This is a genomic window from Brevibacterium luteolum (genome assembly GCF_013004595.1).
Taxonomy (GTDB): Bacteria; Actinomycetota; Actinomycetes; order Actinomycetales; family Brevibacteriaceae; genus Brevibacterium; species Brevibacterium luteolum.
The window spans coordinates 115,343-282,657 of record NZ_JABEMC010000004.1 but is presented as its reverse complement, the minus strand read 5'-3'; the positions used below and the strand labels follow the sequence as shown (position 1 = coordinate 282,657).

Below are 167,315 nucleotides of genomic sequence, written 5' to 3'. Positions count from 1 at the left end.
AAACCAGCAACACACATGGTTTTGCGGCGGCTATAGCGGCAGGGAAACGCCCGGCCCCATTCCGAACCCGGAAGCTAAGCCTGCCAGCGCTGATGGTACTGCACTCGACAGGGTGTGGGAGAGTAAGACACCGCCGCAATTATCTTTACCCGAAGAGCCCTGACCACGGCGGTCAGGGCTCTTCGTCATTCACAGCATGGTCTGCTGACCATGCAACACATCGACTCGTCGACCGGAGCCCGGTTCTATCGATCACCGGGTGCGCATACTCTTAGGGCATGGATCGAATTACGTTTCTCACCGGCGCCGGGATCTCGACTGGCGCCGGCATCCCGGACTTCCGCGGACCGGAGGGGATCTGGACGAAGGATCCGGAAGCCGGGCTCACCTCGACCCTGTCGCACTACCTCGGCAGCGCCTCCATCCGGCAGAAGGCATGGCAGTACCGTTCGCAGTCGCGCTTCTGGGAAGCCGCACCGACGAAGGCCCACACCGCGATCGCCGACTTCGAAAAGCGCACCGGCCGAGTGCGCGGCATCATCACCCAGAACGTCGACGGATTGCACCAGATGGCCGGCAGCTCTCCTGAGCTCGTCCACGAAGTCCACGGCAATGTACGCACCTGGCGGTGTGAGGACTGCCAGGCAACCGGGCCGATGCAGGAGATGATCGACCGGGTGCGTGCCGGAGAGATCGAACCGCGCTGCCCCGACTGCAGTGGGATCATCCGAGCCACGACGATCCTGTTCGGCGAAATGCTCGATGGGGACGTCCTCGATGCAGCCATCGACGCCGCCGAGGACTGCGAGGTCATCATCGCCGTCGGCACCAGCCTCAACGTCACCCCAGTGGCATCACTGTTCCCACTGGCCATCGAGAACGGCGCTGTCGGCTACATCGTCAATGCCGAGCCGACACCCTTCGACGCCTGGGCCGATGACGTCCTCGACGGAGACATCGAAGACGTCCTGCCGCCCCTGTTGTCCAAGCTCAGCTGAACCGACAGCTCAGTGCTCAGAAACTCCTGGAGCGGTGGGCAGCTGCAGGAATTCAGCGACCACCTCTGCGCCGGTCACTGTGACCTCCTCGTCGGGGCGGACGAGTCGATCCGGGGTCAGCAGCATGTTGTACTCACGCCCGACATGGGAGCCGCTGGCCGAGACGTCGATGACTGAGCCGTTATCGACATAGCCGACCTTTTCCGAGACCCGCCGGCTCGAGTTGTTCCCTTCGAAGTAGGACGTCGCAAGTTCGCAGGCGCCGAAATGATCGAAGCAGGTGACAGCAAGCGCCTGACGCATCCGGGTGCCGATGCCACGACCCTGATGCGTTTTACTCAGCCAGGATCCTGTGCCCACGGTGCGGCGCTTGGCGAAGGCACGAGCGCCAGCGCTTTGCACGCCGACAGCTTCGCCGTCGACGCGCACTGTGAGCTCAAGAGTCCATTCGTCGGGGTTCGTCGCAGCGCGGGTGCGCCAGTGGTAGGTCGCCAGGTTCCGGGCGACCTCGGCTGCAGCTCCCTGATCCCAATCAACAATGAATGCGCCGGGATGTGTCTGCACGCCTCCGGTGGCAAGGGCTGCCAATTCGGGCAGATCGGAATCGCGTACGGGGGAGAGGGTCATGTTCCCGCACGCGATCGTCAGTGCGTACGGCGGCCAGATCTCTTCAAGGGACATCACATCGGTGTGCTGCATGAGGTGAAGCCTAGCAACGGGACAGACGAATCGGGTCCGCATCGACGTGATGCGGACCCGATATCGGTGTCAGAGATCAGCTGCTGCGGCGGCGCGCCATCCACACAGCGGCACCACCGGCTGCTGCCAGCAGGGCTCCGAGGCCAGCCAGCGCGCCGATCTGGGCACCGGTGCGCGGCAGTCTGCCCTTGTCGTCATCACCGGGCTCATCGCTGGGCTTCGGCGAGGGTTCGGCCGACGGGCTGTCGGTCGGCTGCTGGGTCGGCTCACCGGTCGGTTCCGTGGTGGGCTCGCCGGTCGGGTCGGTGGTCGGCGTGTCCGTCGGTTCACCCGTTGGATCATCCGTGGGCTCACCAGTCGGGTCGTCTGTCGGATCGGCCGTCGGCTCCTCGGTCGGGTCGTCTCCGACGAGGCTGGAGTCGACGGCGTAGAACGTCGTTGACCCGGTCACCTCATTGCCGACGATGAGCATGCCGGCATTGCCGGCCTCACCGGCGGTTGCAGCGCCATCGGACTTGAGAGCTGCCGAGGGGACGAAGACGATGCTCTCCGGACCGGAGTCCCCTGCCTCGGCGACATTGTCCTCAGGCTGGACGGCGAAGTTGCGGTTGTTGAGGTAGGTGACGTACTCGGACTTCGCCGGATCGGTGATGTCGTAGACGAAGATCCCGCCGATGCGCTCCATGCCAATGAACGCATAGGTCTTCTCACCGATCTGACCGACCTCGATCGCCTCGGGCTCAGGGCCCTTGTCATCGGAGCGGTTGTCGAAGTTCGACTCGGAGTTGTTCGAGTTGAAGTTCTTCGGCAGCACCTCTGCGGTGATGCGCTCGAAATCATCAGCAGAGTCGAAGACCTGCTTGCCGTCGGTGTCGAAGATCGAGAACGAGCGACCGCCGACTCCGTAGATCGTCTCGTAGCAGCTGCCGTCTTCATTCAGCCCATCGGCCTTGGTGATCGTCAGGCGGCCGAGGTTCTCCTCCTTCTGCAGGTCCTCGATCGTCATCGGAGAGCCATCCGGGTTCGTCACGCCCTCGACGACCGATTCGCAGATCGGAGCCAGGCCCTTCTTCTCACTGCCGAGATCCTTGACCCGGATCTCCTCGGAGTAACCGTCCCAGTCGCGGGTGTCGCCCTCATTGGCCGTCAGCAGGTAGTCGCGTCCGCCGATCTCGATCGAACGGATCGTATCCGGCTGCAAGAACGACTGCACCGGCCAGTTCGCCCGGTTGATCTTGTCATCCTTGTTCGACACATCGAAGGGCACCTCGGACACATCCTGGGTGCCCAGCGGCATGAGTTTCTCCGTCGTCGCCGAGGCGAGGTCGACCACTGCGATCGCATTGGCCTCCTGCAGGGTGACATACGCCTTGCCACCGATGACGGTGCTGTACTCGGGTTCGAGGTTCTCCGACACCGGGTGCTTCGGGGTGCCGGTGCCGGCATCCTCACGGCCGCCGAAGACGCGCACGCCCTCAGGCAGGGCGTCACCTTCGAAGGCCCGGAAGTCTGCAGTCTTGACATCCTCCTGGCCTGGAGCCTGGACCGCTTCGGGCAGGGCCACGACGCTGACGGTGCCCTCCGGATCGACCGAATAGTCCTCAGCCGGCTCACCCTCATTGGCGATGACCGCGTGCGTGCCCTCGTCATCGAAGACAACCGAATCCGGCAGTGCACCAGCGCGCACCGCACCCAGCGGCTTCGGCTCATCACCGGACAGATCGAAGAACCCGACCCAGCCGTCGTCGGTCTTCGTCGGCGCCTCGAGCGCAACGGCAGCCAGGCCGTCAGCACGCACCGCCACCGAGTTCGCCACCGCACCGGCTGGCACCGAGGCCCCGTCAGCAGAGCTCATGCCCGCTGTCTTCAGCTCGGTGACTGCGGTCGGCTTCTCCGGGTCGGAGGAGTCGAGGACCTGCACGGTGCCGGCTTCGGCGTTGACGACGAGCGTCTGCTGCTTGGCCGCGTAGTGGGCGACGATCTCCGCGGCCCCGGCGTCGAAGATGTCAGCGCGGTGCGATCCGAGCACCGAGAGCTCCACCTCGGCTCCGGGAGCCGAATGCGAGGTGAAGTAGTCGGGGTTGGCGGCCGTGGCAGGCATGAGGCCGACGGGAGCCAGGGCGGTGAGGCTGACGACGCTGAGCGCGGTCAGCCCCGAGATGAAGCGAGGCATGCAGGTTCTCCAGTTGAGAGCAGATGGGCAGATACCGACACTAGAAGCCCAGGTGGGCGCTGAATTGAGAGGAAGATGACGCGGGCGTGAATTCTTTCCCGGCCGCACCGGGGCGATAGACTGGGCGGGCATCTCACCGACAGCCACATAGGGAGCACAGTGTCGAAGTCTGACGACGAATCACAGGACCGCCCGCGCCGCGACGACGGCGGGCATCAGCGTCCCCGCGGCGGCGGCAAGCACCATCAGAAGCCCCGCTCGCAGCGTGATGATCGTGGCTTCGGCGACCGCGGCCGAGGTGGCAAGGACTTCCGGCGCGACGAGCGGCGTGATGACCGTCCTCGCGATGACCGCAGGCGCGATGGCCGCCGTGGTGGTGACGGCTTCCGCCGCGATGACCGGGGCCGAGGTGGCGAAGGGTTCCGCCGGGACGATCGGCGTCGCGACGACCGTCGTGGTGGCGAAGGATTCCGACGTGACGATCGCCGACGTGACGATCGCCGCGGAGGCAACGACTTCCGGCGCGATGATCGCCGTGGTGGCAAAGACTTCCGCAGGGACGACCGGCGTGGCGGCAAGGACTTCCGCAGGGATGACAAGCGCCGCGACGACCGCAAGCGCGATGATCGGGAGCGGGGCGGCACCCGCCGCGAACGCCGGCACGAGCCGGCCATCCCCGAGGGCATCACCGGCAAGGAGCTGCACTCCGAGGCCCGCCGGCAGCTGCGCCCGCTGGAGAAGACCAACGCCGAGGTCGTCGCCAAGCACCTCGTTGCCGCAGGCCAGCTCGTCGACGTCGCACCCGAGCTCGCCTACGAACACGCACAGGCTGCCCTCGGCCGTGCAGCCCGCATCGGCGCCGTCCGCGAAGCCGTCGGGATCGTGGCCTACCAGCTGGAGAACTACGGTGAGGCGCTGCGCGAACTGCGCACCCACCGCCGCATCACCGGCTCGAACGACAACGCCGCACTCATGGCCGACTGCGAACGCGGCCGCGGCAACCCGGCGAAGGCCATCGAAGTCGCAGAGGAGTTCGAGGCAGCCGATCTCGACCCGTCGGTGCGCATCGAGCTGCTCATCGTCAAGGCCGGGGCCCACAGCGACCTCGGCGACAATGAGAAAGCCAAGACCGTGCTCAGCAGCGCCGGCTTCACCGGCCACCCGGCTGGAGCGACCGTGAGGCTGCTGTCGGCATACGCGGATCTGCTGCGCATCGACGGTGAGATCGAACTGGCTGACAAGTACGAGCAGCTGGCCCGCCGGACAGCGAAGATGAAGAACGTTATGTACGGCGACGAGGAGCCCGACCCCAACGCCGACGTCGAGATCATGACGATCGACGAGCTGCCCGACGAGGAAACCGACAGCGAAGACACCGGCGAAAGCGCAGACGAAACCGCTGCCGAGCCCGCAGCAGACGCTGAGACGGCAGACGACTCCGCTGGTGAAGAACCGGCCGCGGCGCCTGCCGCTGACGAAGCAGCCGACACGCCACCGGGAGAGCCCGCTGACACCGAGCAGCCGGACGGGCCGGCGGCTGACGATGCACGTGAGACATCTGCAGAGCCAGCCGACGCCTCGGGCGCGGACTCCGCTGCCGAGAAGGCCGACGAACCGGCCCCCGAGCCGGCTGCGCCGATGTCGTTCGAAGACGAGATCGAAGCCGAACTCGAGGAGATCCTCGTCGAGGCCGGCATCGAACCCGACGCCGGCACCCAGGCATCCGATGAAGAGGAGCCGCCGCAGGAGGAGACCCTCTTCTGAGGCCGTGAGCACCAGCCGTCTGCAACACCAGGAGGCACCCGAATGAACCCAGGCGCACCCACGACCACCGGTGAGCCGCTGCTGGCAGCCGCCGCCCACCTCGGCGACGTCGATGGCGTCCTGTTCGATCTCGACGGGGTCATCTACGCCGGTCCCGAGGTGGTGCCCGGGGCGCATGAGACGCTCACCCGGCTGGCCGAAGCGGGGATCGCATACGGGTTCGTGACGAACAACGGCTCGCGCAGCGCAGCCGACATCGCCGCCCAGATCCGCTCCTACGGCCTGCCGGCCGAAGCCGACCAGGTGACGACCTCCGCGCAGGTCGCTGCACGGGCGCTGGCCGCCGAGTTCCCGGCTGCGGCCCCGATCCTGGCGATCGGCTCACCGGCACTGGCCGACTGCCTGCGCGACAACGGCCTGAACCCGATCGCCGCTGACTCGGCTGAGACCCCGGTGGCCGTTGTGCAGGGCTTCCACCGCGAACTCAACTGGTACGACCTCGCCGCCGCTTGCGAGGCGATCCGCGCCGGTGCCGCCTACTGGGCGACCAACCGCGACATCAGCATGCCCACCGACCGCGGCCCGATGCCGGGCAACGGCTCCTTCGTGCGCATCGTCGAGACCATCACCGAGGTCACCCCGACCGTGACCGGCAAGCCCTCAGCCCTCATGATCTCCTCGGCCGCTGCCGCGATCGGGGTTCGCCGGCCGCTCATGATCGGCGACCGGCTCGACACCGACATCGCCGGCGGCAAGGCAGCCGGCTACCCGACCGCACTCGTGCTCACCGGCATCCACCAGGTCGACGACGTCGAGGCAGCCGAGCCCGGCTCCCGGCCCGACCTCATCCTGACCCGCCTGCCCGAGCTCTTCCGCCCGGCCACCGACTCCCAGGAGAACCCATGAGTCAGCCCACCGCCTTGGGCCCGGCCGCCAGCCCCGCCGCAGCCGCCGGTGCCTTAGAGACCGCCAGCTGGCAGGAAGCCGTCGACGCCATCGACCAGGCGGATGACGCCACCGCCCTCGACCAGGCCGGGCGCCTGCTCGAGGAGATGGAACGCGGCCTGTCCTCCCTATGAGCCAGCCGCTGCAGCGCATCGACGCGGCCCTTGTCACCCGCGGGCTGGCTGCCAGCCGCAACCGGGCGGCCCGGCAGATCGCGGCCGGCCATGTGCTCGTCAACGGCCAGCCTGCGCAGAAGCCCTCCCAGAAGGTCAGTGCTGCCGACGTCATCGAGATCTCCGGTGAGGACCCGTGGGTCGCCCGCAGCGCCCACAAACTGCTCGGTGCACTGCGCGACTTCGGCCTCGAAGACTTGCCTGATGGTGCCGTGTGCCTCGATGCCGGTGCCTCGACCGGCGGATTCACTCAGGTGCTGCTCGCCGCCGGCGCCGCACACGTCTACGCCGTCGACGTCGGACACGACCAGCTGGCTGACCAGCTGCGGGACGATGACCGCGTGACGAACATGGAGGGCACCAACCTCAGGCACCTGACCCGCGACCAGCTGTCCGGTCTGCCGGCAGACTCACAGGGTGTCGACCTCATCGTCGCCGATGTGTCGTTCATCTCCCTGACCCTGCTCATCGAACCGCTGTTGGCCGTCACCCGGCCCGGCGGAACCTTGCTGCTCATGGTCAAACCCCAGTTCGAACGCGGCCGCTACGCCGTGAACAAACATGGAGTCGTCACCGACCCAGCCGAACGCCAGGCCGCCATCGACACCGTCGCTGAGGCCGCCACAGCCGCCGGAGCCTGCGTCCACGAGTGGGTCGAGACCCAGCTGCCCGGCCCCAGCGGCAACCGCGAGTTCTTCATCCACATCACCCAAGCAGATTCCCAGGCTTGTACAGTTGACTGAGATCAGCGCGCCAGCCGGCAGCCGTCCAGGTCCCGGCGCACGTGCGGAGAAAGTCGAGACGACGAGGAAGGGGAGATACGTGGATCGCAGCATCGTCGTCGTACTTCACCCGCAGCGAGCCGACTCGCGCGAAGCAGCCCTGAGTGTGTGCCAGACGCTGCACTCCGATGGGATCCTGCCGGTCATGCTCGCCTCCGACTACGAGATGCTCCTCAGCCACATCGGCAGCCTCGTCACCCCCGTGAGGGTCTGCGACGACGACGCCATCGACACCCTCGAACGCGACTGCGAACTCGTCATGGTCTTAGGCGGCGACGGCACGATCCTGCGTGCGGCCGAGAAGTTCCGCCACCTCACCGTCCCGCTGCTCGGCGTCAATCTCGGACACGTCGGATTCCTGGCCGAAAGCGAACGCGAGAACCTCGACGTCGCCGTCCACCGGGCCGTCAGCCGCGATTACGACGTCGACGAGCGCATGGCCCTCGACGTGCGCGTCATCGCCGACGGCCGGGTCATCCACCGCACCTGGGCCTTGAACGAAGTGACGATCGAGAAGAGCGAAGACACCCGCATGATCGACGTGATCTTAGGCGTCGACTCCCGACCGGTGTCCTCCTTCGGCTGCGACGGCGTCATCCTCGCCACCCCGACCGGCTCGACCGCCTACGCCTTCTCCGCCGGCGGTCCGATCGTATGGCCGGATGTCGAAGCGCTGCTCATGCTGCCGATCTCCGCCCACGCCCTGTTCACCAAACCGCTCGTCGTCAGCCCCGACTCCCACCTCGGCGTCGAATTCCGGCCCTCCCAGCCGGGCATGCACGCCGGCCTGTGGTGCGACGGCCGCCACGAGATCGAACTGCCCGCAGGCGCCCGTATCGAAGCCCGCCGCTCGAAGACCCCGGTCGCGCTCGCCCGCCTGTCGGCCCGCCGGTTCGCCGACCGGCTGGTCGCGAAGTTCCAGCTGCCGGTCACCGGATGGCGCGGCCCCAGCCACACCGCTGACACGAACGCCGTGCCGGTCGTCAGCACCGAGGAGCAGCAGCGAGGAGATCGATGATCTCGAGTCTGCGCATCGAGAACCTCGGCGTCATCTCAGCAGCCGACATCGACCTCGGCGCCGGTCTGACTGTCGTGACCGGTGAGACCGGTGCCGGCAAGACGATGTTCGTTACCGCCCTCGACATGCTCACCGGCGCGCGTGCCGAACCCCGCGTCGTGCGGGCCGGGGCCGAGAAGGCGATCGTCGAAGGGATCTTCGACCTAAGCGACCAGCCGGCCGAGGCGCGCGAGCAGCTCACCGACCGCATCGACGAAGCCGGGGGAGAAGCCGACGAAGAGGCCATCCTCACCCGCAGCATCCCCGCCGACGGACGCGCCCGCGCCACAGCCGGCGGACGCACCGTACCGCTGGCCGTGCTCAAGGACGTCGGCGACGCGCTCGTCTCCATGCACGGCCAGTCCGAGCAGATCACCCTGCGCTCAGCTGCCAAACAGCGCGCACTGCTCGACCGATACGGCGGCACCGCGATCGCCGATGCGCTCACCAGCTACCAGCAGGCCTTCAAACGCTGGCAGGAGCTTGAAGCCGAAGCCGCCCGCCTGCGTGAGACCGCCTCCGAACGCGCCGCCCGCATCGCCTATCTGACCGAGAGCCTCGAGACCATCGACGCGGTCCGCCCGGTCGAAGGTGAGGACGAGGAGCTCAAAGCCCTCGCCGCCCGGCTCGGCGCCGCCGAAGACCTCAAGCAGGCCGTCGGCACCGCCCATGACGCACTCGCCGGCAGCGACTGGCAGGAGACCCACAACGCCCTCGACGCCGTCGAACAGGCGATCGCCGAAGTCACCCGCGCCGCGCGCACCGACGCCAGCCTTGAGACCCACGTCGAGGCGCTGACCGATGTGCGCATCCGGCTGACCGACACCGCCACCGAGCTCTCGGCCTACGTCGCCTCCTTCACCGACCTCGAAGGCCAGTCCCTGGAGGACACCGAGGCCCGCCGGGCGGCGCTCGGGTCGCTGTCGGCTTTCGGCGCCGACGTCACCGAGGTGCTCGCCTTCGAGACCCAGGCCGGGGCTGAGCTGCTGGAGCTGCAGAACGCTGAGAGCTCCTCGGCCGGGATGGATGATGCGGTGGCAGCCGCCGCCGAGGCAGTCGCTGAGACCGGAGCCCGGCTGCGTGAGCTGCGCGAGCAGGCGGCAGAGGAGTTCGCGACCGCTGTCTCCGCTGAGCTGTCGGCCCTGTCGATGCCGCGGGCCAAGATCGTCTTCGACATCGACGAGGCTGCCCCGCACAGCCTCGGAACCGATTCCGTGGCGATGCTCTTCAGCGCCCACGACGCAGCCGCCCCCGGGGAGATCGGCAAGCTCGCCTCCGGCGGTGAGCTCTCGCGTGTCATGCTCGCCATCGAAGTCGTCAAAGCCGCCAAGGACACCTTCCCGACCTTCGTCTTCGACGAGGTCGACGCCGGCGTCGGCGGCAAAGCCGCCATCGAGATCGGCCGCCGGCTCGCCCGCCTGGCCGCCCACTCCCAGGTCATCGTCGTCACCCACCTCGCGCAGGTCGCCGCGTGGGCCGATACGCACATCACCGTCGTCAAAGACGACCAGTCCGGCGGGGCCGTCTCCGGTGTCACCGCCCTCGACCGCGCCGGACGCGAAGAGGAGCTGGCCCGGATGCTCGGCGGGATGGCCGACTCCGGCTCGGCACGCGCCCATGCCGTCGAACTCATGGACACCGCAGCTGAGGCGAAGGCGCAGTTCTGACATGCCGCATGCGACAATGGCGGCACCATGAAGATCCGCAAGAGCCGCGAGACCATCGAGACCGATCTGACGATCGGTCCTGCCGTGACGCGCGTCGACCGCCGCACGAAGGATCTCACCAAACGACTCCAGCCCGGTGAGATCGCCGTCATCTGCCACTCCGACATCGACCGCGTCTCCGCTGAGGCCCTCGTCGAATGCCGCCCGGCAGCCGTCGTCAACACCGTCAAGTCGATCTCGGGACGCTACCCCAACCTCGGGCCCGGGATCATCGTCGACGCCGGCATCCCGCTCATCGACGAAGCCGGCGAAGAGCTCATGGACTCCATCACCGAAGGTGAGGAACTGCAGCTGCGCGACGGTGTCCTCGAACGCGACGGCACACCCCTGGGCGACGGGCGGGTGCACACCCGGCTGAGCATCGAAAAGCAGATGAAGGACGCCGAGTCCGGGATGAACAAGGTGCTCGTCGACTTCGTCGAGAACACCATCGAGTACATCCGCAAGGACTCCGACCTGCTCTCGGAGGACTTCGTCGTCCCGCACGTGCGCACGAGCTTCGCCGGCCGGCACGCGCTCATCGTCGTGCGCGGCTACCACTACAAAGAAGACCTCGCGATGCTGGGGACCTACATCCGCGAATACCGCCCGATCCTCATCGGCGTCGACGGGGGAGCCGATGCGATCCTCGAAGCCGGCTACTCCCCGGACATGATCGTCGGCGACATGGACTCCGTCTCCGACGCCGCCCTGAGCTCCGGAGCCGAACTCGTCGTCCACGCCTACCGCGACGGCCGAGCGCCCGGTGTCGAGCGGCTGCACGACCTCGGCCTCGAATGCGTCATCTTCCCCGCCTCAGGCACCAGCGAGGACATCGCGATGCTGCTCGCCGATGACAAGGGCTCCCCGCTCATCGTCGCCGTCGGCACCCACGACACGCTCATCGAGTTCCTCGACAAGGGCCGCCGCGGCATGGCCTCGACATTCCTTACCCGCCTGCGTGTTGGCTCGAAGCTGCTCGACGCCAAGGGCGTGTCACTGCTGTACCGGCAGCGGATCTCCTCCTGGCAGCTGACGATCCTCGCCCTGGCTGGACTGTTCGCGCTGTTCGTCGCGATGTCGGCCACCCCGGCCGGACAGACGCTGCTCGGGCTCATCGGCGCCCAGTTCGACGGGCTCATCCAATGGATCGAGAACCTGTTCTCACCGGCCCCGACCCCTGAGGCACTGGCCGTGCTGCCGCTAGAATCCCATCTGCCCGCCACTCATCTGCTCGACGAAGGGCCTCCTCTGACGTGATCGACTTCCGCTACCACCTCGTGTCCCTCATCTCGGTGTTCGTCGCGCTGGCGATCGGCATCGTGCTCGGCGCAGGACCGCTGAAGGAACCGATCGGCGAATCCCTGCAGAGCCAGGTCGACTCACTGCGCTCAGACCGCGACCAACTGCGCACCGACCTCGACCAGTCGAAGACCGACGTCAGCGACCTCAACGAGTTCATCGCCGCCACCGCCCCGGACCTCCTCAAGGACCGGCTGCCCGAGGTGCCGGTGACCCTCGTGCGCGCCGCCGACACGAACGCCGACGCCGTCAACGCTGTGCGCGACCGCCTGTCCGAGGCCGGTGCTTCAGTCAACGACGGCGGTGAGCTCTCCGCCGACGCCTTCGACCCGAAGGGCGCTGAGGATCTGCTCGACACGCTGCGCTCGATCGACCCGAACCTGCCTGACGACGACGCGACCGCGCTCACCACCGCGCTGGCCGCAGCCGTGTCTGCCGGCGGCGTTGCCGAAGAGGAAGCCGCCAGCGAGGCTCCGACCGGCGACGCGACCGAGGCCCCTGCCGCCCCCGAGGGCGGTGAGGGCACCCGGTATGACCAGAAGCAGTCCGAGGACGTGCTCCAGGCATTCGGTGCCGCCGGACGTCTCAACGGCGGCAGCTACGCCGCCGCTGAGGTCATCGTGCTCATCGCCCCGCCGGTGCCCGAGGCACAGGCAGGCCGAAGCGATGCCGGCGCCACCGAGGCGCCGCGTCCAGAGGCCAACGCCTACTCGGCCTTCGCCACCGACCTCGACAAAGCCACCCCGACCGTCGTCGCCGGCACCACCGCCGGTGCTGAGAGCGGCCTGGTCGGCTACGTGCGCGAGAACGACATCGGCGTCTCGAGCGTCGACAGCATCGAACTCGGTGCCGGACCGGTCATCAACGCACTCACCGTCGCTGCCCTGCACGACGACACGTCCGAAGGCCACTACGGCTTCGCCGCCAACGCCGACGCCATCATGCCAGGAGCAGAGAAATGATCCGCACGCTCGTCACCGCCTCCGTCGCCGCCGTTGCAGGCTACGCCGCCACCCGCGGAGTCATCGCCGCCCGTGACCGCCTCGGCTTCAGCGACCGCCTCGACCGCACCAACCACGCCGGAGAGACCGTCTCCCTCATCGAAGGCCCCGCCGCTGCCGTCGGCGCCACGACTGTGGCCATTTTCGCGGACCCGCTGCCGCACCGTCTGGCCGCCACCCTGGCGACCACCGCCGCCGGGGTGCTCGGCGCTGTTGACGACTTCGCCGAATCCGGCAGCGAGAAGGGACTGCGCGGACACCTGAGCGCCCTCGCCCGGGGCGAGGTCACCACCGGCGGTCTCAAAATCCTCGGCATCTCCGCCTCGTCGGTCGTCGCCGCACTCATCGGCCGGGACGCCGACGAGCTGTTCGGCTCCCAGATCGCCGGCAGCCTCGCCGATGCCGTGCTGGCCGGCGGCGTCATCGCCGGCACCGCCAACCTCATCAACCTCCTCGACCTGCGCCCGGCCCGCGCACTCAAAGCCAGCGCCACACTGGCCGGCATCGGCCTGCTCGCCGGCTGCGGCGCCGCCCTCGTGCTCACCGGCGGCAGCCTCGGCGTCGTCGCCGCGGCCTTCGCCGATGACGCCGCCGGGCTCACGATGCTCGGCGACACCGGCGCCAACGCACTCGGCAGCCTGCTCGGCACCGCCGCCGCCCTCGACGCCTCCCGCACCGAACTCGCCCTCAGCCTCGCCCTGCTGGCCGGCCTGACCCTGGCCAGCGAGAAGGTCTCCTTCACCGAGATCATCGAAAGCACCCCGGGACTGCGCGAGCTCGACGCCTGGGCACGAGTGCACTGATGCCCCGCTGGCTGCGGGCCACAGCCGGGGCGGCACTGGCCGTCGCCGTCATCACCCTGCTGACACGGGTCATCGGGTTCGTCCGCTGGCTCGTCTTCTCTCCGACCGTCGGCGCCGGCGTCGTCGGCACCGCCTACCAGGCGGCCAACCAGGTGCCGAACATCCTCTACGAGGTCGTCGCCGGAGGTGCCCTGGCCGGAGCGGTCGTGCCGCTGCTGGCCGCCCCGATCGCACGCACCGACCGCGAGCAGGTCAACCGGATCGCCTCGGCGCTGCTGACCTGGTCACTGGCCCTGACCGTGCCGCTGGCCGTGCTCGTGGCCGCGTTCCACCAGCCGCTGGCCGCAGCCCTCATCGCCGGCGGCGCCGGGGCTGACCCGGCCGCTGCCCACTACGCCGGGCAGTTCCTCCTCATCTTCGCCGCCCAGCTGCCGCTCTACGCCGTCGGAGCGGTGCTCACCGGAGTGCTGCAGGCACACCGGAAGTTCCTGTGGCCGGCATTCATGCCGCTGCTCTCCAGCCTCGTCGTCATCGGCACTTACCTGGCCTACGGCGCAGTTCCCACCGACGCGGACTCCGCAGCCGCCGGGCCTCTGGCCCTGCTCGCCTGGGGCACCACCGCCGGAGTCGTCGCTCTGGCCCTGCCGCTGTGGCTGCCGACCACAGCCACCGGGGTGCGGCTGCGGCCGACCTTCACCTTCCCCGACGGTGTCGCCCGCCGTGCCGTGCGCCTGGGCACCGCCGGCATGACCGCGCTCATCGCCCAGCAGATCGCGATCCTCTCGGTGCTCACCGTCTCCAACCGCACCGGCGGCACCGGCGTGTTTGTGCTGTTCAACTACATCCAGGCCGTGTACATGCTGCCGTATGCGGTGCTCGCCGTGCCGATCGCCACCGTCGTGTTCCCGCGCCTGTCCCGGCAGGCCGCAGAAGCCGCCGCTGAGGTGCCGCGCACCGTGGCGACGACAACCGCAGCCATCCTCATCGCCGGCGGTCTGGGGGCTGCGATCCTAGTGGCCGCAGCCGTGCCGCTGCAGCAGTTCTTCACCGCCCTCGACGCCGCCTCCGGATCCGAAGCCGTGCCCTTCGCTGCGATGTCGACCGCAATCCTCGTGATGGCACTTGCGGTGCCGGGCTGGTGCATGATCGCCTGGGCGATGCGCATGTACGCCGCCCTCGAATCCGCCCGCTACGCTGCGATCGGCACGACCACCGGATGGATCTCCGTCATCGCCACCGTGCTCATCGGAGCCGCTGTCATCACCACCACCGAGCCCAGCCGCCGCGCTGCGACCACCCTCATCCTCGTCTGCCTCGGACACGCCGTCGGCATGAGTGTCGCCGCCGTGCTCCACCTGACCTTCATGCGCCGAGCCGTCGGCGCCGAGGCCCTCCACGGCATGACGCGCAACCTGCTCATCACCGTGCTCACCTCCCTTGCCGCAGCCGCCGCCGGCTACGGCGGCGCCCAGCTCATGCTCACCGTGACAGGAAGCTGGCCGCCAGCAGGCGGCGCCGTCGTCTCCGGCCTCGTCTCCGGCCTCATCGCCGTCGCCGTCATGGCCGGACTCACCCTCGTGCTCAACCGCCGGCTCGTGACCTCGCTGCGCCAGCTGGCCGGCCGCTGATCCGACCGGCCAGCAGAGCCCTCCGGATTCGTTAGACTGGCTGAAGCGGCGCCGAAGGCGCCGGTGAGCGATCGACTGAGAGGACATCGTCCATGCGCAGCCTGCGGATTCTGTTGGTCTTAGCCACCTCTACCGGAGGAGTGGGAACCCACGTCGCCTCCCTGGCCCGGGAGTTCGCGCAGGCAGGCCACACCGTCGGCGTCATCGGCCCATCGGCGACCAACGAGCAGTTCGGCTTCGACGCTCTCGGCCAGGTGGTCTTCGCACCCCTCGAGCTCGGCACCCGTCTCAGCGTCAGGGACACCGTCTCAATCAACCGGCTGCGCAAGCTCATCGCCACCTTCGACGCCGACATCGTCCACGCCCACGGCTTCCGCGCCGGCTTCACCACACTCACGGCCGCCAACCGGATCTCCAAGCGCAAACGCCCCCACACCGTCGTCTCCTGGCACAACCAGGCGATGGGCAGCGGCATCCGCGAACTTGCCGAGAAGGCCGTGCAGATGTACGTCGCCCGCGGCGCCGACCTGACGATCGGGGCCAGTTCCGACCTCGTCGTCCGCGCTCGCGACCACGGTGCCCGCAACGCCGTCTTCGCCCCAGCCGCAGCGCCTGACCCGCAGTTCGCCGAAGACGTCAACAACCGGCTGCTGCGCTCCAGACTGCTGCGCGAACTCGCACTGCCGCGCGAGACCGTCCTCATGCTCGCCGTCGGCCGGATCGCCCCGCAGAAGAACTACGGTCTGCTCTTCGACGCCCTGGCCCGCCTCGATGACGACCGGGTGCATCTGCTCATCGCCGGAGCCGCTGATGAGGAGGAGACGCGCGTGTTGCGCAAGCGCGTCATCGCCGAACAGCTGCCGGTGCATTTCCTCGGCCAGCGCGATGACGTCACCACCCTCAACCAAGCCGCTGACATCTTCGTCCTCTCCAGCCTGTGGGAGGCCCGCGCACTCGTGCTGCAGGAAGCGATGATGGCCGGCAAAGCGATCATCGCCACCGCGACCGGCGGCACCCCCGAACTGCTCGGTGACGCCGGCCTGCTCATCACCCCCGGGGACGCCGAGGCGATGGCCGAGGGCATCCGGATGCTCGCCGCCGAAGAGCAGATGCGCGCCGAACTCGGTCGCCGCGCGGCCCACAAGGCACTCGACCTGCCGCGCGAACCCGAAGTCGCCCGCACGATCCTCCGCCACTACACGTCCCTGCTCGATGCCGGCAGCCGCTGAAACATCGCTAGTCTAGAGACAGACGCAACCCATCCGCGACCAGCAGAAAGAGCGACAGCCATGAGCGAACTCGCCAGCCAGACGCCCCTCGGACCGGATCCCAGCACCCGGATCATGCACGTTCTCGACACCGCCGATTCCGTTGTCGTCGAGATGGCCCGCGAGACCATCGCGCGCCACCTGCAGGCCGGCTACCCGACCGCCATCGCTGCCCGCCGGTCCGTGTTCGACACGCTCGGTCTCGACACCGCTGACCCGCTGCTCGTCCACATCGAGATCGGCGCGGTGCGCGGCATCCGCGCCTCCGACGCCGCGCACGCCTTCACACTGCACAAGTACTACCGGCACGTCGACCTCGTCCACGCCCACGGACTGCACGCCGGAGCGCTCGCCGGTCTCGCCCTGACCGGTCTGCCGCAGCGGATGCAGCCGGCGATCATCACCACTGTCGAGCGCTTCGACGAATCCAGCACCGTCGAATCGCTGCTGGCCCGCACCGTCGCCCGCACCTCGACTGCCGTGCTCGGCACCACCGACCCGGTCTGCGAGTACTTCGCCGACCTCGAAGTCCCGGTCACCGAACGCGCCCCGCTGCTGCGCCCCGACCTCGACCCGCGCGCCGATGTCGCCACGGCGCTGACCCGCGACCGCAAGCGGGTGCGCCGCGACCTCGACGTGCCTGCCGGCCACTGGCTCATCGCCAGCCCCATCGAGATGCGCGACGGCACCGACCTGACCACCGTGCTCGATGCCGCGATCAGGCTGCCGAGCCACCGTCCCGACCGCCGCTGGGTGGTCGCCTTCACCGGCGGGGGAGCAGCCCGCGACCAGGTCAGCCGCGAGATCGCCAACCGCTTCGACCACATCCGCGTGGCCAGCGAATACTCCGCCGCCGAGGTGGCCGCTGCCGCCGATCTTGTCATCGCCGCCGACCGGATGACCGGGCTGAGCACCGAAGGGCTCATGCAGATGCGCAGGCCGGTCGTCCACATCGGCCGGGAGCGCGGTGCCCGCATCTGGGGTGAGCGCGTCACCCACGTCGCCGCCGACGACACGCCCGGACTGCTGGCCGCCATCGCCGACTACGTCGACAACCCCGCCGCCCGTGCCACCGCAGCAGTCGCAGCCAAGGACCGGGTAGCCGCTTCCACCAGCGTCGACACCGCCGGGCTGATCCTGCTCGACATCTACGACACGGTCCTCGGCATGCATGCCGGCACCCGCCCGAACGAGCGCCGCTGATTCCCACCGCGTCCCTGGCGGGACGCGGTGCCCTCCGCCCTGATAGAATTCAATTCCGTGGTGAATCGATTGCGAACAAGCGGACAGAACACAACCCGGCACATCTTCGTCACCGGGGGTGTGGCATCTTCCCTCGGTAAGGGACTGACAGCATCATCGCTGGGACATCTGCTCGCACAGCGCGGGCTCACAGTCGCGATGCAGAAGCTCGACCCCTACCTCAACGTCGACCCGGGCACGATGAACCCCTTCCAGCACGGTGAGGTGTTCGTCACCAACGACGGCGCAGAGACCGACCTCGACATCGGCCACTACGAGCGCTTCCTCGGCACCGACCTCGACGCCAGCGCCAATGTCACTACCGGGCAGATCTACTCCTCGGTCATCGCCAAGGAGCGCCGCGGCGCCTACCTCGGTGACACCGTTCAGGTGATCCCGCACATCACCGATGAGATCAAGCTGCGGATGCGGTCCCAGGCCGAGCGCACCGACGGTGAGGCTCCGGACGTCATCATCACCGAGGTCGGCGGCACCGTCGGCGACATCGAATCGCTGCCGTTCCTCGAAGCCGCCCGCCAGGTCCGCCACGACGTCGGCCGCGAGAACTGCTTCTTCATCCACGTCTCCCTCGTGCCCTACCTCGGGCCCTCGGGTGAGCTCAAGACCAAGCCGACCCAGCACTCGGTGGCAGCCCTGCGCTCGATCGGCATCCAGCCTGATGCGATCGTGCTGCGCTCCGATCGGGAGCTGCCGGATTCGATCCGCGCGAAGATCGGCTCGGCCTGCGACGTCGACTTCGAAGCCGTCGTCTCCTGCGTCGACGCCCGGTCCATCTACGACATCCCGAAGGTCCTGCACGATGGCGGCCTCGACGTCTACGTCATCCGCCGCCTCAACATGCCCTTCCGCGACGTCGACTGGGACCAGTGGGACTGGGTGCTCGAACGCGTGCACAACCCGCGTCACGAAGTCGAGATCGGCCTGGTCGGCAAGTACATCGACCTGCCTGATGCCTACCTGTCGGTGACGGAGGCGCTGCGCCACGGCGGATTCGCCGAAGACGCCAAGGTCAACATCCACTGGATTGCCTCCGACTCGTGTGAAACCCCTGAAGGCGCCGCCGAGCACCTCGCCGGCCTCGACGCGATCTGCGTGCCCGGCGGCTTCGGCATCCGCGGCATCGAAGGCAAGCTCGGGGCGCTGCGCTACGCCCGCGAGAACGGCATCCCGACGCTTGGCCTGTGCCTGGGCATGCAGTGCATGGTCGTCGAATACGCACGCAACGTCGCCGGCATCGACGAGGCGTCATCAACGGAATTCGAGCCCGACACCTCGGCGCCGGTCATCGCCACGATGGCCGAACAGCTCGACATCGTCGACGGTGAAGGCGACCTCGGCGGCACCATGCGCCTGGGCCTGTACAGTGCCGACCTGCTGCCGGGCAGCATCGTCGCCGGTGTCTACGGCACTGACGAGATCTCCGAGCGCCACCGCCACCGCTATGAGGTCAACAACGCCTACCGCGAGCAGCTCACTGACGCCGGGCTCGTGATCTCGGGCACCTCGCCGAACCAGCAGCTCGTCGAGTTCGTCGAACTGCCCGCCGACGTCCACCCGTACTACGTCGCCACGCAGGCCCACCCGGAGCTGCGGTCCCGGCCGACAGAGGCCCACCCGCTGTTCTCCGGTCTCGTGCGCGCAGCACTCGACCGGCAAAGCGTCTGATGCACGCCCGACACGCCACCTCGGCTGCCGAAGCCCTGACAGCACAGCAGGGCCCGTCAGCCGAGCTGCGCGACGAGTTCACTCCCGCTGAGGTGACCTCGAGTGAAACCGCCTTCCGCGGCTACGTGTGGGACGTGCGGCGCGAGACCTTCTCGCTGCCCGAATCCGACGAGCCGCTGACCCGCGACTTCGTCCAGCACACCGGGGCCGTCGCGATCGCTGCGATCGACGCTGAGGACCGGATCCTGCTCATCCAGCAGTACCGGCACCCGGTGCTGTGCCGGGACTGGGAGATCCCAGCCGGCCTGCTCGATGTGCCCGGTGAGGAACCGCTGCACGCAGCCCAGCGCGAACTCGGTGAGGAAGCCGACCTGCATGCAGAAGAATGGCACCTGCTCGCCGACCAGCTCTCAACGCCCGGTGGGGTCAGCGAGACGCTGCGGATCTTCGCCGCCCGCGACCTCAGCGCCGTCCCGGAGGCCGAACGCCACCTGCGCGACGGGGAGGAGAACGGCATCGTGCCGGCCTGGATCCCGCTGACCGAGGCCGTCGAAGCGGTGCTGGCCGGACGCGTGACCAACGGCACCGCCGCGCTGGCGATCCTGCACGCCGACCACGCCCGCGCCCGCGGCTGGGAGAACATGCGCGCAGCCGACGAACCGTGGCCGGCCAGAGACGTGCAGCTGCGCGCCCGCGGCACCCGCACCCGAACCGGGCCTGCCGCCGACGGATCCTGATGGCCCGCCACGCAGCCGAACTGCTGCCCGAGGCGCCGGCTGGGCTGGCCGATCCGGTTCGCGACTACCTCGCCCACCTGCAGCTCGAACGCGGCCTGTCGCACAACACGCTCGACGCCTATGCTCGCGATCTGGCCCGCCTGCTCACGTGGCTTGAAGACCAGCAGATCCGCGACCTCACCGCCGTCACCGGATCTGACCTGGAGACCTTCCTCGCCCTCATCGCCGACACCGGCCTGGCGGTGCGCTCCCGGGCACGGCTGACCGTGGCGATCAGGCGGCTGTTCGGATTCCTCCACGCCGAAGGACGGGTGTCGGATGACCCGGCCGCTGAGATCTCCCCACCCCGCGACGTCGACTCCCTGCCGCATGCGCTCACCATCGCTGAGGTCGAACGGCTGCTCGCTGCCTGCGCTGGAGACGAACCGGTTCAGCTGCGGGCCCGGGCACTGCTGGAGTTCCTCTACGCCACCGGCGCGCGGATCAGCGAGGCGATCGGCGTCGACATCGACGACATCGACCTCGAATCGAGGATCGTGCGCCTCTACGGCAAGGGCAGCAAGGAACGCCTCGTGCCGCTGGGCTCACACGCCTCCGAAGCGCTCGAAGCATGGCTTGTGCGCGCCCGGCCGGAGATGACCGCCCGCGCCGGTGCCGGCCAGCAGACCGGCCGGCAGCGCGCCGGCGCGGTGTTCGTCAACCAGCGTGGCGGCCGGCTCAGCCGCCAATCCGCCTGGCAGACCATCAAGACCGCCGCCCAGCACGCCGGCCTCGATGACGACATCAGCCCGCACTCGCTGCGCCACTCATTCGCCACCCACCTGCTCGAAGGCGGCGCCGACATCCGGGTCGTCCAAGAGCTGCTCGGGCATGCCGCCGTGACGACTACCCAGATCTACACGCGGGTGACGAGCCAGACCCTGCGCGAGGTGTACGCCACCACCCACCCGCGGGCCCGCTGAACCGGCACACAGCCCAGCCTGCGGCAGCAGGCGCGGTGGAACGACGAAAGTGCCGGTGCGCACGATAAGCTGAACACATCCGAGACGAAAGGTGAGACTGGCGTGGCTGATTCGCAGCAGAAGCTGGACATCCCAGATGCCGAGGTGATGGGCCCGACCGGGCGACCGCAGGTCGAGTACCCTGAACCGCCGCCGCTCGACGGGCACGGCCCGGCACGGATCATCGCAATGGTGAACCAGAAGGGCGGCGTCGGCAAGACGACTTCGTCGATTAACCTCGGAGCCGCGCTGGCCGACTACGGCCGCCGGGTGCTGCTCGTCGACTTCGACCCGCAGGGTGCGCTCTCCGTCGGGCTCGGCCTCAACCCGCACGACCTCGAGCGCAGCGTGTACAACGTGCTGATGAACTCCCGGCTCGACCCGCACGAGGTCATCGAACCCTCCAACGTCGAGGGCATCGACATCCTGCCGGCCAACATCGACCTCTCCGCTGCCGAGGTGCAGCTCGTCGGCGAGGTCGCCCGCGAACAGGTCCTCGCCCGCGCCCTGGCGAAGGTCTCCGATGAGTACGACGTCATCCTCATCGACTGCCAGCCCTCGCTCGGCCTGCTGACCGTCAACGCGCTCACCGCCGCCCACGGCGTCATCATCCCGCTGGAGACCGAGTTCTTCGCGCTGCGCGGTGTCGCCCTGCTCGTCGAGACGATCGAGAAGGTCCAGGACCGCCTCAATCCCGGCCTGGAGATCGACGGCATCCTCGCCACGATGTTCGACGGCCGCACCCTGCACGCCAAGGAGGTCATCGCCCGGGTCGTCGAGGCCTTCGGCGACCGGGTCTTCGACACCGTCATCAGCCGCACCGTGAAGTTCCCCGACGCCTCGGTGGCAGCTGAGCCGATCATCTCCTTCGCCCCCACCCATACCGGAGCACAGGCCTACCGTCAGTTGGCGTGCGAGCTCGTGGCCCGCGGGGGAGCACCCTGAGCCCAGCGATGAGCACGGCACAGCAGGACGCCTCGGCCCCGGCCGCCGGTGATGCCGAGACCAGCGAAGCCGCCGGGCATAACGAGTCCGGCGGCTTCGTCGTCACGCTGGAGAACTTCTCCGGCCCCTTCGACCTGCTGCTCGGGCTCATCTCCAAGCGCAAACTCGACATCACCGATGTCGCCTTAGCCGAGGTGACTGACGAGTTCATCGCCTACGTCACCGCGCTGCGGGCAGAGCAGAGCCTCGATGAGCTGTCGAACTTCCTGCTCGTGGCAGCCACCCTGCTCGACCTCAAGACCGCCCGGCTGCTGCCGCGCGGCGACGTCGATGACGAACTCGACTTAGAACTGCTCGAAGCCCGCGACCTGCTCTTCGCCCGGCTGCTGCAGTACCGCGCCTACAAGGCCGTCTCCGCCGTCTTCGCCGAGCAGATGGCACACGCCGCCACCCGCACCGCCCGGTCTGTGCCGCTGGAGGAGGGACTGCGCGACATCCTCCCGCCGCTCGAGATCACCGCCACCCCGCAGGTGCTCGCCGCGATCTACGCCACCGTGCTGCAGCGCGACCACACCCCGCCGACGGTGAGCACCGACCACCTGCACCTGCCCCAGATCAGCGTCGCCGAACAGCGCACCGTCGTCCTCACCCGCCTCGGCCAGCACGGCCAGCTGACCTTCTCAGACCTCATCGCCGATGCCGAGAGCACCATGGTCGTCGTCGCCCGGTTCCTCGCACTCCTCGAGCTCTTCAAAGCCGGCATGTGCGACTTCGACCAGCCCGCCCCGCTCGGCGAGCTCACCGTCGTCGCCGCAGAAGCTGCAGACCTGGCGACCATCGCACTGCCCGACACCGACGAATGGGACGCCCCGACCCCAGCTGATGACGAGGAGCCGACATGACCGAGCAGCACACAGCGCAGGCTGACAAACAGGTCGAGGAGCAGGTCGGGGCGCAGGTTGAGGACACGCTGCTGGCCGGGATCGAAGCCGTGCTCATGATCGCAGACGCCCCCGTCACCGCCGAAGCGCTGGCGGAGAGCCTGGGCATCGAGGCCGGTACCGTCACCGCCGCCTGCCGGCAGCTGCAGGCCGACTACGACGGACGGCAGCCGGGCAGCCGGCAGCGCGGCTTCGAGCTCCGGGAGGCTTCTGGCGGCTGGCGGATCTACTCGCGCAGCGACTACCACGACCTCGTCTCCGACTTCCTCACCGCCGGCCAGACCGCCACCCTGTCCCAGGCGGCCTTGGAGACCCTGGCCGTCATCGCCTACCGGCAGCCGGTCACCCGCGCACGGATCTCCGCGATCCGCGGCGTCAACGTCGACGGTGTGGTGCGCACCCTGCTCATGCGAGGCCTCATCGTCGAAGCCGGCACCGAAGAGCTCACCGGAGCACGCCAGTTCACCACCACCGGCCAGTTCCTTGAAAGCCTCGGCATCGACAGCCTCGACGAACTGCCCGACATCGCACCCTTCCTGCCGGCAGACGACGACGTGGCCACCGGCGACGACATCGACCTCGGCGCAGACGCCGACGAACCGGCAGCACCAGCCGAGGTGGGCCTGGAAGCCGGCGGGGAGCCTGCCGAGACCTGAGCGGCAGCACAAGCTGCAGCCACACCTCGCGCCCGGTTCGGCAACCACGTGCGGGTTTGAGACAATGACCCCTATGACTCGCAGCAATCCACGCGGACCCGGCCACCGGTCCAAACGCCCGACCCGCCGACAGCGCAGCCAGGCGCAGCGTACCGCCCAGCAGAACACCTCGGCGGCCAACGCCGTCCACCAGCCTGACGGCGTGCGCCTGCAGAAGGTGCTCGCCGATGCCGGCCTTGGCTCCCGGCGCGCCTGCGAGCAGCTCATCGCCGACGCCCGCGTCGAAGTCGACGGGCAGATCGTGACCGAACTCGGCACCCGCATCGACCCGGAGACCCAGACCGTCCACGTCGACTCGATGCGCATCGTCACCGCCCCCGACCGCGTCTACCTCGCCTTCAACAAGCCCGCCGGCGTCGTCTCGACGATGGACGACCCCGAGGGCCGGCCGAGCCTGGCCGAGTACCTGCGCGACCGGCCCGAACGGCTCTTCCACGTCGGCCGCCTCGACGCCGAGACCGAGGGCCTGCTGCTCATCACCAACGACGGGGAGCTGTCCAACCGGCTGACCCACCCGTCCTATGAGATCCCCAAGACCTACCTCGCCCAGGTGCGCGGCCCGGTCGCCAAGGACGTCGGCGCCCGTCTGCGCGAGGGCATCGAACTCGACGACGGCATCGCCCGGGTCGACTCCTTCAAGCTCATCGACTCAACCCCCGGACGCGCGCTCGTCGAACTCGTCCTGCACGAAGGCCGCAACCGGGTCGTGCGCCGCCTGCTCGATGCCGTCGGCAACCCCGTCGACCGGCTCGTGCGCACCCACTTCGGCCCGATCGCCCTGGCCGAACAGCGCCAGGGCAAGGTCCGCGACCTGCGCCCCGATGAGATCGGAGAGCTCATGCAGGCGGTCGGTCTGTGAGCCAGACGATGAGTGTGCACGTCATCGGCACCGGCCTGCTCGGCACCTCACTCGGACTCGCGCTCACCGGCGCCGGACACGAGGTGACTCTCGCCGACCTGTCACCGACCGCGCAGCGGCTGGCCGCCGACCTCGGCGCAGGCACCGTCGGCGAACCTGAGGCGACCGATGTCGTCATCGTCGCCACACCGCCCGACGTGGCCGGACAGACGATCCTCACCGCCCTCGACCGGTTCCCCGAGGCGACCGTGACCGATGTCGCCAGCGTTAAGACCGTGCTGCTGCACGAGGTGCGCGCGGCCTGCGCGCCGGGTGACCTCGACCGCTACATCGGCTCCCATCCGATGGCCGGCCGCGAGAAGTCCGGGGCGATCGCCGCCCGCGACGACCTGTTCGTCGGCCGGCCCTGGGTGGTCTGCTCCGATGACGACACCCCGGCTGCCCGCCTCGCCCAGATCGTCGCACTGGCCACCGACGTCGGTGCGGCCGTCGTCCACCTCGACCCGGAGTTCCACGACTCCTCGGTCGCCCGTGTCTCGCATGCCCCGCAGGTGATGGCCAGCCTCATGGCTGCCCAGCTTGTCGACATGCCCGCCGACGGCGTTGCCCTGGCCGGGCAGGGGCTGCGCGACGTCACCCGCATCGCCGCCTCCGATGCCAGCCTGTGGACCCAGATCCTGGCCGGCAACGCCGCCGAGGTCCGCGAGGTGCTCGAAAGCATCCGCGCAGACCTCGACACCCTCATCAGCGCCCTCGAGCTGGCACCCGGGGCGATCGCGACGATCGCGCAGACGATCACCGCCGGCAACGACGGCTACGACCGGATCCCCGGCAAGCACGGCCAGGCCCCGCAGAAGTACGCCGAGATCACCGTCCTCATCGACGACACCCCCGGCATGCTCGGCAAGCTCTTCGCCGATGTCGGCGAGCTCGGCATCAACATCGAGGACATCCGGATCGAGCACGCCACCGGCGTTAAGCTGGGCAGTGTCGAAGTCGCTGTCGTGCCGGCACGGCAGCGCGAACTCGAAGAGGGCCTCACCTCCCGCGGCTGGTGGGTTCCCGAAGCCGTCATCGAACACGAAGGACAGCAATGACCGTTATCGCCATCGACGGCCCCAGCGGCGTCGGAAAATCCAGCGTCTCGAAGGCCGTGGCCACCCAGCTCGGCTACGCCTACCTCGACACCGGCGCGATGTACCGGGCGATGGGCTGGCTGTGCATGACCCGCGGCGTCACCGATCCCGGCGACGTCGTCGAACTCGTCCGCGGCGCTGACCTGGAGATCTCCACCGACCCGGCCGCCCCTGCCGTCGCCGTCGACGGCATCGACGTGACCGAGGAGATCCGCTCGACGGAGGTCTCGGCCAGCGTGCAGGTCGTCTCCGCCGTGCCCGAGGCGCGCAGCGAGCTCATCGAGATGCAGCGCCAGATCATCGCCGCAGCCTCACCTGGCATCGTCGTCGAAGGCCGCGACATCACCACCGTCGTCGCCCCCGACGCCCCGGTGCGCATCCTCATGACCGCCGATGACGAGGTCCGTGTCGCCCGCCGCGCCAAGGAGACCCACGGCAGGGCCGACGCCGAGGCGGTGGCCGCCACCCGCGACGTCACCCTCGGCCGCGATGCCAAGGACTCGAAGACGACGAGCTTCCTCACCGCCGCAGACGGCGTGCGCACGCTCGACACCACCCATATCGATTTCAACCAGTCGGTCGGCGCAGTCCTCGAACTCGTCGCCGCCGCACAGAAGGCCTGATGACCATGTCACCCTCCGCACAGGAGCCCGGATCCCAGCCCAGCGACGGATTCGTCGAGAACCCCGACGAGTCGCTGCCCGAGCGCGTGCAGGCGATCGACCACGACGACGCCGAACAGCGTGCCGCCTCCCTGCGCGCTGGCCTCGACCAGTACGAACTGGAAGAGGAGGACCGTGAGCTGCTGGAGGCCTACGGCGTCATCGAGGCCGAAGACGGCGGACGCGGCCCGGCCCCAGTGCTTGCGATCGTCGGCCGGCCCAACGTGGGCAAGTCGACGCTGGTCAACCGGATCCTCGGCCGCCGTGAGGCCGTCGTCGAGGACGTCCCCGGCGTCACCCGCGACCGGGTGAGCTATCACGCCGAATGGAACGGCCGCCCGCTCACCCTCGTCGACACCGGCGGCTGGGACATCGACTCGCGCGGCATGGCCTCCCGCATCGCCGAACAGGCCGAGATCGCCGTGCGCATGGCCGACGGCGTCGTCTTCGTCGTCGACGCCACCACCGGCCCGACTGCCACCGACGAGCACGTCGTGCGGATGCTGCGCCGCTCCGGCAAGCCGGTGCTGCTGGCAGCGAACAAGGTCGATGACGAACGCGGCGAGCTCATGGCCGCCGAACTCTGGTCACTCGGGCTGGGTGAGCCGCACCCGATCTCAGCCATGCACGGCAGGGGAGTGGCCGACTTCCTCGACGCGATCATGGAGATGCTGCCGGAGGTCTCGGCGACCGGGCAGACCGAAGAGGTCGGCGGCCCGCGCCGCATCGCGCTCGTCGGCCGGCCGAATGTCGGCAAGTCCTCGCTGCTCAACCAGCTCGTCGGCACCGAACGCGTCATCGTCGACAACACCGCCGGCACCACCCGCGACCCGGTCGACGAACTCGTCGAACTCGGCGGCAAGCAGTGGCGCTTCATCGACACCGCCGGCATCCGCAAGCGCGCCCGCCAGTCCTCAGGTGCTGACTTCTACGCAGCGCTGCGCACCCAGACCGCGCTCGAGCGTGCCGAAGTCGCCGTCGTGCTGCTGGAGGCCAATGAGCCGCTGAGCGATCAGGATATGAAGATCATCCGCCTCGTCCTCGACGCTGGCCGTGCGCTCGTGCTCGCCTTCAACAAATGGGACCTGCTCGATGAGGAGCGCCGCCACTTCCTCGAACGCGAGATCGAGCGCGATCTCGGCCATGTCGCCTGGGCCCCGCGCGTCAACATCTCCGCAAAGACCGGCCGGCACGCTGAGAAGCTCGTGCCCGCCATGGAGGCTGCTCTCGAAGGCTGGGATACCCGCATCCCGACCGGCCGGTTCAACGCTTTCCTCGGTGAGCTCTCCGCTGCCAATCCGCACCCGCTGCGCGGCGGGAAGCAGCCGCGCATCCTCTTCGGCACACAGGCGTCCTCCCGGCCGCCGAAGTTCGTGCTCTTCACCACGGGGTTCCTCGATCCCAGCTACCGCCGGTTCATCATCCGGCGGCTGCGGGAGACCTTCGGCTTCACCGGCACCCCGATCGATGTGAGCATGCGGATCCGGGAGAAGAGGAAAGGCCGTTGACCAGCGCAGGCCGGCCGGCAACCGCTGAGGCGGTCCGGCCCCGGGAGTGGGCGCTGCCGCGGTTCACGATCATCGTCCTCGGCTTGGCCGGGCTGTTCTTCGCCGTCGGATTCATCAAGGACCTCCAGCTCATCATCGCCCCGGTGTTCCTGGCCTTCAACCTCGTGATCGTCGGCTATCCGGTGCAGGCCTGGCTGATCCGCCGACGCGTCCCGGCCGCCGCTGCCGCTGTTGTGACCGTGCTGCTGGTGCTCAGCGTCGTGGCGGCCTTCTTCGCACTCACCGGCTGGTCGATCGCCGAGCTCGTCCTCGTCATCCCCGAATACTCCGATGAGCTCGACAACCTCTACCGCGACCTGCTCGCCGGCAGCTCATCGCTGGGTCTGACTCCCGAGTTCGTCAAGGAGCAGATGGCCAACTTCGACGTCAACCAGCTCGCCGCCGCGCTGCGCGAGGTGCTGTCGAACGCGACACTGGTCGTCACACTCGTGACAACGGCGATCATGGCGACTTTCTTCATCGTCATGGACTCTCTGGCCTTCCCACGGCGCATGACCCTGGCCTCGGGCGTGCAGCCGCGCTTCGTGCAGGCGATGAGCACCTTCGCTGTCGGCGTGCGCCGCTACTGGGTCGTGGCCACCGTCTTCGGCCTCATCGTCGCCGCCCTCGACGTCGTCGCCCTTCTCATCATCGGCGTGCCGCTGGCGCTCGTGTGGGGTGTGCTGGCGTTCCTGACCAACTACATCCCCAACATCGGCTTCGTCATCGGCCTGGTGCCGCCGGCCATCATGGCGCTGATCGAAGGCGGATGGTGGGACGCCCTGTGGGTCGTCATCACCTACAGCCTGCTCAACTTCGTCATCCAGGCGATCATCCAGCCGAAGTTCACCGGCCAGTCCGTCGGCGTCACCCCCTTCATCTCGTTCCTGTCCCTGCTGTTCTGGGTGTGGGTGCTCGGCTGGTTCGGTGCGCTGCTGGCCCTGCCGGCGACCCTGCTGGTCAAGGCGCTGCTCGTCGACGCCGATCCGCGCGCCCGCTGGATCAACCTGCTTGTCGCCTCTGATGTGCGCGCGGCAGAGTCGCCACTCCTTGCCAGCCCGAGCGAGTCGATGGACAATTCAGGTGAGGAGTCTCACATCGAGGCGGTGGAGGACTCCCAGCCGGGGCTGACGATGAGTGAAACGGCAGTCCCCGGTCGCTCACCGAAGCGCGCGGTCATCGACCTCGACTGACCGCCCCTGCAGGAAGGCGCAGTCGTGAAGACCCTCCTCAGCATCATTGTGAGTGCTCTGCTCTGGGTCGTCAGCGCCGTTGCCGTGTGCGCGCTCGCCGCCCTCGTGCTCCTGGCACTGGCCGGGCAGGCCGGTGAGGAGCTGCGCCCCGAGGGCACCCATCTGACCCTCACAGCACTGGCCGCTGTCGCCACCGCCACGGCCGTCACCCTCATGGCCAGACGACGGGTTGCCGGACTGGACTGAGAACGGTGTGCACAGCCTGCGTGGCTCGATAGACTTGGGCAATGGCACAGATACTCGACATCCATCCTGAGAATCCGCAGCCGCGGCTCATCCGCCAGGCGGCCAAGGCCATCGCCGATGGCGGGCTAGTCGCCTACCCGACAGACTCCTGCTATGCGCTCGGCTGCGCGCTGGAGAACAAGGACGGCATTGAACGGATCATCCGCATCCGCCAGCTCGACTCCAAGCACCACTTCACGCTCATGTGCCACGACTTCGCACAGCTGGGCCAGTTCGTCATCGTCGACAACTACGCCTTCCGCACCATCAAGTCCCTGACGCCGGGGCCCTACACCTTCATCATGAAGGCGACGAAGGAGGTGCCGCGGAAGATGATGCACCCGAAGAAGCACTCGGTCGGTGCCCGGATTCCGCAGAACGCCACCCCGCTCGCCCTCGTCGAAGAGGTCGGTGAGCCGATCCTGTCCTCAACGCTGCTGCTGCCCGATCACGAGGAGCCGCTGACGCACGCTGTGGACGTCGCCGAGGCGCTCGGCAAGCACGTCGACGTCATCATCGACTCCGGCGTGCCCGGCACCACTCCGACTTCGGTCATCGACTTCACACCCGGCTCGCCGGTCGTGCGCCGGATCGGCGCCGGCGACATCTCCCGCTTCGACGACATCGACGAAGCGTAACCGGCAGACCCCGCGGTCCCGAGGTGCCGAGGCGCCGAGCCATGGGAGCTCATTGTTCAGTGTTCAGTCCTCAGTGCTGTCCGGGGCGAGTTCGAGGGCGGAGACCCACAGCTGTGAGAGCTTGTCGGCCAGCTCCTCGACGCCGGCATCGCTGAAATAGCGTTCCTGGGGCTCATCGACGTAGATCGACTTGCACGTGCGGCTCACCATCGCCGAAAGCGCCTTGGCCGTCAGATCCGGATCGAGATCGGCGCGGATGTGCCCGGCGGCCTGCATCTGCTCGATGCTGCGCATATTGCGCCGGTAGAACACCCGGTTGCGCGCCAGCCGGATGTCCCGGATCTCCGGATCGACCGCAGCGACCTGGTCCATGAGCGCCACCTCCCGGGCGTTGTCCCGGTACCGGCGCACGTACACTCCTGTCGCCTTCCGGATCTTGGCGATGAGCGCCTCGGGGCCGGGAACGCCCGTGCCTGCATCATGATCCGGGTCGCCCCACGCATGATCGGCAGCGACCACCGGAGTATAGGACTCCTCGATGATCGCGGCGAGGATCTCCTGCCGGTTGGCGAAGTACGTGTACAGCGTGCCGGTCGAGCACCCGACCCGTTCGGTGATCGCCGAGAGCCGGGTGGAGAAGTAGCCCTGCTCGTAGAACACGTCGATGGCCGCGTCGATGAGGGCCTGCCGGGTGCGGAGGCCGCGCTCGGTCAGCGGTGCACCGGGCTGACGCTGGATGGTCATCGCTCACTCCTTCACAGTTCGATCGAGCGTTTGCGGATCTTGCCCGTCGGGCCCTTCGGCAGGCCGTCGACGATGCGGATGATGCGCGGGATCTTGTACGCCGACAGCGACTGCCGGCACCACGCCTCAATCTCATCACCTGTCAGCTCGGTACCGGGCATCGGGGTGACGACAGCGGCGACCTGCTGGCCGTAGTGCTCATCGGCCGCCCCGATGACAGCGGCCTCGAAGACCTGCGGATGGGCGTAGAGAACCTCCTCGACCTCACGCGGGTAGACGTTGTAGCCGCCGTGGATGATGAGGTCCTTGAGCCGGTCGACGATGTAGAGATAACCGTCCTCATCGACATGCCCGAGATCACCGGTGCAGAAGAACCCGTCGGCGTCGAAGACCTCAGTGGTGGCCTCAGGCCGGTTCCAGTAGCCGAGCATGACGAGCGGGCCGCACAGCCGCACCTCCCCGGTCTGCCCGGGACCACACGCCTCACCGGTGGCAGGATCGACGGTCCGCACGTCCATCGTCGGGGCCGGCAGACCGACTGAGCCGATCTTGTCCTCGCCCTCGGCGGCGTTGAAGGTGCCGAAAGCGCACGTCTCGGTCAGCCCGTAGCCCTCAGTGATCGAGGCGCCGAACCGAGCGTGGAAGGCGCGCATGAGCTCCAGCGAGATCGCCGCCCCGCCTGAGAGCGCCAGGCGCAGCTGCGGCGTCGTGACGCCCTCACCGGCGGTCGCGTGGGTGAGCGCATTCCACATCGTCGGCACGCCTGCCACGATCGTGAGCTCATCGGCGATGATCGTCTCAAGCAGCTCATCAGCATCGAAGCGCGGCAGCAGAGTGATGGTGGCACCGTTGGCCAGCACCGGGTAGGCCACCGAGCCGAGCCCGAAGACATGGAACAGCGGCAGCGCAGTGCCGGCCCGGTCAGCAGGGGACAGGCCGGCCACCGCCTCGGCTGCGGTGACGCCGGTGAGTAGGGTGCGTGCTGAGAGCATCGCGCCCTTCGGCCGGCCGGTGGTGCCCGAGGTGTAGAGCAGCAGCACGCAGTCCTCCGGGTCCCGGGTGACCGGGGCGAAGTCCGGGCTCGCCTGCGGCAGCGCGTGCATGTCGACGGGTGTGAGCAGTTCGGCGGTGATGCCGAGCGCCTCTGCGGCCGCAGAGCCTGCCTTGGGGCAGAGCGGGTGCATGATGAGGCGGCTGGCACCGGAATCGGAGAGCACGAAGTCCAGTTCGGGCACCGTCGAGAGGGGATTGAAGCACACGGTGATCGCCCCGCAGGCCTCGACGGCGAGGAACTCGATGAGGAACTCCGGGCAGGTCGGGGCGATGAGCCCGACACGCTCACCTGGTCGGAGTCCGGAGGCCTGGAGCTCGCGTGTGCGAGCGGCGATCGCACCGACGAACTGCCGGTAGGTCAGGGATGTGCGCTGGTCAGCCCGCGGGCCGCGCACCGCGATGTGCTCCGGACGGGTGCGCGCATGCTCCAGCAGCGGGGCGAGAAGCGACACCTGCGACATGGAGATCTCCTTCCAGGAGGTAAACGTTCGTTCGTTAGTTCTTGAAATTGACGCTCACGTCAACTATAAGTTGAGATGTCACCTGCATCACATAGGCCGCAGGAGAATTCTCCAGAAGGGACACCCATGGACGTCTCAGGCGCAGTCGCCGTCGTCACCGGTGGAGCCGGTGGCATCGGTCGAGCCATCGCCGCACAGCTCATCGACCGCGGGGCCTTCGTCATGCTCGCCGATGTCGCCGACACGGTCTCCGTGGTCGCCTCCGAACTCGGCTGCCGGGCCTGGCAGGGCGACTGCGCATCCGAAGACGGCATCACCGAACTGCTGGACCGCACCCGCGCCGAACTCGGTGAGATCGACCTCTACGTCGCCAACGCCGGCATCGCCGGCGCACGCGGACTCGGCGAGTCCGATGTCGACTGGGATGCGATCCTCGACATCAACCTGCGCGCCCACATCCGCGCCGCCCAGGCCCTCATCCCGACCTGGCAGGCCAGGGGAGCAGGCTGCTTCGTCTCCACCGCCTCGGCGGCGGGCCTGCTGACCCAGATCGGGCAGGCCGGCTACGCGGTGTCCAAGCACGCCGCGCTCGCCTTCGCCGAATGGCTGTCCATCACCTACGGCGATGACGGCATCCAGGTCGCCTGCCTGTGCCCGATGGGCGTGCGCACCGAACTGCTCATGGCCGGGCTCGACAGCGAGGACCCCGCCGAACGCGTTGCCAGCCGCTCGGTCGCCGAATCCGGCGAGGTGCTCAGTCCCGAATACGTCGCCACCTGCGTCATGGACGCGATCCACGACGGCACGTTCCTCATCCTGCCCCACCCGGAAGTCGCCGAGATGTTCCAGATGAAGGGCTCCGACTACGACCGATGGCTGCGCGGCATGCGCCGCTACCAGGTCCGGCTCAAAGCCGAGGCCCGCACACACGAGAACACCTGAGAGAAAGGCCAGCGATGTTCGACGAGACCGACCGCGCCAAGGAGCTGCGCGAGAAGCTGGAGTCCTTCATGGACTCCCACATCTATCCAGCCGAACCCGTCTACCGCGAGCAGATGGCAGCCCAGGATGACCCGCATGCCGTCCCGCCGATCCTCCAGGAGCTCAAGGGCGAAGCCCGATCCCGAGGACTGTGGAACCTCTTCCACCCGCACGAGGAATGGGGCCCGGGCCTGACGAACCTCGAATACGCCCCACTGGCCGAGATCATGGGCCGTTCACCGAACCTGGCGCCTGAGGCGACGAACTGCAACGCCCCCGACACTGGCAACATGGAGGTTCTCACGCTCTTCGGCACCGATGAGCACAAGGAGAAGTACCTGCGCCCGCTGCTCGACGGTGAGATCGCCTCCGGGTTCGCGATGACCGAACCGGCTGTGGCCAGCTCGGATGCCACCAACATCGAGATGCGCATGGAGAAGGACGGCGACGGCTACCTCCTCAACGGCCGCAAATGGTTCACCTCCAATGGCGCCCGCCCGGACTGCACGGTCCTCATCGTCATGGGCAAGACCGACCCGAACGCCGAGAAGCACCGCCAGCAGTCGATGATGGTCGTGCCCACCGACGCCCCCGGTGTCGAGATCGTCCGCTCCCTGCCGGTGTTCGGCTATCTTGACCGCGAAAGCCACGCCGAAGTGACCTTCACCGATGTGCGCGTCGAGGCCAAGGACGTGCTCAAGGGCGAAGGCGAGGGATTCGCGATCTCCCAGGCCCGCCTCGGTCCTGGCCGCATCCACCATTGCATGCGCGCCATCGGCATGGCCGAACGCGCTCTGGAATCCATGTGCCGCCGCGCCCATGAACGGGTGGTCTTCGGCGAGCCGCTGGCAGCCAAAGACAACATTCAGGACTGGATCGCCGAATCCCGCGTCGACATCGACCAGGCCCGCCTGCTGACCCTGCATGCCGCTGACATGATGGACAAGGTCGGCAACAAGGAGGCCCGCAACCTCATCTCCGAGATCAAGGTCGCAGCGCCGAAGGTCGCCCTGAGCGTCATCGACCGAGCGATCCAGGTCCACGGTGGAGCCGGCGTCACCGACGACTTCCCACTGGCCGAGATGTACGCCCACGCCCGCACCCTGCGGATCGTCGACGGCGCCGATGAGGTCCACAAGATGACCATCGCCCGCCGTGAGCTGCGCAAGTACGCATCCTGACCCGGACAACCACCTGACCACACACCCCGAACCTGAAGGAGAACTTATGACCCAGCGCACCGCCATCGTCACCGGAGGCGCCCGCGGCATCGGCGCCGCGATCGCCGAGCGGCTGGCCGCCGACGGCATGAAGGTCGCCGTCGTCGACCTGAGCGAAGACGCCTGCAGCGATGTCGTCGCCCGCATCGGCGCAACCGGCGGACAGGCCATCGGCATCGGTGCCGACATCACCGATGAGGACCAGGCCAACGCCGCCGTTCAGCGCACCGCTGAGGAGCTCGGCGCCCCGACTGTGCTCGTCAACAACGCCGGCATCATCAAGGACAACCTGCTGTTCAAGATGACCCCGGCCGACTTCACCAAGGTCCTCGACGTCCACCTGACCGGCAACTTCCTCATGACCAAGGCCTGCCAGTCCCATATGGTCGAGCAGAAGTTCGGCCGCATCATCTCGATGTCCTCGACCTCGGCGCTGGGCAACCGCGGACAGACGAACTACTCGGCCGCCAAGGCCGGCATCCAGGGGATGACGAAGACGTATGCGATTGAGCTCGGCAAGTTCGGCGTCACCGCCAACGCGATCGCCCCGGGCTTCATCGAAACCGATATGACGAAGGCGACCGCCGAGCGCGTCGGCGTCGAGTTCGACGACTTCGTCGCCATGGCCGTCAGCCAGATCCCGGTCGCCCGCTCCGGCAAGCCCGAGGACATCGCCCACACCGCATCGTTCCTCGCCAGCGAAGGAGCCGGCTTCGTCTCCGGCCAGGTCATCTACGTCGCCGGCGGACCCAAGGACTGACCTGGTGAGCGAACACGCACGCATTGACGAGGCGGTCGCGGCAGCCACAGCCGCGGCCGCCGGGCTCACCGGCGCCGACGCCGAGTCGAAGGCCGCGCACGCCGGACTGCTCTACGACCACGGCCTGGCCTGGGTGAACTTCCCGCCAGGCGCCGGCGGCCTCGGCGTCTCGGCGAGCCTGCAGGACTACGCCGATGCCGCCGTCGACGCCGCCGGACTGCACCGCCCAGACCGGCACGACAACGCGATCGGCTTCGGCATGGCCGCCCCGACGATCGCCGGCTACGGCACTGATGAGCAGAAGACGTGGCTCAAACGCATCTACACGCTCGAGACGATCGTCTGCCAGCTCTTCAGCGAACCCGGCGCCGGCTCCGACCTCGCCGCCGTCGCCACGAAGGCCGTCCTCGACGGGGACACCTACCGCGTGACCGGGCAGAAGGTGTGGACCTCCGGAGCGCACAACGCCGATCTCGCGATCCTCATCGCCCGCACCGACCCGACCGTGCCCAAGCACCGTGGGCTGAGCTACTTCCTGCTCGACATGTACGCCCCCGGTGTCGAGACCCGTGGGCTGCGCCAGATCACCGGTGAGGCCGAGTTCAACGAAGTCTTCCTCACCGATGTGCCCGTGCCTGCCTCGATGCGGCTCGGTGAGCCCGGTGAGGGCTGGAAGATCGCGAACACGACGCTGAATAACGAACGGGTCGCCATCGGCGGGGGAGCACCCCGGGAAGGCGGCATGCTCGGGGTTGTGACGAAGGCCTGGCGCGAACAGCCCGAGGTCCGCGACCCGCTGCTGCACGATGAGCTCATGCGCCTGTGGGTCGAGTCCGAGACCGCCCGGATGCTCGCAGAGCGCACCGCCCAGCAGGTCGCCGCCGGCCAGCCCGGACCCGAAGGCTCGGGTGCGAAGCTGTCATTCGCCCGCAACGCTCAGCAGCTCTCGGCTCTCGATGTGCGCATGCGCGGTGTCGACGGGCTGCGCCACGACAGCTACGGGATGCGCCGGCCCGAGCACTACTCGATGACCGGCCGCACGCCGGTCTACCGGTACCTGCGCGCCAAAGGCAACTCGATCGAAGGCGGGACCAGCGAGATCATCCGCAACATCATCGCCGAACGCGTCCTCGGCCTGCCCGGCGAACACCGCACCGACAAAGACCTGCCGTTTAAGGACCTGCCCAAATGACCATCGAGATGCTCGAAACCGAGCTGGCCGCCGACCTCAGGCGCACCGTGCGCGCGTTCCTCACCGAACGCTGCGATCCCGGCACCGTCGCCGAGGTCTACGACGACCCAGCTGTCGCCTCCCGTGAGCTCAACGACGGGTGGGCACGCGAACTCGGCCTTGCCGGGCTGCTCGTGCCCGAAGCAGACGGCGGAGCCGGCGCCAGCCTCGCCGAGGCCGCTGTCGTCGCCCACGCGATCGGCCGGCATGCCGCACCGCTGCGCTTCCTCACCTCCGGCGTCATCGCCACCACGCTCGTCACCCACGCCGGGGACTTCGAACTGGCAGCCGCCCTGGCTGCCGGTGAGCGCTACGCCGCCGTCGCCTTCCCCGCCACCAGCTCCACCCTGACGAGCGGGCTTGAGGCGAGTGACGCCTCGGGCGCGGAGCATGCAGGGACGGTCCACGTCAGCGGCACCGTGGCAGGCGTCATGGAAGCCGACGGCGCTGATGACCTCATCGCCGTCATCGGCAGCGGGGAGGACACGACGATCGTCGTCATCGACCCGGCAGATGCTCGTATCGCGCCTTTCCTCAGCCTCGATGAGACCCGCAGGCTCGCCGACGTCACCGTCGAGGGTGCTGCCGCACGGGTCATCGCCACCGGGCCCGAGGCGGAGGCAGCGGCCACCGCCGCGACGCTGGCCGGGCAGGTGGCGCTCGCGGCCGAACTCGCCGGCACCGCAGCCCAGGCGTTCTCCACGACCCTGGACTATGTGCGCACCCGCGTGCAGTTCGGCCGCGCGATCGGCTCCTACCAGGCGATCAAGCACCGGCTGGCCGATCTCTGGCTGGCCGTCAGCCAGGCCGATGCCGCCGCCACCTACGCCGCCCAGACGGCAGCGAACTGGCAGCACGGCGGAGAGGACCTGCACGAAGCCCAGATCTGCGCACTCACCGCGCTCGCCTACACCGCCCCAGTCGCCGTGCAGGCTGCCGAGGAAGCCGTGCAGCTGCACGGCGGCAACGGCATGACCTGGGAATATCCGGTCCACCTGCTGCTCAAGCGGGCCAAGGCCGGCGAACTCATCCTCGGGCACCCGGCTAACAACCGCGCAGCCCTGGCCGAACTCCTCGAACTTCCGACGTGCTGAGGATCACACAGACGAAATAGACTGGCGAGGCGCCCCTCGTCATCCAGAAAGGACACCCATGACAGACGCAGTCATCGTCTCCACCGCCCGCACCCCGATCGGCAAGGCCTATCGCGGAGCCTTCAACAACACCCAGCCGCAGGAACTCGCCGGCCACGCCATCCGCCATGCCGTCGAGCGCGCTGGCATTGAGGGCGCCGACGTCGACGACGTCATCCTCGGTGCGGCCCTCCAGCAGGGCTCCCAGAGCGGCAACATCGCCCGCCAGGCCGCCCTGCGCGCCGGCCTGCCCGTCACCGTGTCGGGCATGACGCTCGACCGGCAGTGCTCCTCGGGCCTCATGGCGATCGCGACGGCTGCCAAGCAGATCATCCACGACGGGATGAAGATCGCCGTCGGCGGCGGCGTCGAATCGGTCTCGCTCGTCCAGAACGACAAGATGAACACCTTCCGCGCCAAGGACCCGTGGCTGGTCGAGAACATCCCGGGCCTGTACCTGCCGATGCTCCACACCGCCGAGGTCGTCGCCGAACGCTACGAAGTCTCCCGCGAAGACCAGGACGCCTACGCCTACGAATCCCAGATGCGCACCGCCGCTGCCCAGGAGGCCGGGCGCCTCGATGAGGAGATCGTGCCGCTGGAGTCCGTGCAGCTGGTCCAGGACAAGGAGACCAAGGAGATCTCCGAGAAGACCGTCACCCTGACCAAGGACGAGGGCAACCGCCCGCAGACCACCCTGGAGGGCCTCGCCAGCCTCAACCCGGTGCTCGAACCCGGTGTCGCCTCCACCCACCCGTCGATCACCGCCGGCAACGCCTCGCAGCTCTCCGACGGCGCCTCGGCTGCTGTCCTCATGTCCGATGACGAGGCCTCCCGCCGCGGACTCGAACCGCTGGGCATCTACCGCGGCATGGCTGTCGCCGGCTGCGAGCCGGACGAGATGGGCATCGGCCCGGTCTTCGCCGTGCCGAAGCTGCTCGACCAGCACGGCCTGAGTGTCGACGACATCGACCTGTGGGAGCTCAACGAAGCCTTCGCCGTGCAGGCGCTGTACTGCCGCGACCGCCTCGGCATCGACCCCGAGCGCTACAACGTCGACGGCGGCGGCATCTCCGTCGGCCACCCCTACGGCATGACCGGTGCCCGGCTCACCGGCCACGCCCTCATCGAAGGCAAGCGACGCGGCGCCAAGTTCGTCGTCGTCACGATGTGCATCGGCGGCGGCATGGGCGCCGCCGGGCTCTTCGAGGTCTGCTGATCATCAGCCGGCCTGCGCCCGGCGGTCACCGCTGACCGCCGGGCACACCCCGAATTCCGAACATGACGATCCGAGGAGAGACGATGAGCATTTCGGAGACCCGCCCCTGGCTCAAGACCTACAGCCACCTGTCCCAGCTCAATGAGCCCGTCCCGCACACCACCGGTGACGCGCTGCTGCGCGAGACGGTCGAGAAGTTCCCCAACCGCCGCGCCATCACCTACTTCGGCTACGAACCGACATGGGCCGAGGTCGATCGGCAGACCGACGCCTACGCCACCTGGCTGACCGACAAGGGCATCGGCAAGGGCGACCGGATCGGCGTGTACCTGCAGAACACCCCGCACTACCACATCGCCGTGTTCGGGGCGTGGAAGGTCGGTGCGATCCCGGTGCCGCTCAACCCGATGTACCGCGACGAGCTCAGCCACATCTTCGCCGACTCCGGCATCCGCGGCCTCGTCGTCTCCGCTGCGGCCTACCTCGACCGGGTCAAGAACTACAGCCAGGACCTCGAATGGGTGCTCACGTGTCAGGACACCGACTTCCAGACGACGAACGATGAGCGCATCTTCGGGATCTTCGCCGACCACTACGACACCGGCTGCGAAGAGCTCCTCGACGTCGTCAAGGCCAACGAGGGCCGCTCGGTGCCCGCCCCTGAGCTCAGCCCCGATGACACCGCGATCATCGGCTACACCTCCGGCACCTCCGGCCGGTCGAAGGGCGCGGCGGTGACCCACCGCGGTGTCAGCGTCAACTCCCTGTCCCTGGGCATCCACCAGGGTCTGGACGAAAACGACGTCATCTTCACCCTCGCACCGGTCTTCCACATCACCGGCTTCGTCTGCCAGTTCATCGCCTCTGTCGCCATAGGCGCGGCCCTGGCGATGAACTACCGGTTCGAACCGGCCAGCACCCTGGAGATCTTCCGCCGCGAGAAGCCGCAGTACATGGCCGGCCCGGCCACCGCGTACATGGCGCTGCTGGCACACCCGACCTTCGACACCGACGCCTTCGACTCCTTCAAGTCGCTCATGTCCGGCGGCGCGCCGTTGCCCGATGCGATCGTGCGGAAGTTCGAGGAGCGCACCGGCCACTACATCGGCCAGGGCTACGGACTGACCGAGACGACCGCCCAGTGCGTCGTCGTCCCGCCGGGCATGCGCGCCCCAGTCGACCCCGACAGCGGCAACCTGTCCTGCGGACTGCCGGTGCCCGACACCGTCGTGCGCGTCCTCGACGACGAGGGCAACGAACTCGGCCCCCGCGAGGTCGGCGAGATCTGCGTGCGCGGCCCGATGGTCGTCAGCCAGTACATCAACAACCCCGGCGCCTCGGCCTCGGAGATCCCCGACGGGGAGCTCAAGACCGGCGACGTCGGATTCATGGACGAAGACGGCTGGGTGTTCATCGTCGACCGCAAAAAGGACATGATCAACGCCGCCGGCTTCAAGGTCTGGCCGCGCGAGGTCGAAGACGTCCTCTACACCCACCCGGCCGTCCTCGAAGCCGCCGTCGTCGGCGTGCCCGATGAGTACCGCGGCGAATCCGTCACCGCCTTCGTCAGCCTCCAGCCCGGCGCTGAGGCCACCGAGGACGAACTCGTCGCCTACTGCCGTGAGCACCTGGCCTCCTACAAGGCCCCGCGCCACGTCAACTTCATCGAAGCGCTGCCCAAGACCGCCTCGGGCAAGATCCTGCGCCGCGAGATGCGCCGCATCGGAGCCGAGCAGGCCTCCAGCGAGGCGAGCTGAGTCACAGTCTCGAACCGCTCCCGCACACACCTGCGGGACTATGATCAAGAGGCGGATGCCACCCGGCATCCGCCTCTTGGCATGTCCGAGCCCCACCGCCCGTCGAAAGGCCCCACCGATCACCACCCGCAACCGCTTCCTCGACAAGGAGATCCTCGCCCTCGCGCTGCCGGCACTCGGAGCGCTGGCCGCCGAGCCGGTCTTCCTGCTCGCCGACACCGCGATGGTCGGCCACCTGGGACCGGCATCGCTGGGTGCGCTGGCGATCGCCTCGACGATCATCCAGACGGTGCTCGGCCTCATGATCTTCCTCGCCTACGCCACCACTCCGCGGGTCGCCCGCAGACTCGGCGAAGGCAACACCCCGGCAGCGATCGGCGCCGGCTTCGACGGCATCTGGCTGGCGCTGCTGACTTCGCTCATCCTGCTGGCAGCAGGACTGCCGCTGCTTCAGCTGCCGATCAGCTGGTTCAACCCCGCTCCCGAGGTGGCAGCCGGCGCCCATGCGTATCTTGCGATCTCCTGGTGGGGACTGCCGTTCATGCTCACCGTCATTGCCGCCACCGGGCTGCTGCGCGGACTGCAGGACACCAAGACCCCGCTCTACGTCGCCGTCGGCGGGTTCCTCGCCAACATCGGTCTCAATGCGCTGTTCATCTACGGCCTCGGCATGGGCGTGGCCGGCTCCGCACTCGGCTCAGTCATGGCGCATGTCGGGATGTGCTCGATCTACCTCGTCATCGCCGTGCGTGCCGCCCGCCGCCATCACGCACCGATTCGCCCGGACTGGTCCGGAGTGCTCGCCTCAGCCCGCACGTCGGGCTGGCTGCTCATGCGCAATATGTCCCTGCGCGGAGCGATGATCGTCCTCATCGTGCTCGCCACCAGTCTGGGCACCGTCCAGCTGGCCGCGATCCAGATCATCCAGACGCTGTTCAACTCCCTGGCCCTCGTCCTCGACGCGCTCGCCATCGCCGGGCAGGCGATGATCGGCCTGCAGCTGGGCTACCGCAACCGCGAACGGGTGGCTGCGATCAACCGGCGGCTCATCCAGTGGGGGATCGGCTTCGGCGTCCTCGTCGGCATCATCCTCGCCGCTGTCTCACCGCTCATCGGGTTCGTGTTCACCTCCGATCCGGAGGTGCGCGGCCTGCTGACCCCGCTTGTCATCGTGCTGGCCATCAGCATGCCGATCGCCGGGTACGTCTTCACCCTCGACGGCGTGCTCATGGGTGCTGAAGACGCCCGCTATCTCGCTTTCGCGCAGCTGGCCGCCTTCCTCGGCTACTGTGGCATCCTCGCGCTCATCTACACCCAGTGGCCGACGGTGACGGTGCTGTGGGCCTGCTTCGGCATCGGCTTTGTCGCCCTGCGCGCAATCGGCCTGGGCTTCCGGGTCCGCAACGACGCCTGGATCCGCCGCGCCGAGGCGGTTGCCGGACGCTCCTGATCAGCAGGCGGAATCTGCACAGACTTCGTGCTGACTGCGATTACGCTGGTGGAGGCCGAAGACGGAGAGGACACCCATGCACATCACACCGCTGCCAGCAGACCGCATGCCGGCAGAAGCACGCGAGCTGCTGCTGCCCTTCCTGCTGCAGTGCATCAATTGGTCGCCCGGCGCCCCTGAGCTCGATGCCTCAGTCATCGAAGCCGACGACCAGCTCTCCGCCTACATCGACGGCTGGGGCCGCGACGGCGACATCGCCGTCATCGCCTGGGACGAGGAGAACCAGCCGGTCGGTGCGGCCTGGTGCCGGCTGCTGAGCGATCCGCCTGGCTACGGCTGGGTGGCCGATGACATTCCCGAGGTGTCCATCGCCGTGAAACCGGATTTCCAGGCCAAGGGCGCTGGCCGCCAGCTGCTGCACACGCTGTGCCGGCTCGCGGCTGTGTCCGGATATTCGGCGGTCAGCCTGTCGGTGTCCGACGGGAACATGTCCAAGCACCTCTACACTCAGCTCGGATTCTCCAACATCGGCCGCTCCGGCGACGGCGATGTCATGCTCAAACAGCTCTGAGCCCACAACCTGCCAGCGCGTGCGGCGGGGGGCCGGTCAGTTCGGCAGCAGCGGCAGCTTCTCCTCGTACAGCCACGGGTCGACGATCGGCGCGACCGAGGAGCCGGTGACCTCTGCTGCGAGGGCGAGGAAGTCGGCGGTCGTGACGTAGCCGTGCCGGTAGCGCTGCGTCCAGCCGCGCAGCAGCCGCCGGAACCACTCATCGCCGATGTGCAGCCTCAGGGCGTGCAGTGTCAGCGCCCCGCGCTTATAGATCCGATCATCGAACATCTCGGCTGGGCCTGGGTCGGCCAGCACCAGATCCTGGCGCTGGCGCTCGAGCAGATCCCAGTGGATGCGGGCGAGCTCATCGGTGCGACCGCGCCCGGCGGCCTGGGCCCACAGCCATTCGGAGTAGCAGGCGAAGCCCTCATTGAGCCAGATGTCCGACCAGTGGGTGAGGGTGAGCGAATTGCCGAACCACTGGTGGGCCATCTCGTGGGCGACGAGCCGTTCGGCTTCCCAGGTCGCGGCCAGGTGGTTCGGTCCCAGGATCGACAGTGGCTGGGACTCCAGCGGGATCTCGAGCACGTCATCGGTGATGACGACGCCGTAGTGCTCGAAGGGATACGGGCCGAACCAGTCGCTGAAGATGCGCATCATGTCGTGCTGCTTGCTCAGGGCACGCTGGGCGCGCTCCCGGAGTCCGCGTGAGCAGGCGATGCTCATCGGCACCGGGCCCGGCCGCTGGGCCGGTGCCAGCTCGGTCGTCTCGTACTGCCCGATCTGCACGGTCGCCAGGTACGGGGCCAGCGGCGCCTGGGACTCCCACACCCAGCGGGTGCGCCCGGCCTTGCGGGAGGTGCTCACGAGCCGGCCGTTGGAGATGACCGTGTAGGGCGATTCGACGAGGACAGAGATGCGGAAGTCGGCCTTGTTCGAAGGGTGGTCGTTGCACGGGAACCAGGTGGCCGCCCCGTTGGGCTGACCGGCGACGAGCACCCCGTCGGTCAGCTCCTCCCAGCCGACATCACCCCACATGCCCATCGCCGGCTGCGGATTGCCGGCATAGGAGATCTCGACGGTGGCCAGGCTGCCGCGCTGATAGGCCCGGCGGGGCTGGACGATGAGCTTGCGGCCGCGCTGCCGCCACCGGGCGCGGGTGCCGTCGACGATCGCCTTGGACACCTGCAGGCCGGCCAGGTCGAGTTCGAAGGCGCTGCTGTCCTCCAGCAGGCGGACCCGCAGCCGCGCATGGCCGGCGAGCCGGTTGGGGGCGATGCGGTAGTCGAGCGTGAGGTCGTAGTGCTCGACCCGCAGCATGGTGGTGCCGGAGTCAGGTGTGTAGGAGTCGACAGCGGTCAACGGGTGTCCTCGGAATCGGTCGGGGTCTCAGGTGGGCAGGTGGTGCGTTCTGTGCCGGCCGGTTCGGGCCGGTGCGGGGTCTCCGGCAGGGGCGGGGCGTCGATCCACGGGACGACGGGGTTGCCGGAGAAGTAGGCGTGCGGGGGCACGAACTCCCCGCGCATGACCAGCGAGGTCGGCCCGACGGTGGCGGCCTGGCCGATCCTGGCCGCTGGCAGGATGACGCTGTTGGGCCCGAGTGTGGCACCCGCATCGAGGGTGACGGTGTCCAGGGACATCACCCGGTCGTGGAACAGGTGGGTCTGGACGACACAGCCGCGGTTGACTGTGGAGTTGTCGGACAGTGTCACGAGGTCGGCCTCAGGCAGCCAGTAGGTCTCACACCACACGCCGTGGCCGATCTTGGCGCCGAGGGCGCGCAGGAACCACACGAGTGCCGGGGTGCCGACGGCGGTTCGGGCGAACCACGGGGCGGCGATGAGCTCGACGAAGCAGTCGGCGACCTCGTTGCGCCAGATGAAGCTCGACCACAGCGGATGCTCGCTCGGCCCGGTGCGGCCGACGAAGATCCACTTGACGATGACCGCGACCCCGGCGGCCACAGCTCCGGTGGCCATCATGACGACACCGGAGCCGATGACGAGCGTCAGGGGTGCCAGCACCGCTGCCGAGGCGCCGGTCGCCTCGGCGAGTGCGGCACCGGCTGCGAGCAGTCCGTAGAGCGTGATGAGCAGCCCGGTGATGAGCAGGCCTGCGGTGATGACGGACAGGCCGCGCAGCACTTCCCAGCAGCCGCGGGCGACCTTGAGGCGGACAGGCGGGTTGTAGGTCAGGGCCTCATCGGCATCAACTTCGCTGCGGCGCAGCTCGACCGGCGGGGAGCCGATCCACGAGCTGCCCTTCTTAGCCTTGATCGGTGCGGCTGAGAGCACGGCGACAAGCGCGTTCTTCGGCACGCGGCGTCCGGCTGCGGCGATGCCGGAGTTGCCGAGGAAGGCGCGTTTGCCGACCTTGGCCCGGCCGATGCGCATCCAGCCGTGGCCGAGCTCATAGGAGGCGACCATCGTGTCATCGGCCAGGAACGCCCCGGAGGCGATCTGCGTCATCGAGGGCACAAGCAGGACGGTGGAGACTTCGACGTTGCGGCCGACCTTCGCTCCCAGGATGCGCAGCCAGATCGGGGTGAACAGGCTGGCATACAGCGGGAAGAGCAGGTCGCGGGCCATATCGAGGATCCGCTCGGTGGCCCACAGCCTGAAGCCCATCATCGACCGGACCGGGAACAGGCCCTCGCGCATCCCGATCGCTAAGGTGCGCACCGAGACGACGACGAGCAGTGCGGTGGTGAGGAACCAGATGAGCGCCTGTACTGGTGCCCAGGCGAGCAGCGTCAGCGGCTGGGCGAACACCTCGGGCCCGGTGAGTGCCAGCATGAGCGCGATCCCGGGGATGAGTGCGATGTAGGGGATGAGGGCGTGCAGCTGGGAGCCGAGGGCGTAGAACAGGAATGGCGTGCGCGCACGCCGGTCGGGCGGGTCGGGCCAGGTGCGCTTCTTCTTGCCGATGCGCACGGCCGGTGAGCCGGAGAACACCTGGTTCTTGCGCACCTTCCCGGTCACCGCGGAGCCGGGTTCGACGTGGGCGTCTTGGCCGATGCGGGTGCCGGGCATGAGTGTTGAGCGTGCCCCGACGGTGGCGTCGCGGCCGATGTCGATGGTGCCGATGCGCAGCAGGTCGCCGTCGACCCACCAGCCCTTGAGGTCGACTTCGGGTTCGACGGCCGCACCGCGGGCGATCGTCAGCAGGCCGGTGACCGGCGGGATGGTGTGCATGTCGACGTCGCGGCCGATCTTGTTGCCCAGCAGCCGGGCATACCACGTCACCCAGGGGGCGTTGGCGACCGAGACGGCGGCGGCGAGGTCCTGGATGCTCTCGGCCAGCCAGAGCCTCAGGTGCACGCTGCCCGAACGCGGATACACCCCGGGTTTCACACCTGCCATGAGGGCGCGGGCGGCGAGAGCCGAGACGAGCATCCGGCCCCAGCCGGAGACGAACACGAGCCACAGGGCGATGATGAGCCACCACGGGGTGGTGATGAGCGGAGCGCCCTGCCAGGCGGCGAGGTTGGCACCGCCCATGACGAGGACGACCCAGCGCATGCCGGCCAGGATGTGCAGCAGCATGCCGAGCAGGGTCTGCAGCCACTGCATCGACCGGCGGGTGCGGGTGACGTCCCGGTGCCGGCCGGCGACGGGGCTGGCGGCGCCCTCTTCGCCCAGGCAGAGTTCGGCCAGTGCACCGAAGCGCGGCCGGGAGTAGACATCGCCGACGGTGATCGAGGTGTGGCGGGCGCGCAGTCGGGAGACGAGCTGGGCGGCAGCCAGCGAGCCGCCGCCGGCGGTGAAGAAGTCGGTGTCCATGCCGGGCCGGCCGCCGAGGACGGCCTGCCACTGCTCGGCGATCCAGGCGGCCTCCTCGGGCACGGCCTCCCCGGAGTCGTCATCGAGGATCTCCTCCAACGGCCACGGCAGAGCATTGCGGTCGACCTTGCCCGAGGTCTTCGTCGGCAGCCTGTCGACGACCGCCAGGCGGGGGACGAGCGCCGGTGGCAGCACCTCGCGCAGCTGTGCCTCCCAGCCGGTCAGGGGCGCCGGCGCCGAGGTGTCGGCTGGAGCGAGATAGCCGATGAGCAGCTGGGTGCCAGCCGGGGTGTCCTTGACTGCGGCAGCTCCGCCGGCGACACCGGGCAGCGCCTGGAGGGCGGCGTCGATCTCACCGAGTTCGATGCGGCGGCCGCCGAGCTTGATCTGCTCATCGGCGCGGCCGACGAACAGCAGCCCGTCCGGGTCGTTGACGACGAGGTCGCCGGAGCGGTAGGCGCGCTGCCAGCCGAGGGTGGGCATGGGTGCGTACTTCTCGGCATCCTTGGCCGGGTCGAGGTAGCGGGCCAGGCCGACGCCGCCGATGATGAGCTCACCGGTCTCGCCTTCGGCAACCGGGATGCCCTCGGAGTCGACGATGGCGAGGTCCCAGCCGTCGAGCGGCAGGCCGATGCGCACCGGACCGGGCCCGCCGAGCGGGGCGGCGCAGGCGACGACGGTCGCCTCGGTCGGCCCATAGGTGTTCCACACCTCGCGGGTGCCATCGGACAGCCGCTGGGCGAGCTCCGGTGGGCAGGCCTCGCCGCCGAAGATGAGCAGCCGGACGCTTTCAAGCGTCTCGGCCGGCCACAGGGCCGCCAGGGTGGGCACGGTCGAGACGATGCTGATGCGCCGGCCGGCCAGCCAGGGGCCGAGATCCATGCCGGACTTCACAAGTGCGCGCGGGGCGGGCACGAGACAGGCACCGTGCGCCCAGGCCAGCCACATCTCCTCGCAGCTGGCATCGAAGGCCACCGAGAGGCCTGCGAGCACCCGGTCGCCGGGGCCGATCGGCTCGTCTTGGCAGAAGATCCGCGCTTCGGCGTCGACGAAGGCGGCAGCTGAGCGGTGGGTGACGGCCACGCCTTTGGGTTTGCCGGTCGAACCGGAGGTGAAGATCACCCAGCAGTCATCATCAGGCTCCGGGGCACGCAGGGCGGGCACCGCCTCGGTCGCGGGGTCGCGGCGCGACTCGATCTGCAGCCCGGCGGTGACGATCGCAGTGACGGCGGCTTCGGAGAACACGGTGGCGGCCCGCTCATCCGGGTCGTCGACGTCGACGGGGACGTAGGCTGCGCCGATCATGAGGGTCGAGAGGATCGCAATGTAGAGGTCGAGGGTGCCTGAGGGGACGCGCACGCCGACCTTGTCGCCGGGGCCGACACCGGCGGCGTGGAGCTGGTGGCCGAAGTCGCGCATCGCCTCCAGCAGCTGGGTGTAGCTGATGGAGCGCACACCGTCGTCAAGGGCTGGTGCTTCCGGGTGCTGGGCTGCGACGTCGATGAGGATGTCGATGAGCGTGCGTTCAGGGGCAGCGAGGTGCGCTCCCGGGAACTGCGGTGCATGCACGATGATGTGGTTCCTCCGGGCTCAGACGGGCTCTGAGTGAATCCTAGCCCGTGGCCGGGTGGCAGCGCGGGAGCACCGGGCCGGAGCCTGGGGTAGGCAAGCTCACACCGGATGCCGGGTTCTGCAGGTGAGGAGAACCGAAGTGAGGGTCTACGATGGAGCGGTGAATCCCGCTGACTGGCCGCTGCCGCTCTTCGTCGTGTGGCTCATCATGTATGCCGTCATCATCTTCCGTGCCGGCGGCACCTACCTGCTCGGCAGGCTCGCCCGGCGCGGTGTCAGCCGCATCCAGCGGGTCGAGCGGATCATGCAGTCGGGTCGCTATCAGCACGCCGAGCAGCTGCTGCGCCGCTATGGGGCGGCAGCAGTGGCGGTGAGCTTCCTGCTCATCGGCGTGCAGACGGTCGTCAACCTCGCTGCCGGATCGATCGGCATGAGCCTGCGCCGCTATCTGCCGGCCCTGGGAATAGGCGGGGCGGTGTGGGCGCTCATCTACTCGACCGTCGGGCTCGTCGGCCTCAGCGCGGTCGCCACTGCCTACCGGGAGAACCCAGCTGTCACTCTCGGGCTCAGTGCTGTGTTCGTCGCTGCGATCGTCGGGCTGACGATCGGCCTGCGCCGCGCCGAGGCTGAGCCGGAACCGGAACCTGAGGCCTGAACCCGGCGCGAACCGTCGCAGCGTTCCCCGGCAATCCTGCAGATGCGAAAGAGCCCCGGTCGGTGACCGGGGCCCTCATCGCTGGTCGGGCTAGCGGGATTCGAACCCACGACCTCTGCACCCCCAGTGCAGCGCGCTACCAAGCTGCGCCATAGCCCGATGCCGATCATGCAGGCGGACCTGTCAATCGGCTCGTCTAACTGTATATCGGCACTTCGGCTGGAGCAAAAACTCCCGCCCGGCTGCGGCGCACCTCACAGCCGCCGCATCCGTGTCGAGGGGTCATGAGATGATCGGTCTCAGCATGCTGCTGCGCACCGGTCCCCCTGGCGGGCCTCGATGTGCTGCGCGCAGTCATGTGCGCACCCGGATGCGATGAACGAGAGGAGGCCGCCGGATGCCCGAGACGAAGCGCTTCCGGCGCGCCCGCCGGTTCGCCGAACGCCGCGTGACCTCCCGCGGCACCGACGGCCAGCGCGAGTCGTATTCGTCCTCGCTGCTCGAATCGCTGTGGCTGCGCACCCCTGAACCGGACTACGAACTGGCAGCCAAGTCCGGGGCACCGAAACGGCCGAGTACCAAGCTCATCGCCGGCATCGTCGCCGTGTTCCTCGGGCTCACCGGCTCGATCGCCGTCGTCCAGCTGACCCGCGGCAGCGGGGGAGAGCGCACGACATCGGACTACCTCATCGAGCAGATCGAACAGCGCTCGCAGGAGAACGAGGACCTCGCCGCCTCCAACGAGCGGCGCGCCGCCCGGCTCAACGAAGCACAGACAACAGCGCTCGGTGAGGATCGCAGCAGCGAACTCGACGCACTCGCCGAACGGGCCGCGCTCACCCCAGTCACCGGGCCCGGCGTGACGCTGACACTCACCGACCAGGACACGAGCGCCCTGGACAACGATCCGCGGGCGGCCCCACCGGAAGCCAATAAGGTCCACGACGAGGACATCCAGGCAGTCATCAACGCGATGTTCGCCTCGGGCGCCTACGCCGTGGCCGTCAACGACCACCGGATCACCACCACCTCGGCGGTGCGCAGCGCAGGCGGGGCGATCCTCGTCAACTACGACCCGCTGCGCCCACCGTATGAGGTCGTCGCCGTCGGCCCGGAAGACCTCATCGACCGCCTCGACCAGACCCAGGCGGCCAGCTATCTGGCCACCATCAGCAAGGACTACGGGATCGGCTACTCCGCCTCGACCTCCGCCGAGGTCACGGTCCCGGCAGCCGAGCTCTCACAATCCCGGTACGCTCAGCCGAAGGGCCAAGAACCGGCAGACTCTGAGGAGAGACAGTGATCGCGATCATCGGGCTCATCATCGGCATCATCCTCGGGATCGTCCTCGATCCCGAAGTGCCCGCCGTCATCCAGCCGTATCTGCCGATCGCCGTGGTCGCCGCCCTCGACGCGCTCGCCGGCGGTCTGCGCGCGGTGCTCTCGGGCAACTTCGACGACCGCGTCTTCGTCATCTCGTTCTTCTCCAACTCGCTCGTCGCCGCCCTCATCGTCTTCCTCGGCGACAAGCTCGGCGTCGGCTCGCAGCTGTCGACCGGCGTCGTCGTCGTCCTCGGCATCCGCATCTTCACCAACGCTGCCGCGATCCGCCGGCAGCTGTTCAAGGCGTGACCGATGGCTGATCGAGACGAAGACATGAGCGCCCAGCAGCCGAGCCCGGAGGAGCGGCCGCTGACCCGGCGCGAGGCCCTGGCCCGCGAGCAGGGCAAGCCGGTGCCCGAACCCGGTCCCGAGGCGAAGGTCGCGGATGCAGATACCGCTCCTCGTGGGCCCGGTCCCAATCCCGAGCCCGAGGACGCCGGCTCCCGGCGCGACGTCGTCGGCCGGCTCGCCAGTGCGCTGAAATTCCGGGCCAACCGCTCCCAGCTGCTGGCCGGTGTGCTGTGTGCGCTGCTGGGCTTTGCGTTCGTTGCCCAGCTGCAGCAGGCCGAGGACGCCGGGTTCTCGCAGCTGTCCGAACCCGAGCTCATCCGCATCCTCGGCGACGTCGATTCCCGCAATCAGCGCCTCGAGCAGGAATCCGCGTCGCTGCGCCGCGATGAGGACGAGCTGCGGTCATCGACGAACCAGCAGGAGGCCGCGCAGAAGCAGGCTGAGGAGCGGGCCCGGTCGATGCAGATCATCACCGGCACCGTCCCGGTGACAGGGCCTGGCGTCGATGTGACGATCACCGCCCAGCCCGGCCAGCTCAGCGCCTCGAATCTCGTGACTTTGGTTCAGGAGCTGCGCGATGCCGGGGCCGAGGCGATCGAGATCGGCGGGCACCGCGTCGTCGTGTCCACCTACTTCACCGACACCCCGACCGGCGGTCTGGAGATCGACGGCGAACCGGTGGACCTGCCGATCCGGATCCAGGCGATCGGGCAGCCGGACACGATGGACACCGCCCTGCGCATCCCCGGCGGCATCTACGACACGGTTGAGAAGCGCGGCGGTGCGATGACCATCAATCAGGAGACGAGCCTCGATATCGACAGCATCGTCCCGCAGCTGGGCAGCGGATGACCTCGCACGCGTTTTCGCATGCACGGTTTCTGTGATGTTGCTCTAGTGTTATCTTCATTCTGTTGACCAGTTATGCTGGGTACACCACAACGATGAGCAGGAGACAAAATGCCCGACCTGACCTTCCCAGCCTCACTGCGGTATTCGCGTGACCACGAGTGGGTCACCGAGACTCGTGAGGGATCTGTCGTGCGTGTGGGCATCTCCGATTTCGCGCAGGATCAGCTCGGCGACGTCGTGTTCGTCGACCTCCCCGATGTGGGTGACAGTGTCACGGCAAACGAGAACTGCGGCGAGGTCGAGAGCACCAAGAGCGTCTCCGACATCGTCGCGCCGGTCAGCGGTGAGGTCATCGCCGTCAATGAGTCCCTCGAAGACGCCCCGGAAGTCATCAACTCCGATCCCTATGGTGAGGGATGGCTCTTCGACGTCGAGCTCAGCGATGCCTCTGAGCTTGATACGCTCATGGATGCAGATGCGTACGCCGCAGCAGTGGAAAGCGAGGGAGCCTGATGTCCCAGCAGAACTACCCGCAGGATGAGGCGGGACAGACTCCGTGGTACGGCGGCGACGAGTCCGCCCGCGAACCGCGCGCTTTCCCGTACCAGACCGGTGAGAACCAGACTGACCCGAATCAGAACCAGGGCGGCTCCCATGCCGCCGGTGAGCAGCCTGCCGCCGCCTCGCAGCAGCCCGGCTACGGCGCCCAGCAGTATGGCAGCGGACCTGCCGCTCAGCAGCCGTACGGCTCGCAGCCCGGCTACGGCTCGCAGCAGCCCTACGGCGACCAGCCGCAGTACGACTCCGGTGCTCAGCCGCAGCAGTTCGGCTCACAGCCCCAGCAGCAGTACGGCTCACAGCCGCAGCAGCAGGGCAGCCAGCCGGCTTACGGTTCGCAGCCGCAGCAGGGTTACCCCCAGCAGTACGACTCCGGTGCACAGCCGCAGCAGTTCGGCTCACAGCCCCAGCCTCAGTACGGTTCGCAGCCGCAGCAGGGATACCCGCAGGACCAGCAGGGCTTCGGCTCCCAGCCTGGCTACGGGGCCCCGCAGGCGTCGGACCCGCAGCAGCAGGGCTACGGCTCGCAGCCGCAGGGCGGCCAGCCTGAAGCCGGCACGCAGGCCTCGCCGAATGCCTACGGCAACCAGCCGGTCGGCGGTCACGATCAGCCGGTGCCGAGCATCCTCGACCCGCGCACCGGTGAGATCCACCCGGTCTCCGACCTCAACCACCTGCCGGAGACCGATGCGCTCCTCGTCGTCGTCTCCGGGCCCGACGCCGGCGCGCAGATCCTGCTCGACACCGATGTGGTGACCGTCGGTCGCAGCCCGAATGCCGACATCTTCCTCGATGACGTGACCGTCTCGCGCAAGCACGCTGAGTTCGTCCGCACCCCGAGCGGATTCACCCTGCGCGATACCGGTTCGCTCAACGGCACCTACGTGGGCCGCCAGCTCATCGATTCGATCGAGCTGCAGAACGGCGCTGATGTGCAGATCGGGAAGTTCCGGATGATCTTCCAGCAGCGTCCGCGCAGCAGCTGAGCGAAATGGCCTACGTCAGCGTCGAAGTCGTCGGGGTGCGCATCGAGTTGCCCGCCAACCAGCCGATTCTGCTGCTCAAGGCCCTGTATCTGCCGCGCTATCTGCCGATCTGGATCGGCACGGCCGAAGCCAATGCCATCGGCATCGCCCAGCGCGGCCTGACACCGCCGCGGCCGCTGAGCCACCACCTCATGCTCGACATCCTCGAGTCGTACGGGGCCGAACTGACCGAGGTGGTCATCACCGGCAAGGAGAACCACACCTTCCTCGCCGAGCTGCACACCTCAGACGGAAAGACGATCGCCGCCCGCCCGTCTGACGCTGTCGCACTCGCCCTCATCGCCGAATGCCCCGTGCTGGCCGATGAGCAGCTCATCCAGGAGAACGGCATCGAAGCGCCCGAAGCAGACGAAGAGGAGGTCGCACAGTTCCGCGACTTCCTCGACCACGTCTCACCGGAGGACTTCGAAGGCGAAAGCTGAGCTTTCCCACCCCGCCGTTCGCACACCGGACACCACACCTGCGTGCCGATGCCGCCGTGAGACCATGGCCGCATCGGCATCACCATCGATCGAAGGAACACATACTGTGAACATCAGCCGCGTCTACCAGGCCGCCGGACAGGCAGAAGCCAGCGAAGAGACCATCAAAGGACTCGACGCCTGGCGCTCCATGTCGCCTCGCCAGCAGCCGACGTACGAGGATGCAGACGAACTCGCTGCCGTTCTCGAGCGGCTGCGCTCCGTTCCGCCCCTCATCTTCGCCGGTGAGGCCGACAAGCTCACCGAGCGCATCGCAGCCGCCAGCCGCGGCGAGGCCTTCGTGCTCGCCGGCGGTGACTGCGCTGAGTCCTTCGCCGACGCCGATGCCGACCGTATCCGCCGCCGGGTGCAGACCGTGCTGCAGATGGCTGCCGTGCTCACCTACGGCGGATCCCTGCCGGTGGTGAAGATCGGCCGGATGGCCGGCCAGTTCGCCAAGCCGCGCTCTTCGGACACCGAGGTGCGCGAGGGTGTTGAGCTGCCGAGCTACCGTGGTGACATCGTCAACAGCTACGAGTTCACGCCCGAAGCGCGGCGGCACGATCCTAACCGGCTGCTCGAGGCCTACAACATCTCCTCGTCGACCCTCAACCTCATCCGTGCCTTCACCACCGGCGGTTTCGCCGACCTGCGACTGGTCCACGACTGGAACCGCGGCTTCCTCGGCTCGAATCCGAACTACCACCGCTACGAGCAGATGGCCCGCGAGATCGACCGGGCGCTGAAGTTCATGGCCGCATGCGGCGCTGACTTCGACAGCCTCAAATCGGTCGAGTTCTTCTCCGCCCACGAAGCCCTGCTGCTCGAATACGAGCGGGCACTCACCCGCATCGACTCGCGCACCGGCGACCCGTACGACGTGTCCGGTCACTTCCTGTGGATCGGGGAACGGACCCGCCAGCTCGACTCCGCCCACGTCGACTTCCTCTCCCGTGTGCGCAACCCGATCGGCGTCAAGCTCGGCCCGAACGCCACCTACGATGACGCCATGGCCCTGGCAGAGAAGCTCGATCCCGAAGCAGAGCCGGGCCGACTGACGTTCATCACGCGCATGGGTGCGGAGAAGATCCGCGAAGGCCTGCCGCGCCTGCTCAGCCAGGTCGGCGACCAGCTGCCGCACGTCACGTGGGTCTGCGACCCGATGCACGGCAACACCATCACCTCGAACACCGGGTACAAGACCCGCCGGTTCGAAGATGTCATGGCAGAGGTCGCCGGGTTCTTCGACGCGCACTACGACGCCGGCACCATCCCCGGCGGCCTGCACATCGAACTCACCGGTGATGACGTCACCGAGGTGCTCGGCGGAGCCAGCGAGATCGACGACGAGGGTCTGCGCCGCCGCTACGAAACGCTCGTCGACCCGCGCCTGAACCATGACCAGTCGCTCGAAATGGCATTCCAGGTCGCCGAATACCTCACCAAACACCAGCAGGAACACGGATGACCCGCAGGCAGCCTGCCACGCTGCCTGCCACCCCACCACCAGCTCAGGAGACCGCACGATGATCGACCTGCGATCAGACACCGTCACCCGCCCGGATGCTGCGATGCGCCAGGCGATGATGGACGCCGAAGTCGGCGACGACGTCTACGGCGAAGACCCGACGATCAACGCACTCGAAGCCCGCGTTGCCGTGCTGCTCGGACACGAGGCCGGCATCTTCTGCCCCTCGGGTTCGATGACGAACATGCTCGGTGTCGCCGCACTGGTCGCACCCGGCTGGGAGCTCATCGCCGAATCCCAGGCACACGTCCTGCGCGCTGAAGCGGGCGGTCATGCCGCCCTGGCAGGAGTCACCTCCCGGACCTGGGTCTCACCCGATGGCACCTTCACCGCCGCCGACGCACTCGCACTTATGAGCCGCCCGCGCGGCTACCACCAGGTCGGAACCGCGGCGATCTCGGTGGAGAACACCCACAACTTCGGCGGCGGACGCATCGCCGACATCGACGAGCTGCGCACACTCAGGCGAGAGACCGCAGCAGCCGGTGTCGCCGTCCACATGGACGGTGCACGCCTGCTCAACGCGTGTGCGGCCACAGGGATCTCGGCAGACGAATACGGCCGGCAGGCTGACACTGTCTCCCTGTGCCTGTCCAAGGGCCTGGGCGCACCGGTCGGCAGCGTGCTCGTCGGCAGCGCGGAGATCATCGAGAAGACCCGCCTGCTGCGCAAGCGCTACGGAGGCGCCATGCGCCAGGCCGGCATCCTCGCCGCCGCAGGCCTTTACGCCCTCGACAACCACGTCGATGGCCTTGCCGATGACAATGCCCACGCCCGGCAACTCGCCGACGCACTGGCAGCGACCCGCGAGGGCATCGTCGATCCGGAGACCGTGGATACGAACATCGTCTTCCTCGACCTCAGCGATCTGGCAGTGGATGCCGAGCAGTTCGCCGCTCAGGCAGCTGAGCGCAATGTGCGGGTCTCGGTGATGGGGGAGAACAGCGTCCGGCTCGTCACCCACCGAGATGTCTCACCCGAGCAGATCGACACGGCAGCCGAGGTGCTCACCAGCCTCGTCTGAAGCTGACGGTTTCCGCGGCGGCAGCTGGGCTCAGCTGCCGTCGTCGGACTTCTTCTCCTCGGATTTCTTGTCCTCGTCCTTCTTCTCATCATCCTTCGGCTTATCGGGCTCCTTGCCCTTCGAGACCTTCAGGATGACGAGATCACCGGGGTTCTTCTTCGCAGCAGCCTTCGGATAGTGCGCGACGACATCGCCCTTCGGAGTGTGATCGCTGTAGACCTCGTCCTTGGCGATCCGCAGGCCCATCCGGGCGAGACGGCCATAGGCGACCTCATACGAGACTCCCGTGACATCCGGGATGACGAGCGGTTCAGCACCCTTGGAGACGACCAGGTCGATCTCGGTTCCCTTGGCCACCTCTTCGCCGCGCTCCAGTGACTGGGAGATGACCGAGCCCTCAGGCACGGAGCTGGAGTGCTTACGGTCGACCGCACCCACCTGCAGCGAGGCTCCCTCGATCGCCGAGCGGGCTTCGCTTTCGGTCATCTTGGACACATCGGGGGCTGCGAAGAGCTCCTCGCCCTTCGAGACCAGGACCGTGACGACGGCGTCCTTGTCGAGTTCGGTGCCGGCTGCCGGATCGGTGCCGATGACCTTCCCGGCCGGGACTGCCGTACTGAACTCCTCCCGCGTGGCAGTGGTGAAACCGGCGGTCTTGAGTGCGGAGACGACATCGGCCTGCTCCTGGCCGGCAACAGCGGCCGGCACCTCGGCGGTCGTCTCGATTGAGGCGACGGCACCCCATCCCGCCAGTGCGATGACGGCAGCTGCTGCTGTCAGGCCGAGTGCTGTGCGGGTGCGCCGGCGGCTGCGGCCCCCGTGCTCCGGGCTCTTCGCCGGAGCGGCAGACCGAGCAGCTGCGGCAGCAGCCGGAGCCAGTGGGCCAGGAGCGCCAGGCGAACTGGCGGCCTCGTCGTCTTCGTCATCGGCGAGGTAGGGGATCTCGTCAGTGCGGGCCTTCGGCTCCTTCTGCCGCGGCTCGGCCGGATCGCCGTCCTCGATGGTGATCGTGGCGGTGAGCACCGGCGCATCGACAACGGGTGCGCCGCTGCCTTCAGCGAGATCGAGCTCCTCCTCGCTCAGCTGCGTGCGCGCCTCGGCCAGCGCCAGGCGCAGCTCGCTCGCATCAGCGGGTCGGTCCTCCGGCTTGCGGGAAGTCGCCCACAGCACGATCGCATCGAGAGTCGGGCTGACCCCGGCAACCGCCTCAGAGGGCGCGGGAACTGTGTCGTGGACGTGACGGTAGGCGACCTGGATCGGCACATCGTCGGTGTAGGGCTGGCTGCCGGTGAGCATCTCGTAGAGCATGATCCCGACCGTGTAGAGATCAGTGCGCTCATCAGCGCCGGTGCGCGTGACGAGCTCGGGTGCGACATAGCCGACAGTGCCGATGAGCGTCTTCGTCGTCGTCGACGTGCTTACCGCGCGCGCCAGACCGAAATCCGCGAGCTTGATCTGCCCGTCGGTGCCGAGCAGCACATTGTCCGGCTTCAGGTCACGGTGGATGATGCCGGCACCATGGACCGCCTCGAGTGCGGCGAGGATCGCATCGGTCACGACAATCGCCTGACGCGGGGTGAGGCTGCCGCGGTGCTTGAGCTCCTTGCGCAGCGTCACCGACTCCAGGTAGTCCATCACGAGGTACACGGCCTGGCCGTCAGAGCCCTGGTCGTGGACGGCGATGAGGTTCGGGTGGCTGAGCCGGGCAGCGTGGATGGCCTCACGGCGGAACCGCTCGACGAACGTCTCGTCGTCGAGCAGGTGCTGGTGCATGACCTTGATCGCGACCTCGCGATCCAGGCGCAGGTCGGTGCCGCGGTAGACCATCGCCATGCCACCGCGGGCGATGACGGACTCGACTCGGTAGCGCTCGTTGAGAACGACACCGAGCAGCGGATCGTGCAGGGTCTTCATGATGTGCTCTCCTGGCTGCGGAATCGTTCGGCGGTCACCTGGACGTTGTGGACGAAGCGGCGCGTGTCGCGGTGCTGTCCGTGCGCCGCGACCGAGGCGAGGCCCTGGTAGTAGCCGGCCAGCGCCTCGGCTTCGGAGCCTGTGCGTTCGAGCAGCCAGCGCAGGATCGCCAGGCCGGCGCGGATGTTCTCGGCGGTGTCGAGGATGTCGACCGGTTCGCCGAGCAGCTCGGCGGCCCAGGCTCCGGCGCGCGGGGTCACCTGCATGACGCCGATCGCGTTGACCGGGGACACGACCTGCTGGCGCATCCCGGACTCCTGCTGGGCCAGGGCGGAGGCGAGGTGCTCATCGACTCCGAGGTAGTCGGCGATCCCGCGGACCATCGCGGCGATGTCGCGCTTCGGCAGTACGGGACGCTGCTGGAGGATCCACTTGTTGTGCCGGGCTGCAGCGAGCACTTCGGCCGGGTACGGGGTGCCGCGGTGGTCGGTGGGCAGCTGCGGCAGCTCGGCTGCCGGGACATGCTGCCGGGCACGGTTCGAGGTGGCCCCGGAACCGGAGAGTGCGAGCAGCTCGCCTTCGCGGATGACTGTCGAGTCGCCCATTGCGTTGGCGTCCTGCAGGGCCGGCACCGAGATCTGGTAGCGCTCGGCGATCGCTTCGAGGGTCTCGCCTGCGGCGACCCGGTGGCCGGCGGTGCGCTGCTGGTGGATGTTCTTCGCCGGCAGCGACAGGATCTGTCCAGGCCGCACCGCGCTGCGGCCGCGCAGGTCGTTGAGTTCGACGATCGCTGGGGCGGAGACTCCGTGGCGTTTGGCGATCGAGATGAGGGTGTCGCCGGTGCGGACCTTGTAGCTGCGTCCGCCGTGGGTGACCGGGATGGCCTCGCTGACCGTGCCCGAGGTGAATCCCGGCTGGGCATCGGAGGCGGGCGTGGCGCGCGGTGTGAAGGCGGGGCTGAAGCCCGGCTGCAGGTTCGGATCGGTCGTCGTTTCGGGCGCTGCAGGGGCATGCTCGTCAGCAACAGGGAGATGCTGTGCGGCCTGCTGGGATGCGAAATGCGATGCCACGGTCAACGGCGACGGGACGGCAGCCCGAGCCGTTGTCTGTCGCGCCCGTCCGTGCGGCGGGCGGTGCGATGCCCTGTTCATGTACGACCTGCAGTTCTGATGGGGGAAGACAAGCTGCGGTTACAGTTGATCCCAGCTTAACGACTGCGCTGCGCCACACGTGCGAGCATGCGCACTCGGCGTGTCGGTACTATCCTGAGATCTGTGACTGATTCAACCGCCGCTTCCGGCTCATCCCAGCAGGCAGGTTCGCCCGACCATTCTGCGCAGGCGCTGGCACTCGTCGACGAATGGCTGCCGCTGCCGGACATCGCCGAGCAGACAGGGCTGGGGATCTCGAAGGTCCGCCGTCTGGTCGAAGATCGGGCGCTTATCGGCTTCAAGCACGGTTCGCCGAAGGTCTTCAAGGTGCCCGCGCTCTTCATCGACGGCGACGCTCCGGTCAAGAACCTGCAGGGCACCCTCATGTTGCTGGCCGATGCCGGCTTCCCCGATGAAGAGGCCATCGTCTGGCTGTTCACCCCTGATGATTCGCTGCCGGGTCGGCCGATCGACCTGCTGCGCACGGGATCGAAGAAAGAGGTCCGGCGCCGCGCGCAGGCGCTGGCCGTCTGAGGACTCAGGCTGAGCGGCGCGTGAGCAGGAGCGCATACTGCGCCAGCTGCTCGCGGGCGGCATCGCTGATGCCGTGGGCGGCCAGAGCGTCGAGCCCCTGGTGGGCGGCAGTGAGCTGTGCGTCGATCTCGGCTTCGAACTTCTCCAGCGCCCCGCAGGACCCGATGAGATCCTTCATCTGCTGCAGCTCGTCCAGGCTGAGATCCGGCTGCCCGAGCCGGCGCATAAGCCAGTCGGCCTGATCGGCTGACGCATCGTCACCGTTGGACAGTGCCTGCAGAGTCAGTCCGATGAGGACGGTCTTCTTGCCCTGCCGCAGGTCATCACCGGCCGGCTTGCCGGTCACGTCTGGGTCGCCGAAGACGCCGAGTTCGTCATCGCGCAGCTGGAATGCCCGGCCCAGCGGCAGGCCGAAGTCCGAAAGCGCGCTCAGCAGCGCGGTGTCGGCACCGGCCAGGGCGGCGCCGAGCAGCAGCGGCTGCTCGACGGAGTACTTCGCTGACTTGTAGGTCAGCACTTCATCGGCGCGCGGCAACAGCTCATCACCGGCGACCGGTGCGGCCTGCAGGCGGATGTCGAGATACTGGCCGACCATGACATCGCGACGGAAGTCGTTGTGGCGGCGCACCGCCTCGGCGGTGGCCGAGGCCGCCAGCGCTGAGGCGCTGAAGAGCTCTTCGCTCAGGCTCAGGCACAGGTCCCCGGCGATGATCGCAGCGCCATCGCCGAACAGCACCGCGTCACCGGTCCAGTCACGGTCGCGGTGCATCGCCCGAAAGTACGTGTGCACGGCCGGCTGGCCGCGGCGCGTCTCGGAATCGTCGATGATGTCGTCGTGGATGAGGGCTGCGGCATGCAGTAGCTCGACCCCGGCAGCGGTGTGGGCGATGCCGGATTTCGCGGCGTCGGTGCCGCCAGCCAGCTCGTAGCCCCACCAGGTGATGAGTGCCCGGATCCGCTTGCCCTTGGCGCTGAATGCGCAGATCGGGTCGATGAGCTCATCGGTGACCGGTGAGATCTCGGCCATGCGCGCGGCGGTGGTCTGCAGGTGCTCGTCGATGACGGCGTCGACTGCGGCGATGACCTCGTCTGCGGGTGTGAGTGCGGTGACGGTGGTGGCGGCTGCGCTCATCGCAGCACGACCCCGCCGACGGTGACCTGTCGATTGTTGGTGTCATCGTCAGGTCCGGGCCCGACGGTCAGGGACAGGGTCTGGTCGTTCTTGGTGTCGTGGAAGGTCTGCGTGGTGACGTCGCCTTCCTTGGCGGCGTCGCCGACTGTCTCGAAGCCCTTGTCTTTGAGGGAGTCGGTGTAGAACTTGATGATCTCCTCTTCGGACTTCTCGCTCAGCTGGACGAGGGACACGCCGATCCGCTCGCTGTCAGCCTGCGGATTCTCGGCTTCAGCGCCGTCCTCACCTTCGGGTGCCTCAGTAGCCTCAGCCTCTTCGCCCTCAGCAGCCTGCTCGTCGGCAGGGCTGAGGGTGGAGGAGACGATCTCGGCTTCAGGCAGCGGCTCGATCGTGTCCGGGAAGCCGTCGATGAGCTCGCCGTATGCGGTCTGCTCGTCACCGTCTGCGGCTTCGGTCTCCTCATTCTCAGCGGCAGCGGTTTCCGTGGCTGTCTGCTCCTCGGACTCAGGGGTATCGTCTCCGGTGCAGCCGGAGAGGATGAGCGCGGCGGAGACTGCGAGGGCCGAAGTCGTCAGAGCAGTGCGTTGTATCATGCTTCCAGACTAGCGCCCAGGAGAGACATGAGTCGAAAGCAGCTCGCCCGCTCGGGCGGAGATCTCGCGGCGCTCGGCACCGACGACACCGGATGCACCATGTTGCACCTGGACATGGACGCCTTCTTCGTCTCCGTCGAACTGCTCACCCGGCCCGAGCTGCGCGGCACACCGGTCATCGTCGGCGGCCGCGCCGGCCGCGGTGTCTGCGTGTCAGCCAGCTACGAGGCCCGCGAGTACGGGATCCACGCCGCGATGCCGATGTCACGTGCGGTGCAGCTGTGCCCGCAGGCCACCGTCATCCCGCCCTCTCGTGGTGCCTACTCGCACTACTCACGGCAGGTCTTCGACATCATCGCCGAAGTGACCGACGAGTTCACCAAGGTCAGCGTTGACGAGGGATATGTCGACGTCACTTCCGCGCTGCGCCGGCTCGGCCGGCCAGCCGACATCGCCGCCGGCCTGCGCGCAGAGATCACCAAGCGCACCGGGCTGACCGCCTCGATCGGGGTAGCCGCGACGATGGTGGTCGCCAAACTCGCCTCCGCCCGGGCCAAGCCCGACGGGCTGCTCGTCGTCCCGGTCGCGCGCACCCAGCAGTTCCTAGCCCCGATGCCGATCGAAGCGCTGCCTGGGGTGGGAGCGAAGCTGGAGGAGACCCTGCGCAGGTACGGCATCACGACGATCGGCCAGCTGGCCGACGCCGATGCCGGCTGGGCGGCGCAGACTCTCGGATCCTTCGGTGCGACGGTTCACGGTTTTGCCCGCGGTATCGACTCGCGCACCATTCACGACTCCGCCAAGGAGCACACGGTCAGCGCCGAACACACCTTCCCTGCCGACATCGCCGACCTGCCCAGCCTCGAGCGCGAACTGCTGCGGCTGGCCAACGGGGTGGCAGGGCGTCTGCGTCGCGAGGAGATCGTGACAGGGACGGTGGGCCTGAAGTTCCGGCTGCACGACTTCCGCACCTTCAGCCGGCAGGTCACACTCCCGGCGCCGACCGATGTCGCAGCTGAGATCCATGCCGCGCTGCTGCCGCTGCTCAGACGCCTCTATGCCGAGCACCGCGAACCGGTCCGCCTGCTGGGTCTGCGCGCAGCCGATGTCATCGATCGCGATGCTGCCGGACGACAGGCCACCCTCGATGAGCCAGACCGCTCTCCGCGCGATGCTGAAGTCGCCCTCGACGAGGTGCGCAGGAAGTTCGGCAACGCCGTCATCGGGCAGGCGTCCTTGCTGGAACCGCGGCGCGGAGAGACGACCGACGGGCAGTGATCTCCCATCCATCGGCGTCTGGGCTGTGAACCTGGTCAGAGTATGCTCGCCAGGTCAATTCCGAGATGCCGAAACAGGGTCGAAAGGACTATCATTGAGGTACGACTTTTCGAGCGCGCAGGTGAAGGGGGCTACCATGCCACTCTCAGAACATGAACAGCAGCTACTGGACCAGCTTGAGCAGCAGCTGCGCAGTGAGGACCCCCGCTTTGCCCAGAACATCTCGCAGCCGCGTCCGTCCGGCGGGGGATCGGTTTCAGCCAAGCGGTTCGTCATCGGCGTGCTCGGCCTGCTGGCGGGCATCGCCATCACGATTGCCTCCATCTACTTCTTCGGCATGCCGTTCGGCGCTGTCGGCGGTGTCATCGGATTCGCGGTGATGGTCGCCAGTGGTTACTGGGCCGTCAACGGCGGGTCCGGCAGCGCACCCAAGGGCAACGTCCAGAACGCCACGACCGCCAAGGCCTCAGCCGGCAGCACTGCAGGATCCAGCAGCTTCATGGATCGTCTCGAAGACCGCTGGGAGAAGCGCCGCCGCGGAGAATGATCCGCCTGCCCCAGATTTCTCTGACAACAGATCCCGCTCGGCACCACCGGCGGGATCTTCTCTTTGCCTCAACCTCAGGCCGATGCGCGCCGCAGAAGCTTCCGTCAGGAGTTCCTGCCGTGGACATCCGCGGCTAATGAGCGGATTTCGCAGGCGATATCAGAGCATAAGCCGGTGCCGGAATGAGCACCAGCCGGATCCTGCGCTCTGCAGGACCCGGCTGGACGCCGTGCCCATGGTGCAGGCGATGCCTGCGGACAGTGGCTAGCGGCGGTGGAACACGCTGGCTGGCCACAGGCGGGCAAGCAGCGAGGTGCTGCGCGGGGCCACGCGATCGTAGTGCGCGCGAACCGACTCGACGGCCTCATCGATACCGGCCTTGTCGATGTGCGGCGCCGCATGCTTGAGGTCGCTGCGCGAGCGGTCGAGATAGCGCGCCTGGTCGACAGCCTCTCCGAGATCCTCGAACACAGCCGGCAGGTAGTCGGCATCGCCGTCGGCCGACTGCTCGGCAACTGCATTGCGCAGCTCGTTGAGGTGCTCGCGCACCGGCAGCGAAGAGGCCGGCGCCAGCTTGTAGTCGACGCCGAGGGCATGGATCTCCTCCCACACCGACTCGGGGTCAAGCGGCTCACCCAGACGCTTGCGGCGCTGCAGGATGCGCACCAGCGCCGGCAGTGCGGCCAGCAGGAGGACGGCCAGGATCGCCAGCGGGATCCACCACAGGGACATGCCTTCGGAATCGGCGTCGGATCCAGCGGTCTCGTCCTCGGCTGCCGGAGTGGTCTCTGCAGCTGTCGGCTCCTCGGTGTCCTCTTCTGTGGTCTCCTCGGTCGGCTCTTCCGTCGGCTCGTCCTCAGCACCTGCGCTGCCGTCGGTCTGCGACCACGGCGGGGGAGTGCCGGCCGGGCCGCCGGGGGTGGGCTCGAAGCGCACCCAGCCGATGCCGTCGAAGTACAGCTCGGGCCAGGCGTGCGCATCCGACATCGCCACCTCATAGGCGTTCTCCCCGGTCTCCTCACCGGGAGCGAACCCGACGGCGATGCGGGCAGGGATGCCGAGCGAGCGTGCCATCGCCGTCATCGCCCCGGAGAACTGCACACAGTAGCCGGCCTTCTCCGACAGGAAGTCAGCGATCGCATCGCTGGAGGCTTCCTCAGGTGCGTCGAGGGAGTACTCGAACTGATCCGAACGGAAGTACTCCTGCAGCATGACGGCCTGCTCCCACTGATTGCGGGCACCGGCGGTGACTTCGTCAGCGGTGTCGCCGACGACGGCGGGCATATCATCGGGCAGCGCGAGGGTGTCAGCGAACTGGCCTGCCGAGACCGGCTGGGAGGATTCGAGCTCCTCAGCCGTCGGCTCGACCGAGGTGTAGGTGACGCTGTACTCCTGATCGGCGGCGATCTCTCCGTTTCCGACGATCGTGAGCGTGTCCTTGTCGAAGATCCAGCGCCGGGACACCCCGTCGATCTGCGACGGCGCATACGGCGCAGGCAGATAGGACTGGTCGAAGCCGCCGACGTTGACATTCATCGTCTGCTCAGTCGTCGTCGTATCCGTGCTGACGCCCTGCGGGTTCGGCAGCCCGTCCACCGCGATGGCGAAGGGGTCGATGTCGAACTCGGCTGGCTTCCATGTCTGCCCGTCGAACTCCGAGACCGAGGTCAGCCGGATCGGCGGCTGCAGCGGGTCGCTGCTGGAATAGGCGAAGACCGGTTTGTCGCTCTGATCGGCGAGGTTGCTGCGCAGATCGAGAAACGGGTTGACGACGGTGATGTCGGCCTGCTGCGACTGCCGGGGCGGGCGCACCGAGACATCGGGCAGCAGCACCGGGATGCCGACGCCGAGCAGCAGCGCCAGACCGCCGGCAAGCAACGGGGGCAGCGGGCCGAACGACTCCGCCTGCTCGAAGTACGGGGCGAGCATGAGCACGATGAACGCAGCACCGACGGCAGCGAAGTGCCACCACCGCAGCTCATTGGGTGCCAGGAACACCGGGATGCAGTAGACGAGCAGCAGCAGCACACCGGCGACCTTGGGCACATGCAGATCGGAGACGAGCCCGTCGATGAGCATGGTGATGAGCCCGAAGCCGACGATGAGGATCGTCGTGAAGCCAGGAGTCGAATCGGCAGGCGCGATGACCTTGTACATGTCGTCGATGCCGCTGCCGAGCTGAGCGAACAGCTCGAGCATCGACCCCGGCGTCGGCAGGATCCCGAACGCCAGAGTGTGCGGCACACACAGGATGAGCACGGTGATGAGGCCGATGACCAGCTGCAGCAGCACCGTCAGGCCAGAAGCCTGGATGCGGGAGCTCATGCGCAGCAGCGCACCGGAGAGTGCGACGACGAGCACGATGATGAGCACCGGCGGCAACCAGTTGAAGTCGATGAACACACTCCACATCGCCACCGCCAGCAGGGACATCGAGGCGATGACGGCCAGAGTGCCGATCCACTGACGCGAGTTCACCTGCGCCTCCTTCCCAGTCGCTTCCATTCCTGCGGGATCGCATGCCCGGTGGCGCACACACCGTCGACACCGCCGGCGTCGAGGTCGAGGTCGGCGGCGATGAGCCGGCGGCTGCGGGTGCCCCGCGGCAGGGCCGACTCCAGTGCGCTCGCCCGCTGTGGGGTCATCGCGCACACCGCGACATCGGCAGCACCGGAGGCCCCGCGCAGGGTGCCCGGGAGTTCGGTGCCGCCGGTCTCGTAGCTGGCCAGGGCCAGGCGCAGGCGCTCGGCCCCGCGGGTCTCGCGCACCGGATGCAGCGTGCCGTCGATGCAGCACAGCACCTCGTAGCCGGCGGAGAAGTACACCGAGGCCAGCGACTGGACGGCTGAGATGAGCACCTCGGCGGCCGGATCGGGATGCTCCCCGGCACCGGCGGTGTCGAGCAGGATGACCGCGAACGGATGTTCCTCTTCGGCTTCGTGGCGGACCATGAGCTCGTCATGGCGGGCAGTCGACGTCCAGTGGATATGGCGCAGGTCGTCACCGGGGACGTACTCGCGGGTGTCGAAGTCCCGGCTCGTGCCCCCGCGCAGTGCGCGGGAGGTGTCGGCCATCGGCTGGGCGAGCCCGGCCTTGGGCGGCCTGGGCATCTGCTCCAGGCGCGGGGCGACGGCGATGTCGTAGCCGCGCAGCAGCGTGTGCGAGACCGCCGAGAGCCCGAAGGGGCCCTCAAAGGACACGGCAACCCCGTCGACGCCGCTGACCCCGCGCTGGGTGGGGGTGCATTCGGCCTCGACGGTCACTGAGGACGAGGCGCCGATGCCCGGCACCCGGACGCCCTGGTCCTCACCGAGACCCGGCCGGAAGGCCAGGTCGACGCCGAAGGGGCCGATCGGCAGCGGGGTCCGGTTGCGCAGGGCCGCGCGCAGCAGCAGCGGGCGGCCCACCTCGGCGACGGGGGTGCCGTCGACGCTGCGGACAGCCGCTGAGAGTGTGACCTCCATCCGGCGGCTCGTGATGATCGCCAGCAACAGGCTGAGGGCGACGAGCCCGATGAGCAGGATCCCGGCCGGCAGCATGCCCGGCAGTGAGAACCGGTACGCGGAGATGATGAGCGCGATGCCGGCGATGAGGAAGACGAACCCCGAGGTGGTGAGCCTCATGAGCGCACGGGCGTGCGGCTCAGCGTCGCCCGGATGATCTCCGCTGCGTGGTCGTGGTCCTCCCCGTCATGGGTGATGATCCGGTGGGCGAGCACGTCCACGGCCAGCGCCTGGACATCGGCCGGGGTGGCGTAGCCGCGGCCGTGCAGCACTGCATGGGCCTTCGCTGCGCGCAGCAGCTGCACGCCGCCGCGCGGGGAGGAGCCCAGTGCCACGGCCGGGTCGTTGCGGGTGGCTTCGAGCAGGGCGACGATGTAGGCGCGCAGCTCGTGGGTCGCGCCGATGTGGCGGACGATCTCGCGGGCCTGCATGATCTCATCGAGCGAGGTCACCGCCGGCAGCTTGGCCAGCGGGTCGTGGTCGACGTGGTGGTCGAGCAGCTCGATCTCCGAGGCCTGATCGGGGTAGCCGATCGACACACGGGCGGTGAAGCGGTCGCGCTGGGCTTCGGGCAGCGAATAGGTGCCCTCCATGTCGATGGGGTTCTGGGTGGCCACGACCATGAACGGCGCCGGCAGGGGATAGGTGGTGCCGTCGATGCTGGCCTGGGATTCGGCCATGCACTCCAGCATCGCCGACTGGGTCTTGGGCGAGGCGCGGTTGATCTCATCGGCGATGACGATGTTGGCGAACACCGGGCCGGGCCGGAACTCGAAGTGGCGGGACTCCTGGTTGAACAGGTTGACGCCGATGACATCGCTGGGCAGCAGGTCCGGGGTGAACTGGATGCGCTTGACCGAACCGTCGACGACCCGGCCGAGCGACTTGGCCAGCAGCGTCTTGCCGACACCGGGCACATCCTCAAGCAGCAGGTGGCCGCCGGCCAGCAGCGTGATGAGCGCGATCTGCACGACCCGGTCCTTGCCGTCGAGCACCGAGTTCATCGCCTGGCGGGCGTTCTCGGCGATCCGCTGGACATGCTGGATGCGCGGATCAACGCCCTGCTGGCCTGCCGGGGCCGCCGGCTGGCTGCTGATGAACGGAGCCTGGGCTCCGCTCGGCTGCGACCCGACCGCCGATGAACCGTGGGCGGGCTGCTGCGACTGTGGGACGGGATAGCCGGACTCGCGGGCCTGGCGGCGCGAAAGCGGCTGCTGCGGATCGCTCGGAATGCTCATAGGCTCCATTGTCCCCGACGAGGCGGTTCGACTCCACCTCACCCGCCTCTCCACCCCTCTCCACCCCTCACCCCACTTCCCACCACCGGCCACCCCACATCCCTCCACACAGCCCCCAGAACCCGCCAAATCAGGCCCGCGACCGCCCCGGCGACGGCCGCAAGCGCCCTGCAGCCCGCCCAGCCACCGCCTCGGGCACGGGTTCTCTGCCCAAAAACCCCACTTTCCACCACCTATCTGACCAGCGAAAACAGAGAGAAATTGGCCAGACATAGGCAGATGTATAGAAAAGGTGGGGGGAAGTGGAGTACAGTGGTTGCTATCGGAACCAGATGGTTTCGAAAGGGGTGAGCGACATGTTCTTGGGGACGCATCTCCTGCGCCTTGATGACAAAGGTCGGCTCATCCTGCCTGCGAAGTTTCGCAACGAGCTTGAGAACGGTCTCGTTCTCACCCGCGGCCAGGAGCGCTGCCTCACCCTGTTCTCCACGCGGGAGTTCGAGACCGTCCACGAGCAGATGCGATCGGCGCCGATGACGAGCAAGGAAGCGCGGGACTACCTGCGCGTCTTCCTCTCCGGAGCCTCCGCAGAACAACCGGATAAGCAGGGGCGCATCACCGTTCCGCAGATCCTGCGCCGCTACGCCGGCCTGGATCGCGACGTCGCAGTCATCGGCATGGGCAACCGTGCAGAGATCTGGGATGCACCGACATGGGAGACCTACCTGGCAGAGACCGAGCAGGGCTTCGCCGATCGGTCCGACGAGGTGATTCCCGGTGTGATCTAGTCGCTGGGCTGAGATCCTCGCCCGCCTGGTGGTTTTGGGATACTTCCCCGGTTCCAAAGCCCTCCGGTCCTGACGCACTTCCCCGGTGGCAGGGCACAGGCGGACGAGGTTCTGGTCCCAGCGGCACGCAGCACCACCGCGACCAGCACCATCACCGCTCGACGATGAAGAGGAGGAGACATGGCACAGGCACCGCACACCCCCGTCCTGCTTGAGCGCTGTGTCGAGCTCCTGGGCCATGGGGTCGCCGCCGCCGAGGCGGAGGGCACCACCCCGGTCATCGTCGACGCAACGCTCGGGGCAGGTGGGCATTCCGAGGGCATCCTCGAAGCCTTCCCACAGGTCCAGCTCATCGGCATCGACCGCGACCCGACAGCTCTCGAGATCGCCGGCAAGCGCCTGGCCGGATACGGAGAGCGCTTCCAGGCTTTCCACGCCACCGACGACGAGATGGCCTCGGTTATCGCCCGTGCCGGGCACACCGGAGTCAGCGGGGTGCTCTTCGACCTCGGGGTCTCCTCGATGCACCTCGACGAAGACGCCCGCGGCTTCAGCTACGCCCGCTCCGCTCCGCTGGACATGCGCATGGATCCCGGTGATGAGCTCACCGCCGCCGAAGTGCTCAACACCTACCCGGAAGCTGAGCTCACCCGCATCCTGCGCGACTACGGCGAAGAACGCTACGCCCGCAAGATCGCCCGCGTCATCGTGACCGATCGCGACGAGACGCCGTGGGAGACCTCCGATCAGCTCGTGGCGATGCTCCAGCGCGTCATCCCGCAGCCGGCCGGGCAGCGCAACCGCTCACATCCGGCCAAGCGCACCTTCCAGGCCCTGCGCATCGAGGTCAACGCCGAACTCGACATCCTCCGCTCAGCACTGAACCAGGCACTCGAAGCCGTGCACGTCGGCGGAGTCGTCGTCGTCGAGTCCTACCAGTCCCTGGAGGACACGATCGTCAAGCGCGCCTTCCGGGCAGGACTCGAAAGCCAGGCACCAGCCGACCTGCCGGTCATCCCACCGGACCTGCAGCCGTGGCTGAGCGCGCTGACCCGCGGGGCCGAGAAGGCCCCGGCAGAGGAGATCGAGATCAACCCGCGGGCCGCCTCCGTGCGCCTGCGGGCCGTACAGAAGACCCGCCACACGGATACCAAGAAGACAGCAGCATCGCAGATGAAAGGTGACCGTTCCTCATGAGTCCCGTCGCCCGCGCCGTCACGACCTCCGCCGCCCCATCCCGCCCGGCACGCTCACTCACCGCGCCGCTGACCCGCAGCGAGGCCTCCCGCCTCAAGCTCATCGTTCCGGGCCTGGCCAAGCGCCGCACACCTGCCAGCCTCGTGTTCGTCGGGCTGCTGCTCTTCGGTCTGGTCGCCGTGCTGCTTTTGAACATCTTCATCTCCCACAGCTCCTTCCAGGTCGAGAAGCTCACCGCCGAACAGCGGGCGCTGCACAGTGAACGCGACCGGCTCACCGAGGACATCTCCTACCGCGAAAGCCCGCAGTCGATCACTAAAGCGGCCGAGGAGATGGGCATGCACCAGCCGACGCATGTGAAGTACCTGCGCCTGTCCGACGGGTCCGTTATCGACCCCGGAGAGGTGCCGGCTCTCAGCGAAGGCTCAGCAGAAAAGGTGCCGGGCCCGCGTGCCGATACCCGTGAAGCCGTCCGCCCGAACCTACGATCAGATGAGAAGCTCCCGGCCGTCGGCGACTCCGGCGCAGAGGAGCTCAGCCCGCCGCAGCTCACCGTCCCGCGCTGACACCGGAACCGGTGCTCGGGGGCCGCAGACCACACAGGCCGAACAGCCAGAGAGCCGGACAGCAAGGGGGAGCAGACGTCATGGGCAAGCCGCAGAAGCGGAAGACCGCCGCACGCACCGGCGCTTCCCCGCGGCGACGACCCGCCAGCCGGTCAGCGAAGCGACCAGCCCGCACCGGCAGCGGTGGCGCGCGGGCAGCTGGCAGCACTCGCGCCTCCGGCAGCACCTCGCGCAGCACGACAGCCACCGCCCAGAAGAAGCCTGTCCGCCGGACCACCGGACCCAAGCGCACACCGGTGACAGCGAAGCCGAAGACCCGTACGCCCAAACCGGCCCGGGTGGCCGACCCGCAGAAGCGGATGAAGTTCCTCGCCATCTGCGCCGTGCTTCTCATCATCGCGATCACCGGCAAGCTGTTCTACATCCAGGGGATGGACACCCGCAGGCTCGCTGAGCGGGCACTCGACTCCCGGCTCGTGACCCTGTCCCTGCCGGCCTCCCGCGGCGTCATCCTCGCCGCCGACGGCACCGTGCTGGCCGACAACGCGGTGCGCTACCGGCTGGTCGCCGACCAGCAGAACGTCGGCAAGTACAAGAACAAGGACGGCGTCATCATCGGTGCCTGGGGTGCCGCCGAACAGCTGGCAGAAGACCTCGACACCGATCCGGGCCTGCTGTATCCGATGCTGCACGGCGACCGGCAGTGGTCGGTCGTCGCCGATGGCATCACCGCCGAGGTGTGGCAGGCGATCAAGGCCCGCGACATCCCCGGCATCACCGCCGACGAGTACGCCATCCGCTCATACCCGGCCGGTGCGGTCGGCGGCAATCTGCTCGGCTTCGTCGGCTCCGACGGGCAGGCGCTGGCCGGCCTCGAACTCCAGCATGACGGCACCCTGCGCGGCCGCGACGGCGAACAGCAGTACGAGCGCGGCCTGTCCGGCGACATCATCCCGCTCGGCGACTCGAACATCACCCCAGCCCAGAACGGCCAGGGCCTGCAGCTGAGCCTCGACTCCGATGTGCAGTACTACGCCCAGCAGGCGATCGCCGACCAGGTCAAGAAGCACGAAGCCGAATGGGGCACCGTGACGATCTTCGAAGTCGGCACCGGACGGATCATCGCCGCCGCCGAAGCCCCGAGCGTCGACCCGAACAACCCCGGCAAGGCTGATGCCGAAGACCGCGGATCACGGATCTTCTCCGGCTCCTTCGAACCCGGCTCGACTGCCAAGATGGTCACCGCCGCAGCGCTGCTCGACACCGGCAAAGCCACCCCGACCGACAAGTTCGTCGTGCCCGAAAAGTGGAAGGCACCCAACGGCGAGGAGTTCCGCGACTCCAGCAGCCACCCGGACCAGAAGCTCACCGTCGCCGGGATCTTAGAAGAGTCTTCGAACACCGGCACGATCCTCTCCGGCGACAAGCTCTCCCTTGAGGAGCGCTACGAGTATCTGACGAAGTTCGGCTTCGGCCAGCCCAGCGGCATCGACTTCCCCGGCACCACCCGCGGCCTGCTCTACCCGCCGGATGAATGGGACGGCCGCACCAAGTACACCGTCATGTTCGGCCAGGGCGTGGCAGCCACCTCACTGCAGACGACCGGGGCGATGGCCACCATCGCCAACGGCGGGAAGAAGGTCGCCCCGCAGCTCGTGACCGGCACCGTCGACGATTCCGGCCGCGTGACCGATATCGCACCAGCCGATCCCGAACAGGTCATCAGCGAAAAAGCGGCAGGCGAACTCATGCGCATGCTCGAAGGCGTCGTCGCCGAGGGCACCGGCCAGTCCGCGCAGATCCCCGGCTACCGGGTGGCAGGCAAGACCGGCACTGCGCAGGCGCCGAATGAGAACGGACCCGGCTATGACGGCTACACTGCTTCCTTTGTCGGTGCGGCACCGGCCGAGGACCCGAAGATCGCTGTGTCAGTGACCCTGCAGCGGCCCCGCAAGGGCTACTACGGCGGCACCGCAGCGGCCCCGGTGTTCTCCGACGTCGCGGGATTCACCCTGCGTCATATGGGTGTGCCACCATCGACCGAGGAACCCGATCTCTACCCAGGGGAATGGAAGTAATGCGGATCACCGAACTGCAGCTGCCGGACGACGTCGCGGTCACCGGCCCGGCCGACACCGAGGTGCACGGCGTCAGCCACGACTCGCGGCAGACCCAGCCCGGCTGGCTGTACGCGGCCCTGCCCGGCGCCAACGTCCACGGCGCCCAGTTCGCCCCATCCCTCATCACCGCAGGCGTCCGGGCAATCCTCACCGACCCGGCCGGCCAGCAGATGATCGAAACCGCCCTCGCTGCCGACTCGGCAGCCCCGGCCCTCGATGAGCTGTGCCTGCTCATCACCGAGAGCCCGCGCGCACGCCTGGGCAGCATAGCCGCCCAGATCTACGGCACCGACCCGGATGTTCCACAGCTGCTGGGCATCACCGGCACCAACGGCAAGACCACGACGAGCTACATCCTCGACGGCCTGCTCACCGCCCTGGGACGGACCACCGGGCTCATCGGCACCGTCGCCACGACAATCGCCGGGCAGACGCAGCCAGCCGTGCGCACCACACCTGAGGCCCCTGAGCTGCACGCCCTGTTCGCCCGCATGCGCTCAGCCGGCGTCGACACGTGTGCGATGGAGGTCTCCTCCCACGCCCTGGCCCAGCACCGCGTCGACGGCGCGCACTTCCCTGTTGCCGGGTTCACCAACCTCAGCCAGGACCACCTCGACTTCCACGCCAGCATGGAGGAGTACTTCCAGGCCAAGGCCACCCTGTTCACCCCGGCGTTCTCCGACCGCGGGGTCATCATGCTCGCCGATGACTACAGCCGCCGCCTGGCGGCCATCGCCGAGGTGCCGGTCGCCACGATCTCCCGCGAGACCGCCGAGAACCCCACCTACCTCATCGCCGACGAGTCCGGCCCGCACTTCACCCTGCACACACCAGCCGGAACACTTCCCGCCCGCGCCCCGCTGCCGGGCAGCTTCAACGTCGCCAACACCGCCCTGGCCCTGGCCCTGCTGCTCGAATCCGGCACCGACCTCGACGCGCTGGCAGCCGTCGCCGGCTCCTTCGAGGTCACCGTGCCCGGACGCATGGAACAGGTCAACGGCGCAGCCCCGCTGGCCGTCGTCGACTACTCTCACACCCCTGACGCCATCACCCAGGTGCTCGGCGGCCTGGCCGAATCCGGCCGCCCGCTCGTCATCGTCTGCGGCGCCGGCGGCGACCGCGACCCCTCCAAGCGCGCCGATATGGGTGCTGCCGCTGCCCGCGGTGCCGACGTCGTCATCGTCACCGACGACAACCCCCGCTCCGAAGACCCCGCCGCCATCCGCGCTGCGGTGCGCTCCGGTGCCGAGGCGGCCCGCGCCTCGGGAACGGCCCGCGCCACCCGCATCGAGGAGATCCCCGCCCGGTCTGAGGCGATCATCGCCGGCGTCGCAGCAGCAGGGGAGACCGGCACCCTTCTCGTGGCCGGGAAGGGGCACGAGACCGGCCAGGAGATCGGCGGGGTCGTCCACCCCTTCGATGACCGAGAACACACTCGCCGGGCCTGCGCTTCACGGCCTTCGGGCGTTGCAGCAGGTAGAGTTCAGGATTGATATGAAGAGTTTTTCTGCAGGAGAAGTCGCCGCTGCCCTCAAGGGCAGCCTGTACGGCGTATCTGAAGACACGATGCTCACCGGCGGGGTCGTCACCGATTCCCGCGATGTCAGCCCCGGCGACATCTACGTCGCCCGGCGCGGTGAGCAGACCGACGGGATCACCTTCGCCCCGGCAGCCGTCGAAGCCGGGGCCGTGCTCGTCATCGCCGAGGCGGTGCCCGCCGTCGACGGTGAGCACCTGCCGACACTGCACGTCGCCGACGCCACCGCAGCGCTCGGCCAGCTCGCCTCCCTCAACGTCGCCGCGCTGCGCGAATCCGGCGAACTCACCGTCATCGCCATCACCGGCTCAGCAGGAAAAACCACCGTCAAGGATCTGACGTCTGACCTGCTGCTGTCGGTGGGGGAGACCGTGTGGCCGCCGAACTCCTACAACAACGAAGTCGGGGTGCCGCTGACCGCACTGCGGGCAGACGAATCGACCCGGTTCCTTGTCCTGGAGATGGGCGCACGCACGATCGGCAACCTCGCCTACCTCACCTCCCTCATCCGCCCCGACATCGCCGTCGAGCTCAACGTCGGCAGCGCCCACTCTGGCGTGTTCGGCTCCGTGGAGAACACCGCACGGGCCAAGTCTGAGCTCGTCGAATCGCTCACCAGCGGCGGCTGGGCCGTCCTCAACGCCGATGACGCCAGGGTGCGCGCGATGCACGATGTGCTCGCTCCCGGCGTCAACACCCTGTGGTTCTCCTCGAACCCCGGCTCCGAGGGCGCACCGGTCGTGCGCGCCGGCGACATCGAATCACACGCCTCGGGCCGGACGTCGTTTCAGCTGCAGCTGCCCGACGAGGAGCCCCAGCCGGTCGAACTCGCCCTGCTCGGTGAGCACCACGTCGACAATGCCCTCGCCGCAGCCGCCGTCGCCCACCTGTGCGGTGTCGAATCGCGGACCATCGCAACGACCCTGGGCACCTCCGGTGCTGCTAGCCGGTGGCGGATGGAGCTCATCGACTCGCCCAGCGGCGTGACCGTGCTCAACGACGCCTACAACGCCAACCCCGACTCCATGGCCGCAGCGCTCAAGACGCTGGCGGCGATGGGCCGCGGCGACGACGAGACTCCGCCCAGGCGGACCGTCGCCGTGCTCGGAGAGATGCTCGAACTCGGCGAGGACTCCGTCACCGCCCACGACACCGTCGGCCGGCAGGCTGTGCGGCTCAACATCAACCGCACGATCGCCGTCGGCGAAGGCGCCCGCCCGATCTATCAGGCAGCCCACCTCGAAGGCTCCTGGGGTAGCGAGGCCGCCTGGGTGGCCACCGTCGCCGAGGCCCGCGACCTGCTCAACGCCGAGCTGCAGCCCGGCGACATCGTGCTGTTCAAGTCCTCACGCGATGCCGGACTGCGCTACCTCGGCGATGAGATCGCCGGAATCTCGGGGGCCCAATGATCGCAGTCGTGCTCGCCGCGTGCCTGAGCCTGTTGTTCACGCTCGTCGGCACCCCGGTCTACATCCGCCAGCTCGTCCGCCGCGGCTACGGCCAGTTCATCCGCGACGACGGACCCGAATCACACGCCACCAAACGCGGCACCCCGACGATGGGCGGCGTCGTCATCGTCTCGGCGACGATCGCCTCCTATCTCATCGCCCATCTCGTTACCGGCTCCTGGCCGACGGTCTCGGGACTGCTCGTGCTGTGGCTGGCCGCCGGGCTCGGCGCGATCGGCTTCCTCGACGACTACATCAAGGTCTCCAAACAGCGGTCCCTGGGCCTGCGCCCGCGCGGCAAGATCATCGGCCAGGGCTTCGTCGGCATCACCTTCGCGATCCTCGCGCTCAACTTCCCCAACCGCTACGGCGTGACCCCGGCGTCCTCGGCGATCTCCTTCATCCGCGACACCAGTGTCGACCTCGCCTTCGCCGGCGTCATCTTCGGCACAGTGCTGTTCATCGTGTGGGCCAACCTCATCATCACCGCCGTGTCCAACGCCGTGAACCTCACAGACGGCCTCGACGGCCTGGCAGCCGGCGCCTCAGCCGTCGTGTTCCTCGGCTACGTCATGATCAACACCTGGCAGTCGACGCAGAACTGCTCGCTCATGTCCCAAGCCCGCGCCGGCTGCTACGAGGTCCGCGACCCCCGCGACCTCACCATTGTCGCGGCGGCCCTGGCTGCAGCCTGCATCGGCTTCCTGTGGTGGAACACCTCACCGGCGAAGATCTTCATGGGCGACACCGGCTCGCTGGCGATCGGCGGTGCGATCGGCGGCCTGGCGATCATGTCGCGCACCGAACTGCTGCTCGTCGTCATGGGCGGCCTGTTCGTCATCATCACCCTCAGCGTTATCATCCAGGTCGCCTCCTACAAGCTCACCGGCAAACGCGTCTTCCGCATGGCACCGCTGCAGCACCACTTCGAGCTCAAGGGCTGGGGCGAGGTGACGATCGTCGTGCGCTTCTGGATCATCGCCGTGCTCTTCGTCGTCGGCGCGATCGCACTCTTCTACGCCGAATGGGTGTCCAACCTTGCCCGCTGACAGCCACGGCAGCCCGGACAACCCGCTGGCCGGGATGACCTTCTCACCCCCGCCGGCCGCCGAGCTGCCCCTGCACCCCGAGGGCTGGGAGCCGGTCGACTACCCGCACGCCGAGAACATCCCGGCAGCCCTGCACGGACCGACCCAAAGCCTGCACGGACTCACCATCGTCGTCACCGGCCTGGGAGTCTCCGGCTTCCCGACGGCCGTCCACCTGGCCGAACGCCACGCCGACGTCATTGTCGTCGACAGCGATGCCGAACGCGACCTCAGCGAATGGGAGACGATCCTCTCCGTCTTCGACGTCGACATCCGGCGCGGACCCGAACACGTCACCGACCTGCCGACCAGCGCAGCCGGTGCGGCCCCCGACCTCGTCGTCACCTCACCGGGCTGGCGGCCGGACCACCCGATCTTCACGGCCGCCCACGCCCGCGGCATCCCCGTCATCGGCGAAGTCGAACTCGCCTGGCGGGTGCGCGGCCACAACACCGCACCCTGGCTCGTCGTCACCGGCACCAACGGCAAGACCACGACGACCTCGATGCTCGCCTCGATGCTCACCGCCGCCGGCCTGCACGCCAAAGCCTGCGGCAACATCGGCCAGCCGCTCATCGAGGCTGTCCTCGACCCCGCCGCCGAGGTGCTGGCCATCGAACTGTCGAGCTTCCAGCTGCACTGGCAGTACTCGATGAGCGCGCACGCCGCCGCCGTGCTCAACCTGGCAGCAGACCACGTCGACTGGCACGGCAGCTACGCCGACTACTGCGCCGACAAGGCCCGCGCCTACACCAATGTCGCCGCCTCCTGCGTCTACAACGTCGACGACCCGGCCACCCGCCGGCTCGTCGAGGACGCCGAGGTCATCGCAGGCGCCCGGGCCATCGGTTTCACCTCCGGCATGCCGGCACCCGGCGAGTTCGGCGTCGTCGACGGGGTGCTCGTCGACCGCGCCTACCTGCACAACCGGCAGTCCACAGCCGCCGAACTCGGCTCCCTCGACGACGTCGCCATCGCCGCCGGCAACCCCGGGACCCCGGCCGCACCCCACCAGATCGCCAATGCACTGGCCGCAGCAGCGCTGGCCCGCAGCATCGACATCCCACCGGCGGCCGTGCGCGAGGGCCTGCGCACCCACCAGCCGGCCGATCACCGGATGGCCGTCGTCGCCGAGGCCGGGGGAGTGCGCTGGATCAACGACTCCAAGGCCACCAACCCGCATGCAGCCGACGCCGCACTGGCCGCTGCCGAATCGATCGTGTGGATCGCCGGCGGCCTGACGAAGGGCGCCGACCTCACTGAGCTCATCAGCACCCACGCCCACCGGCTGCGCGGTGTCGTGCTCATCGGCACCGACCCCGACCCCTACACGCAGGTGCTTGCCGAGCACGCACCTGCGGTGCCGCTCGTGCGCGTCGACCCGGCCACCGGCGCAGGCGAGGCGACCGGCACCTCGGGCCCGGCCGATGAGACCCGGCGGGGCGAGGCGATCATGCGCGCTGCCGTCGCCGCTGCCGCCGACCTGGCCGCAGACGGCGACACCGTGCTGCTCGCCCCGGCAGCAGCGAGCATGGACCAGTTCCTCAACTACGGCACCCGCGGCACGCTGTTCGCCTCAGCCGTGCAGGATCAGGTGAGCTGAGATGGCCTCGCTGCGACACGATGCCGAGACCCGGCGGACGCGCGCGGCTGACTTCTCGCGCGAGACCGGCGTGATGGCCAGCCTGCGCCGGCTGCTGAATCTGCCGGTCACGAGCTACTACCTTGTGTTCATCTCCGTGCTCTCACTCATCGGCTTCGGCCTCATCATGGTGCTCTCGGCCTCCTCGATCACCGCCTACCGGGCCGGTGAGGGCTCCTCGTTCTCCGTGTTCAACCGGCAGGGCATCTACGCCCTCATCGGCGTGACGGTGATGATCGCGTTGTCCTACGCACCGGTGGCCTGGTTCAAGAAGGCCGCACCGATCATCTTCATCAGCGCGCTCGCGCTGCAGACCCTGCCGCTGGTTCCCGGGCTCGGCCACGAGGTGCAGGGCAACGCCGGCTGGATCAAGATCGGCGGCTTCCAGGGCCAGCCCGCCGAATTCACCAAAGTCGCCCTGGCGATCTGGCTGGCGACGTTCTTCGCCCACAAGGCCGCTAAGCTCACCTCCCTCAAAGAGCTCATGCCCGCCATCATCGGACTCGTCGCAGTCCTCGGGCTCGTGCTCGCCGGACGCGACCTCGGCACCGCCCTCATCGTCATGGCCACCGCACTGGGCACCGTGTTCGTCGCCGGACTGCCGTGGCGCTACCTCATCACCGCCTTCCTCGGCATCGCCGCCGTCGTCACCCTCCTCGTGATCACGAGTGCCAACCGCATGGCCCGCATCCGCGCGATGTTCGTCGGCCACGAGAACGAGGCGATGGACCCACTCGGCCAGCACTGGCAGTCCAACCACGGACTATTCGCCCTGGCCTCCGGCGGCTGGTTCGGCGTGGGACTCGGCGCCTCCAGGGAGAAGTGGCTGTGGCTGCCCGAGGCGCACAACGACTTCATCTTCGCGATCATCGGCGAAGAGCTCGGCCTGCTCGGTTCCGTGGCAGTGCTGCTGCTGTTCTCCGTGCTCGGCTACGGCCTCATCCGCATCGTGCTGCGCACCGACGACCGGATGATCCAGGCCGCCACCGCCGGGATCTTCATGTGGCTCATCGGCCAGGCACTCGTCAACATCGGCGTCGTCTCCGGGGTGCTGCCGGTCATCGGCGTGCCGCTGCCCTTCGTCTCCTACGGCGGCTCCGCACTGCTGGCCACCTGCATCGCCGCCGGGGTCGTGCTCGCCTTCGCGCGCGCCGAATCCGGGGCGCAGGAGGCGATGCGCGCCCAGAACGCCCGGGTGCGCGAATCCCTGGCCGTGCTCGCCTCCTCACCGCTGCGCCTACGGAAGAAGAAGAGGACATGACCCGACCCCTGACAGCCCTGTTCGCCGGCGGCGGCACCACCGGCCACGTCGCCCCGATGCTCGCCATCGCCGAGGACCTGAGATTCCAGGACCCGGAAGCTGAGATCATCATGCTCGGCACGCCCGCCGGCCTGGAGACCCGCCTCGTACCCGAAGCCGGCTTCGAACTCGTCACCATCGACAAGGTGCCCGCCCCGCGCAGCATCGACACCGACCTGCTGCGCTTCCCCGGGCGGCTGGCCGGCACCGTGCGCAAGGTCCGCCGGCTCATCCGCGACCGCCACGTCGACATCGTCGTCGGAGTCGGCGGCTACGTCTGCCCGCCGGCCTACCTGGCTGCCAAACTCGCGAAGATCCCGGTCATCATCCACGAAGCCAACGCCCGGCCGGGACTGGCCAACCGCCTCGGCGCCGGCTTCACGCCTGCGGCCAACATCGGCTACACCTTCTCCGGCACCCCGCTCAAGGGCAGCCAGGTCGGCATGCCGATCCGCTCTCAGATCGAACTCGTCGACTACACCGACCCCGCCCAGCGGGCCGCCGCACGCCAGCATCTCGGTCTGCGCGAAGACCTGCCGACCCTCGTGGTGACCGGCGGATCGTCCGGCGCCCAGCGGCTCAACGAAGCCTTCGCCGGAGCGATCGAGAACATCGCGGCAGCAGCCGTGCAGATCCTCCACATCACCGGCGCCGGCAAGGCCGCAGACGTCGCCCAAGCAGCCGCCTCGGTCCCGGACTACCACGTCGTCGAATACGTCGACGGGATGCACAACGCCTATCTGGCCGCCGACCTGCTCATAGCCCGCTCCGGTGCCGGGACCGTCGCCGAGGTGTCGATCACCGGAGTGCCGACGGTGTTCGTGCCGCTGGCGATCGGCAACGGCGAGCAGCGCCTCAACGCCGCGGGCCTTGTCGAATCCGGCGCGGCACTCATGATCGACAACGCCGACTTCGACACGGGCGCGGTCACCGGCACGATCCTGCCGCTGCTGACCGACCCGGCGCGCCTGCAGGCGATGAGCGAAACCGCCCTGGCCGCCGACTTCCCGATGGCAGCCGCCCGCACGATGGTGCATAAGATGTATGCGGCCCTCGGCCGGGAGCATCCGCACCGGCCGTACCCGCCGGAACTGCTCAACCGCAAAGAACGCACAAAGGACGACTGACAGATGGCAGCAGCCCCTGACACGCCGATCATCCCGGCCGCTGAACTCGGCCGCGTCCACTTCATCGGCATCGGCGGCGCCGGCATGTCCGGCATCGCCCGGATCATGCTCATGCGCGGCATGACCGTCACCGGCTCCGATGCGAAGGACTCCTCGGTCGTTGCAGCCCTGCGCGCCCTCGGCGCGGAGATCGCGATCGGCCAGCGGGCAGAGAACATCGCCGACGTCGACACCGTCGTCGTCTCCTCAGCCATCCGCCAGGACAACCCCGAACTGGCCGCCGCCCGCGACAAGGGCCTGCGCATCATCCACCGCTCAGCGGCACTCGCAGGCCTCATGCACGCACGCACGACTGTCGCCATCGCCGGCACTCACGGCAAGACGACGACGACATCGATGACGACGGTCGCCCTGCAGGCCGGCGGCGGGGACCCGTCGTTCGTCATCGGGGGAGTGCTCACCGCCTCGGGCACCAACGCCCACGACGGCAGCGGCGAGGCGTTCATCGCCGAAGCCGACGAATCCGACGGCTCCTTCCTGCTCTACGAACCGGCCGTCGCCGTCATCACAAACGCCGAGGCCGACCACCTCGACCACTACGGCGACTGGGCTGGTGTGCGCCAGGCCTTCGTCGACTTCGCCAGCCACGTGCGCAGCCGCGGCGGTGTGCTCATCGCCTGCGCCGACGACGCCGGATCCCGCGAGATCGCAGCCCAAGCCGCCGCTGAGGGCACCACCGTCGTCACCTACGGATTCGCCGAGACCGCCGATGTGCCGATCACCGACCTGCGCCCCGGCGAGGTCGGCACCGCCTTCACCGTCACCCTCGACGGCCGTGACCTCGACGTCGAACTTCAGCAGCCCGGCGCCTACAACGCCGCCAACGCCACCGCCGCACTCTGCGTCGTCCACCACCTCGGCGGCGACCTCGATGCCGCTGTTGCGGGCCTGGCCGGATTCGGCGGCACTCGCCGGCGCTTCGAGCTGCGCGGCACCGCCCACGGTGTGCGCGTCTACGACGACTACGCCCACCACCCGACCGAGGTCAGCGCGGTGCTCACCGCCGCCCGCTCGGTCGTGGCGCCCGGCGGGCGGGTGCACGCGATCTTCCAGCCGCACCTGTTCAGCCGCACCCAGAACTTCAAGCAGGAGTTCGGTCAGGCGCTTGGCATCGCCGATGAGGCGATCGTCCTCGACGTGTTCCCCGCCCGCGAGGACCCGATCCCGGGGGTGACCGGCGCGATCGTCGCCGAGGAGGTCCCGCACGACAACGCCACCTTCCTGCCGGCCTTCTCCGATGCCGTGCCGACCGTCGTCTCCCGCGTCCAGCCCGGCGACATCGTCATCACCATCGGCGCCGGCGATGTCACGATCCTCGGCCCCGAGATCGTCGCCGCACTCGAAACGGCCTGGTGACCGGCAGGCGATGACGCAGACGCACACCGGCAGCACCGAGGCGACCGCGAGCCTGTCCGACCGGCTCGCCGCCCGCCGCCGCGCCCGGCTCACACGCCTCCTCGTCATCGCCGGCAGCGCCGCGGTCATCATCGGGCTGCTGGCCGCCGCCTGGTTCTCCCCGGTGCTGGCGATCACCAGCGTCAAAGCCAAGGCGACGGAGTTCTACACCGCCGAGCAGATCGAAGAAGCGGTGCTGGCCGATTGGTCCGGCACCCCGCTGCCGCAGGCGATGCCCGGTGCAGTCGAGAAGGCCGCCCTCAAGCGTCTGCCGAAGGCCGCCTCGGCGAAGGCCCGCTGGGCCGGCCCGCGCGCTCTGTCCATCACGGTCACCGACCGCACCCCGCTTATCGCCGTGCGCGCAGGCTCCGGCTGGGACCGCGTCGATGCCACCGGCACGACGATCGACACCGTCACCGGCGAACCCGACGGACTGGCCCGCCTCGAACTCACCGCCGGAGCCGACCGCAAGGAGACGATCAGCGCCGCACTGGCACTGCTCGACGAACTGCCTGACGGGGTGCCCGAGCAGATCAGCGTCGTGCGCGCCAGTGATCCGGAGAAGATCGAAATCGACTACAGCCCCGGCGAAGACGCCTCCCCGGTGACGATCCGATTCGGCAGCGCCGAGGACGCCGCCCGCAAATTCGACATCGCCTCCAAGCTCATCGATACCGATGCGCAGACGATCGACGTCTCCGTGCCCGAGGTGCCGGTCACCTCATAAGCTCCCGCCCGGCGCACCGATCGGGCCTGCCGGGGCAGAAGCTTTCGACACACCGCGTGCGAGAGTTGCGCTGAGGGGGAGCGGGTCATAGCGTCGACATGAAGGCAAAATAGGCCCACACGCCCGCATGGGCCCGATGCGTCGAAAGAGGAAACCGACTTGGCTGAATTCCCACAATCCGGAGCGGACATCAAGGTTGCCGGTACCGGCGGCGGCGGTGTCAACGCTGTCCAACGGATGATCGACGTCGGCCTCAAAGGCGTCGAATTCATCGCAATCAACACCGACGCACAAGCGCTGCTCCTTTCCGAAGCTGACCTGAAGCTCGAGATCGGCCGCGACCTCACTCGCGGGCTCGGCGCCGGAGCCGACCCGGAGATCGGGCGCAAGGCCGCAGAGGACTCCGAAGAGGCCATCACCGAAGCGCTCGAAGGCGCCGACATGGTCTTCGTCACCGCTGGCGAAGGCGGCGGCACCGGCACCGGTGCAGCACCTGTCGTCGCCCGCATCGCTCGCGGCCTCGGCGCCCTGACCATCGGTGTCGTCACCCGCCCGTTCACCTTCGAAGGCCGGCGCCGCTCGGCCCAGGCGGAGAAGGGCATCGCCGACCTCCGCGAGGAAGTCGACACCCTCATCGTCATACCGAACGACCGGCTGCTGTCGATCTCGGACCGCAACGTGTCGGTCATCGAGGCCTTCCAGTCCGCTGACGAGGTGCTGCGCTCGGGCGTGCAGGGCATCACCGACCTCATCTCGACGCCGGGCATGATCAACCTCGACTTCGCCGACGTCAAGTCCGTCATGCAGGACGCCGGCACAGCGCTCATGGGCATCGGCTCCGCCGTCGGCGACGACCGTGCCGTGCAGGCAGCCGAGGCCGCAATCGCCTCGCCGCTGCTCGAAGCCAGCATCGAAGGCGCCCACGGCGTGCTGCTGAGCATCCAGGGCGGATCCGACCTCGGCCTGTTCGAGATCAACGAGGCCGCCCGCCTCGTGCAGGAAGCCGCGCACCCGGAAGCCAACATCATCTTCGGCACCGTCATCGACGACAACCTCGGCGACGAATGCCGCATCACCGTCATCGCCGCCGGCTTCGACACGCCGGTCGGCGCTGTGGAGGGCTCGCCGTCGCTGGCAGCCAGCAAGTCGTCGGAGGACCGCCGTTCGGCAGACGCCGGCCGCAGCGAATCCGGCAACCAGCCCGCCGCCGTCGGTGCGGCAGCCGCCGGCGCCGGTGCGGCCGCAGGTGCTGCCGCCAGCGATTCGGGCACCCAGGCTGGCCCATACAGCCTGCGCTCGGAAGACTCTTCGTCGAGCGGATCGGACGATGCCTCGGCTTCGGCCGGTTCCAGCGAGGAATCTGCACCCCCGGTTCCGCGCGAGCTGCCGGATGAGAAGGTCGACAGCTTCGACGACGACCTCGACATCCCCGACTTCCTCAAATAAGACAGGGACGGCCTCGTGCTGCACAGCCGCTTCGTCGTTCCGGGAACTCACCGCGTGGCCCACGCGGCGTTCTCGGACCGATGGGGCGGCTATTCCGTTCCTCCCTACAACTCGCTCAACCTCGGGCGCGGAGTCGGCGACGACGACTCGGCGGTGACAGCCAACCGCAATATGCTCGCCCAGGTGCTGGGCCTGCAGGCCGACCGGCTGAGCTTCACCTCCCAGGTCCACGGCACCGCCGTGCACACCGTCGATCTCGATGACCTCAATTCGTCCGTCTCGCTCGACACCGTCGAAGCGGATGCCCAGGTGACCTCATCGACCCTCCTCGGTCTCGCCGTCCTCGTCGCCGACTGCACTCCGGTGCTGCTGGCCGACCCGGATGCCGGGGTCATCGCCAGCGTCCACGCCGGGCGCAAGGGCATGGCCGCAGGCGTCGTCGGCGCTGCTGTCGAGTCGATGCGTGAGCGTGGGGCGGACAACATCGCTGCGATCATCGGCCCCTCGATCTCCCCGCGACGCTACGAGGTGCCGGTCGAACTGCGCGAGGAGATCGGCGAGATCGAACCGGTCGCCGCCTCGGTCTCGGCCGAGGGCACCCCAGCCATCGACGTCGCCGCCGGAGTGGCCGAGCAGCTGCGCCGGGAAGGCGTGCGGCTTGAGCGCTGGGTCTCGGCCTGCACCTACGACAGCCCCGACCTGTTCTCCTACCGACGCGACGCCGTCACCGGCCGATTCGCAGGTGTCATCTGGATGGAGCCCACCGCACAGCCGCGGTGAGAACTTCACCCGAACTTTCGACACGCCCGCAGCGCTTTCCCGGCCATCACCTGCCAGTGGGGTACGTTCTCACTAAGACCTTTGCATGTCGAACCGCGAAGGACGCCCGCAATCACGAGGAGTCGCCCATGTCCGCTCTCAAGAAGATCGGCAGCTACCTGGGATTCGTCGAGGACTACGACGAGCAGGACCTGCGTCATCAGCCCACCGAACAGCGCCGTACCTATGAGGACGAGTACGACGACTACGCTGACGACGGCCTCGAGGCCGAACCTGAGCCGTTCGAGCCGCCGGCTGCTGCTGTCACCCCGATCCGCCCGTCCGTTCGTCCCGTGGAAAGTGCACCGGCCACCGCCATGCAGCGCATTCAGACGATCCATCCCCGCAGCTACAACGACGCCAAGGCCATCGGCACCGCCTTCCGCGACGGCGTGCCGGTCATCATGAACCTCTCGGCAATGGACGAGGCGAACTCCAAGCGCCTCGTCGACTTCTCCGCCGGCCTCATCTTCGGCCTGCGCGGATCCATCGAGAAGGTCACCAACAATGTGTTCCTCCTCACCCCCGAGTCGATCGAAGTATCGACCGAAGAAGCCGCAGGAGACCATCAGGCCAGCTTCTTCAACCAGAGCTGAGGCGTCTGGCCGCAGCTGCGGCTCCCGGTTCGGCATTAACAGCAACGGCGGACTACGCTTGAATGTAGTCCGCCGTCTGCGTTCCCTCAGGAGAAGCCTTCGTGTCATTGCTGTTTTGGATCATCGGCCAGGCTTTGAGCCTGTACGTCTTCGTGCTCCTGGCGCGGGTCGTCATCGACCTCATCCAGGTGTTCGCACGTGACTGGCGGCCCACCGGCTTCATCCTCGTACTCGCCGAGATCATCTACACGCTCACCGACCCGCCGGTGAAGCTCGTGCGCCGGATCATCCCGCCGCTGCGCCTCGGCCAGATCTCCCTGGACCTGGGCTTCATCCTCGTGTTCATCGCAGTGCAGATCCTCGCCGGTGTGTTCTTCAGCCTCGCAGCCCAGGGAATGTGACATTCCCTTTCACAGTCGTGAAATCAGCCGCCGGTTTGTGAATGCAGGTATTCGCCTCGGGTGAATATGACAGAACTGCAATATCGAGCAGGTGATGGATTCCGCGCCGCGCCCGGGGTAGAGACCCGACTTAAGCACAAGGCGTATTATGATGCGAATCATGGCAAAGCCTGCACGACAAATAAGCTGGCGTTGCTGTACAGTGGCATCGACATCTGTTGTATAACAGTAGAGTAAAGACGATTTCCGATCGAAGGTGGCCTCATGGCGCTTACGCCTCAAGATGTTGTCAATAAGCGGTTCCAGCACGTGAAGTTCCGCGAAGGATACGACCAGGAGGAAGTCGATGACTTCCTCGACGAAGTCGTCCTCGAACTCCGTCGCCTCTACCAGGAGAACGACGAGCTGCGTCAGAAGCTCTCGGCGTGCGAGCAGCGCAACCAGGAGCTGAGCCAGGGACAGGGTGCTGCAGGCACCGAGCAGACCGGCGCCCAGACGATCGGATCGCAGCCGGCCGCCCAGCAGACCGCTGAGGATCCGCAGGCAACCCAGGCGATGCCCGCCGCTGTTTTGGAGCAGGACGTCAAGGAGACCCCTGCCGAGGAGAAGAAGGAGCAGGCCGCCTCGCCGCTGGTCGCCCCGCAGCAGTCGGCAGACGAATCGCGCGAGCAGGCTGAGGAGAAGCCGCAGCAGACCCAGCAGGGCGCTGCCACCAACGGCTTCGGCTCCAACGCCGCTGCAGCCGGAACCGGTGCCGCTGTCGGTGCTGTCGCCGGTGGAGCAGGCGGAGGCGACCAGGACGCCCACGGCCTCATCTCGCTGGCCCAGCGCCTGCACGACGAGCACGTCGCCGAAGGTGAGCGCATCCGCGACAAGCTCATCTCCGAGGCCCGCGCCGAAGCCGACCAGATCGTCAAGGACGCTGAGAAGAAGCGCGACGACACCCTCAGCACCCTGGAGAGCCAAAAGACCAGCCTCGAGCGCGAGATCGACGGACTGCAGAACTTCGAGCGCCAGTACCGCACCCGCCTCAAGAGCTACCTCACCGATCAGCTGCGCGAACTGGAGAACTCCGGATCGCTGGCACCGGAGACCCTCGGCGGCAACCAGCAGCCGGGTCACTCGATCTGAGGCACCTGAGATGACTCACCCACGCTGAGTCACAAGGTCCAGCCGGAACGGCCGGCCGCCATGAGGCGGCCGGCCGTTGCGCGTGTGTGCGAAGCTGCCGGTCATCGGTATGATGGACAGCTGTATCGCCGAACCGAGGAGGACACCCGTGCCGCAGACGAGCAACCGACGTCTGCGCATCGTGCTGTTCGCCATCGCCATCGCCGTGCTCGCCGTCGACCAGCTGACGAAATTCATCGCCGTTCAGACCCTCGAAGGCCGTGAGCGCATCCCGGTCATCGGCGAACTCGCCGGCTTCACGTTCTACCGCAATCCCGGTGCCGCCCTCGGCATGGGAGAGAACACCACCTGGCTGTTCGCTCTCATCGCCATCGGCGTCTTCATCGCCATCCTCGTCGTCAGCCGCAAGCTCGGCTCCCGCGCATGGACGGCCGGCCTGGGAATGCTGCTCGGCGGCCTGACCGGAAACCTCGTCGACCGGCTGTTTCGGCCACCGGGCTTCTTCCACGGCGCCGTCGTCGACTTCATCGACCTGTACTTCTTCGTCTGCAACGTCGCCGACATCGCAATCTCGGCTGCCGCTGTGACCATCGTGCTCACGACCCTGCGCAACATCGGCGTCGACGGCACCGCCGCCGGAGACGACCAGTCATCCGGCGGCGACTACGACACCCCTACAGAGGAGGCGCGAGCGCAGCCATGACCGAGCGATCATTCCTCGTTCCCGAAGGTCTCGAAGGCGAACGGGTCGATGTGGCCCTCAGCCGGCTGCTCGGCCTGTCCCGGTCGGCAGCAGCTGCCATCGCCGCCGATGACGGCGTGCGCGTCAACGACACCGTCGTCGGCAAGTCCGAGCGCCTCATCGCCGGCTCCCGCATCGACGTGCAGATGCCAGCCGAGCCCGAACCGCTGGGCATCGACGCCGAACCGGTGCCGGGCATGAAGATCATCTACGATGACGACGCGTTCGTCGTCATCGACAAGCCGATCGGTGTCGCCGCCCACTCAGCGGCAGGATGGCACGGCCCGACCGCCATCGGCGGTCTCGTCGCCGCCGGATACGACATCGCCACCTCGGGCGCGGCCGAACGCCAGGGCATCGTCCACCGCCTCGACGTCGGCACCTCCGGTGTCATGGTCGTGGCCAAAGGCGAACACGCCTACTCCGTGCTTAAGCGGGCGTTCAAGCAGCGCACCGTCAAGAAGACCTACCACGCGCTCGTCCAGGGACTTCCCGATCCTGTCATCGGCACGATCGAAGCGCCGATCGGACGCAACCTGCGCCGCGACGGGCTCTACGCCGTGCGCACCGACGGCAAACACGCCGTGACCCACTACGAAGTCATCGAAGCGTACCGCTCGGCAACCCTGCTCGAAGTCCAGTTGGAGACCGGCCGCACCCACCAGATCCGCGTCCACATGGCCGCCACCAAGCACCCATGCTGCGGTGACCTGCCCTACGGCGCCGACCCGGTGCTGGCGAAGAAGCTCGGACTCGAACGCCAGTGGCTGCACGCTGTCGAACTCGGGTTCACCCACCCCGAGACAGGGGAGTGGGTCGAGTTCACCAGCGACTATCCGGAAGATCTGCAGACCGCGCTCGACCTGTTGCGCGTCGCCCAGGGGTGAACGAGCGAAACGGGCCCATCTCACAGCCGCGATGTCCGTGACGATCGATAGACTGGTGTGAGTCGCCGGGAGCGGGACATGCCGACTGTGAGAAAGAGGATCCGTGGCTGAGGATTTCGTACATCTGCACGTGCACACCGAGTACTCGATGCTCGATGGAGCCGCCCGCCTGGGCGACCTGATGCAGGCGACGAGGGCCTCGGGGATGAACGCCATCGCCACCACCGACCACGGCTACCTCTTCGGCGCCTTCGACTTCTGGAAGCAGGCCACCGACGCCGGCATCAAGCCGATCATCGGCGTCGAGGCGTACCTGACTCCCGGCACCGCACGCACCGACAAGACCCGTGTGAAGTGGCGCACCGATGAGAGCCAGCGCGGCGACGACGTTTCCGGCGGCGGCGCCTACACGCACAAGACGCTGCTGGCGGAGAACAACACCGGCATGCGCAACCTCTTCAAGGCCTCCTCGCTGGCCAGCCTCGACTCCGCATTCGCCAAGTACCCGCGCCTGGACCGCGAACTGCTCAACACCTACTCCGAGGGCCTCATCGCCACCACCGGCTGCCCCTCAGGCGAGGTGCAGACGCGACTGCGGCTGGGCCAGTACGACGAAGCCGTCAAGGCCGCATCGGAGTTCCGCGACATCTTCGGCAAGGACAACTACTATTGCGAGATCATGGACCACGGCCTGACGATCGAGCGCCGTGTGGTCAAGGATCTGCTGCGCCTGTCGAAGGATCTCGGCCTGCCGCTGGTGGCCACCAACGACCTGCACTACACCCACGAATCCGACGCCAAGGCCCACGAAGCGCTGCTGGCCCTGCAGTCGGGTTCGAAGCTCATCGAACCGACCTACGACCAGGGCGGCAGCCGCTTCGCCTTCTCCGGCTCCGGCTACTACCTCAAGACGCCAGCGGAGATGCGCGCACTGTTCAAGGAGATGCCCGAGGCGTGCAACAACACCCTCGAGATCGCCGAACGCTGCGAGATCTCCTTCGACACCAGCGCCAACTACATGCCCCAGTTCCCCTGCCCGCCCGGTGAGGACGAGACCTCATGGCTGGTCAAGGAAGTCGAGAAGGGCCTGCACTACCGCTACCCCAACGGCATCTCCGACGATGTGCGCAAACAGGCCGACTACGAGCTCGACGTCATCATCTCGATGGGCTTCCCCGGCTACTTCCTCGTCGTCGCCGACTTCATCAACTGGTCGAAGGAGAACGGCATCCGCGTGGGCCCCGGCCGCGGTTCGGGTGCCGGTTCGATGGTCGCCTACGCCCTGCGCATCACCGACCTCGACCCGCTGGAGCACGGACTGATCTTCGAGCGGTTCCTCAACCCCGACCGTGTGTCGATGCCCGACTTCGACGTCGACTTCGATGATCGCCGCCGCGGCGAAGTCATCGACTACGTCACCGAGAAGTACGGCGACGAGCGCGTAGCAATGATCGTCACCTACGGCACCATCAAGACCAAGCAGGCGCTCAAGGACTCCGCCCGCATCATGGGCAAGCCGTTCTCCCTCGGCGAGAAGCTGACGAAGGCGCTGCCACCGGCAGTCATGGCCAAGGACATCCCGCTGGCCGATATCGAAGAGCCCAAAGCACCGCGCTACGGCGAGGCAGGGGAGTTCCGCGAACTGCTGGAAACCGACCCCGAGGCGCGGGAGACCTTCGAGACCGCCAAGGGCCTTGAAGGCCTCAAGCGCGGGTGGGGCGTGCACGCCGCCGGGGTCATCATGTCCTCTGACCCGATCATCGACGTCATCCCGATCATGCGCCGGTTCCAGGACGGCCAGGTCATTACGCAGTTCGACTACCCCACCTGTGAGGGCCTCGGCCTCATCAAGATGGACTTCCTCGGCCTGCGCAACCTCACGATCATCTCCGATGCGATCGAGAACATCCGGCTGAACAAGGACTTCGATCTCGACCTCGAACATCTGGCCCTTGACGATGCGGAGTCGTACAAGCTGCTCTCCCGTGGTGACACGCTGGGAGTCTTCCAGCTCGACGGCGGTGGACTGCGCGGCCTGCTGCGCATGATGCGCCCGGACAACTTCGAAGACATCTCCGCAACGATCGCGCTGTACCGTCCCGGCCCGATGGGTGCCGACTCGCACACGAACTTCGCGCTGCGCAAGAACGGCCTGCAGGAGATCACTCCGATCCACCCTGAGCTCGCCGAACCGCTGGCCGAGATCCTCGACACCACCTACGGCCTCATCATCTATCAGGAGCAGGTGATGGCGATCGCGCAGAAGGTGGCCGGCTACTCACTCGGTCAGGCAGACATTCTGCGTCGCGCGATGGGCAAGAAGAAGAAAGCCGAGCTGGACAAGCAGCAGGTCGGGTTCTTCGGCGGCATGAAGGAACGCGGCTACTCCGAAGAGGCTGCGCAAGCACTGTGGGACATCCTGCTGCCCTTCTCCGACTACGCCTTCAACAAGGCCCACTCGGCCGCCTACGGGCTCGTGTCCTACTGGACGGCCTACCTCAAGGCCCACTACCCGGCCGAGTACATGGCAGCCCTGCTGACCTCAGTCGGGGACAACAAGGACAAGCTGGCTCTCTACCTCAGCGAGTGCCGGCGCATGCACATCACCGTGCTGCCACCGGACGTCAACGAATCAGCCAACAACTTCACCCCAGTCGGCGACGACATCCGCTTCGGCATGGGAGCAGTCCGCAATGTCGGCACCAACGTTGTCCAAGGCATCGTCGACGCCCGGCAGGAGAAGGGGAAGTTCACCTCCTTCAACGACTTCCTCGACAAGGTGCCCAGCCAGGTGTGCAACAAGCGCACCATCGAATCGCTCATCAAGGCCGGCGCTTTCGACTCCCTCGACCACAACCGGCGCAGCCTTGTTGAGATCCACGAAGAAGCAGTCGATGCTGTCATCGGCGTCAAGCGCCAGGAGGCCGCAGGCCAGTTCGACCTGTTCGCCGGCCTCGGCGAAGAGGACGAGTCGAGCTTTGCCGTCAAGATCCCCGAGCGCACCGAGTGGGAGAAGAAGGAGCTGCTGGCCTTCGAGCGCGAGATGCTCGGTCTCTACGTCTCCGACCATCCGCTCAACGGGCTCGAGGACATCCTGCAGTCAGAATCCGAGGGTTCGATCGCGCAGCTGCTCGACCCGGAGAATAAGCGCCAGGATGGATCCCAGACAAAGATCTGCGGCATGATCACCCAGGTCTCGCGGAAGGTCTCGAAGAACTCCGGTCGCCCGTACGCGATCGTCACGATCGAAGACCTCGAAGCGAGCATGGAGGTGATGTTCTTCGGCGACACCTACGAGCCGGTGGCCACCCTGCTGACCAATGACCTCGTCATCACCGTCACCGGCCGCATCCGCCGCTCCGATGACCGGCCGACCTCGCTCATGGCGATGTCGATGACGATCCCGGACGTCACCGACCGCGCCGACCGGCCGCTGTACGTGTCGATGCCGGTCGAACGCTGCACACCGGACCTCGTCGAGAACCTCAAGATGATCCTGCAGGCCAACCCCGGACAGACCGAGGTGCGGCTGTGCCTGACGAACCGCGACCGCACGACGATCATGCGTCTCGACCGCGGCCTGCGGGTGACAGCAGACCCGAGCCTGTTCGGCGATCTCAAGGGCCTGCTCGGACCCAGCTGCCTCACCACCCCAGCAACCACGTCGATCTTCTGATCGACAGCAGCGGCCGCACCTTCTCGCAGCTTGGGGCACCGGACGGCAGGAAAGCAGAGGACGTAGAATGGAGCGCGTGACTCACGCGCTCATGAATGTCCTCGACCTCACCGACACGCCGCTCGACCGCCGCACGCTGCGCCGGTCCGTGCCGCGTGCCCGCCTCGATTCAGCCTCCGCAGCCGAGGCGGTCATCCCGATCGTCGACGACGTCGAGACCCGCGGCCGCGCTGCCGTGCTGGAGTACACACAGAAGTTCGACTCCGTCAGCCCGGACCTGCTGCGCGTGCCCGCCGAGGAGCTCACCGCTGCCTGCGAGAACCTCGATGCCGGACTGCGCGCAGCACTGGAGGAGACCATCCGCCGCTGCCGGGAAGTCGCTGAGAACGATCGGCGTTCCTCAGCCACGACGACATTCTCCGGCGGCGGCTCCGTGACATCGCGCTGGCTGCCGGTCGAACGCGTCGGCCTCTACGTCCCCGGGGGGCTGGCCGTCTACCCCTCGACCGTCATCATGAACGCTGTTCCCGCCCAGGCCGCCGGCGTCGACTCGATCGCCATTGTCTCGCCCCCGCAGGCCAACGGCCTGCCCCACCCGACAGTGCTCGCCGCTGCCGCCCTGCTCGGCATCGACGAGGTGTGGGCCATGGGAGGCGCCCAGTCTGTCGCCGCACTGGCCCACGGATTCGACGACGGCGAAGAACTCGAACCGGTCGACCTCATCACCGGACCCGGCAACGCCTTCGTCGCAGCCGCCAAGGCACGGGTGCGCTCAGTCGTCGGCATCGACACGATCGCCGGCCCGACTGAGATCATCATCCTCGCCGACGACACCGCAGACCCAGCACTTGTGGCAGCCGATCTCATCAGCCAGGCCGAACACGACCCGATGGCCGCCTCCGTGCTCGTCACCGAGAGCCAGGACCTCATCGACGCCGTGCAGCAGGAGATCGCGCGCCAGGCAGCTGCTGCTGCGCATTCCGAACGCATCCGCACCGCACTTTCCGGGGAGCAGTCCGCGATCCTCAAGGTCGCCTCCCGGCAGGCCGGGCTGGCCGTCGTCAACGCCTACGCTGGTGAGCATGTCGAAGTGCTCGTCAGCGACCCGCAGGCAGCAGCCGAGCAGATCACCAACGCCGGTGCTGTGTTCATCGGCCCGTTCTCACCGGTGGCCCTCGGCGACTACTGCGCCGGGTCGAACCACGTGCTGCCCACCAGCGGAACCGCCGCCTACGCCTCAGCACTCGGCGTGCAGTCCTTCCTCAAGGGAAGCCAGATCATCGACTACCCAGCTGCGGCACTGGCCGAGGTCGCCGACCACATCGAAACGCTGGCAGCCGCAGAAGACCTGCTCGCCCACGGCGAGGCCGTCCGGCTGCGCCGCGGCAAGCCGGGAATGGAGGCCTGATGCACTGCCCGTTCTGCCGCCACCCTGACTCACGCGTCGTCGACTCGCGCACGGCTGAGGACGGCTCGTCGATCCGCCGTCGCCGTCAGTGCCCGCAGTGCTCCCGCCGGTTCACCACCATGGAAACCACCAGCCTGTCGGTCGTCAAGCGCTCAGGCGTGTCCGAGGAGTTCTCCCGGCAGAAAGTCGTTGCCGGTGTGCGCAAAGCATGCCAGGGCCGACCGGTCGGGGAGGACGATCTGGCCAAACTCGCCCAGCAGGTCGAGGAGAAGATCCGCTCCCAGGGCATCGCCGAGATCGAGGCCGACGAGGTCGGCCTGGCGATCCTGGAACCGCTGCGCGAACTCGACCAGGTCGCCTACCTGCGATTCGCCAGCGTCTACCAGAGCTTCGACTCGTTGGAGGACTTCGAAGCCGCGATCGAATCGCTGCGCGCCGAGCGCGACGAAGAAGCATGAGCATCCCGCTCACCCGGCTGAACGAATTGTGAGAAGAAGCTGGATCCGGTTCGTGAAACGACCAGAAGTAAGTGTAAGATAAAACGTGCGCCCAAGGCGCACGCCGCCTGTGGCATCGGAGGGGAAGCCGACGCCACGGGCGGCTTTTAATTTGCCCCAAAGATCGAGCGCCTCAGCAGCCGATGAGGCTGCCGAGGCGCGAACGGATCTTATGTGCGGTCCGCTGCTGCGATGAACGGTGCGAGGACCGAATCGCCGATGCTGAGGATCCTCAGCCGTGCCGTCGAACGGGTCAGCGACACATACAGCTGCCCGACTCCTGCCGCACTGCCGGCAGGGGCGATCGAGGCCGGATCGACGATGATGACGCTGTCGAATTCGAGGCCCCGGACCTCACTGGGATCGAGGACCGCGACGGCGTGATCGATGCCGGCGGGACCTGCAGCGAAGTCGACATCAGGATCAGATGCCAGCGCCGCCACGACACGATCGACGTGCTCAGGCATCGCGATGACAGCCAGCTGGCCGCCGCCGAGTTCGGCGCGTTCGCTGCGTACGATCTCCGGCAGCTGACGGCACAGCGACTCGATGTCGGCGAAGCCCTCAGCCAGCGGATCATAGGTGCCCTCACGCACCGGTGAAGGCACGGAGAGCTGCGGGAAGTACTCCTGCAGCAGCTCGTTGGCCACCGTCATGATGCGTCCGGGCGTCCGGTAGGAGACCGTCAGCTCCTCCATCTCGAAGCGATCGCCGACATGCGGGGCTAGCACCGAGGACCAGGTGCGGGTCGCATCCATCGTCGACGCCTGGGCAAGATCGCCGACGACTGTCGCCGATTTGCTCGGCACCCGCCGGAACAGCACCCGCCACTGCATGGGGCTGAGCTCCTGCGCCTCGTCGACCACGAGGTGACCGTAGGTCCACTCCCGGTCCTGCGCGGCCCGTTCGGCCAGCGTGCGCTCATCGGTGTCCTGCTGGTAGCGCTGGGAGATCGTCTCGGCTGAGACCATGTCACCCGTGCCGGTCATCTCAAGGACCGCCTGGGCGTACTCCAGCTCCGCATTCGGGGTGCCGGCCTGCTCCTGGGCTTCGAGCACCTCGCTGCTGGGCCCGATGAGCTCAGCGATCTCGTCGAGCAGCGGCACATCCTCAACGGTGATCTTCCCGCCGCGGGCACGGCGGATGAGGGCCATCTCCTCGATACGGAGGATCCCATCGGCGGCAGGCACCAGCCGGTGCGGCTTGCTCAGCAGGGCATCGAGCACTCCGCGCGGGCTCAGCGGCAGCCAGCACAGGTTGATCGCCACCCGCACGTCGCGGGCCCGGCGCAGCTCGTCGGTCAGCTCAGCGAGCACCTCGGGCGTGGGCTCGTAGTGCTTGGCAGCTGCCAGCGCTCCGGCGAGGAGGCTGAGCAGATGCTTGACGAAGGTCAGGCGCGCCCCGTTGTGCGGCTTGCCGCTGCGGCGTGCCCGGTCTTGGGCCTCCTTGACCATCGCCGGGGTCATGGTGATCGTGTGGCTGATCGTCTTGAGCTGCTGCGGCTCGTCGGGCACCCGCTGGTAGGCGCGCACCGCCCGCTTGATGACCTCAACCATCCGCAGGTCGCCCTTGACCGCAGCCGTTGGCGCGGTGTCGTGGGCGGTGGCGTTGACCTCGGGCATGAGCTGACCGGGGGTCAGCAGCACGGCACCGGTCTCACCGAGGCTGGGCAGCACCTGCTCGATGTACTTGAGGAATACCGGCGAGGGCCCGATGAGCAGCACACCGGATTTTGCGATGCGCTCCCGGTGCTGGTACAGCAGGTAGGCCGCGCGGTGCAGCGCGACTGCGGTCTTGCCGGTCCCCGGTCCGCCCTGTACGACCACGAGCCGATCGAGGGGACGGCGGATGATGCGGTCCTGTTCGGACTGGATAGTTGCGACGATGTCGCCCATCCGGCCGGTGCGATGGGCGTCGAGGGAGGCGATGAGAGCGCCTTCGCCGTGCAGCCCGGCGCGCTGCTGGGCACTGAGCGCCGACAGGTCGAGGACATCGTCCTCGACGCTGATGACTCGGCGGCGTCGCGTAGCGATGTGCCGGCGGCGGGTGAGGTCACCTGGGTTCTCGGCAGTCGCGCGGTAGAACGGCTCGCTGGCCGGGGCCCGCCAGTCCATCAGCAGCTGGGTGCGGTCCTGAGCGGAGATCCCGATGCGCCCGATGTAGGTTGTGGCGCCGGTGACGGTGTCGATGCGGCCGAAGCACAGCCCCTCTTCGGCATTGCGCAGGCGGATGAGCTGATCCTCATACATGCTTGCGAAGGCATCGCGTTCGGAACGGTTCTGGTGGTTGCCCCCGACATGCGTCCGGCGCACGTGGTTAAGGCTGGCAGCGGTCTCCTCACGCAACGCGTCGAGACGCGCGTAGACGGTGTTGAGGTGCTGCTGTTCGTGGCTGATCTCGGTCTCTTCGCTCACCTTCCGCCTTTCTGGTCGGCAATCAATTATGCCGTGTTCTTACGCCCCCGTCACCACAGGCATGTCGGCTGCACAGAATTGAGGAGGAGTTCACCTGCCTGTTGCCGGCCATCCGCAGAAGTCAGCGAGCTTCCGGCCCGCCAGCACCGAGGCGACGGCAGGGCCGGCGCGCAGCGTCTTGGCCAGTGCGATGTCGTCGATGTCCGTTCCCGAGGCGAGGGCGATGAGATTGCCGAATCGCCGGCCGCGCAGCTGGCTGGGATCGGCGATGAGCACGATGTGCGCAAAGTGCTGCCGCATCCGTGTCAGCTCTCCGCGGGCGCTGGCGTGCGGGGGACAGTCGGCGATGTTGGCGAGGTAGATGCCCTTGGGTCCAAGCGTGCGCGCGGCATGGGAGAAGAACGTGTCGTCGGCAAGCTGGCCCGGCGTCTCATCGGCGCTGAACGCGTCACGGACGACGAGGCTGAGGGCGTCGTCGCGAAACGTGGCGATCTCGACCGCACCGTCGCCTGCGCGCAGCTTGAGCGCAGGGGAGCGGGGCAGGTCGAACCACTCGCGGACGTATTCGAGGAGCTTCTGGTCGATGTCGATGGCGGTCTGCCGGGACCCGGGCCGGGTCGCGTCGATGTAGCGGGCCAGCGAGCAGCCGGCCGCCCCGATGTGCACAGCACGCAGGGTCTGACCTGTGCCGAAGAGCGCATCGATCGCGCGGGCCATCCAGTCGAGGTACTCGAAGTCCAGGCGGGTCGGGTCGCTGAGCGTGATGCACGAGCTCGGCACGCCGTTGACGTAGAGGACCCACGAATCGGGTTCGGCTGGCACCGGTTCGATGCGTGCGGTGCCGGTGGAGATGACGTACTCGCGCTGCTGTGCCTCGTCCCTGGCCCGTCTGCGTCCCATGCGCCTTACTGTAGACTGCCGGCGACTGCTGCACGCCAGCCGGGCACGACTGGTCGGCGTCGGTGTGCACAGCCTGCCGCTGTCCACAGCCGGGGCACGGCCCGCTGCCCGCAGCGGCGGCACGGCACACAGTGAGGACATGAATGCTGCTCCTGAACACCTCGCCCCTGAACTCATCAGCGCGGTCCCGCACCTGCTGACCTATCAGCCGACCGAGTCCCTGGTGCTGGTCAGCTACGACCATGACTGCGGACGCATCAGCTTCGGTCCGGCCCTGCGCATCGACTTCGGTTTCGAGGCCGTCGCCGCTGCTACCGAGACGGACCTGCTCGAACCGGTCTGTGCCTTAGCCCGGGTCTCGGCATCGCAGTACGTCATCCCGGTGCTCTTCTCCGCTGACATGGACGGAGCGGCGCGAGCGCGCTGGGCAGATGATCTGCTCGACAATGTCTTCGATCACTATGCGGTGCCCCTGAAGCTCATCGGCGAAGCACTGGAGTGCACCGGCTTCACCGCCCACAGCGCATGGTGGGTCTCACAGCTCGGGTACGGCTCCTTCACAGCGGGCATGCGCTCGGGGACGGTCTGCGAGCTTGAGCGCACCCAGTCCTTCCGCCAGCTCAGCCGCGCCAACGGTGACCCCTTCGCAAGCTTCTCAGCCGCCACCGCCCTGCCGGAATGCGACCTGGCCCTCGAGAGCGTCATCACCGGCACCCGGGGAGTGACCCACGATCGGGATGAGCTGTTCGAGGCGTGGCTGGCTGAGGTGCTGCGCTATGCCGAGCTCATCGAATCCGGTCAGCAGCACAGCCTCAACACGCTTCCGGCTCCGGATCCGAAGGCGGTGCTCGGACTGGAGGCTCTGTGTCAGGAGAAGTGGGGTCGCGATGCGGTGCTGATGCTCGTGAGCTTCGAACACAGCGCGTTTCTGCCCGAGGACATGCGGCGCCTGGAACTTGGCGAGTTCGCCGCCTACGCCGAGGCGGTCGCCCCGCTGGCGGAAGCTACCGCCGAGCTGCCGGGCTTGAGCTCACGGCGACCGAACGCCCGCGCGTCCGCCTACGGGATCCTGCTGCTCAAGATGATGGCCACCTACGTGCGGATGGAGCACCTGCCTGCGGTGCTGTCGATGATCGCCTGGATGGAATGGTCGATCGGGCGTGCATCTTTCGCCTTGTGCTTCGCCCGCAATGCGCTGACCATCGACAGCACGTGCACGCTCGCCAGGCTCGTCTCCCGAGCGGTCATGACGCCCACGCTGCCGCTGTGGGCGCATGAACCGGTGCCCGAACAGATCCTGGGTGATGAGCCTGCGACGTTGAGATCCGGATCCGCCCCTGTTGCGGCACTGCCGCCCCGCAAGGAGCCTGAGCCGCAGGAGCTTTCGTTCGACAGAGATGATCCTCCCGTGCTGGAGGGCTGAACTGTCGGATCAGCCGCGCCTGCCAGGTGGTGTGGCAGACATCACCTGGAAGAGGTCTTGTCAATCGGTCCGCTGCGTGCGTGTGATTAGCGCAGTGGGGAATATCGTGCCAGAATGGCGTGTTGACCCGGTCAGGCGGACGAGCTGTCCACAGGCTCGCCCTGCTTGACAAGGGTCTTACTGATGCTCGAAGAGTGTCAGCTGGGCCAGACACGACTCCTCCGAAAGGTGATCCAGTGCCGACAGACGCCAAGGGTTCGAGCACCACTGCCGCATCGACGGACACTTCGTCGAAGTCAACCGCATCGAAGAAGTCGGCAACGACCACGGCGAAGGCATCGGCCGCTTCGAAGAAACCCGCAGCGAAGAGCACCGCTGCGAAGAAGACGAGCACCGCGAAGTCGACCACGGCTGCGAAGACGACCGCTGCGAAGAAGCCAGCGGCCAAGAAGACCACCACCGCCAAGAAGGAAACGGCCGCGTCCTCCTCCGCCGGTGCCAAGAAGACCACGACTGCCAAGTCGACTGCTGAGAAGAATACGACGTCGACGGCGAAGAAGACCACCGCGACCAAGAAGACGACTGCCGCCAAGAAGTCTGAGGACGCAGAGAAGAAGACCACAGCAGCCGAGAAGAAGCCTGCGGCCAAGAAGTCGACCACCTCGACGACGGCAGCCAAGAAGACCACCGCGAAGTCGACAGCTGCGAAGAAGACCACCGCCAAGAAGACGGCGGCGAAGAAGACCACGGCCAAGGACGCCGAACTCGACGCTGAGGTCAAGGACGCCGCAGCTGCCGCCAAGGGCGCCGACGGTGCAGCACCTGAGGCACCTGTCGAGCAGCTCGAGGCAGAAGCCCTGGCTAGCGAGACTGAGACGAAGAACGCTCAGGAAGAGAAGAAGGACGAGGCCGTAAAGGAGGCCGGAGGCTTCGTCGTCTCCGACACCGACGACGATGACCAGCCGGCCCAGCAGGTCGTGTCCGCAGGTGCGACCGCCGACCCGGTCAAGGACTACCTCAAGCTCATCGGCAAGGTCGCGCTGCTCAACGCCGCAGAGGAGGTCGACCTCGCCAAGCGGATCGAAGCCGGCATGTACGCCGAGCACCTGCTCAACGCCGGAGAGGTCGCCGAAGCCAAGGACGTCCGCGATTACAAGTGGATCATCCACGACGGACGGCTGGCCAAGAACCACCTGCTCGAAGCCAACCTGCGCCTCGTCGTCTCCCTCGCCAAGCGCTACACCGGCCGCGGCATGCTCTTCCTCGACCTCATCCAGGAAGGCAACCTCGGCCTCATCCGCGCAGTCGAGAAGTTCGACTACACCAAGGGCTTCAAGTTCTCGACCTACGCCACCTGGTGGATCCGCCAGGCGATCACCCGTGCGATGGCCGACCAGGCACGCACCATCCGCATCCCGGTGCACATGGTCGAGGTCATCAACAAGCTCGCCCGCGTGCAGCGCCAGATGCTGCAGGACCTCGGTCGCGAACCGACCCCGGAAGAGCTCGCCAAGGAACTCGACATGACCCCGGAGCGGGTCATCGAGGTGCAGAAGTACGGCCGCGAGCCGATCTCCCTGCACACCCCGCTCGGCGAGGACGGCGACTCCGAGTTCGGCGACCTCATCGAGGACTCCGAAGCCGTCGTCCCGGCTGACTCGGTGAGCTTCACCCTGCTGCAGGAGCAGCTGCACTCGGTGCTCGACACGCTCTCCGAGCGCGAAGCCGGCGTTGTGTCGATGCGGTTCGGCCTCAACGACGGCCAGCCGAAGACCCTCGATGAGATCGGCAAGGTCTACGGGGTCACCCGTGAGCGCATCCGCCAGATCGAATCGAAGACGATGGCCAAGCTGCGCCACCCCTCGCGCTCGCAGGTCCTGCGCGACTACCTCGACTGACACATCGGACAGAGATGCACGGAGCCGGGTTCCCTCTGGGACCCGGCTCCTGTCATCAGCGACCCGACGTCCGCCCGGCTCTCGGTGTCACTGCTGGGCGAAGTAGTCTTCGAGCCCGGTGACAATCGCCTCGGCGTAGCGCTGCCGGCCATCTTCGGACTCCATGAGCTTGGCTTCGTCCCGGTTGCGCATCTCACCGCATTCGATCATCACCGCCGGCACCTCGGCGTGGTTGAGCCCGGCGATGTCGGTGCGGGCGACGATCCCGTCCTTGCCGTAGGCGGGATTCGGAGCGAACTCGGCATCTTCGAATGAGGTCACCATCTGCTCGGCGATGGCCCGGCTGGGCTCCTCGACACCGTCGTGGACGGCATCGTCGGCGACAATGACATGGAATCCCTTGGCCGAGGTGTCTTCGGTGCCGTTGGCATGGATGCTCACGAGCGCATCGGCATCAGCCTCACCGGCGAACTGGCCGCGCTCATCGACGCACGGGCCGACGCCGTCATCATCGGAACGCGACATCACCACCTCGGCGCCGGCGTCTTCGAGCAGCTGCTTGGCACGTTCTGCGACGTCGAAGGTGAAGGCGTGCTCCGGATAGTCACCGGCCGTGGCGGTACCGGTGGTGTTGCAGGCTTTCGTGCCGCCCCTGCCGTCGGGCACCTTGCGGTTGATCTCCGAGGGGTTCCTGCTGTTCTTGCCGTTGTGGCCGGGATCCAGCGCAATCGTGAGACCGTCGAGCACCTCCGGAGTCGCAGACGGGCTCGGCGAGCCGGAGCCGACCGTCTCGCCTGCCACCGGCGTCGTCACCGGCGCCGAGGTGGCTGGCGTCTCGGGCGCCGAGGCTGGGTCGCTGCCGCAGCCGGTGAGCAGAATGCCAGCGCTGAGCAGCACGGCTGACACTGCGCCGGTCGCTCGCGCCAGGGGAGGGGAGGTCATCACTCGTCCAGCGTAGCGGAGCGCCGATCCTGCGGTGCACGGCATGGCAGCAGGCGATCGGCCGCTTGAGCGCATAGACTCTGATGGCGGCACGCCGTGACCGCAGAGCACCAGCGACGACGAAAGGGTGGAAGCGTGGCAGTCAAGAAGGCCTCGGACAAGGAATACGGAGCGCGTCAGCTCTCCGTCCTCGAAGGGCTTGATGCCGTGCGCAAACGCCCGGGAATGTACATCGGCTCGACCGATTCGCGCGGGCTCATGCACTGCCTGTGGGAGATCATCGACAACTCCGTCGACGAGGCCCTCGGCGGCCACGGCGAGGACATCGACATCACCTTGCACCCGGATGGTTCCGTCACCGTCGCCGACAACGGCCGCGGCATCCCCGTCGACATCGAACCCAAGACCGGGCTGACCGGCGTTGAGGTCGTCATGACGAAGCTGCACGCCGGCGGGAAGTTCGGCGGCGGATCCTACGCTGCCGTCGGCGGACTGCACGGTGTCGGCGCCTCCGTCGTCAACGCACTTTCGGCGCGTCTCGACGTCGAGGTCACCCGTGCCTCGAAGATCTACCGGATGTCGTTTCAGCGCGGCAAGCCCGGCCGCTTCGATGACAGCAGCGGCGAGCCGTCCCCGGACAACCCCTTCACCCCCTTCAAGAAGGCCTCCGAACTCGACATCGTCGGCAAGGCCAAGCGCGGCGCGACCGGCACCCGCGTGCGCTACTGGGCTGACCCGCAAATCTTCCTCAAGGACGCCGACTTCACCTACGGCGCGCTCATCGACCGCGCCCGCCAGACGGCGTTCCTCGTTCCGGGCCTGGCGATCCGCGTGACCGACAACCGGGGGATCGCCCGCGACGAGACCGGCGAGATCATCGAATCCCGGGCCGAGGAGTTCCGCTTCGACGGCGGCATCTCCGAGTTCGTCGACCACCTCGCCCATGACGAAGCGCTGACCGACACCTGGCGGCTGACAGGTTCGGAGACCTTCAAGGAGACCGTGCCCGTCCTCGACGATCAGGGCCATATGGTCTCGACCGAAGTCGAACGCGAGATCGGCGTCGACATCGCGCTGCGCTGGGGCCGGGACTACGAGACCCGGGTCAAGAGCTTCGTCAACATTATCGCGACACCCAAGGGCGGCACCCACGTCGCCGGCTTCGAAACCGCGTTGCTGCGCACCGTGCGCAAGGCCGTGGAGGCCAACGCCCGCAAGCTCAAGGTCGGCAAAGACAAGCTGGAGAAGGACGATGTGCTCGCCGGCCTGACAGCTGTCGTCACGGTGCGGATGGCCGAACCGCAGTTCGAGGGCCAGACGAAGGAGGTGCTCGGCACCTCGGCCGTGCGTCAGATCGTGGCCCGGGCCGTCGACCGGCAGCTCGGGGAGATCCTGACCTCGACGAAGCGCCCGCAGAAGCAGCAGGCGATGCTGCTGATGGAGAAGGTCGTCTCCGAGATGAAGTCCCGGATCTCGGCGCGCACGCACAAGGAGAATCAGCGGCGCAAGACTGCGCTGGAATCCTCGTCCCTGCCCGCCAAGCTCTACGACTGCCGCAAGAACGACCTCGACCGATCCGAGCTGTTCATCGTCGAGGGTGACTCGGCGATGGGCACCGCCAAGCAGGCCCGGGACTCTGAGTTCCAGGCGCTGTTCCCCATCCGCGGCAAGATCCTCAACGTGCAGAAGGCTTCGGTCGGTGACATGCTTGCCAACGTCGAATGCTCGGCCCTCATCCAGGTGATCGGCGCCGGCACCGGCCGCACCTTCGACGTCGATGCCGCCCGCTACGGCAAGATCATCATCATGACCGACGCCGACGTCGACGGCGCGCACATCCGCACGTTGCTGCTGACGCTGTTCTTCCGCTACATGCGCCCGCTCGTCGAGGCCGGCCGCGTCTACGCCGCCGTGCCGCCGCTGCACCGCATCGAGGTGATCAACCGCGGCAAGGCCAACGACTACATCTACACGTATTCGGAGAAGGAGCTCACCCGCGAGCTGCGCAAGCTCGACCGGTTGAAGAAGGCGTACAAGACCCCTCAGCGATACAAGGGCTTGGGCGAGATGGACGCCGACCAGCTGGCCGAGACGACGATGGATCCGCAGCTGCGTTCGCTCAGGCGTGTGACGATGGCCGATGCAGAAGCCGCGGAGACGACGTTTGGACTGCTGATGGGCTCTGAGGTCGCACCCCGCAAGCAGTTCATCGTCTCCGGTGCCGCAGTCCTCGACGCCGAGAAGATCGACGCCTGATCACGGCTGCTCAGACGCTGAGCAGTTCGACCAGCGCGACCACCGGCGGACTGACGACCAGCGCTGCCGAGACGATGACGACTGCCGAGCGCAGCGCCCCAGACGGCTGCGGCAGCGGATGCTCCAACCGGGCGAGCCGCTCAGCGCTCAGAGTCCGGCTGTAATGTCCGGCCTGCATGCGGCTCATCTCCCGGACAGCGGCCGCAAGGTCATCAGCCGGCACCTCGCGGCGGGCCACATCATCGGCCATCACCTCGATGAGCCGGGTCACCTGGTCGAGCGCCTGGCGCGCGGCCGGCAGAAAGGGAAGTGCATGCTGCCAAGCGGCGAAGGGCAGCACGACGAGTTCGTGTCGGCTGCGCAGGTGGGCGCGCTCATGCGCGACGACAGCATCGCGTTCAGCAGGGCTGAGGGCGGCGATCAATCCCGTTGAGAGCACCGTGGTGCCGTGTTGGCCCTGCGGCAGGCAGTAGGCGACGAGCTCATCGACCTTGAGGATCCTCGTATTCGGCAGCTCCTGCGACGGCTCGGTGAGCACCGCGACAAGTTCCGCATGCCGACGACGCTGACGCCGCACCCTGATCCAGTGGATCACCAAGCTGCTGAGCAGACGCAGCAGCAGTGCAACCCCCAGGCCGACGAGCAGCCAGTTCCACCAGCTGAGAGCGCTGAGGCTGCGCTCATCTGCCGGTCCCGGGGTTCGGGTGAAGGGCATGAATGCGAGGATGAGGACCGCCGACGTCAGCGACAGCCCGCCGGCCAGGCCGATGGCCTGCCACAGCAGCAGACGCGCCGCCGGGTCACGGCTTCCGGGGTAACGGGCGAAGAGCCGGGGGATCGGCCAGGCAAGGACTACCGCGAGCGCTGTGAGCAGCACTGCGCTGAAGAGCATCAGGGAAGTGGGACTGTCAGCTGTCGGCGCCGCGGCGCTGGAGGAGCCGGCTGAGGAATGCCGTGTCGGAATCGGAGACAGTGCCGAGGAAGCGCGCGAGCACAGCCTGGCGGTCCGACGCCTGGTCGAGGACCTCATTCATGAGCTCGGCGACGTGCTCCTCGCGAGTGGAGAGCGCAAGATAGCGGTGCGGGCGCTCGGAGCGGTCTCGACGAGCGAAGCCCTTCTTCTCCAGGCGCGTGAGAACCGTATGCACGGTCGTCAGCGCGAGGTCGCGGTCAGCCAGCGCGATCCGGAGCTCGGCAGCGGTCATCCCGTCGACTGAGTTCCACAGCGCATTCATGACACTGCGCTCGAGTTCACCCAGAGTTGCCACCTACGTACTCTCCCTGTCGTGGTTTCGCCTGCTTTTAGCAACAGTTTAGTGCTGATATTGATGAGCACCTGACATAGTCCAATACGGCGTGTCCGTTTCAGGCCACCTCCCAGTAAAGCTCAGGGGCACAGCAGGGTCAAGGAAAATCTCGCCAGCGAGCGCTTCGGGCCCGTCTCGCGCACAGTTCAGCTAATGAGACGGCAGGGCGTGCGATGTGGGCTTTCGAACGCTAGCGCGGCCAAGCCGATACTCTACTTGCAGGTAGATTTCCCAGCCCGCAGGCAGGAATTCCCCAGCCTGCGCGGAGACAGGAGGAAAAGGTGGATCCGGTACTGATCGGCCGATGGCAGTTCGGCATCACTACGGTGTACCACTTCTGGATGGTGCCGCTGACCCTCGGATTGGGTCTGCTGGTTGCGATCCTGCAGACCATGTATCACCGCACCGGCAACGAGATGTGGCTGCGTGCCACGAAGTTCTGGGGCAAGCTGTACCTCATCAACTTCATCATGGGTGTTGCCACCGGCATCGTCCAGGAGTTCCAGTTCGGCATGGCGTGGTCGGAGTACTCGCGCTTCGTCGGCGACGTCTTCGGGGCTCCGCTGGCGATGGAGGCGCTCATCGCCTTCTTCCTCGAATCGACATTTCTCGGTCTGTGGATCTTCGGCTGGGGCCGCCTCAACCGCAAGGTCCACCTCGGCGTGCTGTGGGCTGCTGTCATCGGCTCGTGGATTTCGGCCTACTTCATCATCGTGGCCAACTCCTGGATGCAGCACCCAGTCGGCGTTGAGATCATCGACGGACGACCGCAGATGGTCGATGTCGGCGCAGTGCTGATGAACAACACCGCCTGGGCTGCATATACCCACACCCTCGCCGGATCAGTTGCAGTCGGTGGCGCCTTCCTGCTCGGCATCGCCTGGTACCACCTGTGGCGCCGGCGGGTCGACGGCATCGACACCGTTGACGAGAAGACCGGCCGCGTCATCGTCGGCTCTGCTCCCGAGGTGCCTGGCCGCGACGAGAAGGACCACACCGTGTGGTACAAGTCCCTGCGCATCGGCGCCTGGGCTGCAGTCATTGCCTTCGTCTTCGTCGCCATCACCGGCGACATCCAGGCCAAGCTCATGTACGAACAGCAGCCGATGAAGATGGCGTCGGCAGAGGGCGCCTGCCACGACGGGAGCGAGTTCTCCGTGCTCACGATCGGCAACCTGGCGTCGAATCAGTGTGACGACGTCACCCCGGTCATCGAGGTCCCCGGACTGCTGTCCTTCCTGGCCAACGGCGACTTCAACACCGAGGTGCCCGGCGTCAACACCCTCATCCCTGAGTACCAGGAGAAATACGGCACGACGCTGCCGGAAGGTGAGATGTACGGCCCCTACTCCGGGCAGGAAGTCGATTACCAGCCGCTCATGATCGTCACCTACTGGGGCTTCCGCCTCATGATCGGCTTCGGCGTTCTCGGCGCAGCTGCGGCAGCCTACGCGCTGATCGTCACCCGCAAGGGCACCGTGCCGCGCTCGACGTTCCTCTCACGCCTGGCGCTGTGGGGAATCGCGGCACCGTTCATCGCGAACTCTGCCGGCTGGGTGTTCACCGAGATGGGCCGTCAGCCGTTCGTCGTCGCGCCGAACCCCGACCCGTCGGGAGTCGACGGGGTGTTCCTCTACACGGCGGCTGCGATCTCACCATCGGTCAGCGCAGCGGAGATGCTCTTCTCACTCATCGCGCTCACGCTCATCTACGGAGTGCTCATGGTCTTTGAGCTCAGGCTCATCATGGTTTACTCCCGCGGTGGCGTCGTCTCAGCCATGCCGGAGATCGACAAGGCCAACTACAAACCCACAGTCGACAAGAGTGACGACGACGTACTGTCGTTCGCGTACTAAGGGGAGAACATGGATCTTCTGCCGACAATCTGGTTCATTCTCATCGCCGTTCTCTGGCTCGGCTACCTGTTCCTCGAAGGATTCGACCTCGGCGTCGGGATGCTCCTCAAGGGCTTCTCCCGCGACGAGAAGGAGCGCCGCGTGCTGCTCAACACCATCGGGCCCGTCTGGGACGGCAACGAGGTGTGGCTGCTCACCGCTGGCGGAGCGACCTTCGCAGCTTTCCCCATGTGGTACGCATCGCTGTTCTCAGCGCTGTATCTGCCGCTGACGCTCGCGCTGCTGGCACTCATCCTGCGCGCTGTCGCCATCGAGTACCGCGGCAAGGTCCACACAGAGGCCTGGCGCAACGGCTGGACCTGGTGTCTGTCTGGCGGTTCCGCCCTCGCAGCTTTCTGCGTCGGTGCGATGCTGGCGCTGACCACCACCGGTCTGCCGCTCAACGAGAACGGTGACAACATCGGCGGTGCCTTCGCCTGGGTCAACATCTACGCCATCATCGGCGGACTCGGCGTCGTCGGGTTCTGCCTGCTGCACGGCCTGCTGTTCATCTCGCTCAAGACCGATGGAGAAGTCCGCTTCCGGGCACGCGCACTGGCCGCCAAGCTGGCCCCGGTGTTCCTGCTGCCGCTGGTCGCCTGGGTCATCATCGTCCAGGTCATGCACGGAGGACTCCTCGGCTGGGTCCTCATCGTCGTCGCCGCGGCAATGGCCGCCCTCATGTGGGTGCAGATCCGCCGCGGTTCCGAGAAGTCGGCCTTCTTCGCCCAGAGCCTCTTCCTCGCCGTCGGTGTCACCACCGTTTTCCTGGCGATCTACCCCAAGGTTCTGCCGTCGACGGTCGATGACAGCTTCTCGCTGACGGTCTCGAACGCCTCCTCCTCGGGATACACGCTCACCGTCATGCTCATCGTCGCGATCGTCTTCGTGCCGATCGTGCTGGCCTACCAGATCTGGAGCTACTCGGTCTTCGCCAAGCGTCTGAAGACCGAGCACATCCCGCCAGCCCACCAGGTGCCGGTCGCAATCCGCAGTCACCATCAGTGACCCGGACACAGCGCCGATCGCCTGTCGCCATAGCGCTCGCGGCCCCACAGGGCCGGCGGGCGCTATGGCTGCTCGGCCTCATCGCGGCAGCCCAAGCACTCGGCCTCATCCTCGTCGCTGACGGCATCGCCCGCGGCATCGTCGCAGCGATGGAAGGTCGGCCAATCACGATGGCCGCAGCGCTCGGCATCATCGGCGCCCTCATCCGCGGGCTGGCCACCTGGGCTTCGAAGACTGCCGGTGCGCGCGCTGCCGTGGGATTCAAGACCACGCTGCGCTCCCGCCTCGTTGACCGCAGCCTCGCCGGCTCGGGTCGAGACCTGCCGGCCTCAGACGGTGCCCTCGCGCTCACCGCGACCCGCACCCTCGATGATCTCGACGACTACTTCACCGGGGTGCTGCCCGCTCTGCTTGCAAGTGCGCTCATCCCCGGCCTCATCATCGTCCGGGTCCTCTTCACCGACTGGGTCAGCTCCCTCATCCTCATCCTGACCCTGCCGCTCGTGCCGATGTTCATGATCCTCATCGGCCGCTACACCGAGAACCGCGTCGCCGACGCCACGCGCGCCCTCGACCAGCTCTCGACCAACATCGTCGAACTCGCCCGCGGCCTGCCCGTCCTCGTCGGTCTCGGCCGGGTCACCGCCCAGACGGCTGCACTGCGGCGCATGAGCACCAGCTACCGCGCCACGACGATGCAGACCCTGCGCGTGGCCTTCATCAGCGCACTGGCATTGGAGCTCATCGCCACGATCTCCGTCGCGGTCGTCGCGGTCTTCATCGGCGTGCGCCTTGTCTACGGGCACATGGGCTTGGAAGCCGGGCTCTTCGCCCTCATCCTTGCCCCGGAGTGCTTCCTGCCGCTGCGCCGCCTGGGTGCTGCATTCCACTCGACTGAAAACGGTGTGGCCGCCTACGACCGTGTCACCGAGATGACCGATCACCCTGTCGCCGAGCGCATCGGACAGGAATCAGCATCTGAAATCTCGCAGACCGCCCCTGCCGGTGCACCGATTACCTTCGATGAGCTCAGCGTCTCCTACGCCTCCCGCCAGCAGCCGGTGCTGCCGCCGCTGACCGCCGAGGTGCCGAGCACCGGCCTCACCGCGGTCACCGGCACCTCAGGCTCGGGCAAGAGCACACTGCTCGGCGTGCTCGCAGGCTTAGTCCGCAGCACTGAGGCAGGGGAGTGCCGCATCACCGGCAGCCTGACCGGTGTCCCCGCCCGCGTGGCCTACGCCGGGCAGGGTCCGCGGATGTTCGAACCGACTGTCATCGAAGAGCTCTCGCTGTACGCCGGCCGGCAGCTCAGCGCCGAGGAGGCCGCCGAGATCTCAGCCGCGGCAGCTCTCGATGTCGACCCTGAGATGCCGTGCGCTGCGCTGAGCCCAGGGGAGCAGCGCCGACTGGCCATTGCCCGTGTGCGCGCCCAAGGCGACGCCGAACTCATCCTCGTCGACGAACCGACTGCCCATCTCGACGCAGCAGCGGCAGCCGCCGTCCGGCAGACCCTTCACCGACTCGCGCGCACTCGGCCGGTCATCGCCGCGACCCACGACTCGACCCTCGTCTCCGAAGCTGATGCACACATCCGCCTCACCCCTGCCTCGCGACCGGCTGTCACCGATCGGTCAGTCCCCGCGCCTTCTGCGGTCGACACCACGGCCGGTGATGCAGCCGCTCCGGCGAGCACCCGGGTGACGGCTCCAGCCGACGAGCAGACGGCTGTGGACGCAGTGCCGACGGGCACGCTGCTGCGTCGCCTGGCAGCGGCAGTCGACATGCGCTCGGTGAAGTTCTGGCTGGCAGTCTTCTACGGAGTCGCCGCAGTTGCCGCCGGCGCCGCACTCACCGGCGTGTCTGCCTGGCTCATCGTCCGCGCCTCGGCCCAGCCGCCGATCATGTACCTGCTCGTCGCGATCGTCGGCGTGCGATTCTTCGGACTGTCGCGCGCGGTGTTCACCTACCTGCAGCGACTGGCGCTGCACGATGCAGTGCTGCGCGCCCTCATCGACCTGCGCGAGCGGATGTGGACCGGTTTCGCCCGCACCGGCACCGCCAACCGCACCCTGCTGCGCGGCGATATCGCACTCACGCGATTCATCGCCGATGTCGACGACATCCGCGACATCGCACCCCGTGTCGTGCTGCCCCCAGTCGTCGCCCTCGGCGTGACGATCGCCGCTGTCGGAACCCTGGCTGTCATCGCCTGGGAAGCCGCACTCATCATGCTCGCCGGCGGCCTGCTGTGCCTGTGCGCCGCACCGTGGGTGACCCTGCGCGCCGACCGCACAGCCAGCAGCGCAACCCTGGCCGCCCGGCAGCGCGCTCTCGGTGTGCTCTCGCGCCTGCTCTATGCCCGCGAGGACCTCATCGCTGCAGGCCGCACCGAACCGGCAGCCGCACAGTTCGCGCACGCCGATACCTCGGCGGCGGCCTACGAATCAGCAGCGATCCGCGCCACGGGCCTCGGAGAGGGCATCATCACCGCAGTCGGCGTGCTCACCGGCATCATCATGATCCCGGTGCTCGCCGGACAGGTCGCAGCCGGTGAGCTCAGCGGCGAACTCCTCGCCGTCACCGTGCTGCTGCCGCTGGCACTCATCGACGCCTTCGCCGACTCGTTGACCGCGGTCCAGCAGTGGCCGGGGCTGGCCCGGATCCTTGCCCGCGTCGACGACCTCGACCCGGCAGGTGAAGAAGGCGGGCTCGCCACAGGTGTGAGGCCCGAGCAGATCACCCAGCTGACCCTGTCGGACGTCTCGGCGCGCTGGCCGGGCACCCAGTCCGACGTCTTCACCGGCCTGAACGCCGTGCTGCCCCGCGGCGGAGTGGCTGCTGTCACCGGGCCGTCAGGATCCGGTAAGACGACCCTGGTCAGCGTGCTGCTGCGCTTCCTCGACCCGCGCACCGGCCGCTACCAGCTCAACGACACCGACGCGCTGGCCTGCCTGCCGATGGACTTGGCCGGGCGGATCTCCTGGTGCCCGCAGGAGGCGCATGTCTTCGACTCGACGCTGCGCGCGAACCTGCTCATCGCCCGGCCGCGCGAGGACAAACCCAGCGATGCCGAGCTGCTCTCCGCGCTCGAACGCGTCGGGCTCGGCGAGCTCGCCGCAGACATCGGACTCGACGAGCGCATCGGTGCCGGCGGCGGGCATCTGTCCGGCGGTCAGCGGCAGCGCCTCGCCGTGGCGCGCACCCTGCTTGCCGACGCCGAGGTGGTGGTTCTCGATGAGCCGACCGCGCACCTCGACGAGGAGATGGCAGCCGCACTCATGGCCGACCTGCGCGGGGGACTGGCCGAGGAACTCGTCGTCCTCGTCACCCATGATCCGTCCCTCATCACCGAGACCGACGTCCCCGTCCAGCTGGCAGGCTGAACCCCTGCCCATCTCTGACACGGGCATGGCCGGCTGAACAGGAGATCTCCTGCTCAACCGGCTCTTCTCAGAAGGTCAGTCGCGCTTGGTTCCGAACATGATCTCGTCCCAGCTGGGAACCGAGGACCTGCCGTTCTTCTTCTTCGGCTCCTCACCGGCTGGCTCTGCGCTCTCACCGGCATCAGCCTCGATACCCGAGGTGGACGCGCCGCTCTGCGGTTCGGCTGCGGCCGTGCTTCCCGTTTGTGGAGCGTCCGGCTGCGAGGTCATGATCGGCTGCGTCGAATTGCGGCCATCGCTGACACCGGGCTCATCGAGAAGCGAGGGCTGATCATCGAAGATGTCGAATGTCGACTGTGCGGCACTAGCCGGTGCAGCATTCGACTGGCCGCTGCTGGGCTGCTCGGCCGGCAGCGGAAGACGGCCGGCATCATCGGCCTCGTCTGGGGCGCTGAGCGCGGTATGTGCACCATCGGGCCGGGCGGCCGGCGCATCGGCAACGGCGTGCAGGCGACCACGGCTCTGCTGCTGGGGAGCCGGCTGCACCGGTGCGTCGGCAGCAGCGTCGACCGGATCGACGCCGGGAGCTGACTCACCGGTGCGCGGACCTTGCGAACCGAGCACGCCGTTCTCAGCACTGCGGCTGCGACGGCGGCGGAGGCTCTCAAGAATGCGGCCGGTCTCGGCCTGGTGGTCGCGTAGCGGCGTCGCATCCGAGCCGGAGGAGTCCTGGTGCTCGGCGTTGTAGGCACGTTCGCTGCCGGAACCGTAGTTCGGAATCGGCCCCGAATCCGTCGGACCGGAATCAGCCAGCCAACGGGCCTCATCGTCGAGCGGGATCATCGATCCACGTGAGTACTCCCAGCCGGCGCGGCGCCGGCGATCGGCGGCGATGAAGGACAGCTCGACGTACCAGCTGCCGGAATTCTGCTTCCAGGCATCCCAGGACATCGTCTCGATATCGACATCACGCAGCTTCAGGCGCTCTTCGCACAGGCGGACGAGCGGGGAGGGCGAATCATCGGGGGAGCTGTCCGGGTAGACGAGGGTTTCACGAGCCTGCCGGGAGATGTGCCCGCGCTCAGCGAGCACCGGATGCTCGTAGCGGCGGATGTGCTCCAGGGACTCCCCGGTGGTATCAGCGACCTCCTCGGCCGTCATGCCCGAGCGGATCATCGCCTGGATGTCTCGCGGACGGACGTGCTGGCCGTGACGCTGCTGCTTCTGCGCAGCCGAATCGAGCCGGTGGGCGCGGATGGCGGCGTAGAGGCTTTCGTCGATCGGGAGGAGATAGTCATTGCCGGCGGCGTCGCTCAGCTGCAGGTGCTCGCCGTCGCTGTGCACACCGCGAAACGTCAGCTCCGTCATTGCCTCACCTTCCACATAATCCGGTTGAACCCGATCGTGTCACACCGTCAACGGCAAACCGCGCAGATATTCGGGCGAGTCGTGAGACAGACGCTCCCACCAGCCTGACCGCCGTGGCGAGGGACAGCCGAGGTCCTAGAATGGAGCCCGTGACCACTTCGAATCTCAAACCCTTTGACGCAGTCGTGCTCATGTCCTTCGGCGGGCCGGAACGCCCCGAAGACGTGCTGCCGTTCCTCCAGAACGTCACACGCGGGCGCGGCATCCCAGACGAACGCCTCACCGAAGTCGGCGAGCACTACTACTCCTTCGGCGGCCGTTCACCGATCAACGAACAGAACCGAGTGCTCAAGTCTGCGCTCGAAGATGCCTTCGCCGCACGCGGAATCGACGCCCCAGTGCTGTGGGGCAACCGCAATTGGGACCCATTCCTGGCCGATGTGCTGCGTGAGCGCGCAGCAGAAGGAGCACGCACGTTCCTCGCCATCGACACCTCGGCGTACTCCTCCTACTCCTCGTGCCGCCAGTACCGCGAAGACTTCGCCGGCGTGACGGCTCAGCTTGCTGACGACGGCATCGATGTCGAGATCGACAAGATCCGCCAGTACTACAACCACCCGGGATTCGCCCAAGCCGAACTCGATGCAGTGCGCGCTGCCCTGACTGACTTCCGCGCACAGGTCGGAGAGATCGACCCCGCCAAGCACCGACTGCTCTACGTCACACACTCGATCCCGAACGCCATGCAGTCGGCATCCGAGGTCCGGACCGCCGGCTACCAGGGCCAGCACCAGCAGCTCATCGACTGGATCGCCGACCAGCTCGGCGGCGAGCTGACGCTCGACGCTGAACTCGTCTACTGCTCCCGCTCCGGCCCGCCGCATGTGCCGTGGCTCGAACCAGACGTCAACGACCGGATGGCAGAGCTGAAGGACGAGGGCGTAGAAGGCGTCATCCTCGTGCCGATCGGATTCGTCTCCGATCATATGGAGGTCAAGTTCGACCTCGACACCGAGGCCAAGCAGACTGCTGGCGAACTCGGGATGGCCTTCACCCGGGCCGCCACCGTCGGCACGCATGAGGCCTTCGTCTCCGGACTCGTCGATCTCGTCGAAGAGCGGGCCGCCCAGCGCCGCGGTGAGAACGTCGAGGCGCCGGCGGTCACTCCGGAGGGCCCGCTGGTGCCCGGCAGCGGCGCGTGCTCGATCGAATGCTGCCGGGGTATGCGGGACAAGCCCGTTCTCCCGCAGTGGGAATCCGCCGCAGGCTGACGTCTCCTCCCTGCTGCACACTCATGCCCTCACCTGCTGACAGGTGAGGGCATGAGCGTTCAGCGGTGCGAGCGCGGCGCCTGACTCGGCAGAGAACGGGTCTCAGCGCTGGAGCCGAGCTCCGATGCTGGTCAGGGATGAACGGCGGCTCGGGGAGGGGGACTCAGCTGTCGTTCGGATCCTCGACGATCGGGATCTGTCCGGTCTCGGTGGCCAGGACGCGCTTCATTGCACCGGTGTCGACATCATTGGCATCGGCCAGGTCGACGATTCCTTCGAGCTGCCCGACGAGAGATTCGACGAGATGCTCATTGTCTTCACGGCGTGCCTGCGCGAGCTGCTCCTGCAGTTCGCTGACGCGCTTATCAAGCTCATTCTCGAATTCGCTCATGCCGTTTCCTTCTCGTTTCGACATCGGTGGATAAGGTCTCAGCTTACCCATCGTCTTCCCTTTTGTGCCGCACACCGGCATCGTCTGAGGATCGATGTGGTGAATCACAAGTGTCTTTGCTGGCTTCCTGTTGCGAAATGACCCGATGGCGGGCACAATTCCATGAGATACAAAACGGTGTCACGACATAGGCATGAGTGGTACTCTATGGCGACCGTCCACTCCAATTCACATATCAGCGGAGAGTGATCAGGCCAGATGGCGACAGACTACGACGCACCTCGTAAGCAGGAAGACGAACTCAGCAGTGACTCCCTTGAAGAGCTGAAGGCTCAGCGAAATCAGCAGCAGGCCAGCCAGGTCGATGAAGACGAGGCGGTTGCAGCAGAAGGGTTCGAACTCCCGGGTGCCGATCTGTCCAACGAGGAGCTGTCGGTGCGCGTTCTGCCGAAGCAGAACGACGAGTTCACCTGCATGGAGTGCTTCCTTGTGCGGCATCACTCGCAGCTGGCCACCGATGAAGGCGGCGTGCCGATCTGCACCGACTGTGCCGGCTGAGCAGCGAGCGAGCTGAGAACAGACGATAGGAGCACCGGAATCCTGCGGGATTGCCGGTGCTCTTTCGCATTCAGTCGCTGCAGTGGCGCTGCATCAGCGCTGGGAGTTCAGTGCAGCAGCAAGCGCCTGCGGATCCTTCGATGAGACCAGCCAGTATGGCGTCGGGTCTTCTGGGTCGTTGATGATGACCTTGACCAGCAGCGGCTCCCACGGCCGGAGCATGAGGAAGGCAAGCGCATCGAGCAGCGGCCCGCGCTCGGCGAACGACTGCGCCTTGTCACAGGGCTGAGCCTCAGCGATGAAGCTGCGCTCGATATGCGCCGGACCGGCGATGAACTCCGTGTCGCTGACGATGATGACAGCCGACGCCGACCGCAGCCACCCGGCCACGAGTGCGAAGACGACGATGGGAACCACCATCGCACCCCAGCTCCAGACGGGGAAGACGATCGCTGCAGTCATCGCGGACAGAAACGCAGCAACGAACCACCAGCCGAAGGTCGGCCAGAGCCGTTCACGGTAGCGCACAGTGTTCGAGGAATCAGTCGTGGCGGGCATGCTTCAAGTATCCCACAGACCAGCGACCGGCAGCAGTCAGGGCAGGTCGGGCAGAACCGGACGCCGCGAGACGGTGGCACTGGCTCGGGTACCGGGCTAAAGTGCGTCAATGTGGCATATGAAGAACTGCGGATAGAGATCAGACAGCTCGACCCGGACATCGCCCTGCCCTCCTACGGACACCGCGGCGACGCCGGGGCTGACCTGTGCGCAACCGAGGACGTCGTGCTCGAACCGGGCCAGCGGCGCGCAGTGGGCACCGGCATCGCGATCGCCCTGCCAGAGGGCTATGCCGGATTCGTGCACCCGCGCTCCGGCCTGTCCACCAAGCACGGGATCACCGTCGTCAACAGCCCCGGCACCATCGACGCCGGGTACCGCGGAGAGATCAAGGTGCCGCTCATCAACGTCGACCCGCACGCCGCCTACACGATCCGCCGCGGCGACCGCATCGCCCAGCTCATCATCCAGCGGGTCATCCACGCCGACTTCTGCCTCGTCGACAGCCTGGAGGACTCCGAGCGCAGCGACCGCGGCTTCGGATCCACCGGAGGCTTCACCGCCGGCGAGCACGATCCGCGGCACTGACCATCCGTCAGAGGACTACACCGACGACCATCCGCTGAGGAAGGAACCATGGGACTGTTCGACATTTTCTCCAAGAAGAAGCGCAGCGACGACACCGACGAGGAACTCGACACCACCGCTGAGACCGTCACCGACGACGACGTCGCAGACGACGAGCCCACCGTCGCCGACAGCTCTGACGACAGCGACGAGCCGGAAGGCCCCTTCGCCGCAGCCGAAGCAGCCGAGGATGACGACGACGAAGACGAGGAGTTCGCCAAGGCCGCTCCGCTCGACCGCGATGAGAAGGGCCCCTTCGACTCGGAAGAGGAGTTCCCCGACGTCCACCGCATCGACCTCGGCGCCCTCCAGGTGCCGGTGCGCGACGGCATGCAGATGCGCCTGGACGCTGAGGAGAAGACCAACAAGATCGTCGCCGTGACGATCCAGCACAGCGGCGGCGCCCTGCAGCTGCAGGTCTTCGCCGCACCCACCTCCGAAGGCGTGTGGAACTCCGTGCGCGGCCAGATCGAGGACAACATCAGCCAGCGCGGCGGGCAGACCGATGAGCTCTACACCGAACTCGGCCGTGAGCTGCTCACCCGCATCCCGGCCACCGCACCCGATGGCCGCAAGGGACTGCGCATCGCCCGGTTCGCCGGCGTCGACGGACCGCGCTGGTTCATCCGCGGCGTGTTCTCCGGCAAGGCGATCGACGATGAGGAGGTGCGTGCACTGTTCGTCGAGCAGTTCCGCAACATCGTCGTCCACCGCGGCACCGAGCCGATGCCGCCGCGCGAGCTGCTGCCGCTGACCGCACCGCAGATGCAGAAGGCCGAAGACTCAGCCGAGGAAGCCGAGAAGAAGGACGACATCAATCCCTTCGAACGCGGCCCCGAGATCACGGAAGTCCGCTGACCTCCCACGCCCATGCTGCTCACGCGCTTCCTCGAACGATTCGGCTCAACGGACTCGACTGACGCCGAGGACGTCCACCGCCGGCTGTCCCAACTGGAGGGCACGACCCCGATCGCTGAGATCACCGCGCGCCGTGAGGTGACCGTCGGCGGGGTCGTCGTCGCACTCACCCGGTCTGTGCCGCAGTCCAGCCCGCGCCTGGACATCAGCGTCTCCGACGGCACCGGGATCGTCCATGCCCGCTTCCTGGGCATGCGCGACATCCCCGGCATCACCGCCGGACGCACCCTGCTGCTGACCGGCTGCTTCACCCTCAGCGACTCGACGGTGCTGACAGCGCTCAATCCGCGCTACGAGCTCATCGACACTCAGTCGGACTGATCCTCAGCCGTCTCGCGCTCATCGGTGTGGCCGTCATCGGTGCGCAGCAGATTCTGCAGACGGTCGTGCTGATCCGGTGAGGTGATGAAGAACAGCTCATCGCCGTCATCGACGACATCGTCAAACGACGGGGCGAAGGCCTTCTCATTGCGCACGATCGCCACCAGTGCGGTGTCCGGCGGCCAGGAGATCGCCCCGATCCGCTTGCCGACCGCCGCCGACTTCTCGTGCACGGTGAACTCCATGAGCGTGGCCTGCCCGCGCTCGAAGCTCATGAGGTGGACGAGGCCGCCGACCTCGACGGCCTCCTCAACGAGTGCGGTCATGAGCCGCGGGGTCGATACGGCGACATCGACGCCCCAGTTCGAGTCGAACAGCCACTCATTGCGCGGGTTGTTCACCCGCCCGATCGTGCGCGGGACCCCGAACTCCATCTTCGCGATCAGGCTGAGCACGAGATTCGTCTTGTCATCACCGGTGGCCGCGACGACGACATCAGTCTCCTCCAGCCCGGCCTCTGCCAGGCCGTTGAGCTCGCAGGCATCGGTGAGCAGCCACGAGGCACCGGGCACCTTGTCGTGGCGCACGGCGTCCTTGTTCTTGTCGACGAGCAGCACGTCATGACCGTTGTCGAGCAGCTCCCGGGCGACCGAACGGCCGACTGAGCCGGCTCCGGCGATGAGGATCTTCACTCTTCTTCCTCCTCGGTGATCGGCTCGTCGAGAATCTGCGTGACACGGTCGAGGACTGCGTGCTCGCACATGATGTGCACAAGGTCCCCGTCCTGGATGAGGGTCTCCGGACGCGCCAGCATCCCCTCACCCAGCCGCGTGATGTAGGCGACTCGACCAGGGATCGCCTCCTCCACCTCGGCGACGGGGCGGGCGATCCAGTCCGGGTGCAGGTGCACCTCGGCGAGCACCATCCGGCCCGAGGGGTCGCGGAACTCCGCGGCCGCGCCCTGCGGAATGAGCTTGCGCATCATCCGGTCGGCCGTCCAGCGCACCGTGGCCACCGTCGGGATCCCGAGGCGCTCGAACACCTGGGCGCGCAGCGGATCGTAGATCCGGGCGGCGACATTGCGCACCCCGAAGGTCTCACGCGCCACCCGCGCGGCGAGGATGTTGGAGTTGTCGCCGCTGGAGACCGCCGCGAAGGCGTAGGCCTCGCCGGTGCGGGCACGCTCGAGCGTGTCGCGGTCGAAGCCGAGGCCGGTGATCGTCGAACCGGAGAAGTCGCGGCCGAGCGCGCGGAAGGAATCGGGGTCGCGGTCGACGACGGCGACGGTGTGGCCGCTGGCGTCGAGGGCGCGCGCGAGCGAGGCGCCGACGCGTCCGCATCCCATGACGACGAAGTGCATCCCTGACCTCTTCCTGCGCCTGCAGCCGTGCCCTCCCAGCCCGGCCGTGCTCTACGATTGAGCACGTGGCACGTAATTTTTCGTCTGCCGTCAAAAGACTACTCGTTGGACGGCCCTTCCGCAGTGACCGGCGCAGGCCGGTGCCGCTGCGCAAGCGCCTGGCGATGCCGGTCTTCGCCTCCGACATGCTGTCATCGGTGGCCTACGCGCCTGACGAGATCCTGCTGGCCCTCTCGCTCTCCGGGCTCGTCGCCCTGACCGTCTCGCCGTGGATCGGCCTGGCCGTCGGTGTCGTCATCCTCGTCATCGTCTGGTGCTACCGGCTGAATCTGCGCGCCTACCCTGGCGGGGGAGGCGACTACGAGGTCGCCGGCAAGAACCTCGGGGTGCGCGCCGGCCGGGCAGTCGCGGCCTCCCTGCTCATCGACTATGTACTGACCCTGGCGGTGTCGATGACGATGTTCGCCTCCTACGTCGGCTCGATCGTCCCGGAGCTCAAACCGCACCGGGTCATCGTCTCCGTCATCGGCATCTTCGTCGTCACCGTGCTGGCCCTGCGCGGAACCCGCACCGCCCCGAAGCTGCTGGCGATCCCAACCTACCTTTTCCTCGCCGCAGTCTTCCTCACCCTCATCGTCGGCGCCTACCGGGTCCTCACCGGCGACACGCCGATCGCTGTCACGAGTGACTACTGGGTGCTGCCGCGGACGGACTTCGACACGCCGCTGTTCGGGCTGGCTGCCGTGTTCATCGTGCTGCGTGCCTTCACCTCCGGTTCGGTCGCCCTGGCAGGTGTGCAGACCGTCGCCACCGCCGTGCCCCGCTTCACCTCCCCGCGCGGGCACAATGCCGGCCGCACCCTGCTGCTGACCGGTGCGCTGTCGGCCACGATGCTCATCGGCATCACCTGGCTGTCCTCGGTCATCGGCATCAAATTCGTCGCCGAACCCCACATCTACCTGCTCAACCGGGCCGGCACCCCCATCAGCGCCGACTACGTCCAGGACCCGGTTCTCGGCCAGCTCGCCCACGCCGTGTTCGACAACGTGCCCGTGCTGCCCTCGATCGTGGCCGCAGTGGCAGCGCTTGTGCTCATGGCGGCAGCCAACACCGCCGTCGAGGGATTCCCCGGGCTGGCCTCGCGGCTGGCCCGAGACAGCTTCCTGCCCCGCCAGCTGGCTACCCGCGGTGACCGGCTGACCTTCTCCAACGGCATCCTGCTGCTCTCCGGGGCTGCGATCGTCCTCGTCGTCGCCTTCCGCGCCCGGGTGCCCGACCTCATCGAGCTCTATCTCGTCGGCGTGTTCTTCGCCTTCAGCCTCGGCCAGCTGGGCATGATCCGGCACTGGACCGACCGGATCCGCACGATGGTCACCTCCCCGACGCGCCGGCGGATGCAGGCCAACCGCATCATCAACACCGTCGGATTCGTCCTCGTCACCGTCGTCCTCGTCGTCGTCATCATCACGAAGTTCGCCGGCGGCGCCTGGATCGCCGTCGCCGCGATCGCCGTGCTCTACGCGCTCATGGGCCTCATCCACCGCCACTACGGCCGTGTCGCCTCCGAACTCGCCCCCGAAGAGGACGCCTCGGACACCACCCTGCCGCCGAACACCCGCGCGGTCGTCATCATCACCCAGATCCACAAGCCGGCACTGCGCGCGCTCAGCTATGCGAGGGCCAGCCGCCCGACCTCGGTGCAGGCGATCACCGTCGCCGTCGACGAGGATGCCGCCGAGGCGCTGCAGCGCGAATGGGACGAGATGGGCCTGCCGGTGCCGCTGACGATCCTCGACTCGCCGTATCGCGAACTCGTCCGCCCGGTCATGAACCACATCGCCGACATGCGCCGGCACCACCCCAACGACCTCATCGACGTCTACATCCCGCAGTACATCGTCGGCCGCCGCTGGGAGAACATCCTGCACAACCAGACGGTGCTGCGGCTGAAGTCGCGGCTGCTCATCGTGCCCAATGTCGTCGTCTCGATCGTGCCCTGGCGGCTGCGCTCCTTCACCCGCAACCAGGACGTCCTCATCCGCCGGGTCGGCGACATCGACCACGACGTCATCGGCCGGGAGCAGTGATGAGGCCCGCGCCCGAGGCGGTGGCCGGCGATGCAGTCGAGCTCACCGTCGACAAGCAGGTGGGGGAGGGCTACGGGCTGGCCCGCCACGACGGCCGGGTCGTCTTCATCTCCGGTGCCATCCCCGGCGAGCGGGTCCGTGCCGAACTCACTCAAGTCAAGAAGCGCATGGCCTACGCCCGCACCACCGAGGTGCTCCAGCCCAGCCCGCACCGGGTTCCCGACCGCCGGCAGGCCTGGGGTGCCGCCGGGGTCGGCGGCGTTGAGTTCGCCCACGTCGACCTGCCCCACTCACGGCAGCTCAAGACCGATGCCGCCGCCGAGCAGCTCGCCCGCCTCGGCGGGCTTGAGGACACCGGGCTGAGCATCGCGGCAGCCCCGAGTGAACAGGCAGCCGAAGCCGCTGATCCACACGCGGCGGCCACTACTGCCGGAACCATATGGCGGACCCGCGTGCAGCTGGCCGTCGACGCCGCAGGAACACCGGGCATGCGGGCGGCCGGCTCCCACACCGTCATCCCCGTCGACACCGTGCCGCTGGCCGCACCGGTGCTCAACGACCTCGGACTTCACACGCTGCGCCTGCCGGGACTCGAGCGCATCGAACTCACCGCAGCGCACACCTCGGGCGCGGTCGTCCTGCACACCCGGCCCGGTGCCGCACTCGACCCCGGCGTCGTCGAGACGGTCACCGCCCGGCTGGGGGAGCAGGACGGACAGTGGTCCCTGCTGCACCGCAGCAGCCAACCGGCCCGTCGCGGCGGCCGGCGCGGCAGCAAGGCGGCCCGCAACCGCGGTGGCAGCAGCCGCCTGGACGTGCTCACCGGCGCCGGCGAGGTCACTGAGCGCCTCCACCTCGACACACCCGGCGGGACGCTGGAACGGGACTTCCGGCTGCGCGCCGATGGGTTCTGGCAGGTCCACGTCGATGCCGCAGCCGTGCTCGCCGGTCAGGTCGTCGAGGCTGCCGCCGGCGCCAGCCGGGTGCTCGACCTGTACTGCGGCGCCGGCCTGCTCGCCTGCGCTGTCGGCGCAGCCCACGACGTCCCGGTCACCGGCCTGGAGGGCGCTCCCGAGGCGATCGCCGCCGCCCGCGCCAACGCCGCTGACCTCGACGCGGATTTCGGTGTCGCCCGCATCGACCGGCTGCGCGAACTGCCCGCCGCCGACGTCATCGTCCTCGACCCGCCCCGGGCCGGGGCCGGACCTGCCGTGACCGAGGCGCTGACCGCCTCGGGCGCGGAACGGATCGTCTACGTCTCCTGTGACGCCGGCACCTTCGCCCGCGACGCCCGGGCGCTGACCGCCGGCGGGTTCACACTGGCCAGCTGCCGCGGATTCGACCTGTTCCCGCTGACCGCGCACGCCGAATTCGTCTCCGTCTTCACCCGGTGAGCAGGTGTCCGGAAAGCCTCCGAGCTGGTGGAAACGCGTGTGCGGATGCGGTAAGATTTATCTTGATATCAAGATAAATTACGGCACAGTTCTGTGACGTAATCACGTGGCGGGCCAGTCCGTGCGGCTCGCCGCGCATCATCAAGTCGTGTGCCACGGAAGAGGAGAGTCACGATGAGTAACGTTGACAGTTTCGGCTCGAAGGGCACCCTGGAGGTCGGCGGCAAGTCCTATGAGATCTACCGCCTGAACTCGGTTGAGGGCTCTCAGAAGCTGCCGTTCAGCCTCAAGGTGCTGCTGGAGAACCTGCTCCGCACCGAGGACGGCGCCAACATCACCAAGGACCACATCAACGCACTGGCCAACTGGGACGCCTCGGCTGAGCCGAGCACCGAGATCCAGTTCACCCCGGCACGCGTCGTCATGCAGGACTTCACCGGTGTGCCCTGCATCGTCGACCTCGCCACCATGCGCGAGGCCGTCAAGGACCTCGGCGGCGATCCGTCGAAGATCAATCCGCTCGCCCCGGCTGAGCTTGTCATCGACCACTCCGTGCAGATCGACGCCTTCGGCTTCGAAGACGCCATCGAGCGCAACATGGACATCGAGTACGAGCGCAACGGTGAGCGCTACCAGTTCCTGCGCTGGGGCCAGACCGCCTTCGACGACTTCAAGGTCGTCCCGCCCGGTATGGGCATCGTCCACCAGGTCAACATCGAGTACCTGGCCCGCGTCGTCATGGCCCGCGAGGTCGACGGCGTCACCCGCGCCTACCCCGACACGCTCGTCGGCACCGACTCGCACACGACGATGGTCAACGGCCTCGGCGTGCTCGGCTGGGGTGTGGGCGGCATCGAAGCGGAGGCCGCGATGCTCGGCCAGCCGGTCTCGATGCTCATTCCGCGCGTCCTCGGTTTCAAGCTCACCGGTAAGATCCCCTCCGGTGTGACCGCCACCGACGTCGTGCTCACGATCACCGACATGCTCCGCCAGCACGGTGTGGTCGGCAAGTTCGTCGAGTTCTACGGTGAGGGAGTCGGCGCTGTGCCGCTGGCCAACCGTGCGACGATCGGCAACATGAGCCCCGAGTTCGGCTCGACTGCTGCGATGTTCCCGATCGACGAGGTCACCGTCGACTACCTGCGCCTCACCGGCCGCGACGAGAGTCAGATCAAGCTCGTCGAGACCTACGCCAAGGAGCAGGGACTCTGGCACGACCCGTCGAACGAGGTGGAGTACTCTGAGTACCTCGAACTCGACCTCTCGACGGTGGTGCCCTCGATCTCCGGCCCGAAGCGTCCGCAGGACCGCATCGAGCTGTCGGATTCGAAGGAGCAGTTCCGCAAGGACATCCACAACTACGCCAAGCCCGGTGAAGAGGACAAGGCTGCCAGCGTCGCTATGGGCGACGGACGGAGCTTCGAGCTGGCCAACGGCGCTGTGGCCATCGCCTCGATCACCTCGTGCACCAACACCTCGAACCCGTCGGTCATGATGGCCGCCGGTCTGCTGGCCCGCAATGCCCGCAAGCGGGGTCTCAACACCAAGCCGTGGGTCAAGACCTCGGTCGCCCCGGGCTCGAAAGTCGTCACTGAGTACTACGAGAAGTCCGGTGTGATCGAAGACCTCGAAGCACTGAACTTCTACACCGTCGGCTATGGCTGCACCACCTGCATCGGCAACTCCGGTCCGCTGGAGTCGGAGATCTCCGAGGCGATCCAGGACAACGACCTCTCAGTCACTGCGGTGCTTTCGGGCAACCGCAACTTCGAGGGCCGCATCAGTCCCGACGTCAAGATGAACTACCTGGCCTCGCCGCCGCTCGTCATCGCCTACGCGCTGGCCGGAACGATGGACTTCGACTTCGATAACCAGCCGCTGGGCAAGGACGAAGACGGCGTCGACGTGTTCCTCAGGGACATCTGGCCGACTCCCGAGGAGATCGAGCGCACGATCGACGAGTCGATCGACACCAGCATGTTCACCAAGGAATACGGCGCCATCTTCGACGGTGACGAGCGCTGGCAGCGGCTCGAAACCCCTTCGGGTGACCTGTTCGAGTGGGACGACGAGTCCACCTACGTGCGCAAGCCGACCTACTTCGACGGCATGACGATGGACCCGGAGCCCATCGAGGACATCTCCGGTGCCCGCGTGCTCGCGCTGCTCGGCGACTCGGTCACGACCGACCACATCTCCCCGGCAGGTTCCTTCAAGGCTGACACCCCGGCCGGCAAGTACCTGCAGGAGCACGGTGTTGAGCGCAAGGACTTCAACTCCTACGGCTCGCGCCGCGGCAACCACGAGGTCATGATCCGCGGAACCTTCGCCAACATCCGTCTGCAGAACCTGCTGCTCGACGGCGTGCAGGGCGGCTTCACTCGCGACTTCACCCAGGAGGGCGGACCGCAGACGACGATCTACGACGCCTCGGTCAACTACCAAGAGCAGGGCATCCCGCTCGTCGTCATCGGCGGTGCCGAATACGGCACCGGCTCCTCGCGCGACTGGGCTGCCAAGGGCACCAAGCTGCTCGGCGTCTCGGCTGTCATCGCCCAGAGCTTCGAGCGCATCCACCGCTCGAACCTCATCGGCATGGGTGTGCTGCCGCTGCAGTTCCCGGCCGGTGAGTCGGCAGAGTCCCTCGGACTCGACGGAACCGAGACCTACGACATCTCCGGAGTGTCGGCCATCAACGACGGCGACGTGCCGAAGACCGTCAAGCTCACAGCGAAGAAGGACAGCGGCGAGACCGTCGAGTTCGACGCTGTCGTGCGCATCGACACCCCGGGTGAAGCCGACTACTACCGCAACGGCGGCATCCTGCAGTACGTGCTGCGCTCGCTCGTGCGCCAGTGACGACAATGGCAGGGTGACAGTGCAGCGGGCCTGACCTGCAGCGCTTGAACCGGCACAGCAACGGCCGGAGCACCACCAGGTGCTCCGGCCGTTCTGTGTGAACGCGTCCCGTGTCCACCTGGATACGAGCGTCCAAAAGAGTAGACTTGACGTTCTGACCGTATGAAATCGGATATGACGCATGTGTGTCAGCTGCCGATGAGGAGCAGCGTAAAGGAGCCGACAACCGTATGACCTTCCTGGAGAACATCACTTCGCCAGCGGACGTCAGACAGCTCAGCGCCGCCGAGTGTCAGGTGCTGACGAAGGAGATCCGTGACTGCCTCATCACCACCGTGGCGCAGACCGGAGGCCACCTCGGCCCCAATCTCGGCGTCGTCGAGCTGACCACCGCGATCCACCGGGTATTCGAGTCCCCGCGTGACACGATCCTCTTCGACGTCGGCCATCAGAGCTACGTCCACAAACTGCTCACCGGCCGCTACCCGGAGTTCTCCACACTGCGCCAGCGCGGCGGCATCTCCGGCTACCCCTCCCGAGCCGAATCCGAACACGACGTCATCGAGAACTCGCACGCCTCCAGCTCCCTGTCCTGGGCAGACGGCATCGCCAAGGCCCGTCAGCTGACAGGGGAGCAGGACCGGCACGTCGTCACCGTCATCGGCGACGGTGCACTGACCGGCGGCATGGCCTGGGAGGCGCTGAATACGATCGCGGCCGATAAGTCCCATCCGCCGCGCAAGCTCATCATCGTCGTCAACGACAACGGCCGCTCCTACGCCCCGACCGTCGGCGGTTTCGCCGAACACCTCGACTCGCTGCGCACCTCATCGCAGTACGAGAAGTTCCTCTCCTGGGGCAAAGAGCGCCTGCAGCAGTCCGGGCCTCCCGGCCGGGCCGCCTATTCGGCGATGCACGGGATAAAGAAGGGCCTCAAAGACATGATGGCCCCAGCAGAGACCGGTATGTTCGACGAACTCGGCATCAAATACGTCGGCCCTGTCGACGGGCACGACCTCGACAGCCTCGAACGCGCCCTGGCCAAGGCCAAGGACTACGATCAGGGTCCGGTCATCGTCCACGCGCTGACCCAGAAGGGCTACGGGTACGCCCCGGCGATGGCCGATATGGACGATCAGTTCCATGCCGTGGGCGTCATCGACGCCGAGACCGGCCGCTCGCAGCCGTCGAAGTCGACGTCGTGGACCTCGGTGTTCGGTGACGAGATCACCCGCATCGCTCGTGAGCGCAAGGACATCGTCGCGATCACTGCCGCCATGCTCATCCCGGTCGGCCTCAAGCGCTTCGCCGAGGAGTTCCCCGAGCGTGTCTTCGACGTCGGCATCGCCGAACAGCACGCTGTCGCCTCGGCCGCCGGACTGTCCTATGGCGGACTGCACCCGGTCGTGTGCCTGTATGCCACCTTCCTCAACCGCGCCTTCGACCAGCTGCTCATGGATGTGGCCCTGCACAAGCAGGGAGTCACCTTCGTCCTCAATCGCGCCGGCATCACCGGCCCTGACGGTGCCAGCCACCACGGCATCTGGGACATCGCGATGCTCCAGGTCGTGCCCGGCCTGCAGCTGGCCGCTCCGCGCGATGCCACCCGGCTCGTCGAGGAGTTCAACGAAGCAGTCGCGATCGAAGACGCCCCGACCGTCGTGCGGTTCTCCCGCGGTTCGGTCGGCAACGACATCGAGGCGCTGTCGCGGACCGAGGACGGTGTCGACATCCTCGCCGAACCCGCTGACGGCCTTGATCGCGATGTGCTTATCGTCTCTGTCGGCGCGCTGGCCGATCGTGCCCTGGCGCTGGCCGAGGAGCTGCGGCAGCGTGCGATCGGCGCGACGGTCATCGACCCGCGCTGGGTGCTGCCGGTACCGGATTCGGTGCTGACGATGGGCAAGGACCATGCGCTCGTCGCCGTCGTCGAGGACGGTGTGAAGATCGGCGGCATCGGTTCGCAGATCCGCCAGGATCTGCGCGATGAGGATTCGCGCACCGGTGTGGTCGAACTCGGTGTGCCCGATGAGTTCCTGCCGCACGGCACGCGTGAGGAGATCCTCGAATACGCCGGCCTGTCGGTGCCGGACATGCTCGACAACACTCTGCACATGCTGCCCTCGCATCTGGCTGAGCGCGCCCATCGGGCCAGCCGCCGCGCCATGTGAGGAACCAGCCGTCATCGCATCAGATGACGGGTTGTGCTGAGTCAGATCTCAGCTGGTGGCGTTGTCGGCTGCGTGTGCCGCCTCGGCGAGCACCTCGGCGGTGCGCTCGATCTGCCACGGCCTAGCTGAGTTGGCCGCCAGATAGGCTTCGACATCGGTGACATCGCCGACCGCCCGCTCAGACGCCAGCGACTTCACTATCCGCGGGGTCAGCAGCACGTCATGGGGCATCTCCAGCTCATCTGCGACAGCTCCCACGGCAGCGCGCATCTTCTCCGATCGCGCCTTGGCGACCTCCCGGTCGGCGCGCGGACCCGTCTTGGGCTGCGGCTGACGGCGCGGCGGCAGCTCAGAATCCGGCAGCGCATCGGCACGCTGCAGGGAATGCAGCACATTCGCCGCCGCCCGTCCGGAGAGCTCCTTGCCACCAGGCAGCCGGTAGATGTCATCGATCGTGCGCACCCTCGGATCCGTCAGGGCCACGAGCAGCCGATCGCGCAGCAGCCGGGTCGGTGCGATGTCGCGGCTGGAGGCTGCCGCATCCCGGTCGAGCCACAGCTGCCGGGCCCGGGCGAGAGCGCGGCGTGACTTCACCGTTCCCAGACCGCTGATCCGCCGCCACGGTTCGGCATGGACGCGCCGCTGGAAACCGAGCAGATGCTCGAACTCCTGCCGGGCGAACTCGTCCTTACCGGTCTCACGCAGCTGGCGCGCCAGAGATTCGCGCAGCTCGATGAGCACCTCGACATCAAGGGCGGCATAGTTGAGCCAATCCAAGGGCAGAGGGCGCTTCGACCAGTCGACATAGGAGTGCTCCTTGGCCAGGCGCACACCGAGCTCATTGCCGACCAGCGCGGCAAGCCCGAAACGCTCGGCACCGAGCAGCCGGGCGGCCAGCTCGGTGTCGAACAGCGCCGAGGGCGTCATCCCGCGATCGGCCAGGCACGGCAGGTCCTGGGTCGCAGCATGCAGGATCCACTCGACACCGCTGAGCGCGGCATCGACCTGCCTGAGGTCCGGCAGCGCCTCGGGGTCGATGAGCACGATCCCACTGTCGGTGCGCTTAAGCTGGATGAGAAACGCCCGATCCCCGTAGCGGATGCCGGAAGCGCGTTCGGCATCGACAGCCACCGGTCCGGTGCCCGAAGCCAGCAGATGGGCGACCTCGTCAAGGGAGGTCGTGGTGTCGATGACCTCAGGAACACCGCCGGCAGGGCGGGCGAGCAGGGGCAGATTCTCGTCGACGTGGCGTGAGCTCACCGGCGTCGCCCCGGCAGCGGAGTCACGCCTTCGGGAACAGGGGGCAGACCGGCGACCATGCCGATGAGGTCGATCCAGGCATCGACGTGGTTGCCCATCTCCTCGGTATCCTCAACGACCGGGGTCCAGGAGGCGCGCAGCTCCAGATCGACCGTCCACGGCCGGCCGGCCAGGGTTCCGAAGCTCTCGGACATCACACGCGTTGTGGTGCCGCCTGCCTTGGCGATCTCGCAGTCGTGGGTCTCCAGCGCCTCGGTCAGCCATGACCAGGCGACCGGGCCGAGCATCGCCTCATTGCCCATCTCAGCCTCAAGCTCCGCGCGGATGTAGCTCACCAGCCGGAACTCCCCATCCCACTCCTCAGGGCGGGCGGGGTCGTAGAGCAGCACGATCCGGCCGGTGGCCAGCTCCTCGATGTCCTCGCCGGTGGCCGCCTGGAAGGCCTCATCGGCACGAACCTCGGCACCGAGGGCGATCGCGTAGGGGGCCAGCTTCGAGGGGGCGGGGATCTCGCTGACTTCGATGCGCGCATCCTCGCGCGGTGAGCGCAGCACATCGGCTGCGCGGGCGAAGGCCTGCGGGATCCGGTTGAGCGGTGATGGGGCTATCACACTTCACACTGTAGGTCGAGGCAATGACAACAGCGAGCATCCACGCCGGGCACGTCGCGGCTGAATGGCATCGACCACCGGAGCCGGGACTAAAGTGGCGGCAAGGAATGTTACGGCAGACAGGACGAAAGGAGACCGCTGCCGATGAGCGCAGACCCTGAGGATTTCAAGCACGCCTTCCGGCACCACCCCGCCGGAGTCGCCGTCATCACCGCACAGTCACCAGACGGGCCGATCGGCCTGACGGTCTCCAGCCTCGCCAGCGTCACCCTGCAGCCGCCGATGCTGCACTTCTCCGTCTCCACCGCCCGCTACTCAGCCTCCCGGCTGCTCGGTGCCGAGACCTTCGTCGTCAACACCCTCGGTGCTGAACACGCCGAGATCGCCCGCGCCTTCGCCCGCTCCGATGGCCCGCGCTTCACCCCTGAACAGGGCTTTGCGACCCTGCCCAACGGCGACCCGTACCTGCCCGGCGCCCACGCTGTGCTGCACTGCCGCTTCGCCTCCCAGACGCCGGCAGGCGACTCAACCGTCTGCGTCGGAGAGATCACCGACATCATCACCGCAGAGCCCGGCCGGGCACTCGTCTACGTCGACCGCGAGTTCTACGCCCTCGACGCCGCCGACCGGATCTGAACTGACCTGCGCACGACCCGTCACTGGAACCGCCACTGCAAGGAGGGGACCATGTCCCGGAAGTTCCTGCCCCAGCTCGCCTTCACCGGTGCACTCACCGCTGCCGCCGCCATCGCCGGCTCGGTCGCTACACGCGCCGGTCTCGATGACTACGACAAGCTCGACAAGCCGGACTTCACTCCGCCCAGTGAGGTCTTCCCGATCGCCTGGACGACGCTGTACGCCGATATCGCCGCCACCACCGCCCACGCGCTGAAGAAGGCCCGCACCGAGAAGGAGCGCCGCCGTCTCGTCGGCGAACTGGTCTTCAACCTCGGGCTCAACGCCGGCTGGTCGATGGCGTTCTTCGGCGGCAAGCGCCGCTGGACGGCCACCGGTGTCGCTGTCGCGCTCACGGCATCCTCGGTCTCCCTCGCCCGCCAGGTCGGCAAGCAGGAACCGGCAGCTGGCTGTGCGCTGGCCCCGTACCCGGCGTGGTGCGCCTCGGTCGCCGCCCGCAACGACTGAACTCTCAGAACCGCAGCACCTGCACCCCGGCATGATCCGTCATGCCACTGGGTGCCGGTTCGTCTGTGCGCAGCAGCGTGAAACCGGGCCCGAGGCGGGAACCACCGAGGGTGAGGAGGAAGGTCCCGTCGACCACGGGGTCAGGTGGCTCGCCAGCGGAGGCGGCCACCGCCTCGGCGGTGGTGATCATGAGGTTGACGGCGTGACACGGTCGGGGCAGCTCGACGAGCTCCGTCACTGCGGCACCGTCGAAGACGCACGCCTGACCGTCGGCTAGGGCGAACCGGGTGCGGTCGATATCGAGGACGACATCGGCGCCGATCGGCCGGAAGATCCGGCGCATGCCTGGCAGCGCTGAGAACGCAGCCGGCCGCTCCAAGGATGCGATCGACAGCCGCCAGGCAGGAAGCCCAGGCGTCAGTGCCGCGGAAGCATCGAGGGAGACGAGCTCGACGGTCGAACCGGCCCCATTGGCCCAGGGGGCGGCCGGCTGGTCGACATAGGTAGCGATCGGTGTCAGCTCACGTGTCATACCGCCAGCCTAGACGCCGGTACCGGTGCCCGTGAGACGGGCTGTTCTGGAGGGCGAACGGTTTTCTCCACGCCAGCCACAGATGAGACGATAGGTCCATGACGACGACTCTTGTGCGTGCAGCGCGCTCTCAGCCGGTAAACCGTACCCCTGTCTGGTTCATGCGTCAGGCCGGCCGCTCCCTTCCCGAGTACCGCGAACTGCGTCAGGGCAACCAGATGCTCGAAGCCTGCCGCACACCCGACCTCGTCACCGAGATCACCCTGCAGCCGGTGCGCCGCCACAACGTCGACGCCGCGATCTTCTTCTCCGACATCGTCGTCCCGCTCCAGGCCGCCGGCATCGACGTCGTCATCGAACCCGGCGTCGGCCCGGTCATCGCCCATCCGGTGCGCACGCAGGCTGATATCGACAACCTGCCGGAGCTCACCGCAGAGACGATGCCCGACATCACCGAGTCGATCTCGCGCATCGCAGCCGAGCTCGCCACCCGCGAGGACACCGCCCTCATCGGCTTCGCCGGCGCCCCGTTCACGCTTGCCAGCTATCTCATCGAAGGCGGCCCGAGCCGCAATCATGAGAAGACCAAGGCGATGATGGCCGGCGCGCCGGAGATGTTCTCCCAACTGCTGGCCAAGCTTGCGGCCATGTCGACGACGTTCATCGACGTGCAGCTGTCGGCTGGTGCTCAGGCCTTCCAGCTCTTCGACTCGTGGGCCGGCTACCTCAGCCCGCGCGACTACCGGACCCATGTGCTGCCGCACTCCCAGCGCGTCTTCTCAGACCTCGCTCACCACGACGTGCCCAGCATCCACTTCGGCGTGCAGACCGGTGAGCTGCTGCCGGCGATGTCCGAGGCCGGTTCGGACGTCGTCGGTGCGGACTTCCGAGTCGAACTCACTGACGCGTCCACCCGCATCAAGCCCGGCCAGGCGCTGCAGGGCAACCTCGACCCAGCCCTGCTCTTCGCCCCCTGGGAGGCCCTCCAGCCGCGCATCGAGCAGATCGTGCGCGACGGCCTGGCCCACAGCGGCGGCCACATCTTCAACCTCGGCCACGGCGTGCTGCCGGCCACCGACCCCGAGGTGCCCGGCCGCATCGTCGACGAGGTCCACCGCATCTCCGCCGCGCTGCTGAGCGGAGACGACCCGAAGTGAGCGCCCCGCGCATCGTCATCGCCGGGGCCGGGATCTCGGGGCTCGCCACCGCCTACCGGCTGACCCGGGCGCTGCCGGATGCCCAGATCACGGTGTGCGAGGCCTCCGAGCGGCTCGGCGGGTGCCTCAAAACCTCGACTCTCGGTGGGCAGGCGCCCTTCGGCGCCGATGTCGGTGCTGAGGCCAGCCTGTTCGTTCGGCCTGAGACGAAGGAGCTGTGCGCTGAGCTCGGCCTCGATCTGGAGTTCCCCTCCCGGGAGCACTCCTCGCAGCTGTTCGTCCGCGATGCGATGCACCCGATGCCCACGGACACACTCATGGGCGTGCCGAGCGATCCGGGCAGCCTGGCCGGGATCCTCACCGCGCCCGAGGTGGACCGCGCCCAGGCAGAGACGCTCACCGATCCTGCCGACGGCGACGTGTCGGTCGGTGAGTTCATCGCCTCCCGGTTAGGCGATGCGGTCGCCGATGTCATCGTCGACCCGCTGCTCGGCGGAGTCTACGCCGGGCGCTGCCGCGACCTGTCGATGGCTGCCACCATTCCCGCGCTGCTGCCAGCCGCCCACGCCGGCACGTCTGTGCTCGAGGCGGTGAGCGAGGTGCGCGCCCAGCGCAGTGCGGCTTCCGGTGCCAACATCCCCGGCACCAAGTCGAAGGACGCCCCGCCGGTGTTCATGACCCTGCCCGGCGGCATCGGACGCCTCATCACCGCCCTTGCCGATGACCTGCGCGCCCATGGCGTGCGCATCAACCTCAACACCCCCGTCACCGCTCTGCAGCCGGGTACGGCTGCCGGCGATGAGGCCTGCGGTGAGGCTGCTTGGACGGTGGCGGCAGGGGAGCAGCTGCTGCCGGCTGAGGCCGTCGTCCTTGCCGTTCCGGCCTATGCAGCCGCACCGATTCTCGCTGACATCGATGCTGAGATCGCAGGCATCCTCAGCGACCTCGACTACGCCGACTCCGCCGTCGTCACTGCCGTGCTTGAGACCGGTGACCAGCCGATGTCCGGTTCCGGGTTCCTCATCCCGCCGACCGAAGGCCGGTTCATCAAGGCCTCGACCTTCGCCTCGAACAAATGGCCGTGGCTCAAAGACGCACTGCCAGCCGGCACCGCTGTCGTGCGGATGAGCGTCGGACGCTATGGCGATGACCCGAACACCTGGGCCGTCCTCGACGACGAGCAGCTCGCCGCCCGGGCGCTCGCCGACTGGCGTGACATCACGGGCAGCAACGCCGAATGCCGGCACATGGAAGTCCAACGCTGGACCCAGTCGCTGCCCCAGTACCGGCCCGGCCACCTGGACCGCAGCGCCGCCATCGACACCGCGCTGACCCGGCACGCCGGTCTCGGACTCACCGGTGCCGCCTATGACGGCGTCGGCATCCCGGTGTGCCTCAAACGCGCAGCAGCAGAGGCGAACCGGATCGCCACCGGCCTCACCGCCGCCACCAGCACCTGAACCGATGACCCGCCGAGCCTGAGACCACCCACCCCGAACAGACATGGCCGCCACGGCCGCAGAGAGGAACGAAGGAATGTCTGACTACGTTCAGCCCACTCCCGAACAGATCGAGAAGTACAACAGCGAGATCCGCTACGCCGGCTACAGCGTCTTCGCCGTCGCCGGTGAGCTCGGCGAAGCCGACCGGGCCGAACTGGCAGCCGAGCTGAACGAGGGCCTGGCAGCACTGGCTGATAAGGACCTCGTCGTCCGCGGCACCTACGACATCTCTGCCATGCGCGCTGATGCCGACCTGATGTTCTGGTGGCACGCCCCCTCAGTCGAGGTGCTGCAGGAGGCCTACTCCGTTGTGCGCCGCTCGCTGCTGGGCGGACTGCTCGAACCGGTCTGGTCATGCATCGGCCAGCACCGACCGGCTGAGTTCAACAAGTCCCACCTGCCGGCCTTCCTCACCGACCCGAACCCCGGCGACTACCTGTGCGTCTACCCGTTCGTCCGCTCCTACGACTGGTACCTGCTCGATCCGAAGGAACGGGCCACCATGCTGCGCGACCACGGCAAGGCCGCCGCCGGTTATAAGGACGTCAAGGCCAACACCATCGCCGCTTTCGCGCTGAACGACTACGAGTGGCTGCTCGGCTTCGAAGCCGACGACCTCGACCGCATCATCAGCCTCATGCGCGACCTGCGCGACACCGAGGCCCGCCTGCACGTGCGTGAGGAGATCCCGTTCTTCACCGGCCCGCGTAAGGACCTGGTTGACATCTTCGCCCTGTGGCGCTGACCGGCTGAGTAGCGCTCACCATCTGAGCGGCGCTGAGCGCCTGAAACGACACTGTGCCGGCCCCCGCATCCGCGTGGGCCGGCACAGTCATCTGATCACAGTCCTGCTTCGCGGCGCAGCGGGGTGTGCTCGATGCCGTCTTCCATGAACCGCGGGCCCGAGGGCACGAATCCGTACCGGCCGTAGAAGCCCTCCAGGTGGCTCTGCGCATTCATCACCAGCGGCTCATGGCCCAGCTGCGCGACCAGGGCCGCCAGCAGGCGCCCGCCTGCACCGGTGCCCCGCACCTCGGGATCGGTCACCACCCGGCCGATAGAATAGGCGTCGTCGGCACCTGCCGGGCCATCCGGGAAGCCCAGCGGCAGCACGCGCGCATAGGCGGCCGGCATGACCGAGACACCGGTGTCGTTGCCGTGGGAGTCGCGGGAGGCGCGAGCCGGCTGCGGGAAGAACGCATGCAGCGTCTCGGGCACAGTGTCGACGCCGTCGAGGTCGAGGAACACGCAGTCCTGCTCGACGACGAAGACCGCTGAGCGCAGCTGCAGGATCCCGTACAGCTCTGTCGTCGTCAGCTCGGCAAAGGGCTTGACGATCAGGTCGCCGCTCATGCGTCGTCGAAGTCCAGGCAGATCGAGTTGATGCAGAAGCGGGCGTCGGTCGGGGTGGAGAAGCCCTCCCCGTAGAACACGTGCCCGAGGTGGGAGTCGCAGGCTGCGCAGCGCACCTCGGTGCGCACCATGCCCAGCGTCCGGTCTTCGATGTAGCGCACCCGGTCCTCAGCCAGCGGTGCGTAGAAGGCAGGCCACCCGCAGTGGGCGTCGAACTTCGTCTCCGAGCGGAACAGCTCAGCCCCGCAGGCCCGGCACGAGTAGACGCCGGTGGCGGTGTGATCGGTGTACTCACCGGTGAACGGCCGTTCGGTGCCGCCCTTGCGCAGCACCTGGTATTCGGCAGGGGAGAGGATCTCCTGCCACTGCCGTTCGCTGCGCTCGGCAGCGCCGGGAGCGTGGGTCGGTTCGGTCATGCGTCTGGCTCCTCCCTGATGCGGATGTGCTCACGCTACCAGGCACGCAGGCTCCGCGAGCCAGGTGAACACCAGCTGAAATCCTCCGTGCTTCCTGGAACCCCACCCCAGGTGAGATGAGTAGGATGAGAGCCAGGAGGGACACAGATGACTCACGCGGACTTCAAGAACCGGGCGCTGCGGGCCACCATGGCCGGACTCGGGGCGGGCCTGGCCGCCGGGGCGGTCGTCTCGGTCGCCTCATCAGGGCTGGCCGCCTACTTCGCCCGCCGCATCGTCGTCCCCGAACACGCCCCTGAGGACCTGGAGATCCTGCACGTCGACGGCTTCGACGACGATATGCGCGTCCACCTGCCGGCCACCGACGACACCCTCGTCAACGGCCGCTACGGCCTGTACTTCGATTCGGCGACCGGCCACGCCCAGCTCGGCGATATCATCGAATACGACCCAGTCTCCCAGACCGTCTCGCGGGAAGTCCTCGCCGTCACCTCCGGCAACCTGCGCACCGCCCGCTGGGGCCGCTGGACCGGCCAGTTCTACTCACATCCCGACCAGCTCAACCTGCCGTCTGAGGACATCGCGCTCGTCTCCGATGTCGGCGAGCTGCCGGCCTGGTATCTGCCGACGACCGCCGAGAAGCCCAGTGACACGTGGGCGATCCTCATCCACGGTCGCGGTGCGACCCGCGCCGAATGCCTGCGCGCAGGCCCCGTGCTCGATTCGCTGAGCATGCCGGCCCTGGCGATGGCCTACCGCAACGACGCCGAGGTGCGGGTCGGCCGGTCGGCCCGCTACGGGCTCGGAGACACCGAGTGGCTCGACGTCGATGTCGCCATCGACTACGCCCTGGCCGGAGGTGCGAAGAACGTCGTGCTCTTCGGCTGGTCGATGGGCGGGGCGATCACCTTCCAGGCCGCCTCCCGCGGCCGCAACCGCGACCACATCCGCGCCCTCGTCCTCGACGGGCCGGTCGTCGACTGGTACAACGTGCTCGACCATCAGGCCAAGCTCAACTTCCTGCCCACCCCGATCGCACGTTTGACCCTCGATATGATCACCCGCCCGTGGGCCCGGCGGATCACCGGGCTGGAGACCCCGCTCGACCTCGACCGGATGGACTGGCTGACCCGAGCCGCCGAACTGGACAAGCCGCTGCTGCTCATCCACTCCGAAAGCGACGAATTCGTCCCCACCGGTCCCTCACATGCCCTGGCGAATGTGCGCCGCGACCTCGTGACGATGCCCAGCTACACCAAGGGCCGGCACACCAAGGAGTGGAACACCGACCCGGAGCGCTGGTCGGATGATGTGGCGAACTTCCTCGAATCGAAGGTGCTGCGCAGCCCGCTGCCCAGCCGCCGGCAGCCAGCAGAACCGGCCCGACTGGCAAGCGCGTCACCGACGAAGCCGACTCACGTAGCATCATCAGGTGACACTGTCGCGCAGGAGAACTCGCGGCTGCTCGATATGAGCAACCGGCAGCTCGGGCGCGGCGACGGCTGCCTGGACCTGCCTGTCGACCGCTGATTCAGCGGCCGGCAGGCCACCGGTTCACAGGACGCCGAGCTCCTGGGCGGTCTCCCGCTCGGCCTGCAGCTCAGCGACCGAGGTATCGATGTGCTTGCGGGAGAACGCATCGACCTCCAGGCCGGTGACGATCTCATAGCCGCCGTCGGCACACACGACAGGGAACGAGGAGACGAGGCCTGCCGGCACGTCGTACTCACCCTGTGAATGCACCGCCATCGACACCCAGCCGCCGTTGCTGCCGTGCTCCCAGTCGCGCAGGTGCTCCAGCGTCGCGTGCGCTGCCGAGGCCGCTGAGGAGGCTCCGCGGGCGGCGATGATCGCCGCCCCGCGCTTGGCGACCGTCGGCACGAACTCATCTGCCACCCACGCCTCATCGCCGATGACCTCGGCCAGCGGCCGGCCGGCCAGCCGGGCGTGGGAGATGTCGGGGTACTGGGTGGCGGAGTGGTTGCCCCAGATGGCGACCCGTTCAAGGTCCTGGACCTGCACCGGCTCACCGGTGACCTCGGTGGCCTTTGCCGCCAGCTGCGACAGCGCCCGGTTGTGATCGAGCCGGGTGAGAGCGGTGAACTGCGTCTTCGGGATATCCGGGGCGTGATGGGAGGCGATGAGCGCATTCGTATTGGCCGGGTTGCCGGTCACGACGACCTTGACATGGTCGGCGGCATTCTCCAGCGCACGGCCCTGGGTGGAGAAGATCTCACCGTTCTTCTGCAGCAGATCAGCACGCTCCATGCCCTTCTTCCGCGGCATCGAACCGATGAGCAGCGCGGCATCGACACCGTCGAAGGCGGTAGCGGGGTCGTCGGTGATCTCGACGGCTTCGAGCTGGGTGAAGGCGCAGTCGTCAAGTTCCATCACGACGCCTTCGAGGGCCTGCATCGCCTGCGGGATCTCGAGCAGGCGCAGGCGGATCGGCTCATCGCCGTAGACGAATCCTGCTGCCAGACGGAAGAGGAGGCTGTAGCCGATCTGTCCGGCGGCCCCGGTGACGGCGATGGTGCGGGTCATGATGTGCTCCTATCGGTGGGGTGGTTCAGGGAGAGTCCAGCTGCAGGCGGTGGATCGTCGTCGAACCGTCGGTCAGCTGGGACAGCGGGCGGGCTCGCAGCGGCGGGTCGAAGGCGGGCCCGGACACCAGGCCTGGGCCCGTGCCAGTGATGAGGGGGCTGACGGTCAGGCACAGCTCGTCGATGACACCGGCCTGGAGCCACGTGCCGAGCAGGGCGGGCCCCCCTTCGCACAGCACCCGGCGCATCCCTCGGGCGCGGAGGTCAGCGAGCACCGCTGCCGGGGTGACATCGTCTGCATGGGTGACGACGTTGCCGTCCCCGAAGTAGCCGCGCAGGCGATCCAGCGTCGCCTCATCCGCACATGAGGTGTGGACGATGACATCGGAGTTGCCGGCGGCATCGAGACGGTCGGTGTCGATGTTTCCGGAGGCGGTGATGAGGACGAGTGCGGGAACGTCGGCCTGGCCGCGGCGGCGGCGCTGGGCGAGGTGGGCGCGCTTGGCGGCAAGCCGGGTGTAGCCTTCGGCGCGGGCGGTGCCGGCTCCGACGACGACGGCATCGGCCAGGGCGCGCAGCACGGAGAAGACCCGCATATCGGCAGGGGAGGAGATCTCCCGGGAGCTGCCGTGGGCGCCGGTGACCGCCCCGTCGAGAGTGGTGACCATGTTCGCCTGCACCCGCATGCCGTGCGGGCCGGTCAGCGGGCCGGAATCATAGAGAGCGGTCAGCGTCGGCTCGCCGAGCTCATAGGGCAGCAGCCGGGCCTGCGGGGTCAGCTCGCGCAGTGTCGTGCGGGTGGGGAAGTCAGCTCGTGCCGCCATGCGCTGCCCGACTCACCGGCCGAGGATGTCCGCAGGACCCATGACGATGTGCGGATCGAGCTCAGGATCGATGGTCTGCAGCAGATACTGCATCTCATCGGTCGGCACGGTCACACAGCCGCGGGTGGGGGAGTCGTGGTCGACGTGGAGCCAGATCTTGCCGCCTGCGTCCCAGCCCATCGGGCGGGTGTTGTCCGTCGGGGCAGTGCCGGGCTTGCGGTTGTAGTTGATGGCGATGACGTAGTCGAACACATCGCGCCAGTCCTCACCGTAGACCTGGGCGGCGCCATCGCGCAGGCCGCTGTCCTGGGTGTAGGGCAGCTTCGAGTTCGGGTCTGCCTTGGCCCCACCGGCGTCGGTGAGAGCGAACACGCCGACCGGCGTGGTGCCGTCGCCCTCGCGGCGCTCCTCTGCCCAGCCGCTGCGGCCGTTGTGGGCGGTGAAGACCTTGACCGCCTCCCATTCGGAGTCGGCATCAGCACGCTGGTAGAGCACCAGTTGGTTCTGCGTGTCCTTCTCGTCCTCACCGATGGCCACCAGCACCTGGCGGGCCGAATCGGGCACATCGCTGCGCGTCTCGGGTCCGACACCGGGCAGGGATGGGAACGTCTGACCGGCGGAGATGTCATCGGCAGGCATGACCTTGTCAGCATCCGGGGTGCTGGCCGCTTCGTCGTCTGCGGTGGAATCGGCGGCGTTGGGCTCGATGGGCGCCTGGACGGCTGGGGCCGGGAAATCACCGGGAGCCTGCAGCTGCGGAGCGCTGAGGCTGGAGCCGACACTCTCGGCAGCGACGGGAGCGCCGTCACCGGCTGCCTGCGCGTTGGCGCTGCCGGCTGCGCCGCATCCGGAGACGAGCAGTGCGGCCGCTGTCAGCACAGCAGCCGGCAGGACTGTCTTCGGCGCGATGGGCATACGGCCATTATTCCATGCTTGAGCAGGCAGTGCAGGATCCGGCGCGCCTGGTCACCTCCTGAGTACGCGGCTGTGAGCAGCAGACTAAACTGGGAGCACTATGACCCTGCCACCACCGCCGTCGCACCGGCCGCAGCCGCGCCGCCGCGCCGACTCCGAACCCGAGGAGTCGCTGACGACCCAGCTCTTCGTCGGCCAGCCCAAGCCGGGCGCCGACCGCTCTGCCGACCCCGCCGGCCCGGGAGCCAGCGGGCCCTCCGGCAGCCAGCCGCAGGCCGATGCCACCGCTGCGATGCCGCCGGTGTCCGGAACACCAACCGCCCCATCTCAGCCGCTGGCAGCGCCTGCCGGCCAGCCTTCGCCGGAGCCTGTCGGCGCCGCCGGAGACAGTGCGGAGTCGACGAAGATGCTCAGCCTCGAAGAGCTGCGTGAACTCGCTGCGGAGACCCGCGACGATCGGCTCGACGGCACCCGTGAGCAGGACATCCCGCGCGATCACCTGCCGAAGGCGACCAAGGCTGATGAGGCATTCGCCGAACAGCAGGCTGCACCCTCGGTGTGGCCGGCACGTCAGCCGTCCGATGCACCGCCACCGCCGGCACAGCCGCCGGTCGTCAGCCCGGCCGCCTCGCAGGCCTACGGCGCCACCCCGCCCGGTTACGGTGCAGTCCAGCCCGGTTACGCCGCCGCCCAGGGTCACAGCCCCGTGCAGAGCTATGGAGCGGCACCTGGCTATGCGCTCGGGCATGGAGCGCCGAGCCCCGGACAGTCTGCCGGTTTCGGGCAGCCGCCGGGCGTGCCGACCGGATCGTTCCCGCAGCCACCGGCACAGCCGCCGCGCAAGAAGGGCGGCCTGCCGGTCCCGGCCATCATCGCCATCATCCTCGCCGCGCTCATCGTCGCCGGCAGCATCGGCTACATCGTCTGGGATGTCAGCACCCGCAGCGACGACGTCCAGGGAGACACGCCCCCGCCGCCACCGGCTGACACCACCGAGCCGACGGGCGAGGCGAGCCAGGAGCCGACCGAGACCTCCGGTGAGCAGGTCGCTGAGTCCTTCACCACGCCTTCGGGCAACATCTCGTGCACGATCAGCAACGAACGCGCCCGCTGCGCGATCGCCAGTTTCGACTACGACCCACCGGCCGACAAGCCCGAGAACTGCAAGGTCGACCCGTGGGGATCCGTTGTCGTTGCCAATGCCGAGGGTGCCGGCTTCTCGTGTGCCGAAGCACCGCCGAGCAGCGGTGAGGCCCAGGAGCTCGCCTACGGCCAGAGCCTCGAGGCTCACGGGATGCGCTGTACCTCGAACGAGGACGGCGTCGAATGCTCGCACATGGAGTCGGGCAAGGGCTTCAAGATCGCCCGGGCTGCAGCAAACTTCACGAACTGACATCTCACACCTCGGACGCGGCTATGGATGCCAGCAGCTGCGTTCTAGGGTGGGAGCATGGCTAGGCACATCCTCCTCCTTCCGTGCCGCGGCGAGGCCTGACACAGGCCGCATCCTCGCCGCGGAGTCCGTGCTGCCGGTCGCTGACACACCCGCCGGGTCACTCGCCCACCTGCGATACTCCCGGGCTCTGAGCACACCACAGAGGATGAAACACCATGGCGAAACTGCAACAGCCGACCCCCATGCCCTTTGCGAAGTACAAGTCCTTCTTCGACCGCATCTCCCTCGACATGCGCGACAGGACCTGGCCAGACCAGCGGATCACCAAGGCCCCGCGCTGGCTCTCAACCGACCTGCGCGACGGCAACCAGGCACTCATCGACCCGATGACACCTGACCGCAAGCGCGCGATGTTCGACCTGCTCGTCCGCCTCGGGTTCAAGGAGATCGAGGTCGGCTTCCCGGCTGCCAGCCAGCCGGACTTCGACTTCGTCCGCCAGATCATCGAAGAGGACGCGATCCCTGATGATGTGCGCATCTCGGTGCTGACCCAGGCACGTGAGGACCTCATCGAGCGCACCGTCGAGAGCCTCGTCGGCGCCAAGAAGCCGACGGTGCACCTGTACAACGCCACCGCCCCGGTCTTCCGCAAGGTCGTCTTCGGCTTCGACGGCGAAGGCTATGACCAGACCCGCGACATCGCCATGCGCGGCACCCAGGCGGTCATGAAGCACGCCGAGTCGCTGCTCGGGGATGCCGACTTCGGCTACCAGTACTCGCCGGAGATCTTCGTCGACACCGAACCGGAGTTCGCCCTCGACATCGTCGGCAACGTCCTCGACATGTGGCAGCCGGCAGACGGCCGCGAGACCGTCGTCAACCTGCCGGCCACCGTCGAACGCGGCACCCCGAACACGTACGCCGACCAGATCGAATGGTTCTGCCGTCACGTGCCCTACCGGGAGGCCATCGCCGTCTCCCTGCACCCGCACAACGACCGCGGCACCGGTGTCGCAGCCGCTGAGCTCGGCATCATGGCTGGTGCCGACCGCATCGAGGGCTGCCTGTTCGGCAACGGCGAGCGCACCGGCAACCTCGACCTCGTCACCACCGCACTGAATCTGTTCTCCCAGGGAGTCGATCCCGAACTCGACTTCTCCGACATCGACGAGGTCATCCGCACCGTCGAGTACTGCAACCAGATCGGTGTGCACGAACGCCACCCTTACGGCGGCGATCTCGTGTTCACCTCGTTCTCCGGTTCGCACCAGGACGCGATCAACAAGGCCTTCGCCGACCGGGAGAAGAAGGCCAAAGAGGCCGGCGTGCCGACCGACGAGATGGAATGGGACATGCCCTACCTCCCGGTCGACCCCAAGGACCTCGGCCGCACCTATGAGGCGATCATCCGGGTGAACTCCCAGTCCGGAAAGGGCGGGGTCACCTACCTGCTCAAGAGCGAGTACGGCCTCGACATGCCCCGGCGCATGCAGGTGGAGTTCTCCAAGGTCGTCCAGCAGCACAGCGAATCCGGCGGCGAGATCCCGGCATCGGAGATCTGGCAGATCTTCTCCGATGAGTACCTGCCGGCAGAAGAGGCCAGCAAGAGCTGGGGCCGCTTCCGAGTCACAGCACTGCGCACCGAATCGGCTCACGTCGATGACGATGCCGCTGGCAAGAACGCCGAGCGCCTCGAAGTGACCCTGGAGACCGATGGCCAAGAGCGCTCCTACGAAGGCCACGGCACCGGCCCGCTGAACGCACTCGTCAACGTCATGAACGAGAACTTCGGCGTCGACGTGCGAGTCCAGGACTACACCGAGCACGCGATCGGCGCCGGAGCAGACACGACCGCAGCGGCCTACGTCGAGATCGCCATCGGCGACCGCGTGCTGTGGGGTGCTGGCATCCACCCGAATATCACGAAGGCCTCACTCAAGGCCGTCATCTCGGCGATCAACCGCTATATGCGGGATGAGACGAGCTTCGACGGACAGCAGTGACACGCTGAGAGCCGACAGGGCGCTGGGACGATCATCCCAGCGCCCTGTTCCGTCTTCAGTCGCGCTTCAGCCAGCCTGCTGATGCAGCAGGCGCGCCCAGCGGCGCAGCGCTGTCGTCAGTGTCGTGCCGATGAGCGTCAGGCACAGCAGGGCTGGGGCGAACAGCGGCCCGCCGCCGGGGACGAAGAATGCCGAGAGGAGCATGAGCGCCACAATGCCGGTCGTCACCGCCGCCGCCAGTGCCGCGATGCGCACGGCTGCAGCCGCTGAACCCGTGCGATCACGGGCACAGGCGCGCAGGGCGATGCCGAGTGCAGCCGCACACGCGACAGCAGAGATGCCACCAAGAGCAAAGGCGATCGCGTAGAGATCCAAGGCGGTGCTCAGACCCGGATACTCCGGGCGGAAGGCCAGCGCCTGGGCGACGACGGCAAGGGTGGCCGCTGCGATGGGGACGGTTGCGATCCATGCGGTGGCCGACAGGGCGGAGAAGACCCCGCGGGCAGGATTCGAGGCAGCCGGCTGATAGGTCTGAGTGGGATGAACAGCGGTCATCATGGCGGGGCTCCAGGTGTTCGCATCAGAGATCGAACTTTCATCGTGGATCTGGCTTCTGAGGCGATCCTGAGACGCAGATGAGAGACATCGGTGGAGTTTGGGCTGGCGGCACGCCCAGACAGCACCTCGCAGCGGCAGCGGGCCGGGAGTGAGATAATCGGCTGGTGAGGTTCTATCGTGATGTCGGCATCGTCCTCGGCGGGCACAAGCTCGGCGAGGCTGATCGCATCGTCATCATCCTCACCCGCAACCACGGCCTCATCCGCGCGGTCGCCAAGGGCATCCGCCGCACCAAATCCCGGTTCGGCTCCCGGCTGGAGCCGTTCATGTTCGTCGACGTGCAGTGCCACATCGGCCGCAGCCTCGACATCATCACCCAAGTCGAGCTGCTCGAGCCCTTCGCCCGCGGGATCATGTCCGACTACGACACCTACGCAGCAGCCACCGGCATGGCCGAAACGGCGATCCGCCTGACCGAGGACGAACCGCAGGCTCGCGCCCAGTTCCTGCTGCTTCTGGCCGCCATCCGCTCCCTGTGCAACGGCGAGCACGCCCCGGGCCTGAGCCGGGATGCCTATCTGCTGCGGGCGATGTCGCTGGCCGGCTGGGCGCCGAGCCTTGATGACTGCGCCCAGTGCGGGACACCTGGCCCGCATCGGGCGTTCTCACCAGCCCTCGGCGGTGCTGTCTGCCACTCCTGCCGCCCGCACGGCACTGCGCTGCCGAGTTCGGAGACGATGGACCACCTCACCGCGCTCATGTCCCGTGACTGGCAGCGGGTCGAGGCCAGCAGCGCCTACCAGCAGGCGGAGGCCTCCCGCCTCATTGTCACCTATGTCCAATGGCATCTGGAGCGCAAGGTCAAGTCCCTGGCCGTGCTCGCCAGCCAGCCGGCACCCGTCCAGCCGGCCTCACACCCGCCCGCCCCGTCAGCTTCTGTGGAGACCACATGACCTATCCCGCACCGCCGCCCCACCCCTCGGGAGCGGTCCCGCCTGCGATCCCGGCGAAGTTTGTGCCCGAGCATGTCGCCATCGTCATGGACGGCAACGGCCGGTGGGCTAATGAGCGCGGCCTGCCGCGCACCGAGGGGCACAAGGCAGGGGAGGCCTCTCTGCTCGACGTCATCCACGGGGCGATCGAAATCGGTGTGAAGCACCTGTCGGCCTATGCTTTCTCGACCGAGAACTGGAAGCGTTCGCCAGAGGAGGTGCGCTTCCTCATGGGCTTCAACCGCGATGTCATCCGCCGCCGCCGCGACGAGCTGCACGCCCTCGGTGTGCGCATCGTGTGGTCGGGTAGGCGCGGACGGCTGTGGAAGTCCGTCATCGACGAACTCGAACGCGCCGAGGAGATGACGAAGCACAACACCGGGCTGATGCTGCAGTTCTGCGTCAACTACGGCGGCCGCTCCGAACTCGTCGACGCCGTCAACGCCATCACCCGCGAGGTCGCTGCCGGGAAGATGAAGCCGGGCAAGATCACCGAGAAGGCCCTGACCAACCGGCTGTACCACCCCGAAGTCCCCGATGTGGACCTGTTCCTCCGGTCCTCGGGTGAGCAGCGGACCTCGAACTTCCTGCTGTGGCAGTCGGCCTATGCCGAGATGGTCTTCCAGGACGTGCTGTGGCCCGACGTCGACCGCCGCACCCTGTGGGCGGCCATCGAGGAGTACGCGCGCCGCGACCGCCGCTTCGGAGCGGCCGTCGACGCCCCGAAATGACTCACACGTCGATCTCGACCGGCCCGAGCGGCACCGCCGAGCACACGAGCACCTCATCAGCGTCCCGCGGCGCTGACGGCTCGATCGGATAGGCGATCTGACCGGCGCGCAGGGTCAGCGCGCACTTCCCGCACGCCCCGGCCCGGCACAGGCTGTCGACGTCGACGTCGCAGCGTTCGAGCGCGTCGAGCAGCATCCCCTGCTCCGGTGTCCAGTCGAACACCGTGCCCGAGGCGGTGGTCACCGTGGCAGGCACGCCGGCCTCGGGTGCGTACCGGCTGAGGTCGATGCAGGTCATGTCGGCAGGTGAGGTGAAGATCTCGGTGTGGATCTGCTCGGCTGCGAGCCCGGCTGCAGCGGCCGCATCGATCGCCGCAGCGGTGAACGCCGGCGGGCCGCAGATGACGAGGCTCGTGCTGGGCCCGACGTGACAGGCCAGTTCGGCTGCGCTCAGCCGGGAGCCGTCGTGGGTTGGGTCGGTGCAGCGGCGTGTGAGCTCAGGTGCCGGTGACATGCCTGCGGCGAGATCGGTGAGCTCCTCCCATAGCCGGCTGGGCGCCGGGCTGCGTTCGGAGTGGAGGATGCGCACCTGCCGGCCGGCCAAACCGGGCAGCAGGGACAGTGCCGGGGTGATGCCGATGCCGGCGGTGAGGAACACGACCTCGTCACCGAGCCGATCGGCGGTCACCTGCCCGAACGGCCCGGAGACCAGCAGCCTGTCACCGGCTTTCATGCCCGCCAGCGGGTGGGAGACGCCGGTGCGGATGCGCACCCGCAGGTCCAGTGCGTTCCCGGTGACGCCGGTGACCGTGTAGCAGCGCCAGGTCGGCGTGCCGGCCGGCGAGGCAGGCAGGTGCACCCGCACATGCATGCCGGGGGAGTAGAAGTCGGAGATGAACCCGAGATCGTCGCGCAGCCGGATCTCAGCAACACCCTCACGGCAGTCAACCGCCTCGACGGACATCTCCCGCGGGGCGGTCTGGCGTTTGAGCGCCTCCGCCGGTGCCTCACCGAGGATCTCGATCCGATCGCCGGGCCGGATCTCACCGTTCGTGGTGACGGAGAGGTAGATCCCGCAGTGCAGATGCCCGCAGCCGGCGGCCAGCAGGCGGGGGATCGGCAGGTCAGCCGCTCCCGAGGTGGGATCGACTTCGGTGGCCGAGCAGCGTTCGATCGGAGAGCGCACAACCGCTTCGACCCCGCCGATGCGCAGCCGCTTGCCGACCAGCCCGAACTCCGCGAAGGCAGGGAGCCCGTCGATGAGGATGTTGCCGCGGAAGCGCAGCGGATCGACCGGCCCGCCAGCGAGTCCTTCGAGTGCCTGCGCGGTCGCCGGATTGATGATCGACAAACCGGACACCTGCGAGTCGAACATCCCCTGGTCAGCAGACACGAGCTCGCGTCGGTGCGGCCCGTGAGGCGTGAGCCGGGCAGCAAGGAAATCCTCTGCCGCGCGCAAGCTCTCAGGTTCATCGATGGAGAAGCTCACCTGCTTGCCATCGGGTGCCTGCAGATCGATCGCGACACCCGCCTCGGGAGCGGACACATCGTGCCGAGTGTGCACCTGCCACTGCTGCAGCGAGGTGTCGTTCTTCAGCACTGTGAACGTGCGCGGGCCAGCCCACTGGCCGGGCACCGCCGGTGCGGCACCGGTGGTGAAGGCGAAGGCTCGGTCGCCGTCGAATCCCGAGCCGGCGCGCGCAAAGCCAGCGTTGATCTGCTCGGCGGGGAAGCCTTTGAGCGGAAAGCGGAAGAGGGCGGAGACGCGCATGGAGGCCATGCTACTCCGCCCTCTTCACGTGCCCGCAGACTGTTTCAGCCTGCGGAGGGACTCACTTCCGGGGTGCGCCGGCCTTCTGGTAGCCGCCCTTGCGGTGACCACCGCCGGAACCACCCGAGCGCGGACCGCCGGGGCCGCGGCCGTGCTTCTTGCGGAAGCCGGGCTTCGAACCCTGATCGGCGCCCGCCCCGCGGTCGAAGCGCTTCTTGAATGGCCGGCCCGGGCGTCCGGTGTCCGGGCGCAGGTCGATGTGCTTGCCCTGGATGCGGGTGCGCGACAGACGTTCGAAGACTTCCTCGGGCAGGTCAGCCGGAAGGTCGACAAGCGAGTGGTTCGAGCGGATGTCGATGTGCCCGATCTGGGCCGAGGTCAGGCCGCCTTCGTTGGCGATCGCGCCGACGATGCCACCGGGCTGGACGCGCTCATTGCGGCCGACGGCGAGGCGGTAGGTGCGCATGCCGTCCTTGCGGTGCTTGCCTCCCTTGCCTGCATCGCGCTCGGAGCGCGGCTTGCGGGCACTGGGCTCCGGCAGCGGCTCAGCGGCCAGAGTCTCACCGTCGAGCAGCAGGGTCGCCAGCGCTGCAGCGACCTCGGTGGCCGGCACATTGTGGGCCTGCTCGTACTGTTCGATGACCGGTCGCATCTCGGTCAGGTCGAGGGTCTCGAGTGCCTCGGTGATGCGGGCCTTGAACTTATCGGTCCGCGTGTTCGTCAGCTCCTCAGGTGTCGGCAGCACGAGCTTCTCAACCGAGCGGCGGGTGGCCTTCTCGATCGACTTGAGCAGGTGGTGCTCACGCGGGGTGACGAACAGAATCGCCTCACCGGAGCGCCCGGCGCGGCCGGTGCGCCCGATCCGGTGGACGTAGGCCTCCGGGTCGTGCGGGATGTCGTAGTTGACGACGAGTTCGATGCGCTCGACGTCGAGGCCGCGGGCGGCGACGTCGGTGGCGACGAGGATGTCGATGTGACCGGCCTTGAGCTGTTCGACGGTGCGCTCACGGGCCTGCTGCGGGATGTCGCCGTTGATGGCGGCGGCCTTGAAGCCGCGGGCACGCAGCTTGTCGGCCAGCTCTTCGGTGGCCTGCTTGGTGCGCACGAACATGATGATGCCGTCGTACTGCTCGACTTCGAGGATGCGGGTGAGGGCATCGAGCTTGTGCGAGTGCATGACGGTCAGGAACCGCTGGCGGATGTTCGTCCCGGTCGTCGAGGACGGGGTCACCCGGATCTCGCGCGGGTTATTCAGGTAGCGTTCGGCGATCCGGTGGATCGACTTCGGCATGGTCGCCGAGAACAGCGCGACCTGCCGCTGGTCACCGGCGGCTTCGAAGATCGCCTCGATGTCCTCCTGGAAGCCCATCTTGAGCATCTCATCGGCCTCATCGAGGACGAGGTGGCGCAGATTGTGCAGCTTAAGCGAACCGCGGTTGAGGTGGTCGATGACGCGGCCGGGCGTGCCGACGACGACCTGCGCCCCGCGCTTGAGGCCAGCCAGCTGCGGGCCGTAGGACTGTCCGCCGTAGATCGGCAGGATCGAGAACCCGGACAGGTGGGCGGCATACGAGGTGAACGCCTCGGCCACCTGCAGCGCCAGTTCACGGGTCGGGGCGAGAACGAGGGCCAGCGGGCCGTCATCGGCGCGGCCGGCATCGGCGAGGCTGTCGAGGACAGGCACAGCGAAGGCAGCGGTCTTGCCGGTGCCGGTCTGGGCAAGGCCCATGACGTCCTCACCGTCGAGCAGCGGCGGGATCGCCTGCTCCTGCACGGCAGACGGGGTCTCATAGCCGAGGTCGGTCAGAGCGGAGAGGATCCGCGGGTCGATGTCGAAGTCGCAGAACTGCACGGCTGGTGGCTGGATCTCAGCAGCGGCATCGGTGGTGGGGGTGGCGGGCGCCTGCGGGTCGGCAGACGGGTGGACGGATGTCATGAATCTCCAAAAGGGGCACACGGATCACGGAATGGACAGACTTCGGCATCGGAACATGCCTCGAAGTGGGAGTGTGATCGAACTCTTGCGGCCGAAGGAGCGTCATCTGTCAGACACGAAGCGGCCGGAACCACAGTCAATCCTACCTGCCGCAGCCGCCGTTGCCTGCATCGGGCTCATGTGTGACCGGACACGTCACCTCAGCTGCGGACGTCGAGGATGAGCTCACACAGCTCATGCGGGGCGATCTCATCCGGCCAGTCCGGCAGCCTGTCCTGCCCGGCCGGTGACCAGGTGATGACGAAGGAAGCGCACTCCTCAGGAGTGTCCCCGCCATGCCCACCGGCATCGACATGCCCATGGTCGGTGACGATGACGACCAGCCAGTCCTCACCGTGCTCAGCAGCCTGCTGCTCGATCGCAGCGGCAATCCGGCCAGCGTGCGCATCGACCCGGCCGATCGCCTGCCGGTACTCCTCACCCATGAGCCCGTAGAGGTGCCCGGTCTCATCAACATCGCAGAAGTACACGAACGACACATCAGCAGCCTGAGAACCTGCCAACATCGCGGTGGCATAGTCGGCGATCTCAGCATCGACGCGCACATAGCCGTGGGTCTCACCATCGCGGGCGATGACGCGGTGCTGGCCGGCCCACTGCTGCTCCAAGCGCTGGTGGATGACCGGGCCGAGCCCGTTGGGGTCGATGAGCGGCGGCCACCCGGCAGCCGCGAACGTCGTCGTCGACTGGTCGGCATAGAAGGCCCGGGAGAGCAGGTCCGGCCGCGAGTACAGCCGGTGGCCGATGAAGTCGTTGCCGGTGACCCCGTGCTGGACGTGTGTCGATCCGGTCAGGATGCTCGCCCAGCCCGGCCCGGACAGCGTCGGCGGCACCATCGTCATCCCATGCAGTCGCCCGGCCGCCCGCATCCGGCTCAGGTGCGGGGCGATGCCTTCTTCGCCGGTGATCGACAGGCGGCAGCCGTCGATGCCGAGCAGCAGGACCTTCCGCCCGCTCATGCGCGGACTCCCGTGTGCGCATCCCTGTCCGAGGCGGCGGCCGCCTGAGCATCGCCGGTGCCCGAGGAGGCGGCTGGGCCGGCAGGTTCGAGGACGGCTTCGCTGCGCAGCAGCTGCAGGCTGACATCAGCGCCGAGGGCGAACGCGCTCGCCTGCGCGGTCGAGAGGTCGACACGCACCGGGTGGGGGAGCTCGGCGACATCGACGTAGACACTGCTGAGCGAACCGCGCAGCACACTCGAGTGCACGACACCGGCCAGACCCGGGCGGGTGTCGACGGCATCTGTGGGGCTGATGGCGATGTCCTCAGGCCGGATGAGCGCGATGGCAGCTGTGGTGCCGTCCGGCAGCTCACCAATCGGGGTGACAGGCCGGCCGGCGACAGCGAAGGTGCCATCAGCAGCCTTCTTCGCCGGCATCCGGTTGACGTTGCCGACGAAGGTCGCCACGAACGGGCTGACCGGCCGGCGGTAGAGCTCGGCAGGTGTGTCGAGCTGTTCGATGCGCCCGGCATTCATGACACCGACCCGGTCTGCCATCGTCAGGGCCTCCTCCTGGTCGTGGGTGACCATAAGGGTGGTGATGTTCTTCTCCATCTGGATGCGGCGGATGTGCTCGCGCAGCTGCACACGCACCGCGGCATCGAGAGCTGAGAGCGGTTCATCGAGCAGCAGCACATTCGGCTCCAGTGCCAACGCCCGGGCCAATGCGACGCGCTGCTGCTGGCCGCCGGAGAGCTGGGCAGGATACTTCCCCGCGTGCTCGGCCAGCCCGACGGTCTCCAGCAGCTCGGCTGCTGTCGCAGCACGGCCGGCCTGCCGGCGGATGCGCAGCCCGTAACCGACGTTCTCGGCAGCGGTCATGTGCGGGAAGAGGCTGTATGACTGGAAGACGATGCCGATGCCGCGGCGACGCACATCGACGCGGGTGACGTCGCGCTCGCCGATGTGCACGGTGCCGGCATCCGGGGTCTCCAGACCAGCAAGAATCCGAAGCGTCGTCGTCTTCCCGCAGCCCGACGGGCCGAGCAGGGCCAGCAGCTCTCCGCGGTGCAGGTCGAGGCTGAGGTCGGACAGGACGGTCTTGGATCCGTAGGTCTTCGTGACTCCGGACAGGGACACGAACTCCTCGCGCAGGGGCGTGGTGATGGTGGTCATGGCTGTTCCTTGGCGGTGGAGGTGACAGAGGGTGCGGCTGCCGGTGTGCGCCTGCGGCGGTTGCCGGCAGCCGAGATGAGCGAGATGAGGGCCAGCAGGCCCCAGGTGGCGAGCATCGTGACGAACGACAGGGCTGCCGCTCCGCGCGGTGCCGCGGCCCCGGTCTCGACGAGGAAAACCGGGAAGGTGTACTGCAGCAGTAGGCTGGCCAGGGCGAACTCGCCGAGCACCATCGCCATGCACAGCAGCCCGGCCGACAGCAGAGCTGCGCGCATATTCGGCAGCACGATGCCGATGAGCGTGCGCCACGGGGAGGCTCCGAGGCTCGCGGCTGCCGCGAAGAGGGTCCGCAGGTGAAGGGCCGTCAGCCCGGCATCGAGGGCGCGGTAGACCAGCGGCATCGTGATGATGACGTAGAAGGGCACGAGCGCATACGGGCTGACGAGGAACCCAGGGGCGACAGCGCGGAAGAACACCCCGGCACCGGCGACGAGCGCGACAGCCGGGACGACGATCGGGATGACTGACAGCGCCTCCGCCAGCTTCGCTGCCCGTGGGGCCTTGAGGTGCAGGTAGACGATCGTGGGCACCAGCAGCGCCAGCGACGCCGCAGTCGTCAGCAGCCCGAGCACCACGGTCATGGTGACCGCCTGCACGGCCATCGGGTTGGCGAACGCCTGGCTGAGGCTCTCAAACGTCAGCCCGATGCCGGGCAGGGTGAATCCGAAGATCGCCGAGGCGATGAGCGGGGTGAAGAACAGCACCATCGCCAGCACGAGAACGACGATGCCGGGCACATGGACCCGGCCGGCAGGCCGGGTGCGCTTCCCGTGCCCGAGGCGGCCGGCGCCTCGGGCACGGGCGTCACCGGTTCCTGCCGGGGTGCCGGAGGGGGTGGTCAGGAGTTCGACGGAAGCTGCCAACGCCGTGACCTCCTTTCGATGAGCAGGCGGATGCCCATGGCGACGATGATGACGAGCATCATGCCGGTGGCCAGGGCGGCGGCCATCGATTCGTCGAGCATGACGTTGCCGCGCAGGAAGAAGCCGATGACGATCGGCACGAGGTTGAGTCCGCCGCCGGCCAGTGCATAGGCGGTGGCGTAGGCGGAGAACGAGTTGGCGAACAGCAGCAGGAGCGCCCCGACGATCGAGGGGGTCAGGATCGGCAGGGCGATGTCGGTGAGATACCGCAACCAGGAGGCGCCCATCGTCTGGGCGGCCTCGGACATCTGCTGGGTCAGGGCGCCGAGGGCCGGCAGGATGAGCACGGTCATGAGCGGTGCCTGGAAGTACAGGTAGACCAGTGCCACGCCCCAGAAGGAGTCGAGGCGGAACCCGTCGAGGCTGCCGGGGAAGACGTCGGTGACGAGCAGGGTGACCAGCCCCTGGGAGCCGAGGGCTGCGATGAACGCGAACGCCAGCGGCACCCCGCCGGACTGGCTGGCCAGGGCCGAATAGCTCATGACGAGCCGGGCCAGCCAGGCCGGGCGGGTCACCACGGTCAGCGCCCACGCGAGGATGAGCCCGAGGATGCCTCCCAGCAGTGCGGTGACGAGCGAGAGGTTCGTCGTCATGAGGAAGGCATCGGCGTACTGCGGCTCGGCCAGCTGGGTGAGGCTGGCGGTCGAGAGCTGCCCTCCAGGGGTGAGGGCAGCCCAGACGTTGGCGATGACCGGGATGATGAGGAAGACGGTGACGAACGCGAAGAACGGCACCGCTCCCCAGGGGATGGTCCGGGTGGGCTTCATGGGCGGACCTTGCCGGCCCACTCGCGGGTGATGAGCTCGGCGCCCCTCTCGCCTTGGGCGACGGTCGGGAAGTTCACTGCTTCGAGGATCTTCGGCTCCGGCAGCTTGGCCAGGGCCTCCTCGGAGAGCTTGCCGGCTTCGGACAGCTCGGTGAAGCGGGCCGGGATCGCCCCGCCGAGGGCGTACTGCTCGCTGCCCTCGTCGCTGGTGAGCCAGTCGACCCACAGGCGGGCGGCATTGGGCTGCGGGGAGTCGATGGTGCACGGCTGGGCGTAGAAGTTGCCGAACACCGCCTCCTCCGGCACGAAGTGCTCAAGGTCCACACCGGAGGTCTTCATCTCCTCTTCGATGCCGAGGAAGTTGTAGTTCCAGTCGAAGACGACCGCGGCCTGCCCGGTCGAGAGCGCATTGGGCACCGAGGAGATGTTGACAAGGTTGCCGGAGGCGGCGAGCTCGGCGAAGAACTCGATGCCCGGTCCGACATCGTCGAGGCTGCCGCCGTTGGCCAGGGCAGCGGTGAAGACGGTCGCGATCGACGAGGCGCCTTCGCGCGGGTCGCCGGGGAGTGCGACCTTGCCCTTGTAGGCGGGATCGAGGAGGTCGGAGAGCTTCTCGGGCTTATCGGCGAGCTTCGTGTTCACGCCCAGGGACAGCACGCCGTAGTAGGCGCCGACCCAACGGCCCTCGGGGTCCTTGAGGTCTTCGGGGATGGCATCGAAGTTCGAGGGCTTGTACGGGGAGATGAGGTCCTCGGAGATCGCGGTCTCGGTGAAGGTGTAGCCGATGTCGAGGACATCGGGCTGGGTCTTCTGGCCCTTGAGCTGCTTGACCGACTGCAGTTCCTCAGCCGAGGAGGCCTCCGGGCTGGCGACCGGGGTGTCGACGCCGTACTTGGCCTTGAACTTCTCGAAGTGGCCCTTGTAGTTCGCCCACGTCTCCGGATACGCGATGAGCTGGACTTTGCCCTCCTTCTGGGCGAGTTCGATGATCTCCTCCAGCGTGGTGCCGATCTCCGTCGACGCGCTGGCGGTGTTGTCGGAGCAGCCGGCGAGGCCGAGGCCCGCGGTGGTGAGGGTCAGGGCGCTGAGGCCGAGAAAGGAACGGCGGGTGGTGGTCATGATTCTCCTTTGGCGAGGTCCGGTGCTGGTGACCAGCGGCCGCGGCCACTCTCGCAAGCGCCGGTGACAGTGGAGAGAACGTCAGGTGATCAACCGGTAAATAATGGTATAGACCATTTGCGCGGCTGGGCTGGACCGGGGCACGATGAGCAGACCACCCGCCTCGCAACCAGGAGAAAAGCCCCGATGACCACCACGCCACCGGCCCCGGCGAGCACCGCCTTGCAGCAACTCGAAAGCGCTGCAGCGGTCCTCTTCGACTTCAACGGCACACTCTCAGCCGACGAGGATCTGCTCGCTGCGATCTACTGCGATATCGCAGCTGAGCTCGGCATCGAGCTCACCCCTGCGGCCTACGACACCGAGTTCCTCGGCCTGTCCGATCCGCAGATCGCCACCGCGCTCGCCGCCCGCGCCGCCGCAGGTGAACGCACGGTGACACCGGAGCAGATCGCCGACCGGATGGCTGAGGCATACCTCGCAGCCGTCGCGCACACCCCGCGGATCGCTGCCGAGACCTGCCGCCTCGTGCGAGCGCTCGCCGGATCAGGAGTGCCGCTGGCAGTGGTGACCGGAACCTACCGGCGGCTTGTCACTGGTGCTTTGCAGGCAGCCGGGTTCGAGGCGTGCTTCACCGCTGTCGTCGCGTGCGAGGACGTCACTGCCGGCAAGCCCGCCCCCGAGGGGTTCCTCACCGCCGCCCGGCAGCTCGGCGTCACCGCAGATGAGCGCGTGATCGTCGTCGAGGACTCAACACCCGGCCGGCAGGCCGCCGAGGGCGCGGGCATGTCCGTGCTCATGGTCGGGGCCGGTGGGCTCGCCGTCGCCGACATCGGTGCAGCACTGCCAGAGTGAGCCTCGCCTGCGCGAGCGCTGCCGATTCACCTGCCGTGGGAGGGTGTGCTAACGGTGATGCGCAGCCGGTCGGTGCGCAGCGTGTCAGCCGAGTACTCGATCGGGATGCCGGAATCTGTGAACGAGGTGCGCGTCAGACGCAGCACCGTCTGCGCGGCACCGATCTGCAGTAGCTTCCCATCGGCTGAGCCGACCACCTCGGTCGTCAGCGCCTCGGTCTTCGACACCGCAGCCTGGCCGAACGCGTCTGCGAGGATCGCATAGAGCGAACCGGTCAGGTCCCGTTCGAGCATCCCGGGCACGAGCGCTGCCGGGAAGCAGGAGTCCTCCACCAGGACCGGGGTGCCATCGACCAATCGCAGCCGGTGGACGCGCACCACCTCGGCGCCGGTGTCCAAGCCCAGGGCGGTCGCCGCCTCAGCCGAGGCCGGCTGCAGGCAGGCGGTGACCACCTCGGAGGTGACATCGTGGCCGGTCTCGCTCAGCTGGCCCATGAACCCGCGCATCGACGACAGCTCCACCTCCGGCAGCTCCTCAGCCACGAAGGTGCCGCCGCTGCGCCCGGTGCGCCGCGAGATGCGGCCCTCCAGCTGCAGGGCCGCCAGCGCCTGCCGGACGGTCATCCGCGAAACACCGAGCTGCGTCGCGAGCATCCGCTCCGCCGGCAGCCGGGCACCCGGTGCCCACGCACCGGAGGCGATGCGTTCACGCAGCTGCTCGGCGATGCGCATATGGGCAGGCGAGGAGGTCATGGTGTTAGTCATATCACTCTCCAGTCGCCGGTGTGATCCGCAGACGCGGCACGTCGGCGGATTCGCTACCCTGGGAGCGGTACGAACAGCAGCCAGCCGTTCGCAGTCGACTCAAGGAGATATTTCACGTGGCTTCGACATTGGATTCCGTCATCACCCTGGCCAAGCGGCGCGGGTTCGTCTTCCAGGCAGGAGACATCTACGGCGGATCCCGTTCCGCCTGGGACTACGGTCCGCTCGGCGTTGAGCTCAAGGAGAACATCAAGGCCCTGTGGTGGCAGGAGTTCGTCCGCGGGCGTGAGGACATGGTCGGCCTCGACTCCTCGATCATCCTGCCCAAGCGCGTCTGGGAGGCTTCCGGCCACGTCGAGACCTTCGTCGACCCGCTCGTCGAATCGCTGCACACCCACAAGCGCTACCGCGCCGACCACCTCATCGAGGCCTACATCGCCAAGCACGGCCGCGAACCGGAGAACGGCCTGGCCGACATCCGCGACCCGGAGACCGGCCAGGAGGGCAACTGGACTGAGCCCAAGCAGTTCTCCGGGCTCATGAAGACCTATCTCGGTGCCGTCGACGACGAAGAGGGGCTGCACTACCTGCGCCCGGAGACCGCGCAGGGCATCTTCGTGAATTTCAACAACGTCGTCACCGCCAACCGCAAGAAGCCGCCGTTCGGCATCGGCCAGATCGGCAAGGCCTTCCGCAATGAGATCACCCCGGGCAACTTCATCTTTCGCACGCGTGAGTTCGAGCAGATGGAGATCGAGTACTTCGTCCACCCCGACGACGCCCCCAAGTTCTTCGACGAATGGGTCGAGGCCTGCTGGAACTGGTTCGTCGACCTCGGTGTCAAGGCAGAGAACATGCGCCGCTTCGACGTCCCTGACGGCGAACGCGCCCACTACTCGGCTGCCACCATCGACATCGAATACAAGTTCGGCTTCCAGGGTGGAGCCTGGGGCGAGCTCATGGGCATCGCCAACCGCACCGACTTCGACCTGTCGAACCACACCGAGCACTCCGGTCACAAGATGCAGTACTTCGACCAGGCTGCCGGCACCCGCTACACCCCGTATGTCATCGAGCCGTCCTTCGGCCTGACCCGGTCGATGATGGCCTTCCTCGTCGACGCCTACACCGAAGACGAGGCACCGAACACCAAGGGCGGAGTCGACAAGCGCATCGTGCTCAAGCTCGACCCGCGCCTGGCCCCGGTCAAGGTCGCCGTGCTGCCGCTGAGCCGCAATGAGAAGCTCTCGCCGAAGGCCCGCGAGCTGGCAGCGAACCTGCGCAAGCGCTGGAACGTCGACTTCGATGATGCCGGTGCGATCGGCCGCCGCTACCGCCGTCAGGACGAGATCGGCACCCCGCTCTGCATCACCGTCGACTTCGACACCCTCGATGACAACGCGGTGACCGTCCGCCGCCGCGACGACATGAGCCAGGATCGCATCGCCATCGACGAGGTCGTCTCCTACGTCGCTGACGAACTGGGCATCTGAGGCCCGGCCTCAGATCCGCGGGGTCAGGACACTGACACCGCACCGCTATGCACTACATCGCAGAAACACTGCCGCGCGCCTCACGACAGGCCTGGTCGGTCATGCTCGGGATGCTCATCCCGCTGGCCGTCCTGTCTGTCGTGGGGCTCGTGTGGCTTTGGCCCTCGTCTGAGGCCACCGACCGGTGGGATCCGGCGGCCCTGGCCGACGGTGCCGAATTCACCTCGGGCACGGTCGAATCGATCGACCTGCGCGCCTGCCCGGACTACGAATCCACCGGCTGCGGGGCGATCACGCTCAATACGGGGGAGCGCACCGGCACGATGTACGCCCCGCCCGAGGCGATCAAGACCGGCATCGCAGCAGGCGACCGGATCAAAGTCATCGTCATGGACGATGCGCAGACCGACTCGGTCGCCGATGCGATCACCGGCGGCGGGCAGCCATCCGGTGAGCAGGCACCCGGCAGCGACCCGACCAACGAGCCGACCTCCGCCGACTTCGTCTTCGTCGACTTCGACCGCAACATCTCCCTCGGCGTCCTCGCCTTTGTCTACGCCGCCCTCGTCATGCTCGTCGCCGGACTCAAAGGGCTGCGCGCGCTCATCGGCCTGGCATTGGCCTACGCCGTCATGGTGTGGTTCATGCTCCCGGCAGTGATGGACGGCAAACCGGCCGTGCTCGTCGGCATCACCGCCGCTGCGGTCATCATGTTCATCGTCCTGTACCTGGCTCACGGGTTCTCAGCCCGCACCACGACTGCGCTGCTCGGGACCCTGTTCGGCATCCTCATCACCGGTGTGCTCGGCGCGCTGTGGACGACCTGGTCGAAGTTGGCCGGCATCTACACCGAAGAGACCTACATTCTCGCCTGGACCGACGGGCTGTCGATGGCCGACCTCGTCGTCTGTGCGATCCTCATCGCCGGCCTCGGCGTGCTCAACGATGTCACCATCACCCAGGCGGCCGCCGTGTGGGAGCTGGCCGCCTCCCGTCCCGAGGCGTCCAAACGGGAAATCTTCACCTCGGCGATGCGCATCGGCCGCGACCACATCGCCTCCACCGTGTACACCATCGCCTTCGCCTACGCCGGAGGTGCGCTGACCGTGCTGCTGCTCGTCGCCGCCTCCTCCCGGCCGTTCCTCGAATCACTCACGCTTGGCGAACAGGCGATCTCCGTCGTCTCCACCCTGGTGACCTCGATCGGCCTGGTCATCGCGATCCCGGCCACCACCCTCATCGCCGTGCTGGTGGTGCGCTCCGGCACACGCGCGTACTCCGCTGCAGAGGCCGAAATCTGAGATAGGCTGTCATCCGACAGACGCATCCCCCTGCTGAGACGTATCCCCGGCTTCGGCCCGGATGCACTGCTCGAACCCCGCGCCAGACAGCGTTGTCGGCGCCGCACCGGACCCCGAGACGGAAGTGAGCACTGATGACTCCCGCATCGCACATGATGACCCAGGCACCGGCAACCCCGGTTGTCACCACCACCGCCGACGCGGCTGTCGACCCGACTGCTGCGGTCAAACAGCTCGGTGACGTGACGCTGCCGCTGGCCCGCCGCACCCGCGGCTGGACCGGATCGGTCATCGATGCATCGGTCTCCCTGCTGGCCTCTCGGACCAATGACATCGTCCGCTTCGGCATGGGCGCACCGGCTGAACAGGTCGTCCCGGCTGCCGACTTCGCCGAGTTCCTCGGGACGATGACGAACCCGAGCTCCTACACCTACGGCCCGACCGAAGGCGAGACCGAGCTCATCAACGCGATCTGCGAATCCGAGGACCTCACCGGCCCGCGCACCGTTGATCCCAACCGCATCATCGTCACCAGCGGCGGCATGCAGGGCCTCGACCTGGCCTACAAGATGTTCGTCAACGACGGAGACCTCGTCGCCGTCGAATCCCCGACCTACACCAACGGCACCTCGACCGCGCTGAGCTACGGCGCCGAGGTGCTGCAGATCCCCGTCGACGACGACGGCATGGACGTCGAGCGCCTCGCCCGCGACGTCGAGACCCTCGGCCGGAAGCCGACGGCGATCTACGTCATCCCGAACTTCCAGAACCCCTCGGGTGTGACCATGAGCCTGGCACGCCGCCAGCGACTGCTAGAACTCGCCCACGAGTGGAACAGCGTCATCATCGACGACGACCCGTACGGTTCGCTGCGCTTCTCCGGCGAGTACATCCCCAGCTTCGCCGAACTCAGCCCGGATGACCCGCTGGTGTTCTCTGCCCGGTCGTTCTCCAAGATCATCGCCCCGGGCCTGCGCGTCGGCTGGGTCGAGGTCGACCCGGCGATCCGCCAGCTGCTCATCAACGTCCGCCAGGCGATGGACGCCTCGGCCGCGGTGCCCAGCCAGCAGCTTGTGGCCCACTACCTCACCCGCGGCGGGTTCACCGAGCATCTCGACAGGCTGCGCACCGCCTACCACCGGCGCAAGGACGCGATGCTCGAAGCCGCCGCCGAACACCTGTCCGGCCGGGTGGAGCTGACCAACCCCGACGGCGGATTCTTCCTATGGGCGACGCTGATCGGCGATGCCGCCGACATCGACGCCCGCGAGCTGTTCGAGACCGCTCTGGACGAGGGTGTTGCGTTCATCCCCGGTGAGGCGTTCTCACCGGCAGGTGAGTTCTCCAACGCGATGCGCCTGTGCTTCGCCTCCTCGACCGTCGAGCGCATCCACGAGGGCATCGCCCGGCTCGGCCGCGCCATCGAGGTGCAGCTCTCCCGCAGCTGAGCTCACAGAACCTGCAGCACCACACCGACGAGCGCTGCCGTGCCGAAGGCGGTCAGCAGTGACCAGATGAGCACGCTGCGCTCCAGCTGAGCCTTCTCCGCACTGTCTGGAGCCGCTGAACCGTCGTCATCGGCGGTCGTGGCGGCCAGGCTGAGGGCCAGCGCCACACGCGGCGGGGTGGCCAGTGCGGCGAAGGATCCGGCGACATTGCTCATCGCCACCGCCGGCAGCAGCCCGGTGCCGGTCGTGGCGGCCATCGCCGCGATCGTCGAGGCGAACATCGCGTTCGAACCTGTATTCGACCCGGTCAGCACCGAGCCGAGCGCCGTGAGCGCTGGGGCGAAGCCGATGCCGATCCTCGCCAGGCCGGCACCGATGACTTCGGTCATGCCGGTGTCGGTCATGAGCCAGCCCAGCAGCATGAACCCGGCGGTGGCCACCCCGACCGGGATCCACGCCCGTGCAGCGGTGCCCACCACCTCGGCGGCGGGTGCCCGGGAGGCGAGCATGCGGGCGGCGACCGCGCATGCGATCGCCAGCCACACCGGCGGTGCCGACAGCACCGCTGTCATCGGGGACGGCCACAGTGCTGCAGCGCCGCTGGCGAGCAGCAGGCCGACGGTGAGCACTGCGTAGGGCAGCAGCGCCGGGGCCAGCCGGCCGGGAACCGGTTCCGGCTGGCCGCGTCGGCTGAGGAGGCAGCCGGTGAGCAGCACGGCGATGACGAGCAGCGAGCCGAGCACGCCGGCCAGGGGAGTGCCGATGAGGATGTTCGCTGTCAAGATGCCGCCCCACAGGCAGACAGCCGCAGCGATGAGTCCCACGAGGCCCGACAGGCTGCGCCAGGCGCGCGTGATGGCGGTGGTGAGGGCGAAGACGATGACGACCGGCAGGGCGTTCGCCCAGGCCGAGCCGACGCCGAGCTCCTGCAGACCGAGCCCGGTCAGCTGTGCGGCGACCGCCGTGCCCGGCCCGAGGGCACCCCAGGGCACGGCGATGAGGCCGAGGAGTCCGAGGAATGCCGAGGTGCGGATCGAGAAGCCGAGCCTGCGCAGCAGCGGGATGCCGGCGGTCAGTCCGATCCCGTAGCCGGTGACCGATTCGACGAAGGGCACCACGCCGAAGACGATGAGCCCGGCGCCGACGATCGGGTCAGGCAACAGGCTGCGGATGCGCGCCGAGATCGTCTGCAACGCCCCGATCGCTTCCAGCAGCTGGGCAAGCACCATGCCGAAGAGCAAGATGGCCAGCACCTCGCCAGCGAGGATGACGAGGTCGAGCGTCTCGGAGGCGGCCAGCTGACCGAAGTGCAGTGAGATGCCCGGCGTCGCGGTGGCGATGAGGGCGCTCAGCAGCGCCGCGCCCGCCCCGCTGAGGGCAGCGATGAGCGTGCCGCGGCCGGCGACGAGCACGGCCACGGCGACGGCGATCGGTAGGATGCTCAGCAGTGTCGTCATGCGTCGGGAACGCTACCAGGAGGACAGATGAGTGCCGCCGAAGCAGAGCTGAGCGCGCAACTCGCTGAGATGGGTTGGTCGTGCACCAGGCACGGCCCTAACCTCGTCTTCGAACGCAAGGACACAGGGCCAGCCGAGGGCATCGGTGCGGACGCGGGTGGCAATCCGGTGATCTTCTGGCACGTGTCACTGTCTGAGGTGGCCACGCGCTGGGCCGGTGGCCGTGTCACCGGCATCGGGCTGCTGACCTCCGTGCACGTGGCGGAAATGCTCGAGGTCTTCGACGGTTCACGCGGCGAGCTGCGCGACGGCCCGGACGGGTGGCGGGTCTATCCAATCTGAGTCCGCGACACTGCCCGTGTCTGGTCTGCGCGTGTCCTGGGGCCGACCGGACTGGAATGCGGACGCGATTTCGCACAGCTGAGCCGGCTTGGTACATATGACGGATGACTTCCGCCCGAACTGCCGCCGATCAGCCTGCCGCTGACCGCTCAGACTCCGCAGCCGCGGGCCAGCCTGCTGCCGGTGCCCCGCTGCGCCCGGCCGCCCGCCGCGCCATCGTCGCCTCCGTCATCGGCACCGTCATCGAATGGTATGACTACGCCCTCTACGGCGCCGCCGCAGGCCTGGTCATCGGACCGCTGTTCTTCCCCGACTCAGTCTCCGGCGCCGGCCAGCTCTCGGCGCTGGCAACCTTCGCCGTCGGTTTCCTCGCCCGCCCGGTCGGCGGCATCGTCATCGGCCACATCGGCGACCGGCACGGCCGCCGCCCGGCGATGATCCTCACCATCGTGCTCATGGCAATCGCCACCGTGGCCATCGGCCTGCTGCCCACCGCAGCCGCCGTCGGCGTGCTCGCCCCGATCCTGCTCGTCATCTTTCGGTTCCTCCAGGGCTTCGGCGCTGGTGCCGAGCTCTCCGGCGCAACGACGATGGTCGCCGAATACGTCCCCGCCCACCGGCGCGGCTTCTTCACCTCACTCGTGCTCTGCGCCCCGCCAGCCGGCATCGTGCTGGCCACTGCGGCGTTCTTCCTCGCCTCCTCCGGCATGGCCGAGGAGACCTTCATGTCGATCGGCTGGCGCCTGCCGTTCCTCGCCTCGGTCGTGCTGTTCTTCGTCGCCATCTACATCCGCGCCAAGCTCGAAGAGACCCCCGAATACACCTCGGCGATGGAGCAGCAGGAAGCCCACGCCACCAAGGTGCCGCTGCTGGCACTGCTCGCCACCGACTGGCGCGGCGTGCTCGCCGGGTTCCTCAGCCTCACCGGCCACAACGCGCTCAACTACGGCATGGCCGTGTTCTCCATCGGCTACCTGGTCGGCACCGGCATGCCGCAGACCCACGCGCTCGGGGCGGTCACCCTCGGCACTCTCGCCGCGATCATCCTCACCCCGCTCGGCGGCAGCCTCGCCGACCGGTTCGGCGCCGGCACCGTCATGGGCTGGGCCTCGGTCATCGGCGCGCTGTACGCTTTCCCATTCCTGTGGCTGCTCTCACAGGGCACCTTCACCAGCGCTCTCATCGCCATCGCGATCGGCTACGGGCTCGTCATCTCCGGTACCTCGGGTTCGCAGGGCGCGTTCCTGGCCAACCTGTTTCCCACCCGCCACCGGTTCTCCGCGATGGCCCTGGCACGGGAGGCCAACGGTGCGCTCATCGCCGGCTTCTCACCAGTCGTCCTCGCTGCCCTTATCGCCTGGGCGAACGGCGCGATCACTGCTGCAGCGGCCTACCTGGTGGCCTGCTGTCTGCTGAGTGCTGCGGCGATCTTCCTCGCCTCCTTCGGCCGTCGCCGAGGCGTGGGCCGGGACCGGGAGACCATCGCCGGCTGACGAGACGACCGGATGCCCGCACGTCCATCCACAGTCTCTCTCTGAGCCGATGCTGGGTGTCCACACCCGCCTCGGTCCCGGTTTGACTGTCTGGAGATAATAGGGTGGTGACGACCATGACCACCACCTCTCTGCAGACCACCGCCGCATCGGCGCTGCGCATCGGCAACATCGAACTCGACTCGCCGGTGGTGCTCGCCCCGATGGCCGGCATCACGAACACCGCCTTCCGCCGCCTGTGCCGCGAGTACGGTGCCGGACTCTACGTCACCGAAATGGTGACGAGCCGCGCGCTCGTCGAACGCTCTCCGAAGAGCATGCGCATCATCCATCACGAGCCCTACGAGGTGCCGCGCTCCGTCCAGCTCTACGGCGTCGACCCCGTCACGATCGGCCAGGCAGTGCGGATGCTCGTCGACGAGGACCGCGCCGACCACATCGACCTCAACTTCGGCTGCCCCGTCCCCAAGGTCACCCGCAAGGGCGGCGGCTCAGCGCTGCCGTGGAAGCTCGACCTGTTCACCGACATCGTCACCACCGCTGTGCGCGAAGCCAGCCGCGGTGACATTCCGCTGACGATCAAGATGCGCAAGGGCATCGACGCCGACCACCTCACCTACCTCGACGCCGGTCGCATCGCCGCCGAGGCAGGAGTGTCCGCGATGACCCTGCACGGGCGCACGACTGCCGACCTGTACTCCGGCACCGCCGACTGGGGGGCCATCGCCCGGCTCAAGGACCTCATCGGCGACGCCGTGCCCGTGCTGGGCAACGGCGACATCTTCGCAGCCGAGGACGCCGTCGACATGATGGCCCAGACCGGCTGCGACGGTGTCGTCATCGGCCGTGGCTGCCAGGGCCGGCCGTGGCTCTTCGGCGATCTCGCCGCTGCACTCAACGGCAGCGATGAGCGCATCCGCCCGAACCTCGGCCAGGTCGCCGATGTCGTCTACACCCACGGCGTCTACCTCACCGAGTACTACGACGACGAGTTCTACGGCGTGCGCGACCTGCGCAAGCACATCGCCTGGTACTTCAAGGGCTACCCGGTCGGCGGGCAGGCCCGCCGCAAGCTCGCGATGGTCTCCTCCCTGGCTGAGCTGCGCGGACTGCTCGACGAGCTCGACCGCGACGCACCCTATCCCGGGGCTGATGCCGAGGGCTCACGCGGACGCACCACCCGCCCGAAGCGGCCCCACCTGCCTGAAGGCTGGCTTGACTCGCGGGAGATGAACCCGGAGCGCTCCGCGGAGCTCGCCGAGGCCGAACTCGACGTCTCAGGAGGATGAGGGTGGTCCAGACGCAACTTCAGGTGGCCGAGTACTCCGAGCACGACCGCCAGCGCTGGGTCGCCGAACCGGCGAAGAACCCCCGACGCACCGACTTCCAGCGCGACCGGGCGCGTGTGCTGCATTCCTCGGGTCTGCGCCGGATGGGCGCCAAAACCCAGGTCGTCTCCCCAGGCACCGATGATTTCGTGCGCACCCGCCTGACCCACTCCCTGGAAGTCGCCCAGGTCGGCCGCGAACTTGCCCGCTACCTCGGCTGTGACCCGGAGATCGTCGACACCGCCTGCCTGGCCCACGACCTCGGGCACCCGCCTTTCGGACACAACGGCGAAGCTGTCCTCGACGAAGTCTGCGCCGACATCGGCGGATTCGAAGGGAACGCCCAGACCCTGCGGGTGCTCACCCGGCTCGAACCCAAGGTCCACGCCGCAGACGGCACCCCGGCAGGGCTCAACCTCACCCGCGCCACGCTGGACGCGTGCACGAAATATCCGTGGCCGCGTGCGGAATCACCGGTGGCGAAGAAGACCGGCTCACCGGTGACGAAGTTCGGCGTCTACGACGACGACCGGGCCGTCTTCGACTTCTTCCGCGCCGACCGCCCACTGGGCCAGCGCTGCATCGAAGCCCAGCTCATGGACCTGGCCGACGACATCTCCTATTCCGTCCACGACGTCGAGGACGCAGTGTTCTCCGGCCACCTCGACCTCTTCGCCTACCAGAACGACCACGCTCTGGCCGGTCTCATCGACATCACCCGCGCCTGGTACCTGCCCGATGCCCGCGATGAGGACATCATGAAGGCGCTGTCCCGCCTGCAGGCGGCCAGCTACTGGCCGTCAGAACCTTATGACGGGTCCAGGCGCGCCCAGGCCAGCCTCAAGCACATGACCAGCCAGCTCATCGGCCGGTTCGCCGGAGCTGCCGAAGCTGCCACCCGCGAGGAGTTCGGCTGGGAGCCGCTCGGCCGCTACGACGGTAACCTCGTCGTGCCCGAATCGACCCGCTACGAGATCGCTGTGCTCAAGGGCCTGGCGACCGTCACCGTCATGGTCGCCGAAGACCGGCTGCGCCTCCAGCGCATCCAGGCGCGTGTGCTCACGCAGCTGTGCGAGTACTTCAGCGAACGGCCCGAGGACATGGAGCGGATGTTCTACCTTGACTACCAGGAGGCTGAAGATGACGGGCAGCGACTGCGCGTCGTCGCCGACCACGTCGCCAGCCTCACCGACCACTCCGCCTGGGCGGCCTACCACCGGATGCAGGCCAGCGAAGCGAGCTTGCTGTAATGGCCGGGCTGATCCTGCGCGAGGACATCGATGAGGTCCGCTCCCGGGCACGCCTCGACGACATCATCGGCGAGTACGTCACGCTGCGCAGCGCAGGAGTCGGCAGCATGAAGGGACTGTGCCCCTTCCACGACGAGCGGACCCCGTCCTTCCACGTCCGTCCGCAGGTCGGCATGTACCACTGCTTCGGCTGCGGCGAGAGCGGCGACGTCTTCACCTTCCTGCAGAAGATCGACGGGCTGACCTTCACCGAGGCCGTTCAGCGGCTGTCCGAACGCGTCGGCGTGCAGCTGCGCTACGAAGAGGGCGGCACCGGGCCGGACAAAGAGGCCATCGGCCAGCGCCAGCGTCTCGTCGACATGCACCAGGTAGCCCAGGCGTTCTTTACTGAATACCTCGGCAGCCCCGAAGCGCAGATCGGCCGACAGTACCTCGCCGACCGCGGCTTCGACAAACAGGTCTGCGAGAAATACGGCATCGGCTTCGCCCCGAGATCCTGGGACGCCTTGCTCAAGCATCTGCGCGGGCGCGGCTACAACACCGAGGACATCATCGCCTCGGGCCTGGTCAGCCAGGGCAACCGCGGCATCTACGACCGGTTCCGCGGCCGGCTCATGTGGCCGATCAACGACGTCACCGGCCGCACCGTCGGCTTCGGGGCCCGCAAGGTCTTCGACGACGACCAGGGCCCGAAATACCTCAACACGCCCGAGACCCCGCTGTACCGGAAGAACCAGGTGCTCTACGGCCTCGACATCGCTAAACGGGCGATCGCCCGCTCGAAGCGGGTCGTCATCGTCGAAGGCTACACCGACGTCATGGCCGCCCACCTCGCCGGCGTCGAGCAGGCTGTCGCCACCTGCGGCACCGCGTTCGGAGCCGAGCACATCAAGCTCATCCGGCGGCTGCTCGGCGACGACTCCGCGCACTCCGGTGAGGTGATCTTCACTTTCGACGGTGACGAGGCCGGCCGGAAAGCGGCACTCAAGGCTTTCGAAGACGACCAGAAGTTCGTCGCCCAGACCTTCGTCGCCATCGCCGAAGACGGCATGGACCCCTGCGACCTGCGCATCCAAAAGGGCGACGCCGCCGTCAAAGCGCTCATCGACTCGCGCCGGCCGCTGTTCGAGTTCGCCATCACCTCGACAATCGAGCGCTTCGACCTCGACACCGCCGAAGGCCGAGTCGGCGCCGTGCGGGCCGCCGCACCGATGGTCGCAGGCATCCGCGACAGCATGCTCAGGCCGGAATACGAGCGCTTCGTCGCCGGTGCCGTCGGAGTCGACACCGCAGACGTGCACGCCGCCGTGCGCGCAGCCGGACGCAGGGCAGCAGCAGGCGGGCCCGGAGGTGGACAGCAGCCCACCCGTGACCTGCGCAGTCAGCACCCGCAGCAGCAACAGCGGCAACACCCTCAGCAGTCCCCACCGGGACCGGGCGGCCCCTACGGGGGTCCTGCCGTGCCGCCGCCGGGCAGTCCTGCCGATCAGACGGGCGCT

At 67.7% G+C, this 167,315-nt stretch carries 144 protein-coding genes, 1 tRNA gene and 1 rRNA gene (1 of these 146 cut by a window edge); 104 read left to right on the top strand and 42 right to left on the bottom strand.

Going from position 1 to position 167,315, the window contains the following annotated elements:
• Positions 1-22: 22 nt before the first annotated feature.
• Positions 23-139, top strand: a 5S ribosomal RNA gene (rrf, locus tag HLA91_RS08715).
• A gap of 139 nt (positions 140-278) precedes the next feature.
• Positions 279-998: an SIR2 family NAD-dependent protein deacylase gene (locus tag HLA91_RS08710; protein WP_170274339.1), complete on the top strand. Its 720-nt coding sequence runs from the start codon at positions 279-281 to the stop codon at positions 996-998.
• A 9-nt stretch (positions 999-1,007) separates the two neighbouring features.
• Here the strand turns inward: HLA91_RS08710 and HLA91_RS08705 are convergent, their stop codons facing one another.
• Both HLA91_RS08705 and HLA91_RS08700 read right to left on the bottom strand, forming a co-directional pair.
• A complete protein-coding gene (locus tag HLA91_RS08705; RefSeq protein ID WP_239557029.1) occupies positions 1,008-1,697 on the bottom strand; it encodes a GNAT family N-acetyltransferase in 690 nt (229 codons plus the stop codon).
• A 76-nt stretch (positions 1,698-1,773) separates the two neighbouring features.
• Entirely contained in the window at positions 1,774-3,870 is a 2,097-nt protein-coding gene (locus tag HLA91_RS08700; protein WP_204514185.1) for a choice-of-anchor I family protein, read from the bottom strand.
• Between the two features lie 159 nt (positions 3,871-4,029).
• Between HLA91_RS08700 and HLA91_RS08695 the strand changes: the two genes are divergently transcribed.
• The 25 genes from HLA91_RS08695 to HLA91_RS08575 all read left to right on the top strand — a co-directional run bounded on the left by HLA91_RS08695 (position 4,030) and on the right by HLA91_RS08575 (position 29,887).
• Positions 4,030-5,634, top strand: coding sequence for a tetratricopeptide repeat protein (locus HLA91_RS08695; RefSeq protein ID WP_170274337.1), 1,605 nt, complete (start codon positions 4,030-4,032; stop codon positions 5,632-5,634).
• 42 nt (positions 5,635-5,676) lie between these two features.
• Positions 5,677-6,540, top strand: coding sequence for an HAD-IIA family hydrolase (locus tag HLA91_RS08690; RefSeq protein ID WP_170274336.1), 864 nt, complete (start codon positions 5,677-5,679; stop codon positions 6,538-6,540).
• The gene (locus tag HLA91_RS08685; RefSeq protein ID WP_170274335.1) at positions 6,537-6,713 is read left to right on the top strand and encodes a hypothetical protein; all 177 of its coding nucleotides are present in this window, start codon (positions 6,537-6,539) and stop codon (positions 6,711-6,713) included. The genes HLA91_RS08690 and HLA91_RS08685 overlap by 4 nt, the downstream gene beginning before the upstream one ends.
• Entirely contained in the window at positions 6,710-7,495 is a 786-nt protein-coding gene (locus HLA91_RS08680) for a TlyA family RNA methyltransferase (RefSeq protein ID WP_170274334.1), read from the top strand. Before HLA91_RS08685 ends, HLA91_RS08680 begins: the two co-directional genes overlap by 4 nt.
• A gap of 79 nt (positions 7,496-7,574) precedes the next feature.
• On the top strand, positions 7,575-8,552 hold the full coding sequence (locus tag HLA91_RS08675) for an NAD kinase (protein ID WP_170274333.1): 978 nt from the start codon (positions 7,575-7,577) through the stop codon (positions 8,550-8,552).
• On the top strand, positions 8,549-10,258 hold the full coding sequence (recN, locus tag HLA91_RS08670) for a DNA repair protein RecN (RefSeq protein ID WP_170274332.1): 1,710 nt from the start codon (positions 8,549-8,551) through the stop codon (positions 10,256-10,258). The genes HLA91_RS08675 and recN overlap by 4 nt, the downstream gene beginning before the upstream one ends.
• Before the next feature lie 27 nt (positions 10,259-10,285).
• Complete coding sequence (gene steA, locus HLA91_RS08665; RefSeq protein WP_102160649.1) at positions 10,286-11,557, top strand: putative cytokinetic ring protein SteA; 1,272 nt, start codon at positions 10,286-10,288, stop codon at positions 11,555-11,557.
• Entirely contained in the window at positions 11,554-12,561 is a 1,008-nt protein-coding gene (locus HLA91_RS08660) for a copper transporter (RefSeq protein ID WP_170274331.1), read from the top strand. Before steA ends, HLA91_RS08660 begins: the two co-directional genes overlap by 4 nt.
• Positions 12,558-13,403, top strand: coding sequence for a hypothetical protein (locus HLA91_RS08655; RefSeq protein WP_170274330.1), 846 nt, complete (start codon positions 12,558-12,560; stop codon positions 13,401-13,403). Before HLA91_RS08660 ends, HLA91_RS08655 begins: the two co-directional genes overlap by 4 nt.
• Entirely contained in the window at positions 13,403-15,031 is a 1,629-nt protein-coding gene (gene murJ / locus HLA91_RS08650) for a murein biosynthesis integral membrane protein MurJ (protein ID WP_170274329.1), read from the top strand. Before HLA91_RS08655 ends, murJ begins: the two co-directional genes overlap by 1 nt.
• A gap of 140 nt (positions 15,032-15,171) precedes the next feature.
• Positions 15,172-16,260, top strand: coding sequence for a glycosyltransferase family 4 protein (locus HLA91_RS08645; RefSeq protein WP_420867885.1), 1,089 nt, complete (start codon positions 15,172-15,174; stop codon positions 16,258-16,260).
• Positions 16,261-16,320: 60 nt separating this feature from the next.
• Positions 16,321-17,502 carry a group 1 glycosyl transferase gene (locus tag HLA91_RS08640; protein ID WP_170274328.1) on the top strand — a complete coding sequence of 394 codons (1,182 nt, stop codon included), beginning with the start codon at positions 16,321-16,323 and terminating at the stop codon, positions 17,500-17,502.
• A gap of 60 nt (positions 17,503-17,562) precedes the next feature.
• On the top strand, positions 17,563-19,227 hold the full coding sequence (gene pyrG / locus HLA91_RS08635) for a CTP synthase (protein WP_420867886.1): 1,665 nt from the start codon (positions 17,563-17,565) through the stop codon (positions 19,225-19,227).
• The gene (locus HLA91_RS08630) at positions 19,227-19,964 is read left to right on the top strand and encodes an NUDIX domain-containing protein (RefSeq protein ID WP_170274326.1); all 738 of its coding nucleotides are present in this window, start codon (positions 19,227-19,229) and stop codon (positions 19,962-19,964) included. The genes pyrG and HLA91_RS08630 overlap by 1 nt, the downstream gene beginning before the upstream one ends.
• Positions 19,964-20,926 carry a site-specific tyrosine recombinase XerD gene (gene xerD, locus HLA91_RS08625; protein WP_102160631.1) on the top strand — a complete coding sequence of 321 codons (963 nt, stop codon included), beginning with the start codon at positions 19,964-19,966 and terminating at the stop codon, positions 20,924-20,926. The genes HLA91_RS08630 and xerD overlap by 1 nt, the downstream gene beginning before the upstream one ends.
• A 147-nt stretch (positions 20,927-21,073) precedes the next feature.
• On the top strand, positions 21,074-21,910 hold the full coding sequence (locus HLA91_RS08620; protein ID WP_102160781.1) for a ParA family protein: 837 nt from the start codon (positions 21,074-21,076) through the stop codon (positions 21,908-21,910).
• An 8-nt stretch (positions 21,911-21,918) separates the two neighbouring features.
• Positions 21,919-22,812, top strand: a complete 894-nt coding sequence (locus HLA91_RS08615) for a segregation and condensation protein A (protein ID WP_170274325.1) — start codon at positions 21,919-21,921, stop codon at positions 22,810-22,812.
• Positions 22,809-23,507, top strand: a complete 699-nt coding sequence (gene scpB / locus HLA91_RS08610; RefSeq protein ID WP_165882665.1) for an SMC-Scp complex subunit ScpB — start codon at positions 22,809-22,811, stop codon at positions 23,505-23,507. Before HLA91_RS08615 ends, scpB begins: the two co-directional genes overlap by 4 nt.
• Before the next feature lie 73 nt (positions 23,508-23,580).
• Positions 23,581-24,426 (top strand): pseudouridine synthase, encoded by an 846-nt coding sequence (locus tag HLA91_RS08605; protein WP_165882666.1) that lies wholly within the window; start codon positions 23,581-23,583, stop codon positions 24,424-24,426.
• A gap of 8 nt (positions 24,427-24,434) precedes the next feature.
• Entirely contained in the window at positions 24,435-25,523 is a 1,089-nt protein-coding gene (locus HLA91_RS08600) for a prephenate dehydrogenase (protein WP_102160779.1), read from the top strand.
• Entirely contained in the window at positions 25,520-26,185 is a 666-nt protein-coding gene (gene cmk / locus HLA91_RS08595) for a (d)CMP kinase (RefSeq protein ID WP_170274324.1), read from the top strand. The genes HLA91_RS08600 and cmk overlap by 4 nt, the downstream gene beginning before the upstream one ends.
• A gap of 5 nt (positions 26,186-26,190) precedes the next feature.
• Positions 26,191-27,732 (top strand): ribosome biogenesis GTPase Der, encoded by a 1,542-nt coding sequence (der, locus tag HLA91_RS08590; RefSeq protein ID WP_165884738.1) that lies wholly within the window; start codon positions 26,191-26,193, stop codon positions 27,730-27,732.
• Positions 27,729-28,964, top strand: a complete 1,236-nt coding sequence (locus HLA91_RS08585; RefSeq protein ID WP_102160622.1) for an AI-2E family transporter — start codon at positions 27,729-27,731, stop codon at positions 28,962-28,964. Before der ends, HLA91_RS08585 begins: the two co-directional genes overlap by 4 nt.
• 24 nt (positions 28,965-28,988) lie before the next feature.
• A complete protein-coding gene (locus tag HLA91_RS08580) occupies positions 28,989-29,210 on the top strand; it encodes a hypothetical protein (RefSeq protein ID WP_102160620.1) in 222 nt (73 codons plus the stop codon).
• Between the two features lie 41 nt (positions 29,211-29,251).
• Positions 29,252-29,887, top strand: a complete 636-nt coding sequence (locus tag HLA91_RS08575; RefSeq protein ID WP_170274323.1) for an L-threonylcarbamoyladenylate synthase — start codon at positions 29,252-29,254, stop codon at positions 29,885-29,887.
• 63 nt (positions 29,888-29,950) lie between these two features.
• Here the strand turns inward: HLA91_RS08575 and HLA91_RS08570 are convergent, their stop codons facing one another.
• Positions 29,951-30,631, bottom strand: a complete 681-nt coding sequence (locus HLA91_RS08570; protein ID WP_170274322.1) for a TetR/AcrR family transcriptional regulator — start codon at positions 30,629-30,631, stop codon at positions 29,951-29,953.
• A gap of 11 nt (positions 30,632-30,642) precedes the next feature.
• Positions 30,643-32,145, bottom strand: coding sequence for a class I adenylate-forming enzyme family protein (locus HLA91_RS08565; protein WP_170274321.1), 1,503 nt, complete (start codon positions 32,143-32,145; stop codon positions 30,643-30,645).
• A 126-nt stretch (positions 32,146-32,271) separates the two neighbouring features.
• Between HLA91_RS08565 and HLA91_RS08560 the strand changes: the two genes are divergently transcribed.
• The 9 genes from HLA91_RS08560 to HLA91_RS08520 all read left to right on the top strand — a co-directional run bounded on the left by HLA91_RS08560 (position 32,272) and on the right by HLA91_RS08520 (position 42,467).
• Positions 32,272-33,087, top strand: coding sequence for an SDR family oxidoreductase (locus HLA91_RS08560; protein ID WP_170274320.1), 816 nt, complete (start codon positions 32,272-32,274; stop codon positions 33,085-33,087).
• A 14-nt stretch (positions 33,088-33,101) separates the two neighbouring features.
• A complete protein-coding gene (locus tag HLA91_RS08555; RefSeq protein WP_170274319.1) occupies positions 33,102-34,307 on the top strand; it encodes an acyl-CoA dehydrogenase family protein in 1,206 nt (401 codons plus the stop codon).
• A 46-nt stretch (positions 34,308-34,353) separates the two neighbouring features.
• The gene (gene fabG, locus HLA91_RS08550) at positions 34,354-35,106 is read left to right on the top strand and encodes a 3-oxoacyl-ACP reductase FabG (RefSeq protein WP_170274318.1); all 753 of its coding nucleotides are present in this window, start codon (positions 34,354-34,356) and stop codon (positions 35,104-35,106) included.
• A gap of 4 nt (positions 35,107-35,110) precedes the next feature.
• A complete protein-coding gene (locus HLA91_RS08545; protein ID WP_338076724.1) occupies positions 35,111-36,298 on the top strand; it encodes an acyl-CoA dehydrogenase family protein in 1,188 nt (395 codons plus the stop codon).
• A complete protein-coding gene (locus HLA91_RS08540) occupies positions 36,295-37,431 on the top strand; it encodes an acyl-CoA dehydrogenase family protein (protein WP_170274317.1) in 1,137 nt (378 codons plus the stop codon). Before HLA91_RS08545 ends, HLA91_RS08540 begins: the two co-directional genes overlap by 4 nt.
• Before the next feature lie 58 nt (positions 37,432-37,489).
• Positions 37,490-38,689, top strand: coding sequence for an acetyl-CoA C-acyltransferase (locus HLA91_RS08535; protein ID WP_102160604.1), 1,200 nt, complete (start codon positions 37,490-37,492; stop codon positions 38,687-38,689).
• Between the two features lie 83 nt (positions 38,690-38,772).
• A complete protein-coding gene (locus tag HLA91_RS08530; protein WP_170274316.1) occupies positions 38,773-40,446 on the top strand; it encodes a class I adenylate-forming enzyme family protein in 1,674 nt (557 codons plus the stop codon).
• Positions 40,447-40,522: 76 nt separating this feature from the next.
• Positions 40,523-41,896 (top strand): MATE family efflux transporter, encoded by a 1,374-nt coding sequence (locus HLA91_RS08525; RefSeq protein WP_239557031.1) that lies wholly within the window; start codon positions 40,523-40,525, stop codon positions 41,894-41,896.
• Positions 41,897-41,972: 76 nt separating this feature from the next.
• On the top strand, positions 41,973-42,467 hold the full coding sequence (locus HLA91_RS08520) for a GNAT family N-acetyltransferase (RefSeq protein WP_170274314.1): 495 nt from the start codon (positions 41,973-41,975) through the stop codon (positions 42,465-42,467).
• Between the two features lie 36 nt (positions 42,468-42,503).
• Here the strand turns inward: HLA91_RS08520 and HLA91_RS08515 are convergent, their stop codons facing one another.
• The gene (locus HLA91_RS08515) at positions 42,504-43,811 is read right to left on the bottom strand and encodes a M1 family metallopeptidase (RefSeq protein ID WP_239557032.1); all 1,308 of its coding nucleotides are present in this window, start codon (positions 43,809-43,811) and stop codon (positions 42,504-42,506) included.
• Positions 43,808-47,806, bottom strand: coding sequence for a Pls/PosA family non-ribosomal peptide synthetase (locus tag HLA91_RS08510; protein ID WP_170274356.1), 3,999 nt, complete (start codon positions 47,804-47,806; stop codon positions 43,808-43,810). Before HLA91_RS08510 ends, HLA91_RS08515 begins: the two co-directional genes overlap by 4 nt.
• A gap of 136 nt (positions 47,807-47,942) precedes the next feature.
• Between HLA91_RS08510 and HLA91_RS08505 the strand changes: the two genes are divergently transcribed.
• Complete coding sequence (locus tag HLA91_RS08505; protein WP_259795296.1) at positions 47,943-48,458, top strand: DedA family protein; 516 nt, start codon at positions 47,943-47,945, stop codon at positions 48,456-48,458.
• Positions 48,459-48,540: 82 nt separating this feature from the next.
• On the opposite strand, the gene HLA91_RS08500 is transcribed toward HLA91_RS08505, so the two are convergent.
• Positions 48,541-48,617 (bottom strand) — tRNA-Pro (locus tag HLA91_RS08500).
• Positions 48,618-48,855: 238 nt separating this feature from the next.
• Here HLA91_RS08500 and HLA91_RS08495 point away from each other — a divergent pair.
• From HLA91_RS08495 to HLA91_RS08460, 8 genes are all read left to right on the top strand, one after another.
• Positions 48,856-49,761 (top strand): DUF881 domain-containing protein, encoded by a 906-nt coding sequence (locus HLA91_RS08495; RefSeq protein WP_102160590.1) that lies wholly within the window; start codon positions 48,856-48,858, stop codon positions 49,759-49,761.
• Complete coding sequence (locus HLA91_RS08490; RefSeq protein WP_165882709.1) at positions 49,758-50,090, top strand: small basic family protein; 333 nt, start codon at positions 49,758-49,760, stop codon at positions 50,088-50,090. Before HLA91_RS08495 ends, HLA91_RS08490 begins: the two co-directional genes overlap by 4 nt.
• Before the next feature lie 3 nt (positions 50,091-50,093).
• Positions 50,094-50,984 (top strand): DUF881 domain-containing protein, encoded by an 891-nt coding sequence (locus HLA91_RS08485; protein ID WP_102160586.1) that lies wholly within the window; start codon positions 50,094-50,096, stop codon positions 50,982-50,984.
• Positions 50,985-51,092: 108 nt separating this feature from the next.
• Complete coding sequence (gene gcvH / locus HLA91_RS08480) at positions 51,093-51,497, top strand: glycine cleavage system protein GcvH (protein WP_102160585.1); 405 nt, start codon at positions 51,093-51,095, stop codon at positions 51,495-51,497.
• A complete protein-coding gene (locus HLA91_RS14275; RefSeq protein ID WP_420867887.1) occupies positions 51,497-52,528 on the top strand; it encodes an FHA domain-containing protein in 1,032 nt (343 codons plus the stop codon). Before gcvH ends, HLA91_RS14275 begins: the two co-directional genes overlap by 1 nt.
• A 5-nt stretch (positions 52,529-52,533) precedes the next feature.
• The gene (locus tag HLA91_RS08470) at positions 52,534-53,010 is read left to right on the top strand and encodes a bifunctional nuclease family protein (RefSeq protein ID WP_170274313.1); all 477 of its coding nucleotides are present in this window, start codon (positions 52,534-52,536) and stop codon (positions 53,008-53,010) included.
• A gap of 106 nt (positions 53,011-53,116) precedes the next feature.
• Positions 53,117-54,517: a class II 3-deoxy-7-phosphoheptulonate synthase gene (locus HLA91_RS08465; RefSeq protein ID WP_257995004.1), complete on the top strand. Its 1,401-nt coding sequence runs from the start codon at positions 53,117-53,119 to the stop codon at positions 54,515-54,517.
• Positions 54,518-54,575: 58 nt separating this feature from the next.
• Positions 54,576-55,601 carry a threonine aldolase family protein gene (locus tag HLA91_RS08460; protein ID WP_170274312.1) on the top strand — a complete coding sequence of 342 codons (1,026 nt, stop codon included), beginning with the start codon at positions 54,576-54,578 and terminating at the stop codon, positions 55,599-55,601.
• Between the two features lie 30 nt (positions 55,602-55,631).
• On the opposite strand, the gene pknB is transcribed toward HLA91_RS08460, so the two are convergent.
• On the bottom strand, positions 55,632-57,515 hold the full coding sequence (gene pknB, locus HLA91_RS08455) for a Stk1 family PASTA domain-containing Ser/Thr kinase (RefSeq protein WP_170274311.1): 1,884 nt from the start codon (positions 57,513-57,515) through the stop codon (positions 55,632-55,634).
• Positions 57,512-58,585, bottom strand: coding sequence for a lytic transglycosylase (locus HLA91_RS08450; RefSeq protein ID WP_338076725.1), 1,074 nt, complete (start codon positions 58,583-58,585; stop codon positions 57,512-57,514). Before HLA91_RS08450 ends, pknB begins: the two co-directional genes overlap by 4 nt.
• A gap of 273 nt (positions 58,586-58,858) precedes the next feature.
• On the opposite strand from HLA91_RS08450, the gene HLA91_RS08445 reads away from it, so the two are divergent.
• Positions 58,859-59,200: an Rv2175c family DNA-binding protein gene (locus HLA91_RS08445; protein WP_239557163.1), complete on the top strand. Its 342-nt coding sequence runs from the start codon at positions 58,859-58,861 to the stop codon at positions 59,198-59,200.
• A gap of 4 nt (positions 59,201-59,204) precedes the next feature.
• On the opposite strand, the gene HLA91_RS08440 is transcribed toward HLA91_RS08445, so the two are convergent.
• Positions 59,205-60,332 (bottom strand): polyprenyl synthetase family protein, encoded by a 1,128-nt coding sequence (locus HLA91_RS08440; protein WP_170274308.1) that lies wholly within the window; start codon positions 60,330-60,332, stop codon positions 59,205-59,207.
• Positions 60,329-60,925 carry a hypothetical protein gene (locus HLA91_RS08435; protein ID WP_170274307.1) on the bottom strand — a complete coding sequence of 199 codons (597 nt, stop codon included), beginning with the start codon at positions 60,923-60,925 and terminating at the stop codon, positions 60,329-60,331. The genes HLA91_RS08440 and HLA91_RS08435 overlap by 4 nt, the downstream gene beginning before the upstream one ends.
• A 27-nt stretch (positions 60,926-60,952) precedes the next feature.
• Here HLA91_RS08435 and dinB point away from each other — a divergent pair, with 27 nt between their 5' ends.
• The gene (dinB, locus tag HLA91_RS08430) at positions 60,953-62,203 is read left to right on the top strand and encodes a DNA polymerase IV (RefSeq protein WP_170274306.1); all 1,251 of its coding nucleotides are present in this window, start codon (positions 60,953-60,955) and stop codon (positions 62,201-62,203) included.
• A 136-nt stretch (positions 62,204-62,339) separates the two neighbouring features.
• The gene (locus tag HLA91_RS08425; RefSeq protein WP_170274305.1) at positions 62,340-62,750 is read left to right on the top strand and encodes a DUF3040 domain-containing protein; all 411 of its coding nucleotides are present in this window, start codon (positions 62,340-62,342) and stop codon (positions 62,748-62,750) included.
• 264 nt (positions 62,751-63,014) lie between these two features.
• On the opposite strand, the gene HLA91_RS08420 is transcribed toward HLA91_RS08425, so the two are convergent.
• From HLA91_RS08420 to HLA91_RS08410, 3 genes are read right to left on the bottom strand one after another with little or no spacing between them, the layout of a single operon-like run.
• Positions 63,015-65,228, bottom strand: a complete 2,214-nt coding sequence (locus HLA91_RS08420; protein ID WP_170274304.1) for a transglutaminaseTgpA domain-containing protein — start codon at positions 65,226-65,228, stop codon at positions 63,015-63,017.
• Complete coding sequence (locus HLA91_RS08415) at positions 65,225-66,373, bottom strand: DUF58 domain-containing protein (RefSeq protein WP_170274303.1); 1,149 nt, start codon at positions 66,371-66,373, stop codon at positions 65,225-65,227. Before HLA91_RS08415 ends, HLA91_RS08420 begins: the two co-directional genes overlap by 4 nt.
• Positions 66,370-67,491 carry an AAA family ATPase gene (locus tag HLA91_RS08410; RefSeq protein ID WP_239557033.1) on the bottom strand — a complete coding sequence of 374 codons (1,122 nt, stop codon included), beginning with the start codon at positions 67,489-67,491 and terminating at the stop codon, positions 66,370-66,372. Before HLA91_RS08410 ends, HLA91_RS08415 begins: the two co-directional genes overlap by 4 nt.
• Positions 67,492-67,847: 356 nt before the next feature.
• On the opposite strand from HLA91_RS08410, the gene mraZ reads away from it, so the two are divergent.
• The 22 genes from mraZ to nrdR all read left to right on the top strand — a co-directional run bounded on the left by mraZ (position 67,848) and on the right by nrdR (position 94,050).
• Positions 67,848-68,279 (top strand): division/cell wall cluster transcriptional repressor MraZ, encoded by a 432-nt coding sequence (gene mraZ, locus HLA91_RS08405; RefSeq protein ID WP_102160769.1) that lies wholly within the window; start codon positions 67,848-67,850, stop codon positions 68,277-68,279.
• A gap of 180 nt (positions 68,280-68,459) precedes the next feature.
• Complete coding sequence (gene rsmH, locus HLA91_RS08400; RefSeq protein ID WP_102160562.1) at positions 68,460-69,476, top strand: 16S rRNA (cytosine(1402)-N(4))-methyltransferase RsmH; 1,017 nt, start codon at positions 68,460-68,462, stop codon at positions 69,474-69,476.
• A complete protein-coding gene (ftsL, locus tag HLA91_RS08395) occupies positions 69,473-70,042 on the top strand; it encodes a cell division protein FtsL (RefSeq protein WP_239557034.1) in 570 nt (189 codons plus the stop codon). Before rsmH ends, ftsL begins: the two co-directional genes overlap by 4 nt.
• Positions 70,043-70,122: 80 nt before the next feature.
• On the top strand, positions 70,123-72,120 hold the full coding sequence (locus HLA91_RS08390) for a peptidoglycan D,D-transpeptidase FtsI family protein (protein WP_239557035.1): 1,998 nt from the start codon (positions 70,123-70,125) through the stop codon (positions 72,118-72,120).
• Positions 72,120-73,655, top strand: coding sequence for a UDP-N-acetylmuramoyl-L-alanyl-D-glutamate--2,6-diaminopimelate ligase (locus tag HLA91_RS08385; protein ID WP_170274302.1), 1,536 nt, complete (start codon positions 72,120-72,122; stop codon positions 73,653-73,655). Before HLA91_RS08390 ends, HLA91_RS08385 begins: the two co-directional genes overlap by 1 nt.
• A 1-nt stretch (position 73,656) precedes the next feature.
• On the top strand, positions 73,657-75,108 hold the full coding sequence (locus HLA91_RS08380) for a UDP-N-acetylmuramoyl-tripeptide--D-alanyl-D-alanine ligase (protein WP_170274301.1): 1,452 nt from the start codon (positions 73,657-73,659) through the stop codon (positions 75,106-75,108).
• A complete protein-coding gene (mraY, locus tag HLA91_RS08375) occupies positions 75,105-76,196 on the top strand; it encodes a phospho-N-acetylmuramoyl-pentapeptide-transferase (protein ID WP_170274300.1) in 1,092 nt (363 codons plus the stop codon). The genes HLA91_RS08380 and mraY overlap by 4 nt, the downstream gene beginning before the upstream one ends.
• Positions 76,186-77,838: a UDP-N-acetylmuramoyl-L-alanine--D-glutamate ligase gene (gene murD / locus HLA91_RS08370; protein WP_338076726.1), complete on the top strand. Its 1,653-nt coding sequence runs from the start codon at positions 76,186-76,188 to the stop codon at positions 77,836-77,838. The genes mraY and murD overlap by 11 nt, the downstream gene beginning before the upstream one ends.
• 1 nt (position 77,839) lies before the next feature.
• Positions 77,840-79,138, top strand: coding sequence for a putative lipid II flippase FtsW (ftsW, locus tag HLA91_RS08365; protein ID WP_170274299.1), 1,299 nt, complete (start codon positions 77,840-77,842; stop codon positions 79,136-79,138).
• On the top strand, positions 79,135-80,304 hold the full coding sequence (locus HLA91_RS08360; RefSeq protein ID WP_170274298.1) for a UDP-N-acetylglucosamine--N-acetylmuramyl-(pentapeptide) pyrophosphoryl-undecaprenol N-acetylglucosamine transferase: 1,170 nt from the start codon (positions 79,135-79,137) through the stop codon (positions 80,302-80,304). Before ftsW ends, HLA91_RS08360 begins: the two co-directional genes overlap by 4 nt.
• A 3-nt stretch (positions 80,305-80,307) precedes the next feature.
• Positions 80,308-81,720 (top strand): UDP-N-acetylmuramate--L-alanine ligase, encoded by a 1,413-nt coding sequence (gene murC / locus HLA91_RS08355; protein WP_170274297.1) that lies wholly within the window; start codon positions 80,308-80,310, stop codon positions 81,718-81,720.
• Positions 81,721-81,730: 10 nt separating this feature from the next.
• Positions 81,731-82,486: a cell division protein FtsQ/DivIB gene (locus HLA91_RS08350; RefSeq protein ID WP_170274296.1), complete on the top strand. Its 756-nt coding sequence runs from the start codon at positions 81,731-81,733 to the stop codon at positions 82,484-82,486.
• Between the two features lie 159 nt (positions 82,487-82,645).
• The gene (gene ftsZ / locus HLA91_RS08345) at positions 82,646-83,932 is read left to right on the top strand and encodes a cell division protein FtsZ (RefSeq protein ID WP_170274295.1); all 1,287 of its coding nucleotides are present in this window, start codon (positions 82,646-82,648) and stop codon (positions 83,930-83,932) included.
• A 15-nt stretch (positions 83,933-83,947) separates the two neighbouring features.
• The gene (gene pgeF / locus HLA91_RS08340; RefSeq protein WP_170274294.1) at positions 83,948-84,712 is read left to right on the top strand and encodes a peptidoglycan editing factor PgeF; all 765 of its coding nucleotides are present in this window, start codon (positions 83,948-83,950) and stop codon (positions 84,710-84,712) included.
• 128 nt (positions 84,713-84,840) lie between these two features.
• Positions 84,841-85,347, top strand: coding sequence for a cell division protein SepF (locus HLA91_RS08335; protein WP_165882731.1), 507 nt, complete (start codon positions 84,841-84,843; stop codon positions 85,345-85,347).
• 101 nt (positions 85,348-85,448) lie between these two features.
• Positions 85,449-85,748 (top strand): YggT family protein, encoded by a 300-nt coding sequence (locus HLA91_RS08330; protein ID WP_165882732.1) that lies wholly within the window; start codon positions 85,449-85,451, stop codon positions 85,746-85,748.
• 264 nt (positions 85,749-86,012) lie between these two features.
• Positions 86,013-86,879 (top strand): DivIVA domain-containing protein, encoded by an 867-nt coding sequence (locus tag HLA91_RS08325; protein ID WP_170274293.1) that lies wholly within the window; start codon positions 86,013-86,015, stop codon positions 86,877-86,879.
• A gap of 148 nt (positions 86,880-87,027) precedes the next feature.
• Positions 87,028-87,582 carry a signal peptidase II gene (gene lspA / locus HLA91_RS08320; RefSeq protein ID WP_243743507.1) on the top strand — a complete coding sequence of 185 codons (555 nt, stop codon included), beginning with the start codon at positions 87,028-87,030 and terminating at the stop codon, positions 87,580-87,582.
• Entirely contained in the window at positions 87,579-88,508 is a 930-nt protein-coding gene (locus HLA91_RS08315; RefSeq protein ID WP_170274292.1) for an RluA family pseudouridine synthase, read from the top strand. Before lspA ends, HLA91_RS08315 begins: the two co-directional genes overlap by 4 nt.
• Positions 88,509-88,656: 148 nt before the next feature.
• Positions 88,657-92,184, top strand: coding sequence for a DNA polymerase III subunit alpha (gene dnaE / locus HLA91_RS08310; RefSeq protein ID WP_212754213.1), 3,528 nt, complete (start codon positions 88,657-88,659; stop codon positions 92,182-92,184).
• 67 nt (positions 92,185-92,251) lie between these two features.
• Positions 92,252-93,592, top strand: a complete 1,341-nt coding sequence (hisD, locus tag HLA91_RS08305) for a histidinol dehydrogenase (protein WP_239557036.1) — start codon at positions 92,252-92,254, stop codon at positions 93,590-93,592.
• The gene (gene nrdR, locus HLA91_RS08300) at positions 93,592-94,050 is read left to right on the top strand and encodes a transcriptional regulator NrdR (protein WP_170274291.1); all 459 of its coding nucleotides are present in this window, start codon (positions 93,592-93,594) and stop codon (positions 94,048-94,050) included. Before hisD ends, nrdR begins: the two co-directional genes overlap by 1 nt.
• 209 nt (positions 94,051-94,259) lie before the next feature.
• Here the strand turns inward: nrdR and HLA91_RS08295 are convergent, their stop codons facing one another.
• Entirely contained in the window at positions 94,260-96,503 is a 2,244-nt protein-coding gene (locus HLA91_RS08295) for a HelD family protein (protein WP_170274290.1), read from the bottom strand.
• Positions 96,504-96,593: 90 nt separating this feature from the next.
• Positions 96,594-97,403, bottom strand: coding sequence for a spermidine synthase (locus HLA91_RS08290; protein WP_170274289.1), 810 nt, complete (start codon positions 97,401-97,403; stop codon positions 96,594-96,596).
• 139 nt (positions 97,404-97,542) lie between these two features.
• Between HLA91_RS08290 and HLA91_RS08285 the strand changes: the two genes are divergently transcribed.
• Positions 97,543-98,826: a DUF4192 family protein gene (locus HLA91_RS08285; RefSeq protein WP_170274288.1), complete on the top strand. Its 1,284-nt coding sequence runs from the start codon at positions 97,543-97,545 to the stop codon at positions 98,824-98,826.
• 236 nt (positions 98,827-99,062) lie between these two features.
• The gene (locus tag HLA91_RS08280) at positions 99,063-100,724 is read left to right on the top strand and encodes an RNA polymerase sigma factor (protein ID WP_170274287.1); all 1,662 of its coding nucleotides are present in this window, start codon (positions 99,063-99,065) and stop codon (positions 100,722-100,724) included.
• An 87-nt stretch (positions 100,725-100,811) separates the two neighbouring features.
• Here the strand turns inward: HLA91_RS08280 and HLA91_RS08275 are convergent, their stop codons facing one another.
• Positions 100,812-101,666, bottom strand: a complete 855-nt coding sequence (locus HLA91_RS08275) for an N-acetylmuramoyl-L-alanine amidase (RefSeq protein ID WP_170274286.1) — start codon at positions 101,664-101,666, stop codon at positions 100,812-100,814.
• Positions 101,667-101,801: 135 nt separating this feature from the next.
• On the opposite strand from HLA91_RS08275, the gene HLA91_RS08270 reads away from it, so the two are divergent.
• Entirely contained in the window at positions 101,802-103,922 is a 2,121-nt protein-coding gene (locus tag HLA91_RS08270; RefSeq protein WP_170274285.1) for a DNA gyrase subunit B, read from the top strand.
• A 10-nt stretch (positions 103,923-103,932) separates the two neighbouring features.
• Here HLA91_RS08270 and HLA91_RS08265 read toward each other — a convergent pair whose 3' ends face one another.
• Positions 103,933-104,814, bottom strand: coding sequence for a M56 family metallopeptidase (locus tag HLA91_RS08265; RefSeq protein WP_170274284.1), 882 nt, complete (start codon positions 104,812-104,814; stop codon positions 103,933-103,935).
• Positions 104,815-104,830: 16 nt separating this feature from the next.
• Entirely contained in the window at positions 104,831-105,190 is a 360-nt protein-coding gene (locus HLA91_RS08260) for a BlaI/MecI/CopY family transcriptional regulator (RefSeq protein ID WP_170274283.1), read from the bottom strand.
• Between the two features lie 320 nt (positions 105,191-105,510).
• Here HLA91_RS08260 and HLA91_RS08255 point away from each other — a divergent pair, with 320 nt between their 5' ends.
• Genes HLA91_RS08255 through cydD form a run of 3 tightly spaced genes read left to right on the top strand, consistent with a single transcriptional unit; the run spans position 105,511 to position 111,515 of the window.
• A complete protein-coding gene (locus HLA91_RS08255; protein ID WP_170274282.1) occupies positions 105,511-107,085 on the top strand; it encodes a cytochrome ubiquinol oxidase subunit I in 1,575 nt (524 codons plus the stop codon).
• 9 nt (positions 107,086-107,094) lie between these two features.
• A complete protein-coding gene (cydB, locus tag HLA91_RS08250) occupies positions 107,095-108,132 on the top strand; it encodes a cytochrome d ubiquinol oxidase subunit II (protein ID WP_170274281.1) in 1,038 nt (345 codons plus the stop codon).
• Positions 108,129-111,515: a thiol reductant ABC exporter subunit CydD gene (gene cydD, locus HLA91_RS08245; protein WP_170274280.1), complete on the top strand. Its 3,387-nt coding sequence runs from the start codon at positions 108,129-108,131 to the stop codon at positions 111,513-111,515. The genes cydB and cydD overlap by 4 nt, the downstream gene beginning before the upstream one ends.
• A 75-nt stretch (positions 111,516-111,590) precedes the next feature.
• Here cydD and sepH read toward each other — a convergent pair whose 3' ends face one another.
• Complete coding sequence (sepH, locus tag HLA91_RS08240; protein WP_102160508.1) at positions 111,591-112,883, bottom strand: septation protein SepH; 1,293 nt, start codon at positions 112,881-112,883, stop codon at positions 111,591-111,593.
• 140 nt (positions 112,884-113,023) lie between these two features.
• On the opposite strand from sepH, the gene HLA91_RS08235 reads away from it, so the two are divergent.
• Positions 113,024-114,154, top strand: coding sequence for a ferrochelatase (locus HLA91_RS08235; RefSeq protein ID WP_212754162.1), 1,131 nt, complete (start codon positions 113,024-113,026; stop codon positions 114,152-114,154).
• Positions 114,155-114,317: 163 nt separating this feature from the next.
• On the opposite strand, the gene HLA91_RS08230 is transcribed toward HLA91_RS08235, so the two are convergent.
• A complete protein-coding gene (locus HLA91_RS08230; RefSeq protein WP_170274278.1) occupies positions 114,318-114,545 on the bottom strand; it encodes a hypothetical protein in 228 nt (75 codons plus the stop codon).
• Positions 114,546-114,803: 258 nt separating this feature from the next.
• Between HLA91_RS08230 and HLA91_RS08225 the strand changes: the two genes are divergently transcribed.
• Positions 114,804-115,103 (top strand): DUF4193 domain-containing protein, encoded by a 300-nt coding sequence (locus HLA91_RS08225; RefSeq protein WP_102160502.1) that lies wholly within the window; start codon positions 114,804-114,806, stop codon positions 115,101-115,103.
• A gap of 93 nt (positions 115,104-115,196) precedes the next feature.
• Here the strand turns inward: HLA91_RS08225 and HLA91_RS08220 are convergent, their stop codons facing one another.
• Positions 115,197-115,661 carry a DUF3093 domain-containing protein gene (locus tag HLA91_RS08220; RefSeq protein WP_170274277.1) on the bottom strand — a complete coding sequence of 155 codons (465 nt, stop codon included), beginning with the start codon at positions 115,659-115,661 and terminating at the stop codon, positions 115,197-115,199.
• Between the two features lie 111 nt (positions 115,662-115,772).
• On the opposite strand from HLA91_RS08220, the gene dut reads away from it, so the two are divergent.
• From dut to HLA91_RS08205, 3 genes are read left to right on the top strand one after another with little or no spacing between them, the layout of a single operon-like run.
• The gene (gene dut, locus HLA91_RS08215) at positions 115,773-116,249 is read left to right on the top strand and encodes a dUTP diphosphatase (protein ID WP_170274276.1); all 477 of its coding nucleotides are present in this window, start codon (positions 115,773-115,775) and stop codon (positions 116,247-116,249) included.
• Between the two features lie 48 nt (positions 116,250-116,297).
• Entirely contained in the window at positions 116,298-117,146 is an 849-nt protein-coding gene (locus tag HLA91_RS08210) for a DUF3710 domain-containing protein (protein ID WP_102160496.1), read from the top strand.
• 12 nt (positions 117,147-117,158) lie between these two features.
• Entirely contained in the window at positions 117,159-117,527 is a 369-nt protein-coding gene (locus HLA91_RS08205; protein WP_170274275.1) for an OB-fold nucleic acid binding domain-containing protein, read from the top strand.
• On the opposite strand, the gene HLA91_RS08200 is transcribed toward HLA91_RS08205, so the two are convergent.
• Both HLA91_RS08200 and HLA91_RS08195 read right to left on the bottom strand, forming a co-directional pair.
• Entirely contained in the window at positions 117,515-118,219 is a 705-nt protein-coding gene (locus HLA91_RS08200) for an NAD-binding protein (protein WP_170274274.1), read from the bottom strand. The genes HLA91_RS08205 and HLA91_RS08200 overlap by 13 nt on opposite strands.
• Complete coding sequence (locus HLA91_RS08195; RefSeq protein WP_170274273.1) at positions 118,216-118,887, bottom strand: potassium channel family protein; 672 nt, start codon at positions 118,885-118,887, stop codon at positions 118,216-118,218. The genes HLA91_RS08200 and HLA91_RS08195 overlap by 4 nt, the downstream gene beginning before the upstream one ends.
• A 65-nt stretch (positions 118,888-118,952) precedes the next feature.
• Here HLA91_RS08195 and HLA91_RS08190 point away from each other — a divergent pair, with 65 nt between their 5' ends.
• The 4 genes from HLA91_RS08190 to dxs all read left to right on the top strand — a co-directional run bounded on the left by HLA91_RS08190 (position 118,953) and on the right by dxs (position 127,398).
• Positions 118,953-120,974, top strand: a complete 2,022-nt coding sequence (locus HLA91_RS08190) for an APC family permease (RefSeq protein ID WP_338076727.1) — start codon at positions 118,953-118,955, stop codon at positions 120,972-120,974.
• Complete coding sequence (locus HLA91_RS08185) at positions 120,974-122,368, top strand: class I SAM-dependent RNA methyltransferase (RefSeq protein WP_170274272.1); 1,395 nt, start codon at positions 120,974-120,976, stop codon at positions 122,366-122,368. Before HLA91_RS08190 ends, HLA91_RS08185 begins: the two co-directional genes overlap by 1 nt.
• 174 nt (positions 122,369-122,542) lie before the next feature.
• Entirely contained in the window at positions 122,543-125,227 is a 2,685-nt protein-coding gene (gene acnA, locus HLA91_RS08180; RefSeq protein ID WP_170274271.1) for an aconitate hydratase AcnA, read from the top strand.
• A 230-nt stretch (positions 125,228-125,457) separates the two neighbouring features.
• Positions 125,458-127,398: a 1-deoxy-D-xylulose-5-phosphate synthase gene (gene dxs, locus HLA91_RS08175; protein ID WP_170274270.1), complete on the top strand. Its 1,941-nt coding sequence runs from the start codon at positions 125,458-125,460 to the stop codon at positions 127,396-127,398.
• 48 nt (positions 127,399-127,446) lie between these two features.
• Here dxs and HLA91_RS08170 read toward each other — a convergent pair whose 3' ends face one another.
• Complete coding sequence (locus tag HLA91_RS08170) at positions 127,447-128,658, bottom strand: ribonuclease D (protein ID WP_259832751.1); 1,212 nt, start codon at positions 128,656-128,658, stop codon at positions 127,447-127,449.
• Positions 128,655-129,269, bottom strand: a complete 615-nt coding sequence (locus tag HLA91_RS08165) for a DUF3000 family protein (RefSeq protein ID WP_170274269.1) — start codon at positions 129,267-129,269, stop codon at positions 128,655-128,657. The genes HLA91_RS08170 and HLA91_RS08165 overlap by 4 nt, the downstream gene beginning before the upstream one ends.
• A gap of 144 nt (positions 129,270-129,413) precedes the next feature.
• Here HLA91_RS08165 and HLA91_RS08160 point away from each other — a divergent pair, with 144 nt between their 5' ends.
• Both HLA91_RS08160 and HLA91_RS08155 read left to right on the top strand, forming a co-directional pair.
• Positions 129,414-129,905 carry a flavin reductase family protein gene (locus HLA91_RS08160; RefSeq protein WP_170274268.1) on the top strand — a complete coding sequence of 164 codons (492 nt, stop codon included), beginning with the start codon at positions 129,414-129,416 and terminating at the stop codon, positions 129,903-129,905.
• 51 nt (positions 129,906-129,956) lie between these two features.
• On the top strand, positions 129,957-130,412 hold the full coding sequence (locus tag HLA91_RS08155; RefSeq protein ID WP_170274267.1) for a TspO/MBR family protein: 456 nt from the start codon (positions 129,957-129,959) through the stop codon (positions 130,410-130,412).
• Positions 130,413-130,416: 4 nt separating this feature from the next.
• On the opposite strand, the gene HLA91_RS08150 is transcribed toward HLA91_RS08155, so the two are convergent.
• Positions 130,417-130,944 carry a HutD family protein gene (locus tag HLA91_RS08150; protein WP_170274266.1) on the bottom strand — a complete coding sequence of 176 codons (528 nt, stop codon included), beginning with the start codon at positions 130,942-130,944 and terminating at the stop codon, positions 130,417-130,419.
• A 98-nt stretch (positions 130,945-131,042) separates the two neighbouring features.
• Between HLA91_RS08150 and hemE the strand changes: the two genes are divergently transcribed.
• From hemE to hemQ, 3 genes are all read left to right on the top strand, one after another.
• Positions 131,043-132,101, top strand: coding sequence for a uroporphyrinogen decarboxylase (gene hemE / locus HLA91_RS08145; RefSeq protein WP_170274265.1), 1,059 nt, complete (start codon positions 131,043-131,045; stop codon positions 132,099-132,101).
• Positions 132,098-133,561 (top strand): protoporphyrinogen oxidase, encoded by a 1,464-nt coding sequence (gene hemG / locus HLA91_RS08140; RefSeq protein ID WP_170274264.1) that lies wholly within the window; start codon positions 132,098-132,100, stop codon positions 133,559-133,561. Before hemE ends, hemG begins: the two co-directional genes overlap by 4 nt.
• A gap of 76 nt (positions 133,562-133,637) precedes the next feature.
• Entirely contained in the window at positions 133,638-134,348 is a 711-nt protein-coding gene (gene hemQ, locus HLA91_RS08135; protein WP_170274263.1) for a hydrogen peroxide-dependent heme synthase, read from the top strand.
• A gap of 95 nt (positions 134,349-134,443) precedes the next feature.
• Here hemQ and HLA91_RS08130 read toward each other — a convergent pair whose 3' ends face one another.
• Together HLA91_RS08130 and msrB are read right to left on the bottom strand one after the other, a co-directional pair.
• Positions 134,444-134,956, bottom strand: a complete 513-nt coding sequence (locus tag HLA91_RS08130; protein ID WP_102160469.1) for a GNAT family N-acetyltransferase — start codon at positions 134,954-134,956, stop codon at positions 134,444-134,446.
• Positions 134,953-135,372: a peptide-methionine (R)-S-oxide reductase MsrB gene (gene msrB, locus HLA91_RS08125; RefSeq protein ID WP_165882759.1), complete on the bottom strand. Its 420-nt coding sequence runs from the start codon at positions 135,370-135,372 to the stop codon at positions 134,953-134,955. Before msrB ends, HLA91_RS08130 begins: the two co-directional genes overlap by 4 nt.
• Before the next feature lie 147 nt (positions 135,373-135,519).
• Between msrB and HLA91_RS08120 the strand changes: the two genes are divergently transcribed.
• Positions 135,520-136,902 carry an alpha/beta hydrolase family protein gene (locus HLA91_RS08120; RefSeq protein WP_170274262.1) on the top strand — a complete coding sequence of 461 codons (1,383 nt, stop codon included), beginning with the start codon at positions 135,520-135,522 and terminating at the stop codon, positions 136,900-136,902.
• 24 nt (positions 136,903-136,926) lie between these two features.
• On the opposite strand, the gene HLA91_RS08115 is transcribed toward HLA91_RS08120, so the two are convergent.
• From HLA91_RS08115 to HLA91_RS08105, 3 genes are read right to left on the bottom strand one after another with little or no spacing between them, the layout of a single operon-like run.
• The gene (locus tag HLA91_RS08115) at positions 136,927-137,916 is read right to left on the bottom strand and encodes a malate dehydrogenase (protein ID WP_170274261.1); all 990 of its coding nucleotides are present in this window, start codon (positions 137,914-137,916) and stop codon (positions 136,927-136,929) included.
• Between the two features lie 25 nt (positions 137,917-137,941).
• The gene (locus HLA91_RS08110) at positions 137,942-138,739 is read right to left on the bottom strand and encodes a dihydrofolate reductase family protein (protein WP_170274260.1); all 798 of its coding nucleotides are present in this window, start codon (positions 138,737-138,739) and stop codon (positions 137,942-137,944) included.
• A 12-nt stretch (positions 138,740-138,751) separates the two neighbouring features.
• Positions 138,752-139,654, bottom strand: coding sequence for a L,D-transpeptidase family protein (locus HLA91_RS08105; protein WP_102160458.1), 903 nt, complete (start codon positions 139,652-139,654; stop codon positions 138,752-138,754).
• A 100-nt stretch (positions 139,655-139,754) separates the two neighbouring features.
• Here HLA91_RS08105 and HLA91_RS08100 point away from each other — a divergent pair, with 100 nt between their 5' ends.
• Complete coding sequence (locus HLA91_RS08100) at positions 139,755-141,047, top strand: DUF6636 domain-containing protein (RefSeq protein WP_170274259.1); 1,293 nt, start codon at positions 139,755-139,757, stop codon at positions 141,045-141,047.
• A gap of 218 nt (positions 141,048-141,265) precedes the next feature.
• Positions 141,266-143,053, top strand: coding sequence for a 2-isopropylmalate synthase (gene leuA / locus HLA91_RS08095; RefSeq protein WP_170274258.1), 1,788 nt, complete (start codon positions 141,266-141,268; stop codon positions 143,051-143,053).
• 66 nt (positions 143,054-143,119) lie between these two features.
• On the opposite strand, the gene HLA91_RS08090 is transcribed toward leuA, so the two are convergent.
• Complete coding sequence (locus HLA91_RS08090; protein WP_165882766.1) at positions 143,120-143,611, bottom strand: hypothetical protein; 492 nt, start codon at positions 143,609-143,611, stop codon at positions 143,120-143,122.
• Positions 143,612-143,775: 164 nt separating this feature from the next.
• Here HLA91_RS08090 and recO point away from each other — a divergent pair, with 164 nt between their 5' ends.
• Both recO and HLA91_RS08080 read left to right on the top strand, forming a co-directional pair.
• Complete coding sequence (gene recO, locus HLA91_RS08085) at positions 143,776-144,564, top strand: DNA repair protein RecO (RefSeq protein ID WP_165882767.1); 789 nt, start codon at positions 143,776-143,778, stop codon at positions 144,562-144,564.
• Entirely contained in the window at positions 144,561-145,334 is a 774-nt protein-coding gene (locus HLA91_RS08080; RefSeq protein ID WP_165882768.1) for an isoprenyl transferase, read from the top strand. Before recO ends, HLA91_RS08080 begins: the two co-directional genes overlap by 4 nt.
• 1 nt (position 145,335) lies before the next feature.
• On the opposite strand, the gene HLA91_RS08075 is transcribed toward HLA91_RS08080, so the two are convergent.
• From HLA91_RS08075 to HLA91_RS08045, 7 genes are all read right to left on the bottom strand, one after another.
• Complete coding sequence (locus HLA91_RS08075) at positions 145,336-147,105, bottom strand: MOSC domain-containing protein (protein ID WP_170274257.1); 1,770 nt, start codon at positions 147,103-147,105, stop codon at positions 145,336-145,338.
• A gap of 61 nt (positions 147,106-147,166) precedes the next feature.
• Positions 147,167-149,041, bottom strand: coding sequence for a DEAD/DEAH box helicase (locus HLA91_RS08070; RefSeq protein WP_165882770.1), 1,875 nt, complete (start codon positions 149,039-149,041; stop codon positions 147,167-147,169).
• A 200-nt stretch (positions 149,042-149,241) separates the two neighbouring features.
• Complete coding sequence (locus tag HLA91_RS08065) at positions 149,242-150,060, bottom strand: alkaline phosphatase family protein (protein ID WP_170274256.1); 819 nt, start codon at positions 150,058-150,060, stop codon at positions 149,242-149,244.
• The gene (locus HLA91_RS08060; protein ID WP_170274255.1) at positions 150,057-151,217 is read right to left on the bottom strand and encodes an ABC transporter ATP-binding protein; all 1,161 of its coding nucleotides are present in this window, start codon (positions 151,215-151,217) and stop codon (positions 150,057-150,059) included. Before HLA91_RS08060 ends, HLA91_RS08065 begins: the two co-directional genes overlap by 4 nt.
• Positions 151,214-152,140, bottom strand: a complete 927-nt coding sequence (locus HLA91_RS08055; RefSeq protein WP_170274254.1) for an ABC transporter permease — start codon at positions 152,138-152,140, stop codon at positions 151,214-151,216. The genes HLA91_RS08060 and HLA91_RS08055 overlap by 4 nt, the downstream gene beginning before the upstream one ends.
• Positions 152,116-152,967 carry an ABC transporter permease gene (locus HLA91_RS08050; RefSeq protein ID WP_170274253.1) on the bottom strand — a complete coding sequence of 284 codons (852 nt, stop codon included), beginning with the start codon at positions 152,965-152,967 and terminating at the stop codon, positions 152,116-152,118. Before HLA91_RS08050 ends, HLA91_RS08055 begins: the two co-directional genes overlap by 25 nt.
• Positions 152,964-154,085 (bottom strand): ABC transporter substrate-binding protein, encoded by a 1,122-nt coding sequence (locus tag HLA91_RS08045; RefSeq protein WP_170274252.1) that lies wholly within the window; start codon positions 154,083-154,085, stop codon positions 152,964-152,966. The genes HLA91_RS08050 and HLA91_RS08045 overlap by 4 nt, the downstream gene beginning before the upstream one ends.
• A 186-nt stretch (positions 154,086-154,271) precedes the next feature.
• Here HLA91_RS08045 and HLA91_RS08040 point away from each other — a divergent pair, with 186 nt between their 5' ends.
• A complete protein-coding gene (locus HLA91_RS08040; RefSeq protein WP_170274251.1) occupies positions 154,272-154,940 on the top strand; it encodes an HAD family hydrolase in 669 nt (222 codons plus the stop codon).
• A gap of 26 nt (positions 154,941-154,966) precedes the next feature.
• Here the strand turns inward: HLA91_RS08040 and HLA91_RS08035 are convergent, their stop codons facing one another.
• Positions 154,967-155,704: a GntR family transcriptional regulator gene (locus tag HLA91_RS08035; protein ID WP_170274250.1), complete on the bottom strand. Its 738-nt coding sequence runs from the start codon at positions 155,702-155,704 to the stop codon at positions 154,967-154,969.
• 116 nt (positions 155,705-155,820) lie between these two features.
• Between HLA91_RS08035 and HLA91_RS08030 the strand changes: the two genes are divergently transcribed.
• From HLA91_RS08030 to HLA91_RS08020, 3 genes are all read left to right on the top strand, one after another.
• Positions 155,821-157,197 (top strand): glycine--tRNA ligase, encoded by a 1,377-nt coding sequence (locus HLA91_RS08030; RefSeq protein WP_170274249.1) that lies wholly within the window; start codon positions 155,821-155,823, stop codon positions 157,195-157,197.
• 47 nt (positions 157,198-157,244) lie between these two features.
• Positions 157,245-158,498: a YibE/F family protein gene (locus HLA91_RS08025; protein ID WP_170274248.1), complete on the top strand. Its 1,254-nt coding sequence runs from the start codon at positions 157,245-157,247 to the stop codon at positions 158,496-158,498.
• Positions 158,499-158,632: 134 nt separating this feature from the next.
• Complete coding sequence (locus HLA91_RS08020; RefSeq protein ID WP_239557038.1) at positions 158,633-159,946, top strand: aminotransferase-like domain-containing protein; 1,314 nt, start codon at positions 158,633-158,635, stop codon at positions 159,944-159,946.
• Positions 159,947-159,948: 2 nt separating this feature from the next.
• On the opposite strand, the gene HLA91_RS08015 is transcribed toward HLA91_RS08020, so the two are convergent.
• A complete protein-coding gene (locus HLA91_RS08015; protein ID WP_170274247.1) occupies positions 159,949-161,403 on the bottom strand; it encodes an L-lactate permease in 1,455 nt (484 codons plus the stop codon).
• A 27-nt stretch (positions 161,404-161,430) separates the two neighbouring features.
• Here HLA91_RS08015 and HLA91_RS08010 point away from each other — a divergent pair, with 27 nt between their 5' ends.
• The 5 genes from HLA91_RS08010 to dnaG form a co-directional block, all read left to right on the top strand.
• The gene (locus HLA91_RS08010) at positions 161,431-161,745 is read left to right on the top strand and encodes a hypothetical protein (RefSeq protein ID WP_170274246.1); all 315 of its coding nucleotides are present in this window, start codon (positions 161,431-161,433) and stop codon (positions 161,743-161,745) included.
• A 104-nt stretch (positions 161,746-161,849) separates the two neighbouring features.
• Positions 161,850-163,238: an MFS transporter gene (locus HLA91_RS08005; protein WP_170274245.1), complete on the top strand. Its 1,389-nt coding sequence runs from the start codon at positions 161,850-161,852 to the stop codon at positions 163,236-163,238.
• A gap of 116 nt (positions 163,239-163,354) precedes the next feature.
• Entirely contained in the window at positions 163,355-164,527 is a 1,173-nt protein-coding gene (gene dusB, locus HLA91_RS08000) for a tRNA dihydrouridine synthase DusB (protein WP_102160752.1), read from the top strand.
• Entirely contained in the window at positions 164,524-165,816 is a 1,293-nt protein-coding gene (locus HLA91_RS07995; RefSeq protein ID WP_102160418.1) for a deoxyguanosinetriphosphate triphosphohydrolase, read from the top strand. Before dusB ends, HLA91_RS07995 begins: the two co-directional genes overlap by 4 nt.
• A protein-coding gene (gene dnaG / locus HLA91_RS07990) for a DNA primase (protein ID WP_170274244.1) crosses the window boundary here: on the top strand, positions 165,816-167,315 show its 5' portion. It continues 504 nt past the right edge of the window; only the first 1,500 of its 2,004 coding nucleotides appear in the window; its start codon is at positions 165,816-165,818; its stop codon lies beyond the right edge, outside the window. The genes HLA91_RS07995 and dnaG overlap by 1 nt, the downstream gene beginning before the upstream one ends.

Coding starts and splice junctions, on each gene's coding strand:
- HLA91_RS08710 (WP_170274339.1), top strand. CDS start 279: ATGGATCGAATTACGTTTCTCACCGGCGCCGGGATCTCGACTGGCGCC.
- HLA91_RS08705 (WP_239557029.1), bottom strand. CDS start 1,697: ATGCAGCACACCGATGTGATGTCCCTTGAAGAGATCTGGCCGCCGTAC.
- HLA91_RS08700 (WP_204514185.1), bottom strand. CDS start 3,870: ATGCCTCGCTTCATCTCGGGGCTGACCGCGCTCAGCGTCGTCAGCCTC.
- HLA91_RS08690 (WP_170274336.1), top strand. CDS start 5,677: ATGAACCCAGGCGCACCCACGACCACCGGTGAGCCGCTGCTGGCAGCC.
- HLA91_RS08685 (WP_170274335.1), top strand. CDS start 6,537: ATGAGTCAGCCCACCGCCTTGGGCCCGGCCGCCAGCCCCGCCGCAGCC.
- HLA91_RS08680 (WP_170274334.1), top strand. CDS start 6,710: ATGAGCCAGCCGCTGCAGCGCATCGACGCGGCCCTTGTCACCCGCGGG.
- recN (WP_170274332.1), top strand. CDS start 8,549: ATGATCTCGAGTCTGCGCATCGAGAACCTCGGCGTCATCTCAGCAGCC.
- steA (WP_102160649.1), top strand. CDS start 10,286: ATGAAGATCCGCAAGAGCCGCGAGACCATCGAGACCGATCTGACGATC.
- HLA91_RS08655 (WP_170274330.1), top strand. CDS start 12,558: ATGATCCGCACGCTCGTCACCGCCTCCGTCGCCGCCGTTGCAGGCTAC.
- murJ (WP_170274329.1), top strand. CDS start 13,403: ATGCCCCGCTGGCTGCGGGCCACAGCCGGGGCGGCACTGGCCGTCGCC.
- HLA91_RS08640 (WP_170274328.1), top strand. CDS start 16,321: ATGAGCGAACTCGCCAGCCAGACGCCCCTCGGACCGGATCCCAGCACC.
- HLA91_RS08630 (WP_170274326.1), top strand. CDS start 19,227: ATGCACGCCCGACACGCCACCTCGGCTGCCGAAGCCCTGACAGCACAG.
- xerD (WP_102160631.1), top strand. CDS start 19,964: ATGGCCCGCCACGCAGCCGAACTGCTGCCCGAGGCGCCGGCTGGGCTG.
- HLA91_RS08620 (WP_102160781.1), top strand. CDS start 21,074: ATGGGCCCGACCGGGCGACCGCAGGTCGAGTACCCTGAACCGCCGCCG.
- HLA91_RS08615 (WP_170274325.1), top strand. CDS start 21,919: ATGAGCACGGCACAGCAGGACGCCTCGGCCCCGGCCGCCGGTGATGCC.
- scpB (WP_165882665.1), top strand. CDS start 22,809: ATGACCGAGCAGCACACAGCGCAGGCTGACAAACAGGTCGAGGAGCAG.
- HLA91_RS08605 (WP_165882666.1), top strand. CDS start 23,581: ATGACTCGCAGCAATCCACGCGGACCCGGCCACCGGTCCAAACGCCCG.
- HLA91_RS08600 (WP_102160779.1), top strand. CDS start 24,435: ATGAGTGTGCACGTCATCGGCACCGGCCTGCTCGGCACCTCACTCGGA.
- cmk (WP_170274324.1), top strand. CDS start 25,520: ATGACCGTTATCGCCATCGACGGCCCCAGCGGCGTCGGAAAATCCAGC.
- der (WP_165884738.1), top strand. CDS start 26,191: ATGTCACCCTCCGCACAGGAGCCCGGATCCCAGCCCAGCGACGGATTC.
- HLA91_RS08575 (WP_170274323.1), top strand. CDS start 29,252: ATGGCACAGATACTCGACATCCATCCTGAGAATCCGCAGCCGCGGCTC.
- HLA91_RS08570 (WP_170274322.1), bottom strand. CDS start 30,631: ATGACCATCCAGCGTCAGCCCGGTGCACCGCTGACCGAGCGCGGCCTC.
- HLA91_RS08565 (WP_170274321.1), bottom strand. CDS start 32,145: ATGTCGCAGGTGTCGCTTCTCGCCCCGCTGCTGGAGCATGCGCGCACC.
- HLA91_RS08560 (WP_170274320.1), top strand. CDS start 32,272: ATGGACGTCTCAGGCGCAGTCGCCGTCGTCACCGGTGGAGCCGGTGGC.
- HLA91_RS08555 (WP_170274319.1), top strand. CDS start 33,102: ATGTTCGACGAGACCGACCGCGCCAAGGAGCTGCGCGAGAAGCTGGAG.
- fabG (WP_170274318.1), top strand. CDS start 34,354: ATGACCCAGCGCACCGCCATCGTCACCGGAGGCGCCCGCGGCATCGGC.
- HLA91_RS08540 (WP_170274317.1), top strand. CDS start 36,295: ATGACCATCGAGATGCTCGAAACCGAGCTGGCCGCCGACCTCAGGCGC.
- HLA91_RS08535 (WP_102160604.1), top strand. CDS start 37,490: ATGACAGACGCAGTCATCGTCTCCACCGCCCGCACCCCGATCGGCAAG.
- HLA91_RS08530 (WP_170274316.1), top strand. CDS start 38,773: ATGAGCATTTCGGAGACCCGCCCCTGGCTCAAGACCTACAGCCACCTG.
- HLA91_RS08520 (WP_170274314.1), top strand. CDS start 41,973: ATGCACATCACACCGCTGCCAGCAGACCGCATGCCGGCAGAAGCACGC.
- HLA91_RS08495 (WP_102160590.1), top strand. CDS start 48,856: ATGCCCGAGACGAAGCGCTTCCGGCGCGCCCGCCGGTTCGCCGAACGC.
- HLA91_RS08485 (WP_102160586.1), top strand. CDS start 50,094: ATGGCTGATCGAGACGAAGACATGAGCGCCCAGCAGCCGAGCCCGGAG.
- gcvH (WP_102160585.1), top strand. CDS start 51,093: ATGCCCGACCTGACCTTCCCAGCCTCACTGCGGTATTCGCGTGACCAC.
- HLA91_RS14275 (WP_420867887.1), top strand. CDS start 51,497: ATGTCCCAGCAGAACTACCCGCAGGATGAGGCGGGACAGACTCCGTGG.
- HLA91_RS08470 (WP_170274313.1), top strand. CDS start 52,534: ATGGCCTACGTCAGCGTCGAAGTCGTCGGGGTGCGCATCGAGTTGCCC.
- HLA91_RS08460 (WP_170274312.1), top strand. CDS start 54,576: ATGATCGACCTGCGATCAGACACCGTCACCCGCCCGGATGCTGCGATG.
- pknB (WP_170274311.1), bottom strand. CDS start 57,515: ATGAAGACCCTGCACGATCCGCTGCTCGGTGTCGTTCTCAACGAGCGC.
- HLA91_RS08440 (WP_170274308.1), bottom strand. CDS start 60,332: ATGAGCGCAGCCGCCACCACCGTCACCGCACTCACACCCGCAGACGAG.
- HLA91_RS08435 (WP_170274307.1), bottom strand. CDS start 60,925: ATGATACAACGCACTGCTCTGACGACTTCGGCCCTCGCAGTCTCCGCC.
- dinB (WP_170274306.1), top strand. CDS start 60,953: ATGAGTCGAAAGCAGCTCGCCCGCTCGGGCGGAGATCTCGCGGCGCTC.
- HLA91_RS08425 (WP_170274305.1), top strand. CDS start 62,340: ATGCCACTCTCAGAACATGAACAGCAGCTACTGGACCAGCTTGAGCAG.
- HLA91_RS08415 (WP_170274303.1), bottom strand. CDS start 66,373: ATGAGGCTCACCACCTCGGGGTTCGTCTTCCTCATCGCCGGCATCGCG.
- HLA91_RS08410 (WP_239557033.1), bottom strand. CDS start 67,491: ATGAGCATTCCGAGCGATCCGCAGCAGCCGCTTTCGCGCCGCCAGGCC.
- mraZ (WP_102160769.1), top strand. CDS start 67,848: ATGTTCTTGGGGACGCATCTCCTGCGCCTTGATGACAAAGGTCGGCTC.
- rsmH (WP_102160562.1), top strand. CDS start 68,460: ATGGCACAGGCACCGCACACCCCCGTCCTGCTTGAGCGCTGTGTCGAG.
- ftsL (WP_239557034.1), top strand. CDS start 69,473: ATGAGTCCCGTCGCCCGCGCCGTCACGACCTCCGCCGCCCCATCCCGC.
- HLA91_RS08390 (WP_239557035.1), top strand. CDS start 70,123: ATGGGCAAGCCGCAGAAGCGGAAGACCGCCGCACGCACCGGCGCTTCC.
- HLA91_RS08385 (WP_170274302.1), top strand. CDS start 72,120: ATGCGGATCACCGAACTGCAGCTGCCGGACGACGTCGCGGTCACCGGC.
- HLA91_RS08380 (WP_170274301.1), top strand. CDS start 73,657: ATGAAGAGTTTTTCTGCAGGAGAAGTCGCCGCTGCCCTCAAGGGCAGC.
- mraY (WP_170274300.1), top strand. CDS start 75,105: ATGATCGCAGTCGTGCTCGCCGCGTGCCTGAGCCTGTTGTTCACGCTC.
- ftsW (WP_170274299.1), top strand. CDS start 77,840: ATGGCCTCGCTGCGACACGATGCCGAGACCCGGCGGACGCGCGCGGCT.
- HLA91_RS08360 (WP_170274298.1), top strand. CDS start 79,135: ATGACCCGACCCCTGACAGCCCTGTTCGCCGGCGGCGGCACCACCGGC.
- murC (WP_170274297.1), top strand. CDS start 80,308: ATGGCAGCAGCCCCTGACACGCCGATCATCCCGGCCGCTGAACTCGGC.
- HLA91_RS08350 (WP_170274296.1), top strand. CDS start 81,731: ATGACGCAGACGCACACCGGCAGCACCGAGGCGACCGCGAGCCTGTCC.
- HLA91_RS08335 (WP_165882731.1), top strand. CDS start 84,841: ATGTCCGCTCTCAAGAAGATCGGCAGCTACCTGGGATTCGTCGAGGAC.
- HLA91_RS08325 (WP_170274293.1), top strand. CDS start 86,013: ATGGCGCTTACGCCTCAAGATGTTGTCAATAAGCGGTTCCAGCACGTG.
- HLA91_RS08315 (WP_170274292.1), top strand. CDS start 87,579: ATGACCGAGCGATCATTCCTCGTTCCCGAAGGTCTCGAAGGCGAACGG.
- dnaE (WP_212754213.1), top strand. CDS start 88,657: ATGCTCGATGGAGCCGCCCGCCTGGGCGACCTGATGCAGGCGACGAGG.
- hisD (WP_239557036.1), top strand. CDS start 92,252: ATGGAGCGCGTGACTCACGCGCTCATGAATGTCCTCGACCTCACCGAC.
- nrdR (WP_170274291.1), top strand. CDS start 93,592: ATGCACTGCCCGTTCTGCCGCCACCCTGACTCACGCGTCGTCGACTCG.
- HLA91_RS08290 (WP_170274289.1), bottom strand. CDS start 97,403: ATGGGACGCAGACGGGCCAGGGACGAGGCACAGCAGCGCGAGTACGTC.
- HLA91_RS08285 (WP_170274288.1), top strand. CDS start 97,543: ATGAATGCTGCTCCTGAACACCTCGCCCCTGAACTCATCAGCGCGGTC.
- HLA91_RS08275 (WP_170274286.1), bottom strand. CDS start 101,666: ATGACCTCCCCTCCCCTGGCGCGAGCGACCGGCGCAGTGTCAGCCGTG.
- HLA91_RS08265 (WP_170274284.1), bottom strand. CDS start 104,814: ATGCTCTTCAGCGCAGTGCTGCTCACAGCGCTCGCGGTAGTCCTTGCC.
- cydB (WP_170274281.1), top strand. CDS start 107,095: ATGGATCTTCTGCCGACAATCTGGTTCATTCTCATCGCCGTTCTCTGG.
- sepH (WP_102160508.1), bottom strand. CDS start 112,883: ATGACGGAGCTGACGTTTCGCGGTGTGCACAGCGACGGCGAGCACCTG.
- HLA91_RS08235 (WP_212754162.1), top strand. CDS start 113,024: ATGGAGCCCGTGACCACTTCGAATCTCAAACCCTTTGACGCAGTCGTG.
- HLA91_RS08230 (WP_170274278.1), bottom strand. CDS start 114,545: ATGAGCGAATTCGAGAATGAGCTTGATAAGCGCGTCAGCGAACTGCAG.
- HLA91_RS08225 (WP_102160502.1), top strand. CDS start 114,804: ATGGCGACAGACTACGACGCACCTCGTAAGCAGGAAGACGAACTCAGC.
- HLA91_RS08220 (WP_170274277.1), bottom strand. CDS start 115,661: ATGCCCGCCACGACTGATTCCTCGAACACTGTGCGCTACCGTGAACGG.
- HLA91_RS08210 (WP_102160496.1), top strand. CDS start 116,298: ATGGGACTGTTCGACATTTTCTCCAAGAAGAAGCGCAGCGACGACACC.
- HLA91_RS08205 (WP_170274275.1), top strand. CDS start 117,159: ATGCTGCTCACGCGCTTCCTCGAACGATTCGGCTCAACGGACTCGACT.
- HLA91_RS08195 (WP_170274273.1), bottom strand. CDS start 118,887: ATGCACTTCGTCGTCATGGGATGCGGACGCGTCGGCGCCTCGCTCGCG.
- HLA91_RS08185 (WP_170274272.1), top strand. CDS start 120,974: ATGAGGCCCGCGCCCGAGGCGGTGGCCGGCGATGCAGTCGAGCTCACC.
- acnA (WP_170274271.1), top strand. CDS start 122,543: ATGAGTAACGTTGACAGTTTCGGCTCGAAGGGCACCCTGGAGGTCGGC.
- dxs (WP_170274270.1), top strand. CDS start 125,458: ATGACCTTCCTGGAGAACATCACTTCGCCAGCGGACGTCAGACAGCTC.
- HLA91_RS08160 (WP_170274268.1), top strand. CDS start 129,414: ATGAGCGCAGACCCTGAGGATTTCAAGCACGCCTTCCGGCACCACCCC.
- HLA91_RS08155 (WP_170274267.1), top strand. CDS start 129,957: ATGTCCCGGAAGTTCCTGCCCCAGCTCGCCTTCACCGGTGCACTCACC.
- HLA91_RS08150 (WP_170274266.1), bottom strand. CDS start 130,944: ATGACACGTGAGCTGACACCGATCGCTACCTATGTCGACCAGCCGGCC.
- hemE (WP_170274265.1), top strand. CDS start 131,043: ATGACGACGACTCTTGTGCGTGCAGCGCGCTCTCAGCCGGTAAACCGT.
- hemQ (WP_170274263.1), top strand. CDS start 133,638: ATGTCTGACTACGTTCAGCCCACTCCCGAACAGATCGAGAAGTACAAC.
- HLA91_RS08130 (WP_102160469.1), bottom strand. CDS start 134,956: ATGAGCGGCGACCTGATCGTCAAGCCCTTTGCCGAGCTGACGACGACA.
- msrB (WP_165882759.1), bottom strand. CDS start 135,372: ATGACCGAACCGACCCACGCTCCCGGCGCTGCCGAGCGCAGCGAACGG.
- HLA91_RS08120 (WP_170274262.1), top strand. CDS start 135,520: ATGACTCACGCGGACTTCAAGAACCGGGCGCTGCGGGCCACCATGGCC.
- HLA91_RS08115 (WP_170274261.1), bottom strand. CDS start 137,916: ATGACCCGCACCATCGCCGTCACCGGGGCCGCCGGACAGATCGGCTAC.
- HLA91_RS08110 (WP_170274260.1), bottom strand. CDS start 138,739: ATGGCGGCACGAGCTGACTTCCCCACCCGCACGACACTGCGCGAGCTG.
- HLA91_RS08105 (WP_102160458.1), bottom strand. CDS start 139,654: ATGCCCATCGCGCCGAAGACAGTCCTGCCGGCTGCTGTGCTGACAGCG.
- HLA91_RS08100 (WP_170274259.1), top strand. CDS start 139,755: ATGACCCTGCCACCACCGCCGTCGCACCGGCCGCAGCCGCGCCGCCGC.
- leuA (WP_170274258.1), top strand. CDS start 141,266: ATGGCGAAACTGCAACAGCCGACCCCCATGCCCTTTGCGAAGTACAAG.
- HLA91_RS08090 (WP_165882766.1), bottom strand. CDS start 143,611: ATGATGACCGCTGTTCATCCCACTCAGACCTATCAGCCGGCTGCCTCG.
- HLA91_RS08080 (WP_165882768.1), top strand. CDS start 144,561: ATGACCTATCCCGCACCGCCGCCCCACCCCTCGGGAGCGGTCCCGCCT.
- HLA91_RS08075 (WP_170274257.1), bottom strand. CDS start 147,105: ATGCGCGTCTCCGCCCTCTTCCGCTTTCCGCTCAAAGGCTTCCCCGCC.
- HLA91_RS08070 (WP_165882770.1), bottom strand. CDS start 149,041: ATGACATCCGTCCACCCGTCTGCCGACCCGCAGGCGCCCGCCACCCCC.
- HLA91_RS08065 (WP_170274256.1), bottom strand. CDS start 150,060: ATGAGCGGGCGGAAGGTCCTGCTGCTCGGCATCGACGGCTGCCGCCTG.
- HLA91_RS08060 (WP_170274255.1), bottom strand. CDS start 151,217: ATGACCACCATCACCACGCCCCTGCGCGAGGAGTTCGTGTCCCTGTCC.
- HLA91_RS08050 (WP_170274253.1), bottom strand. CDS start 152,967: ATGAAGCCCACCCGGACCATCCCCTGGGGAGCGGTGCCGTTCTTCGCG.
- HLA91_RS08045 (WP_170274252.1), bottom strand. CDS start 154,085: ATGACCACCACCCGCCGTTCCTTTCTCGGCCTCAGCGCCCTGACCCTC.
- HLA91_RS08040 (WP_170274251.1), top strand. CDS start 154,272: ATGACCACCACGCCACCGGCCCCGGCGAGCACCGCCTTGCAGCAACTC.
- HLA91_RS08035 (WP_170274250.1), bottom strand. CDS start 155,704: ATGACTAACACCATGACCTCCTCGCCTGCCCATATGCGCATCGCCGAG.
- HLA91_RS08025 (WP_170274248.1), top strand. CDS start 157,245: ATGCACTACATCGCAGAAACACTGCCGCGCGCCTCACGACAGGCCTGG.
- HLA91_RS08020 (WP_239557038.1), top strand. CDS start 158,633: ATGACTCCCGCATCGCACATGATGACCCAGGCACCGGCAACCCCGGTT.
- HLA91_RS08015 (WP_170274247.1), bottom strand. CDS start 161,403: ATGACGACACTGCTGAGCATCCTACCGATCGCCGTCGCCGTGGCCGTG.
- HLA91_RS08010 (WP_170274246.1), top strand. CDS start 161,431: ATGAGTGCCGCCGAAGCAGAGCTGAGCGCGCAACTCGCTGAGATGGGT.
- HLA91_RS08005 (WP_170274245.1), top strand. CDS start 161,850: ATGACTTCCGCCCGAACTGCCGCCGATCAGCCTGCCGCTGACCGCTCA.
- dusB (WP_102160752.1), top strand. CDS start 163,355: ATGACCACCACCTCTCTGCAGACCACCGCCGCATCGGCGCTGCGCATC.
- HLA91_RS07995 (WP_102160418.1), top strand. CDS start 164,524: ATGAGGGTGGTCCAGACGCAACTTCAGGTGGCCGAGTACTCCGAGCAC.